General features: G+C 71.5%; 205 protein-coding genes, 2 tRNA genes and 1 pseudogene (2 of these 208 only partly in view). 122 read left to right on the forward strand and 86 right to left on the reverse strand.

Annotation, left to right across the window (positions count from 1 at the left end):
• Positions 1-1,709 carry the 5' portion of a serine/threonine-protein kinase gene (locus ACIA8R_RS16720; protein ID WP_397039039.1) on the reverse strand. 58 nt of this gene lie to the left of the window's left edge, so the window shows 1,709 of its 1,767 coding nt (coding positions 1-1,709); it begins with the start codon at positions 1,707-1,709; its stop codon lies off the left edge, out of view.
• A 286-nt stretch (positions 1,710-1,995) separates the two neighbouring features.
• Between ACIA8R_RS16720 and ACIA8R_RS16725 the strand changes: the two genes are divergently transcribed.
• On the forward strand, positions 1,996-2,889 hold the full coding sequence (locus ACIA8R_RS16725) for a chorismate mutase (protein ID WP_397039040.1): 894 nt from the start codon (positions 1,996-1,998) through the stop codon (positions 2,887-2,889).
• 25 nt (positions 2,890-2,914) lie between these two features.
• Here ACIA8R_RS16725 and ACIA8R_RS16730 read toward each other — a convergent pair whose 3' ends face one another.
• Both ACIA8R_RS16730 and ACIA8R_RS16735 read right to left on the reverse strand, forming a co-directional pair.
• Positions 2,915-4,039 (reverse strand): SGNH/GDSL hydrolase family protein, encoded by a 1,125-nt coding sequence (locus ACIA8R_RS16730; RefSeq protein ID WP_397039042.1) that lies wholly within the window; start codon positions 4,037-4,039, stop codon positions 2,915-2,917.
• A gap of 177 nt (positions 4,040-4,216) precedes the next feature.
• Positions 4,217-5,581, reverse strand: coding sequence for an amino acid permease (locus tag ACIA8R_RS16735; protein ID WP_364091097.1), 1,365 nt, complete (start codon positions 5,579-5,581; stop codon positions 4,217-4,219).
• A gap of 169 nt (positions 5,582-5,750) precedes the next feature.
• On the opposite strand from ACIA8R_RS16735, the gene dnaE reads away from it, so the two are divergent.
• Positions 5,751-9,278: a DNA polymerase III subunit alpha gene (dnaE, locus tag ACIA8R_RS16740; RefSeq protein ID WP_364091095.1), complete on the forward strand. Its 3,528-nt coding sequence runs from the start codon at positions 5,751-5,753 to the stop codon at positions 9,276-9,278.
• Positions 9,279-9,385: 107 nt separating this feature from the next.
• Positions 9,386-10,756, forward strand: a complete 1,371-nt coding sequence (locus tag ACIA8R_RS16745; RefSeq protein WP_364091092.1) for an amidase — start codon at positions 9,386-9,388, stop codon at positions 10,754-10,756.
• A gap of 13 nt (positions 10,757-10,769) precedes the next feature.
• Here the strand turns inward: ACIA8R_RS16745 and ACIA8R_RS16750 are convergent, their stop codons facing one another.
• The gene (locus tag ACIA8R_RS16750; RefSeq protein WP_357705409.1) at positions 10,770-11,156 is read right to left on the reverse strand and encodes a hypothetical protein; all 387 of its coding nucleotides are present in this window, start codon (positions 11,154-11,156) and stop codon (positions 10,770-10,772) included.
• A gap of 189 nt (positions 11,157-11,345) precedes the next feature.
• On the opposite strand from ACIA8R_RS16750, the gene murA reads away from it, so the two are divergent.
• Positions 11,346-12,656 carry a UDP-N-acetylglucosamine 1-carboxyvinyltransferase gene (gene murA, locus ACIA8R_RS16755; RefSeq protein ID WP_357705410.1) on the forward strand — a complete coding sequence of 437 codons (1,311 nt, stop codon included), beginning with the start codon at positions 11,346-11,348 and terminating at the stop codon, positions 12,654-12,656.
• A 25-nt stretch (positions 12,657-12,681) separates the two neighbouring features.
• Positions 12,682-14,934, forward strand: coding sequence for a transglycosylase domain-containing protein (locus ACIA8R_RS16760; RefSeq protein ID WP_397039243.1), 2,253 nt, complete (start codon positions 12,682-12,684; stop codon positions 14,932-14,934).
• Positions 14,935-14,976: 42 nt separating this feature from the next.
• Here ACIA8R_RS16760 and ybaK read toward each other — a convergent pair whose 3' ends face one another.
• Positions 14,977-15,432, reverse strand: coding sequence for a Cys-tRNA(Pro) deacylase (gene ybaK, locus ACIA8R_RS16765; RefSeq protein ID WP_357705423.1), 456 nt, complete (start codon positions 15,430-15,432; stop codon positions 14,977-14,979).
• A 62-nt stretch (positions 15,433-15,494) separates the two neighbouring features.
• Positions 15,495-16,232, reverse strand: a complete 738-nt coding sequence (locus ACIA8R_RS16770; protein WP_397039044.1) for an AraC family transcriptional regulator — start codon at positions 16,230-16,232, stop codon at positions 15,495-15,497.
• A 55-nt stretch (positions 16,233-16,287) separates the two neighbouring features.
• Between ACIA8R_RS16770 and ACIA8R_RS16775 the strand changes: the two genes are divergently transcribed.
• Positions 16,288-16,614 (forward strand): hypothetical protein, encoded by a 327-nt coding sequence (locus ACIA8R_RS16775; RefSeq protein WP_397039046.1) that lies wholly within the window; start codon positions 16,288-16,290, stop codon positions 16,612-16,614.
• Here ACIA8R_RS16775 and ACIA8R_RS16780 read toward each other — a convergent pair.
• The 3 genes from ACIA8R_RS16780 to ACIA8R_RS16790 all read right to left on the reverse strand — a co-directional run bounded on the left by ACIA8R_RS16780 (position 16,611) and on the right by ACIA8R_RS16790 (position 19,406).
• Positions 16,611-18,074 (reverse strand): trypsin-like serine peptidase, encoded by a 1,464-nt coding sequence (locus ACIA8R_RS16780; RefSeq protein ID WP_397039047.1) that lies wholly within the window; start codon positions 18,072-18,074, stop codon positions 16,611-16,613. The genes ACIA8R_RS16775 and ACIA8R_RS16780 overlap by 4 nt on opposite strands.
• An 87-nt stretch (positions 18,075-18,161) precedes the next feature.
• Positions 18,162-19,163: a non-homologous end-joining DNA ligase gene (gene ligD / locus ACIA8R_RS16785; RefSeq protein WP_397039049.1), complete on the reverse strand. Its 1,002-nt coding sequence runs from the start codon at positions 19,161-19,163 to the stop codon at positions 18,162-18,164.
• Between the two features lie 48 nt (positions 19,164-19,211).
• On the reverse strand, positions 19,212-19,406 hold the full coding sequence (locus ACIA8R_RS16790) for a hypothetical protein (RefSeq protein ID WP_357705417.1): 195 nt from the start codon (positions 19,404-19,406) through the stop codon (positions 19,212-19,214).
• Between the two features lie 421 nt (positions 19,407-19,827).
• On the opposite strand from ACIA8R_RS16790, the gene hisD reads away from it, so the two are divergent.
• Genes hisD through hisF form a run of 9 tightly spaced genes read left to right on the forward strand, consistent with a single transcriptional unit; the run spans position 19,828 to position 25,829 of the window.
• Positions 19,828-21,144: a histidinol dehydrogenase gene (gene hisD, locus ACIA8R_RS16795; protein WP_357704337.1), complete on the forward strand. Its 1,317-nt coding sequence runs from the start codon at positions 19,828-19,830 to the stop codon at positions 21,142-21,144.
• On the forward strand, positions 21,141-22,226 hold the full coding sequence (locus ACIA8R_RS16800) for a histidinol-phosphate transaminase (protein WP_357704339.1): 1,086 nt from the start codon (positions 21,141-21,143) through the stop codon (positions 22,224-22,226). The genes hisD and ACIA8R_RS16800 overlap by 4 nt, the downstream gene beginning before the upstream one ends.
• Complete coding sequence (hisB, locus tag ACIA8R_RS16805) at positions 22,223-22,816, forward strand: imidazoleglycerol-phosphate dehydratase HisB (protein WP_357704341.1); 594 nt, start codon at positions 22,223-22,225, stop codon at positions 22,814-22,816. The genes ACIA8R_RS16800 and hisB overlap by 4 nt, the downstream gene beginning before the upstream one ends.
• Positions 22,813-22,968, forward strand: a complete 156-nt coding sequence (locus ACIA8R_RS16810; RefSeq protein ID WP_357704343.1) for a hypothetical protein — start codon at positions 22,813-22,815, stop codon at positions 22,966-22,968. The genes hisB and ACIA8R_RS16810 overlap by 4 nt, the downstream gene beginning before the upstream one ends.
• Complete coding sequence (gene hisH, locus ACIA8R_RS16815; RefSeq protein ID WP_397039051.1) at positions 22,965-23,600, forward strand: imidazole glycerol phosphate synthase subunit HisH; 636 nt, start codon at positions 22,965-22,967, stop codon at positions 23,598-23,600. Before ACIA8R_RS16810 ends, hisH begins: the two co-directional genes overlap by 4 nt.
• Complete coding sequence (locus tag ACIA8R_RS16820) at positions 23,597-23,926, forward strand: hypothetical protein (protein ID WP_357704347.1); 330 nt, start codon at positions 23,597-23,599, stop codon at positions 23,924-23,926. Before hisH ends, ACIA8R_RS16820 begins: the two co-directional genes overlap by 4 nt.
• A complete protein-coding gene (gene priA, locus ACIA8R_RS16825; protein WP_397039053.1) occupies positions 23,927-24,649 on the forward strand; it encodes a bifunctional 1-(5-phosphoribosyl)-5-((5-phosphoribosylamino)methylideneamino)imidazole-4-carboxamide isomerase/phosphoribosylanthranilate isomerase PriA in 723 nt (240 codons plus the stop codon).
• A gap of 32 nt (positions 24,650-24,681) precedes the next feature.
• A complete protein-coding gene (locus ACIA8R_RS16830) occupies positions 24,682-25,071 on the forward strand; it encodes a Rid family hydrolase (protein ID WP_352326354.1) in 390 nt (129 codons plus the stop codon).
• Positions 25,068-25,829: an imidazole glycerol phosphate synthase subunit HisF gene (gene hisF, locus ACIA8R_RS16835; protein ID WP_357704351.1), complete on the forward strand. Its 762-nt coding sequence runs from the start codon at positions 25,068-25,070 to the stop codon at positions 25,827-25,829. The genes ACIA8R_RS16830 and hisF overlap by 4 nt, the downstream gene beginning before the upstream one ends.
• 41 nt (positions 25,830-25,870) lie before the next feature.
• Here the strand turns inward: hisF and ACIA8R_RS16840 are convergent, their stop codons facing one another.
• The 3 genes from ACIA8R_RS16840 to ACIA8R_RS16850 all read right to left on the reverse strand — a co-directional run bounded on the left by ACIA8R_RS16840 (position 25,871) and on the right by ACIA8R_RS16850 (position 28,249).
• Positions 25,871-27,232 (reverse strand): glutamine synthetase family protein, encoded by a 1,362-nt coding sequence (locus tag ACIA8R_RS16840; RefSeq protein WP_397039055.1) that lies wholly within the window; start codon positions 27,230-27,232, stop codon positions 25,871-25,873.
• Positions 27,233-27,294: 62 nt separating this feature from the next.
• Positions 27,295-27,456, reverse strand: coding sequence for a hypothetical protein (locus ACIA8R_RS16845; protein WP_185844438.1), 162 nt, complete (start codon positions 27,454-27,456; stop codon positions 27,295-27,297).
• A 163-nt stretch (positions 27,457-27,619) separates the two neighbouring features.
• The gene (locus ACIA8R_RS16850; RefSeq protein WP_397039056.1) at positions 27,620-28,249 is read right to left on the reverse strand and encodes a TIGR03085 family metal-binding protein; all 630 of its coding nucleotides are present in this window, start codon (positions 28,247-28,249) and stop codon (positions 27,620-27,622) included.
• A gap of 117 nt (positions 28,250-28,366) precedes the next feature.
• Between ACIA8R_RS16850 and ACIA8R_RS16855 the strand changes: the two genes are divergently transcribed.
• Both ACIA8R_RS16855 and ACIA8R_RS16860 read left to right on the forward strand, forming a co-directional pair.
• The gene (locus ACIA8R_RS16855; RefSeq protein WP_364092763.1) at positions 28,367-30,169 is read left to right on the forward strand and encodes an ABC transporter ATP-binding protein; all 1,803 of its coding nucleotides are present in this window, start codon (positions 28,367-28,369) and stop codon (positions 30,167-30,169) included.
• On the forward strand, positions 30,166-31,944 hold the full coding sequence (locus tag ACIA8R_RS16860; protein WP_397039058.1) for an ABC transporter ATP-binding protein: 1,779 nt from the start codon (positions 30,166-30,168) through the stop codon (positions 31,942-31,944). The genes ACIA8R_RS16855 and ACIA8R_RS16860 overlap by 4 nt, the downstream gene beginning before the upstream one ends.
• A gap of 57 nt (positions 31,945-32,001) precedes the next feature.
• On the opposite strand, the gene ACIA8R_RS16865 is transcribed toward ACIA8R_RS16860, so the two are convergent.
• Complete coding sequence (locus ACIA8R_RS16865; protein ID WP_352326361.1) at positions 32,002-32,391, reverse strand: ATP-binding protein; 390 nt, start codon at positions 32,389-32,391, stop codon at positions 32,002-32,004.
• Positions 32,384-33,220, reverse strand: coding sequence for an MEDS domain-containing protein (locus ACIA8R_RS16870; RefSeq protein WP_364092738.1), 837 nt, complete (start codon positions 33,218-33,220; stop codon positions 32,384-32,386). The genes ACIA8R_RS16865 and ACIA8R_RS16870 overlap by 8 nt, the downstream gene beginning before the upstream one ends.
• A 143-nt stretch (positions 33,221-33,363) precedes the next feature.
• Here ACIA8R_RS16870 and ACIA8R_RS16875 point away from each other — a divergent pair, with 143 nt between their 5' ends.
• The 9 genes from ACIA8R_RS16875 to trpA all read left to right on the forward strand — a co-directional run bounded on the left by ACIA8R_RS16875 (position 33,364) and on the right by trpA (position 39,749).
• Entirely contained in the window at positions 33,364-33,738 is a 375-nt protein-coding gene (locus ACIA8R_RS16875; RefSeq protein WP_364092761.1) for an STAS domain-containing protein, read from the forward strand.
• An 8-nt stretch (positions 33,739-33,746) separates the two neighbouring features.
• Entirely contained in the window at positions 33,747-34,082 is a 336-nt protein-coding gene (hisI, locus tag ACIA8R_RS16880; RefSeq protein ID WP_357704361.1) for a phosphoribosyl-AMP cyclohydrolase, read from the forward strand.
• 9 nt (positions 34,083-34,091) lie between these two features.
• Positions 34,092-34,742 (forward strand): TIGR02234 family membrane protein, encoded by a 651-nt coding sequence (locus ACIA8R_RS16885; protein ID WP_397039060.1) that lies wholly within the window; start codon positions 34,092-34,094, stop codon positions 34,740-34,742.
• 109 nt (positions 34,743-34,851) lie between these two features.
• Positions 34,852-35,481 (forward strand): DUF4190 domain-containing protein, encoded by a 630-nt coding sequence (locus ACIA8R_RS16890; protein ID WP_364092732.1) that lies wholly within the window; start codon positions 34,852-34,854, stop codon positions 35,479-35,481.
• 144 nt (positions 35,482-35,625) lie between these two features.
• Positions 35,626-36,213, forward strand: coding sequence for a CD225/dispanin family protein (locus tag ACIA8R_RS16895; protein ID WP_397039061.1), 588 nt, complete (start codon positions 35,626-35,628; stop codon positions 36,211-36,213).
• 20 nt (positions 36,214-36,233) lie between these two features.
• Positions 36,234-36,665 (forward strand): DUF2752 domain-containing protein, encoded by a 432-nt coding sequence (locus tag ACIA8R_RS16900; RefSeq protein WP_397039063.1) that lies wholly within the window; start codon positions 36,234-36,236, stop codon positions 36,663-36,665.
• Positions 36,666-36,784: 119 nt separating this feature from the next.
• Positions 36,785-37,624 (forward strand): indole-3-glycerol phosphate synthase TrpC, encoded by an 840-nt coding sequence (trpC, locus tag ACIA8R_RS16905; RefSeq protein ID WP_125630391.1) that lies wholly within the window; start codon positions 36,785-36,787, stop codon positions 37,622-37,624.
• Between the two features lie 2 nt (positions 37,625-37,626).
• Positions 37,627-38,868, forward strand: a complete 1,242-nt coding sequence (gene trpB / locus ACIA8R_RS16910; RefSeq protein WP_397039064.1) for a tryptophan synthase subunit beta — start codon at positions 37,627-37,629, stop codon at positions 38,866-38,868.
• An 86-nt stretch (positions 38,869-38,954) separates the two neighbouring features.
• Positions 38,955-39,749 (forward strand): tryptophan synthase subunit alpha, encoded by a 795-nt coding sequence (gene trpA, locus ACIA8R_RS16915; RefSeq protein WP_357704371.1) that lies wholly within the window; start codon positions 38,955-38,957, stop codon positions 39,747-39,749.
• 88 nt (positions 39,750-39,837) lie between these two features.
• On the opposite strand, the gene ACIA8R_RS16920 is transcribed toward trpA, so the two are convergent.
• Positions 39,838-41,565, reverse strand: a complete 1,728-nt coding sequence (locus tag ACIA8R_RS16920) for a beta-galactosidase family protein (RefSeq protein ID WP_397039066.1) — start codon at positions 41,563-41,565, stop codon at positions 39,838-39,840.
• Between the two features lie 106 nt (positions 41,566-41,671).
• On the opposite strand from ACIA8R_RS16920, the gene ACIA8R_RS16925 reads away from it, so the two are divergent.
• The 5 genes from ACIA8R_RS16925 to ACIA8R_RS16945 all read left to right on the forward strand — a co-directional run bounded on the left by ACIA8R_RS16925 (position 41,672) and on the right by ACIA8R_RS16945 (position 45,682).
• On the forward strand, positions 41,672-42,511 hold the full coding sequence (locus tag ACIA8R_RS16925; RefSeq protein ID WP_357704375.1) for a helix-turn-helix transcriptional regulator: 840 nt from the start codon (positions 41,672-41,674) through the stop codon (positions 42,509-42,511).
• Positions 42,512-42,655: 144 nt separating this feature from the next.
• Positions 42,656-43,174, forward strand: a complete 519-nt coding sequence (locus ACIA8R_RS16930) for a MauE/DoxX family redox-associated membrane protein (protein WP_357704377.1) — start codon at positions 42,656-42,658, stop codon at positions 43,172-43,174.
• On the forward strand, positions 43,146-43,910 hold the full coding sequence (locus ACIA8R_RS16935) for a thioredoxin domain-containing protein (RefSeq protein WP_364092723.1): 765 nt from the start codon (positions 43,146-43,148) through the stop codon (positions 43,908-43,910). Before ACIA8R_RS16930 ends, ACIA8R_RS16935 begins: the two co-directional genes overlap by 29 nt.
• A gap of 27 nt (positions 43,911-43,937) precedes the next feature.
• On the forward strand, positions 43,938-44,981 hold the full coding sequence (gene lgt, locus ACIA8R_RS16940; RefSeq protein ID WP_364092721.1) for a prolipoprotein diacylglyceryl transferase: 1,044 nt from the start codon (positions 43,938-43,940) through the stop codon (positions 44,979-44,981).
• Complete coding sequence (locus tag ACIA8R_RS16945; RefSeq protein ID WP_364092719.1) at positions 44,978-45,682, forward strand: VIT1/CCC1 transporter family protein; 705 nt, start codon at positions 44,978-44,980, stop codon at positions 45,680-45,682. The genes lgt and ACIA8R_RS16945 overlap by 4 nt, the downstream gene beginning before the upstream one ends.
• Before the next feature lie 107 nt (positions 45,683-45,789).
• Here the strand turns inward: ACIA8R_RS16945 and ACIA8R_RS16950 are convergent, their stop codons facing one another.
• Positions 45,790-46,056, reverse strand: a complete 267-nt coding sequence (locus ACIA8R_RS16950; protein ID WP_397039068.1) for a hypothetical protein — start codon at positions 46,054-46,056, stop codon at positions 45,790-45,792.
• Between the two features lie 450 nt (positions 46,057-46,506).
• On the opposite strand from ACIA8R_RS16950, the gene ACIA8R_RS16955 reads away from it, so the two are divergent.
• Together ACIA8R_RS16955 and ACIA8R_RS16960 are read left to right on the forward strand one after the other, a co-directional pair.
• Complete coding sequence (locus ACIA8R_RS16955; protein ID WP_397039070.1) at positions 46,507-47,496, forward strand: hypothetical protein; 990 nt, start codon at positions 46,507-46,509, stop codon at positions 47,494-47,496.
• Positions 47,493-48,128, forward strand: coding sequence for a hypothetical protein (locus tag ACIA8R_RS16960; protein WP_397039071.1), 636 nt, complete (start codon positions 47,493-47,495; stop codon positions 48,126-48,128). Before ACIA8R_RS16955 ends, ACIA8R_RS16960 begins: the two co-directional genes overlap by 4 nt.
• 27 nt (positions 48,129-48,155) lie before the next feature.
• Here ACIA8R_RS16960 and ACIA8R_RS16965 read toward each other — a convergent pair whose 3' ends face one another.
• A complete protein-coding gene (locus ACIA8R_RS16965) occupies positions 48,156-49,697 on the reverse strand; it encodes a bis-aminopropyl spermidine synthase family protein (protein WP_397039073.1) in 1,542 nt (513 codons plus the stop codon).
• 312 nt (positions 49,698-50,009) lie between these two features.
• On the opposite strand from ACIA8R_RS16965, the gene gltB reads away from it, so the two are divergent.
• The 7 genes from gltB (at position 50,010) to pyk (ending at position 61,735) form a co-directional block, all read left to right on the forward strand.
• Complete coding sequence (gene gltB / locus ACIA8R_RS16970) at positions 50,010-54,515, forward strand: glutamate synthase large subunit (RefSeq protein WP_397039074.1); 4,506 nt, start codon at positions 50,010-50,012, stop codon at positions 54,513-54,515.
• A gap of 13 nt (positions 54,516-54,528) precedes the next feature.
• Positions 54,529-56,007, forward strand: coding sequence for a glutamate synthase subunit beta (locus ACIA8R_RS16975; protein WP_357704395.1), 1,479 nt, complete (start codon positions 54,529-54,531; stop codon positions 56,005-56,007).
• Positions 56,008-56,110: 103 nt separating this feature from the next.
• Entirely contained in the window at positions 56,111-56,692 is a 582-nt protein-coding gene (locus ACIA8R_RS16980; protein WP_397039076.1) for a TetR/AcrR family transcriptional regulator, read from the forward strand.
• A gap of 90 nt (positions 56,693-56,782) precedes the next feature.
• Positions 56,783-58,228, forward strand: a complete 1,446-nt coding sequence (locus tag ACIA8R_RS16985; protein WP_397039078.1) for an MDR family MFS transporter — start codon at positions 56,783-56,785, stop codon at positions 58,226-58,228.
• Positions 58,229-58,363: 135 nt separating this feature from the next.
• Positions 58,364-60,055 carry a S8 family peptidase gene (locus tag ACIA8R_RS16990; RefSeq protein ID WP_397039079.1) on the forward strand — a complete coding sequence of 564 codons (1,692 nt, stop codon included), beginning with the start codon at positions 58,364-58,366 and terminating at the stop codon, positions 60,053-60,055.
• Positions 60,052-60,177: a hypothetical protein gene (locus tag ACIA8R_RS16995; RefSeq protein ID WP_397039081.1), complete on the forward strand. Its 126-nt coding sequence runs from the start codon at positions 60,052-60,054 to the stop codon at positions 60,175-60,177. The genes ACIA8R_RS16990 and ACIA8R_RS16995 overlap by 4 nt, the downstream gene beginning before the upstream one ends.
• A 127-nt stretch (positions 60,178-60,304) precedes the next feature.
• Complete coding sequence (gene pyk, locus ACIA8R_RS17000) at positions 60,305-61,735, forward strand: pyruvate kinase (RefSeq protein WP_357704405.1); 1,431 nt, start codon at positions 60,305-60,307, stop codon at positions 61,733-61,735.
• Positions 61,736-61,860: 125 nt separating this feature from the next.
• On the opposite strand, the gene dapD is transcribed toward pyk, so the two are convergent.
• Positions 61,861-62,823: a 2,3,4,5-tetrahydropyridine-2,6-dicarboxylate N-succinyltransferase gene (gene dapD, locus ACIA8R_RS17005; RefSeq protein ID WP_364092700.1), complete on the reverse strand. Its 963-nt coding sequence runs from the start codon at positions 62,821-62,823 to the stop codon at positions 61,861-61,863.
• A 24-nt stretch (positions 62,824-62,847) separates the two neighbouring features.
• Positions 62,848-63,270 carry a pyridoxamine 5'-phosphate oxidase family protein gene (locus ACIA8R_RS17010; RefSeq protein ID WP_364092698.1) on the reverse strand — a complete coding sequence of 141 codons (423 nt, stop codon included), beginning with the start codon at positions 63,268-63,270 and terminating at the stop codon, positions 62,848-62,850.
• 225 nt (positions 63,271-63,495) lie between these two features.
• Between ACIA8R_RS17010 and ACIA8R_RS17015 the strand changes: the two genes are divergently transcribed.
• Complete coding sequence (locus tag ACIA8R_RS17015) at positions 63,496-64,089, forward strand: TIGR03086 family metal-binding protein (RefSeq protein WP_397039083.1); 594 nt, start codon at positions 63,496-63,498, stop codon at positions 64,087-64,089.
• Positions 64,090-64,234: 145 nt separating this feature from the next.
• On the opposite strand, the gene ACIA8R_RS17020 is transcribed toward ACIA8R_RS17015, so the two are convergent.
• Positions 64,235-64,307 (reverse strand) — tRNA-Leu (locus ACIA8R_RS17020).
• Positions 64,308-64,396: 89 nt separating this feature from the next.
• Here ACIA8R_RS17020 and ACIA8R_RS17025 point away from each other — a divergent pair.
• The 3 genes from ACIA8R_RS17025 to ACIA8R_RS17035 all read left to right on the forward strand — a co-directional run bounded on the left by ACIA8R_RS17025 (position 64,397) and on the right by ACIA8R_RS17035 (position 67,984).
• The gene (locus ACIA8R_RS17025) at positions 64,397-64,981 is read left to right on the forward strand and encodes a response regulator (protein ID WP_352327599.1); all 585 of its coding nucleotides are present in this window, start codon (positions 64,397-64,399) and stop codon (positions 64,979-64,981) included.
• A gap of 151 nt (positions 64,982-65,132) precedes the next feature.
• A complete protein-coding gene (locus ACIA8R_RS17030) occupies positions 65,133-66,425 on the forward strand; it encodes an ABC transporter substrate-binding protein (protein WP_397039085.1) in 1,293 nt (430 codons plus the stop codon).
• A 251-nt stretch (positions 66,426-66,676) separates the two neighbouring features.
• Positions 66,677-67,984, forward strand: coding sequence for an ABC transporter substrate-binding protein (locus tag ACIA8R_RS17035; RefSeq protein ID WP_357704415.1), 1,308 nt, complete (start codon positions 66,677-66,679; stop codon positions 67,982-67,984).
• A gap of 3 nt (positions 67,985-67,987) precedes the next feature.
• On the opposite strand, the gene ACIA8R_RS17040 is transcribed toward ACIA8R_RS17035, so the two are convergent.
• Positions 67,988-68,686, reverse strand: coding sequence for a hypothetical protein (locus ACIA8R_RS17040; protein WP_357704417.1), 699 nt, complete (start codon positions 68,684-68,686; stop codon positions 67,988-67,990).
• A gap of 340 nt (positions 68,687-69,026) precedes the next feature.
• Here ACIA8R_RS17040 and ACIA8R_RS17045 point away from each other — a divergent pair, with 340 nt between their 5' ends.
• On the forward strand, positions 69,027-70,322 hold the full coding sequence (locus ACIA8R_RS17045) for an ABC transporter substrate-binding protein (protein WP_364092689.1): 1,296 nt from the start codon (positions 69,027-69,029) through the stop codon (positions 70,320-70,322).
• 49 nt (positions 70,323-70,371) lie between these two features.
• Here the strand turns inward: ACIA8R_RS17045 and ACIA8R_RS17050 are convergent, their stop codons facing one another.
• The 6 genes from ACIA8R_RS17050 to ACIA8R_RS17075 form a co-directional block, all read right to left on the reverse strand.
• Positions 70,372-70,773, reverse strand: a complete 402-nt coding sequence (locus ACIA8R_RS17050) for a hypothetical protein (RefSeq protein WP_364092687.1) — start codon at positions 70,771-70,773, stop codon at positions 70,372-70,374.
• Positions 70,774-70,832: 59 nt separating this feature from the next.
• Positions 70,833-71,645, reverse strand: coding sequence for an ABC transporter ATP-binding protein (locus tag ACIA8R_RS17055; protein ID WP_364092685.1), 813 nt, complete (start codon positions 71,643-71,645; stop codon positions 70,833-70,835).
• Entirely contained in the window at positions 71,642-72,580 is a 939-nt protein-coding gene (locus ACIA8R_RS17060; RefSeq protein WP_397039087.1) for an ABC transporter ATP-binding protein, read from the reverse strand. The genes ACIA8R_RS17055 and ACIA8R_RS17060 overlap by 4 nt, the downstream gene beginning before the upstream one ends.
• Positions 72,570-73,568 (reverse strand): branched-chain amino acid ABC transporter permease, encoded by a 999-nt coding sequence (locus ACIA8R_RS17065; protein WP_357704426.1) that lies wholly within the window; start codon positions 73,566-73,568, stop codon positions 72,570-72,572. Before ACIA8R_RS17065 ends, ACIA8R_RS17060 begins: the two co-directional genes overlap by 11 nt.
• 16 nt (positions 73,569-73,584) lie before the next feature.
• Complete coding sequence (locus ACIA8R_RS17070) at positions 73,585-74,745, reverse strand: branched-chain amino acid ABC transporter permease (RefSeq protein ID WP_364092682.1); 1,161 nt, start codon at positions 74,743-74,745, stop codon at positions 73,585-73,587.
• Between the two features lie 518 nt (positions 74,746-75,263).
• Entirely contained in the window at positions 75,264-75,614 is a 351-nt protein-coding gene (locus tag ACIA8R_RS17075; RefSeq protein WP_357704627.1) for a hotdog fold thioesterase, read from the reverse strand.
• Between the two features lie 131 nt (positions 75,615-75,745).
• Here ACIA8R_RS17075 and polA point away from each other — a divergent pair, with 131 nt between their 5' ends.
• From polA to ACIA8R_RS17095, 4 genes are all read left to right on the forward strand, one after another.
• Positions 75,746-78,436: a DNA polymerase I gene (gene polA, locus ACIA8R_RS17080; RefSeq protein ID WP_364092680.1), complete on the forward strand. Its 2,691-nt coding sequence runs from the start codon at positions 75,746-75,748 to the stop codon at positions 78,434-78,436.
• Between the two features lie 162 nt (positions 78,437-78,598).
• Complete coding sequence (locus tag ACIA8R_RS17085) at positions 78,599-79,654, forward strand: polysaccharide deacetylase family protein (RefSeq protein WP_397039090.1); 1,056 nt, start codon at positions 78,599-78,601, stop codon at positions 79,652-79,654.
• A gap of 189 nt (positions 79,655-79,843) precedes the next feature.
• Complete coding sequence (rpsA, locus tag ACIA8R_RS17090; RefSeq protein ID WP_352358288.1) at positions 79,844-81,325, forward strand: 30S ribosomal protein S1; 1,482 nt, start codon at positions 79,844-79,846, stop codon at positions 81,323-81,325.
• 108 nt (positions 81,326-81,433) lie between these two features.
• The gene (locus tag ACIA8R_RS17095; protein ID WP_397039091.1) at positions 81,434-82,555 is read left to right on the forward strand and encodes an epoxide hydrolase family protein; all 1,122 of its coding nucleotides are present in this window, start codon (positions 81,434-81,436) and stop codon (positions 82,553-82,555) included.
• Positions 82,556-82,565: 10 nt separating this feature from the next.
• Here ACIA8R_RS17095 and ACIA8R_RS17100 read toward each other — a convergent pair whose 3' ends face one another.
• The 3 genes from ACIA8R_RS17100 to ACIA8R_RS17110 all read right to left on the reverse strand — a co-directional run bounded on the left by ACIA8R_RS17100 (position 82,566) and on the right by ACIA8R_RS17110 (position 85,874).
• Entirely contained in the window at positions 82,566-83,303 is a 738-nt protein-coding gene (locus ACIA8R_RS17100) for a class I SAM-dependent methyltransferase (RefSeq protein ID WP_397039093.1), read from the reverse strand.
• A gap of 313 nt (positions 83,304-83,616) precedes the next feature.
• Positions 83,617-84,993 carry an erythromycin esterase family protein gene (locus ACIA8R_RS17105; protein WP_397039094.1) on the reverse strand — a complete coding sequence of 459 codons (1,377 nt, stop codon included), beginning with the start codon at positions 84,991-84,993 and terminating at the stop codon, positions 83,617-83,619.
• A 107-nt stretch (positions 84,994-85,100) separates the two neighbouring features.
• Complete coding sequence (locus ACIA8R_RS17110) at positions 85,101-85,874, reverse strand: SDR family oxidoreductase (protein WP_397039096.1); 774 nt, start codon at positions 85,872-85,874, stop codon at positions 85,101-85,103.
• Positions 85,875-85,994: 120 nt separating this feature from the next.
• Between ACIA8R_RS17110 and ACIA8R_RS17115 the strand changes: the two genes are divergently transcribed.
• The 9 genes from ACIA8R_RS17115 (at position 85,995) to ACIA8R_RS17155 (ending at position 97,394) form a co-directional block, all read left to right on the forward strand.
• Complete coding sequence (locus tag ACIA8R_RS17115) at positions 85,995-86,891, forward strand: LysR family transcriptional regulator (protein WP_397039097.1); 897 nt, start codon at positions 85,995-85,997, stop codon at positions 86,889-86,891.
• Positions 86,892-87,176: 285 nt separating this feature from the next.
• On the forward strand, positions 87,177-89,057 hold the full coding sequence (locus ACIA8R_RS17120) for a thiamine pyrophosphate-binding protein (protein ID WP_397039099.1): 1,881 nt from the start codon (positions 87,177-87,179) through the stop codon (positions 89,055-89,057).
• Positions 89,058-89,062: 5 nt separating this feature from the next.
• On the forward strand, positions 89,063-90,511 hold the full coding sequence (locus tag ACIA8R_RS17125; protein WP_397039100.1) for an NAD-dependent succinate-semialdehyde dehydrogenase: 1,449 nt from the start codon (positions 89,063-89,065) through the stop codon (positions 90,509-90,511).
• Entirely contained in the window at positions 90,511-92,241 is a 1,731-nt protein-coding gene (locus tag ACIA8R_RS17130; RefSeq protein WP_397039102.1) for a dihydroxy-acid dehydratase, read from the forward strand. The genes ACIA8R_RS17125 and ACIA8R_RS17130 overlap by 1 nt, the downstream gene beginning before the upstream one ends.
• A 92-nt stretch (positions 92,242-92,333) precedes the next feature.
• Positions 92,334-93,173, forward strand: coding sequence for an IclR family transcriptional regulator (locus ACIA8R_RS17135; protein ID WP_364092661.1), 840 nt, complete (start codon positions 92,334-92,336; stop codon positions 93,171-93,173).
• Positions 93,170-94,483 carry an ABC transporter substrate-binding protein gene (locus ACIA8R_RS17140; RefSeq protein WP_397039104.1) on the forward strand — a complete coding sequence of 438 codons (1,314 nt, stop codon included), beginning with the start codon at positions 93,170-93,172 and terminating at the stop codon, positions 94,481-94,483. The genes ACIA8R_RS17135 and ACIA8R_RS17140 overlap by 4 nt, the downstream gene beginning before the upstream one ends.
• Positions 94,484-94,571: 88 nt before the next feature.
• The gene (locus tag ACIA8R_RS17145; RefSeq protein ID WP_364092657.1) at positions 94,572-95,447 is read left to right on the forward strand and encodes a sugar ABC transporter permease; all 876 of its coding nucleotides are present in this window, start codon (positions 94,572-94,574) and stop codon (positions 95,445-95,447) included.
• Positions 95,440-96,321, forward strand: coding sequence for a carbohydrate ABC transporter permease (locus ACIA8R_RS17150; protein ID WP_397039105.1), 882 nt, complete (start codon positions 95,440-95,442; stop codon positions 96,319-96,321). Before ACIA8R_RS17145 ends, ACIA8R_RS17150 begins: the two co-directional genes overlap by 8 nt.
• Positions 96,322-96,341: 20 nt before the next feature.
• Positions 96,342-97,394: a Gfo/Idh/MocA family protein gene (locus ACIA8R_RS17155; protein WP_397039107.1), complete on the forward strand. Its 1,053-nt coding sequence runs from the start codon at positions 96,342-96,344 to the stop codon at positions 97,392-97,394.
• 25 nt (positions 97,395-97,419) lie between these two features.
• Here ACIA8R_RS17155 and ACIA8R_RS17160 read toward each other — a convergent pair whose 3' ends face one another.
• From ACIA8R_RS17160 to ACIA8R_RS17170, 3 genes are read right to left on the reverse strand one after another with little or no spacing between them, the layout of a single operon-like run.
• Complete coding sequence (locus ACIA8R_RS17160) at positions 97,420-98,001, reverse strand: hypothetical protein (RefSeq protein WP_397039108.1); 582 nt, start codon at positions 97,999-98,001, stop codon at positions 97,420-97,422.
• 59 nt (positions 98,002-98,060) lie between these two features.
• Complete coding sequence (locus ACIA8R_RS17165) at positions 98,061-99,266, reverse strand: alpha/beta hydrolase family protein (RefSeq protein WP_397039110.1); 1,206 nt, start codon at positions 99,264-99,266, stop codon at positions 98,061-98,063.
• A gap of 54 nt (positions 99,267-99,320) precedes the next feature.
• Positions 99,321-100,670, reverse strand: a complete 1,350-nt coding sequence (locus ACIA8R_RS17170) for a hypothetical protein (RefSeq protein WP_364092647.1) — start codon at positions 100,668-100,670, stop codon at positions 99,321-99,323.
• 254 nt (positions 100,671-100,924) lie between these two features.
• On the opposite strand from ACIA8R_RS17170, the gene ACIA8R_RS17175 reads away from it, so the two are divergent.
• The 5 genes from ACIA8R_RS17175 to coaE all read left to right on the forward strand — a co-directional run bounded on the left by ACIA8R_RS17175 (position 100,925) and on the right by coaE (position 105,296).
• Complete coding sequence (locus ACIA8R_RS17175; protein ID WP_397039111.1) at positions 100,925-102,121, forward strand: MFS transporter; 1,197 nt, start codon at positions 100,925-100,927, stop codon at positions 102,119-102,121.
• Positions 102,075-102,404, forward strand: a complete 330-nt coding sequence (locus ACIA8R_RS17180; RefSeq protein ID WP_397039113.1) for a heme-binding protein — start codon at positions 102,075-102,077, stop codon at positions 102,402-102,404. The genes ACIA8R_RS17175 and ACIA8R_RS17180 overlap by 47 nt, the downstream gene beginning before the upstream one ends.
• 155 nt (positions 102,405-102,559) lie before the next feature.
• Entirely contained in the window at positions 102,560-104,146 is a 1,587-nt protein-coding gene (locus tag ACIA8R_RS17185) for an alpha/beta hydrolase (protein WP_397039114.1), read from the forward strand.
• A gap of 51 nt (positions 104,147-104,197) precedes the next feature.
• Positions 104,198-104,650 (forward strand): GNAT family N-acetyltransferase, encoded by a 453-nt coding sequence (locus tag ACIA8R_RS17190; RefSeq protein WP_397039245.1) that lies wholly within the window; start codon positions 104,198-104,200, stop codon positions 104,648-104,650.
• 43 nt (positions 104,651-104,693) lie between these two features.
• Positions 104,694-105,296: a dephospho-CoA kinase gene (coaE, locus tag ACIA8R_RS17195; protein WP_357704454.1), complete on the forward strand. Its 603-nt coding sequence runs from the start codon at positions 104,694-104,696 to the stop codon at positions 105,294-105,296.
• 33 nt (positions 105,297-105,329) lie between these two features.
• Here the strand turns inward: coaE and ACIA8R_RS17200 are convergent, their stop codons facing one another.
• Positions 105,330-110,939 (reverse strand): TIR domain-containing protein, encoded by a 5,610-nt coding sequence (locus ACIA8R_RS17200; protein ID WP_397039116.1) that lies wholly within the window; start codon positions 110,937-110,939, stop codon positions 105,330-105,332.
• A gap of 57 nt (positions 110,940-110,996) precedes the next feature.
• Between ACIA8R_RS17200 and ACIA8R_RS17205 the strand changes: the two genes are divergently transcribed.
• Complete coding sequence (locus ACIA8R_RS17205; protein ID WP_364092637.1) at positions 110,997-112,169, forward strand: SLC13 family permease; 1,173 nt, start codon at positions 110,997-110,999, stop codon at positions 112,167-112,169.
• 13 nt (positions 112,170-112,182) lie between these two features.
• Here ACIA8R_RS17205 and ACIA8R_RS17210 read toward each other — a convergent pair whose 3' ends face one another.
• The 3 genes from ACIA8R_RS17210 to ACIA8R_RS17220 are packed head-to-tail and all read right to left on the reverse strand — an operon-like array spanning position 112,183 to position 114,692.
• Positions 112,183-112,986 (reverse strand): inositol monophosphatase family protein, encoded by an 804-nt coding sequence (locus tag ACIA8R_RS17210; RefSeq protein ID WP_357704460.1) that lies wholly within the window; start codon positions 112,984-112,986, stop codon positions 112,183-112,185.
• A 10-nt stretch (positions 112,987-112,996) separates the two neighbouring features.
• Positions 112,997-113,617, reverse strand: a complete 621-nt coding sequence (locus ACIA8R_RS17215) for a hypothetical protein (protein WP_364092633.1) — start codon at positions 113,615-113,617, stop codon at positions 112,997-112,999.
• Between the two features lie 10 nt (positions 113,618-113,627).
• Positions 113,628-114,692: a hypothetical protein gene (locus tag ACIA8R_RS17220; protein WP_397039118.1), complete on the reverse strand. Its 1,065-nt coding sequence runs from the start codon at positions 114,690-114,692 to the stop codon at positions 113,628-113,630.
• A 179-nt stretch (positions 114,693-114,871) separates the two neighbouring features.
• On the opposite strand from ACIA8R_RS17220, the gene ACIA8R_RS17225 reads away from it, so the two are divergent.
• A complete protein-coding gene (locus ACIA8R_RS17225) occupies positions 114,872-115,756 on the forward strand; it encodes a PIG-L family deacetylase (RefSeq protein WP_364092631.1) in 885 nt (294 codons plus the stop codon).
• 32 nt (positions 115,757-115,788) lie between these two features.
• Here ACIA8R_RS17225 and ACIA8R_RS17230 read toward each other — a convergent pair whose 3' ends face one another.
• Genes ACIA8R_RS17230 through ACIA8R_RS17240 form a run of 3 tightly spaced genes read right to left on the reverse strand, consistent with a single transcriptional unit; the run spans position 115,789 to position 119,426 of the window.
• The gene (locus ACIA8R_RS17230) at positions 115,789-116,562 is read right to left on the reverse strand and encodes a sporulation protein (RefSeq protein WP_357704468.1); all 774 of its coding nucleotides are present in this window, start codon (positions 116,560-116,562) and stop codon (positions 115,789-115,791) included.
• Positions 116,563-116,571: 9 nt separating this feature from the next.
• The gene (locus tag ACIA8R_RS17235) at positions 116,572-117,813 is read right to left on the reverse strand and encodes an SPFH domain-containing protein (RefSeq protein ID WP_364092629.1); all 1,242 of its coding nucleotides are present in this window, start codon (positions 117,811-117,813) and stop codon (positions 116,572-116,574) included.
• Complete coding sequence (locus ACIA8R_RS17240; protein WP_364092627.1) at positions 117,810-119,426, reverse strand: SPFH domain-containing protein; 1,617 nt, start codon at positions 119,424-119,426, stop codon at positions 117,810-117,812. Before ACIA8R_RS17240 ends, ACIA8R_RS17235 begins: the two co-directional genes overlap by 4 nt.
• A 141-nt stretch (positions 119,427-119,567) precedes the next feature.
• Here ACIA8R_RS17240 and ACIA8R_RS17245 point away from each other — a divergent pair, with 141 nt between their 5' ends.
• The 6 genes from ACIA8R_RS17245 (at position 119,568) to ACIA8R_RS17270 (ending at position 125,944) form a co-directional block, all read left to right on the forward strand.
• A complete protein-coding gene (locus ACIA8R_RS17245; RefSeq protein ID WP_357704474.1) occupies positions 119,568-119,801 on the forward strand; it encodes a helix-turn-helix transcriptional regulator in 234 nt (77 codons plus the stop codon).
• 35 nt (positions 119,802-119,836) lie between these two features.
• On the forward strand, positions 119,837-121,945 hold the full coding sequence (gene uvrB / locus ACIA8R_RS17250; RefSeq protein WP_397039120.1) for an excinuclease ABC subunit UvrB: 2,109 nt from the start codon (positions 119,837-119,839) through the stop codon (positions 121,943-121,945).
• A 124-nt stretch (positions 121,946-122,069) separates the two neighbouring features.
• Positions 122,070-122,693, forward strand: a complete 624-nt coding sequence (locus tag ACIA8R_RS17255; RefSeq protein ID WP_357704478.1) for a PepSY domain-containing protein — start codon at positions 122,070-122,072, stop codon at positions 122,691-122,693.
• Positions 122,694-122,865: 172 nt separating this feature from the next.
• Positions 122,866-123,873 carry a COX15/CtaA family protein gene (locus tag ACIA8R_RS17260; RefSeq protein ID WP_364092624.1) on the forward strand — a complete coding sequence of 336 codons (1,008 nt, stop codon included), beginning with the start codon at positions 122,866-122,868 and terminating at the stop codon, positions 123,871-123,873.
• Positions 123,874-124,081: 208 nt separating this feature from the next.
• Positions 124,082-125,431, forward strand: coding sequence for an alpha/beta hydrolase (locus ACIA8R_RS17265; protein WP_397039122.1), 1,350 nt, complete (start codon positions 124,082-124,084; stop codon positions 125,429-125,431).
• A 102-nt stretch (positions 125,432-125,533) separates the two neighbouring features.
• Complete coding sequence (locus tag ACIA8R_RS17270; protein ID WP_357704484.1) at positions 125,534-125,944, forward strand: VOC family protein; 411 nt, start codon at positions 125,534-125,536, stop codon at positions 125,942-125,944.
• 28 nt (positions 125,945-125,972) lie between these two features.
• Here the strand turns inward: ACIA8R_RS17270 and ACIA8R_RS17275 are convergent, their stop codons facing one another.
• On the reverse strand, positions 125,973-126,845 hold the full coding sequence (locus tag ACIA8R_RS17275) for a serine protein kinase RIO (RefSeq protein ID WP_397039124.1): 873 nt from the start codon (positions 126,843-126,845) through the stop codon (positions 125,973-125,975).
• 247 nt (positions 126,846-127,092) lie between these two features.
• Between ACIA8R_RS17275 and ACIA8R_RS17280 the strand changes: the two genes are divergently transcribed.
• Entirely contained in the window at positions 127,093-127,650 is a 558-nt protein-coding gene (locus ACIA8R_RS17280; protein ID WP_357704488.1) for a hypothetical protein, read from the forward strand.
• Positions 127,651-127,848: 198 nt separating this feature from the next.
• On the opposite strand, the pseudogene ACIA8R_RS17285 reads toward ACIA8R_RS17280, so the two are convergent.
• Positions 127,849-128,004, reverse strand: a pseudogene (locus ACIA8R_RS17285) (transcriptional regulator); the annotation flags it as partial.
• Between the two features lie 137 nt (positions 128,005-128,141).
• Here ACIA8R_RS17285 and ACIA8R_RS17290 point away from each other — a divergent pair.
• Together ACIA8R_RS17290 and ACIA8R_RS17295 are read left to right on the forward strand one after the other, a co-directional pair.
• A complete protein-coding gene (locus ACIA8R_RS17290) occupies positions 128,142-129,659 on the forward strand; it encodes a hypothetical protein (RefSeq protein ID WP_397039126.1) in 1,518 nt (505 codons plus the stop codon).
• Between the two features lie 141 nt (positions 129,660-129,800).
• Positions 129,801-130,271, forward strand: a complete 471-nt coding sequence (locus tag ACIA8R_RS17295; RefSeq protein ID WP_397039127.1) for a dihydrofolate reductase family protein — start codon at positions 129,801-129,803, stop codon at positions 130,269-130,271.
• Positions 130,272-130,562: 291 nt separating this feature from the next.
• On the opposite strand, the gene ACIA8R_RS17300 is transcribed toward ACIA8R_RS17295, so the two are convergent.
• A complete protein-coding gene (locus ACIA8R_RS17300) occupies positions 130,563-131,168 on the reverse strand; it encodes a hypothetical protein (protein WP_397039129.1) in 606 nt (201 codons plus the stop codon).
• A gap of 161 nt (positions 131,169-131,329) precedes the next feature.
• Between ACIA8R_RS17300 and ACIA8R_RS17305 the strand changes: the two genes are divergently transcribed.
• From ACIA8R_RS17305 to ACIA8R_RS17315, 3 genes are read left to right on the forward strand one after another with little or no spacing between them, the layout of a single operon-like run.
• Positions 131,330-132,136: a glucose 1-dehydrogenase gene (locus tag ACIA8R_RS17305; protein ID WP_397039130.1), complete on the forward strand. Its 807-nt coding sequence runs from the start codon at positions 131,330-131,332 to the stop codon at positions 132,134-132,136.
• Positions 132,126-133,055 carry an alpha/beta hydrolase gene (locus ACIA8R_RS17310; protein WP_397039132.1) on the forward strand — a complete coding sequence of 310 codons (930 nt, stop codon included), beginning with the start codon at positions 132,126-132,128 and terminating at the stop codon, positions 133,053-133,055. The genes ACIA8R_RS17305 and ACIA8R_RS17310 overlap by 11 nt, the downstream gene beginning before the upstream one ends.
• An 11-nt stretch (positions 133,056-133,066) precedes the next feature.
• Positions 133,067-133,861 carry an alpha/beta fold hydrolase gene (locus ACIA8R_RS17315; protein WP_397039133.1) on the forward strand — a complete coding sequence of 265 codons (795 nt, stop codon included), beginning with the start codon at positions 133,067-133,069 and terminating at the stop codon, positions 133,859-133,861.
• Positions 133,862-133,962: 101 nt separating this feature from the next.
• On the opposite strand, the gene ACIA8R_RS17320 is transcribed toward ACIA8R_RS17315, so the two are convergent.
• Genes ACIA8R_RS17320 through ACIA8R_RS17330 form a run of 3 tightly spaced genes read right to left on the reverse strand, consistent with a single transcriptional unit; the run spans position 133,963 to position 136,675 of the window.
• Positions 133,963-135,099, reverse strand: a complete 1,137-nt coding sequence (locus tag ACIA8R_RS17320) for a ScyD/ScyE family protein (RefSeq protein WP_397039135.1) — start codon at positions 135,097-135,099, stop codon at positions 133,963-133,965.
• A gap of 60 nt (positions 135,100-135,159) precedes the next feature.
• A complete protein-coding gene (locus ACIA8R_RS17325; RefSeq protein WP_357704507.1) occupies positions 135,160-135,765 on the reverse strand; it encodes a DUF4126 domain-containing protein in 606 nt (201 codons plus the stop codon).
• 4 nt (positions 135,766-135,769) lie between these two features.
• The gene (locus ACIA8R_RS17330; protein ID WP_397039137.1) at positions 135,770-136,675 is read right to left on the reverse strand and encodes a phosphotransferase; all 906 of its coding nucleotides are present in this window, start codon (positions 136,673-136,675) and stop codon (positions 135,770-135,772) included.
• A gap of 68 nt (positions 136,676-136,743) precedes the next feature.
• Here ACIA8R_RS17330 and ACIA8R_RS17335 point away from each other — a divergent pair, with 68 nt between their 5' ends.
• On the forward strand, positions 136,744-139,128 hold the full coding sequence (locus ACIA8R_RS17335; RefSeq protein ID WP_364092598.1) for an FAD-dependent oxidoreductase: 2,385 nt from the start codon (positions 136,744-136,746) through the stop codon (positions 139,126-139,128).
• Here ACIA8R_RS17335 and ACIA8R_RS17340 read toward each other — a convergent pair.
• The 3 genes from ACIA8R_RS17340 to ACIA8R_RS17350 all read right to left on the reverse strand — a co-directional run bounded on the left by ACIA8R_RS17340 (position 139,091) and on the right by ACIA8R_RS17350 (position 141,796).
• Positions 139,091-139,864 carry a GntR family transcriptional regulator gene (locus ACIA8R_RS17340; protein ID WP_397039138.1) on the reverse strand — a complete coding sequence of 258 codons (774 nt, stop codon included), beginning with the start codon at positions 139,862-139,864 and terminating at the stop codon, positions 139,091-139,093. The two genes, ACIA8R_RS17335 and ACIA8R_RS17340, sit on opposite strands and share 38 nt — an antisense overlap.
• Positions 139,865-139,923: 59 nt before the next feature.
• Positions 139,924-141,045 carry a nitronate monooxygenase family protein gene (locus ACIA8R_RS17345; protein ID WP_364092593.1) on the reverse strand — a complete coding sequence of 374 codons (1,122 nt, stop codon included), beginning with the start codon at positions 141,043-141,045 and terminating at the stop codon, positions 139,924-139,926.
• Positions 141,046-141,112: 67 nt separating this feature from the next.
• The gene (locus tag ACIA8R_RS17350; protein WP_397039140.1) at positions 141,113-141,796 is read right to left on the reverse strand and encodes an acyltransferase; all 684 of its coding nucleotides are present in this window, start codon (positions 141,794-141,796) and stop codon (positions 141,113-141,115) included.
• Positions 141,797-141,906: 110 nt separating this feature from the next.
• Here ACIA8R_RS17350 and ACIA8R_RS17355 point away from each other — a divergent pair, with 110 nt between their 5' ends.
• From ACIA8R_RS17355 to ACIA8R_RS17395, 9 genes are all read left to right on the forward strand, one after another.
• A complete protein-coding gene (locus tag ACIA8R_RS17355) occupies positions 141,907-143,571 on the forward strand; it encodes a CTP synthase (protein ID WP_364092590.1) in 1,665 nt (554 codons plus the stop codon).
• A gap of 76 nt (positions 143,572-143,647) precedes the next feature.
• Positions 143,648-144,256, forward strand: coding sequence for an NUDIX hydrolase (locus tag ACIA8R_RS17360; protein WP_357704521.1), 609 nt, complete (start codon positions 143,648-143,650; stop codon positions 144,254-144,256).
• A 15-nt stretch (positions 144,257-144,271) separates the two neighbouring features.
• Positions 144,272-145,177 (forward strand): site-specific tyrosine recombinase XerD, encoded by a 906-nt coding sequence (locus ACIA8R_RS17365; protein WP_357704523.1) that lies wholly within the window; start codon positions 144,272-144,274, stop codon positions 145,175-145,177.
• Between the two features lie 117 nt (positions 145,178-145,294).
• On the forward strand, positions 145,295-146,236 hold the full coding sequence (locus ACIA8R_RS17370) for a ParA family protein (protein ID WP_125630250.1): 942 nt from the start codon (positions 145,295-145,297) through the stop codon (positions 146,234-146,236).
• Positions 146,233-147,054 (forward strand): segregation/condensation protein A, encoded by an 822-nt coding sequence (locus ACIA8R_RS17375; protein ID WP_364092585.1) that lies wholly within the window; start codon positions 146,233-146,235, stop codon positions 147,052-147,054. Before ACIA8R_RS17370 ends, ACIA8R_RS17375 begins: the two co-directional genes overlap by 4 nt.
• A gap of 250 nt (positions 147,055-147,304) precedes the next feature.
• Complete coding sequence (gene scpB / locus ACIA8R_RS17380) at positions 147,305-147,910, forward strand: SMC-Scp complex subunit ScpB (protein WP_397039246.1); 606 nt, start codon at positions 147,305-147,307, stop codon at positions 147,908-147,910.
• Positions 147,907-149,877, forward strand: a complete 1,971-nt coding sequence (locus tag ACIA8R_RS17385; RefSeq protein ID WP_397039142.1) for a pseudouridine synthase — start codon at positions 147,907-147,909, stop codon at positions 149,875-149,877. The genes scpB and ACIA8R_RS17385 overlap by 4 nt, the downstream gene beginning before the upstream one ends.
• 69 nt (positions 149,878-149,946) lie before the next feature.
• Positions 149,947-150,306, forward strand: a complete 360-nt coding sequence (gene aroH, locus ACIA8R_RS17390) for a chorismate mutase (RefSeq protein WP_357704530.1) — start codon at positions 149,947-149,949, stop codon at positions 150,304-150,306.
• Positions 150,307-150,423: 117 nt separating this feature from the next.
• Complete coding sequence (locus ACIA8R_RS17395) at positions 150,424-151,518, forward strand: prephenate dehydrogenase (RefSeq protein WP_357704532.1); 1,095 nt, start codon at positions 150,424-150,426, stop codon at positions 151,516-151,518.
• Positions 151,519-151,558: 40 nt separating this feature from the next.
• Here the strand turns inward: ACIA8R_RS17395 and ACIA8R_RS17400 are convergent, their stop codons facing one another.
• A complete protein-coding gene (locus ACIA8R_RS17400; protein WP_364092582.1) occupies positions 151,559-152,413 on the reverse strand; it encodes a glycosyltransferase in 855 nt (284 codons plus the stop codon).
• Positions 152,414-152,529: 116 nt separating this feature from the next.
• Here ACIA8R_RS17400 and ACIA8R_RS17405 point away from each other — a divergent pair, with 116 nt between their 5' ends.
• From ACIA8R_RS17405 to aspS, 5 genes are all read left to right on the forward strand, one after another.
• Positions 152,530-153,135, forward strand: a complete 606-nt coding sequence (locus tag ACIA8R_RS17405; RefSeq protein WP_364092580.1) for a TetR/AcrR family transcriptional regulator — start codon at positions 152,530-152,532, stop codon at positions 153,133-153,135.
• Between the two features lie 13 nt (positions 153,136-153,148).
• Positions 153,149-154,510: a carotenoid oxygenase family protein gene (locus ACIA8R_RS17410; RefSeq protein ID WP_364092578.1), complete on the forward strand. Its 1,362-nt coding sequence runs from the start codon at positions 153,149-153,151 to the stop codon at positions 154,508-154,510.
• A 54-nt stretch (positions 154,511-154,564) separates the two neighbouring features.
• On the forward strand, positions 154,565-155,221 hold the full coding sequence (gene cmk / locus ACIA8R_RS17415; RefSeq protein ID WP_397039144.1) for a (d)CMP kinase: 657 nt from the start codon (positions 154,565-154,567) through the stop codon (positions 155,219-155,221).
• A 36-nt stretch (positions 155,222-155,257) separates the two neighbouring features.
• Positions 155,258-156,649, forward strand: coding sequence for a ribosome biogenesis GTPase Der (der, locus tag ACIA8R_RS17420; protein ID WP_364092575.1), 1,392 nt, complete (start codon positions 155,258-155,260; stop codon positions 156,647-156,649).
• A gap of 275 nt (positions 156,650-156,924) precedes the next feature.
• Positions 156,925-158,181, forward strand: coding sequence for an aspartate--tRNA(Asn) ligase (gene aspS, locus ACIA8R_RS17425; RefSeq protein WP_364092573.1), 1,257 nt, complete (start codon positions 156,925-156,927; stop codon positions 158,179-158,181).
• Between the two features lie 24 nt (positions 158,182-158,205).
• Here aspS and ACIA8R_RS17430 read toward each other — a convergent pair whose 3' ends face one another.
• From ACIA8R_RS17430 to ACIA8R_RS17440, 3 genes are read right to left on the reverse strand one after another with little or no spacing between them, the layout of a single operon-like run.
• Positions 158,206-159,762 carry an MFS transporter gene (locus tag ACIA8R_RS17430; protein WP_397039146.1) on the reverse strand — a complete coding sequence of 519 codons (1,557 nt, stop codon included), beginning with the start codon at positions 159,760-159,762 and terminating at the stop codon, positions 158,206-158,208.
• A gap of 5 nt (positions 159,763-159,767) precedes the next feature.
• The gene (locus ACIA8R_RS17435; protein WP_397039148.1) at positions 159,768-160,421 is read right to left on the reverse strand and encodes an LppX_LprAFG lipoprotein; all 654 of its coding nucleotides are present in this window, start codon (positions 160,419-160,421) and stop codon (positions 159,768-159,770) included.
• 59 nt (positions 160,422-160,480) lie between these two features.
• Positions 160,481-160,939: a MarR family transcriptional regulator gene (locus ACIA8R_RS17440; RefSeq protein WP_357704549.1), complete on the reverse strand. Its 459-nt coding sequence runs from the start codon at positions 160,937-160,939 to the stop codon at positions 160,481-160,483.
• A gap of 80 nt (positions 160,940-161,019) precedes the next feature.
• Here ACIA8R_RS17440 and ACIA8R_RS17445 point away from each other — a divergent pair, with 80 nt between their 5' ends.
• The gene (locus ACIA8R_RS17445) at positions 161,020-161,949 is read left to right on the forward strand and encodes a cation diffusion facilitator family transporter (protein WP_397039150.1); all 930 of its coding nucleotides are present in this window, start codon (positions 161,020-161,022) and stop codon (positions 161,947-161,949) included.
• Here the strand turns inward: ACIA8R_RS17445 and ACIA8R_RS17450 are convergent.
• The 3 genes from ACIA8R_RS17450 to ACIA8R_RS17460 form a co-directional block, all read right to left on the reverse strand.
• Complete coding sequence (locus tag ACIA8R_RS17450; protein ID WP_357704553.1) at positions 161,946-162,536, reverse strand: 4'-phosphopantetheinyl transferase superfamily protein; 591 nt, start codon at positions 162,534-162,536, stop codon at positions 161,946-161,948. The genes ACIA8R_RS17445 and ACIA8R_RS17450 overlap by 4 nt on opposite strands.
• Before the next feature lie 17 nt (positions 162,537-162,553).
• Positions 162,554-163,138, reverse strand: coding sequence for a hypothetical protein (locus ACIA8R_RS17455; RefSeq protein WP_397039151.1), 585 nt, complete (start codon positions 163,136-163,138; stop codon positions 162,554-162,556).
• 85 nt (positions 163,139-163,223) lie between these two features.
• Positions 163,224-164,618, reverse strand: coding sequence for an aminopeptidase P family protein (locus tag ACIA8R_RS17460; protein ID WP_364092563.1), 1,395 nt, complete (start codon positions 164,616-164,618; stop codon positions 163,224-163,226).
• Between the two features lie 137 nt (positions 164,619-164,755).
• Between ACIA8R_RS17460 and ACIA8R_RS17465 the strand changes: the two genes are divergently transcribed.
• From ACIA8R_RS17465 to ACIA8R_RS17490, 6 genes are all read left to right on the forward strand, one after another.
• On the forward strand, positions 164,756-165,184 hold the full coding sequence (locus tag ACIA8R_RS17465; RefSeq protein ID WP_357704559.1) for a CBS domain-containing protein: 429 nt from the start codon (positions 164,756-164,758) through the stop codon (positions 165,182-165,184).
• Positions 165,185-165,230: 46 nt separating this feature from the next.
• Positions 165,231-165,887: a hypothetical protein gene (locus ACIA8R_RS17470; protein WP_397039153.1), complete on the forward strand. Its 657-nt coding sequence runs from the start codon at positions 165,231-165,233 to the stop codon at positions 165,885-165,887.
• 206 nt (positions 165,888-166,093) lie between these two features.
• A complete protein-coding gene (locus ACIA8R_RS17475; protein ID WP_364092559.1) occupies positions 166,094-167,014 on the forward strand; it encodes a carbohydrate kinase family protein in 921 nt (306 codons plus the stop codon).
• Positions 167,011-168,297, forward strand: a complete 1,287-nt coding sequence (locus ACIA8R_RS17480) for an alpha-glucosidase/alpha-galactosidase (protein WP_397039154.1) — start codon at positions 167,011-167,013, stop codon at positions 168,295-168,297. Before ACIA8R_RS17475 ends, ACIA8R_RS17480 begins: the two co-directional genes overlap by 4 nt.
• Before the next feature lie 90 nt (positions 168,298-168,387).
• On the forward strand, positions 168,388-169,161 hold the full coding sequence (locus ACIA8R_RS17485; RefSeq protein WP_397039156.1) for a cyclase family protein: 774 nt from the start codon (positions 168,388-168,390) through the stop codon (positions 169,159-169,161).
• Complete coding sequence (locus ACIA8R_RS17490; RefSeq protein WP_397039157.1) at positions 169,158-170,807, forward strand: thiamine pyrophosphate-binding protein; 1,650 nt, start codon at positions 169,158-169,160, stop codon at positions 170,805-170,807. Before ACIA8R_RS17485 ends, ACIA8R_RS17490 begins: the two co-directional genes overlap by 4 nt.
• Positions 170,808-170,878: 71 nt before the next feature.
• On the opposite strand, the gene ACIA8R_RS17495 is transcribed toward ACIA8R_RS17490, so the two are convergent.
• The 3 genes from ACIA8R_RS17495 to dhaK are packed head-to-tail and all read right to left on the reverse strand — an operon-like array spanning position 170,879 to position 172,868.
• On the reverse strand, positions 170,879-171,253 hold the full coding sequence (locus tag ACIA8R_RS17495; protein WP_357704571.1) for a phosphoenolpyruvate--protein phosphotransferase: 375 nt from the start codon (positions 171,251-171,253) through the stop codon (positions 170,879-170,881).
• Complete coding sequence (gene dhaL / locus ACIA8R_RS17500; protein ID WP_357704573.1) at positions 171,241-171,888, reverse strand: dihydroxyacetone kinase subunit DhaL; 648 nt, start codon at positions 171,886-171,888, stop codon at positions 171,241-171,243. Before dhaL ends, ACIA8R_RS17495 begins: the two co-directional genes overlap by 13 nt.
• Positions 171,888-172,868: a dihydroxyacetone kinase subunit DhaK gene (dhaK, locus tag ACIA8R_RS17505; protein WP_397039159.1), complete on the reverse strand. Its 981-nt coding sequence runs from the start codon at positions 172,866-172,868 to the stop codon at positions 171,888-171,890. The genes dhaL and dhaK overlap by 1 nt, the downstream gene beginning before the upstream one ends.
• Before the next feature lie 155 nt (positions 172,869-173,023).
• Here dhaK and ACIA8R_RS17510 point away from each other — a divergent pair, with 155 nt between their 5' ends.
• A complete protein-coding gene (locus ACIA8R_RS17510) occupies positions 173,024-173,770 on the forward strand; it encodes a lysophospholipid acyltransferase family protein (protein ID WP_357704577.1) in 747 nt (248 codons plus the stop codon).
• Between the two features lie 28 nt (positions 173,771-173,798).
• Here ACIA8R_RS17510 and ACIA8R_RS17515 read toward each other — a convergent pair whose 3' ends face one another.
• Both ACIA8R_RS17515 and ACIA8R_RS17520 read right to left on the reverse strand, forming a co-directional pair.
• The gene (locus ACIA8R_RS17515) at positions 173,799-174,605 is read right to left on the reverse strand and encodes a serine/threonine-protein kinase (protein ID WP_352358144.1); all 807 of its coding nucleotides are present in this window, start codon (positions 174,603-174,605) and stop codon (positions 173,799-173,801) included.
• Positions 174,606-174,661: 56 nt separating this feature from the next.
• Complete coding sequence (locus ACIA8R_RS17520; protein WP_397039161.1) at positions 174,662-175,915, reverse strand: MFS transporter; 1,254 nt, start codon at positions 175,913-175,915, stop codon at positions 174,662-174,664.
• 65 nt (positions 175,916-175,980) lie between these two features.
• On the opposite strand from ACIA8R_RS17520, the gene ACIA8R_RS17525 reads away from it, so the two are divergent.
• Positions 175,981-176,586, forward strand: a complete 606-nt coding sequence (locus ACIA8R_RS17525) for a winged helix-turn-helix domain-containing protein (protein ID WP_364092543.1) — start codon at positions 175,981-175,983, stop codon at positions 176,584-176,586.
• A 72-nt stretch (positions 176,587-176,658) separates the two neighbouring features.
• Here ACIA8R_RS17525 and ACIA8R_RS17530 read toward each other — a convergent pair whose 3' ends face one another.
• From ACIA8R_RS17530 to ACIA8R_RS17545, 4 genes are all read right to left on the reverse strand, one after another.
• On the reverse strand, positions 176,659-177,282 hold the full coding sequence (locus ACIA8R_RS17530; protein WP_397039162.1) for a DJ-1/PfpI family protein: 624 nt from the start codon (positions 177,280-177,282) through the stop codon (positions 176,659-176,661).
• A 4-nt stretch (positions 177,283-177,286) separates the two neighbouring features.
• A complete protein-coding gene (locus ACIA8R_RS17535) occupies positions 177,287-178,249 on the reverse strand; it encodes a GlxA family transcriptional regulator (protein ID WP_364092538.1) in 963 nt (320 codons plus the stop codon).
• A 127-nt stretch (positions 178,250-178,376) separates the two neighbouring features.
• Positions 178,377-180,002: an L-glutamate gamma-semialdehyde dehydrogenase gene (gene pruA / locus ACIA8R_RS17540; RefSeq protein ID WP_357704587.1), complete on the reverse strand. Its 1,626-nt coding sequence runs from the start codon at positions 180,000-180,002 to the stop codon at positions 178,377-178,379.
• Positions 180,003-180,920, reverse strand: a complete 918-nt coding sequence (locus ACIA8R_RS17545) for a proline dehydrogenase family protein (RefSeq protein ID WP_397039164.1) — start codon at positions 180,918-180,920, stop codon at positions 180,003-180,005.
• Positions 180,921-180,996: 76 nt separating this feature from the next.
• Here ACIA8R_RS17545 and ACIA8R_RS17550 point away from each other — a divergent pair, with 76 nt between their 5' ends.
• Positions 180,997-182,064, forward strand: coding sequence for a PucR family transcriptional regulator (locus ACIA8R_RS17550; RefSeq protein WP_397039166.1), 1,068 nt, complete (start codon positions 180,997-180,999; stop codon positions 182,062-182,064).
• Here the strand turns inward: ACIA8R_RS17550 and ACIA8R_RS17555 are convergent.
• The 3 genes from ACIA8R_RS17555 to ACIA8R_RS17565 form a co-directional block, all read right to left on the reverse strand.
• Positions 182,049-182,768, reverse strand: a complete 720-nt coding sequence (locus tag ACIA8R_RS17555; protein WP_397039167.1) for a glycoside hydrolase family 16 protein — start codon at positions 182,766-182,768, stop codon at positions 182,049-182,051. The two genes, ACIA8R_RS17550 and ACIA8R_RS17555, sit on opposite strands and share 16 nt — an antisense overlap.
• Before the next feature lie 161 nt (positions 182,769-182,929).
• On the reverse strand, positions 182,930-184,033 hold the full coding sequence (locus ACIA8R_RS17560) for a glycosyltransferase (protein WP_397039169.1): 1,104 nt from the start codon (positions 184,031-184,033) through the stop codon (positions 182,930-182,932).
• Between the two features lie 106 nt (positions 184,034-184,139).
• A complete protein-coding gene (locus ACIA8R_RS17565) occupies positions 184,140-185,972 on the reverse strand; it encodes a SpoIIE family protein phosphatase (RefSeq protein WP_364092525.1) in 1,833 nt (610 codons plus the stop codon).
• Between the two features lie 73 nt (positions 185,973-186,045).
• Here ACIA8R_RS17565 and ACIA8R_RS17570 point away from each other — a divergent pair, with 73 nt between their 5' ends.
• Positions 186,046-186,753 carry an ANTAR domain-containing protein gene (locus tag ACIA8R_RS17570; RefSeq protein ID WP_357704599.1) on the forward strand — a complete coding sequence of 236 codons (708 nt, stop codon included), beginning with the start codon at positions 186,046-186,048 and terminating at the stop codon, positions 186,751-186,753.
• 4 nt (positions 186,754-186,757) lie between these two features.
• Here ACIA8R_RS17570 and ACIA8R_RS17575 read toward each other — a convergent pair whose 3' ends face one another.
• Complete coding sequence (locus tag ACIA8R_RS17575; RefSeq protein ID WP_357704633.1) at positions 186,758-187,114, reverse strand: STAS domain-containing protein; 357 nt, start codon at positions 187,112-187,114, stop codon at positions 186,758-186,760.
• A 176-nt stretch (positions 187,115-187,290) separates the two neighbouring features.
• Between ACIA8R_RS17575 and ACIA8R_RS17580 the strand changes: the two genes are divergently transcribed.
• Both ACIA8R_RS17580 and ACIA8R_RS17585 read left to right on the forward strand, forming a co-directional pair.
• A complete protein-coding gene (locus ACIA8R_RS17580) occupies positions 187,291-188,064 on the forward strand; it encodes a SigB/SigF/SigG family RNA polymerase sigma factor (RefSeq protein WP_364092523.1) in 774 nt (257 codons plus the stop codon).
• A gap of 37 nt (positions 188,065-188,101) precedes the next feature.
• Entirely contained in the window at positions 188,102-188,515 is a 414-nt protein-coding gene (locus ACIA8R_RS17585) for an ATP-binding protein (protein ID WP_357704603.1), read from the forward strand.
• 100 nt (positions 188,516-188,615) lie between these two features.
• Here ACIA8R_RS17585 and ACIA8R_RS17590 read toward each other — a convergent pair whose 3' ends face one another.
• From ACIA8R_RS17590 to ACIA8R_RS17605, 4 genes are all read right to left on the reverse strand, one after another.
• Positions 188,616-188,813 (reverse strand): hypothetical protein, encoded by a 198-nt coding sequence (locus ACIA8R_RS17590; protein WP_364092520.1) that lies wholly within the window; start codon positions 188,811-188,813, stop codon positions 188,616-188,618.
• 5 nt (positions 188,814-188,818) lie between these two features.
• On the reverse strand, positions 188,819-189,925 hold the full coding sequence (locus ACIA8R_RS17595; RefSeq protein ID WP_397039171.1) for a hypothetical protein: 1,107 nt from the start codon (positions 189,923-189,925) through the stop codon (positions 188,819-188,821).
• Between the two features lie 6 nt (positions 189,926-189,931).
• Entirely contained in the window at positions 189,932-190,477 is a 546-nt protein-coding gene (locus ACIA8R_RS17600) for a hypothetical protein (protein WP_357704609.1), read from the reverse strand.
• A gap of 71 nt (positions 190,478-190,548) precedes the next feature.
• Positions 190,549-190,917, reverse strand: a complete 369-nt coding sequence (locus tag ACIA8R_RS17605; protein ID WP_397039173.1) for a hypothetical protein — start codon at positions 190,915-190,917, stop codon at positions 190,549-190,551.
• Positions 190,918-191,067: 150 nt separating this feature from the next.
• On the opposite strand from ACIA8R_RS17605, the gene ACIA8R_RS17610 reads away from it, so the two are divergent.
• Positions 191,068-191,144: transfer RNA gene (locus ACIA8R_RS17610), tRNA-Pro, on the forward strand.
• A 75-nt stretch (positions 191,145-191,219) separates the two neighbouring features.
• Here the strand turns inward: ACIA8R_RS17610 and ACIA8R_RS17615 are convergent.
• From ACIA8R_RS17615 to ACIA8R_RS17625, 3 genes are read right to left on the reverse strand one after another with little or no spacing between them, the layout of a single operon-like run.
• On the reverse strand, positions 191,220-192,365 hold the full coding sequence (locus ACIA8R_RS17615; protein WP_397039174.1) for a tyrosine-type recombinase/integrase: 1,146 nt from the start codon (positions 192,363-192,365) through the stop codon (positions 191,220-191,222).
• Positions 192,362-192,562: a helix-turn-helix domain-containing protein gene (locus tag ACIA8R_RS17620; protein ID WP_364092513.1), complete on the reverse strand. Its 201-nt coding sequence runs from the start codon at positions 192,560-192,562 to the stop codon at positions 192,362-192,364. Before ACIA8R_RS17620 ends, ACIA8R_RS17615 begins: the two co-directional genes overlap by 4 nt.
• The gene (locus ACIA8R_RS17625; protein ID WP_364092511.1) at positions 192,559-193,224 is read right to left on the reverse strand and encodes a replication initiator; all 666 of its coding nucleotides are present in this window, start codon (positions 193,222-193,224) and stop codon (positions 192,559-192,561) included. Before ACIA8R_RS17625 ends, ACIA8R_RS17620 begins: the two co-directional genes overlap by 4 nt.
• Here ACIA8R_RS17625 and ACIA8R_RS17630 point away from each other — a divergent pair.
• On the forward strand, positions 193,129-193,416 hold the full coding sequence (locus tag ACIA8R_RS17630; RefSeq protein WP_364092756.1) for a UTRA domain-containing protein: 288 nt from the start codon (positions 193,129-193,131) through the stop codon (positions 193,414-193,416). The genes ACIA8R_RS17625 and ACIA8R_RS17630 overlap by 96 nt on opposite strands.
• Before the next feature lie 513 nt (positions 193,417-193,929).
• On the opposite strand, the gene ACIA8R_RS17635 is transcribed toward ACIA8R_RS17630, so the two are convergent.
• On the reverse strand, positions 193,930-194,241 hold the full coding sequence (locus ACIA8R_RS17635; protein WP_364092509.1) for a hypothetical protein: 312 nt from the start codon (positions 194,239-194,241) through the stop codon (positions 193,930-193,932).
• 321 nt (positions 194,242-194,562) lie between these two features.
• Here ACIA8R_RS17635 and ACIA8R_RS17640 point away from each other — a divergent pair, with 321 nt between their 5' ends.
• The 8 genes from ACIA8R_RS17640 to ACIA8R_RS17675 all read left to right on the forward strand — a co-directional run bounded on the left by ACIA8R_RS17640 (position 194,563) and on the right by ACIA8R_RS17675 (position 205,916).
• Positions 194,563-195,729, forward strand: a complete 1,167-nt coding sequence (locus ACIA8R_RS17640) for a hypothetical protein (protein ID WP_397039176.1) — start codon at positions 194,563-194,565, stop codon at positions 195,727-195,729.
• 906 nt (positions 195,730-196,635) lie between these two features.
• Entirely contained in the window at positions 196,636-198,573 is a 1,938-nt protein-coding gene (locus ACIA8R_RS17645) for a xanthine dehydrogenase family protein molybdopterin-binding subunit (protein ID WP_397039177.1), read from the forward strand.
• Positions 198,574-198,855: 282 nt separating this feature from the next.
• Positions 198,856-199,338 (forward strand): NADH-quinone oxidoreductase subunit B family protein, encoded by a 483-nt coding sequence (locus ACIA8R_RS17650; protein ID WP_397039178.1) that lies wholly within the window; start codon positions 198,856-198,858, stop codon positions 199,336-199,338.
• A complete protein-coding gene (locus tag ACIA8R_RS17655; protein WP_397039180.1) occupies positions 199,335-201,386 on the forward strand; it encodes a proton-conducting transporter membrane subunit in 2,052 nt (683 codons plus the stop codon). Before ACIA8R_RS17650 ends, ACIA8R_RS17655 begins: the two co-directional genes overlap by 4 nt.
• Complete coding sequence (locus tag ACIA8R_RS17660; RefSeq protein ID WP_364092498.1) at positions 201,383-202,327, forward strand: NADH-quinone oxidoreductase subunit H; 945 nt, start codon at positions 201,383-201,385, stop codon at positions 202,325-202,327. The genes ACIA8R_RS17655 and ACIA8R_RS17660 overlap by 4 nt, the downstream gene beginning before the upstream one ends.
• 15 nt (positions 202,328-202,342) lie before the next feature.
• Positions 202,343-203,002 (forward strand): hypothetical protein, encoded by a 660-nt coding sequence (locus ACIA8R_RS17665; RefSeq protein WP_364092496.1) that lies wholly within the window; start codon positions 202,343-202,345, stop codon positions 203,000-203,002.
• On the forward strand, positions 203,002-204,450 hold the full coding sequence (locus tag ACIA8R_RS17670) for a proton-conducting transporter membrane subunit (protein ID WP_397039181.1): 1,449 nt from the start codon (positions 203,002-203,004) through the stop codon (positions 204,448-204,450). Before ACIA8R_RS17665 ends, ACIA8R_RS17670 begins: the two co-directional genes overlap by 1 nt.
• Entirely contained in the window at positions 204,447-205,916 is a 1,470-nt protein-coding gene (locus tag ACIA8R_RS17675; RefSeq protein ID WP_364092493.1) for an NADH-quinone oxidoreductase subunit C, read from the forward strand. The genes ACIA8R_RS17670 and ACIA8R_RS17675 overlap by 4 nt, the downstream gene beginning before the upstream one ends.
• A 2-nt stretch (positions 205,917-205,918) precedes the next feature.
• Here the strand turns inward: ACIA8R_RS17675 and ACIA8R_RS17680 are convergent, their stop codons facing one another.
• The 3 genes from ACIA8R_RS17680 to ACIA8R_RS17690 form a co-directional block, all read right to left on the reverse strand.
• Positions 205,919-206,182: a pyridoxamine 5'-phosphate oxidase family protein gene (locus ACIA8R_RS17680; RefSeq protein WP_397039248.1), complete on the reverse strand. Its 264-nt coding sequence runs from the start codon at positions 206,180-206,182 to the stop codon at positions 205,919-205,921.
• On the reverse strand, positions 206,176-206,334 hold the full coding sequence (locus ACIA8R_RS17685; RefSeq protein ID WP_364092767.1) for a hypothetical protein: 159 nt from the start codon (positions 206,332-206,334) through the stop codon (positions 206,176-206,178). The genes ACIA8R_RS17680 and ACIA8R_RS17685 overlap by 7 nt, the downstream gene beginning before the upstream one ends.
• Positions 206,335-206,505: 171 nt before the next feature.
• Positions 206,506-207,411, reverse strand: coding sequence for an NmrA family NAD(P)-binding protein (locus ACIA8R_RS17690; RefSeq protein ID WP_397039183.1), 906 nt, complete (start codon positions 207,409-207,411; stop codon positions 206,506-206,508).
• An 841-nt stretch (positions 207,412-208,252) separates the two neighbouring features.
• Here ACIA8R_RS17690 and ACIA8R_RS17695 point away from each other — a divergent pair.
• Both ACIA8R_RS17695 and ACIA8R_RS17700 read left to right on the forward strand, forming a co-directional pair.
• The gene (locus ACIA8R_RS17695) at positions 208,253-208,732 is read left to right on the forward strand and encodes a DUF4365 domain-containing protein (protein WP_397039185.1); all 480 of its coding nucleotides are present in this window, start codon (positions 208,253-208,255) and stop codon (positions 208,730-208,732) included.
• On the forward strand, positions 208,729-209,895 hold the full coding sequence (locus ACIA8R_RS17700; RefSeq protein ID WP_397039186.1) for a hypothetical protein: 1,167 nt from the start codon (positions 208,729-208,731) through the stop codon (positions 209,893-209,895). Before ACIA8R_RS17695 ends, ACIA8R_RS17700 begins: the two co-directional genes overlap by 4 nt.
• A 25-nt stretch (positions 209,896-209,920) precedes the next feature.
• Here the strand turns inward: ACIA8R_RS17700 and ACIA8R_RS17705 are convergent, their stop codons facing one another.
• Together ACIA8R_RS17705 and ACIA8R_RS17710 are read right to left on the reverse strand one after the other, a co-directional pair.
• Complete coding sequence (locus ACIA8R_RS17705; RefSeq protein WP_397039250.1) at positions 209,921-210,379, reverse strand: CoA-binding protein; 459 nt, start codon at positions 210,377-210,379, stop codon at positions 209,921-209,923.
• 71 nt (positions 210,380-210,450) lie between these two features.
• Positions 210,451-211,329 carry a LysR family transcriptional regulator gene (locus ACIA8R_RS17710; protein ID WP_364092485.1) on the reverse strand — a complete coding sequence of 293 codons (879 nt, stop codon included), beginning with the start codon at positions 211,327-211,329 and terminating at the stop codon, positions 210,451-210,453.
• A gap of 141 nt (positions 211,330-211,470) precedes the next feature.
• On the opposite strand from ACIA8R_RS17710, the gene ACIA8R_RS17715 reads away from it, so the two are divergent.
• From ACIA8R_RS17715 to ACIA8R_RS17725, 3 genes are read left to right on the forward strand one after another with little or no spacing between them, the layout of a single operon-like run.
• The gene (locus tag ACIA8R_RS17715) at positions 211,471-212,085 is read left to right on the forward strand and encodes a disulfide bond formation protein DsbA (RefSeq protein WP_364092483.1); all 615 of its coding nucleotides are present in this window, start codon (positions 211,471-211,473) and stop codon (positions 212,083-212,085) included.
• Between the two features lie 47 nt (positions 212,086-212,132).
• Positions 212,133-213,317 (forward strand): MFS transporter, encoded by a 1,185-nt coding sequence (locus ACIA8R_RS17720; protein ID WP_397039188.1) that lies wholly within the window; start codon positions 212,133-212,135, stop codon positions 213,315-213,317.
• A gap of 11 nt (positions 213,318-213,328) precedes the next feature.
• Positions 213,329-215,080 (forward strand): FAD-binding protein, encoded by a 1,752-nt coding sequence (locus ACIA8R_RS17725; RefSeq protein WP_364092479.1) that lies wholly within the window; start codon positions 213,329-213,331, stop codon positions 215,078-215,080.
• Positions 215,081-216,016: 936 nt separating this feature from the next.
• Here ACIA8R_RS17725 and ACIA8R_RS17730 read toward each other — a convergent pair.
• The 3 genes from ACIA8R_RS17730 to ACIA8R_RS17740 all read right to left on the reverse strand — a co-directional run bounded on the left by ACIA8R_RS17730 (position 216,017) and on the right by ACIA8R_RS17740 (position 220,558).
• Positions 216,017-216,820: a lantibiotic dehydratase gene (locus ACIA8R_RS17730; RefSeq protein WP_397039190.1), complete on the reverse strand. Its 804-nt coding sequence runs from the start codon at positions 216,818-216,820 to the stop codon at positions 216,017-216,019.
• Positions 216,821-216,913: 93 nt separating this feature from the next.
• Complete coding sequence (locus tag ACIA8R_RS17735) at positions 216,914-218,554, reverse strand: OmpA family protein (RefSeq protein WP_397039191.1); 1,641 nt, start codon at positions 218,552-218,554, stop codon at positions 216,914-216,916.
• A gap of 435 nt (positions 218,555-218,989) precedes the next feature.
• Positions 218,990-220,558, reverse strand: coding sequence for a ricin-type beta-trefoil lectin domain protein (locus tag ACIA8R_RS17740; protein WP_397039193.1), 1,569 nt, complete (start codon positions 220,556-220,558; stop codon positions 218,990-218,992).
• 138 nt (positions 220,559-220,696) lie between these two features.
• Here ACIA8R_RS17740 and ACIA8R_RS17745 point away from each other — a divergent pair, with 138 nt between their 5' ends.
• Complete coding sequence (locus ACIA8R_RS17745) at positions 220,697-220,975, forward strand: WXG100 family type VII secretion target (RefSeq protein WP_357706071.1); 279 nt, start codon at positions 220,697-220,699, stop codon at positions 220,973-220,975.
• A gap of 54 nt (positions 220,976-221,029) precedes the next feature.
• Here ACIA8R_RS17745 and ACIA8R_RS17750 read toward each other — a convergent pair whose 3' ends face one another.
• Positions 221,030-225,424, reverse strand: coding sequence for an FtsK/SpoIIIE domain-containing protein (locus ACIA8R_RS17750; RefSeq protein ID WP_397039195.1), 4,395 nt, complete (start codon positions 225,422-225,424; stop codon positions 221,030-221,032).
• 130 nt (positions 225,425-225,554) lie between these two features.
• Here ACIA8R_RS17750 and ACIA8R_RS17755 point away from each other — a divergent pair, with 130 nt between their 5' ends.
• Positions 225,555-225,785 carry the 5' portion of a hypothetical protein gene (locus tag ACIA8R_RS17755; RefSeq protein WP_364092469.1) on the forward strand. Its footprint extends 42 nt past the window's final position, so the window shows 231 of its 273 coding nt (coding positions 1-231); the start codon lies at positions 225,555-225,557; its stop codon lies off the right edge, out of view.

Genomic DNA, 225,785 nt, shown 5'->3' on the forward strand with positions numbered 1-225,785 from the left:
CAGTGGCTGTTGAGGGTGTGCCAGTAGATGGCGTACGCCCTGCCGTTGTCGGTGATGAAGCCCCGGTCGCGCACCCGCGTCTTGCCCGTGTTGGTGTTCCAGGTGAAGTCCCAGTCGGCGGCGGCCTTCATGTAGTCGACCTTCTTGATGCCGATCTTCTTGTAGCCGCCGAAGTTGTTCTTGAGCGACGGCTCCTGCTTCTTCCAGTCCTTGTACGGGTCCTTGCCGGGCTTGGCCGCCTCCTCGATCATCAGGTAGGCGTTCGAGGCCGCGCCGGGGCCCTTGAACTTGACCTGCCGGCCACCGCGGTCCCAGACGTCCCAGCCCTTGGGCAGCCCGATGGAGAAGCCGAGCTGCTTGTCCTTGTACATCTTCCAGCCGCTGGGCAGCGGGTCGGACTCCTCCGTCTTGTCCGGCGTGGACGAGGGCGAGGAGGACGGCGTGACGGTGGCGGTGGCCGTGGGCTTCGACTCGGTGCCCGAGGCGGCCGCGGAGGGCGAGGTGTGCACCTTGGCGGACTGCCTGGCCTGCGGCGGCCTGGACGCCTGGTCGTCAGGGGCCGAGCTCAGCCCGAGGTAGCCGCCGATCCCGGCGACCAGCACGACGGCCCCGGCCGCCAGCGCGATCGGCCCGTACCTGCGGCCCTCCTGGCGGGCGGCCATCGTGGGCTCGCCCGTGGGCGCGGCGTCCCTGGTCGAGACCGTGGGCCGCCGGCCGGTCTCGGGGGGCGGCGGCGTGCCGGTGGCCCTGCTCCTGGGCGTGGGCACGGGGGCGGGCAGGTCGGGGTCGGTCGGGGTGTCGTCCTCGTCCTCGTCCTCGACGGGGGCGGGCGCGGGAGGGGGGACGCGCAGCTTCCGGCTGGGGAAGCGCCTGGTCTCCGGCGCGCTCGACGCGGTGGCGGCCTCGCGCAACATCCGCGCGGCCTCCTCGTACGACAGGCGCTGCACCGGCTCCTTGACCAGCAGCCCGCTGATCACCGCGGCCAGCGGGCCCGCGTGCGTCGCGGGGTCGGGCTCGTCGGTCAGGACGGCGTGCATCGTGGCCAGCGCCATGCCGCGCTCGTGCGGCGAGCGGCCCTCGACGGCCGTGTAGAGCGTCGCGCCCAGCGACCACAGGTCGGACTCGCGGCGCGCCGGCAGCCCCTTGAGCCGCTCGGGCGCGATGAACGCGGGCGTGCCCGCCAGGCCCGTCACGGTGAGCTGCGTCTCGGTCTCCAGCGTGGCGATGCCGAAGTCGGTGAGCACGACCCTGCCGTCGTCGGCCAGCAGCACGTTCTCGGGCTTGACGTCGCGGTGGAGCACGCCGGACTCGTGCGCCCGGTGCAGCGCGTCGAGCACGGCGATGCCGATCCCGGCCACCCGCTCGGGCGACAGCGGCCCCTCCTGCTTGATCACCGCCCCCAGGGAGCGCGACTGGACCAGCTGCATGACGATCCAGGGCCGGCCGTCCTCCTCGATCACGTCGTGGACGACGATCACATTGGGGTGCTCGAACCTGGCCGCGGCCCGCGCCTCGCGCATCGTGCGCCGGTTGAGCAACTGCACCTCGTCGCCCAAGGCGGCGGCGTAGCGGACCTCCTTGACCGCGACAGTGCGGTCGAGGAGCTCGTCGTGGGCTCGCCAGACGATGCCCATGCCGCCCTTGCCGATGGGCTCCAGCAGCTCGTACCGGCCGGCGATGCGGCGTCCGTCCTGCTTGCGATCCGACATCAACGGCCTCAAACCCTCCCTCTCGGCCAAGAAATACTCCCATAGCGAGGGATCATCGGCGACTCGCCAGAAGGTCAGTCCGGCATATGAGAAGGAACGTCCAGCAGGTGGAGGCGGGTGTAAGGTTTCAGACATGACTTGTCGCTACACCTTTACCGAGCCGGCTCCGGGAGGGCCGGTCGTCAGCTAGCGACCACCTGGAGTCGGCACAAGGCAGAGACGCCCCGTCTCTGCCTTTTTGGTTTTCCTGCCGGCTTCGCTGGGCCGGCCCGAGTGGGGAGTCGAGATGACATCGACCTTGGAGCGGCACATGGTGACGATAGGCGGGCTGCGCGTGGGTGACGGCCCGGCCGTGGTGATCGGCGGGCGGGTGAGCCTGCGCCCGCATCGGGGGCAGCTCGACGCGCGTGAGGCGCTGCGGGAGGGGGCCACGCTGGTGGAGCCGTACTCGGCGGCGGACCTGCCGGCGATCGCGGCGCTGGCCGACGCCGTCGTGGTGGGGTCCGCGTGGACGCGGGACATCCCGCTGGTGCGGGCCGCCGCCGGGCTCGGGCTGCCGGTGGTGGTCGAGCGGCGGCCGTCGGCGTCGGTGGAGGAATGGGTGGGGCTGGCCGGCTACTGCGCCGCCGAGGGCAACGAGCAGGTGGTCCTGTGCGAGGGAGGCCGGCTGGACCTCGGGGTGCTGCGGGCGGCGCGGGCCGCGTCGGGGCGTCCGGTGCTGGCCGACGTCTCGCACGACCCGGGGCTGGCGGCGGCGGCCGTGGCGGCGGGCGCCGACGGTCTCGTGGTGGCCGGGCCCGGCGGCTCCGGCGCGTCCGTCCAGGACGGCGGTCCGGAGGGCGCGGAGGCGGACGTGAGGGCCGCGGAGGAGGCCGTGACGCTGGTCGGTGCGCTGCTGCGGCCCGAGTCGCCCGCCACGCTGGCCGAGTGCCGGGAGGCGATCGACCGGGTCGACGCGGCGCTGGCCACCCTCCTGGAGCGCCGTGCCTCCCTGGCGGGCGTCGTGCAGCGGCTCAAGCCCGTCGGCGGGTTCGCCGGGCGGGATCTGGCGCGGGAGCGGGCGCTGGTGGCCAGGATGGCGGCGCGGGCGCCGCAGCTGGGTGAGGAGCGGCTGGCGGCCGTCATGAACGCGGTCATCGAGGCGGGCCTCCACCTGGCCGAGGAGCGCGCCCGCCGCTGAGCCCCGGCGGGCCGGCCGCCGGGGCTCAGCCGTCGGTGAGCCGGAAGTTGTGCAGCGGGCGGCCGGGGCCGGTGGTGATCTGCCGGTTGATCAGCTCGGCGAAGCGGCGGTAGCCGTCGCCGGTGGGGTGGTAGCTGCGGGCGTTGACGGTCAGCGGGTCCATGTCCACGGCCAGGCTGTTGAGGTACGGCTGCGGCGTGCCGGCCTCGTGGCCCGTGAACGCCTCGTAGGCGTCGACGTACTCCACGCTGCCGGCGGCGCCGAGGCCGGCCAGGCCCCGGTCGTACTCGGCGGTGACGGCGCCGACGGTGTCGTTGAGCCTGCGGGCGACGGTGTTGAGCCAGCGCTGGTCGGCCACGCTCAGGTTGTCGACCGTGCGGACCGGCGCGGCGGGGAACGGCCTGGGGTAGCCCAGGACGATCACCCGGGCCCCCGGCGCGCGTGCGCGCAGCTCGCCGAGCACCCTGGACAGGCTGGGCCGCAGCTCGGCGATGCGCCGGGCGACCGCGGCGTCCTGGTCGACGCAGGCCGACGACCAGGGCAGCTTGACGATGCAGCCCGTCAGGACGTCGGTGAACCCGGCGTCGTTGCCGCCGATGCTGAGCGTCACCAGGCTGGCCGCCGGGCCGACACGGGTGATCTGCGGCGGCTGGCCGTGCTGGCCGGACAGGAGCTGGCGGGTGGTGGCGCCGCTGCAGGCGTAGAAGGCGCTGCCGCCGCTGAAGGGATGGGCCCCGGCCACCAGCGGCACGTAGGAGCCCCGGGAGCGGTGGCAGCGGTCGGCGCCGTCGTTGACCGGTGTCGCGTCCTGCGCGTAGACGCCTTCACCGGAGGAGTAGGAGTCGCCGAGCGCGACGTAGGTGCCGCTCAGCGCCGCCTGGACGGGCGTCAGCCGGGTCAGCCGCGGCAGCCTGCCGCGCGGCTCCTGGAGCGGCTCCTCCGGGCAGCCGGGGGAGAACACCGCGCAGGCGAGCTTCGGATAGACGCCCAGCGGCACTCCGGCCAGCGCGAGCACGGCCCCCACCGCCGCGGCCACCGCCGCGACCCGCCAGACCTGCCGTCGCCGCCGCTCCGCGCTGCCCCCGACCGGGGCCGAGGGCACGGTGGCGGGCACGGTGGTGGGCGCGCTGGTGGGCACGCTGGTGGGCACGGCGGACACGGGGGAGGGGGCGGGCCCGGCGGTGTCCGGCGGCCCGATGGCGGGGACGCCGGGGACGGCGGGGACGGCGGGGACGGCCGTCGCCGTCTCGTCGAGTGCGGGATCCAGTGTGTCGTCCAGCTTGTCCAGTGTGGCCTCCCCCGAGCGGCGACTCCTGCCCGGATGAGCCTAACCCGCCTCCTGCGCGGCCTCCCGCAGCCGCCGGCGGCGGCTCACGGCCATCCAGCCGAGCGCGATGCCCGCGACCAGGGCCGGGATCAGGAAGAAGGCCACCTGCTGATCGCGGTCGGCGAACGGCATCAGCAGGATCACCAGCACCAGGAAGCCCAGCGTCAGCCAGTTGGTGTACGGCGAGCCCGGCATCGGGAACGACGACCGGTGCCCCGTGGCGCGCAGCCGGATCTGGCAGTAGACCAGCACCCCCCACGTGGTGATCACCCCCAGCGAGGCGACCGCCGTGGCGATGTTGAAGGCGCGCTCGGGCAGGTAGTAGAACAGCGCCACGCCCCCGAGGAACATGGCGGCGGTGAACACGATCCCGCCGATCGGCACGTGGCGGGAGCTGAGCTGGGCGGCGAAGGCGGGGGCCTCCCGTTTGGTGGCCATCGAGCGCAGGATGCGGCCGGTGGCGTACAGGCCCGAGTTGCAGGACGAGAGCGCGGCGGTGATCACCACGAGGTTCATCGCGTCGGCCGCCCACGGCACCCCCAGCCCGGCGAAGAACGTGACGAACGGCGAGGTGCCGGCGCGGTAGGCCGTCCAGGGCAGGACCATGGCCAGCAGCAGCACCGAGCCGACGTAGAAGATCGCGATGCGCCAGATCACGCCGTTGATCGCCCGCGGCATGACCTCGTGCGGCCGGGCGGTCTCGCCGGCGGTGATGCCGACCAGCTCGATCGAGGCGTAGGCGAACACCACCGACTGCAGGCTCATCAGCACCAGGGGGAAGCCGGTGGGGAGGAAGCCGCCGTGCGCGACCAGGTTGCGCGGCCCGGCGGCGCCGACGGCGAACACCACCAGCACCAGCGCGACCACCAGGAAGATCACGATGGCCAGCACCTTCAGCATCGCGAACCAGAACTCCAGCTCGCCGAACAGCCTGACCGACAGCAGGTTGACCACCAGCACGAACCCCAGCGCGAGCAGCGCCGTCAGCCATTGGGGGAAGCCGCCGGCCCAGTAATGGATGTACGTGGCGATGGCGGTCAGCTCGGCGATGCCGGTGAAGGCCCAGTTGACCCAGTACATCCAGCCGCTGGCGAAGGCGGCCCACGGGCCGATGAACTCGCCCGCGTACTCGACGAAGGAGCCCGAGGCCGGGCGGTAGAGCACCAGCTCGCCGAGCGCCCGCATGACGAAGAAGGCGGCCAGCCCGGCGGTGGCGTAGGAGAGCACGAGCGCGGGCCCGGCGGCGGCCAGACGGCCGCCCGCGCCGAGGAAGAGGCCGACGCCGATCGCGCCGCCGATCGCGATCATCTGGATCTGGCGGTTGCCCAGCGCGTGGCTGTACCCCTCGTCGGACTGCGTGCGCACCCGGTGTCTCCTTCATTACTTTGCGTGAGGGAGACGATATCGAGGCCGGTGGCCGCGACGCTTCCGGCGCGCCGGTTCCGCGGGGCGCGCGAGGCGGCTCCGGGATGTCGGTCCGGGCCACTAGAGTCGGAGCGCACCATCGCATCCAGACCCGGGGAGGCGCCGCTCCATGTCGTCCAGCGACTCGTTCGTCCATCTGCATGTGCACACCGAATACTCCATGCTCGACGGGGCCGCCCGGCTCAAGCAGATGTTCAAACAGGTCGGCGACCTGGGCATGCCCGCCATCGCGATCACCGACCACGGCAACATGCACGGCGCGTACGACTTCTACCGGCAGGCCACCGCCGCCGGCATCAAGCCGGTCATCGGCATCGAGGCCTACGTCGCGCCGGAGCTGCGGCACAACAAGAAGCCCGTGCTGTGGGGCGAGCCGCACCAGAAGAAGGACGACGTCTCGGCGGGTGGCTACTACACCCACATGACGATCTGGGCGCGCAACAAGACCGGCCTGCACAACCTGATGAAGCTCAGCTCGCGCGCCTACACCGAGGGCTTCGTGCGCAAGTGGGCCCGCATGGACGCCGACATCCTGGCCGAGCACTCGGACGGCCTGATGGCCACCACGGGCTGCCCGTCGGGCGAGGTGCAGACGAGGCTGCGGCTCGGCCAGTACGACGAGGCGCTCAAGGCCGCCGCGAAATATCAGGAAATCTTCGGCAAGGACAATTTCTTCCTGGAGATCATGGACCACGGCCTCGACATCGAGCGCCGGGTCCGCGACGGCCTGACCCGCATCAGCAAAGAGCTCGCCATCCCGCCGCTGGTCACCAACGACTCCCACTACACCTACGAGTCCGACGCCGCCTCCCACGACGCCCTCCTGTGCATCCAGACCGGCAAGCAGCTGTCCGACCCCGACCGCTTCCGCTTCGACGGCTCCGGCTACTACATCAAGACCGCCGACGAGATGCGCGCGGTCGACTCCTCCGACCTGTGGGCCGAGGGCTGCCGCAACACGCTCCTGGTGGCCGAGAAGGTCGACCCGGCCGGGTTCTTCGAGTTCAAGAACCTCATGCCCACCTACCCCATCCCCGACGGGCTGACGGAGAGCGAGTTCTTCCGCAAGACCGTCTGGGAGGGCATGGACCGGCGCTGGCCCGAGGGCTACGACGCCGAGCACAAGCGGCAGGCCGACTACGAGATCGGCATCATCGAGCAGATGGGCTTCCCGAGCTACTTCCTCGTGGTCGCCGACTTCATCATGTGGGCCAAGGAGAACGGCATCCCGGTCGGCCCGGGCCGTGGCTCGGCGGCCGGCTCGCTGGTGGCGTACGCGATGGGCATCACCGACCTCGACCCGCTCCCGCACGGCCTGATCTTCGAGCGCTTCCTCAACCCCGACCGCGTCTCCATGCCCGACGTCGACATCGACTTCGACGAGCGCAGGCGCGGCGACGTGATCCGCTACGTGACCGAGAAGTGGGGCGCCGACAAGGTCGCCATGATCGCCACGTTCGGCACCATCAAGGCGAAGGCCGCCATCAAGGACGCCGGTCGCGTCCTGGGCTATCCGTACGCATTGGGCGACAAGGTGTCCAAGGCGTTCCCGCCGGCCGTGATGGGCAAGGACATCCCGCTGTCGGGCATCTTCGACAAGGACCACCCGCGCTACAACGAGGCCGGCGAGCTGCGCAGGCTCTACGAGGAAGACGTCGACGTCAAGGCGACGATGGACCTCGGCAAGGGCCTGGAGGGCCTGATCAGGCAGACGGGCGTGCACGCCGCCGGCGTGATCATGTCCCGCGAGGTCATCACCGACCACATCCCGATCATGCGCCGCGACTCCGACGGCGCGATCATCACGCAGTTCGACTACCCGACCTGCGAGACGCTCGGCCTGCTGAAGATGGACTTCCTGGGCCTGCGCAACCTCACGATCATCGACGACTGCCTGAAGATGATCGAGTCCACCACCGGCGAGCAGATCGACCTGCTGAAGCTGCCGCTCGACGACCGCAAGACGTACGAGTTGCTGGGCAGGGGCGACACCTTGGGCGTGTTCCAGCTCGACGGCGGCGGCATGCGCTCGCTGCTGCGGCTGATGAGGCCCGACAACTTCGAGGACATCTCGGCCGTCGGCGCCCTCTACCGTCCCGGCCCGATGGGCGCCAACTCCCACACCAACTACGCCCTGCGCAAGAACGGCCAGCAGGAGATCACCCCGATCCATCCCGAGTTCAAGGAGTCGCTGGCCGAGATCCTCGACACGACCTACGGCCTGATCGTCTACCAGGAGCAGGTCATGGCCATCGCGCAGAAGGTCGCCGGGTTCTCGCTCGGCAAGGCCGACCTGCTGCGCCGCGCGATGGGCAAGAAGAAGAAGGCCGAGCTGGACAAACAGTTCGAGTCCTTCGAGAGCGGCATGAAGGACAACGGCTACTCGGCCGCCGCCGTCAAGACGCTCTGGGACATCCTGCTGCCCTTCTCCGACTACGCCTTCAACAAGGCCCACTCGGCGGCCTACGGCCTGATCTCCTACTGGACGGCCTACCTCAAGGCCAACCACCCGGCCGCGTACATGGCGGCGCTGCTGTCGAGCGTGAAGGACGACAAGGACAAGTCGGCCCTCTACCTCAACGAGTGCCGCCGCATGGGCATCAAGGTGTTCCCGCCGGACGTCAACGACTCCGACTTCGACTTCACCCCGCGCGGCACCGACATCCGCTTCGGCCTGTCGGCGGTGCGCAACGTCGGCGGCAACGTCGTCGACGGCATCATCTCGGCGCGCAAGTCCAAGGGCCGCTTCGCCGACTTCAAGGAGTTCCTGCGCAAGGTGCCCGCGATCGTGTGCAACAAGCGCGTGATCGAGTCGCTGGTCAAGGCCGGGGCCTTCGACTCGCTGGGCCACGTGCGCAAGGGCCTGGTCATGGTGCACGAGCAGGCCGTCGACGCGATCATCGACATCAAGAAGAACGAGGCCATCGGCCAGGACTCCCTGTTCGGCGCGATCGACGGCGGCGAGGACCAGACCTTCGACGTGCAGATCCCGGTGGGGGAGTGGGACAAGAACACGCTGCTGCAGTTCGAGCGGGAGATGCTCGGGCTCTACGTCTCCGACCATCCGCTGTTCGGCGTGGAGCACATCCTGGCCGCGGGGGCCGACTGCTCGATCGCCGCCGTCCAGGACGAGAGCCGGGCCGACGGGCAGGTCGTGACGCTGGGCGGCATCCTGAGCGGGGTGCAGCGCAAGGTCACCAAGAAGGGTGACACGTGGGTGCTCACCCAGCTTGAGGACCTCGAAGGCGCGATCGAGGTGATGATCTTCCCGTCGTCGTACCAGCTGTGCTCGACGATCCTGGCCGAGGACGCGATCGTCTTCGTCAAGGGGCGCATCGACAAGCGCGAGGACGTCGCGAAGATCATCGCCATGGAGGTGACCGCGCCCGACCTGAGCCAGGAGGCGGGCGGGCCGCTGCTGGTGAGCCTGCCGCTGACCCGGTGCACGCCGCCGGTGGTCGGCCGGCTGAAGGAGATCCTCACCACGCATCCGGGCACCTCGGAGGTGCACCTCCAGGTGCACAACGGGCCGAAGACGACCGTCATGCGGGTCGACGACCGCCTCCGGGTGTCGCCGTCCCCGGCGCTGATGGGCGACCTCAAGCAACTCCTCGGCCCGGCCTGCCTGGGCGCCTGACCCGCCGGGCCTCCCGGCCCGGCTTGTGGGCGGATGCCAAGCCGGGCGGGGGAGGTGGGCAAAGGTCGCCGTCGTGTCCCGGCCGGGAGGTGGGGCAGGATCGCAGGGTGAGCGAACTGCACTACCTGACCGCGACCGAGATGGCCCACCTGGTCAAGACCGGGCAGGTGAGCGCCGTGGAGCTGCTCCAGGCCCACCTCGACCGGATCGAGCAGGTCAACCCCCAGGTCAACGCCATCGTGACGCTGGTGGCCGAGCGGGCTCTGGCGGCGGCCCGGGCGGCTGACGCGGCCGAGCCCGAGGGGCCGCTGCACGGCGTGCCGGTCGCGCACAAGGATCTGGTGGACACCGCGGGCATCCGCACGACGTACGGGTCGCCGCTGTTCGCGGGGAACGTCCCGGAGCGGGACGATCTGATCGTGCGCCGCCTGCGCGCGGCCGGGGCGATCACGGTCGGCAAGACCAACACGCCCGAGTTCGGCACCGGCTCGCACACGGTCAACGAGGTCTTCGGCGCCACCAGGAACCCCTACGACCTCGGCAGGTCCGCCGGCGGCAGCAGCGGCGGGGCCGCGGCGGCGCTGGCCACCGGCATGGTCCCGCTGGCCGACGGCTCCGACATGGGCGGTTCGCTGCGCAACCCGGCCTCCTTCTGCAACGTCGTCGGGCTGCGGCCCACGCCGGGCCGCGTCCCCGACCCCTCCGACACGGCCGCCTGGTACACGCTCGCCGTGCCGGGGCCGATGGCGCGCACGGTCGACGACCTCACGCTGATGCTGGAGGCCGTCGCCGGGTTCGACGCGCGTTCGCCGTTCGCGATCAAGGAGAGGTTCGCGCCCGAGCCCGAGCAGGGGGTGCGCGGGTTGCGGGTGGCGTGGAGCCCCGACCTGGGCGGGCTGCCGGTGGACCCGCGCACGGCCGCGGTGACCGCGACGGCGCCGGCCGTGTTCGAGGAGCTGGGGGCACACGTGGAGGAGGTCGCGCTGGACCTGTCCGACGCCGAGGACGCCTTCCGGATCTACCGCGCCTGGTACTACGCCCTGTCCTTCGGCGACCTGACCGGCCTCGGCCCCAACACGAGCTGGAACGTCGAGCAGGGCCGCACGGTCACCGGCGCCGACCTGGCCCGTGCCGAACGGCTGCGCAGCGGCCTCTACCAGCGCATGGCCGCCTTCTTCGACACCTACGACGTGCTGATCGCGCCGGTCAGCCAGGTGCCGCCGTTCCCGGTGGAGCAGCCGCACGTGAGCGAGATCAACGGCGAGCGGCTGCCCGACTACCTGGCCTGGATGCGTTCGGCGTACTGGATCAGCGTGCTGCACGCGCCGGCGGCGTCGGTGCCGGCCGGGTTCACGCCCGAGGGGCTGCCGGTCGGGGTGCAGATCGTCGGGCGGCCGTTCGCCGACGCCAGGGTGCTGCGCGTGGCCCGCGCGTTCGAGCAGGCCACCGGCCACGGCCTGCGCCGCCCGCCGCTGTAGGTCCAGGGCAGGTCTAGGGCTCGATCCCGTACGGCTGCCGCAACGGCGACTCGCGGTACCCGTGCATGCCTTCGAGCAGCCCGAACAGGCCGACCGAGAGCAGCGGCCAGGCCACCAGCACCCCTTGGGCGGTCAGCTTCAGCGCCCCGGGGACGATCCGCACCCCGGGCTCGGCCGCGGCCTCCACCACCACCGCGCCGATCGTGAACGTGGACCCGGCCCACAACGTGAGGAAGCTGCCCGCCACCCCGCCCGCGCACAGCCCGAGCAGCACCGGCAGCATCCACCGCCGCCCGCCGAACCACGCCAGACCGCCGCAGAGCAGCCCAAGAGCGCCCGTGATCACCGCGAACCAGCCGTCGGCCGCGATCAGCGCCTGCGTGGTGAGGTCGGCCAGCACGAGGCCATGATCGGTCACCTGGTACGGAGCCCGCGGCGAGATCGCGGACCAGCTCAGCCCGGCGGCGACTCCGAGAGTGGCGAGTAGGAGGACAGTTACCGCAAAAGCGCGTACTTCCCTCGTCACGCCATTCCCCCTCGCAACTGCATCCGAACCTGCTTGATGGTATCTCCCGGTTAGGCTCGCTTCGTGATTGCAGAAGAGGTCTGGATGATCGAGCCCTCCGGCCCCCTCCGCGGGGACGTCGTCGTACGGGGCTCCAAGAACGGTGTGTCCAAGCACATGGTCGCCGCCATGCTCGGCAACGGCGAGAGCAGTATCCACAATGCCCCGGACGTGGGCGAGGTGGGCATCACCGCCGCGATGCTGGAGGCGCTCGGCATCCACGTCGAGATCGCCGGCTCCGAGATCCGCATCGAGCGCGGCGCGGAGATCAGGCCGCGGGTGCCCGACGCGTTCACCGGGCTCAACCGCATCCCCATCCTGATGCTCGGCCCGTTGCTGCACCTGGCGGGGGAGGCGTTCGTCCCGCTGGTCGGCGGCGACCCGATCGGCCGGCGGCCGGTGAACTTCCACGTGGAGGCGCTGCGTGCGATGGGGGCCGAGGTGGAGGTGGGGGACAACGGCATCTCCGCCAAGGCCAAGCGGCTCAACGGGGCCCGGCTCGAACTGCCGTACCCCAGCGTGGGGGCGACGGAGACGATCCTCATGTCGGCGGTGCTGGCCGAGGGCAAGACCGTGCTGAAGAACGCGGCCATGGAGCCCGAGGTGGTGGAGCTGGCGCTGTTCCTGCAGCGCATGGGGGCCCGGATCGAGCTGTCGCCCGACCGCCGGATCGTCATCGAGGGCGTCGACCACCTGCGCGGCGCCTCGACCTGGCTGACCGGCGACCGCATCGAGGCGTTCTCCTACCTGGCGGCCGGGCTGGTCACCGGGGGAGAGGTCCGCGTGCACGGCTGTCCCCAGGACCGCCTGGTCACCGCGATCACCACGCTGGCCAGGATGGGCGCCCAGTTCGACATCAACGACGAGTACCTGTGCGCCACCGCCCCGCCCGAGGGGCTGCGCTCGGCGGCCGTGCAGACCGACACCCACCCCGGGTTCATGACCGACTGGCAGACGCCGCTCATGGTGCTGTTCACGCAGAGCCAGGGCATGTCGGTGCTGCACGAGACGGTCTTCGAGAACCGCCTGGTCTACGTGCCCGCGCTCCAGCGGATGGGCTGCGAGATCGAGGTGTTCGACCAGTGCCTGGGCGGGCCGGCCTGCCGCTACCACGACACCAACGCCCGGCACTCCGCCGTGGTGCGCGGGGTCTCCAAGCTCAGGGGCGCCGACGTGACGCTGCCCGACATCAGGGCCGGGTTCTCGGCCGTCCTGGCCGCCGCTGTGGCCGACGGGACGTCCACGTTGCGCGGCGTGCACCACATCGAGCGGGGGTACCACCGGCCGTACGAGCAGTTCGTCTCGCTTGGTCTGAACATCCGAAGAGAACGGTAAAGACCGAGGAAGTGGGCGTTTGACGATGATCTGCTGGTTGCAGATCATCTGCGTGACCGTACTCAGATCCATCGGTGGCCTCGCCATGGCGGGGGCGCTCGGCGGGGTGCTGGCGGCGGCACTGGCCGTTCCCGTGGTGAGCGGTGGCGGCCTGGCCGCCAAGAACGTCGCCGACACCTTCGTCGACCTGCCGCCCGCGCCGCGCGAGGAGCCCCTGGCGCAGGTGACCAGGCTGCTGGACAAGGACGGCAGGCAGTTCGCCCAGTTCTACGAGGCCAACAGGACGACCGTGCCGCTCGCGGCCGTGGCGCCCCTGATGCGCAAGGCCATCGTGGCCATCGAGGACGCCCGCTTCTACGAGCACGGCGGCCTCGACGTCCGGGGCACGCTGCGGGCGCTGCTCACCAACACGCAGGCGGGCGGCATCCGGCAGGGCGGCTCGTCGCTGACGCAGCAGCTCGTCAAGAACATCCTGGTCGAGAGCGCCCGTACTGACGCCGAACGGGACAAAGCGCGGGCGCCCAACCTGGCCCGCAAGATCACCGAACTGCGGTACGCGCTGGCCCTGGAACGCAAGTACCGCAAGGACGAGATCCTTGAGCGCTACCTGAACATCGCCTACTTCGGCGCGGGCGCGCACGGCGTCGAGGCGGCGGCCCGGCGCTTCTTCTCCACCAGCGCCTCCAAGCTGACGCTGACCCAGGCGGCCACGCTGGCCGGGGCGGTGCGGATGCCGTACTCGACCGACCCCTCGCTCGGCCGCTCGCACGAGACGCGGCTGAAGGAGCGGCGCGACCTCGTCCTGGACCGCATGGCCGGGCTCAAGCTGATCACGCAGGCCCAGGCGAACGCCGCCAAGAACGCGCCGCTGGACCTGCGGCTGCGGCCCGAGCCGGGCGGCTGCGGGCAGAGCGCGTACCCCTACTACTGCCTGTACGTCCAGTACGAGCTGCTGTCGAACCCGGCGTTCGGCAACACCCCGGCCGAGCGGCGGACCAGGATGGCCAGAGGCGGCCTGGTGATCAGGACCGGCCTGGACCCGGTCGCGCAGCGCGCGGCCGAGCACGCGATCCAGCGGCACGTCTCGCCGGAGGACACCGAGGTCGCCGCCGAGGCCATGGTCGAGCCCGGCACCGGCCGGATCAGGGCGATGGCGGCCAGCAAGCAGTTCGGCCGCAACCGCGGCAACAAGAAGAACGGGCCCAGGACCACCTTCAACCTGGCCGCCGACGTCGCGCACGGCGGCGGCCAGGGCTTCCAGGCGGGATCGACGTTCAAGGTCTTCACCCTGGCCACGGCGTTGCAGCAGGGCTGGCGCTTCGGCGACGGCTTCCAGACGCCGGGGGAGCTGGTGCCCGCGCAGGGCTACCGCAACTGCGCCGGACGCCCGGTCAACGACCCGGAGACGCGCATACTCAACGCCAGCGGCGAGGGCGCGGGCGGCCCGCACAGCATCGAGACCGGCACCTGGAAGTCGGTCAACATCTTCTACATGATGCTGGAGCGCAAGGTCGGGCTCTGCAACGTGGTCAAGACGGCCAAGGCCCTCGGCGCGGTCCGGGCCGACGGCGGGCCGCTGCGCGAGGTGCCGACGTTCACGCTGGGCGTCAACGAGATGGACCCGGTGACGGTCGCGGGGGCCTTCGCCACGTTCGCGGCGCGCGGCGTGCACTGCCGTCCGCTGGCGATCGTGGAGATCACCGACCGCAGCGGCCGGCGGGCGCACGTGCCGCCGTCCTGCGAGCAGGTCATGGAGCGGCCGGTCGCGGACGCCGTCAACTACGTCCTGTCCGGGGTGTTCGACAAGGGCACCATGCAGGGGCAGAGCATCGGCCGCCCGGCCGCCGGCAAGACCGGCACCAACAACGGCTACACCTCGGCCTGGTTCGCCGGGTACACGCCCGACCTGGCGGCGGCGGTGAGCCTGGGGGACATCCGGGGCTCCTACCGCTACCCGCTGCAAGGGGTGCAGATCGGCGACCAGTACTACGGCGCGGTGCAGGGGGCGTCGCTGCCGGGCCCGATCTGGGTCGAGTCGATGCAGCAGGCCCTCGGCAACACCGAGCCGAGGGGCTTCCCCGGGCCGGACATGGGCCGCTTCGGCGGCGGGTTCACGCCGGGCCTGAAGGAGGCCGAGGCGCAGGAGGAGGACAAGAAGAAGAACAGGCGGCAGGGCGAACGCGCGTTCTTCCGGCACCACCGTCGCCTGTTCGAGTGGCTGCTCGGGCAGGGCCCGCCCGAGCCGGCGTTCCGCCGTCCCCGCCACCGCACCCGGTAGCCCGTACGCGCCACCGCACCCGGTGCCCCGCCGGCGGGACGCTCAGCCCGTCTTGCCGATGGGGGCGGTGGCCGCGCGGGTGAGGGTGATCAGGTTGTCGGGGGCGGTCTCGATCTGGAGCCCGCGCCGGCCGGCCGAGAAGTAGATCGTCTCGAAGTCGAGCGCCGAGGAGTCGACCACGGTCGGGAGCTGTTTGCGCTGGCCGAGCGGGCTGATGCCGCCCACCACGTAGCCGGTCACCCGCTCGACCTTGGCCGCGTCGGCCATGGCGGCCCGCTTGCCGCCCAGCGCCGAGGCCAGGGCCTTGAGGTCGAGCTTGCCCGACACGGGCACGACCGCCACCGCGAGGCCGCTCTCGACCTCGGCGACGAGCGTCTTGAAGATGCGCTCGTAGGGCACGCCGAGCGCGTCGGCCGCCTCCTCGCCGTAGGCCTGGGCGTTGGGGTCGTGATCGTAGGGGTGGAGCGTGAAGTCGGCCTTGGCCTTGGTCAGCGCCATGGTGGCCGGGGTGCCGCCGCCCTTGCCTTTGGTTTTGCTCACGTCGAACGATTGTAGCGAATCTACAATGTAAAGGCGCGGCCCGGTGTGTACCCGAGCGCCCGCCGGAAGACGTCGATGAACGCGCTGGCCGAGGCCCAGCCGCAGCGATGGGCGACCACGGTCACCGGCAGGCCGTCGGCGAGCAGCAGCAGGGCGTGGTGCAGGCGGAGCTGGGTGCGCCACTGGGGGAAGCTCATGCCGAGCTCGCGGCGGCACAGCCGGGCGAGGGTGCGCCCGCTGGTGCCGGCCCGGGCGGCGAGGGTGGCCAGGGTGCGCCCGTCGGCGGGGTCGTCGTGCAGGGCCGCGCATGCGGCGGCCAGGCGCGGGTCGCGGGCGGCGGGCACGTGGAAGGGCTGCTCGGGGGCGCGTCTGAGCCGGTCGAGCAGGACGGCCGTCAGGCGTTCGCGTTCGTCGCCCTCGGGGGCGTCGTCGTCGGTGCAGGCGATGATGAGCTCGCGCAGCAGCGGGCCGACGGCGAGCACGGCCGGCCGGGCCGGCCCGGCCGGGTCGCCGGTGAGGCCGATGAGGCGCAGGTCGGTGGTGCCGTGGGCGCGGTGTTCGTGCACGGTGCCGGCGGGGATCCAGATCGCGCGGTTGGCGGGGGCGACCCAGGTGCCGGCGTCGGTGGTGACGGTGACCATGCCGGCGCATGCGTAGGCGATCTGGTGGGTGTCGTGCCGGTGGGCGTCGATGCCCGTGCCGGGGGCCAGGGGGCGGCGGCCGGTGGGCGCCACGGGGGTGTGGCGGATATTCGGCATGGATTGGCATTTTATCGGAAGCAGGCCAGATCGGGCCCGGGAAATCATCGGAGCCGTGAACAGCATCCGGTCGCGGGCGGCGGGCCGTGACGACTGGCCGGGGTTTCGCGCGGCGGGCGCGGTGGCGTTGTTCGTGCTGTTCGCGGGCGGGGCGGCGGGCACGGTGCTGGGTGGCCGGCTGGCGGGCCGGTGGGGGAGGGTGCCGGCGATGCGGGTGGCGTACGCGGCGGCGGTGCCCGCCGTGGCCGGGGTGGTGCTGGCGCCGGGCCCGCTGGTGGGCGCGGGCGCCGAGGCCACCACGCTCAGGACGGCGCTGGCCTGCCTGGTCGCTTTCCCGGTGCTGGCCTGGCTGCTGGCGCGGACGCTGCGGGAGCCCGTCTAAAAGGTGGCGGTGCGCAGGCGCAGGACGGCGGAGTTGTCGCGCTGGGCAGGGTCGAGGCGGGTCGAGGTGACGTGCATGGTGACCGGGAGGGCGGCGTCGGCGTCGCGGTCGACGGCGACCTTGGCGGTGATGCGCACCGGGCGGCCGGGGTGGATGACGTCGATCGTGCAGTCGGCCCGGTGGTCGCCGTGGTGGCAGGAGGCGCCGGCGACGGCGGTCAGGGTGGCGCCGTCCGGGAGCGTGAGGGTGACGGGCACCTGGGCGGCGGCCATGAGCCCGCGCATGGTGACGGTCGCGGTGACGGTGGCGGTGCCGCCCCGGCGGACGGGCGCGGCGGGGCCGGCGGCGTCGAGGGAGAGGGAGTCGTAGACGCCCTGGGGGTCGGCCTCGCCGACGATGGCGCCGTAGCCTTCCGCGTTGAGCGCGGTGGCGACGGAGTTGCCGTCGGGCTCGCCGTCCTCCTTGCCGGACGACAGGACGCCGACCAGGTCGCTGCTGCCGCGCACGACCCATGGCCCGCCGCTGTGGCCTTTGGCCATGTGGCAGTTGTCGGTCTCCATCCGTCCGGCGCGGTCGCCGGGTCCGGCCAGCCGGGCGGCGAGCATGTCGCCGGCGGTGTCCTCGCCGTGGGCCTGCCGGGTGCGGCCCAGGCACCAGAGCTGGTCGCGGCCGTCGTAGGGGCGGCGGCCGAGCACGCCGGGGTAGCCGGAGGTGGCGATGGTGAAGCGGCCGCCCTCGTTGCGCAGCGGGGTGAGGGCGCCGACGGTGTCCTGGAGGGTGCGCTTCCTGCCGCCGACCTCGACGAGCGCGACGTCGTAGACGGAGTTCCAGTCGCCGCCGGTCCGCCCGGTGTAGGCGTCGGGCTTCCAGGCGCGCCGGCCGCCCCACCTGCCGTACGGTTCGCGCTGCTCGGTGGTGGCGGCGCGGCCGTCGTAGGCGGGGACGAAGGCGAAGTTGGTGTGCCAGTGGCCCGTCGCCGAGCCGTCGGGGCTGCTGTAGACGCAGTGGGCGGCGGTGATGACGAGGAGCCTGCTGGCCGAGCGGACGACCGAGGCGCTGCAGGAGTCGTCGCGGCCGGTGGCGTTGACGAAGAACAGCCGTCCGGTGACGCGGCTGTTGTCGCTGGCGGTGTACGGCCGGCGCACGCGGGCGTAGCCGTTGGTGTCGCCGCCGGGGGTGAGGCGTTTGGCGCCGGGCACACTGCGCCGCTCGGCGGCCCCGGCGTCGACGGGGAAGGTGCCGGGGGAGTCGGCGCCGAGGGGGAGGGGGGCGGAGTTGGCGCCGGCCTGTTTGCCGGGCGTCCAGTAGCGGGCGGCGCGTCCGGGACGCATGAGCGGGGAGGATGCCGCCCCGGGACTCTGGGGGTGGGCCTTGAGCGGCGGGGGTTCGGCGGTGGCGGGGGCGGCGGTGAGCGAGAGGCCGGCGAGCGTGGCCAGGGTGGTGACCAGAGTCTTCGACACGATGTCCCCTTGATCAGTCCGAAGCGATTCTGATCACTGTAAGTCACGACTTCATCGCTTACCGTGGTGAAACGGGACGTGTCGCGGTCAGCCCGCCGCCGCGTCCCCCGGGGCGAGGAACTCGGCGGTGCTCGCCTCTCCGGGTTCGCGGTCGGGGCGCAGGCCGCGCCAGGAGGGGTGGCGCAGCCGGCCGTCGCCGGTGACCTCGGCGTACTGGACCTCGCCGACGACGCGGGGCTCGACCCAGTGCGCGTGGCGGGCGTGCTCGCGCGGGACGGGCTCGTCGAAGGGCGGGTCGGGGCGTTCCAGGGGGGTGAGGAGGTCCTGGAGGTCGCGCAGCATCTGCTGGGTGAAGCCGGTGCCGACGTGGCCGACGTAGAGCAGGCGGCCGCGTGGGTCGTGGGCGCCGAGCAGGAGTGAGCCGATCATGCCCGACCGTCGTCCGCCGCCGGGGTGCCAGCCACCGATCACGACCTCGGCGGCGCTGACATTCTTGATCTTGGTCCATTCGCCGCTGCGCCGGCCGGGCCGGTACGGGGAGCCGAGCCGCTTGCACACCACGCCTTCGAGCCCGAGCTGGCGGGAGGAGTCGAAGGCGCGCTCGGCGTGGTCGGCGAACCAGACGGGCACCTCCCAGCGGAAGCCGGGCCGCAGGGTGTTCTCCAGCAGCTCGCGGCGTTCGCTGTAGGGGCGGCCGATCACGCTGTCGTCGTCGAGGTGCAGGATGTCGAAGGCCATGAACGTCACCGGCACCGCACGGGTCAGCTCGGCGACGGTGGCGGGGTTGCGCTGGTGCATGCGGGGCTGGAGGGCGGCGAAGCTGGGCCGTCCGGTCTCGTCGAAGGCGACGATCTCGCCGTCGATCACGGCCGCGTGCCGGCCGGTGGAGCCGGCCATGAGCTGGAGTTCGGGGTAGGCGGGGGTGATGTCCTTGTTGTTGCGCGACATCAGGCGGACCGAGCCGCCTTCGACGTAGGCGAGCGCGCGGACGCCGTCCCACTTCATCTCCACCGCCCACCCGGGGCCCTGGACGGAGGTCAGGGTGCCCAGCTGGGCCATCATCGGCGCGTAGGCCGGCAGCCGCACCATGGACTCTGCCGTACCCCAGGGGGTTGATCGACAGTGGCGGACCGGGGTCTACAAATGGTCAAGCGCGGTGTCTTCCACCAGTTCGCCGAGGTCCACGCCGTGTTCGCCCAGTTCGGAGACGGTCTTGCAGTAGCCGCGCAGGTACGTCCGGCCGTTGACGCGGTGCGAGACGCGCAGCAGTGGACGATCGTCGAGAATGATCGCCTCCACCAGGATGCCGCCGGGGGCTCGCCACTGTCCCATGCCGCCCAGCGTAAGCGAGTGGACATAATGGACATGTAATGCGAAAGGCGTGACGATGAGCCTTCGCCGCGCCGAGCGGGGCAAACAGTCGCAAGATTATTTTTAACTCCCCCAGAGTTTTCTTTGCCGCAGCATGTTAGACACCGGGCGATCCGGGCAGAAGGGGGCCAAGCCATTCCCCTGGCCGTGGTCGCGCCCCCGTGGCGGTCACGGCCTCTCGGCCCCGGCTTGGCCCGGTCCGGGGCTCTGGCGGGGGGGGGGGGGGGGGGGGGGGGGGGGGGGGGGGGGGGCGGGCCCCCGCGCCCCCCCCCCCCCCCCCCCCCCCCCCCCCCCCCCCCCCCCCCCCCCGTAACCCGCCTCACCTGCGTCCCGCATTCTGGACAGAACCGGATGCGGGGCCCGGACTCCGTAGACTGTCAGGGTGATTTCCCGTATTGACATGCGCGGTTCCCTCCCGGAGAACCTGCGCGACGTGCTGCCACGCGCCGAGCTCGACGTCGAGGCCGCCCTGGAGAAGGTGCGGCCCATCTGCGACGACGTGCGCCATCGCGGGGCGGCAGCCGTACGGGAGCTGACCGCCAGGTTCGACGGTGTCGAGATCGCCTCCGCCCGCGTCCCCGCCGACGCGATCCGCCGGGCGCTCGACGAGCTCGACCCCCGGGTCCGGGCCGCGCTGGAGGAGTCGATCAGGCGGGCCAGGCTGGTCCACCGCGACCAGCGCCGCTCCGACACCACCACGCAGGTCGTGCCCGGCGGCACGGTCACCGAGCGCTGGGTGCCGGTCGACCGCGTGGGCCTCTACGTGCCCGGCGGCCGGGCCGTCTACCCCTCCAGCGTGGTCATGAACGTCGTCCCCGCCCAGGAGGCGGGTGTCGCCTCGCTGGCGGTCACCAGCCCCGCCCAGAAGGAGTTCGGCGGGCTGCCCCACCCCACCATCCTGGCCGCGTGCGCGCTGCTCGGCGTCGACGAGGTCTACTCCGTGGGCGGGGCGCAGGCCGTGGCCATGTTCGCCTACGGCACCGAGGAGTGCGCGCCCGCGACCATGGTGACCGGCCCCGGCAACATCTGGGTCGCCGCCGCCAAGCGCCTGCTCAAGGGCCGCATCGGCATCGACTCCGAGGCCGGTCCCACCGAGATCGCCATCCTGGCCGACGAGACCGCCGACCCGGTGCACGTCGCCGCCGACCTGATCAGCCAGGCCGAGCACGACACGATCGCCGCCGCCGTCCTGGTCACCACCAGCCCCGAGCTGGCCGAGGCGGTCGAGAAGGAGCTGCCGGGCCAGGTCTCGGCCACCCGCCACTCCGAGCGCATCACCGAGGCGCTGGGCGGCCGGCAGTCGGGCATCGTGCTGGTCTCCTCGATCGACGACGGCCTCAAGGTCGTCGACGCGTACGCGGCCGAGCACCTGGAGATCCACACCGCCGGCGCGGCCGAGGTCGCGGCCAGGGTGCGCAACGCCGGGGCGATCTTCGTCGGCACCTACGCGCCGGTCTCGCTCGGCGACTACCTCGCCGGGTCCAACCACGTGCTGCCCACGGGTGGCTGCGCCTGCCACTCCAGCGGCCTGTCGGTGCAGTCGTTCCTGCGCGGCATCCACGTCGTCGACTACACCCGCGAGGCGCTGGCCCAGGCGGCGGCCCACGTGTCGGTGCTGGCCGACGCCGAAGACCTGCCGGCGCACGGCGCCGCGATCCGCGCCCGTTTCGACTGGCGAGTCCCCACGGAGTCAGAGTGAATCCCGCCGACGTGACGCTCGACGACCTGCCCATCCGCGACGACCTGAAGGGCCGCTCGCCCTACGGCGCGCCGCAGATCGACGTGCCGGTCCGGCTCAACACCAACGAGAACCCCTATCCGCCCTCGCCCGCGCTGGTCGCCGACCTGGCCGAGGCCGTCGCCGCGAACGCGGGCGAGCTCAACCGCTACCCCGACCGCGACGCCACGCGGCTGCGCGCCGAGCTGGCCGCCTACCTGGGCCACGGGCTGAGCCCCGACCAGGTGTGGGCGGCCAACGGCTCCAACGAGGTGCTCCAGCAGATCCTGCAGGCCTTCGGCGGCCACGGGCGCACCGCGATCGGGTTCGAGCCGTCGTACTCGATGCACCCGATCCTCACCACCGGCACCAGCACCGAGTGGATCGGCGCCCTGCGCGAGGACGACTTCTCGCTCGACCCCGGCAAGGCCGTCGCGGCGATCGAGGAGCACCGGCCCGACATCGTCTTCCTGGCCTCGCCCAACAACCCGACCGGCACCGCGCAGCCGCTGTCGACGATCGAGGCGGTGCTCGCCGCCGCCCCGGGCGTGGTGGTGATCGACGAGGCCTACGCCGAGTTCGCCCGCGAGGGCACCCCGTCGGCGCTGACGCTGCTGCCGCGCCACCCCAGGCTGATCGTCACCCGCACGATGTCCAAGGCGTTCGCCATGGCCGGCACGCGGCTGGGCTACCTGGCCGCGCATCCGGCCGTGGTGCAGGCGCTGCTGCTGGTGCGGCTGCCGTACCACCTGTCCACGCTCACCCAGACGGCCGCGCGCGTCGCCCTGCGCCATCGCGACGAGCTGCTCGGCACGGTCGACGCGCTGCGCGCGGAGCGGGACGCCACGGTCGCGTGGCTGCGCGGCAAGGGGCTGTCGGTGGCCGACTCCGACGCCAACTTCGTGCTGTTCGGGCGGTTCCCCGACCGGCGCGCGGTGTGGGAGGGGCTGCTGGCGCACGGCGTGCTCATCCGCGAGGTGGGCCCGCCAGAATGGCTGCGTGTGTCGATCGGCACCGGCGAGGAGATGGCGGCCTTCCGCGCCGCGATGGAGGAGGTTCTGTGAGTCGCGTAGGGCGCGTGGAGCGGGCAACGAAGGAGACCTCGGTCCTGGTCGAGGTGGGCCTCGACGGCACCGGCCTGGTCGACGTCTCGACCGGGGTGGGCTTCTTCGACCACATGCTGGCCCAGCTCGGCAAGCACGGTCTGTTCGACCTGACCGTCAAGACCGAGGGCGACCTGCACATCGACGCCCACCACACGATCGAGGACACCGCGCTGGCGCTCGGCGCGGCCTTCCGCCAGGCGCTGGGCGACAAGTCCGGCATCCGGCGGTTCGGCAGCGCGTCGTGCCCGCTGGACGAGTCGCTGGCCCAGGTCACGGTCGACCTGTCCGGGCGGCCGTACCTCGTGCACAGCGAGCCCGAGGGCATGGCCCCGATGATCGGCCCCGACTACGACACGACGATGACCCGGCACATCCTGGAGTCGCTGGTGGCCCAGGCGGCCATCTGCCTGCACGTGCACGTGCCGTACGGGCGCAACGCCCATCACATCGTCGAGGCCCAGTTCAAGGCGCTGGCCAGGGCGCTGCGCGAGGCGTCCGAGCTCGACCCGCGCGCCTCGGGCGTGCCGAGCACCAAGGGCGTGCTGTGACCGACAATCTCATCGCCGGCGTGATGGTGTTCCTCGGCCTGTTCCTCGGCGGAGGGGTGTTCTCGCTGGCCAAGCAGGGTCTCAAGGTGGGCGCCGCGGTCTGCGCGGTCGGCGCGGCGATGGCGATCACGGCGGGGGTGTTGTGGTGGTGAGCAAGAACATCGTGGTGCTCGACTACGGCTCGGGCAACCTGCGCTCGGCCGAGCGGGCCCTGGCCAGGGTGGGCGCGGACGTCACCGTGACCGCCGACTTCGACGCGGCCCTCGACGCCGACGGGCTGGTCGTGCCGGGCGTCGGCGCGTTCGCGGCCTGCATGGCCGGGCTCAAGGCCGTCCACGGCGACCGGGTCATCGGCCGCCGCCTGGCCGGTGGGCGTCCGGTGCTGGGCATCTGCGTCGGCATGCAGATCCTGTTCGCCAGGGGCGTCGAGCACGGCGTCGAGACCGAGGGCTGCGGCGAGTGGCCGGGCACGGTCGAGCGGCTGGAGGCGCCCGTGCTGCCGCACATGGGGTGGAACACGGTCAAGGCGCCCGCCGACAGCGTGCTGTTCGCCGGGCTCGACGCCGACACCCGCTTCTACTTCGTGCACTCCTACGGCGTGCGCGAATGGGAGCTCCAGCCGGCCGACCAGGGCTTCGCCGCGCCCGTGGTGACCTGGGCCGAGCACGGCGTTCCGTTCGTGGCCGCCGCCGAGAACGGCCCGCTCATGGCCACCCAGTTCCACCCCGAGAAGTCCGGCGACGCCGGAGCCGCCCTGCTGAGGAACTGGCTAGAGACGGTATGAGCAAGGAGCGGGCGCGCCGGCGGGCCGTGCGGGAGGCCGAGCGGGCGCGCGCGATCCGGCTCAACGAGGAGCGGCAGGCGCGCCGGGCCCGGCGCCGCGCCCTGACCGCCCGCCTGATCCCGCGTCCGGTCAGGTTCGCCCGGCAGGGCGGCCTGATCGCCCGCCGCCACCGCGCCCAGAACGTCGCGGTGGCGCTCGGCTTCCTGATCGTGCAGGCGATCGTGTGGCTGGTGTGGGGCTCGCCGGCGCTGAGCCTCGCCGTGTTCGTCTTCTCCCTGCTGCTCGCACCCGTTGTCGTGACCCTCGCTTTCGACCGGAGGACCTGAATGTCGCTCGTATTGCTGCCCGCCGTGGACGTGGCCGATGGCCAGGCCGTACGCCTCGTCCAGGGGGAGGCCGGGACCGAGACCGGCTTCGGCGAGCCGCTCGCCGCGGCGCTGGCCTGGCAGCAGGCGGGCGCCGAGTGGGTCCATCTGGTCGACCTCGACGCCGCCTTCGGCAGGGGCTCCAACAAGGAGCTGATCAGCGAGGTGATCGGCAAGCTCGACGTCGACGTGGAGCTGTCGGGCGGCATCCGCGACGACGAGTCGCTGGCCGCCGCCCTGGCCACCGGCTGCCGCCGGGTCAACATCGGCACCGCCGCGCTGGAGAACCCCGACTGGTGCCGCAAGATCATCGCCGAGCACGGCGACCGGATCGCCGTCGGCCTCGACGTGCGCGGCACCACGCTGGCCGCCCGCGGCTGGACGAAGGAGGGCGGCGACCTGTGGGAGGTGCTCGACCGCCTGGAGGCCGACGGCTGCCCCCGCTACGTCGTCACGGACGTGACCAAGGACGGCATGCTCCAGGGCCCCAACCTCGACCTCTACCGGCGTATCTGCGCACGCACCGACAAGCCCGTGATCGCCAGTGGCGGAGTGTCCAGTCTTGACGACCTGGTGGCACTGGCTTCTCTCGTCCCGGACGGAGTGGAGGGAGCCATCGTGGGCAGGGCCCTGTACGCTCACGCGTTCACTCTGGAGGACGCGCTGGCCGCGGTACGCGTTTAGCTTCGCCGGGAGGGGGCGGAATGAGCGTCAGCATGGAAAGCACCGGTCCGAGGGTGTTTTCGGGCGGCATCTGGGAGGAGAAGTACGGCTACGCCCGCGCCGTGGTCGTGGGAGAGCGGGTGATCGTGTCCGGGTGCACGGCCACGATCGACGGCGAGGTGCGTCACGTCGGCGACGCCTACCGGCAGAGCCTGACCGCCATCGACATCGCGCTCGACGCCGTCGAGGTCGGCGGCCTGACCCGCGAGGACGTCGTCATGGTCCGCTACTACGTGGTGGAGCAGCGCCACTTCGACCTCGTCGGCCGGGCCATCTACGAGGTCTTCGGGCACGTGCGGCCCGCCTGCACAGGAGTGAGGGTCGCCGGGCTGGTCGACCCTCGAATGCTGGTCGAGATCGAAATCGAGGCACTACGAGCATGACCGTAGCGGTAAGAGTGATCCCCTGTCTCGACGTCGACGCCGGACGGGTCGTCAAGGGCGTCAACTTCGAGAACATGCGCGACGCGGGAGATCCGGTCGAACTGGCCAGGCGCTACGACGAGGAGGGCGCCGACGAGCTGACCTTCCTCGACATCACCGCGTCGTCGGGCGAGCGGGAGACCATGCTCGACGTGGTGCGCCGCACCGCCGAGCAGGTGTTCATCCCGCTCACCGTGGGCGGCGGCGTGCGCGCGGTCGACGACGTCAACCGGCTGCTGCGGGCCGGGGCCGACAAGGTGTCCCTGAACACCGCGGCCATCGCCAGGCCCGAGCTGCTGACCGAGGCGTCGCGGCGGTTCGGCGCGCAGTGCGTGGTGCTGTCGGTCGACGCGCGCCGGGCGCCGGGCATGCCCAGCGGGTTCGAGGTGACCACCCACGGTGGCCGGCGCGGCACGGGCATCGACGCCGTGGAGTGGTCGGCGCGCGGCGAGGAGCTGGGCGTGGGCGAGATCCTGCTCAACTCGATGGACGGCGACGGCACCCTCGACGGCTACGACCTGGAGCTGCTGCGCGCGGTGCGCACGGCGGTGCGGGTGCCGGTGATCGCCAGCGGCGGGGCCGGCCGGCTGGAGGACTTCCCGCCGGCGATCGCGGCCGGGGCCGATGCCGTGCTGGCCGCGAGCGTGTTCCACTTCGGCACGCTGAAGATCGGCGACGTCAAGGAGACGCTGCGGATGGCGGGCCACCCGGTCCGCTGAGACCGCCCGCCGGCCTCGCCCGCGCGAGGCCGGCGACCGGTTCAGAACACCCGCATGTGGTGGTAGAGCTCGTAGGAGACGTCCTGGGCGGCGAACGCGGCCGCCTCCGAACGCTTGACCGCCAGGTACGCCTCGCGCCGCAACGGCCCGAGCGCCTCCATGAGCACCTCGTCGGCCTCCAGCGCGTCGAGCGCCTCCTCCAGCGAGCCGGGCAGGCGCTGGTAGCGGCCGGGCAGGGTGTCGGGATCGACGTCCACGGCCTCGCCCGGGTCGAGCTTGCGCCGGATGCCGTCGAGCCCGGCGTGGATGACCGCGCCGAGCGACAGGTACGGGTTGGCCGAGGAGTCCGACGGCTTCAGCTCCAGGTTCGGCTCGCCGCTCTCGCCCAGCGGTGAGCACACGCGCACGGCCGCCTCCCGGTTGTCGGGGCCGTAGACCGCGTACGCGCTGGACCACATGCGGGGCACGAGCCGGCGGAAGCTGTTGACGCTGCCGCAGGTCAGGGCGGTCAGGGCGGGCAGGTGGGCGATCAGGCCGCCGATGAAGCCCGTCCGCACGTCGCCGTCCTCGGCGAACAGGTTCCGGGTGTCGCGCCACAGCGACAGGTGCAGGTGGGCGCCGTTGCCGGCCTGGTCGGCGAGGGGTTTGGGAGCCAGCGAGGCCCACATCGACATGCGCATCGCGACGCCGCGCACGGTCTCGCGGTAGAGCACGTGGTTGTCGGCGGCGCGCAGCGCGGGGGCGTGGCGCACCGACAGCTCCTGCTGACCGGGGCCGAGCTCGGGATGGTAGTGCTCGACGCGCAGGCCCTGGGTCTCCAGGGCGCGGACGAGCTTGATCGCGTAGTCGTGCGCGGTGTCGAAGCCGGTGTTGGCATAGCAGAGAGTGTCGTCGAGCGGCACCAGCCGGTCGGGGCCGCCACCGGGGTCGGGCAGGCGGCGGCCGAGCGTGAACTCGGGCTCGAAGGCCGCCTCGATCCGGTAGCCGTCGGCGGCCAGCTCCGCCACGGCGTCCTTGAGGAACGTGCGGGCGCAGGCTTCCCATGGTGAGCCGTCGGGACGGCGAAGGTCCGACAGCATCGCGGCGGCGCCCGGCGCATGGGGCAACGGGACGAACGTGGCGGGGTCGGGGACAATGCGAACCTCGCCCACCGGACCCAGATGCTCGACCTCCTGGAGCTGGTCGAGCATGTTCATCGCCATCATGGCCACCGTGTGCCCGATGCCCGAGTTGAGCCGTTCGGCCAGCCGGGACCGGGACGCCGCCTTGCCACGGACCACGCCACCGTGGTCGGCGTACAGGAAACGGATCAGCTCGACGCCCTCAAGCTCGGCCCGTTCGAGGACGCGCCGGGCCTGCGGATCGAGCTGATGGATCTTGGTGCCGCTGGGGCGATCTCTCATCCTGCCTGCGTAACACGATCTGTCAGCGCGTGGAAGCACCCAGCGCGGACAGAACGCGAACGTCAGGTCAGAACGTTCGTAAAGAAGACCGCCAATTGGTTGGCTCCTTGGACAATTCCATCAAACACGCCGTTGACCGCGGCCGCCGCCTGGGCCGGCCGGGTGAACAGGTAGAAGACCACGAACGCCACCAGAACGTACGTAGCCACCTTCTTGACCTGCATGGGGGGCCTCCTGCAGTCCATTCCCAGCCGTATATACCCGGATCTGGGCGATCACGGTCATCTTCTGTGAAGATGTCCAAGATCCTAACCGGGGGGCTTCTTTCCTGTGCCATCGTACGTGCTGAAGGTTTAAGACGAAGGGTTTCTGCGCCGAGGGTTTCGGTCAGAATCCGAGCCGGGCTTCGGTTGCCCGGGTCACCGCCGGGTCGTCGCCGGTCAGCTCCACCCTGGCGTGCGCCTGCCGGCCGAAGCAGAACAGCAGGAGCTCCTGGGCCGTGCCGGTGACCTGCACCTTGGCGCCCTCCCGCGCCCCGCCGAGCGCGACCCCGCCGCCGGTGCGGCGCAGCACCAGCCGCACGGGCGAGCGGCGCAGCATGAGCCGGGCGCCCGCCGCCACCCGCTTCCAGATGAGCCGGTCGAGGTCGGCCGGCAGCTCGCGGGGCTCCCATCCGGGCTGGGCGCGGCGCACGTCCTCGTGGTGGACGAAGAACTCCAGCGTGTTGACCGCCGTGTCGAGGAAGGGCAGCAGCCCGTAGACGCCGCCCGGCCGGCGCACGATGCCCACCAGCTCGGGGTAGGGGTGCTTGGCCTTCAGGCCGTTCTGGACCGAGGCGGTGTAGCCCGCCAGCGCGGAGATCCCGATGCCGCCCATGGCGTCCGGCCGGCGCTCGCGGAGCACGAGGTGGGCGGCCAGGTCGTAGGTGTTCCACCCCTCGCACAGGGTGGGCGCGCCGGGACCGAGCCGGTCGAACAGGTCGCAGAGCGCGGCGCGTTCGCCACGAGCGTGAGTCACCCGGCCAAGCCTACCTGTGGGAATAAGGAGCTGATCTGACGTGATAGGGACATAGATAGAAATTTCGACGTTTGAAGGGAAAAATATCGAGTGGCGAGCAAGGTCACCTCGGCCGTCATGCGTCAAGGGCTGCGTGTCCTTGGGGTGGCCATTCGCACGGAGAGAGCCGTGTTCGCGATGGCCGCGCTGGCCAGCGCGGTCTACGGCGGCATGACCGTCGCCTCCGCCTGGGCACTGGGCTGGGCGACGCAGAACGTGGTGCTGCCCGCCTTCGACCGGGGCGAGACCGCCGCCGGCGCCCTGTGGACCGGGGCCGCGCTCATCGTCGGCACCGCGCTGCTGAAGGCGATCGGCGTGGCCGGACGCCGCATCCTGGCCGGCGTCGTGCAGTACCGCATGCAGGCCAGGTCGCGCAGGGACGTGACCAAGCAGTACCTGCGGCTGCCGCTGTCCTGGCACCACCAGCACCCGACCGGGCAACTGCTGTCCAACGCCAGCGCCGACGCCGAGGCCGCCTGGGCGCCGCTCGCGCCGCTGCCGATGGCCGTCGGCGTGCTGGTCATGCTGTTCACCGCGGCCATCGCCATGGTCTTCACCGACCTCGTGCTCGCCCTGGTGGGCTTCCTGATCTTCCCGGCCATCGCCGTGCTGAACCTGATCTACCAGCGCAGGCTCAGCCCCCTGGCCACCCGCGCCCAACAACTGCGCGCCGAGGTCAGCGAGATCGCCCACGAGAGCTTCGACGGCGCGCTGGTCATCAAGACCCTCGGCCGCGAGGAGCTGGAGACCGACCGCTTCCGCCGCCGCGCCCACGAGCTGCGCGACGCCAACATCGCCGTCGGCCGGGTGCGCGGGCTGTTCGACCCCATGCTGGAGGCGCTGCCCACGATCGGCGTGCTGGCCGTGCTCGCGGTCGGCGCGCTGCGCCTGTCCACGGGCGCGATCGACTCCGGCGACCTGGTGCAGGTCGCCTACCTGTTCACGCTGCTGGCCTTCCCGATCAGGGCGCTGGGCTGGGTGCTGGCCGAGCTGCCGCGCAGCGTCGTCGGCTGGCAGCGGGTGCAGGCCGTGCTCGACGCCGAAGGCTCCATGGACTACGGCGACACGCCGGTGGCCTCGTCCGGGCCCGCCGAGCTCAAGGTCGCCGGCGTGTCCTACGCCTACGGCCAGGCCGAGGTGCTGCACGACGTCACCTTCGACGTGCCGCCCGGCCGTACCGTGGCCCTCGTCGGGCCGACCGGGTCGGGCAAGTCGACGCTGGTGCAGCTTCTCGCCCGGCTCGTCGACCCCGCCTCCGGGCAGGTGCTGCTCGACGGCGTGGACGTGCGCGACCTGCCCTACGGCGCCATCGCCGCCTCCGCCGCGCTGGTGCCCCAGCAGACGTTCCTGTTCGACGACACCGTACGCGGCAACGTCGCGCTCGGCCTGGACACCGGCGACGAAGACGTGTGGGCGGCGCTGCGCCTGGCCCAGGCCGACGGCTTCGTCGGCCGCCTGGGCGACGGCCTGGACACCCGCGTCGGCGAGCGCGGCGCGTCGCTGTCCGGCGGCCAGCGCCAGCGCATCGCCCTGGCCCGCGCGGTCGTCCGCCGCCCGCGCCTGCTCATCCTGGACGACGCCACCTCCAGCGTGGACCCCCAGGTCGAGGCCAGAATCCTGCACGGGCTGCGGGACACCGCGCACGCCTCCACCGTCGTGGTCGTCGCCTACCGCATGGCCACCATCGCCCTGGCCGACGAGGTGGTCTACCTCGACCACGGCCGGGTCGTGGACCGCGGGACCCACGAGGAGCTGCTCGTACGCTGCCTCGGATACCGCAACCTGGTGACCGCCTACGAGCGCGAGGAGGCCGAACGGGCCGCCATCGACCTGGCCCCGGCCCAGGACGCCGAAGAGGAAGAGGAAGAGGTCAGCGCATGAGCGAGGCGCTCCAGGGCAACGTCGAGCGGTCCGCGCTGGCCACCATCTGGCACGGCCTGTCGCTCACCCCCGAGTTCCGCAAGGGGCTGGCCGGCACGCTGGGGCTGGCCGTCGTGGCGACCGTCGGCAAGATCATCGTGCCCATCGCGGTGCAGCAGACGATCGACACCGGCATCAAGTCCGGCACGCCGGACCTGCCGTACATCACCCGGGCCGTCCTGGTGTGCGCCGCGGCGGTGGTGCTGACCGCGCTGGCCGGCTACATCATGAACGTGCGCCTGTACAAGGCCACCGAGTCCTCGCTGGCCAGCCTGCGCGTCCGCGGGTTCCGGCACGTGCACGACCTGTCGGTGCTCACCCAGAACAGCGAGCGGCGCGGCGCGCTGGTCTCGCGGGTCACCAACGACATCGACCAGATCAGCACGTTCATGCAGTGGGGCGGGCTGATGATCATCGTGGCGTTCGGCCAGCTCTTCGTGGCCAGCGTGCTCATGCTGGTCTACTCCTGGCAGCTCACGCTCCTGGTGTGGGCGTGCTTCGTCCCGCTGGTGATCGCGCTGCCGCGCTTCCAGCGGTTGTTGTCGCGGGCGTACACGACCGTGCGCGAGCGCACCGGCGACATGCTCGCCGCGGTCAGCGAGTCCGTCGTCGGCGCCGCCGTCATCAGGGCCTACGCCTCCGAGCGGCGCACCGCCGAACGCATCGACAGGTCCGTGGACGCCAACAGGGCCGCGCAGATCAAGGCCCAGACCATCGTGGGCTTCGTCTTCCCGCTGACCGAGATCGTGGCCGCGCTGGCCATCGCCGGGATCGTGCTGCTCGGGGTCAGGCTCGGGGTGTCCGGCGACATCACCGCGGGCAAGCTGGTGGCCTTCCTCTTCCTGGTCACGCTGTTCGTCTCGCCGCTGCAGACCGCCACCGAGGTGCTGAACGAGGCCCAGAACGCGGTGGCCGGGTACCGCCGCATCCTGGGCGTCCTGGACACCCCGCCGGACGTCGCCGACCCCGGTGAGAAGGGCGTGCTGCTGCCCCGGGGCCCGATCTCGGTGGCCTTCGAGAACGTGCACTTCTCCTACCCGGGCGGGCCGCCCGTGCTGCGCGAGGTCTCGCTGGAGATCCCGCCGCGCTCGCGGATCGCCGTCGTGGGCGAGACCGGGTCGGGCAAGACCACGTTCGCCAAGCTGCTGACCCGGCTCATGGACCCCGTCGGGGGCCGTGTCACCGTGGACGGCCACGACCTGCGCGACGTGCGCTTCTCCTCCCTGCGCGAACGCATCGTCATGGTCCCCCAGGACGGCTTCCTGTTCGACGGCACCCTGGAGGACAACGTCCGGTACGGCAGGCCGCCGGCGACCCGCGAGGAGATCCAGCTCGCGATGACCGAGCTCGGCCTGGCCGACTGGGTCGAGGGCCTGCCCGCGGGCCTGGACACGCCCGTCGGCCAGCGCGGCGAGTCGCTGTCGGCCGGGGAGCGCCAGCTCGTCGCCCTGGCCCGCGCCTACCTCGCCGACCCCGACCTGCTGCTGCTGGACGAGGCCACCTCGGCCGTCGACCCGGCCACCGAGGTGCGCCTGGCCCGCGCGCTGGAGGGCGTCACCAGGGGCCGCACCGCCGTCTCGATCGCCCACCGGCTCTCGACGGCGGAGAACGCCGACGAGGTGCTGGTGTTCGACGCCGGACGCCTGGTGCAGCGCGGCCCGCACGCCGAGCTGGTCAGCCGGCCCGGCGTCTACGCCGGTCTGCACGCCTCCTGGGTCTCGGCGGCGCACTCCTAGCCGGGCGCGACGGTTTCCCGGTCGGGTGCGACGGCTTCCCGTCGAGCGCGGCGGCTCCTAGTCGAGGGCGGCGGCGAACGTCACGCTCGTGCCCGCCGGGCCGGACACGATCGTGATGTGGTCGCACAACATCCGGGTCAGCCACAGCCCCCGCCCGCGGAACTCCAGCCCCGCGGGCGGGCGCGCCTCGCCCATCCAGCCGGGCGGCAGCCCCGGGCCCTGGTCGGTGACCTCGCACCACAGCCGGCCCTCGCCCGACCACAACCGCAGCCGCCCCTGGCCGCCGCCGTGCAGGACGGCGTTGGTGGTGACCTCGTTGACCGCCAGCACGAAGTCCTCCAGCCGCCGCCCGCTCAGCCCTTCGTAGGCGGCCTGCTCGGCCACGGCCCTGCGCAGGAACGTGATGCGCCCGCGCGCGAAGGTCGCGCGGAGCACCTGCCTACCCATCGCCCACCCGGCGGACGACGACGTGCGTGTCGGCCCTGACCAGCCGGAGCACCCGGGCCACCCGCTCGGCGCAGACGACCACGGTCGAGCCGTAGGGCCTGGCCGCGGCCGTGACGGTCAGCAGCCGGGCCGAGCCGGCGTCGATGAAGTCGAGGTGGGAGGCGTCGATCACGACCTGCCCCGGCTCCTTCTCCAGCGGCGACAGCACCGAGCCGAACGCCGGCCTGTTGGTGAGGTCGACGTCGCCCCACACCCGCAGCCCCGGCGGGGAGGAGGTGTTGGCGAAGCGCAGCAGGGCCTGCTCGGGGGCGATGGGGTGGACCGCGGTGGCCCGTTCGATGGCGTCGAGGGGGAACAGCTCGCGGTCGTACTGGCACACCGCGGCCAGCCAGCGCTCGCCGAACAGCTCGTTGGCCGCGGCCTCGAAGGCGGCCTGGGCCTGCGCGTCGCGCGCTCCCCAGGAGGCGTCGATCAGGGCGTAGACGCCGTGCTGGCCGTGCCTGCGCGCCCGGTGGTGGGCGTCGGCCAGGCCGTGCAGCAGGCGGTCGGGGTCGAGGCGGCCGTCGGTGAAGTGCGTCTCGGCGCAGGAGAGGATCTCCACCTGCCCGGCGGCCTCGGCGTCGTCGAACCCGGGGATGAGCGGCGCCAGCCAGCCCCGGGTCTGCTCCGGGGTCTCCGCATGGGTGATGATCATCACCTTGGTCCGGCGGCGCAGCCCGTTGAGTGTGAACTGCCTGGTCGTCGTCATGCGCTGCCGGTCGCCCTCGAACGGCAGGCAGACGTGGTCCCCCAGATCCGGGTCGAGGACCGAGCCCGCGACGTGCACCACGATGTGTCCTCCCTAGCACGCGTCGCCTAGAAATTACCGTGATGCCCGCGATCACGTAGCGCGTTCTCGGCAAAACACACCGTTACCCGATGCGGGCCGGTGTACGTTTTCGGCGGGGCCGCCCAGGAAGGGTCGTGAAAGGCATGGGCGTGGACGTTCTGGAGACGACGCACAGCAGGCACGGGGAGATCGTGGTGGTCGGCCTCACGGGCGAGGTCGACGTCGACAACGTCGACCGGGTCAGGAGGTGCCTCGACGAGGCGGTGGAGGCGTACGGCCCGCGGCTGGTGGTCGACCTGACCGGGTTGACCTTCATCGACACCACGGGGCTCGGGGTGCTGGTACGCCAGCTCGCCGCGTTGCGCGACAGGAACGGCACGATGGCGCTGGTGGCCTCCGACGGCCAGGTGCTGCGACGGCTGCGCAGGACGAACCTGGCGGCCCTGTTCCCGATCCACGGCACCTTGTCCGAGGCGCTGGCCCAGCCGGAGGCGGGAGCACGAGGGCGGGCTGGTTGAATGGCAACATGTCCCTCGACCCCGAGATCGCCGCACGGCTGAAGCGCAACGCGGACGGCCTCGTGCCCGCCGTCGCCCAGCAGCACGACACCGGCGAAGTGCTCATGATGGCCTGGATGAACGACGAGGCGCTGCACCTCACGCTCACCACCGGCCGGGCCACCTACTGGTCGCGCAGCCGCGACGAGCTGTGGGTCAAGGGCGACACCTCCGGGAACGTCCAGCACGTCAAGAGCGTGGCCCTCGACTGCGACGGCGACACGATCCTGCTCAAGGTCGACCAGGTCGGCGCGGCGTGCCACACCGGCGACCACACCTGCTTCGACGCCGGCCTGATCGGTTAGGGCCGCGAGATGGCCTCCGACAACGGGCGGCGCGAGCTGTGGGCGTGGCTGGGGCTCACCGTCCTGGGCAGCTGCCTGGTGCTGCTGGCGGCCGGCCGGGGCTGGGTGCGGGTGCTCGGCGGGCAGGCCGCCGACGCGGTGGCGCCCACCGGCGGCGACCTGAGCCCCGTGCTCACGCCGCTGGGGCTGGCGGGGCTCGCGGGCGTGGTGGCCGTGCTGGCCACCAAGGGCGCCGGGCGCAGGGTCGTCGGCGCGCTGGTCGCGCTCTGCGGCGCGGGCGCGGCGGCGGGCACGTGGTCGGCGCTGGCCTCGGCCACCGTCACCGGCTGGCTGCGCGAGCACAACGCGATGCGCGCGATGGCCGGCCTGCCCTGGGAGCCGGTGCCGGCCTGGCCGGTCGTGGCCGGGCTCGGCGCGTTCCTGCTGCTGGCCGGCGGCGTGCTGGCCGTGGTGCGCGGCGGCAGGTGGACGGGCATGTCGGGCCGCTACGAGAGGGCCGCCGCCACAAGCGGAGACGGAACCGGCGACCGGGCTGACGACCGGGCTGACGACCGGGGCGGCGCGGTCGCGGCCTCCGCCCGCAGGGCCCATGACGACCGCGAGCTGTGGGACGCGCTCGACCGCGGCGACGACCCGACAGAGTCCCCGGATCGCCGTTGAGGTCGGTAGTCACGAAATCTCCACGGTTCTGAACCTGTGTCTGCTTGGCAAACCTTTTCTCAATAAGCTGCCGTTGCAACTCGCCGAGAACACAAGAGGAGCCAGGCTCATGAGCTACGGGGACCAGGGCGGCAGCGGGGGCTACGGCGCGCAGCCACCCGGCGGAGGCTACGGCCAGCAGCCGCCCACCGGCGGCTACGGTCAGCAGCCTCCGAGTGGCGGCGGTTACGGTCAGCAGCCCCCCAGCGGTGGCGGCTATGGCCAGCAGCCCCAGAGCGGCGGCTACAACCAGCAGCCGCCCGGCGGTTACGGCTACAACCAGCAGCCGCCGAGCTACCCCCAGGAGCCCCTCGGCTACGGGCAGCAGCCGCAGCCCCCGAGCGGCGGCTACGCCCAGCCCGGCTACGGCCAGCAGGGTTACGGCCAGCCCGGCTACGGCCAGTACGGCGCCCCCCAGCAGCCCCGCTCCACCAACGGCATGGCGGTGGCCTCGCTCATCCTCGGCATCGTCGGCCTGGTCACCTGCGGCGCGACCAGCATCGTCGGCGTCATCCTCGGTCACATCGCGCTCAACCGCATCAAGCGCACGGGGGAGGAGGGCCAGGGCATGGCGATGGGCGGTTTGGTGACCTCGTACATCATGGTCGTGCTCTTCGTGCTGCTCTTCCTGCTGTGGGGCGGGGCCCTGCTGACCCTGATCGGCCTCGGCTCGGCGGCCTCCGTCAGCGACTACTCGTGAACGGACGGGGCGCAGCGTGACGCCTCGCTTGCGGTGTGATTACGAATTGTCCGCAACGTGGGCGTTAGTCCACGTAGGGGATGCTTTCTCGCTAGGCTGCCGCGCGCAACTCGCTTCACGATGACGACATGAGGAGTCATGAGCATGAGTTACGGAAACCAGGGCGACGGTGGTTACGGCGCCCAGCCGCCCGGCGGCGGTTACGGCCAGCAGCCGCCGAGCGGTGGTGGCGGTTACGGCCAGCAGCCCCCCAGCGGTGGCGGTTACGGCCAGCAGCCCCCCAGCGGCGGCGGCTACGGCCAGCAGCCCCCGAATGGCGGCGGCTACGGTGAGCAGCCCCCCGGTGGTTACGGTCAGCAGCCCCCGAGCGGCGGCGGCTACGGCCAGCCCCCCGGTGGCGGTTACGGCCAGCCGCCCGGTGGTTACCCCGGTGGCGGCTACGGCCCCGGTGGCGGCGGCACCCCGCCGGACAACCAGCTGGTCCCGGCGCTCCTCACCACCCTGTTCTGCTGCCTGCCCCTCGGCATCGTGGCGATCGTGAAGTCGTCGCAGGTCAACTCCAAGTGGCAGGTCGGCGACTACCAGGGCGCCATGCAGGCCGCCGAGGAGGCCAAGACCTGGTGGAAGCGCAGCCTGATCTTCGGCATCATCGCCATCGTGCTGCTCATCATCTTCTACGTGGTGGTGTTCGTCCTGCTCGCCGCCTCCACGAGCAGCTACGGCTCTTACTGACGGACGGGGACACCGAGAGCATGAACATCGCAACAACCGGGCGGCGGGGGACGAGACGGCTGAAGGGCCTGCTCGCGCCGCTCGGTGTTGCGGCCGCGGCGGGGGCCGTGTTCGGCGTGGTCGGCGTGGTCGACCCCAACCAGCCCGGCCACTACCCGACCTGCCCGTTCCTGTGGGTCACCGGCCTCTACTGCCCGGGCTGCGGCACGCTGCGCACCATCCACGCGCTGGCCCACCTCGACCCGGTGGTCGCCCTCGGGCTCAACCCGCTGGCCGTGGCCATGATCCCGTTCCTGCTGTTCTGGTGGGGGCGGTGGGTCGTACGGGCCTGGCAGGGCAGGCCGCGGCGAACCACTCTGGCGCATCCGGCGTGGCTGTGGGCCTTCATCGGGGTCGTGATGGTCTACTGGGTCGTCCGAAACCTTCCCTTCGGGGCGTTCCTCGCGCCCTAGTACGGGCCCTGTGGCGAGGTGACCCCGGTGGGGCCGATACCATCGCAGGACAAGGCCGAGAGCGGACGCGAGGCGAACTCTCTGCCACCCCCACTGTCAACCGGAGGGACCCCAAGCGCGTGAGTGAGCGGACGGAAGGACCGAGTGTCCTCGACGACATCCTCGAAGGGGTGCGCGCCGATCTCGCCGCACGTCAGCAGGCCGTGTCGATCGACGAGCTCAAGCGGCGAGCCGAGCGGGCCCAGGGGCCCCGAGACGCGATGGCCGCACTCGGGGGTGACAGGATCTCGGTGATCGCCGAGGTCAAGCGGTCGAGCCCGTCCAAGGGCGCGCTCGCCGCCATCGCCGACCCCGCCGCGCTGGCGGCCGACTACGAGGCCGGCGGGGCCCACGTGATCAGCGTGCTGACCGAGCGGCGCAAGTTCGGGGGCAGCCTGGAGGACCTGGCGGCCGTCCGCGCCCGCGTCGACATCCCCATCCTGCGTAAAGACTTCATCCTCACCTCCTACCAGCTCTGGGAGGCCCGGGCCCACGGCGCCGACCTGGCGCTGCTGATGGTCGTCTGCCTGGAGCAGGAGGCGCTGGTGTCGCTGATCGAGCGGGCCGAGTCCATCGGGCTCACCCCGCTGGTCGAGGTGCACACCGAGGAGGAGCTGGAGCGGGCGGTCGCCGCCGGGGCACGGGTCATCGGGGTCAATGCGCGTAATTTGAAGACTCTTGAGGTCGACCGTGACGTCTTCGCCAAGCTGGCGCCGAAGATCCCGGATAATGTGATCAAGATCGCCGAGTCGGGCGTGCGCGGCCCGCACGACCTGCTCGCCTACGCCAGGGGTGGCGCCGACGCCGTCCTGGTGGGGGAGAGCCTGGTCACCGGCAAGGATCCGCGCAAGGCGGTGGAGGCGCTGGTGACCGCCGGCGCTCACCCGTCGACGCGCCCCGACCACTCAGCAGAGGGATAGCAGTGGCTAACGAAGGCTCCATCCTCAGCGCCGCCGACCTCGATGGCGGCGCCGCGTACGGCAACGACCCCGACCTGCACGGCAAGTTCGGCATCTTCGGCGGCCGCTACGTGCCCGAGGCGCTCATCCCGGCGCTCGACGAGGTGGCCGCCGTCTATGAGAAGGCCAAGACCGACGCGCAGTTCCTGCGCGAGTTCGACCACCTGCTGCGCACCTACGCGGGCCGGCCGACCACGCTGACCGACGTGGCTCGCTTCAGCGAGGAGGCCGGCGGCGCGCGCGTCGTGCTCAAGCGGGAGGACCTGACCCACACGGGCGCCCACAAGATCAACAACGTGCTCGGCCAGGCGCTGCTGACCAAGCGCCTGGGCAAGAAGCGGGTGATCGCCGAGACCGGCGCGGGCCAGCACGGCGTGGCCACCGCCACCGCGGCCGCCCTGCTCGGCCTGGAGTGCGTCATCTACATGGGCGCCGTCGACTGCGAGCGCCAGGCGCTCAACGTGGCGCGGATGAAGCTGCTCGGCGCCACCGTGGTGCCGGTCCACAACGGTTCCAAGACGCTGAAGGACGCCATCAACGAGGCGTTCCGCGACTGGGTGACCAACGTCGACACCACCCACTACCTGTTCGGCACCGTCGCCGGCCCCCACCCGTTCCCCGAGATCGTGCGCGACTTCGCGCGCATCATCGGCGTCGAGGCCCGCCGCCAGATGCTGGAGCTGACCGGCAAGCTGCCCGACGCGGTGTGCGCGGCGGTCGGCGGCGGCAGCAACGCCATCGGCATCTTCCACGCCTTCATCGGCGACGAGGGCGTGGCCCTGCACGGCTACGAGGCCGCCGGTCACGGCCTGGAGAGCGGCGAGCACGCGCTCACCCTCACCGCCGGTTCGGTGGGCGTGCTGCACGGCTCGCGCACGTACGTGCTGCAGGACGACGAGGGCCAGACGATCGAGTCCCACTCGATCTCGGCCGGGCTCGACTACCCGGGCGTCGGCCCCGAGCACGCCTGGCTGAAGGACTCCGGCCGCGCCACCTACCACGGCGTCACCGACGACGAGGCCATGGCGGCGTTCGCGCTGCTGGCCAGGACCGAGGGCATCATCCCGGCCATCGAGTCCTCCCACGCGCTGGCGGGCGCGCTGAAGCTGGGCCGCGAGCTCGGTCCCGAGTCGACGATCCTGGTCAACCTGTCCGGGCGCGGCGACAAGGACATGGGCACCGCGATGAAGTACTTCAACCTCTGACGCCCTCGCCCGCGCGGCGCGGAACACCCTGAGACGGCCTGCGGCAGGGCATCATGGGTGGGACTCGACCTTCGAAACGGACAGACATGACGACTCTTCAGACGGTTTTCGCCAAGGCGAAGGCGGACAACCGGGCCGCGCTCGTCGGCTACCTGCCTGCCGGCTTCCCGTCCAAGGACGGTGCGATCGCCGCCGCCGCGGCCCTGGTCGAGGCGGGCTGCGACGTCATCGAGATCGGCCTGCCCTACTCCGACCCGCTGATGGACGGCCCGACGATCCAGGACGCGGTGCACCGCTCGCTGGTCAACGGCACCCGCATCGCCGACGTGATGCGCACGGTCGAAGGGGTCGCCGCCACCGGGGCCGCCACGCTCGTCATGACGTACTGGAACCCGATCGACCGCTACGGCGCCGACCGGTTCGCCCGCGACCTGGCCAACGCGGGCGGCGTGGGCACGATCACGCCCGACCTGACGCCGGAGGAGTCCGAGCCGTGGCGCCGGGCCTCGGCCGAGGCGGGCATCGACACGGTCTTCCTGGTGGCGCCCAGCTCCACGGAGGAGCGCATCAAGGCCGTGGTCGACTGCTGCACCGGCTTCGTCTACGCCGCCTCGCTGATGGGCGTCACGGGCGCCAGGGAGAGCGTCAACTCCGCGGCCGAGGGCCTGGTCAAGCGCACCCGCGAGCACACCGACCTGCCCGTGTGCGTGGGCCTGGGCGTCGGCACGGGCGCGCAGGCGGCCGAGGTGGCCCGCTACGCCGACGGCGTGATCGTGGGGTCGGCGTTCATCCGCCGCATCCTCGACGCGCCCGACGAGGCCGCGGGCCGTGAGTCGATCATGGCGCTGGCCGGCGACATGGCGCGCGGCGTGCGCCGCTGACCCTCATCGTGGCGAAGGCGCGTCCCCTGGGCGGGGGCGCGCCTTTTCGTCGTGCTCATCTCGGAGGTGCCGAGCGGGGTGGCGGAGGTCAGCCCAGGTCGGGGGTGGTGCGGAGGTCCAGTGCCCGGCCCACCTGGTCGAGTTCGAGGACGACGATCTCGTTCGTCCCGGCGCGCAGCAGCGGGGCCGGGACGTAGAGGGTGCGCTGCGGGCCGCGGTCCCAGTAGCGGCCCAGGCAGAAGCCGTTCACCCAGACGTACCCCTTGCCCCAGCCGGGCAGCGCCAGGAACGTGTCGGCGGGTTCGTCCACCTCCAGGAGGAAGCGGAAGAACGAGCGCGGCCCGGCGTCCGCGCCGTCGGCGAACGGCACCGCCGAGACGTCCTCCAGCGGGATCGGCCGCGCGCTCCACCCGTTCAGGTACTGCTGGTGGTGCAGCACCCCGCCGGTCAGGCCCTTGTTCTCGCCGGTCAGCGGCCCGTAGTTCGTCCGTCCCATCGACTCCACCAGCAGCTCCACCGTGGCGGGGCCGGACACCGACACCTCGGGCTCCTCGGCGTCGCGCTCGAACACCCCGGCGAGCCGGCCGTCCACGAGCACGTGCGCCCGGTCACGCAGCCCGGGCAGCCTCAGCCGGTACGCGCCCCGCGGCCCCGGCACCTGCCCCCGGTACAGCACCAGGCCGTGCTCCAGCCCCAGCTCCTCGAACGACGGCGGCACCGGCGCGTGCGTCTCGGGCCCCGCCACCGCCTCCAGCGCCTCCAGCAGCGGCACCGACTGGACGGGCCGCAGCGTCGCCGGCGGCAGCACGTCCGGGACCGGCGGCACCGCGGGCGGCTCGCCCGTGTACCGCGACAGCACCTCGCGGAAGCGCCAGAACTTCTCGGTCGGCGCCCCGCGCTCGTCGATCGGCGCGTCGTAGTCGTAGGAGGTCACGGTCGGCCGCCAGTCGCCCATCGCCCGCTCGCCGGCCTGGTTGGCGCCCGCCCGGGCGCCGAAGTTGGTGCCGCCGTGCGCCATGTACAGGTTCACCGACGCGCCGAGTTCGAGGATGCGCTCCAGGACGGCGGCCGCGTCGCCGGCGTCCCTGGTCATGTGCTTGTGGCCCCAGTGGTCGAACCAGCCGCACCAGAACTCCATGCAGAACGGCGGGTCGTCAGGCCGGTGCCCGCGCAGGACGGCGAACGCCCGGTCGGGGTCGGAGCCGAAGTTCACCGTGGCCAGCACGCCCGGCAGGGTGCCGCCGGTCAGGTACCAGTCGGCGGGGCCGTCGGAGGTGAACAGGGGCACCTCGACGCCCCGGGACGTCAGGCCGTCCGCCAGGTGGCGCAGGTAGGCCTGGTCGCTGCCGTAGGAGCCGTACTCGTTCTCCACCTGAACCATGATCACGTTGCCGCCGCGCGTCACCTGCCGCTCGGCGACCTGCGGGAGCAGCCGGTCGAAGTAGCGGTCCACGTGGCCCAGGTACTCGGGGTCGGAGGTCCTGACCCGGCCGGTGAGCCAGGTGGGCAGGCCGCCGTTGTCCCATTCGGCGCAGATGTACGGCCCCGGCCGCACGATCGCCAGCAGCCCCTCCTCGGCCGCCGCGTCCAGGAACGCGCCCAGCTCCTCCATCCGGCGGAACTCGCCCCTGCGCGGCTCGTGCAGGTTCCACGGCACGTACGTCTCGACCGTGTTCAGGCCCATCGCCCGCAGCATCGCCAGCCGGTGCCGCCACTGCCCGGGATGCACCCGGAAATAGTGCATGGCCCCCGACAACACCCTGAAGTCCGCGCCGTCGAGCCGGAACACTCCGTTCTCGACCGAGAAAACACCCATAACTCTTCCTCCGGTAGGATTTCGCGCCCCGCATCCTGGCCGAGACCGCAGGTCAGCGGCCATGGACAAACCCAGTCAACCTGTTGGACTCACCCGCGGAGACCGCATGACGCCGCCCTACGACAAGTGGATGCGCTACCTCACACCCGGCCCCGCCCACCGGGGGCTCGGCCTGGTGTGCCTCGGCGTCGGGCGCCAGGAGGGGCGGCTGCCCACGGTCGGGCCGCGTACCCTGCAGCACCACGTCGCCGTCCTGGTCACCGCGGGCCGCGGCTGGTTCTCCCAGGCCGACGGGCCCGTCGTGGACGTCGTGGCGCCGGCCGTCATCTGGCTCCTGCCCGGCGTGTCCCACCACTACGCGCCCGACGAGGCCGGCTGGGACGAGTGGTTCGTCGACTTCGCCGGCCCCTCCGCCGCCGTCTACCAGGACCTGGGCTTCGTGGACGCGGACAACCCGGTCACCCCCCTCACCACGGCCGAACCGGCCGCCCACGCCATCGGCCGCATCGCCCAGGCGTGCCGCAGGGGCGGACCGTACCTGGAGGTGGAGACCTCGGCCATCGTGCACGAGGTCCTGGTCGCCCTCAGGCGCGCCCGCGCCGACGAGGACCCGTACGGCGATCCGGTGCTGGCGGGGCTGGCCAGGGACGCCTGCCTGCCGGTGCCGGTGGCCGAGCACGCCAGGCGCCTCGGTATGCCGCTGACCGAGCTGCGCCGCGCCGTACGACGGCTGGCCGGGTGCAGCCCCAAGGACTACGTGCTGTCCATCAGGCTCAACCGGGCCAAGGACCTGCTGGCCACCACCGACCTGCCCGTGGCCGCCGTGGCCCGGCGCGTCGGCTATGCCGACCCGGCGTATTTCACCAGGTTGTTCACCCGCCGCGCCGGTCTGCCGCCCAGCGAATTCCGGACGCAGCAGTATCGTGGACTTCCTACCATGAAGTGAACGGGACTCTGTCTTAGCCGACCCTTATCCCGAGCGTGATCGGATGATGTCCCGGTACTGTGCGCATTCCCGGCGCAGAGAAAGAGGAGATCATCCGTGGTCGCGTCACAACCGTCACGCAACGGCAGAACGGCGATACCCTGGGTGACGACCGTCGCCCGGCTGATCCTGGGGGGCGTGCTGATCGCGGCGGGCGCGCTGAAGATCGGCAACCCGTCCGACTCGGTGGTCGCGGTCAAGGCGTACCAGTTGCTGCCCGAGTCGATCGCCGAGATGGTGGGCTACATCCTGCCGATCCTGGAGATCGTCGTCGGCGTGCTGCTGGTCGTCGGTCTGCTGACCAGGGTGGCCGCGGTGATCGCCGCGCTGCTCATGTTCGCCTTCGTGTTCGGCATCGCCTGGGCCTGGGCGCACGGCCTGCGGATCGACTGCGGCTGCTTCGGCGGCGGCGGCCAGCTGGAGTCAGGACAGGAGCCGGCCTATCTGCTCGACATCCTGCGCGACTTCGGCCTGGTGCTGCTCGGCGCGTGGACGGTCCGCTTCCCGCCGGGACGGTTCGCCCTCGACGGGGCGCTCGGACTGGCGGGTGCCGAGGAAACAGGTGACGAGGAACCAGGTGACGAGGAGATCGAGGATGAGCAAAGCCCAGCGCACCAAGTCTGACCGGAACATGTCGGCGCGCGACAAGATCAGAGAGCAGCAGGCCGCCGCACGCGCCCAGGAGCGGCGCAAGAAAGTGGTGACCTACACGACCGCCGCAGTGGTCGCGGTGGCCGCCGTCGGCCTCGGCGCCTGGTACACCATCAGCTCCTCCAAGTCGGAGGAGGCCGGGGCCGGGCTCGCGCCGATCACCGTGCAGCCCGACGGCAGCGCCGTGATGGCCCAGGCGGGCGTGACCCAGCCGGTGGTCGACATCTACGAGGACTTCCAGTGCCCGGTCTGCAAGGAGCTGGAGCGCGTCAGCGGCCAGACCTTCAAGAACCTGGCCGCCGAGGGCAAGGCCAAGGTCGTCTTCCATCCCATCACGATCTTCTCCAGGGAGCCGACGAAGGGCAACTCCGTGCGCGCGGCGGCGTCCGCCCGCTGCGTGGCCGACGGCAAGCAGTGGATGGCCTTCCACGACCTGATCTACAAGAACCAGCCGGCCGAGACCGTCGAGGGCTTCAAGACCGACCAGCTCGTCACGTGGGGCAAGGAGGCCGGTGTCACCTCGCCCGATTTCGAGAGTTGCGTCACGTCCCAGAAGCACGCGCCCGCCGTGCTGACCGACAGTGCGAAGATCATGGAGAAGCAGGCGATCGAGGGCACGCCCACCGTGAAGCTCAACGGCACCAGCATCGGCGAGGCGGCGTTCTCGCCGCAGCAACTTCGCGATGCGGTCACGAAGGCCGCCAAGTAGCCGCAGGCTGCGCTACCCTCACCTGACATGCCCCTAGCCTCGATTCCCAGCCCTTCCCAGGGGGTCTGGTATCTCGGAATCATCCCGATCCGGGCCTATGCACTGTGCATCGTGCTCGGCGTCGTCGTCGCCGTATGGCTGAGCGAGCGGCGTTGGGTCGCTCGCGGCGGCCAGAAGGGGACGATCATCGACATCGCCGTCCCCGCGGTGATCTTCGGCCTGATCGGCGGTCGGCTCTACCACGTCATCACCGACTGGCAGACCTACTTCGGCAGCCGTGCGATCAAGGAGCCGTACCAGGCCCTGTTCATCTGGGAGGGCGGTCTCGGCATCTGGGGCGCGATCGCGCTCGGCGGGGTCGGCGTGTGGTGGGCCGTGCGCAAGCGCGGCATCTCCATGAGCGCCGTCGCCGACACGGTCGCGCCGGGCATCGCCTTCGCGCAGGCCATCGGCCGCTGGGGCAACTGGTTCAACCAGGAGCTCTACGGCAGCCCGACCACGCTGCCGTGGGGCCTGGAGATCGACGTCGACCACGGCGGCGAGCCGGGCGTCCTGTACCACCCGACCTTCCTGTACGAGTCGCTGTGGGACGTCGCGCTCGGCTTCCTGCTCATCCTGGCGGGCAAGCGGTTCGCGCTGCGGCACGGGCGGCTGTTCGCCCTCTACGTCGCGGGCTACACGCTCGGCCGCTTCTGGATCGAGGGGCTGCGCATCGACCCGGTCGGCGGGGTCGACCACGCGGTGACCTTCCTCAGCCTGCGGCTCAACCAGTGGACGTCCATCGTGCTGTTCGTCGGCGCGCTGGTCTACCTCTGGCTGACCAGGAACAAGGACACCGAGGAGAGGGTCGTGCCGCTCGACCTGACGGTGGATCCGGCGCACGAGAGCGGCCAGGCCGACCCGGGCTCGTCCGACGCGCCGGCCGCGGTCGTGGCCGAGCGCCCGGAGGAGGACGACAGCCCGGCCACCTCGGCCGGGGACGAGCCCTCCGGCGCCGACCCCGACACCCACGGCGAGGCCGACGCCGACGCGGACGCCGAGTCCGCGACGAAGGAGACGAACCCGCGATGACCGGCGGCGCGGAGATCCACCATCGCCATCGCGACGTCAGCGGGGGCTGGTTGCGGCCCTCGGTGTTCGGCGCGATGGACGGCCTGGTGTCGAACTTCGCGCTCATCGCCGGTGTCGCGGGCGGCACCACCAGCACCAAGGTCGTCGCCCTCAGCGGCGTGGCCGGGCTGGCGGCCGGAGCCCTGTCCATGGCGGGCGGCGAGTACGTCTCCGTGGCCAGCCAGCGCGAGCTGGCCCAGGCCGAGATCGCCGTGGAGAAGCGGGAGCTCGCGGGCAACCCGGAGGCCGAGCTGGCCGAGCTGGCTCAGTCCTTCGTGGACAAGGGGGTGGAGCCCGAGCTGGCCACCGCGGTGGCCACGCAGATCTCCCGCAACCCCGAGCGGGCCCTTGAGGTCCACACCCAGAACGAGCTGGGTGTCGTTCCCGGCGCGCTGCCCTCGCCGAAGGTGGCGGCGGTGTCGTCGTTCGTGTCGTTCAGTGTGGGGGCGGTGCTGCCGCTCCTGCCGTACTTGTTCGGAGTCGAGGGGCTTACCGTGTCGGCCGTGGTGTCGTGCGCGGCGTTGTTCGGGGCGGGCGCGCTGGTGTCCGCCGTGACGGCGCGCAGCTGGTGGTACTCGGGGTTGCGTCAGCTCGTGGTGGGCGCGGTCGCGGCGGGGATCACGTTCGGGCTGGGCAAGTTGATCGGGGCGTCGGGACTGTGAGATCGGGAAGACGCTCCGGGTCCGGTTCCGGCTCCGGTGGCCCTGGCGATCCCGGCGGCGCTTCCGGCACCGGCGGTTCTGCGGGCACTTCTGGCATTTATGGCGGTTCAGGTGGTGCCGGCGGCGGTGGTGTCGGAGGCGGTGGCGCCGGCCGTGGCGGCGGTGCCGCCGCTGGCGCTTCCGGTGGTGGCGCTTCTGGCGTCGGTCGTTCCGGTGGCATGGGAGGAGGGCGTGGCGGGCGTGGATCGGGGTCCGGGAGGGCCCGCCGCCGTTCCGCCGCCCGCGCCGCCGAGGCCGCGCCTCCTGAGCAGCAGGTGAGCGGTGGCGAGGGGGGCCAGGACCTCTGGGCGGCCCGCCGCGCCGCCCGCCCCCAACAGTCCCCGGACGCGGGCTGGGCATCCCGCCCGTCCGCCCCCCAAGGGCCCGACGCCGCATGGCCCCCGCACACCGCCCCCCAAGGACTCGACGGCCCGTGGCCCCCGCACACTGCCCCGCAGGGCCCCGATGGCCCGCGATCCCCGCACACCGCCCCTCAGGGCTCGGACGCGCAGTGGGCAGCTCAGGTGTCGGACGCGCAGTGGGCCGCCGGTTCTCAGGGGTCGGATGCTCAATGGGCGGCTCAGGCCGATTCGCAGGGTTCTGATGCTCAGTGGGCGGCTCGTCCCGCCGACGAGGCCGCCGCGCCGCGTGGGCGACGTTCGCGCGGGAGACGTTCCCAGGACGGCGCGGGGGCGTCCAGGGGCGGACGTTCCCAGGAGGGCGGGGAAGGGGCTCGCGGGCGGAGGCGTGCGTCCGACAGCGATGACGCCGTCTGGGCCGCGAGCATGGACGACCTGGCGGAGGCCGCCCGGTCGGGCCGTCGCGCCGCGGCCACGGACACCGGCGAGCAGCCCCGGCAGGGACGGCGCGGCGCCGCCGCGGACGGTGACGAGCAGGCCGACGGTTTCGGGGCCTTCGGGGCGACGGGAGCGTCGCGGCCGTCCGGGGAGCAGGCGGAGCCGGCGACCGGCTCCGGGACGCGCAAGCGGCGCCGGACGCCGCGTTCCGACTGGCAGTTCCCGGTGCTCACCGAGTGGGGCCTGCGCCCCGATCAGCAGCGGCTGATCGTCATCATCGCCACGGTCATCGGCGTCGTCGCGGGCGCGACGGGGCTGGTGGCGGTCGTCAGCTCGCTCGGCGACTACACCCCCGAGCGCCAGGCCAACGCCGCCGTCCTGGGCCCGGACGCCGCCTTCCCCGTGTCCTACCAGGGCTGGAGCTCGCCCAAGCTGTTCGCCTCCCTGGCCGACAGGAGCAAGGACAGCCGCGACCTCACCGAGAAGGAGGTGTTCGCGCAGAGCGAGCTCGCGGTCTCCAAGAAGCTCAAGCTCAAGCTCGCCGCCAAGCGCATCGACGCCGACTGCTCGGCCGCCCTGTGGGGCACGACCCTGCTGGAGAAGGTGTCCGACGCCGGCTGCCTCCAGGCGGCCCGCGGCCTGTACACCAGCTCCGACGGCCGTTACGTCGGTCAGTACACGCTGCTCAACCTCAAGGACGGCCAGTCGGCCGGCGAGCTGGTCGAATCCCTGAAGACCCTCTACCGGGGCGGCTGGGCACGCCCTCTGACGTCCTCGAAGGCGTCCTTCCCGGCGGGCGGTTACTCCGAGGGCGGCGGTTACGCGCTCGGGCACTACGTCGGCCTCGTCTGGATCGGCAAGACCGACGGCCTCGACCCCACCGCCAGGGACGACTTCGTCTCCGTCACCCTGGCGCTGCGCGGCGCGGAGAAGTCCGTCTACCGCCGGGTCGTCGCGATCACGGGACCGGCCTCGTGACCTCCGCTCACGCGGACGGGACCGCCGGAGCGCCGCCCAGGAGGTCGCGTCGTGCGGTCGTCGTGGCCGGGGTGGCCTTGGGGGTTCTGGCGGTCGCGGTGGCCGGGTGGTGGTGGCTGCGTCCGGGGGAGCCGCGGCCGGCCGCCTTCCGGGGCGAGCCCACCTCGGACTTCTACGCGGCCGTCGACTCCCGCCAGGCCGACGCCGCGCCGCTGACCGTGCAGGAGGTCTTCACCGCCCAGACCGAGACGCTCGGCTCCCTGCGGCGGCTCTCCACGCAGGAGCGCGCCGACTGCGACGAGGTCCTGTGGGGCGCCTCGGCGGCCGGGTGCACGCAGGTGCTGGGGGCCGCGTACGAGGGCGGCGGGCTGGCCGGGCAGTTCGCCATCTTCAACCTGCCCGACGGGCGCGCGGCCGACGCGCTGGTGGCCGCCCTCGGCAAGGACGGCTTCGTCCGCCAGGACGCCGCGTTCGACGCCGCCCGCAGCCGTGCCCAGGCGCGTGCCATGGGCCACTACGTGACGGTGAGCTGGGCGGGCGGCACGGCCTCCGCCGACGACCTGGTCACCGCACTCGTCGCCCTCGACGGCCTCGGCCGCGTGGTCCAGGACCGCATCCTCGCCGCCACCTGACCGCCCGCTGTCGTCCCGTCGAAGGGGTCAGGGGGTGGTCGTGGTGAGGGCGGTGACGGTGGTGGAGACGGCGGCCGGGAGGCCGGTCAGGCGGTGGAGGGGCGCTTCCAGGGGGGTCAGGTCGTCGGACCAGGGAGCGGTCTGGCGGATGAGGGCGCGGGCCTCGTTCTTGGTGAGGGCCGTGCCCTGGTCGCGGGCCGCCGCGATGAGCGCCTCCCGCCAGGTGTTGGCCAGCTTGGCGTGGCCGTTGTCGAGGATCCGGCGCAGCACCGCGTCGGCCGCTCCGGCGGGCTGCGGACGGCGTACGGCGTCGAGCGCCCCGCCCGTGCGGCGCGACTCGTAGACGGCGGACAGCGCGTCGGGCAGCGGCGGCAGGTCGGCCCCCCACACGCGTACGTGCGTGGCGCGGGTGGCGAGCAGCACGCGGGGCAGCGCGGCCTCCAACCCGGGCGGCAGCGCGACGGCAACCCGCTCGGCGGCCGCCGCGTAGGGCTTGGCCAGCCAGGTCGACAGCCGCACCCGCGGCTGGGCCGCCTCCTTGGGCCACTCGCCCACCAGCAGGTCGGCCTCGAACCCGGCCAGATCGGGCGCCGCGTGCGCCGTGGGGGCCGACTCGACCGACTGGGGGCCCTGCGTGTAGATGGCCGTGGCCTGACGGCCCAGCCGGGCGTTCACCGCCGGGCGGGTCTTGCTCGTGGGCCGCAGCAGGTAGAGATCGGCCGCCGACCCGATCGCCTCCGCCCCGAAATATCTATTGAAATCAGGGTAAATCGCCTCGTAGGTGAGGTTGAGCTCCGACAACGCCTGCTGGACCTTGAAGGCCAGCATCGGCGTACGCTCGCTGGCGCCGTACGCCACCAGCACCCGTCCGTCGTCCTTCAGCCCCTCCAGGGCGCGCGCCGCGAACAGCCCGATGCCCTCCGGCGTGTACGGCGGGTCGGTGAACGCCAGATCGTGCTCCCGGGCCGAGGCCGGCAGCCCCAGCCGCAGGTCGGCCCAGCGGGTGCGGACCCCGAGCCCCTGCTCGTCGATGTAGGCCAGGATGCGCTCGTCGACGTCGACCACCGTGACGTCGGTCTCGGGATGGACCAGCTTGACGGCCAGCGAGGTCAGGTCGTGGTCGCCGACGCACAGCAGCCGCGCCCCCGGCAGCCAGAACCGCGCCCCGAGCAGCAGCGCGCGCCGCAGCGCCGTCTCCGGCGTGGCCGAGACGTGGTCGAGCACGTGGCGGGCCCGCGGCGCGCCCGCGACCAGCGCGGTCAGGCGTTCGAGCACGTCGGGGTAGTGGGGGAGCAGGTGGGCCACCGGGTCCTCGGGAGGCGGCGCCATGGCCAGCAGGTCCTGGTAGGCGGGCGTGTCGCCCGGCGCCACCCGGAACCGGTCGCCCGAGCGCTCCAGGCGCACCTCGCGCAGCAGGGCCTCGATCGTGCGCCTGGAGGTGGCGGTCTGCCTGACCAGGTCGGCCAGGGACCACCACTGGCCGTCGCACAGGAGTGTGAGGGCGTGCCGCAGCCGCCTGCCGTCGACCCCGGCCTCGGCGAGAAGGCGCTCCACCCCGTCACGATCCATGCGCCAACCCTATCGAGGGGCGGGGCCGGCTCCGGCCGTCCGCCGGGTGGGCCGGGCCCGTTCGGGAGGAGCTTCAGGGGTCTGTGAGGGCCATGGGGCGGCAGGGGCGTGACCTGGGGATTCTCATGGCCTGGTCCGGGGTTTGGGATGGCGGGTTCGGATGCTGGAACCGTGCGCAATGTTCGCAATGCGGACGCGGCGGGCACCATTCCGGCAGCGTGCGGTAATCTCTACCCACGATATGCAGCAGGGCCAACGTCGTCCCCGCCTGTAGAGCAGTTCTTGACAGACGAAGACGACGGGAGGGATTCAATGCCTGCTGCCCACCTCGGATTCCCCGAGCCTCAGGGCCTCTACCACCCCGCCAACGAGCATGATGCCTGCGGTGTCGCCATGGTCGCGGACGTCGCCGGACGCCGGGGGCACACGATCGTGGTCAAGGCGCTGACGGCGTTGTGCAATCTCGACCACAGGGGAGCCAAGGGTAGCGAGCCGGACACCGGCGACGGAGCCGGGATCCTGACGCAGATCCCCGATGGGTTCTACCGCGCGGTCGTGCCGTTCGCGCTGCCCGAGGCCGGCGCGTACGCGACCGGCCTCGTCTTCCTGCCGGCCGACGAGCAGGCCAGGGGCGTCGCCACCGGCCTGATCGAGGAGATCGCGGCCGAGGAGGGCCTCACGGTGCTGGGCTGGCGGGACGTCCCCGTCGACCGCGCCCTGCCGGGCCCGAGCGCCCGCGCCGTCATGCCGCACTTCGCCCAGCTCTTCGTGGCGAGCCCCGGCGGCGAGCAGGGCCTCGACCTCGACCGGCTGGCCTTCTGCCTGCGCAAGCGGTCCGAGCACGAGGCCGACGTCTACTTCCCCTCGCTGTCGGCCCGCACGGTGGTCTACAAGGGGATGCTCACGCCCGACCAGGTCGAGCCGTTCTTCCCCGACCTCGGCGACGAGCGCTACGAGAGCGCGATCGCGCTGGTGCACTCGCGCTTCTCCACCAACACGTTCCCGAGCTGGCCGCTGGCCCACCCCTACCGGTACGTGGCGCACAACGGCGAGATCAACACCGTCAAGGGCAACCGCAACTGGATGCGGGCCCGCGAGGCGATGTTGTCCTCCGCCCACATCCCGGGCGACATCTCCAGGCTCTTCCCGATCTGCGACCCCGACGGCAGCGACACCGCCAGCTTCGACGAGGCCCTGGAGCTGCTGCACATCGGCGGCCGGAGCCTGCCGCACGCGGTGCTGATGATGATCCCCGAGGCGTGGGAGAACCACACCGAGATGGATCCGGCGCGCCGCGCCTTCTACGAGTTCCACTCCTCCCTCATGGAGGCCTGGGACGGCCCGGCCTCGATCACGTTCACCGACGGCACCCTGGCCGGGGCCGTGCTCGACCGCAACGGCCTGCGTCCGGGGCGTTTCTGGGTGACCGCCGACGGGCTGGTCGTGCTGGCCTCCGAGGCCGGCGTGCTCGACTTCCAGCCCGAGGACGTCGTCCGCAAGGGCCGCCTGCAGCCGGGCCGCATGTTCCTCATCGACACCGCCCGCGGCAAGATCATCGAGGACGACGAGATCAAGGCCGAGCTGGCCGCCGAGCTCCCGTACGAGGAGTGGCTGCACGCCGGGCTGGTCAGGTTCGAGGAGCTGCCGGCGCGCCAGCGGGAGATCCCCACGCACGAGGCGCTGGTCAAGAGGCAGCAGACCTTCGGCTACACCGAGGAAGAGCTGCGGATCATCCTGTCGCCGATGGCCAGGTCCGGTGCCGAGCCGATCGGCTCGATGGGCACCGACACGCCGGTCGCGGTGCTGAGCGAGAAGCCGCGGCTGCTGTTCGACTACTTCACGCAGCTGTTCGCGCAGGTCACCAACCCGCCGCTGGACGCCATCCGGGAAGAGCTGGTCACCTCGCTGGCCAGTGTGCTCGGCCCCGAGGGCAACCTGCTCGACCCGGGCCCGACCTCCTGCCGCCAGCTCGTGCTGCCGTACCCGGTGATCGACAACGACGAGCTCGCCAAGATCATCCACATCAACGACGAGCACGACCTGCCGGGCTTCCACCCGCACGTCATCAGCGGCCTGTACGAGGTCGCGGGCGGCGGCCAGGCGCTGCTCGGCCGCCTGGCCGAGATCAGGGCCGAGGCGTCGGCGGCCATCGCGGACGGCGCGCGCATCATCGTGCTGTCCGACCGCGGCTCCTCCGACGCGCTCGCGCCGATCCCGTCGCTGCTGCTCACCGGCGCGGTGCACCACCACCTGATCCAGGAGAAGACCCGGACCAAGATCGGGCTGGTCATCGAGACCGGCGAGGCCCGCGAGTGCCACCACATGGCGCTGCTCATCGGCTACGGCGCCGGCGCGGTCAACCCGTACCTGGCGATCGAGACCGTCGAGGACCTGGTCGACACCGGGGCGCTCCAGATCGGCAAGCACAAGGCCGTCCGCAACCTGATCAAGGCGTACGGCAAGGGCGTCATCAAGGTCATGTCCAAGATGGGCGTGTCCACGGTGGCCTCCTACACCGGCGCGCAGATCTTCGAGGCGCTCGGCCTGAGCCAGGAGGTCATCGACGCCTGCTTCACCGGCACGACGTCCCGCCTGGGCGGCGTCGGCTTCGACGTGCTGGCCGAGGAGACCGCCCAGCGCCACCGCCACGCCTACCCCCGGGCGGAGAACGCCCACCGCAGGCTCCAGGTCGGCGGCGAGTACCAGTGGCGGCGCGAGGGCGAGCCGCACCTGTTCAACCCCGAGACCGTCTTCAAGCTGCAGCACGCCACCCGCACCCGCCGCTACGAGATCTTCAAGGAGTACACGAGCCTCGTGGACTCCCAGGCCGAGCGGCTGATGACCCTGCGCGGCCTGTTCAGGCTGCGCAAGGGGCAGCCGATCCCGCTCGACGAGGTCGAGCCCGTCGAGAGCATCGTCAAGCGCTTCTCCACGGGCGCGATGTCGTACGGCTCGATCTCGATGGAGGCGCACGAGACGCTCGCCATCGCGATGAACCGGCTCGGCGGCAAGTCCAACACCGGCGAGGGCGGCGAGGACCCCGAGCGCCTGTACGACACCACCCGCAGGTCGGCGATCAAGCAGGTGGCCTCCGGCCGGTTCGGCGTCACCAGCGAATACCTGGTCAACGCGGCCGACCTGCAGATCAAGATGGCTCAGGGGGCCAAGCCCGGCGAGGGCGGCCAGCTCCCCGGCCACAAGGTCTACCCGTGGATCGCCAAGACCCGCCACTCCACGCCCGGCGTCGGCCTCATCTCGCCGCCGCCGCACCACGACATCTACTCGATCGAGGACCTGGCCCAGCTCATCCACGACCTGAAGAACTCCAACCCGGAGGCCAGGGTCCACGTGAAGCTCGTCGCCGAGGTCGGCGTCGGCACGGTCGCGGCGGGCGTGTCCAAGGCCCACGCCGACGTGGTGCTCATCTCCGGCCACGACGGCGGCACCGGTGCCTCGCCGCTGACCTCGCTCAAGCACGCGGGCGCGCCCTGGGAGCTCGGCCTGGCCGAGACCCAGCAGACGCTGCTGCTGAACAACCTGCGCGACCGCATCGTCGTGCAGGTGGACGGCCAGCTCAAGACCGGCCGCGACGTCGTCATCGCCGCCCTGCTGGGCGCCGAGGAGTACGGCTTCGCCACCGCCCCGCTGGTCGTCTCCGGCTGCGTGATGATGCGGGTCTGCCACCTCGACACCTGCCCGGTGGGCGTGGCGACGCAGAACCCCGAGCTGCGCAAGCGCTTCAGCGGCAAGCCCGAGTTCGTGGTCAACTTCTTCGAGTTCATCGCCGAGGAGATCCGCGAGTACCTGGCCGAGCTGGGCTTCCGCACGCTCGACGAGGCGATCGGACACGTCGAGATGCTCGACACGACGGCCGCCGAGAACCACTGGAAGGCCGGCGGCCTCGACCTGTCCCCGATCCTGCACCAGCCCGACCTGCCCGAGGGCACGCCCAAGCGGCGCACCGTCGAGCAGGACCACGGCCTGGAGCACGCCCTCGACAACACCCTGATCCAGCTCGCCGAGGGCGCGCTCAAGGAGGGCACGCAGGTCACGCTGGAGCTGCCCATCCGCAACGTCAACCGCACGGTCGGCACCATGCTCGGCTACCAGGTGACCAAGCGGTACGGCGGCAAGGGCCTGCCCGACAACACCATCGACATCGGCTTCACCGGCTCGGCGGGCAACTCCTTCGGCGCGTTCCTGCCCCGCGGGATCACGCTGCGCCTGACCGGCGACGCCAACGACTACCTCGGCAAGGGCCTGTCGGGCGGGCGGATCACCGTCCGGCCGCACGAGGAGGCCCCGCTCGACGGCCACATCATCGCCGGCAACGTCGCCCTGTACGGCGCCACGTCCGGCGAGGTGTTCGTCCGCGGGGTGGTCGGCGAGCGCTTCTGCGTGCGCAACTCCGGCGCGACGGCGGTCGTCGAGGGCGTGGGCGACCACGGGTGCGAGTACATGACCGGCGGCCGGGTGGTCGTGCTCGGCCAGACCGGGCGCAACTTCGCGGCCGGCATGTCCGGCGGCGTCGCCTACCTGCTCGACCCGCGGCCCGAGCGGGTCAACCGCGAGATGGTCGCCGTCGAGACGCTGACCGAGCAGGACGGCGAGTTCCTGAAGGAGACGGTCGAGAAGCACTTCGCCGAGACCGCGTCCCCGGTGGCCAAGCAGTTGCTGGCCGACTGGGACGCCGCGCTCGCCCGGTTCGGCAAGATCATGCCGACCGACTACAAGAGGGTGCTGGAGGCCGCCGAGGCCGCCCGCGCCGAAGGCAGGGACATCGACGAGGCCGTCATGGCGGCTGCGGTTCAGGGCTAGGGAGGCGTACTCGATGGCTGACCCCAAGGGTTTTCTCACGCACGAGCGGGAGCTGCCGGCGCGCCGCCCGGTCGACGTCCGCATCAGCGACTGGCGGGAGGTCTACCAGGACTTCCCGCAGGAGAAGCTGACCAGGCAGGCGGCCCGCTGCATGGACTGCGGCATCCCGTTCTGCCACAACGGCTGCCCGCTCGGGAACCTCATCCCCGAGTGGAACGACCTCGTCCACCGCACCGACTGGCGCGAGGCGATCGAGCGGCTGCACGCCACGAACAACTTCCCGGAGTTCACCGGCAGGCTCTGCCCGGCTCCGTGCGAGGCCGCGTGCGTGCTCGGCATCAACTCCGACCCGGTGGCGATCAAGCGGGTCGAGGTCGAGATCATCGACCGCGCGTTCGCCGAGGGCTGGGTGACCCCGCAGCCGCCTCGGGTCCGCACCGGCAAGAAGGTGGCCGTGGTCGGCTCGGGCCCGGCGGGCCTGGCCGCCGCCCAGCAGCTCACCAGGGCCGGGCACGACGTGGTGGTGTTCGAGCGCGCCGACCGCGCCGGCGGCCTGCTGCGCTACGGCATCCCCGAGTTCAAGATGGAGAAGCGCCACATCGAGCGGCGCCTGGAGCAGATGCGGGCCGAGGGCACCCGGTTCCGCACCGGCGTGAACGTCGGCGTCGACGTCACCGCCGCCGAGCTGCGCGAGGAGTTCGACGCGGTGGTGCTGTCGGGCGGCGCCACCCAGTGGCGTGACCTGCCGGTCGCCGGGCGCGATCTCAAGGGCGTCCACCAGGCGATGGAGTACCTGCCGCCGGCCAACAAGGTCCAGGAGGGCGACTACGCGGTCTCGCCGATCTCGGCCGAGGGCAAGCACGTCGTGGTGATCGGCGGCGGCGACACCGGCGCCGACTGCATCGGCACCGCGATCAGGCAGGGCGCCGCGTCGGTGACCCAGCTGGAGATCATGCCGCGGCCGCCGGCCTCCCGGCCGGGCGGCCAGCCGTGGCCGACGTTCCCCATCCTGTTCAAGATGGAGAGCGCGCACGAGGAGCTGGCCGACGGCGGCGGCGACCGTGTCTACGCGGTCTCCACCACCGAGTTCGTCGGCGACGAGGACGGCAACGTCAGGGCGTTGCGCCTGGTCGAGGTCGAGGGGCCGCAGAACGGCTTCAAGCCGGTCCCCGGCACCGAGCGGGAGATCCCGGCCGACCTGATCACGCTGTCCATGGGCTTCCTCGGGCCGGAGAAGGGCGCCCTGCTGGAGGACCTGGCCGAGGTCGCGGGCGAGGGCTTCTACGACGCCCGCGGCAACGTCGCCCGGGACAAGACGTACATGTCGAAGGTGGACGGCGTGTTCGTGGCCGGTGACATGGGCCGCGGGCAGTCGCTCATCGTGTGGGCCATCGCCGAGGGCCGTTCGGCCGCCTCGGGCGTCGACCGGTACCTGAGCGGGGAGACGGCGCTGCCGTACCCGATCCTGCCGACGGCGCGTCCGCTGGTCTGACCTGCGGTGAAGGGCCCCGGAGCCGGACGGCTCCGGGGCCCTTCGTTATTTGCACAGTCTGCAAGACTTGCAGAGTGTGCAAAGCTTGCGTAGAGTGCAACGCATGGAGAGTCCGGAGCAGCGCCGTGAGCGCCGCCGGGCCGAGAAGCGGCAGGCCATCCGGCTGGCCGCGGTGCGGCTGGCGCTCGACGAGGGCCTCGACGCCGTGACCGTCGAGGCCGTCAGCGCGGTGGCCGACATCTCGCCCCGCACGTTCTTCAACTACTTCGCCTCCAAGGAGGAGGCGCTCGTCATGGAACCGGTCTGGCGGCCGGACGACATCGTCGGCCTGCTCGGCGAACGTCCGCCCGACGAGCCCGCCTTCCAGTCGCTCAAGGCGGTGGCCCGGGAGCTCGCCGTGCGCATGCGCCCGGTCTGGGACACGATGCAGCCGTTCATGGAGCTCAACAACCGCTATCCCGAGCTGGCCGCCAGGGCGCGCGCCGTCGACCAGACCCAGATCATGGAGACGGTCCTCGGCGCGGTCAGGGCCCGGCCCGGAGTCACGAGCGGCATCCACGCCCGGATGCTGCTCATCACCACGATCGGCGCCGTGATCTCCGCCATCCAGGAGTCGGCGGCGACGGACGAGCCGGTCGAAGAACTGCTCGACGAGGCGTTCGCGCTGATCGAACGCGGACTCTGACCCATCTAGAAGAGAAGCGGCGATCGGGGTGGCACCCCCGACCGCCGCGGATTCCTCCTGCCCTCGCGAAAGAAGCAAGGAGACAACTGAATGGTATCGACAATCGCCCAGGAGGCCGGACCGCGGCGCGGCCTCCTGCTCAGCATGGGCTCGCTCCTGCTGTGCCTGTTCCTGGCCGCCGTCGACCAGACCGTGGTGGCCACGGCCACCCCTACCATCGTGCGCGAGCTGGACGGCCTTGAGAGTGTGTCCTGGCTGGTCACGGCGTTCTCCCTGACCTCCGGCATCGTCTCGCCCCTCTACGGCAAGCTCAGCGACATGTACGGCCGCCGCCGCCTGTACCTGTCGGCCATCGCCCTGTTCCTCCTCGGCTCGGCTCTGTGCGGGCTCGCCCAGACGATGGCCCAGCTCATCGCCTTCCGCGCCTTCCAGGGCATCGGCGCCGGCGGCCTCATGGTCCTGACCCTGGCGATCTCGGCCGACATCGCCACCCCGCGCGAGCGCGCCAAGTTCCAGGGCCTGTTCGGCGCGGTGACCGGCGTGGCCGCCGTGCTCGGCCCGGTCATCGGCGGCTACCTCACCGAGCACATCTCCTGGCGCTGGATCTTCTACATCAACCTGCCGCTCGGGGCCGTCGCGCTGGCGGTCGCGTTCGCCGTGCTGCGGCTGCCGCGCCGCACCTCGCCGCACCGGATCGACTGGCCCGGGGCCGCGCTGATCTCCGGGGTGCTGACCTGCCTGACGCTGCTGGCCTCGTGGGGCGGGACGACGTACGCGTGGTCCTCGCCGGTCGTCCTCGGGCTGGGCGCGGGGGCGGTCGTGCTGACGGGGCTGTTCGTGCTGGTGGAGCGTACGGCCAAGGAGCCGGTGCTGCCGCTCGGGCTGTTCCGCGACCGTACGTTCACGATCGCCACGGTCACGATCGTGCTGGTGGCGACCGGGATGGTGGGGGCGGCCACCTTCCTGCCCCTCTACCTGCAACTGGCCGCCGGGGCCAGCGCGTCGAACTCGGGGCTGCTGCTGCTTCCGCTGATGGCGGGCCTGATCGCGTCCTCGGCCGTGGCGGGGCGGGTGGTGACCCGGATGGGGACGTACAAGTGGGTCGTGGTGACCGGGGCGGTGCTGGCGACGGTGGCCGCGTTCCTGTTCTCCACCATGGAGCTGGGGACGGGGGCGGTCACGTCCGGGCTGTACATGGTGGTGTTCGGGATCGGGCTCGGCATGGTGCTGCAGAACCTGATGCTGGCCGTCCAGGTCGCCGCGCCCGCCGCCGACCGGGGCGCGGCCACCTCGGTGGTGTCCTTCGCCAGGAACGTGGGCGGCGCCGTGGGGGTGGCCGTGCTCGGGGGCGTCTTCAGCGGCGGGCTGGGGCGGGCGGCCCTCGACTCGGGGTCCGTGGGGGCGATGCCGGAGTCGGTACGGCCGGCGTTCGCCGAGGCGATCACCGGGGTCTTCGCCTGGGTGTCGCCGATCATGCTGGTCGGCGCCGTCCTGCTGGCCTTCCTGCCGAACGTGCGCCTGCACCGCGACACCTGACGGCACAGCGGGCCCTGGGGAAGAACGCCCACGGCCCGCATAACCCCCATCGACCGAAATTTCGTACTGAAGTTGCATCAGCCGTGGAGTGTCGGGAAGATGCAGATTCTGCGACAGTCGGTGGACGGGGGAGCAATGCGGCGAGTCGCCTCTGGCCTGACGGCGTTGGCCGTCGCCGCCGCGCTGACCGCGTGCTCGGCCGCCGCCGGCGAGCGCGCCACCTCCGACCGGCCCGCGCAGGACGGCCCCACCGGCTCCGCGCAGGCCACCACCGGCTCCCGCACCGGCCAGAACCAGAACCTCGTCTTCTACGCCGACGGCAAGCAGAGCCAGGCCCTGGAGGCTGTCAAGCGCGCCGGCGGCACGGTCGTCGAGGAGGACGGCAAGCTCGGCTACGTCCTCACCGAGGGCGGCGGCGACGGCTTCGCCGAGAGCGTCGGCGCGGACCCGGCGATCGTCGGCGTCTCTCCCGACCGCCGCGTCATCGGCTCCACCTCCTCCCGAGCCGGACGCCCGACGGGCGGGGGCTTCCCCGACGCCGGATCCATGGCGGGCGCCGCCCGGGAGCCGCTGGCCCACCTCCAGTGGGACATGAAGATGATCGGCGCCGACCGGGCCAACACCAAGGTCCCCGGCAGCAGGAAGGTGCTGGTCGGCGTCATCGACACCGGCATCGACGGCAGGCACCCCGACATCGCCCCCAACTTCAACCGCGAGCTGAGCCGCAACTTCGTCACCGACAAGCCCAAGGACGAGCGCGGCGAGACCCTGGACGGCCCCTGCGAGGTCCCCTCCTGCAAGGACCCCGTGGACGAGGACGACGACGGCCACGGCACCCACGTCGCCAGCACCATCGCCTCCCCGATCAACGGCATCGGCATCGCCGGCGTCGCCCCGGGCGTGCAGCTCGTCAGCATCAGGGCCGGCCAGGACTCCGGCTTCTTCTTCCTCAAGCCCAGCCTCGACGCCCTCACCTACGCCGCCGACATCGGCGTGGACGTCGTCAACATGAGCTACTACGTCGACCCCTGGCTGTTCAACTGCGCCGCCAACAAGGCCGACACCAGGAAGCAGCAGCTCGAACAGAAGGCCGTCGTCGTCGGCATGCAGCGCGCCCTCGACTACGCCCGCGGCAAGGGCGTCACGCTCGTCTCCGCCCTCGGCAACGGCTCGACCGACCTCGGACGCCCCACGGCCGACAAGCAGAGCCCCGGCTACCCGCGCGGCGAGGAGAAGACCCGCAAGATAGACAACTCATGCATCAACGTGCCCGCCGAGTCCAAGGGTGTGATCTCGGTCTCAGCCGTCGGCCCGTCCGGACGCAAGGCCATCTACAGCGACTACGGCCTGGAGCAGACCGACGTGGCCGCCCCCGGCGGCGACGCGCTGGACGGCAAGGGCGCCGAGGCCGTCCGGTCGATCCTGGCCGCCGCCCCCGAGCACGTGCTCAAGGCCGCCGGCCGGATCGACGCCTCCGGCAAGCCCAAGGGCGCCGACGTCGTGCGCGACTGCCACAAGGGAACCTGCTCCTACTACCAGTACCTCGACGGCACCTCCATGGCCGCCCCGCACGCCACCGGCGTCGCGGCGATCCTGATCAGCCGCTTCGGCAAGCCGGGCCCCGGCGGCCTGTCCATGGACCCCGCCACCGTCGAGGACCTGCTCTACCGGACCGCCACCCACATGGCCTGCCCCACACCTCGCGCCTACGTCTACAAGATGTACGGCGAGAGCGAGACCCACGAGTGCGAGGGCGACACGGCCAAGAACGGCTTCTACGGGCACGGCGTCGTGAACGCCTGGAAGGCGGCCACCATAGAGCCATGATGTACCGCCTGCTCGCGTACGCGGTGATGGTGACGGACTTCGCCTTCCTCGCCCATGTGGCCGTGGGCGGGTTCGTGGCCTGCCGCCGAGCGGCTTCGTGGACCACTACATCCAAGGCGTGATCTACCCTGAACAGTACGCGAACTTGGTACGGCTGGGACTCACCGTTCTCGTGTTGTTCTCCTACGTCGGGTACGTTCTCCGTCGTCAGTGACTGCCAAGTGGTCTGTACCAATTAAGGTAGGACTCGTGACTCGTCGCGCGAAAATCGTCTGCACCCTAGGCCCAGCCACTTCGTCCAAAGAACGCCTCCACGAGCTGATCTCCGCGGGCATGGACGTGGCACGGTTCAACCTCAGTCATGGCGACCATGACATGCACAGAGAGGTCTACGACCGGGTCCGGGAGGTGGCGGCCGACCTCGGCCGCGGCGTAGGCGTGCTCGCCGACCTGCAGGGCCCCAAGATCCGCGTCGGCACCTTCGAGGAAGGGCCGGTGCGCCTCGGCTTCGGCGACGTCTTCACCATCACCACCGAAGACGTCCCCGGAGACCGCGAGCAGGTCTCGACCACCTACAAGGGCCTGCCCGGCGACGTGCGTCCCGGTGACACGATCCTGGTCGACGACGGCCGTCTGGTCCTGGAGGCCACCCGCGTCGACGGTGACCGCGTCACCACCCGCGTCGTCATCGGCGGCATGATCTCCAACAACAAGGGCCTCAACCTGCCGGGCATCAACGTCAGCGCCCCCGCCCTCACCGACAAGGACGAGGCCGACCTGCGCTGGGCGCTGCGCACCGGCTTCGACATGATCGCGCTGTCCTTCGTCCGCCGTCCCTCCGACGCCGACGTCGTGCGCAACATCATGGAGCAGGAGGCCGTCCGCCTGCCGCTGCTGGCCAAGATCGAGAAGCCGCAGGCCGTCGAGCGCCTGCCCGAGATCGTCGAGGCCTTCGACGGCATCATGGTCGCCCGCGGCGACCTCGGCGTCGAGCTGCCCCTGGAGCAGGTGCCGATCGTGCAGCGGCGCATCATCGGGCTGTGCCGCGAGAAGGCCCGCCCGGTCATCGTCGCCACCCAGATGCTCGACTCCATGATGAGCGCCCCGCGCCCCACCCGCGCCGAGGCCAGCGACGTCGCCTACGCCGTCATGGACGGCGCCGACGCCGTCATGCTGTCGGGCGAGACGTCGGTCGGCAGCTACCCGATCGAGTCCGTCTCCACGATGGACCGCATCGCCTGCGCCGCCGAGGTGTCGTCCCTGCACGCCACCCACACCCTGGAGCGCATGCCGGAGACCACCGGCGGCGCCATCGCCAGGGCCGCGGCCGAGGTCGGGGCGATCGTCGGCGCCAAGGCGCTGATCGCGTTCACCATGTCGGGGGAGACGGCCCGCCGCCTGGCCCGCTACCGCTCGCCGATCCCGCTGCTGGCCTTCACCTCGGCCCCGCACGTGCGCGGGCAGCTCTCGCTGACGTGGGGGGTGGAGACGTTCCACGTGCCGTTCGTGCACCACACCGACGACATGGTGCGGCAGGTGGAGGCGTCGCTGCTGTCGCTCGGGCGGCTGGAGAAGGGCGACAAGGTGGTCATCGTGGCCGGCTCGCCTCCCGGCACGCCGGGCAGCACCAACGCGCTGCGGGTGCACACCATCGGCTCCGCGGTCTCCCACGCCAACTGACCCGCGTTCCGGCCGGGGGTCCTCCAGGAGACGCCCGCAGACCCCGCACCGGCGCGCCGCCGTGACGCGGCGCCCTGTGGGCCCCCGCCGTGGAACCGGAGGGGGCCCGCGAGCACAGCAGTGATTCAGTGGGCGTGCAGGGCGGCGTTGAGGGTGATGCCGGAGCCCGTGCGGGGGAGTGCCTCCACCGCGCCCGACTGCGAGTTGCGGCGCAGCAGGATCCCGTTCGAGCCGGACAGCTCCGCCGCCTTGACCACCTTCCCGTCGGGCAGCGTGACCCGCGTGCCCGCCGTGACGTAGAGGCCCGCCTCCACCACGCAGTCGTCGCCCAGCGAGATGCCGATGCCGGCGTTCGCGCCCAGCAGGCAGCGCTCGCCGATCGAGATGACCTGCTTGCCGCCGCCCGACAGCGTCCCCATGATCGAGGCGCCGCCGCCGACGTCGGAGCCGTCGCCGACCACCACGCCGGCCGAGATACGCCCCTCGACCATCGACGTGCCGACCGTGCCGGCGTTGAAGTTCACGAAGCCCTCGTGCATGACCACCGTGCCCGAGGCCAGGTGGGCGCCCAGCCGCACCCGGTCGGCGTCGGCGATCCGCACGCCCTCCGGCAGCACGTAGTCGACCATGCGCGGGAACTTGTCCACGCCGTACACCGTCACCACGCCCCTGCTCCGCAGGCGCAGCCGCGTGCGCTCGAAGCCGGGCACCGGGCACGGCCCGAAGTTCGTCCACACGACGTTCGCCAGCAGGCCGAACTGGCCGTCCAGGTTCACGCCGTGCGGCCGGACCAGACGGTGGGAGAGCAGGTGCAGCCGCAGGTAGACGTCGTGGGCGTCGACCGGCGGCTCGGAGAGCTTGGCGAGGCCCGTGCGCACCGCCACCACCTCGACGCCCCGCGCCACGTCGCGGCCGGTCAGCGCGGCCAGCTCGCCGGCCTCCTCGGCGGAGAGCCGCTCGGTGCCCGTCACGGGCGGCTCGCCCAGCTCGGGAGCCGGGAACCAGGTGTCGAGAACGGTGCCGTCGTCGGCGATGGTCGCGAGGCCGACGCCGTGGGCGCCGGTGGAGGTGGGATCGATAGCAGTCACAGGCCAAAAATACCGGGCGCCCGGTCAGCCCAAGGAGCCCAGGTCCGCCGACAGCCACCGCTCGGGACGCATCCTGAAGGTCACCAGGACGTGCAGGTCCGAGCCGTGCACGTAGCCCGACACCGCCTCCTGCGGCAGGTAGCGGGCCGCGATGCGGGTCAGCTCCTCGACCGTCGTGGGGTCGGACCGCACCACCGGGCCGTCGACCGACACGTACCGGTAGGTCGGGCTGATCCGCTGGACCAGCATCGTGAACCGGCCCGCCTTCGCCACCAGCCGCGCCTTGTGCGACTCGCTGTCGGTCAGGAACCTCAGCTCCCCGCCCGGGACGTAGTCGTACCAGACGGGCACGGCCAGCGGCGCCCGTCCCGCGCCCGTCTCCACCGCCAGGCTCGCGATGTGCGGCTCGGCCAGGAACGCCTCCCGCTCGGTCACGCTCAACGGCATCCCCCGCCACCCCCGTCTCGTGGGTCGTAACTCGTCACACAGGACTATTCCCGGCGAACCGCCTGCGAAATCCCGCCCACCACGGCCGTGACGACCTGCGCCCCCAGGAGATGCCGCCGAAAACCACTCGCACCGCCACGGAGGGGCCGACATCATCGTCAGGTTGGCCACCCTCGGGCCGGACGGGCCGACCGGTGGGTTCTTCGACGACGACGGGACAGTGCCTTGGCAGACATCATCGAGCTCAACCGGCGGTCGGTGCGGGCCACCGTCGACCTGGTGAACACGATCAAGCCCGCCGACCTCGACCGGCGGACGCCCTGCGCCGGATGGGCCGTCCGCGACCTGCTGGAACACCAGATCGTGCAGAACCACGGGTTCGCCGTGGCGGCCTCGGGCGCGCGTTCGGAGCCGGCGAGCTGGCGGCCGCGTGCCCTGGGCGAGGACCCGGTGGCCGAGTACGCCGCCTCGGCGCGGGCCGTCGTCGACGCCTTCGCCGCCGACGGCGTGCTCGACCGGGCCTTCTTCCTGCCCGAGATCCGTGACGGCGGCCCGTTCCCGGCGGCCATGGCGATCGGCTTCCACTTCATCGACTGCGTCGTGCACGACTGGGACCTCGCCAAGGCGCTGGCCGTGCCGCCCAACGTCGACGACGACCTCGCCGAGGCCGCCCTCCCGCTGGCCGCGCAGGTGCCCGACACGCCGGTCTCGCGCGGTCCGGGGAAGGCGTTCCTGCCCGGCGTCGAGCCCGGCGACACCGCCACGGCCCTCGACCGCGTGATCGCCCTCCTCGGCCGCTCACCCTCCTGGACGCCCTGACCCGGTCAGGAGTTCGGGCCCACGCGTCGATCCGGCAGTCGGGGACACGCGTGTACAGGAAGCCCGGTGCGGTCGTCATGACGGCGGTCGGGGGCGGAAAAGCGAAAACCGCCCGGCCTACGAGGGGGCCGGGCGGTCAGGCCGGTGCCCCGGGTGGGATTCGAACCCACACTGTATGGATTTTGAGGCCATCGACTCTGCCGTTGGTCTACCGGGGCGGTTTCGTCCGGTTGGTGATCTCGCAGCGTAATGCCCGAGGCCGCACCGGCGTGGATCTAATCTACCGGACGTCTGTACTCTTCTGCTCGTGAGTACGCAGCGGCGAGTAGTGATCGCGGAAGACGAGGCCCTGATCCGCCTCGACCTCAAGGAGATGCTCCAGGAGGACGGTTACGTCGTCGTGGGCGAGGCCGGTGACGGGGAGCAGGCGATCCAGCTCGCCGCCGACCTGCGGCCCGACCTCGTCATCCTCGACGTGAAGATGCCCGTGCTCGACGGCATCTCGGCGGCCGAGCGCATCGTGGCCGACCGGATCGCGCCGTGCCTCATCCTCACCGCCTTCTCCCAGCGTGACCTGGTGGAGCGCGCGCGTGACGCGGGGGCGATGGCCTACCTGGTGAAGCCGTTCACCAAGGCCGATCTGGTGCCGGCGATCGAGATGGCGGTCAGCAGGCACGAGGAGATGGTGGCGCTGAGCGCGGAGGTGTCCAGCCTTTCGGAGCGGCTGGAGACCCGCAAGCTGGTCGAGCGGGCCAAGGGCCAGCTGATGGCCCAGCACGGCTGGACCGAGCCGCAGGCGTTCCGGTGGATCCAGAAGGCGTCGATGGACCGGCGGCTGAGCATGCGGGAGGTTGCTCAGATCGTTATAGACGACGCGGCCGAGCGGGCGTGAAAAGGGCCTATATCAGGTGATTTAGCCCCGCGGGTTGTGACCCGGTCACGACTGGGCATCCAACCGGCTTCGGCTTCTTTCGGCGCAGGCGTCCCGGCGCATGCTGATGGGCGGACGGAAGGTCCGCTCATCTCGAACGGAGACGCTTTCGATGATCCGCATTTCCCGCGCGCTGGCCGTCGCCACAGCGGCGAGCCTGGCACTGGCGGCATGTTCGACCGGCGGCACGACCGCCGGGACGGGCGCCACCGGAGCCGCGTCCGTGAAGCCCTCCTCGGCCGCCGCGGCCAAGGGGGACGGCACGCTGACGATCGGCACCGTGCTGCCCCAGACGGGCAATCTCGCATATCTGGGACCACCCGAATTCGCCGGGGTCGATCTGGCGCTCAAGGAGATCAACGACGCCGGGGGCGTGCTCGGCAAGCCGGTGGTGAAGATCGACACCGACTCGGGCGACACCACGACCAACATCGCCTCGCAGTCGGTGGACAAGCTGCTCGGCCAGAAGGCCGACGCGATCATCGGCGCGGCGTCCTCGTCGGTGTCGGAGTCGATCGTGGACAAGATCACGCGGGCGGGCGTGGTGCAGTTCTCGCCGGCCAACACCTCCGACAAGTTCACCACGATCAACGACCAGGGCCTGTACTTCCGTACGGCGCCGCCGGACAAGCTGCAGGGCCGGGTCCTGGGTGACCTGGTGGCCGCCGACGGCAACGACACCGTCGGCATCCTGGCCATGCAGGACTCCTACGGCTCGGGCCTGGCCGACCAGGTGACCAAGACCGCCGAGGAGGCCGGCGCGACCGTGGTCGAGCGCGTCGACTACGACCCGAAGGCGGCCGAGTTCTCCGCGGACGTGGCCAAGGTCAAGGCCAAGAACCCGAAGGCGATCGTGCTGATCGGCTTCGAGGAGACGGCGAAGGTCGTGCAGGAGCTGGTCAAGCAGGGTCTGACGGCCGACAAGGTCAAGTGGTACATGGTGGACGGCAACATGTCGAACTCCAACTACCTCAAGATGCCCAAGGGCACGCTCAAGGGCGTCAAGGGCACGATCCCGGGTGCGGCGGCGCCGGAGGCGTTCCAGAAGCGGCTGCTCACGGTGAACCCGAAGCTGACGAACTACACCTACGCCGCGGAGTCGTACGACGCGACGACGCTGCTCGCCCTGGCGGCCGAGGCGGCCAAGGACGACTCGGGCACCGCGCTGGCCCCCAAGCTGATCGAGGTCAGCAAGGGCGGCGAGAAGTGCCAGGACTTCAAGTCCTGCGCCGACCTGCTCAAGGCGGGCAAGGACATCGACTACGACGGCGTGAGCGGCCCGGTGGACTTCAACGACGCCGGTGACCCGTCGATCGCGACGATCGGGGTCTACCAGTACGACAAGGACAACAAGTACGACGCGGCCAAGGCGCTCGAATATCGCAAGGGCAACATCGCCGGCTAGACGGTGACGGCAGCAAGCCGGACATCCCGCCATAGAACCGCCCCAGTCCTGAAATTTCGGGCTGGGGTGGTTCATTTGGAGTCAAGACCGTAACGCTGATGAAACATGCAATTACAGACCGTGATTGCGACATTACAAATTAGCATAAAAGTACCCGAAATCCCCACATCTCCCCGTCAAAGGGGCATGCTGAGCTCGTTAAACGCAGCGAGGGAGATCGTTCCCCGCTGGGAATAAGGGGAGTCTCTTTTATGATCCGCATTGCTCCAGCAGGGCGCTTCCTGGCCGTCGCGGCAGCGGCGAGCCTGGCCCTGACGGCCTGTGGCGGCGGTGGCGACACGGCCGCGCAGCAGACCACGTCCGCGGTGCCGTCCTCGTCGGCCCCGGCCACCCAGACGGACGCGGCCAAGGGTGACGGCACGCTGACGATCGGCACCGTGCTGCCGCAGACCGGCTCGCTGGCCTTCCTCGGCCCGCCCGAGTTCGCCGGCGTCGACCAGGCCGTCAAGGAGATCAACGACGCGGGCGGCGTGCTCGGCAAGCCGGTCACCAAGATCCACACGGACTCGGGTGACACCACCACCAACGTGGCCTCGCAGTCGGCGGACAAGCTGATCGCGCAGAAGGCCGACGCCATCATCGGCGCCGCCTCCTCGTCGGTGTCCGAGTCGATCATCGACAAGGTCACCGGTGCCGGCGTGGTGCAGTTCTCGCCCGCCAACACCTCTGACAAGTTCACCACCATCAGCGACCAGGGCCTGTACTTCCGTACCGCGCCGCCGGACAAGCTGCAGGGCCGCGTGCTCGGCGACCTGATCGCCGCCGACGGCAACGACACCATCGGCATCCTGGCCATGCAGGACTCCTACGGCTCGGGCCTGGCCGACCAGGTGACCAAGACCGCCGAGGCGGCCGGCGCCAGCGTCGTCGAGCGCGTCGACTACGACCCGAAGGCGGCCGAGTTCTCCGCGGACGTCGCCAAGATCAAGGCCAAGAACCCGAAGGCGATCGTGCTGATCGGCTTCGAGGAGGGCGCCAAGGTCATCCAGGAGCTGGTCAAGCAGGGCCTGACGGTCGACAAGACCAAGTGGTACATGGTGGACGGCAACATGTCGAACACCAACTACCTCAAGATGCCCAAGGGCACCCTCAAGGGCGTCAAGGGCACCATCCCCGGCGCCGAGGCCCCGGAGGACTTCCGCAAGAAGCTCCTGGAGATCGACCCCAAGCTGGAGGACTACACCTACGCGGCCGAGTCCTACGACGCCGCGATCCTCATCGCCCTGGCGGCCGAGGCCGCCAAGGACGACAGCGGCAAGTCCATCGCCGCCAAGCTGCCCGAGGTCAGCAAGGGCGGCGAGAAGTGCAAGACCTTCAAGGACTGCGCCGACCTGCTGAAGGCCGGCAAGGACATCGACTACGACGGCATCAGCGGCCCGATCGAGTTCAACGACGCCGGTGACCCCGCCGTGGCCACCATCGGCGTCTACCAGTACGGCGACGACAACAAGTACGCCCCCAAGGCCCTGGAGTACCGCACGGGCAACATCGAGGGCTGACCCTCACCCGCCGCCCAGGCCGCACACTCGCAACGAGTACTGGATCAGCCGATCCTGCAGCGGCTTGGGCGGCACCACGATCACCACCCGCTCGGGCCCCCCGTCCACGGTGGCCCGCACCGGGAACAGGAACGCCTTCTTGGCCTCGGCGAAGGCGTGCGGGTCGCAGCGGCCGGGGGTGAGCGTGACCGGCACCTCCAGCCGCTCCTGCCCGGCCTCCAGCTCGGCCACGGGCCGCCGGTCGGCGTCCGGCGTGATGATGTAGTGCGTGGTGCCGTCGAGCTCGGTCAGCGTCACCTTGCCCGCGCCGCGCCGCGTGACCACCAGGTTGCCCCGCATCGCCTTGCCCACCTGCTTCCAGTCGGGCCCGAACTCGATGCCGGCGGCCTCCTTGATGAGGAACTCCGAGCATTCGTCCCGCAACAGGCGGGTCAGCAGCGGGCTGGGGTGCGGCACCTTGAAGACCACCCGGCGCGGCTGCTCGGAGCCGGCGCGGATGTTCGCCACGACGGTCGCGGGCTCCAGGCGCGGCAGACCCGTGGGCAGGCAGTTGGCCGGGCCGTAGGTGATGCGCAGGTCGGTGCGCTCGGTCCGTTTGATCGTGGCGTCCGTCTTTTCCGGCGGCAACGTTTTGAACGACGGCGTCACGAGCTGGACGTCCGCGAAATACACGGGGATGCCGGTGGTATTACGGACGGCCACCTCCAGCGCGTGAACGGGCTCGTCGGAACGCCATTGCTCCAGCGTGACCGATACGCCGGCGGGAGGATCCGAGGAAGGCGGCGCGGGCGGCGGGGACGAGGTGCACCCGGCAACAAGGACCGCCGTGACTAGGACAGGCGTAAAACGCTTCACCCGACGCACATTAAGCCTGCTAGCGCAGGTCCGTAAGTTGAGGACTGATTACGACTCCGCATCCAAGTGCCGACAGTTCACCCCGCCATCTGGTTCGAGTACACAGCGATTTTGTACGTTTCCGTCATTCGATCGGGAGCGCTCGGCGGTGCTGACGATCCCGGCCTGGAAATGAAGGAGACACTTCATGATCCGCATTGCTCCCGTGGGGCGGGCGCTGGCTGTCGTGGCCGCCACCAGCCTGGCCCTGACGGCCTGCGGCGGTGGCGGCAGCAACACCGCCACGCAGACCTCGCAGCCGGCAGCGCCATCGTCGTCGGCTCCCGCGGCCAAGGGCGACGGCACCCTCACGATCGGTACGCTGCTGCCCCAGACCGGTTCGCTCGCCTTCCTCGGCCCGCCTGAGTTCGCCGGCGTCGACCTGGCCATCAAGGAGATCAACGAGGCCGGGGGCGTGCTGGGCAAGCCCGTCACCAAGTACGACACCGACTCGGGCGACACCACCACGAACATCGCCTCGCAGTCGGTGGACAAGCTCCTGGCCCAGAAGGCCGACGCCATCATCGGCGCCGCGTCCTCGTCGGTGTCGGAGTCGGTGATCGACAAGATCACGGGCGCTGGTGTCATCCACTTCTCGCCGGCCAACACCTCCGACAAGTTCACCACGATCGAGGACAAGGGCCTGTACTTCCGCACCTCGCCGCCGGACAAGCTGCAGGGCCGCGTGCTCGGCGACCTGGTGGTGTCCGACGGCAACGACACCGTCGGCATCCTGGCGATGCAGGACTCCTACGGCACCGGCCTGGCCGACCAGGTGCAGAAGACGGTCACCGACGGCGGCGGCGAGGTCGTCGAGCGCGTCGACTACGACCCCAAGGCCGCCGACTTCTCGGCCGACGTGGCCAAGATCAAGGCCAAGAACCCCAAGGGCATCGTCATGATCGGGTTCGAGGAGACCGCCAAGGTCATCCAGGAGCTGGTCAAGCAGGGTCTGCCGGCCGACAAGCACAAGTGGTACATGGTCGACGGCAACACATCCAACACGAACTACGTCAAGATGCCCAAGGGCACTCTTGAGGGCGTCAAGGGCACGATCCCGGGTGCGGCCGCGCCGGAGGAGTTCCAGAAGAAGCTCCTCGGCATCAACCCCAAGTTGGAGGACTACAGCTACGCCCCCGAGTCCTACGACGCGATGAACCTGCTCGCGCTGGCCGCCGAGGCCGCCAAGAGCGACGCGGGCGTCGACATCGCCGCCAAGCTGGCCGAGGTCAGCAAGGGTGGCGAGAAGTGCAAGGACTTCAAGAGCTGCGTCGACCTGCTCAAGGCCGGCAAGGACATCGACTACGACGGCGTGAGCGGCCCGGTCGAGTTCAACGACGCCGGTGACCCCGCGGTCGCCACCATCGGCATCTACCAGTACGGCAAGGACAACAAGTACGCCACCAAGGCGCTGGAGTACCGCACCGGCAACATCGCCGGCTGACGTCCGAGGTTCGGCGAAGGGCCCGGTCCGCGAGGATCGGGCCCCTTCGTCATGCGCAGCCGGCCACGATCTGGTCGGCGGCGGCCCGGTACTGCCGCAGCAGCGCCACCTGCCGCTCGTGCGGCACGTCGTTCCTGGACAGGCCCTCGGTGGCCGACTTGACGCTCTGCACGGCGGCGTGCAGCGAGGCCGGCAGCCGGTCGCCGAACTGGAGCGTGATGCCGCGCAGCTCGGCCAGCCGGCCGATGACGGCGTCCTCGAAGTACTGCTGGTCCTCCTGGCCCTTCGGCTTGAGCATCAGGCCGGCGTACCCGATGGCCGAGACCACGCGCGCGCACGGGCTGTCGGTCGGGTCGCCGCCGGTGCTGTACCTCTGCGCCGAGGAGGCGTCCTCCTGGCAGCCGACGAGCAGGACGGGCAGGACGAGCGCCACGGTCAATAATCGTTTCACAGCGCTCATTAAAAAACGGCGGAGGGGCTCCGGGGGAGCCCCTCCGCCGTTCGATTCGGTTACGCCTTGGCCAGCGTGCCGAGGTACAGCTCGATGACCTTGGGGTCGTTGGCGAGCTGCCTGCCGGTGCCGGTGTAGGCGTTGCGGCCCTGGTCGAGCACGTAGCCACGGTGGCAGATCTGGAGGCAGCGGCGGGCGTTCTGCTCCACCATGATCACGGTCACGCCCGCCTTGTTGATCTGCTGGGCCTGGATGAAGACCAGGTCCTGGAGCTTGGGCGACAGGCCCGCCGACGGCTCGTCGAGCAGCAGCACCGACGGCTCGGTCATGAGCGCCCTGGCCATGGCCACCATCTGCCGCTCACCGCCGGACAGGGAGCCCGCCCGCTGCTTGCGCCGCTCCTTGAGCGCCGGGAACAGCTCGGCGACGAACTCGAAGCGCTCCTTGAACTTGCCGGGCACCTGGAAGGCGCCCATCTCCAGGTTCTCCTCGATGGTGAGGCTGGGGAAGACGTTGTTGGTCTGCGGCACGTAACCGACGCCGCGGGAGACCAGCGAGTGCGCCTTCATGTTCGTGATGTTCTCACCCTTGAGCAGCACCGTGCCGCTGCGGATGTTGACCAGCCCGAACATCGCCTTCAGCAGCGTCGACTTGCCGGCGCCGTTGGGGCCGATGATGCCGATCAGCTCGCCCTCTTTGACGTAGAGGTCGGAGCCGTTGAGGATGTTGACGCCCGGCAGGTAGCCGGCGATCAGCTCGTCGCACCGCAGCACGGCGTCGGCGGCGCCCTCCAGGTGCGCGGCGCGGCCGGTGACGGCCGCCTGCGACTCGGGTGCGGACTCGGGGGCGGTCGTCTCGGGGACGTCGCTCACTTCTGCGTCTCCTCTTCGATCTCGGCCTCCAGCGCCGCCTCGGCCTCCTGGAGCTGCGTCTCCAGTTCGGTGTCCGACAGCGGGGCGTCGTGGTGGGCGCCGAGGTAGGCGTCGATCACGCGCTCGTCCGACATGATCGTGTCGGGCGGCCCCTCGGCGATCACGGCGCCCTGCGCCATGACGATCACCCAGTCGCTGATGTCGCGGACCATGTCCATGTCGTGCTCGACGAACAGCACCGTCATGCCCTGCTCGCGCAGGTCCTTGACGTGGCCGAGCAGCGACTGGGTCAGGGCGGGGTTCACGCCCGCCATGGGCTCGTCCAGCATGACCAGCTCGGGCTGGACCATGAGGGCGCGGGCCATCTCCAGCAGCTTGCGCTGGCCGCCGGACAACGATCCGGCGAAGTCGTCCCGCTTGGCGCCGAGCTTGAAGCGTTCGAGCAGCTCCTCGGCGCGGACGGTGATCTCGTCCTCCTGACCGCGCCACATGCCGGGGATGAGCGCCCGCCAGAAGGTCTCGCCCTTCTGCTGCTGGGCGCCCAGGCGCATGTTCTCCATGACGGTCAGGCGGGACAGCGCCTTGGTCAGCTGGAAGGTGCGCACCATGCCGGCGCGGGCGACCTTGTGGGCCGGCACCCCGTTCATGCTGCGGCCGTTGAACGTCCACGAGCCGGAGTCGGCCGTGTCGAAGCCGGTGAGCTGGTTGAAGAAGGTCGTCTTGCCGGCGCCGTTGGGGCCGATCAGCGCGGTGATGGAACCCCGCTGGATCTCGATGTGGCCGACCTCGACCGCGGTCAGGCCGCCGAAGCGGCGCACGACGTTGTCGACGGTGAGGATCGGGTCCGGCTTGGGCACGCCCGGCTCGCGGGCCAGGTCCTTGAAGACGGCCAGCGCCGCGGCCTTGCGCTCGGTGGCCGTGGTTTCAGCGTGCATTGATCGCTATCTCCCTCTTGTCGCCGAAGATGCCCTGTGGCCGGAAGATGAGCAACAGGACGAGGCCCAGGCCGACCAGGATCCAGCGGACGGCGCCCACCTGGTTCGTGTCCATGAAGGTGATGATCCCGGCGCCGACGGCCTCGGAGAGCACGCCGTAGATCAGGACGAGCAGCACCCAGAAGATGGACGCGCCCACGACGGGCCCGAGCACGCGGGCGGCGCCGCCGAGGATGACCATCGTGTACGCGTAGAACGTGGTCTCGGTGCCGAAGATGTCGGGCTGGACGGAGGCGTAGGCCAGGCCGTAGATGAAGCCGCCCAGGCAGCCCACGACGCCGCCCAGGATGAGCGACTGCATCTTGTAGGAGAAGACGTTCTTGCCGAGGCTGCGCACGGCGTCCTCGTCCTCGCGGATGGCCTTGAGCACGCGGCCCCAGGGGCTCTTCATCAGCAGGTAGACCAGGCCGCAGCACAGGGCGATGAGCACCCAGCCGACGGTCAGCACCCACAGCACCCTGTTGTTGAAGAACAGGGGGACGGAGCCCAGGTTGAAGCCGTACTGGCCCTCGGGGTACGGGTTGAGCGCGTAGAAGCCGTCGGAGAAGCCGCGCTGGCCGTCCGAGCCGCCGAAGACGCTCTTGAACGCCACCGACCGGAACACCAGCCGGACGATCTCGGCCGCCGCGATGGTGACGATGGCCAGGTAGTCGGCGCGGAGCTGGAGGGTCGGGATGCCGAGCAGGATCGCCAGGAGCACGGCGGCGAGCAGGCCGACGATGATGCCGACCCAGAACGGCAGCCCCATGACGGTGACGGTGACGGCCAGGCCGTAGCCGGCCACGCCCATGAACGCCGCCTGGCCGAAGTTGAGCAGGCCGGTGTAGCCGAATTGGATGTTGATGCCGATCGCGGCGAGCGCGTACAGCACGGTCTCGACGCCGACCGCGGACTTCAGCGTCGTGCTGATGATCGTGATCCAGTCCATTCTGATCCTCCCCCGATCAGCCGATTCGCTCGCGGCGGCCCAGGATGCCCTGGGGCCGGACGAGGAGCACGATGATGAGCACGACCAGCGCGCCGACGCTCTTGAGCTCCGGCGGCACCCACAGGGTGGAGACCTGGATGAACAGGCCGACCACCAGCGATCCGACCAGCGCGCCGAAGGCGGTGCCGAGCCCGCCGAGCGTGACGCCGGCGAAGATGAGCAGCAGGATGTCCTGGCCCATCGTGTACTTCAGGTTCTGCGAGAGCCCGAGCATGATGCCGGCCAGCGCCGCGATGGCGCCGCCCAGGGTCCAGACGGTCCGGATGACCCGGTCGACGTTGATGCCCGACGAGGCCGCGAGAGCGGGGTTGTCGGACACGGCCCTGGCCGCCTTGCCGGTGCGGGTGCGCAGCAGCGCGAAGCCGACCAGCAGCAGCACGGCCAGCTCGATGCCCATCGCCACGAAGTTCTTGGGGGCCGCGGAGATCGGCCCGACCTGGATGCCGGGCTGGGCCGTGTACTGGGCGTAGGCCTCGTTCTGGCCGCCGAAGAAGATCAGCATGACGTAGCGCATGACCAGCGCGACGCCGATGGAGATGATCATCATGGCGATGATGCCGGTGCCGCGCCTGCGGAGCTGGCCCCAGAAGAGGCGGTCCTGGGCGTAGCCGAACGCGCCGCCCAGCGCCACGGCGAGCACCGCGGCGGGGATGAGATGGAGGCCGGCGCCCACGTTGAACATGTACGCCAGCACCGCGCCGAGTGTGACCAGCTCTCCGTGGGCGAAGTTGGTCAGGCCGGTCGTGCCGTAGATCAGCGACAGGCCGAGCGCGGCCAGGGCGATGATCAGGCCGAGGTTGAGCCCCTCGAAGGCGAGCTGCGCCGCGGTGTCCCAGAACGTGCTCTCGCCGCTCTCCGCGTCTCCCTGTGGCTGGCCTGCCACGCCCTTGGCCTGCAACGCGAACAGCACGGTCGAGCAGTTGCCCTCGAAGACGGTCGGCGTGCGGACATTGCTGCCCCCGCGCACCTCGGCGTTCTTCGGCAGGCTGCCGGGGTCAAGGGTGACCTTGAACTTGCCCTTGTCGGTAGGAACTTCCCACGTGCCCTGTGCGTTTGTTGTGACCTCCTTGACGGGTTGTCCGCCCTCGGTGGTCACGGCGATTTTGACGCCGTTCACTGGCTGGCCTTGGAGTTTGAGCGTCCCCTTCAAACCCTGGCATCCAGCCGGCCCCGCCTGCGCGGGACTGGCCAGCAGGAAGATGAGTCCACCCAGGAAGGCCGTGAACGCGATCACGGCTCTGCGCAATGGTGCTCCCTCAAATAGGTCAAGGCGGGGTTGTACCCCTCCATCTCGACACGCGCGCATCGCAGGCACAACTGGGATGCAATGGCGGGAGCTTATTCCGGAGACGCCCGTTTCAGTATGGTTCGTCACCAATTAGTGACATGCGTGTGGCACACATGTGAGGAAACAACGCGGCAGGTCAGGGGCTAAATGAGGGAAGACGCCTGGCTGCGGCGGAAACGAAACGATAACGATGGGGAGAAAACGTGGACGAGCCCGCGGAGCGGCCTTTGGGGCCATGTAGGGCTTCCCCGGCCGTACACGTTATCTACCGGGCCTCCCCGCGGGCTCTGTTCGGACAACCGTAGCGATCGATGGGGCCGCTGCGCAAAGGTTCCGTCAAAGTGACGTCAGGGGCGCTGGTCGCGCAGCATGCACGTCAATCTGGAGGTGCACACGCGGCGTCCCTCGTCGTCGGTGATCTCGATCTCGTACGTCGCCAAAGTGCGTCCGCCGTGCAACCTGGTCGCGACCCCGGTCACGTGGCCGGAGGTCGCCGAGCGGTGATGGGTGGCGTTGATCTCGATGCCGACGGCGATCCGGCCGGGGCCCGCGTGGATCGCCGCGGCCACCGAGCCCAGCGTCTCGGCCAGCACCACCGACGCGCCGCCGTGCAACAGGCCGTAGGGCTGGGTGTTGCCCTCGACCGGCATCCTGCCGACGACGCGCTCGGCGCCGGCCTCGACGAACTCGATGCCCATCCGTTCGGCCAGCGTGCCCTCGTGCACCGCGCCGTAGGCGGAGAAGTCCAAAGGATCGGTATGCGTCAAGGGGATCTCTCCACTCTTCCGAGCTCGGGTTTTCTGTCGTTGACGCAGACTAGGCTGCGTACGTGCCGAAGAGTGAAGTGACCCCCAGCCGCCCGTGTCTGTTGCTGCTCGACGGGCATTCCCTGGCCTACCGCGCCTTCTACGCGCTCAAAGACGCCAACCTCATGACCACCGACGGTCAGCACACCGAGGCGGTCTACGGGTTCACCTCGATGCTGACGAACATCCTGCGCGACGAGCAGCCGACCCACGTGGCGGTGGCCTTCGACAGGTCGGAGCCGACGTTCCGCCACGAGGAATACTCCGACTACAAGGCCAACAGGAGCGAGACCCCCGAAGACTTCCGCGGCCAGATGCAGCTCATCTACGAGCTGCTCGACACGCTGCGCGTCCCGCACCTGTCCAAGGCGGGCTTCGAGGCCGACGACCTCATCGCCACCCTGGCCACCCGCGCGGCCGAGCAGGGGATGAACGTCCTGATCGTCACCGGCGACCGCGACGCCCTGCAGCTCGTCAACGAGAACGTCACCGTCCTCATGACGCGCCGGGGCATCAGCGACATGACCAGGTTCACCCCCGAGGCGGTCGAGGAGAAGTACGGCCTGACCCCGGCCCAGTACCCCGACTTCGCCGCCCTGCGCGGCGACCCCAGCGACAACCTGCTGTCCATCCCCAGCGTCGGCGAGAAGACCGCGGCCAAGTGGGTGCGCGAGTTCGGCTCGCTGACCGCCCTGGTCGACCGCGTCGACGAGGTCAAGGGCAAGGTCGGCGACAAGCTGCGCGAGCACGTCGCCCAGGTGCTGATGAACCGCCGCCTCACCGAGCTGCTGCGCGACGTGCCGCTCGACGTCGACCTCGGCGACCTCACGCAGGGCGTGTGGGAGCGCGAGGAGATCAACAAGCTGTTCGACACCCTGCAGATCCGCGGCGAGCTGCGCGAGCGCGTCTTCAAGGTGCTCGGCACCGGCGAGGCGGAGCCCGAGCAGGGCTTCGAGGTCGAGACCGTCATCCTCGGGCCCGACCGGGTCGCCGGCTGGCTGGCGGCGCTGCCGCAGGGCCGCGCCGGGCTGGCCTTCAAGGGCTCCTACGGCAGCGGCTCGGGCCGCATCGACGGCATCGCCGTCGCCTCGCCCGACGGCACCGCCGCCCACATCGACCCCGTCAAGCTCACCGAGGCCGACGAGGCGGCGCTGCGGGCCTGGCTGGGCGACGCGAGCAGGCCCAAGGCCGTCCACGACGCCAAGGGCCCGATCCTGGCCCTGTGGGCCCAGGGCCTGGAGCTGCGCGGCCTGAGCTGCGACACCGCGCTGGCCGCCTACCTCGCCATGCCGGGCCAGCGCACGTTCGCGCTGGAAGACCTGGCCAGGCGCTACCTCCACCGCGACCTGCGGGCCGAGGAGGAGTCCGGCGGCCAGGCCGCGCTGTTCGGCGACGACGAGGACGCCCCGGCCAAAGACCTCGCGCTGCGCGCCCACGCCGTGCGCGAGCTGGCCGACTCTCTTGAGAGCTTCCTGGCCGGCCGCGGCGGCACCCAGCTCCTGGCCGACGTCGAGCTGCCGCTGCTGTCGGTGCTGGCCGAGATGGAGCGGGCCGGCATCGCCGTCGACAGCCAGTACTTCGCCGGTCTGGAGGCCGAGTTCGGCGCCGCGGTCAAGCACGCCGTGGAGGAGGCCCACCGCGCCGTCGGCGAGCAGTTCAACCTCGGCTCGCCCAAGCAGCTGCAGGAGATCCTCTTCACCCGGCTCAACCTGCCCAAGACGAAGAAGATCAAGACCGGCTACAGCACCGACGCCGACCAGCTCGCCTGGCTCGCCACCCAGACCGAGCACGAGCTGCCGACGATCATGCTGCGCCACCGCGACCAGCAGAAGCTGCGCACCACGGTCGAGGGCCTGATCAAGGAGATCGGCGACGACGGCCGCATCCACACCACGTTCAACCAGATCATCGCCGCGACCGGCCGCCTGTCGTCGGAGAAGCCCAACCTGCAGAACATCCCGATCCGCACCGCGGAGGGCCGCCGCATCCGGCAGGGCTTCGTGGTCGGCGAGGGCTTCGAGCAGCTGCTGACGGCCGACTACAGCCAGATCGAGCTGCGCATCATGGCCCACCTGTCCGGCGACGAGTCGCTGATCGAGGCCTTCGAGTCCGGCCACGACTTCCACCAGGCCACCGCGGCCCGGGTGTTCGACCTGCCGCCCGAGCAGATCGACGGCGAGCTGCGGGCGCGCATCAAGGCGATGAACTACGGCCTGGCCTACGGCCTGTCCGACTTCGGCCTGTCCGGGCAGCTCAACATCCCGGTCTCCGAGGCGCGGGCGCTGAAGGAGGAGTACTTCACCGAGTTCGGCGGCGTACGCGACTTCCTGCAGGCCATCGTGGCCCAGGCGCGCACCGACGGCTACACCGAGACGATCATGGGCCGCCGCCGCTACCTGCCCGACCTGACCAGCGACAACCGCCAGCGCAGGGAGATGGCCGAGCGCATGGCGCTCAACGCCCCCATCCAGGGCTCGGCGGCCGACATCATCAAGGTCGCCATGCTCCACGTCCACCAGGCCATCGCCGAGGAGGGGCTGGCCTCCCGGATGTTGCTGCAGGTGCACGACGAGCTGGTGTTCGAGGTCGCGCCGGGCGAGCTGGAGACGTTGCGGCAGCTCGTGTGCGACCAGATGAACGCCGCCTACCACCTGCGCGTTCCGCTGGAGGTCTCGGTGGGCGTCGGGCGTACGTGGGAGGACGCCGGCCACTGACGATGTTTATCCCGACACGGCGGGGCAGTCCGACATATCGCGAACGGCGTAGCCCCGCCGTCTCCGGGGCTTCTCGTCTACGCTGAAGATAGTTTTGGCCGAGTTGCCGGGAGATTTGTGCGGGTACCAACGTCGTTCACGCGGATCATCGCAATCGCGAACGTGGCGGTGGTGGCCGTGGCCATCGCCGGGCTGAGTCTCTTACCTGACGGTGAGACCCCTACTACCCAGGCGTCGGCCAGGGTCGGCGTGATCGCCCCCGTCACTCCTCCGCAGGGACAACCCCAGAACGTCTCCGAGCCTCCGGGCGTGGTCGCCACCCCCGAGTTCGCCCGGCAGGTGCGCGCCAACGAGGCGGGCCTAGTGCCGATCATCATGTATCACCGGATCCTGCGCAAGCGCGTGGCCTCCATCGACCGCACCCCCGGCCAGCTCCGGCAGGAGCTGGAGAAACTGGCCAAGCAGGGCTACGTGCCCATCACGGCCAGAGAGTTCGCCACCGGCGACATCCGGGTGCCGGCCGGGCGGTTCCCCGTGGTGCTGACGTTCGACGACGGGCACCCGAGCCACTTCGCGCTGGACGCCTCCGGCAACCCCGAGCCCGACACCGCCGTCGGCGTGATCCTCGACGTGGCCGCCCGTTACCCCTCGTTCCGGCCGACCGCGACGTTCTGGATCACCCGTGAGCCCTTCGGACTGCGCGATCAGGAGCAGCAGGCGGCCGCCGTGCGGTGGCTGGTCGAGCACGGCTTCGAGGTCGCCAACCACACCTGGTCCCATCCGGACCTGCGGCGGCTGTCGAAGAAGAAGGTACGCGAGCAGATCGTCCGGGTGGAGCGCCTGCTCAAGAAGCTGGGGGCGCCGCCCGACAGGACCCTGGCCCTGCCATACGGGTCGATGCCGCGGCCCAAGAAGCTCGCCCGTACCGGTTCCTGGGACGGAACCCGATATGATTTCGCGGGCGTGTTCCTCGCCGGGGCCCAGCCGTCCCTTTCGCCCTACGCGAAAAATTTTGATCGTGGGGCGATCCAGCGGATCCAGAGCAACGGCAAGCGCGGGGAGTGCCGCAAGTGGTGCTCGCAGTACTGGCTGGAGTGGCTGAACAAGCACCCTGGCGAGCGCTACGTCTCGGACGGCGATCCCGAGCGGATCTCCATCCCGCGGAAACAAAGAGGTAATATCAACCCCAAGCGGGAGTCCCAGATCATTGCGTACTGATGCGCCCCCGGATTGACCTCGTGGCCAACGTCTCATATGCTGATCGCTGCGCTGTGGGCTCGCGCGCGCCTCAGACGGAGCGGGCTCGCGCTCGGTCACGTCGATGTCGTCATTCCTCGGCTTGATGCGGAAGAGGGCCTGCCGCGCACGCCACATCGACTTCTGTCCGCGTTCGGAGCAATTCCACACATGACGTCCAGCACTGAGGCCACCTCGAGCACCCCGCAGGTAGCGGTCAACGACATCGGGTCCGAGGAAGCCTTCCTCGCCGCGATCGACGAGACCATCAAGTACTTCAACGACGGCGACATCGTCGAGGGCACCGTCGTCAAGGTCGATCGAGACGAGGTTCTTCTCGACATCGGCTACAAGACCGAGGGTGTCATCCCCTCGCGCGAGCTTTCGATCAAGCACGATGTCGACCCTGCTGACGTCGTGGAGGTCGGGGAGCACGTCGAGGCCCTGGTTCTCCAGAAGGAGGACAAAGAGGGCCGCCTGATCCTGTCCAAGAAGCGCGCGCAGTACGAGCGCGCCTGGGGCACGATCGAGAAGATCAAGGACGAGGACGGCATCGTCACCGGTACCGTCATCGAGGTCGTCAAGGGTGGTCTCATCCTCGACATCGGCCTGCGCGGCTTCCTCCCCGCCTCCCTGGTCGAGATGCGACGGGTCCGCGACCTGCAGCCGTACGTCGGCCGCGAGCTCGAGGCGAAGATCATCGAACTCGACAAGAACCGCAACAACGTGGTTCTCTCCCGCCGCGCCTGGCTGGAGCAGACGCAGTCCGAGGTGCGCCAGACGTTCCTCAACACCCTGCAGAAGGGCCAGGTCCGCAAGGGCGTCGTCTCTTCGATCGTCAACTTCGGCGCTTTCGTCGATCTCGGCGGGGTCGACGGTCTGGTCCACGTGTCCGAGCTGTCCTGGAAGCACATCGACCACCCGTCTGAGGTCGTCGAGGTGGGCCAGGAGGTCACGGTCGAGGTCCTCGACGTCGACATGGAGCGCGAGCGCGTCTCCCTGTCGCTCAAGGCCACGCAGGAAGACCCGTGGCAGCAGTTCGCCCGTACCCACCAGATCGGCCAGGTCGTGCCGGGCCGCGTCACCAAGCTGGTGCCGTTCGGTGCGTTCGTCCGGGTCGAGGAGGGCATCGAGGGCCTGGTCCACATCTCCGAGCTGGCCGAGCGCCACGTGGAGATCCCGGAGCAGGTCGTCCAGGTCGGCGACGAGATCTTCGTGAAGATCATCGACATCGACCTCGACCGTCGCCGCATCAGCCTCTCGCTGAAGCAGGCCAACGAGGGTGTGGGCACCGAGGTCGAGTTCGACCCGACCCTCTACGGCATGGCGGCCACGTACGACGACCAGGGCAACTACATCTACCCCGAGGGCTTCGACCCGGAGACCGGGGAGTGGCTCGAGGGCTTCGACAAGCAGCGTGAGGAGTGGGAGCGGCAGTACGCCGAGGCCCAGACTCGCTTCGAGGCTCACCGCAAGCAGATCGAGGAGGCCCGCAAGGCCGAGGCGGAGGCCGGCGAGGCCGCTCCCTCGTCCTACAGCGGCGAGACCGCTCCTCCGTCGGGCAGCTCGTCGTCGGCTCCGGCCAGCGGCGCGCTCGCCTCTGACGAGGCGCTCGCTGCCCTCCGCGAGAAGCTCGCGGGCGGCCAGAGCTAAGGCTCAGCCTTGAAAGGCCCCGCACGGGTTTCCCGTGCGGGGCTTTTTCATGCTCCCGTACGGGGATCGCGGAACGATCCTTGCCGCATGGGTTCCTAGTGTTCCCCCATGAAGCCCTTTCGCATCGACATTCCGCAGGCCGACCTCGACGACCTCAAGGAGCGGCTGCGGCGCACCCGCTGGGCCGGGCCGCTGCCGGGCGGGTGGGACCGGGGCGTGCCGGTCGGCTACCTGCGTGAGCTGGCCGCGTACTGGGCCGACGAGTTCGACTGGCGGGCCGTCGAGGCCCGGCTCAACGCCTTCGACCAGTACACGACGGTGATCGACGGGCAGACGATCCACTTCCTGCACGTCCGCTCGCCCGAACCGCACGCGCTGCCCGTCGTCCTGACGCACAGCTGGCCGAGCTCCGTGCTGGAGTTCGCCGAGGTCGTCGGGCCGCTCACCGACCCGCGGGCGTACGGGCTCGACCCGGCCACCGCCTTCCACGTCGTGGCGCCCTCGCTGCCCGGGTTCGCCTTCTCGCCGTTCCCCGACCCGCCGGACGAGCGGCCGTGGAGCATCGTCCGCGTGGCCCGGACGTGGGCCGAGCTCATGGCCCGCCTCGGCTACGACCGGTACGGCGCCCACGGCAACGACGCGGGAGCGCTGGTGACCCCTCAGCTGGCCGCCCTGGACAGCGAGCACGTGGTGGGCTCGCTCATCACCGCCGGCCTCGGCATCCCCACCGGCGAACCCGGCGAGCTCGACGGGGCGGACGAGGAGGAACTGGCCTCGCTCGCCGAGCTGACCGCGTGGACCTCGGGCGGCAGCGGATATGGGCCCTACCTGGCCAAACGGCCCCAGACGCTCTCCTACGGGTTCGTGGACTCGCCCGTGGCGCAGCTCGCGTACCTGGTGGAGCGGTTCAAGGAGTTCGACGGCTGGTCGCCGCTGAAGGAGCCGGTCGCGCGGGACCTCGTCCTGGCCAACGCCAGTCTGTACTGGCTGACCGGCACCGGCGGGTCTTCGTCGTGGCCGTACTACGAAGGGGCCGCCGGGCTGCCGATCGATCAGCGGGCGGTGCCGACGGGGGTCTCGCACGGAGGTCCGGCGATCATGCGGCGCATCGCGTCCCGCCGGAACGACCTGCGGTGGTGGGGCGACGCGGTGAGCCCCAGCCACATGGTGGGCCTGGCCGCCCCGGAAACCCTGGTCACAGCCATTCGCACCTTCTTCGGCCTGCTCTGACCCGCGCCCGTCAGGCGGCTTCCAGGACGAAGAACAGGAAGCTCAGGAACCGCGTGCCGGTGATCTCGCGGAACTCCTCGGGGAACAGCTCGCGGGCCTCCGGCGCGGCCGGCGGTTCGCTGATGACGCTGATCCGGAAGCCGGCCTCGGTGAACGCCTCGCTCATCGCGTGCAGCGGCCGGTCCCAGAACCTCATCCGGGCGGTCTGCCCTCCCATGGTCCATTCTTCGACCCGGTCGCGAGTTCCGAAGTAGACGGGCCTTTCCCCGGCCATGTGCTTGACGAGGGTGATGACGAAGGGATGGTCGACCGAGACGAGGAGCCGGCCGCCGGGCTTCAGCACGCGTCGCAGCTCGGCCAGCGCCGGCCCCCAGTCCTCCAGGTAGTGCAGCACCAGGGACGCGATGACGTCGTCGAACTCGCCGTCGGGCAGGGGCAGTGGGCTGCCGAGGTCGGCGACCCGCAGGTCCGCGTCGGCGCCCAGCCGTCGCCGGGCCAGCTCCAGCATCCCGGCGCTCGCGTCGACGCCGGTCACGACGGCCCCTCGATCGCGCAGCTCGGCGAACAGGGGACCCGAGCCGCAGCCGGCGTCGAGGACGCGCCGGCCGGTCACGTCCCCGGCGAGCTCCAGCATCGCGGGCCGCTCGTAGTACGCGTTCACGAGGCCGGTCTCGTTCTCGGCCGTGTACCCCTCGGCGATCCTGTCGTAGTCGTTGAATCCGGACGGAGTGGAAGGCATGCGGGCCATTTTGGCCCATGACGAGATGATCAGGTGAGAGGAGGGAGCACGACAGGCCGTGCGGTACCGGAGGCCGCCTGTGCCGAAACAACGCGGCTCACCGCGAATCGCCGGACGACGTCGACACGTCGACCTTCGGCTCGCTGGATCACCGGTCAGGTGCTGCGGGTCGCCGGCGGGCACGCCCTTTGAGGGCTCGGCCGTGCGTGCCCACCACCACGAAGGGTGGTGGGCACAGGGGTCAGGGACGGGCGGTTCCCACGCGAGCCAGGTCAGCGCGGTCGTGGCTCGCCCTGCTCCCGTCCGGCCGTGCCGTGAGATCTCACGGCAGGAGCCGGGCGGCCTTGACCTGGTGCAGGTGGATGACCACGTCGAAGGAGCGTCCCAGAGCGGCCTGGACGGCCTGGCCGGGCGACCAGAACCCGCCGCCGATCAGGCGGGTGTTCCGGGCCTGCGACAGCCACGCCTTGGCGGCGGCCGGCGCGGTGCGGGTGTCGAGCATGAAGTCGCGGTGGCGCACCTGGTCCAGCGTATGCTCGTTGTAGTCGGCGGGCGCGGCGGAGACCGAGCCCTTGCACGTCATCGGCCGCTCGGCGGGCTTGACGCCGTCCGGGCAGCCGTCCTCGGAGCCGGCGAAGTTGTAGCCGCCCTGGTCGAAGCTGGTGCCGACGGTGACGAACCGGTCGCCGAGCCGCTTGCGCAGCAGGCCGCCCATCGGGGTCGGCACGAACGCGGTGTCGATCGGGGTGTAGCTCAGATGCGCGTTCAGCCCGGACACCTGGATCTTGGCCCCGGTGGTGGCGTTCCACCAGGCCACGTTGTCGGCCAGCACGCTGTCGCGGTACTCCTGGGCCTGGCGGCGGCCGTCCTCGGTGGCCTGGTCGAAGGCGAAGTCGGTGAAGGTCTGCGACAGCGCGCGGGCGTGCTGCACCGCCCACTTGCCCGCGCCCTGGCGCTCCAGCAGCCTGAGCGCCTGCGTGGCGCGCCGCGCGTGGTCCTGCCTGGTCTTCAGGGGTACGGCCATCGCCTGCGCCATGTACTCCCCGGCGTTCTTCGTGGTGGGCCGCAGCCCGTCGTACAGCCGGGTGAGCTCGGGCAGCAGGGCGGGGTGGCGCTGCTTGACGTAGGCCAGCACCTTGTCGAACAGGATGTCGCCGGGGTAGAGCAGGTCGGCGCCCATGAACTGGACCTTCTCTGCGTGGCCGGCGTTGTGGGCCCGCATCCACCGGACCAGGTCGAGGAACTCGCGGTTGTCGAACAGGTCATAGGGGCCCTTGACCTCGTCGTGGAAGATCGCCTGCGGGTCGCCCTTGCCGTACAGGACGTAGTCGTTCAGGCGCAGGCCGGTGCTCCAGCTCAGCTCGCGGGCGAACGTGGTGAACCCCTTCTCGGCCACCAGGTAGCGGAACAGCCGCTGGTTGAGGGTGTAGAACTCGGCGGTGCTGTGCGTGGCCTCGCCCACGCCGACCACCTGCGCCCGGCCCACCATGGCGCCGAAGGCGTCGAGGTCGTGCCCGCGAGCCTCGGCAGAGGTGGAGGCCAGCGGCTTGGCCACGCTGTCGAGCGCGGCCACCACGCCGGTGTCGGCGGACGCGGGGACGGCGGGCGCGGCGACGGCGACGGTGCCGGCCATGGTGCCGGCCATGGTGCCGGCCATGGTCAGGCCGGCCGAGGCCAGGCCGAGGGCAAGAAGCTTCATCGTGTTTCCTGAAAGGTGAGAGGGTTGCTTGCGGTACGTCCAAAACTGCCGGGACGCGCTGACACCCGGTTGAGCATCGGCTGACGGCGGCCCGGGGCGCTGTCAGCTCAGATCCGGGGACCGAGGAAACAGCCGCCGGAGGCGTCGACGACCTGGCCGGTCACCCACCGTCCGGCCTCCGAGGCCAGGAAGGCGACCACGTCGGCGATGTCGTCGGGCCGGCCGACGCGGGGGATGGCGTTGCCGGTGCCGACCATCTGCTGGACCTCGGGGTTGCCGAGCATCCATGGGTTCATGTCGGTGACCGTCGGCCCGGGCGCGACGGCGTTGACGGTGATGCCGCGCGGGCCCACCTGCTGGGCCAGGGAACGGCTGAGCACCTCGATGCCGACCTTGCTCATCGCGTACGGCGCCTCGGGCATGGCGATCCTGGTCGCCGCGGTGGTCACGTTCACGATCCGGCCGCCGTCGTTGAGCAGCGGAAGGGCCCGCTGGACGATGAACAGCGGCGCCTTGGTGTTGATCGCGATCAGCCGGTCGAAGGCCTCGGGGGTGACGGTGTCGATCGGCCCGCCGGTGTTGATGGCGGCGTTGTTGACCAGGATGTCCAGCCGCACCTGGCCGGTCCTCGCGGTGAGCCCCGCCTCCAGTCCGGCGAACAGGGTGTCGACGTCCCCGGGCACGCCCAGTTCGGCCCGTACCGGGAAGGCGCGGCCGCCGTCCTTCTCGATCAGCTGCACGGTCTCCAGGGCCGCGTCCTCGTTGCTGCCGTAGTGCACGGCCACCAGCGCGCCCGCGGCCGCCAGCCGCCGTGCCACGGCCCGGCCGATCCCTCGCGAGGCCCCGGTCACCAGTGCCGTCTTGCCTGTGAGCTGCGTCATCTTGTCACTCCAGAATCGTCCGACTTGTTCGGTGACCCAGGATCCAGGCGCTGAACAGCCCGAAACAATGACAAAATGCGCAAGGCAGAATTGACCCCGAGAGCAACGTGAGGGGGAGTCGTGGAGCTGCGCGACATCGAGATCTTCCTGACGCTGGCCCAAGAGCTCCACTTCGCCCGCACCGCCGAGCGGTTGCACGTCACCCCCGCCCGGATCACCAAGGCGGTACAGAAGCAGGAGCGCCAGATCGGCGCCCTGCTCTTCGAACGAAGCTCTCGGTCGGTACGGCTGACGCCGATCGGCCGGCAACTCCGCGACGACCTCTGGCCGATGTACAGCGGCCTCCAGGAGGGCGTGCGCCGGGCCAGGCTGGCCGCCGAGGGGATCACCGGCGTGCTCAGGGTCGGCATGATCCCGCACAACTCCTACGACCTGCGGCGCTACTGGGACGATTTCCGCGACCACCATCCCCAGTGGAGGCTGCAGATCCGGATCTCCCCGTTCGCCGATCCGTTCGCCGGGTTGCGCCGCGGTGACATCGACGTCCTGGTCGCGTGGCTGCCCGTCGAGGAACCCGACCTGACGACGGGGCCGGTCCTGTTCACCGACCCGCGCCTGCTGGCCGTGGCCGCCGATCACGAACTCACCCGGCACGCGACCGCCCTGACGGAGATGCTCGCCGACTTCCAGCACGTGGACGCCCCGTCCAGGCCGGACTACTGGGCGGAGGGTTTTCTCCCGCCCCGGACCTCCGTGAGCCGCCGCATCGAGCGCGGCCCGCTGGCGAGCAACACCGAGGAGATGCTCTCGCTGATCTCCACCGGAGAGACCGTCGGCCTCGTCGCCCACCACATGAAGCGCTACTACCTCCGGCCCGACATCGCCTACCTGCCCCTCCGGGACGACGATCCGCTGAAGTTCGCGCTGGTGTGGTCGACCGAGGCGGAGAACGACATGATCCGCGCCCTGGCCCGGACCGTCCGCGACCTCGGCCCCCTCGACCTGCGCAACCTCTGAAGGACCGGCGACTCGGCCGCCTGAGCGTCTCGGGCCGCCGGTCGCCGACGGGTCGGCTCCGCCACTCCGACGGCGCCTGGTGAGTTCGTCGATGTCAGTCTCACCGCGCTCCCGCCCGCATGCCCTCAATGCCTGATTTGTTGTCAAATAAGCAACAAACCAGGTCATTTTACCTCCGTGTACCCGTATTTCCTGTACGAGGTATTGCCGATACCTCAACAGCGTTGTACGTTCTCGGCTACATCCACGAGTCGAAGGAGAACGGTGGAGGGGGAGTCGAGCAGGATGACTGCTGAACGCGTCGCGCGGGCGGCGGCGATCGCGCGCGCCGGTGGTTTCGAGGAGGCCCTCGACCGCGGCGAGCTGCCGCGCAGGGCCGACCTGACCATGGCGGAGGCGGTCGTCCTCGGGCTGGTCAGGCAGGGGGTGACCCGGTTCGTCGTCGTGCTCGGCCACGGCTCGACCGAACTGGGCGAGGTGTTGCGCGCCTACCAGGACGCGGGCGTTCTCCAGACCTACGCCGTCCGGCACGAGACCGAGGCGTCCCACGCGGCAACGGCGTTGCGGTGGGTCACGGGGGAGAAGGCGGCGGTGGTCACCTCGATCGGGCCGGGAGCGCTCCAGGCGATGGCCGGCTCGCTCGTGGCGGCGAGCGACGGCGTCGGGGTCTGGCATCTCTACGGTGACGAGACCACCGAGGACGAAGGCCCCAACATGCAGCAGATCCCGCGCGCCGAACAGGGGCTGTTCCTGCGGCTGGCGGCCACGATGGGCCCGGCCTACTCGCTGCACACACCGCGCGCCCTGCCCACGGCGCTGCGCCGCGGCCTCAACCAGGTCGACCATCCGTACCGGCCGGGGCCCTTCTACCTGCTGCTGCCGCTGAACACGCAGCCAGAGGTGATCAAGGACTTCAACCTCGACGAGCTCCCGGTCGGCGCGCCGCCGCGGCTCGGCCCGGCAGACCCGGCCACGTCGTACGCGGAGATCGCCCGGCGGCTGGTGGCGGCCGAACGCGTGGTGATCAAGGTGGGCGGCGGCGCCACCGACTGCCGGTCGGAGCTGGAGGAGCTGGCCGACCTCGTCGACGGCGTCTTCGTGATGTCGCCGGTCAGCCTCGGCACCATCCCCTCCGGCCACCCGCGCCAGATGATGGTCGGCGGCGCCAAGGGCTCGCTGAGCGGCAACCACGCCATGGAACACGCCGACCTGCTGGTCGCCGTCGGCACCCGCTCGGTCTGCCAGGCGGACTCCTCGCGCACCGGCTACCCCAACGTCCGGCACGTCGTCAACATCAACGCCGACCTGGACGCGGCCACCCACTACGCCCGCACCAGCGCCCTGGTCGGCGACGCCCGGCTGAGCCTGGCCGCCCTGATCGAGGCCGTGCGGGCCGTACGGGCCGAGGACGAGAGCCCCCGGCACGACAGCGCGTGGCTCGCCGAGTGCCGGACGGCCCGGGCGGCCTGGGAAGAGCTCAAGGCGGCCCGCCTGGCCCGTCCCCGGCTGCACGACCCGGTCTGGGACCGCGAGGTGCTCACCCAGCCCGCCGCCGTGCACACGGTCGCGCAGTGGGCGGCCGACACGCGGGCGGTCACGTTCTTCGACGCCGGCGACGTCCAGGCCTACGGCTTCCAGATGTCGGCCCAGGACGAGCCCGAGGAGTCCTTCACCGAGGCCGGCGCCAGCTACATGGGCTTCGCCACGAGCGCGGTGCTGGCCACCGCCCTGTCCGGAGACGACTGGTACGGGGTGGCGGTGACCGGCGACGGCTCGTTCACGATGAACCCCCAGGTGCTCATCGACGGCGTGGCGCACGGCGCGACCGGCTGCGTCGTGGTGCTGGACAACCGCCGGATGGCCGCCATCTCCAGCCTCCAGATCGCCCAGTACGGCAAGGACCACGCCACCTGGGACCACGTCGCCGTCGACTACGTGGCCTGGGCGTCGTCGGTGAGCGGGGTGAACGCCCTGTTCGGCGGCACCACGCCCGAGGAGCTGCGGGCGGCGCTCGACAAGGCCCGCGCCCATCCCGGCCTGTCGCTCGTCCACGTCCCCGTCTACTTCGGGCCAGACCCGGACGGGGGCCTTCCCTCCTACGGCCGCTGGAACGTCGGCAACTGGGTGGCGCGCACCCAGGAGCTGCGTCACGAGATCGGACTGTGAACCCCATGAACCATCACCCGCTCCCGCCCGCCGCGATGTACGTGGCCGGCGCCTGGCACCGGGCGGACGAGACCTTCCCCGTGCACAACCCCGCCGACGGCGAGCTGCTGGCCGAGCTGCCGATCGCCCGCCCGCACGACCTCGACCTGGCCCTGGACGCGGCCGCCGAGGGCTTCGCGACCTGGCGGCGGACGCAGCCCTGGGAACGCTCGCGGATCCTGCGCCGCATCGCCGACGGCATCCGCGCGCAGGCCGGACGTTTCGCCATGGTCATGACGCTCGACCAGGGCAAGCCGCTGGCCCAGGCCGAGGGGGAGGTGCTGGCCGCCGCCGACCAGTTCGACTGGTACGCCGACGAGGCCCGCCGGGTCTACGGCAGGACGGTCGAGGCCCGCGACCCCGACACCCGCATCTTCGTCCGCCGCGAGCCGGTGGGACCGGTCGCGGCGTTCGCCGCCTGGAACTTCCCCGCGCTGCTGCCGGTCCGGAAGATCGCGCCGGCGCTGGCCGCCGGCTGCTCGGTGATCGTCATGGCCCCGGCGGAGGCGCCGCTGTCCGTGCTGCTCATCGCGGAGATCGCCGACGAGGCCGGCCTGCCCGCCGGGGCGCTGAACGTCGTCACCGGCGACGGCCCGGCCATCTCCCGCCACCTGATCGCCTCCGACGTGATCCGCAAGGTGAGCCTGACCGGCTCGGTCCCGGTCGGCGCCGAGCTGCTGCGGCAGGCCGCCGGCGGGATCAAGTCGGTCTCGATGGAACTGGGCGGGCACGCCCCGGTCCTGGTCTTCCCCGACGCCGACCCCGAGCGGGCGGCCCGGATGTGCGCCCGCGCCAAGTTCCGCAACAGCGGCCAGGTGTGCATCTCGCCCAGCCGGTTCCTGGTCCACGAGGACATCGCCGCCGCCTTCGCCGAGGCGTTCGCCGACGAGACCCGCGCGCTGCGGCTCGGCGACGGGCGCGACCCGGCCACCGACGTGGGCCCGCTGACCACGACCAGACGGCTGACCGCCGTCCACGAGCTGGTCGAGGACGCGGTGACCCGTGGGGCCACCGTGCTGGCCGGCGGCGGCCCCGCCGACCTGCCGGGCGGGCACTTCTACCGGCCGACCGTGCTGTCCGGCGTGTCCGACGACATGCGGGTGATGGTCGAGGAGCCGTTCGGCCCGATCGCGCCCATCAGCACCTTCGCCACCTTCGAGGAGGCGGTCTCCCGGGCGAACGCCACGCCGTTCGGCCTGGCGGGGTTCGTCTTCACCGAGGACCTGGCCACCGCCTTCCGGGCAAGCGAGGAGCTGGAGACCGGGATGGTCGGGGTCAACGAGCTCACGATCGCCACCGCGGAGGCCCCGTTCGGCGGGGTCAAGCAGTCCGGCTTCGGCCGGGAGGGCGGCACCGAGGGGCTGGCGGACTACACCGTCGCCAAGTACGTCAACCTGCGGCTCCGGGGGGCCTGATGACCGTCAACGAACCACGTGACGCCGACCACGACCCGGCCTCCCACGGCAACGAACCGCGTGGTGTCGACCGTGGCCTGACCTCCTACGGCGACGAGGGCTTCAGCCGCTTCCTGCGCCGGGCCTTCCTGGCCTCCTCCGGGTACGACGAGCAGGACCTCGACCGGCCGGTCGTCGGCATCGCCGACACCAGCGGCGGGTTCACCACCTGCCACCGGGAGATGCCGCAGCTCGTGCAGGCGGTCGCCCGAGGGGTGCTGGAGGCGGGCGGCCTGCCGGTGCCCTTCCCGGCCATGTCGCTGCCCGAGATCCTCATGTCGCCCACGTCGATGCTCTTCAGGAACCTGGCCGCGCTGGAGACCGAGGAGCTGGTCAAGGGCCAGCCGATGGACGCCGTGGTGCTGGCCGGCGGGTGCGACAAGACCGTGCCCGCCCAGCTCATGGCCGCGGTCTCGGCGGACGTCCCGGCCGTGCAGCTCGTGGCCGGGGCCATGCTCACCGGCACCTGGCGCGGCACCCGGCTCGGCGCGTGCACCGACTGCCGCTCGATGTGGGCCAGGCACCGGGCCGGGGAGCTGGACGAGGGCGACATCGCCGACGTGCGCGGCGCCCTGGCCACGACCGGCGGCACCTGCATGGTCATGGGGACCGCCTCCACCATGGCCTGCCTGGCCGAGGCCCTGGGCATGAGCCCGGCGGGCACGGCCACGGCTCCCGCGCCCACCGGCGACCGGCTCCGCGCCGGCGTGCGTTCCGGGCGGATCGCGGTCGAGGCCGCCCGCGCCGGGCGCAGGCCGTCCTCGATCGTCACCGCCGGGGCCCTGGCCAACGCGGTCACCGTGCTGATGGCGCTGGGCGGCTCGACCAACGCCGTGATCCACCTGCTGGCGGTGGCCAGGCGCGCGGGCGTGCCGTTCGGGCTCGACGACGTGTCGGCCATCGCCGGACGGGTGCCGCTGCTGGTCGACTGCAAGCCGTCGGGCGTCGGCTACATGGAGGACCTCCACCGGGCCGGCGGCGTGCCGGTGCTGATGAAGGCGCTGGAACCGCTCCTCGACCTGGACGTCCCGGTCGTGGAGGGCGGCACCCTGCGTGACCGGCTGGCCGGGGTCGCCCCGCCCGCCGACTGGCAGACCACCATCCGCACCCTGGAGGACCCGCTCGGGCCCACCGGCGCGCTGGCGGTGCTGCGCGGCAACCTCGCCCCCGACGGCGCGGTGATCAAGGTGTCGGCGGCCACGTCCGCGCTGCTGCGGCACGAGGGTCCCGCCGTCGTCTTCGAGTCGCCCGAGGACGTGGCCCGCCGGATCGACGACCCGGACCTGCCCGTCACGCCCGACTCGGTGCTGGTGCTGCGCAACGCGGGGCCGGTGGGCGGCGGCATGCCCGAGGCCGGGTCGCTGCCGATCCCGGCGAAGCTGGCCAGGGACGGCGTGCGCGACATGGTCCGGGTGTCCGACACGCGGATGAGCGGCACCGCGTACGGGACGGTCGTCCTGCACGTGTCGCCGGAGGCCGCGGTCGGCGGCCCGCTCGCGCTGGTGCGCGACGGCGACCGCATCCGCCTCGACGCCGCGGCGGGGGAGCTGGCGCTGCTGGTCGACCCGGACGAGCTGGCCCGCCGCCGGGAGGGCTGGGCCCCGCCGGCGCCGCCCGAGCGCGGCTGGCGGCGCCTGCACCACGACCACGTGCTCCAGGCCCACGAGGGCGCCGACTTCGATGTCTGTTAGAGCATCCGGCCAGGTCACGAGAGGAGGACGATGTGACCGCACAGGGCACAACGGAGTTGACGTCCGGACAACTGGGCAGGTTGACTACGGCCATGGCTGATCCGACCACCGACTCGCTGCCCGCCTCCCGCGCGGCGGGTGCCCTGCTCACCGGGCTGGACGTCCTCGAAGGGCTGGCCCGCCGCCCCGAAGGGCTCGGCGTGACCGCGCTGGCCCGCGAGGTGAACGCGGACAAGGGCAACGTCCACCGGCTGCTGCGGGTGCTGGAGGACCGCGGCTACGTCGAGCAGGACCCGGCGACCAAGATCTTCCGGGTCTCGACGGGGATGATCTCCCTGGCCGGCCAGGTGCTGCGCGGGGTCGACCTCGTCTCCACCGCCGGACCGGTCATGCGCGAGCTGTCCGCCGCCACCGGCGAGGCCGTGCACCTGGCCCGCCGCACGCGCGGCGGCGGCGTGTACGTCGCCCAGGAACGGCAGCGCGGCGGCCGGATCACGGTCGAGACCGAGATCGGCGCCCAGCCGATCATCTACGCCTCCTCCACCGGCAAGGCCCTCTACTGCACCGCCACCCCAGAAGAGCTGGCCGAGCTGCTGCCCGACCCGTTCACCGCCTACACGATGCGCACGCACACGGGCATCGACAGCCTCTCCGCCGACCTGGCGCAGGTCTGCCGCCGCGGCTACGCGATCGACGACGAGGAGCTCAACCTCGACGTCAGATGCGTGGCGGCCCCGATCTTCAACCTGCACGGCGTCCCGCTGGCCTCCATCGGGATTTCCGGGCCTGCCTCGCGGGTCACCCTCGCGAGAATCGGCGACCTCGGCCGCATGGTCACGGTCGCCGCGTTCCGAATCACCCAGCAAGTGGGTGGGCGTGTCCCCGCGAAGTTCGACGCCCACCCACCATCACCCACGGAGATCCACGGATGACGAACAACAGCGTTGCCGTTCAGCGGCGCGCGGTCAAGCTGGCGGCGGCGGCCTCGGCCGCGGTGCTCCTCTCCGCCGCCTGCGGGACGGACGCCGGGTCGGGGGGCTCCGGCTCCCCGGCCGCGAACGAGGTCAGCATGGTCCACTACTTCAGCGACGAGGGCGGCAGCAAGGCGATGGCCCAGGTGCTGTCGATCTGCGAGAAGCAGTCCGGTCAGAAGATCAAGAACAGCCCGGCGGAGCAGGAGGCGTTCAAGGACGCCATCCTGGTGCAGCTCGCCGGCAGCAACCCGCCCGACCTGCTGTCGTACTGGGCGGGCGCCAAGACCCAGTACCTCGTCGACCAGAAGCGCCTGGCGCCGCTCGACGACATGTGGGCCAAGTCCGGCCTCGACCAGGCCATCCCCGAGAACCTGACCAAGGCCGCGGCCACCTACGGCGGCCAGAAGTACCTGCTGCCCCTCGACTACCACTACGTCGGCATGTTCTACAACCCCAAGGTCATGGCCAAGGCCGGCATCACCGAGATGCCCAAGACCTGGGACGACCTGATGGCCGCCGCCGACAAGCTCAAGGCCGCCGGGATCACCCCGTTCGCGCTGGGCTCGAAGAACCGCTGGCCCGCCCAGTTCTGGTTCGACTACCTGCTCCTGCGCACGGCCGGCCCCGACTACCGGGCCCAGCTCATGGCCGGCAAGGCCAAGTACACCGACCCGCAGGTCACCCAGACGTTCGACCGGTGGAAGCAGCTCTTCGACAAGGGCTACTTCAACGACAACCCCAACGGCTACGACTGGCCCGACGCCAGCGACATGGTCTCCTCCGGCAAGGCCGCGATGACCCTCATGGGCACCTGGATCAGCGGCTACTGGGACGGCAACCAGGTCAAGGCGGGCGAGGGGTACGACTTCTTCCCCTTCCCCGAGATCACCCCCGGCGTGCCGCAGGCCGCGCTCGGCCCCGTGGACGGCTTCGCCATCTCGGCCGGCGCCGGCAACAAGGCCGGGGCCGAGAAGGTGCTCGCCTGCCTGGCCGCGCCCGAGGCCCAGCAGGCCGTCGCGCTCACGCAGGGCGCGCTGGCGCCCAACCCCAAGGCCGACCTGAGCAAGCAGAACGCGATCCTGCACAAGGCCGCCAAGGTGGTCGGCGACGCCCCCGCCTTCGCCTTCAACTACGACCTGGCGACCACCCCGGAGATGTCCGACGCCGGCCTCAACGCGCTCGCGCAGTTCGTCAACAACCCCGCCGACGCCGCCTCCGCGCTGAAGGAGGCGCAGAGCACCGCCGAAGGCGTGTTCGCCGGCTCCTGACCGGCGGTGGCCCCGGGCCGTCGCCGAGCGCCCGGGGCCACCTGCCCGAGACATCTCACAACAATCGACAGAAAGGAGGTACGCGCGGATGACGATCCGGCGGACCTGGTGGGCCTGGGGATTCCTCGCCGCACCGCTCCTCGCGTACGGCATCGCCGTCGTGTGGCCGGCGCTGTACTCCTTCGCGCACGGCTTCACCGACTGGCAGGCGGTCGGTGGCGGCGACTTCGTCGGGCTGGCCCAGTTCCGCAGGATGGCCGCCGACCCGAGCTTCGCGAGAGCGCTGGTCAACACGTTGATCTGGACGGTGGTGGGCGTGCTGGTGCCCACCGTCGTCGGCCTGGCGCTGGCGCTGGCGCTCAACCGCGTCACGCGCTTCGCCAAGCTGATCAAGTCGTTCTTCTTCCTGCCGCTCGCGCTGTCCCTCGTGGTGGTCGGCCAGGTCTGGTTCTGGATCTACCGGCCCGAGGACGGCCTGCTCAACCTCCTGCTCGACGCCGTCGGGCTCGGGTCGCTGGCGCACGCCTGGCTGTCGGACCCGGACACGGCCCTGTGGGCGGTGATGGTCGCCTGGGGCTGGCAGCAGGTGACCCTGGCCATGGTCATCTTCCTGGCCGGCCTCACCTCGGTCTCGCGTGACCTGACCGAGGCGGCGCACATGGACGGCGCCGGCCCCTGGCAGCGGCTGCGCGCGGTCGTGCTGCCCGCCCTGCGGCCCTCGTCCGTGGTGGTCATCTCGCTGAGCCTGATCAACGCGCTCAAGAGCTTCGACATCGTCTACGTCATGACCGGCGGTGGACCGTTCCGACAGACCGAGACGCTGGCCGTGCTCGCCTACCGCGTGTCGTTCAAGACCTACGACTTCGGCTACGGCAGCGCCGTGTCGATCGTGCTGTTCGTGGTCTCGATCGTGATCATCGGAATGTTCTTCGCCTGGAATGCCTGGAGGGACCGGCATGCCTGAGACCGTCCTGGCCACCCGGCCCGCGCTCCCGGCCACGACGGCCGCCAGGGAGAAGGGCGCGTCGAGAGTTCCGCTGGCGGCGGCGCTGCTGGGGTTCGCGGTGGTGTTCCTCGTCCCCTGCCTGGGCGTGCTGTACACCTCGCTGAAGTCCGACGCCGACATCGCCGCCAACGGGCTCTGGGCCCCGAGCGGCAGCCTCAGCCTGGACAACTACCTCCAGGCGTTCTCCGTCGGCGGCACCGGGCGCTACCTGCTCAACTCGGTCCTGGTGACGGTCCCCGCGACGGCGGTCTCGGTCGCGCTCGGCACCCTCGCCGGGTACGCGATCGCCGCGCTGCGGCCCCGCTTCGGCGAGCTCATCGGGTTCTTCCTGCTGGCCGGGCTGTTCGTGCCGCCGCAGATCCTGCTGATCCCGCTGTTCCAGGGGTTCAACGCGACCGGCCTGTACGACACGCTCTGGCCGATGATCGTCGTCCACTCCGGCTACGGCATCTCCCTGTGCACGCTCGTCATGCGCAACTTCTTCCGCAGCCTCCCGATGGAACTGCGGGCGGCCGGCCTGGTCGACGGCGCGAGCGAGCCGCGCATCCTGGCCTCCATCGTGCTGCCGATGACCCGGCCCGCGCTGGCGGCCCTGGCCACGCTCCAGTTCACCTTCATCTGGAACGACTTCCTCTACCCGCTGGTCTTCACCCGCTCCGACACCATGCGGACCGTGATGGTCGGCATCCTCCAGCAGCAGGGCCAGTTCTCCATCGCCTACGGCGTGCAGGCGGCCATGGCCGTGCTCGCCAGCCTTCCCACAGTCGCCATCTTCATCGCCTTCCAGAAGCACTTCATCGCCGGCCTCACGGCCGGGGCGGTCAAGGGCTAGAAAGAGATTCAGGAGTCCCAGTGATCCGCGTTGGCATCATCGGCTGCGGCCGCATCTCCGACCTGCACGCCCAGGCGTACCTGGAGCACCCCGAGGCGGTGATCACGGCCGTCTGCGATCCCGTCCCCGGCAACCGCGACACCCGCGGGGCGGCCTGGGGCGTGGCCGAACGGGACCGGCACGCCGACTACCGCGAGCTGCTCGCCCGGGACGACGTGGACATGGTGGAGATCCTCGTCCCCCACCACCTGCACGCCCAGGTGACGCTCGACGCGATGGACGCGGGCAAGCACGTCTCGCTGCAGAAGCCGATGGCGACGAGCCTGGCCGACGCCGACGCCATGATCGCCCGTGCGGCGGAGCGCCACGTCGTGTTCAAGGTGTTCGAGAACTTCGTCTTCTACCCGCCCGTCCAGCGGGCCAAGGCGCTCGTCGAGGCCGGCGAGATCGGCGAGGTGCGGAGCATCCGGCTCAAGTCCAACCCCGGCTGGAGCCCCACCGCCTGGGAGGTGCCCGCGGCCGCCAGCGCCTGGCGGGCCGACCCCGAGCAGTCCGGCGGCGGCCCGCTGGTCTTCGACGACGGGCACCACAAGTTCGCCATCGCCTGGCACTTCCTGGGCCTGGCCGACCGCGTCCACGCCTTCGTCGGCAGCAGCTACGACGGCTTGATCGACGCGCCGTCCATGGTGAGCTGGACGCACCCCGACGGCGCGGTCGGCGCGCTGGAGGTCGTCTACTCGCCGGAGCTGAAGCTCGACACCGTGCACTACGCCCAGGACGACCGGGTGGAGATCACCGGCACCCGCGGCGTCATCTGGATCACCCGCGGCCACGGCCGCATGCTCGACGTCGCCCCGGTCGTGCTGCACCGCGACGGCGTCACCACCGGCTACGACGACATGCCGACCGGCTGGGAGACGAGCTTCGTCCGGTCAGGGCAGCACTTCGTGGACGCCCTGCTCAACGGCACCCCGCCGGCGCTCACCGGCGAGCAGGGCCGGGAGGTCCTGGCCTTCGCGCTGGCGGCGCAGGAGTCGGCCCGCACCGGCCGGGCGGCCGTCCCGTCGGTCTGACGTCCTCGGGTGTCCCCGGCGCGGACTACGGCGCCGGGGACGCCCGCCGTCGCGCGCGCAGCGCCACGGCCAGCGCCAGCAGGAACGCGGCGCCCGCGAACGGCACCCACGACAGCCCTGGCGCGGGCCCGAACGTCCCGCCCAGCCCGGTGCGGTCGAGCACCGAGGCCACGGCGACCCCCGGCAGCGCCTGTCCCACCCCGGAGACGAACACCAGGACGGCGAGCCAGGCGACCCGCGCCGCGTTGCCCCGGCGGTACGGCTCCCCCTCGAACACGGACGTCAGCAGGCGGCCGAGCAGGAAGGCGGCGACGAGCGCGCACAGACCGCCCAGCAGGACGTCCGAGCGTGAGACGACCTGCTCGGCCGCCGTCGATCCCCACACCTGAAGCGGCAGCTCGCCGTCGGCCAGGGAGACGCCCCCGGGGAGCCGCACCCCGCTCAGCCCCAGCCGATCGGTGGCCTGCGGCAGTTGGAGGACGCGTACGGTGATGGCCCCGCCCGCCTGCGTGGCGCCGTTGACGGCGTAGGCGACGCCCCACACCCCCGCCACGGCCCCGGCGAACCTGACCAGATAGAGAACCAGGCGCACGAACAGTCGATCCATGGACGCTCCAAGGAGACGGGCCGATGGCTGTCATTATGCGCGCCGCGGATCGCCCTGTCTCACGCGCAGGTCTCCTCCTCCGGGGCGCAGAACCTGACCTCGGGGACGTCGGCCGACGGCTTGTCCAGCAGGGGCTGGGGCCTGTCGCGCAGGTGCTGGTCGAAGAAGGCCGTGACGTAGGCGCGGGTGACCGCCAGTGCGCGGGTGCCGGGGACGTCGGCGCCGTCCTCAAGGCCGAGCTGGTCCATCAGGACGCCCAGGTCAGTGAAGGACGTGTGCGCGGCTCCCGTGAGCAGCAGCCAGCGCTTCCAGCCGTTCAGCCGCGTCCAGACGCGCTCCCACGAGGCGGCCGAGTCGCCCTTGCCCGGCGTGTACGTGGCCGGCTTGCCCAGGAACAGGAACGGCCGTGACGACCCGGCCTCCGGGAGCGTCGTCTCCACGCTGCCGTCGAGGTCGATGCCGGCGCGCAGTCGGCTGTCGGCCAGTAGGGACGCGACGGTCGCCGCGCCGCCCGCCGAGTGACCGGCCATGGCGATCCTGGACGGGTCGACGAGGCCGGCCCCCTTCCACTTCGCGTGTGCGCCGGTGAGCTGGTCGAGCACGAACGACACGTCGGCCGCCCGGCTCTTCTCCAGCTTCGCCCACCAGGCCGGGCCCTTGTCGTCGATCTCGCACGTGACGCAGGTGGTGACCCGGCCGTCGGGGAAGGAGGTGGCGACGTTCTCGTAGGTGTGGTCGACGGCGGCCACCACGTAGCCGCGGCTCGCCAGCTCTTCGGCCAGGGCCGTGAGCTCGGTCCGGGGCTTGCTGTGCCCGGGGGACAGGACGACGAGGGGCAGGCTGCGGGGCCGTCCGGCGGGGCGGGCGTCGGTGAAGGCGTTGGTCCGGGTCCTGCTCAGGATGTCGGGCGGGAGGTCGGTGATCCCGCCGTCCTTGAGCAGCAGCTCGGACGCCTTCGCCGTCATGTACGGGGCCCGGTGACGGCCCGGCGACCTGGCCGGGTACCACAGCGAGACCATGAGCTCGCGCGCCTTGACCGAGGGGACCCAGGGGTCGGGACGCGAGGTGTCCTTCAGGTACAGGGACGTGGTGCCGACCGGCCGCGACCCGGTGGGGGCCGGCAGGTACGGCGCAGGCGTCCCGGACGCCGCGGCGGGAGAGGCGTGGACGAGCCCGGCGGCCAGGACGGCGGCCAGCCCGGCGGCGACCGCCGTCCTGTCACGACGCGGACGGACTGATGTCAGGTGCTTGATCGTGTGAACCACGCCAGCAATATACCTCGGGAGTATATACGCGGTGTATAAACCGATCGCGGGCGCTCAGAGGCAGCCGGCGCGCGGCCGGACCGCGACGACGATGTCCACGCCTGAGCCCGCGGGCACGGTGCCGCCCGGCTGCGGGCTCTGGCCGACGACCTCGCCCAGGTGGTTGCACAGACGGTCGTCCGGCGTCGTGCTCCCGGTGCCGAGCAGGAGGCCGACGGCGAGCAGCGGCCGGCTCGCCAGGATTCCAAGCGTCCCGGTCAGGTCGGGCACCACGACCGATCCCGGCGCCGCGACGGCCAGGACCGCGATGCCGGCGCTCGCGGTCACCACACCGCTCAGGCCGCCGACCACCGCCGGAGCGAGAACAGGATTGCCCGCGCTCGCGACGCCGTTGCCGGCCTGGCCGTAGGTGTTGTCGCCCCAGTAGCGCAGCGCGCCGGCGGAGTCGACGGCCAGGCTCTCACCCTGGCCCGCGCTGACGTGGGTGACGCCGGACAGGCCGAGGCGGACCGGGGTGGCGTGGTCGTTCACCGTGCCGTCGCCGAGCTGGCCGGCCCAGTTCCTGCCCCAGGCCCAGACGGTGCCGTCGCCGCCGAGCGCCAGCGTGTGCCCGATGCCCGCGGAGATCTCGGTGATGCCGGACACGTGCCGGTCCACGCGGACGGGTGTGGAGCGGTCCGTGGTGGTGCCGTCCCCCAGCTCGCCGGAGAAGTTGTTTCCCCAGGACCAGACCGAGCCGTCGTTGCGCAGCGCCATCCCGAACTCGCCCGTGGCCGACACCTGCGTGATCCCGTACGGGACCTTCACCCGGACCGGGGTCGCGCGCCGGGTGGTCGTGCCGTCGCCCAGCTGCCCGAAGCGGTTGAGCCCCCAGGCGAACGCCTCGCCGTTCGACCTCAGGGCGAGACTGAAGCCCGACCCCGCGGCCGCCTGGACGACGCCGGTGATCGGCACCCTGACCGGGGTCGGGGTGCGGGTGGTGGTGCCGTCGCCCAGTTCGCCGAAGTCGTTGGAGCCCCACGCCCAGAGCGAGCCGTCCCGTCCCACGGCCAGGGTGTGGCCGATGCCGCTGCTGACCTGCTTGATAGGCGGCAGGCCGGGCACCGGCTCGGGGATCTGCCGGGTTCCGTCGCCCCACGTCCACAGCGAGCCGTCGGCGTGCAGGCCGTAGCTCTCCAGGTAGACGCCGCTCACCTGGACCACGTCGTGGCCGCCCGCGGAGACCATCGGGATCGGCCGGGTGACGGGGGTGTCGTTCGTGCCGTTGCCGACCTGGCCGAAGAAGTTGTACCCCCACGCGTGCACGATGGGCGCCCCGGCGGCCTCCGCCGGGGACGCGTGGACGCCGGTCGCCACCAGCGCGGCCCCGACCAGAACCGATCGAAATCCTCTCGACAGCTTCAACCTCGCTCCTCTCCGGTTGCCCGTCTCTACCGGCAGGGCGTTCCATCCCGTTCCACGGCCCTGCCTTTGCGCGTCCAGGGGGGTTCCGGCGGCGCCAACCTGGAGATCGTCCAGCCCGAGGGCGGGCTTCGCCGCCCGGCGACCCTGGCCTTGCCGAGCGGCGCGGGCAAATGCCCGCGTTTGCACTTATAGCGCGTGTGCAACTATTGTCGGAGCTTGCAAAGTGCACCAGCAATCACATGAAGGGTCGCGCGATGCCTCTCGCACTCCTCGCCCTGGCCATCGGGGCCTTCGGGATCGGCACCACCGAGTTCGTGATCATGGGCCTGCTGCCCGAGATCGCCGGCGACTACGGCGTGTCCATCCCCACCGCGGGCCTGCTGGTCACCGGCTACGCGATCGGCGTGGTCATCGGCGCCCCGCTGATGACGGCGCTCGGCACCAGGATCAGCCGCAAGACGATGCTGCTCGTGCTGATGGGCCTGTTCGTGGCCGGCAACCTGCTGTCCGCGCTGGCGCCGGGCTTCGGCACGATGCTCGCCGGCCGCATCGTGGCCTCACTGGCCCACGGCGCGTTCTTCGGCATCGGCTCGGTGGCCGCCGCCGACATGGTCGCCCCGCACAAGAAGGCCGGCGCCATCGCCACCATGTTCACCGGCCTGACCGTCGCGAACGTCGTGGGCGTGCCGCTGGGCACCTTCATCGGGCAGGCGGTGGGCTGGCGCACCACGTTCGCGATCGTCGCCGTGCTGGGACTGGTCGGCCTGCTCGGCATCGCCGTGCTCGTGCCCGCCATGCCCCGGGCCGAGGGCACCCGCCTGCGCGGTGAGCTGAGGGCGTTCCGCAACCCGCAGGTGCTGCTCGCGATGGCGATGACCGTGCTCGGCTTCGGCGGCGTCTTCGCCGCGATCACCTACGTCGCGCCGATGATGACCCAGGTGGCCGGCTACTCCGCCGACGCGGTCACGTGGCTGCTCGTGCTGTTCGGCGTCGGCATGTTCCTCGGGAACCTGCTCGGCGGCCGGTTCGCCGACCGCGCCCTGATGCCCCTGCTCTACACCACCCTCGGCGGGCTCGCCGTCGTGCTGGCGCTGTTCACCCTGACCGCGCACAACAAGGTCGCCGCCGCCGCGAGCATCCTGCTGGTGGGGGCGCTGGGCTTCGCCACCGTGCCGCCGCTGCAGAAGCGCGTGCTCGACCAGGCCCATGGCGCGCCGACGCTGGCCTCCGCCGTCAACATCGGCGCGTTCAACCTCGGCAACGCGCTCGCCGCCTGGCTGGGCGGCCTGGTCATCGCCGCGGGCCTGGGCTACACGGCCCCGAACTGGGTGGGCGCCCTCCTGGCCGCCGCCGCCCTGGTCCTGGCCGTCTTCTCGGCCGCACTGGAGCGCCGCGCGCCCGCGCGTGAGGCGGCCGGCGCGGTCCCGGTTCCCGCCCTCGTGCACGACTGACCACCTGTCCGCCTCACCACAGGAGAAGCCTCATGAACGCCACCGCCGTCACACCGCTGAGACCACCGCCGACGCCGAGACCCTGATCACGGCCGCCCGCTCCGCCGCCGGGACGGCCGGCGTCCCGGTCAGCGTCAGCGTCCTGGACGCGGGCGGGCACCTGCTCGCCTTCCGCCGCGACGACCGCGCCGTGCTGATCTCCGGCGAGACCAGCACCCGCAAGGCCTACACCGCCCTCCAGCTGAACGCCCCGACCGCCGCACTGGAGCAACTCAGCCGGTGACCCTGTAGGGGGGTATCGCGGCCCGCCGAGCGGTCGCAAGATTTTACCCAACGACCTTTTGCGACTTCTCTACCTGCGCAGACGCCCACTGGGAAACTGGCAGGCGGCTGGAGGCACGAACGTTCGGGGGCGATGCGGTGCGAATGGTTCAGCGCGTGATCCCGGTGGTGGCGGCGGTCACCGTCCTGGTCCCGGCGGCAGGCGGCGGAGTCGGGCAGGCGATGCGCGTCGCGGAGCCGGAACGGGACACGGCCGAGCTGTCGGTGCCCGCACGGGAGGCGGCGGCGCTCACCTGGTCCGAATGCGGGAACGGGCTGCGGTGCGCCACGTTGTCCGTGCCCGCCGACTGGGCCAGGCCACGCGAGACCCGCACGACCGTCGAACTCGCCATGATGCCCGCCCAGGACCCGCTGCGACGGCTCGGGGCGCTGGTGGTCAACACCGGTTCCGCCTCCGTCGTACGTGAGGTCAGGGCCCGGCCGGACACCGTGGGCGAACTGGCCAGGTGGTTCGACGTGGTGCTGGTCGAGGCGCGCGGAGCCGGCGAACGGGGGACCACGGGGGTGTGCCCCCGCTCGCAACCCGACCCGGCCCGGCTGCGGGTGGCCGAGGGGCGCACGGCCTGGCGCGCGTTCGCCCGGGACAACGCCGCCTACGACCGTTCCTGCCGCGCCGCGCTTGGGCCCGCCTACGCCGGGCTCACGTCCTGGCAGGTCGCCCACGACCTCGACGCCGTGCGTGCCGCGCTGGGCGAGTCCCGGCTGAGCTACCTCGGCAACGGCTACGGAAGCGTGTACGGGCAGGCGTACCTGGAGCTGTTCCCCGGCCGGGCCGGGCGGATGTACCTGGAGGGGCTGCCCGACCACACCGAGACCGGGCTTGAACGGCGGTTGCTCGCCCAGGCCCGTGCCCAGGAACGGCAGCTCGGCCACTTCCGCGACTGGTGCCGGACCCGTCCCGGCTGCCCGCTCGGCCACGCGGACGCCGTCCGGGTGTTCGACGCCCTGGTCAGGCGCGCGCCTCTGCGGCCGGGCGGCGGCGAACGCAGGGTGAGCCGGAACGAGGTCGCCGCCGCCGTATGGGCGGGCCTCACCCCGGCGCGCTGGCCGGCACTCGCCCACGCCCTCTCCGCAGCGAGAACGGGCGACGCCACGGGCCTGGCCGCCCTGATCCCCGCCGAGCAACCGGAACGAACACCGGCCGCCGGCACGGCGGTTCCCGGCCCGCCGCAGGCGGCAACGCAGCGACAGGCTCCCGGGACAGCGGCTGGGGAGGCCGTGCCGGGGGACGTGGAAGGGGTCAGGTGGTGCCGTGACTTCGGGTTGGCCGTGCCGGGCTATCGCCGGTTCCTGCAGGTGGAGGCGCGGTTGCGGAGGGCGGCGCCGCGGGTGGGGTGGCTGAGCGGGAGGGCGGAGGCCGCCAGGTGCCTGGGCGCGGCGCGGTCGCCCGGCTGGCCGCCGCACCCGGTGGCGGCCGGGCTCAAGGTGCCGCCGGTGCTGGTCGGCGTGGGACGGCTGGACAACGGCACGCCGTCCTCCGGGGCCGCGCGGGCAGCCGCGCAGATCCCCGGGGCGCGGCTGCTGTGGCACGGGGACGGGCAGGGCGCGTACCTGGCACAGGGGGTGAGCAGGCTGCGGGCGGCCTGCCTGCGCACGAAGGTGCACGACTACCTGGTCAACGGCGTCCTGCCGAAGCCGGGCACGTTCTGCCCGGGCGAGCTGACGGCGGGGGACGCCCCGTAGCCGAGATTTCCCAGGCCGGGTGGAGAATCAGGCCGATAGGGTGCTGACGTGATGGTCGAACGGGCGGTGGCGGCGGACGCGGGAGAGATCCTCACCCTCCAGCGGGCCGCGTACGTGAGCGAGGCCCAGCTCTACGGCGACCCCTACATCCCGCCGCTGGTGGAGTCGCTGGAACAGGTGCGCAAGGCCGTCGAGACGGCCGTCGTGCTCAAGGCCGTGGACGCGGGCCGGATCGTCGGCGCCGTGCGCGGCCAGGTGGCCGGCACCACCTGCCTGATCGGCCGGCTCGTCGTCGCGCCCGACCGGCAGGGGCAGGGGCTCGGCACGGCCCTGCTGGAGGCGCTGCACGAGCAGGTGCCGGAGGCGGAGGCGTTCGACCTGTTCACGGGCCACCTGTCGGACGGGAACCTGCGCCTGTACCGGCGGCTCGGCTACCGGGAGACCCACCGCGAGCGCATGGACGACCACCTGACCCTGATCCACCTGCGCCGCCGGCCGGCCTGAACACCGGGCTCGACGGGTGCGGCGGGATGGATAGTCTTTTCCGGTGCTGAAGATTGGGCTCACCGGCGGCATCGGCTCGGGCAAGAGCGAGGTGTCCAGGCGGCTGGCGGCCAGAGGCGCCGTCGTGGTCGACGCTGACAAGATCGCGCGTGAGGTGGTCGAGCCCGGCACGGTGGGCCTGGCCCGGGTGGTGGCGGCGTTCGGGGAGGGCGTGCTGCACCCCGACGGCTCGCTGAACAGGGAACGGCTGGGCTCGGTGGTCTTCGCCGACCCCGACCGGCTGGCCGCGCTCAACGCGATCGTGCATCCGCTGGTGGGCGAGCGGGTGGCCGAGCTCCAGGGGCAGGCGGCCGACGACGCGATCCTGGTCTACGACGTGCCGCTGCTGGTGGAGAACAAGCTCGCGCCCATGTACGACCTGGTGATCGTGGTCGACGCGGCCGACGAGGTGCGGATCAGGCGCCTGGCCGAGCATCGCGGCATGGCGGAGGCCGACGCCAAGGCCCGCATCGCCGCCCAGGTCGACCGGGAGCAACGCCTGGCCGCCGCCGACCTGGTGATCCCCAACGAAGGCTCGCTCGACGACCTGGAGGCCCGGGTCGACGAGGTCTGGCACGAGCTCGTACGCCGCGCCGCCCGCGGATAGCGGCAAGGGCGGGCGGGGTTGCCCCGCCGGCCCTCAGAAGGGCGAGTCGAGCGGCACCTGACGCACCCCCGGCAGGTACGGGTCCAGCTCGCCCAGCTCGAACCGCGACATCCCGATGACGTGCCAGAACTGCCCGCCCGGCTCGCCGTGCACCTTGTAGCGCCCGTCCGGCGTCAGGGCGGCCCACCCCTCGGGCAGCCCCAGCAGCGTCGCCCGCCGCTCGCCGCCCTCCCACAGGATCACCACGCCGTCGTCGCCCGCGCTGGCCAGCAGGTCGGACGTGGGGCTGTAGGCCACCGACCACACCCGGCGCGCGTGCCCGGTGAGGGAGTGCAGCAGCCGCCCCGTCGCGGTCTCCCACACCCGCACGGTCAGGTCGTCGCCGCCGGTCGCCAGGTGACGGCCCGTGGCGTCGAAGGCCAGGCTCCACAGCCGGCCGTCGTGCCGGGTCAGCGTGTGGGCCAGGCGCGGCTGCCAGGGCTGGCCGGGCCGCAGCTCCCACACCATCGCGCGGCCGTCGTTGCCGGCGCTGGCCAGGTAGCGGCCGTCGGGGGAGAAGGCCACGGAGTAGACCCGGTCGGTGTGGCCCTCCAGCGTCGCCACCCGGCCGCCGGAGGCGACGTGCCACAGGCGGACGAGCTTGTCGTCGCAGCCGGTGGCCACGTAGTCGCCGAAGGGGCTGAAGGCGATCGAGCGCACCCGTCCCCGGTGGTCGACCAGGTCGACGGCCATGCGCCCGGTCGGCCGGTACCAGATCTTGACGCTGTCGTCGTCGTTGGCCGTGGCCAGCATGTTCCCGTCGGGGCTGAACGCCTCGGCCCACACGTGGTCGGTCTCGGCGTGCAGCTCGCGTTCGTAGTCGCCGGTCGTGGCGTTCCAGAAGTGCACGCCGCCGTCGTTGCTGGAGGTGGCCAGCACCGGGCCGGCGGGGGAGAACAGGGCGGAGATCAGCCGGTCGGCGGTGCCGGTGAACTCTCGCAGCCGTCGCCCGGTGTGCGGCTCCCACACGCGGACGACGCCGTCGTTGCCGCTGGTGGCCAGCATCGAGCCGTCGGCGCTGAACCGCACCGACGAGATCCGCCGGCCGTGGCCGCGCAGCACCCGCTGGCACTGCCCGGAGACCGGGTCCCACAGGCGGACGGTGCCGTCGTTGCTGCTGGTGGCGAGCTGCTGGCCGTCGGGACGGAACGCGAACGGCCACACCGAGCTGCGGTGGCCGGTCAGCTCCACGCGCTTGCCGCCGCCCACGGGCTGCAGCCGGACCGTGCCGCCGGAGTCGCCGCTGGCCACCGTGCGGCCGTCGGGGCTGAAGGTCACCTGGTAGACGGCCGCCGTGTGCGTGGTGTGCACGCCGAGCGGCTCGCCGGTCGCCTCCCACAGCCGTACGCTGCCGGCCGTGTCGCCGCTGGCCAGCATCGAGCCGTCGGGCGAGAACGTCAGGCAGTAGACGCTGCCGGCGTGGCCGGTCAGCTCGTGCGGGGGGGACCAGGTGGCGGTGTCCCACAGCCGGATCGTGCCCGCCTCGTCGCCGGTGGCCAGCAGGGTGCCGTCGGGGCTGTGCACGGCCCGGTAGACGCTGCCGCGGTGGCCGTCGAGGGTCACCGTCGTCTCCCCGCCGGCCAGGTCCCAGACCCGGACGACGCCCGCGGAGTCGCCGGTCACGAGCTGCGAGCGGCCGAAGGAGGCGGTGTAGACCGGCGCGCGGTGCCCGGGCAGTTCGTGGACCAGCCGCCCGGACGCGGTCTCCCACACCCGGACAACGCCGTCGCCGCCGCCGGCCGCCACCAGCTCGCCCGAGGGGCTGAGGCGTACCGGCCACACGCCGTCGGGGTGGCCGGTCAGGGTGTGCAGGCGCCGGCCGGTGAGGGTGTCCCAGAGCAGGACCGTGCCGTCGCTCGCGCCGGTGGCCAGCAGGTCGCCGGCGAAGGTGACGGCGTAGACCCGGCCGCGGTGGCCCTGGAGGGTGCGCACCGGGGAGCCGCCGGCGCACAGCAGCACGCCGCCGTCCTCGTTGCCGATCGCGACGGTCGAGCCGTCGGGGCTGTAGGCGATGGGCTCGGGCAGGCGGGAGGTCTGGAAGTGGTAGCCGTACGGGACGCCGATGCCGGCCGGCGCGAACTCCACCTCGACCGGCTGGCCCGGCACCACCGCCGCGCCCGGCAGGTGCGGCAGCGTGCCGGTCACGTTGATCAGGGAGGCCCGGTGCCAGCGGGCACCCTCGACCGTGACGTCGCTCAGGTCGACCTGCGCCAGCCGCGCGCCCGACAGGTCGGCCCCGGTCAGGTCGGCGCCGGTCAGGCGGGCGCCGTCGAGCCGGGCGCCGGCCAGGCTGGCGTCACGCAGGACGGCCCTGGACAGGTTCGTGCCGGCGAGGGTGGCCTCCGACAGGTCGGCGCCGGTCAGGTCGACCTCCTGGAGGTCGCGCGCCGACAGATCCTCGCCCTTGAGGTTCGCGCCGCGCAGGTCGGCCTTGGCCGGGGTGCGCAGCCGGGCCGCGATCTTGACCGCGTTCGCCCTGGCCACGTCGTCGGCGGGCGGGTCGGCCACCCAGGCGCGCAACGCCCGTACGTCGGCCAGGTCGCACAGGAACTCGACCGTCAGCGCCGACAGCGGCCTGCGGGCCAGCGGGAGAGGGTTGTCCAGGTTCGCGGCGATATGGCGGGCGATGAGCCACTCCATCACCGAGGCATGGATGAACCCGAACATGCCCTCCTCGGTACGGACGAGCAGACTGCCCGAGCCCATCGCGTGCGCGGCGTGCGCGGGCGAGAGCTGGCCCGAGGCCAGGTCGCTCAGGGTCTCGCCGATCTCGGTCAGCTCGTCCACGCCGAGCAGCGTCTCGCCGCTGTCCCACAGGCGCAGCGCCAGCGCGGTCACCACCCGCCACAGCTCGTCGATCGTCAGCGCGCCGGGCGAGCCGGGGACGCGGGCCCGCCGCTCCTCGAAGGCCAGCCAGGTGCTGAGGATCTCCTCGTACAGCAGGGCGGGGCTGAGGGTGTGCTGGGCGCCGGCGACCGTGCGCAGGCGGTCGGCGTCGAGGTCGGCGATGAAGCTGAGCATGCGCGGGTTCTGGGCCAGCGCGAGAAGGTCCTTGATCTCGGCCATGAGCGACATGCGCGCGCCGGCCTCGTCGCCGTCGTCGAACCGGTTGGCCAGGTAGGAGCGGATCTGGTCCCGGGTGAAGTCCTCCACGCTGAGCACCCGCCGCTGCGGCAGCACGCCCACCATCTCGCCGAGCGAGGTCAGCACCTGGCTGTGCGACTTGAAGTGCTGCGTACGGCTGGCCACCACGATCTTGGCCTTGTCCTCGGCCGCGGCGAGCAGGGTGGCCAGGTGGTCGGCCGCCCGGTCGTAGGTCAGCCGGGTGACCAGCTCGTCGAACCCGTCGAACAGCAGCACGATGCGCCCCTGCCGGAGCAGGTAGCGGAACGCCTTGAGGTCGATGAACTCCTCGCCGTGCCCGGCCAGGTGCGCCGCCACCAGGGCGTCGACCGAATGGGCCTTGTCGAGGGCGCGCAGCTCGATGAAGATCGGCGTCAGGTGCGGCAGCTCGACCGGGATGCGCCTGGCCAGCTCGCGCAGCGCGAACGTCTTGCCGTGGCCGAAGTCACCGAGCATCAACAGGAACCGGCCGTGGTCGGTGGCCAGCAGCCGCATCAGCTCGTCGGTGAGCCCCTGCCTGATCTGGCTGTTGGGGCGGTCGAGCTCGCGGTAGCGCTGGGGGACGTAGAGGCCGGGCGGGTAGCGGCGGTCGCCGGTGAGCCTGCCGGTCTGCTCGGCGACGTACCCCGACAGGTCGAGCAGGCCCTGGAACTCCACGAAGCTGCGCACCCGCACGCCCTTGCGCATGAGGTCGTCGCGGAGCGCGCGGGGGGCCGGCGGGCCCTGGTAGACCAGCTCGGCGGCCAGGTCGGCGGCATGGGCGCGGCGGGCGAACCCGACGGCGGCGGCCTCGGTCAGCTCGCCGACGTGCGCGCCGATCATGAGCTGCCGGACGAACCCGTCGTCGGGGTGGGTGACCACCAGGTGGTCGGGGAACCGGCGGATCTTGGCCCGCTCGTGCCGGGCCTCGCAGACCTCGGTGATGCGGTCGAGCAGCAGCTCGACGGGGCTCGGCTCGCGTTCCTCGGGCTTGGCGGCGGGCGGCGGCGCGTCGGGGGTCTCGCCCGTGAACGTGGCCCGCACCGCCCGCCAGCCGTGCCGGGCGCGGACGGGCTTGCCGGCGTCGGGCGTCCAGGTGCGCATGCCGTCGGGGGTGATCTCGACCACCTGGTGATGGCCGGAGCGCGGGGCCACGACCGCCGCGAAGCCCGGCCGGGGCTCGATGGTCGCGCCGGTCGCGCCGGTCGCGCCGGTCGCGCCGGACCCGTGGAAGAGCAGGTTGAGCCGGTGGGTGAGCAGCCGGTCGAAGGTGGGCGCGTCGCGCAGCGCGGCCGGCGGATGGCCGATCGCGCCCAGCCGCAGCCAGGCGCTCTCCTCATAGGGACGCAGCCGCTCGGCGAACCACGCGGCCTGCGCCTCGCCCAGCAGCGCGTACGCGTCGCGCTCCAGATGGCTCATCGCCATCGTCGAGTTGAGCCCCGCCACGACCACCCGCAGGTCGGGCACCTCGAACAGCGTCCAGGGCTGGCCCCCGTCGAACACCCGGTCGTCCAGGCCCTGGTACACCTCGCGGAACAGCCCGGCGAAATGCCGCCACTTGGGCCAGTAGGGGGGCTGCGGGCTCACGTCGTCGGCCTCGCAGGTCATGAAGTACGCGCTGGCCGCGGCCTTGGTGACGTCGCGCGGGCCGGGCAGCAGCACCAGCCGGTGGGGCTCCAGCCCGATCAGCAGCCGCAGGTCGGTGACGAACTGCGTGGCCTGCGCGAACTGCCCCAGACTGCCGGACTCGGTCAGGTCGCCGCTCACCACCATGAGGTCGGGACGCGGCATGCCCCGGTCGTACATGGCGGTCAGGTCGGCCCAGATGCGGGCCTGCATGTCCTCCGGCGTGAACGGCTCGCCCGGATCGGGCAGCGCCCGGCCGAACCTCGGCCCGCCGATGTGCAGGACGTTGACCGACTCGCGCCCCCGCTCGCCGCCGCCCGCGGGCGGGAACTTGGGGGCCGTCGCCGGGGTGCGGCGGGCCCTGGTCAGATCGGTCGTCGGGGGCAGCGTCGGGGCCGGGGGCGGCACCAGGCGGCCGGAGGGGAAGGCGGGGGCGGCCTCCGGCTTGGCCCGTCCGGCCATCGCCTCGCCGACCCGGCCCAGCAGCAGCGCCCTGGCCTGCCCCGAGTCGGTGACGCCGAGCAGGTCGACCCAGGTGATCGTGGACAGCAGGCCCTCCAGGTGCACGTCCTCCAGCCGGATCGTGACGAGCTTGTTGGAGGGGTTGTCCGGGTCGGCGCGCATGGCCGCCTGCCACTCCATGCGCCCGTAGCGCGAGGTCAGGTAGTTGCGCGAGAGCACGGCCACGACGAGCTGCGCCTCGCTGACCCCGCGGTCCATGAAGTCGATGAAGTTGGTGCCGGGCACGAAGTCCCAGGCTTGGATCATGGTCCGGTAGCCGGCCGCCTCCAGCTCCCAGGCGATCCAGGTCGCCCAGGCGGTGTCGGCCGGGGAGTAGCTGACGAAGATCTCGGTCGGCCTGCCGTCACGTGCCATCTGCTCAGTATCCACCGAGGAATCGGCGTTTTGGAGTCAGTGTGCGATCATCGTCAAGTGTGGCGGCGTCTGAGCGTGCTCGATCTGATCAGGATCGGGCTGCTTGCTCTCGGTCTGGTCTTCGTGGCGACCGGTCTACTGCCGTGGCGCGACGCCGTGGAGAGCCTCGCTGACATCGGGCCGCTGCTGATCTTCCTGGTCGCCATCATCGTGCTGGCCGAGCTGACCAAGGAGGCGCAGGTCTTCGACGCCATCGCCGCTCGGATGGCGGTGCTCGGCCGCGGCAACTACACCGCACTTTTCTTTCTTTGTACGGCCTTCGCGTCATTTGTCACGATATTTCTGAACCTCGACACCACCGCCGTCCTGCTCACCCCCGTCATGCTGGCCCTGGCGCCCCGGGCCCGCATCGCCGCCCTGCCGCTGGCGATGACCACCATCTGGCTGGCCAACACCGCGAGCCTGCTGCTGCCGGTCTCCAACCTCACCAACCTGCTCAGCATGGAGAAACTCGGCCTCGACGCCCAGGGCTTCGCCGCCCGCATGTGGGCCCCGCAGCTCGCCTCGATCGCGGTGACGATGGCCTTCCTGTGGGTGTTCTTCTGGCGCCGGGGCGAGCGCCGCGACCTTCGCTACACGCCGCCGGTGCTGGAGCCGGTGGCCGACCGCGTGCTGTTCGGCGCGGCCTCGGCGGGCTGCCTGCTGTTCATCGCCCTGCTGCTGCTCAAGGCGCACGTCGCCGTCGCCGCCACCGCCGCGGCCGTGCTGGTGGTGCTGGCCTTCCTGCTCCGCGCCCGGGGCAGGCTGACCTGGAGCCTGATCCCCTGGCAGCTCGTCGTCTTCGTGACCGGGCTGTTCCTGGTGGTGCCCACGCTCAGCGCCCATGGGCTCGACGCCCTGATGACGTGGATGATCGGCACGGAGGGCGACCCCTACCGGGCGGCGGCGGTGGGCGCGGGCCTGTCCAACGCGATCAACAACCTGCCCGCCTACAAGGCCGTCGAGGCGGTCATCCCGGCCGCCGACCAGGACCACCTCCTGGCCTTGCTGGTGGGCACGAACGTGGGCCCGGTGATCACCCCGTGGGCCTCGCTGGCCACGCTCCTGTGGTTCGAGTCGTGCCGCCGCCACGACGTCGCGGTGCCGCTGCGCCGCTTCCTGCTCACCGGCGCGGGCCTGGCCGTCACCGGGCTGCTGGCCACGGTCTGGGCCCTGGTCACGTTCGGCTGAGCGCCGCGGGCCGTCAGCCGGGCAGCAGCGACATCAGCCCGGGAAGGGCGCGCGGGTGGGCGGCCACGAAGCTGCGGTCCTCGGCCGAGCCGTCGATGCTCTCCTCGAACGGCCCGCCGTCGAGCGCCCTGATCTCGATCCCGGCCTCCTGGGCCAGCAGCGCCCCCGCCGGCAGGTCGACCGCCTCGGCGCGGTAGCCGACGATGCCGTCGATGTCGCCGCGGGCCAGCATCGCCCACGACAGCAGCGGCGCCCACAGTTGCAGCACCCGCCGCGCGCCGACCTCCAGCGCCGCCTTCAACGCCAGCACGGTGGCGTCGCCCCTGTTCACGCCGTACCCCTGGGTCCAGGCCAGCAGCGGGCCGTGCGGGCTGGCCGTGTACGGCGGCGCCAGCCGCGCCCCCGTGGACGCCACCGCCCCCCGCCCCCGGATCGCCGACCACGTCTGGGCCGTCACCGGATCGTGCACCACGCCCAGCACCGGCCGCCCGCCCTGGCACAGCGCCACCCCCACGACGTACGTGGGCAGCCCGATGGCCACGTTGTTGGTGCCGTCGAGCGGGTCGACCAGCCACGTCCACTCGCCGCCGGCCGCGCCGATCAGCCCCGACTCCTCGGCCACGATCGCGTGCGTGGGGTAGGCCGTCAGGATGCGCTCGACCAGCAGTTTCTCCGAGGCCAGGTCGAGATCGGTGACCACGTCCCCGGCGTCGCCCTTGGCCCGGATGCCGACGGCCCCGCGGGTGCCCGCCGCGAGCAGCGCCCCGGCGGCCTGGGCGGCCTCCACGGCCACAGTGCGAGCGTGATCCAGGTCCATCGGGCACCCCTCAGGTCAGGTGGGCGGTGATCAGCCGGACGGCGAGCGCCGTCTCCTCGGCGTCCAGCGGCTCGCGGGGCACGTGGTGGCCGCCCGCCCCGAGCGGGCCGAGCGACAGGTCGCGGCTGCCGGGCCGGCCGCGCCCGAGCGCGATCGTGGCCGCCTCGCCGCCCTCCGGCACCACGCTGCTGTGGAAACGGTCGGCCGACAGCGTGTAGGTGTCGCCGGGCCCGAACATCTCCACCAGCCCGGTCGCGTGCCGCACGGTGCGGCCGGTGGGCGAGATGCGGTCGCCGTCGGCGCCGCTGACCACCTCGAACACCCGGTGCGTGGCGTCGGTGCCCGCGTCGGTGACCACCGCGTGCACGTTGCGCACCTGGCCGTAGAGGACGTGGCTGACCAGGTCCCAGCTGTGGCAGTGGATCTGCGAGGTGGTGCTCTCGGCGTGCTTGAGCGAGTCGGACCACAGGTGGAGGCATACCCCCTCGCCGCCCTCACGCTCCAGCGGCAGGCAGACGAACCCGAGCGGATGGCGTACGGCCCTGGGGCGCGCGGACCCCCTCAGCACCCCGAGCGCCCACGACCTGGCCTGTCCGTCGCAGACCCGCTGGAAGACCGACCGATAGCTCATGGAGTGGCACTCACGTTCCGTCTCGTCGGAGGGCCGCGGGATGCGCCTCGCCGTACGGGTCGACCGCGCGCAGGGCCTTGCGTGCGATGTCCACGACGTCGCGGCCGTCGTAGGCCTTGGGAAGAGGCACCCCGATGCGACCGAACAGGTCCTGGACCTCCTCGATCGTGGGCTCGTCGCTGAGCGGGGCCTTCTTGTACATGTCCATCGGCACCCGCCGCGCCTGTTCGAAGCTGAGCCGCAGCTCGGTGTCGCAGTTCTCGTAGTAGAACGTGCCGGCCAGCGCGGTCATGGCCCGGTTGGGGTCCTCGACCGTCATGATCAGCCGGGTGGCCGACAGGTCCCACCGGAACGTGGTCATCGACGCCGACAGGCCGACCTCGATGTCGAGCAGGCCGTAGCGCTGGCGGTACCAGAAGGCGGCCAGGATCGTCGCGTACGACTCCTTCCTGACCCGGTCGGTCGTCCACGTCTCGCCGGTCGCGTCGGGGGAGTCGGACAGGGAACGCCGGTAGTGGGCGTACGTCTCGCACACCTCCACGTTGGACGGGTCGATCACCTCGACCCGCACCACGAGGTGCCGCTTGTCCCGGCGGGCGGCCGCCACGCACTCGGGCAGGGTGACCGCGCGCAGGTAGGTGCCGGTGCCGCCCTTGAAGCTCCACCGGGTGGTGTCCTTGCGCGCCTCGGCGTGCATCTGGGCGATCTCCTGCTTGCTGCCCAGCACCCGGACGAGCTGCAGCGCGTCGAGGGCCTTGCGGGTGCCGTGGACGAGCGTCTCGATCTCCTCCAGCCGCGACAGCCGGACGGGGAGCTGGGCCAGCGCGCCGGAGGTGATGGTCTCCTCTACCGGGGCCTGGCGGACGCGGTCGCGCAGCAGGGCGGTGGCCACCAGCGCCATGATGACCAGCGTCGCGGCGTTGACGAGCTGGGTCTGCACGTCGGTCGGCACGATCTTGTCCGGCATGATGCCGAGCACGCCGATCACGACCGCCAGTAAGAGCGCGATAGCGCCGTCGGCGTTCTGGGCAGCCCATGGGGCAGCTCGCTTCAACGCCGCCGTGAACCGTGCCATCGTCCGCCCCACCGTTCGACGATCAGTCAATCCCTAGGTCATCGTAACGACCGTCGGCATGCGACTTCCAGCGCACGGGAAGGAGGTATCTCCTACCCGGGAATGACATGACATCTCCCCCTGGCAGCTCAGGACCGGGGCCTGACCAGGTTCGATACTGGAAGCGCACGGGGGTGGGGATGAAGGGGATCAGGATGTTCGCGGCGGCCGCGCTGGCGCTGGTGCTGGTGGCCGTGCTGGCCTGCCCGGCGCCGCCCGCCGCGGCCTGGACGGAGGCCGGCCGGCCGTCGCGGTGGGAGCGGTTCATGCAGGTCGTGGCCCATCCGGACGACGACCTGCTGTTCATGAGCCCCGACCTGTACGGCGCCGTCCAGTGGCATCTGCCGACGCTGACCGTCTACCTGACCGCCGGCGAGGGCCAGGCCGGCTGGGACGACGACCGCGACCCCGTCGCCTACGCCCGCGACCGCGCGGAGGGCCTGCGGGCCGCGTACGCCTTCCTGGCCGGGCAGCGTGACGTCTGGCGCGTGCGCACGATCATGGCGGCCGGCTTCCCCGTACGTCTGGAGGAGCTGGCCGACAGGCCGGCGGTCAGGCTCGCCTTCGTCGGACTGCCCGACGGCGGCGACCCGCGCGCCGACGGCGGCCGCGACGCGCTGACCAGGCTGTGGGAGGACCGCTCCTGCGTGCGCCGGTTCGCCTCGGGCCCCGAGCCGCGCTGCGTGGTCAGGAGCGACGTGGTCGGCGTGCTGCGCGCGCTCTACGCCCGGTTCCGCCCGACGGTGCTGCGCACCCTCGACCCGGAGCCGCCCAGGAACCGGAAGTTGTGCGACCACCCCGACCACGTGGCCTCGGCCCGCTTCGCCCTGGCCGCGGCGAGCGGCCTGGGGCTGCGGACGGTCTCCTACCGCGGCTATCCGATGACCGGCTGGGCCCCCAACGTCGTGGGGGCGCTGCGCGAGCTCAAGCGCCAGGTCTTCGGCCTCTACCTCGGCCACGACTACCGCGTCGGGCACACCTGGCGCTACCGGGCCTGGACCGAACGCATGTACCGGGTCCCCTGAGCCGGGACGCCGCCCGGCCCGGGGGACGCCCGCTAGAACCAGCCGCGGCGGCGGGCCATCTGCTCCAGGCCGTGCTGCAACGCCTGGTCGGCCGCGCCGGGGTGGTCGTCGTAGCGCACGGTGAAGCGGTTGTAGGTGTCGTGGCTGGAGGTCAGGAAGCCGCCGCGCTTGTCGGCCTCCAGGATGACGTCCATCTGCCGCGGCCCGGCGATGAACGTCAGCTCCAGCTCGCTGAAGTGCCGCCGCCACTGCCCGCCCGCGTGGTACTCGATCTCCTGGAAGAACGGCATGGTCGAGCCGTACAGCGTGCCGCGCTCCAGGTCGGCCTTCTTGAAGTGGAAGCCCAGCCGGTCGAGGGCGGCGATGACGTGCTCCTGGGCCGGCAGCGGGCTGACGAACAGCGGGTCGAGGTCGCCCTTGTCGATCGCGCCCGCGAGCGCCAGCTCCGTCTGCACGCCGAGCCGCATGCCGTGCAGCGGGTGGCCGCCGATCGCGCTGATCGGCGTCTCCCACGGCACCATGATCTGGAACGGCTGCTGGTGCTGGGCGCCCGAGGCGAGCTGGAACGTCCCGGCCACCTGCTGGCGCAGGAAGCTGTAGGTCGTCTTGTACTCGTTGTCGCCGCTCTCGACCTCCACCACGGCGGTCAGGTCGAGGTAGATGCCCTCGACCTTGTAGTCGGCGCCGCCGCCGCGGAAGTGCACGACGCCGCGCAGCGGCTCGCCGGGGCGCACGGTCGTGTCCGTCAGCATCGTGTCGACCTCGACGCCCGCGCCGAAGGCGGCCATCAACTTGCGGAACACCATGGGTCTCTCCTATGCGGTGGGGGTCTGGCCGTTGACGGCGGCGGGGCCCGTGCCCGAGATGCGGGGGAGCAGCTGGGCCAGGATGAGGGTGGACAGCGCCGAGTCGCCCTGGCCCTGCTGGGTCCGTACGACCAGGGGCTGGGGGGCGTTCTCGGCGAGCTTGGCGCCCACGTCCAGGCGCCGGCGGGCCAGCTCGTACTGCAGCACGGCCCGGTTGTCGCGGTAGGACTCGGCCAGCCTGCGCAGGGCCTTGGCCTCGTTCTCGGCGGCGGTCAGGTCGGCCCTGCCGCGCGCCTCGATCTCCCACGTCACGCGCTGGGCCTCGGTCTCCTGCTCCTCCAGCATGCGCGCCACGTTCTTGCGCGCGGTGTTGTGGGCGGCCTTGACCTCGACCACGCGGGCGTCGCGGGTCTTCTTGGAACGCTCGATCTCCATGAGCAGCGTGTCGATGCGGCGCTTGCGGGTCAGCTCCCACTCGCGCTCGTAGGCCGACAGCTCCTTGGCGACCTTCTCCCGGGTGGCCAGGTGCTGCTGGTACTGGTCGGGGAGCTGGACGTCGGGGATGTTGGCGCCGGTGACGCGCACGCCGTACCGGCCGAGCTGGCGGTTGAGCGCCTCCTGCATGTCGCCGACGTCGGAGCCGCGCAGGTCGTAGGCGCGCTCGGTGTTGACGCGGCGGCTGCGCTGCCGGATCGCGTCCTGGACGGCGCTGGAGAGCACGAGGTCGAAGTTGCCCGCGCCGATCGTCCGGACGAACGCCACCGGGTCCACGATGCGGAACTTCAGGAAGAACTCGATCGACTTCAGCGGCACGTTCTCGGCCGTCGGGCAGGCCACGATCGGCGCCGAGTACGGGATCTCGGTGGAGGTGTCCACGACCGCGTCCACGCGGTCCCACGGCAGCCACAGGTAGTGGCGGCCCGGCGGGAGCGTGCCGGTGATCGCGCCCCAACGGCTGCGGATGCCGGTGGTGCCCTCCTCGATCTCGATGATCGCCTTGCGCCAGATCGTGACCAGCGCCACGACCAGGAAGAACAGCGCGGCCAGCGCGGCCGGCACGGTGAGTTCGGTGAGCGCGGCCATGCCGGCGAAGTACAGCGCCAGCAGCACCAGCGCCATCCAGGCGAAGCCGCGCCGGTCCTTGGGGATCACGACCGGCACGAGCTGGCCCTGCTCGCCGCCGCGCAGGAGCTGACGGATGTCGGACCAGGAGGCCAGCGACTCCTTGATCTTGGAGAACTCGCGGGTCATCGGACCTCACCCTCGCTCAGGCGGCCGGGCAGCAGGCGCTCGACCGTGCTTTCCAGGTCGTGGTCGGGCTCAGGCGTCGCCTGCGGCTCGCTCACGTCGGCGGCGGCCTTCTTCAGCAGCGCCGCGATCTCGTCCTCGCGGTCGCTGACGCGGGCGGCGATCTCGCCGAGCCGGCCGCGGATGGCGGCCATGTCCTCGGCGGAGAACAGCGCCGCGCCCTTGCCGCCCACGAGCTGCTGGGCCAGGGCCAGGAAGTCGATGTCGGTCTGCTCGCCCACCTGCACCACCTGCGGCAGCCTGGTGGCCACCGACTCCAGCTTGTTCAGCAGGTCCTGCTGGAAGCGGTAGTCGAGGATCTCGGGGGCCTCGGCGGCCGACAGCGCCCGGATGTCCAGGGCCTGGGCCTCCAGGAGCGCGGCGTTGGCGTTGGCCGTGGACTCGGCCTCGACCAGGCGCTGCCTGGCCTGCGCGGTGGCCTGGTGGCTGGCGCGTTCGAGCGCGGTGTCCATGCGGGCCTGGTAGCCGGCGATCTCGGCCTGGATGGCGCTCAGCGTCTCCTGCAGGCCGGCCAGCTCCTTGACCAGGTCGCCCTCGTTCTGCTCCTTGCGCAGCTGGAGCTCGTACTCGTAGGTGTAGGCCTCCTTGGCCACGCGGACCATCTCGGGGGCCGCCAGGTCCATGCGGTACTCCTGGCTGGACGGCTCGGCGTGGGTGATGTTCACGTCGGTGAGCCGTACGGCCGGCAGGAACTGCTGGTTGAGGTTCTCCAGCATGCCGAGGGTGCTCTCGCCCACCAGGTCGTAGATGTCCTCGGCCCGCTGGGCGTAGATCAGGGACCGGGTGACCTCGCTGATGGCGTTCTGCAGCTTGGACTGGAAGCCGCTGACCGAGCCGAGCACGAAGATGAACTCGGCCGGGTTCTCGATCCTGAACTGCAGGAACAGGTCCACGCTGGCCTTGACGCCCTGCTGCGTCGGCGCCTCCCTAATGGGGGCGTTGAAGGGGTACTCGCGGGTGGTGTTGACGATGTAGCTGACCCGCTTCCACGGGTTGAACAGCGTCACCCGGCCCGGGTCGGCGATGTGCACCAGCTTGCCGAACTTGGTGATCAGCGCCTTGCAGCCCTCGGGCACCATCACCACGCTCCTGCGCCACCACAGGAACGCGGCGGCCAGGACCAGCACGACCCAGTAGTGGGGGCCGAAGAAGATGTCGGACCCCGGCACGATGCCGCCGAGCGCGCCGATCAGACCGAGGACCACCAGAACGGTCAGCGGGATGACCACCTTGGCCGTGCTGCCCTTGGGGATCACCACCGGCGAGATGACGTGCATGCCGTTCTCGGCGAAGCTGCGGTTGACGATCTCGCCGGCCTCGTTCAGCGAGGCGGACCTGGCCTCGATCAGCGTGCCGACGGAGACGCCGCCGTCGCGGGCGGCGGCGAAGTCGTGCGGGTTGAGCGCGAAGCCGGGGGCCTGGCCGGTGAGCTGGCCGGCCTGCTCGGTGACCTGTCCGATCGCCTGGCTCATCGCCTGCCGCACGTCACCTCCTTGAGCGACCGCGTGGGCTATGCCCTGACCTGCCTGGATCAGTGCCTCTCGGGGTCGTGACATCGAACCTTCCTTTTCCGCTACAGGCGAATACGACCGTATCGGGTATGGCTTGCTGTTCGCTTGCAATGTGTCGTCATATGCCTGTTACGCCCCATAGTGGATGTGCTATGGATGAAGCAGACCTACTACGCGGGGTGATCAATGAGCGGGACGGTCCACAACCGCATCGCGCTGCTGCGCGCCGAGCGCGGGGTGACCCGCAGGCAGCTCGCCGACGCCGTGGAGGTCCATTACCAGACCGTCGGGTACCTGGAGCGCGGCGAGTACAGCCCGAGCCTTTACCTGGCGTTGCGCATATCCGCGTACTTCGGGGTGCCGGTCGAGGTGGTCTTCTCCACCACTCCGTTCCCCCGGATCGGGGAGCCCGCGGCCTGACGGTTTCTGTCGGTGGCGCCGCCTACAGTGGCAGCATGCGTCCGGTCACAGATTTGCAGCGGAAGGTGGCGCCCTTCGAGGTCGTCACCGAGATGACTCCATCCGGCGACCAGCCGACGGCCATCGCCGAGCTGGAGCGCCGCGTCAAGGCCGGGGAGAAGGACAACGTCCTGCTCGGCGCCACCGGCACCGGCAAGACGGCCACGATCGCCTGGCTGATCGAGCGGTTGCAGCGGCCCGCGCTGGTCATGCAGCCCAACAAGACGCTCGCCGCCCAGTTCGCCAACGAGCTGCGCGAGATGCTGCCCAACAACGCGGTCGAATATTTCGTCTCTTACTACGACTACTACCAGCCCGAGGCGTACGTGCCGCAGAGCGACACGTACATCGAGAAGGACTCCTCGATCAACGACGAGGTCGAGCGGCTGCGCCACTCGGCCACCAACTCGCTGCTCACCCGCCGCGACACCATCGTGGTCGCCTCCGTCTCGTGCATCTACGGCCTGGGCACCCCGCAGGAGTACGTCGACCGCATGGCCAGGCTCCGCGTCGGCATGGAGGTCGACCGCGACCAGCTCCTGCGCCGCCTGGTCGACATGCAGTACACGCGCAACGACCTGGCCTTCACCCGGGGCACGTTCCGGGTGCGCGGCGACACGATCGAGATCATCCCGAAGTACGAAGAGCTGGCCGTGCGCATCGAGATGTTCGGCGACGAGATCGAGAAGCTCGCCACCATGCACCCGCTGACCGGCGAGGTCATCACCGAGGACGAAGAGCTCTACATCTTCCCCGCCTCCCACTACATCGCCGGCGAGGAGCGCATGGCGGCGGCCGTGGCCGGCATCGAGTCCGAGCTGGCCGCGCGGCTGTCGGAGCTGGAGCGGCAGGGCAAGCTGCTGGAGGCCCAGCGGCTGCGCATGCGCACCACCTACGACATCGAGATGATGCGCCAGATCGGCACCTGCTCCGGCATCGAGAACTATTCCCGCCACCTCGACGGCCGCGCCGCCGGCACCGCGCCCAACACGCTGCTCGACTACTTCCCCGAAGACTTCCTGCTGGTCCTCGACGAGTCCCACCAGACCGTGCCGCAGATCGGCGCGATGTACGAGGGCGACGCCTCGCGCAAGCGCACGCTGGTCGACCACGGGTTCCGGCTGCCGTCCGCGCTGGACAACCGGCCGCTGAAGTGGGAGGAGTTCCTGGAGCGCATCGGGCAGACGGTCTACCTGTCGGCCACGCCGGGCTCGTACGAGCTGGGGCGGGTCAAGGGCGACGTCGTCGAGCAGGTCATCCGGCCCACCGGCCTGGTCGACCCCGAGATCGTCGTCAAGCCCACCAAGGGGCAGATCGACGACCTGGTCCACGAGATCCGCGAGCGCGCCGACCGCGACGAGCGCGTCCTGGTCACGACGCTGACCAAGAAGATGTCCGAAGACCTGACCGACTATCTCCTTGAGCTTGGCATCCGGGTCCGCTACCTCCACAGCGAGGTCGACACGCTGCGCCGCATCGAGCTGCTGCGCGAGCTGCGCATCGGCGAGTTCGACGTGCTGGTCGGCATCAACCTGCTGCGCGAGGGCCTCGACCTGCCCGAGGTGTCGCTGGTGGCCATCCTCGACGCCGACAAGGAGGGCTTCCTGCGCTCGGAGACCTCCCTGATCCAGACGATCGGCCGCGCCGCCCGTAACGTGTCCGGCCAGGTCCACATGTACGCCGACAAGATCACGCCGTCGATGGAGCGGGCCATCGACGAGACCAATCGGCGGCGGGCCAAGCAGATGGCCTACAACGAGGCCAACGGCATCGACCCGCAGCCGCTGCGCAAGAAGATCGCCGACATCCTCGACTCCCTCCAGCGCGAGGACGCCGACACCGACAAGCTGCTGGGCGGCGGCCGTCAGCAGTCGCGCGGCAAGGCCCCGGTGCCGGGCTTCGCCGCCCGCCAGGCCGGTCAGCACGCCAAGGCCATCGCGGGCGAGATGCCGCGGGCGCAGATGGAGTCGCTGATCGAGTCGCTCACCGAGCAGATGCACCAGTCGGCCGCCGACCTCCAGTTCGAGGTGGCCGCGCGGCTGCGCGACGAGATCAAGGAGCTCAAGCGCGAGCTCCGGGACATGCGCGAAGCGGGCATCCAGTAGGAGCGGCGGGGGCGACGGCTCGCCCTTGCCCGCCTGGCTTTGTCGGTCCGCGTCGGCCGGGAGTGTTGGCCCAGGGTTCTGACCTGCGGGAATGAAGGCGGAATCCTGGGGCAGCGATCCTGGTATGAACAAGTCGATCATCGGGGCTCTGGTCGGGGCGGCGGTGCTCGCCGCCGGCTGCGGCGCCGTACGGGAAGTCGGCCAGTTCGTCGAACCGACACCGGGTTCCACCATGGGAAGCCCGTCTCCGTCGATGGAGAGCCCGCCCGCCACGGGGACCATGTCCCCCTCGCCGGGTAGCACGTCCACGATGAAGCCGGGGGCCGGAGAGCTGAAGGAGGCCGCCAAGGTCGCCATGGCCGCGGTGCCCGGGTCCAAGGTCGTCTCCGTCGAGAGCGAGGAGAATGGCAAGATCTGGCAGGTCGAGGTCGTCGGCTCCGACGGCACCGAACACCAGGTCGACGTGGAGGCAGGCAAGGTCGTCAAGGGGCCCACGGCCAAGCAGGAGGACGAGCAGGAGAAGGCCAAGATGCGGGCCCGCATCGACGCGGCCAAGCTCGACTACGCCCAGGCCGCCGACAAGATCGCCGCCGCCGTACCGGAGGGACGCGTCACCGAGCTGAAGCTCGAAACCGAGAACGGCAAGACCGTCTGGAAGTCCGACGTGATGACCCCGGACGGGACCAAGCACGAGGTGATGGTCGACGCCGCCACCGGTGAACTCACCAAGAAGAACGAAACCAGCTGACCCACGGGGGATCAGGCCACCTCTGCCCGAACGGCGGAGGTGGCCGCCCGCGGCCCGGCACCATCCTCCGCGGTCCGGCATTGCCGTCCGTCGTCCGGTCGTCGCCGTTCGCCCGGCCTCACCGTTCGCGTGCCGGGGTGGCGGGGTGCTCTACGGGTTGTAGAGTAAATCCTTGATCGCGTTTTCGGCCGCCCTGCGCGGCGGTTCGTCGAGCAGCAGAGAGACCTCTTCCCCCATGATCACTCCCTTCCAATGGCTCGCCGCCCGGGTCGGCTTCGAGCGCGTGGCCCTGCGACGGGCCGCGGGCGCGGCGCTGGCGACCAGCCTGATGATCATCGTGACCGGCGGAGTCGTCCGGCTGACCGGGTCCGGGCTGGGCTGTGACGGGTGGCCCCGCTGCTCGGAGGCCGGTTTCGCGGCCACGCCCGAGCTCGGCGTCCACGGCGCGATCGAGTTCGGCAACCGGGTGCTGTCCGGGGTCGTGTGCGTGGCCGTCGGCTGGCTGATCGTCGTCGCCCGGCTGCAGCGCCGTCCCGTGCCCGAGTTGACCCGGTGGGGGTGGGCGCAGTTCTGGATCGTCATGCTGAACGCGGTCGTCGGCGGGCTCACCGTGTGGGCGCGGCTGAGCCCGTACCTCGTCACCGCGCACTTCCTGGCCGCCGTGCTGTTCCTGACCACCACCACGGTCGTCTGGCACAAGGCGCGACGGCTCGACCGGCCCGCGCGGCCCCTGTCCGCGCCGGTGGGCCGCCTTCCGGTGGCGCTGGTCACGTCCGTGGCGGTGCTGATCGTGGCGGGCACGATCGTCACCGGCACCGGGCCGCACGCGGGTGACTCCTCCGACGTGCCGCGCATGCCGTTCAACTGGACGGCGCTCACCTGGCTGCACGGTGCGGCCGCCGCGCTCAGCCTCGGGCTCGCCGTCGCCCTGTGGCTCAGGACGCGCCGCGAGCCGGGTTCGGCCGCTCACCGGCGAACCACGCTGTTCCTCGCCGTGCTGCTCGCCCAGGGGCTCGTCGGCCTGACGCAGATCGTGACGGACCTGCCCGAGGTCGTCGTCCTCGTCCATCTGCTCGGCTCGGCGCTCGTGTGGGTGGGCGCGGTGCGCGTCCTCCTCGACACCCGGCCCGCGGCGGCGGGCGAGCGGGAACCGGCCCCGCTCGCCGAGGCGCGAGCCTAGTCCGCTGATTCTTCTGTCAGGACTTCCAAGAGCCGTACCCGATGAACCATCGTCCGTTCGGCCGAGGCGGCAGGCCGAAAGGCCGATGACGGAGGCCGGTGAGCGGGAGACGATCCAGATCATGAAATGGACCCCCCTCATCACAGGCTTGGCGCTGATCGCGATGGCGGTCCCGGCAACACCCGCCGCCGCGACCCAAGCAGCAGGCGTGAGCAGTACAGACGCGATCGACTGGCGAGCCTGCGGGACGGAGCCGGGAGCCGAGTGCGGCACCCTTGCCGTGCCGGTGGACTGGGCGCAGCCGGACGGACCGCAGATCTCGCTGAACATGACGCGACGCAAGGCCACCGGACAACGGATCGGAGCGCTGTTCTACAACCCGGGTGGACCGGGGACGGGTGCGGCCGATCTGGTGCGGGACTGGGCGCCGTACTACTTCTCCGACGAGCTGCGCGAGCGGTTCGACATCGTCGGGATCGATCCGCGCGGGGTCGGCGGCAGCGAGCAGATCTCCTGCGGGAAGGCGGTGCACGATCCGGCCGTCACGCAGTTCCCTGAGACGCGGCGGGAGTACGACCGGCTCGTCGCGCACAACCGGGCCGTGGGCGACAGTTGCGGGCCGTTGATCCGGCACATGGACACCGGGAGCGTGGCACGGGACTTCGACGCGGTGCGGGCCGCGCTGGGCGAGGAGCAGATCAGCTACCTGGGACGGTCCTACGGGAGCATGCTGGGGACCGAGTACGCGCGGCGGTTCCCCGGCCGGGTACGGGCGATGGCTCTGGACGGGATCGTCGATCACGGGATGAGCTCGCGCCAGATGGTGCGCGATGCCGCGGCGGCGGTGGAGGACGGGTTCGGCCGGTTCGCCGGTTGGTGCGAGCGGACGCAGGAATGCGAGCTGCACGGCCGGTCCGTACCGCGGGTGTGGGACGCGCTGGTCACCAAGGCGGAGAAGACGCCGATCCCGGTGACCGGCGGGCGGCCGCTGACGGCGGACGAACTGCGCTACGTCGCATACGCGATGCTCACGATGGCCCCCGACTTCAACGGCGGTCTGGCCCGGGGCATCGTTCAGGCGGAGCAGGGGGATGCGGTGATCTTCGGGCAGATGCGGGCCGAGGCGCTGGACAACCCTGCGACGACCTCGGCCTACCGGGCGGTCCTCTGCCAGGACATCGACCCTGAGATCAACGCATTCGCGCAGCTCAGGACGCGGGCTCGGGACGTCGCGCGGAGGGCCCCGCACATGCGCGGGACGTCGGAGTTCTGGGACATGACGACCGGATGCGTGGGGTGGCCCGTCCCGCCGTCCGATCCGCAGCGGCCGGTGCACATCACCCAGGCGCCGCCCGTTCTGCTGGTCGGGAACACGCATGATCCCGCAACGCCGCTCGCCTGGGCCAAGAGCCTGGCCAGGGGCATCAAGGGATCACAGGTGCTGACCTACGACGGCGACGGGCACACCTCATACCTGCGCAACGCCTGCGCGACCGGGAGCATCGACCGCTACCTGGTCTCCGGGACGCTTCCCGTGCCCGGCACGGTCTGCCGCTGAACCCTGCGAGGCCGTGCGGGTTACCGGCTCACCCCAGCTCCCTCAGGGCGGCCGCGTCCAGGCAACGTCCCCGCGTATCTGACCTTGTGACAGGATCGTGGGATGCTGCGACTCACCGACTTCATCATCGACTGCCCTGACGCGATGAAACTGGCGGCCTTCTACTCCGAGGTGACGGGTCGCCCGATCAAGGAAGGCAGCCACGCGAACTGGGCCGGTATCAAGTTCGGCGAAGTCGAGCTGGCCTTCAACCCGGTGGAGGACTACCGCGCCCCGCAGTGGCCCGACAGCGAGCACCCCAAGCAGTTCCACCTCGACTTCGAGGTCGACGACGTCGAGGCGGAACAGAGCCGCGTGCTGGCCCTCGGCGCGTCCTTGCACCACGACTCCATCGGCCCCGACGGCTACGGCTGGCGCGTCTACACCGACCCGGTCGGCCACCCCTTCTGCCTCTGCCGCAACAAGGGTGTCGTCTGGACCGACCAGGGCCTCATCTGGCCCGAGCGCGCCTAGCCGCTTCGCGGACGACGGCTCCGGCCGGTCACGTCCGGCCGGACGCCTTGCGGAGGAGGGCGGCGAGCGCGTCGGGGTCCGCGGCGGCCACGCCCTTCGACGCGAACCACGTGGCCACGTTGCGGGCGTCCCGTTCCAGGTACGACGGGCCCGCGGGGTGGGCGATCACGTCCACGATCTGCGGCAGGTCGATGATCACCAGCCGCCCTTCGTGCACCAGCAGGTTGTACGGCGACAGGTCCCCGTGCGCCAGCCCCTCCCCGGCCATCGTCACCATGGCGTCCACGAGCTGCCGCCACAGGTCGTCGAGGCCGTCGGTGACCTGGGCCAGGCGCGGGGCGGCGTACCCGTCGGGGCTGCCGACGAACTCCTGGAGGATCTCCGTCCCCAGGATCTGCACCGGGTACGGCACCGGCACCCCCAGCTCCCAGAGCCGGCAGAGCGCCCCGAACTCGGCCACCGCCCACTGCGCGGCGATCACCTGCTTGCCGAAGGCGGTGCGGTTGGCCATGGCCCGGTTCATCCGGCTCTCGCGGGCCCTGCGTCCCTCCAGGTAGCCGGAGTCGCGGTGGAACAGGCGGTGCTCGGAGGAGCGGTAGCGCTTGGCCGCCAGCAGGCAGACCCGGTCGGTGCCGGGCACGCCGCGCGAGATCAGGTGGACGTCGGCCTCCTTGCCCGTCTTGAGCAGGCCGTGCTCGGTGTCGACGGCGGCCAGCTCGGTGATCAGCCAGCCGGGGTACGGCTTCGGCCCCTTCTCGGTGGGTGTGCTCTGGTCCCAGGTGGACCAGCGGTCGCCCTCGGGCGGGCCGTCATCGGTCTCGGGGGTGGTTTCGAGCCATTCGATGTCGTCGGCGTCGAGCGCGAACTTGCCACGGCGGCGGTGTTGCGAGTGCTTGGGCACGGTGAGATCTCCAGTATCGAGGCCCACCGGCTCGCCGAACGGATCAGGTCAGCGGACGCCCGGTGGGAAGGTCTGAGGTCGCGGAAAACGGCACGCGGGCAACGGTCGTCACGGTCTCAGCCTCCCTTCGCGTCGCTCTGATCAACGCCGTCGAGTATGCCGTGTCCGGCACGGCCCTCGCAAACGAATAACCGGCGGCCCGATAATTGCGATGCGTCCTGACCTGCCTGGCTTGTACGGTGCGGGCATGCGGCAGTGCGAGATGTGTGGATACCAGGAGCCCGCCGGCGCGCCGGACTGCGAACGCTGCGCCGGCCTGGTGGACGAACTGGTCGAGGAGGGCTGGCGTGCCTTCCTGCGCGAGCAGTTCGGCACCGTCGAGCCCCGGGACGAGCGGGAGATCGCCCGCATGGTGGTCGACGAGCCCGACAAACACCCGTGGCGGGTCGTGGACGCCGCCTACGACCGTCTGACGTGCACCGAATGCGGTAACCGGCTGAGCCGCGGTCCGGCCGGATGCTCCGCCTGCGACCTCGCGAACGGCTTCCGCTACTCGGCCGTCGAGATCGACCGGCCCGGCGTGTCGCCCGGCAACGAGCACGCGCTACGGGTCAACGTGGCCGTGACGCGCCGCCCGTACGGGATCGCGGCGTCGGAGGTGCTGGTGCGCCGGCTCTCGCTGCCACTGCTGATCGAGGGCCGCCTGCCCACGACGGCCCAGGCCCAGGCCACCAAGGCGCTGGTACGCAAGGGCGCCACGGAAGAGGAACTGGCCGCCGCGATCTACGCGGGCTGGGGTAGCTGAGCGTGCCGCGTGGCCGGGCCCGGCGGGCCCGTCACTGCTGGTCGGCGGCGGGCCGGTCGGCGGAGTCGCGGGCGAGGGCGACGATCCGCTCCAGGGCCGCCGCGTGCCGCTGGAAGGCCGACCGTCCCCGCGGGGCGAGCTGCACGTACGTCGCCGCGCCCGCTTGTCCTGGCCCCTGCGGACGACCACGTGTCCGGCGGCGGCCAGCGCGGAGACCTGCTCGGACAGCGCCGAGTTGCTGGTGCCGACAGAGTTCCTGAGGAAGTCGAAGTCGACCCATTCGGCCGGAGCCGGCAGCGCCACGACCGACAGCCGCGCCGGGACGTGCAGGAACTCGTCGAAGAGCGGATCCATCAGGCGGCGCCGCCTTTCCTCTTGGGAAAGCCGTCGGTGGCCGAACCGCCTGGCGCCGGAGGTGAGACATGTCTCTTTGATCTCCGGTGCCGGCGGAACTAGGGTCGCTGCATGGTCAAGGCCAGAGGTGGCAAACCGTGATCGGCCGCGCAAAGCTCGCCCTGGGGCGGCCGCTCGGGCGTGAGGGCCAGGGGATGGTCCACGAGGAGCTCAGCGGCAGGATCAACGGCCGGCCGGGCGTCGCGTACAAGGAGATCGACTACGACGTCCGACCGGGCCTCGACGTCGCCGTCCTCACCGCGATGACCCAGCTGAACGGCCGGCTCTCCCCGTCCGACGCCGCCTGGCTGGAGGAGCGCGCGGCCTGGCCGGCCGAACTGGTGGAGGAGAACGGCGCCGTCGTCGGCTTCCTGATGCGGACCGTGCCTCAGCGGTTCTTCCGCGAGACGCCCGGTCCGTCCGGCGCCGTACGCCGGCTCGCGACCGTCGACCGCCTGTTCGGCCGGGAGGACGTCACCGACCGCGACCGCCTGCTGATCCTGGCCGATCTCGCCGACACGCTCGCCCGCCTGCACACGATGGGCGTCGTCGTCGGCGACCTGTCCCCTGAGAACGTGCTGTTCACGACGGAACCCCGGCCGGGATGTTTCCTCATCGGCTGCGACGCGATGGGGCTGGGCGCGGCGCGGGCGCTGCCGCCGTTGGAGACGCCGCCCGACCGGCGGATTCCCGCCGGGGAGCAGCCAGGGACGCCGCAGGGTGACGCCTACCAGTTCGCGCTGCTGGCCATCCGCGTCTTCGCCCGTGACCCGTCCACCACCGACGTGTCCGCGTTGGCCGCCGTCCGTCCCGGTCTGGCGGAGTTCGCCATGGCCGCGCTCGACCAGCCCCCGTTCAGCCGTCCCATGCCCGCGCAGTGGGCCACGCGATTACGGGAGGCCGCGCAGTCCGTCTCGCCGCCTGTCCGGCAGGCCGAGGCGGCTTCGGGTTCCGGCCGGTCGAAAATGGTCGGTATCGGAGCTGCGGTGGGGGCGGTCGTGCTGGTGCTGCTCGCGGTGGTCGGGAAGAACATGATCAAGAACAGCGTGCGCGAGACCCTGACCGGTTCTTCGCGGGCCACGAGCGAGTCCGCCGAGACGTCCTCGTCGTTCCCCGCGCCCACCGACGTCCCCACCCAGGCACCATCCACTGCGGCCCCCACTGCGGCCCCCACTGCGGCCCCCACAGTGGCCCCCACTGTGGCCCCGAGCGCAGAGCCGAGCGAGCCGGTGGCCGACTTCAAGGTCGGCGACTGCCTGTCCGGCCTGCCGAACGCGCCGGTGACCGACAGTTGCAAGCAGGGCGCGCCCTACCGGGTGGCCGCCATCACCACTCCCTCCGGGTTCTGCGACGGCACGACCAACCACCGCTACCTCATCCACAACGACGTGCTGTACTGCCTGGCGTACCAGTTCGGGCGGAACTACTGCTACAAGTGGTCAAAGAACGATGAATTCGTGGACTTCGCTCGCAAATGCCGAGCGCCGAAGACGTTCACCGTGCGGCGCGTCCTGCGGGGGAACGCCGACAAGGACGCCACCGCTTGCGATGGAGTGGCCAGACATTCCTGGACGTGGCCCGTCCCCGCGCTGACCATCTGCGTCGACAAGTACTGACCTCTCGACGCACGCGCCCGGCCGGCACCGATGAGTTCGGGACGGTTCTGATGTCTGACGTGTCGGCTGCACGTACGCCCGGCACACCTACGTCCCGCGGCCTTCGATCCCCGCACGACCCGAGACCACGAAGACGCGCTCATGCGGAAGCTGATTGCGGCAGTGTTCAACTACTCCCTCGACGGCCTGCTCGCCGACGAGGGCACCGACTTCTGGAAGTTCTGCTTCGGCCTGCCGGAGAACAGCCGGCCCGACTCCCCGGCCCACCTCTACTTCCTGCGCAGCGCCCACGCGCACGTCATGGGCCGCACCGCCTACGAGGGCATCGCCAAGGGCATGACGACCGCCACCGACCACCCCTTCGCCGACATCCTGACCGCCGGGCGCAAGGTCGTCTTCTCCCGGACCCTGAAGACGGCCGACTGGGCCAACACCACCATCGCCGACGGCGACACGGCAGCAGAGATCGTCAAGCTCAGGCTGGGCGGCGACGGCCACATCCTGGTCTGGGGCGGTGTCGGCCTCTGGCGGTCGCTCATGCGGCCCGACCTGGTCTCCGGCTTCGCCTCCGACAGCGGGATCATGGAGTTGCAGTGCCGCCGGCACCGCTGACCCCTGCCGCGGCCCGTCCGCGCCGCCGAGGGGTCTCAGGACCGCCTGGGCCCCTCATGACCACCCTGACGGAGACGTAGGCCCCGGCGTCACGGGCGAGGTGGAAGGCATGCGCCACCGGCTGGTCGTTCGCACTCCACCCGCCGGTAGTGCTCGATGCCCGCCTCGGCGTACCTGATCGGCTAGGCGCGGCGATCCCGCCCCCGGGACTCCGCGGAGACCACCTTGCGGGTGCGCGGGCACCTTCCGGACGAGCGCTCGGCGCGCTCATGGTGCCACGTCAGGCGGGACTCAGGAGTGGTCCTTGCGTTGTTCCATGGAGCGGCGGTAGAGCTCGTCGATCTGGTCCAGGGGGTCCGGGGGGCGGCGGCGGGCCTCGATCTCCAGCTCGGTACGGGAGTACAGCTCGTCGATGCCGGACGACGCGTGGTGCATCTGGTCGCCCAGGAGGTCGGCGCGGATGCGGGCGCACATGGCGGTCAGCTTGGCCTGGTGCTCGCGCAGCCGGTCGAGGGCGGCGTGGTCGATGTACGGCGAGACGCGGCGCTGCTGGGCGTACATGGCGAGCTGGCCGTCGTGCACGTCGGCCTGGGCGGACAGGTCGGCCAGGAGCCGGGGCAGGTCGCCGAGGCCCCAGCCGCGCTGCTGGGTCTGTTCGACGGCCTGGCGGGTGAGGGCCATCTCGCGGCGCAGGTCGAGCCGGAGGCGTTCGACCTCGGCGGCGTCGCCGGTGCCCATGGCGTTGACGTGCGTGGTCAGCCGGGTGGTGGCCTGCCGGGCCTTCTTGGCGGCCTTCTTGCCCAGCTTGACCAGCAGGTAGATGCCCACGCCGGTCAGCAGCAGGAGAAACGCCAGGATGGCCAGCACGATGACAAGGAACTCGCTGATCTCCGCCACCTCCCGTGGAGTCGTTACCTAGAAGGATAGTTCGACGCCCGAGGGGTTCAACGCGTGGCGGGGATTCCGGGTTCCGGCGGCTCGGCCGAGCAAGCTCTTGATCAGGGACGTGGGCGCGTGTTTCAGTGCACATGGTCGATCGTCTCGGGTGAGGGGTGCGCGTGCTCGACGGCAAGGTAGTGATCATCACGGGCGGCGCCCGGGGCATGGGGGCGGCCACGGCGCGCCGGTGCGCGGCGGGTGGGGCGCGGGTCGTGCTCACCGACGTGCTCACCGAGGAGGGGGCGGCCACCGCCGAGGACGTCGGGGCCATGTTCGTCCCGCACGACGTGCGGAATCCGGAGCAGTGGGCCGCGGTCGTGGACGCGACCGTCGAGGCGCACGGGCGGCTCGACGGGCTGGTGAACAACGCCGGGATCCCGACCGTGGGGTCGATCGAGCAGCAGTCCCTGGCCGAGTTCGAGCACGTGCTCCAGGTGAACCTGGTCGGCGTGTTCCTCGGGCTCAAGGCCGTGGCCGGGGCCATGCGGGCCTGCGGCGGCGGGGCCGTGGTGAACCTCTCGTCGGTCGCGGGGCTGACCGCGCTGCCCGGCACGGGCGGGTACGGCGCGTCGAAGTGGGGCGTACGCGGCCTGACCAAGATCGCGGCGCTGGAGTTCGGGCGCGACCGCATCCGGGTGAACTCGGTGCATCCCGGGATGATCGTCACCCCGATGACGACCTCGCTGGGCGCGATCTCGGGGGAGGGCACGTTCCCGCTGGCCGCCGCCGGGCGCTGGGGGGAGCCCGAGGAGGTCGCCGAGGCCATCGCGTTCCTGCTGTCGGACGCGGCCTCGTACGTCACGGGCGCGGAGCTGGCGATCGACGGCGGCTGGACGGCGGGGGAGACGTCGCTGCTCGGCGCCCTCCCGGGCGAGAGGCCCACTGCGGACGACAAAGCGGAGAAGGAGGCCGGGGATGGCCGTTGACGAGGCGACCCGCGCGGTCATCGACCTGATGAGCGAGTTCTTCCCCAAGGGGGAGGGCCCCTGGGACCCGGTGGCGGCGCGCCGCGTGCTGGCCTCGGTCCCGAGCCCCGACCCGCTGCCCGTGGGCCGGGTCGAGGACCGCGACGCGGCGGGCGTCCCGGTGCGGGTCTACTGGCCGCCGGAGGGCACGGAGGGCACGGAGGGCACAGAGGGCGGGCGGCCTCTTGTCGTGTACTTCCACGGTGGCGGGTTCACGCTGGGATCGCTGGACAGCCATGACGGCGTCTGCCGCCAGATCTGCACCGGGTCGGGGGCGGTCGTGGTCGCCGCCGACTACCGGCTCGCGCCCGAGCACCCCTATCCGGCCGCCGTCGAGGACGCCTTCGCCGTCACCCGGTGGGCCCACGAGCAGGCGGCCGGGCTCGGCGCCGACCCGGGTGCGCTGGTGGTGGCGGGCGACAGCGCGGGCGGCAACCTCGCCACCGTCACCTGCCTGCGGGCGCGCGAGGAGGGCGGGCCGCCGATCGTGCTGCAGGTGCTGGTCTATCCCGCGACGGACGCCACCCGCCACTGGCGCTCGTACGACCAGAACGGCGAGGGATATTTCCTGACCACGGCGCACATGCGGTGGTTCTGGGACTGCTACCAGCCCGACCGGGAGCGGCGCGGGGAGCCGTACAGCTCGCCCCTGGGCGCGGACGTGAGCGGGCTGCCCCCGGCGCTGGTGATCACAGCCGGGCACGACCCGCTGCGCGACGAGGGCGAGGCGTACGCCCGCCACCTGCGCCACTGCGGGGTCGAGACGGAGACCGTCCGGTACGAGGGCCTGTTCCACGGCTTCTTCGGCACGGGCTCGGTCCTGCCCGCCGCCGCCGACGCCACGGACCGGGTGTGCGCCGCCATCCGCGCCCTCAAATAAGGGGATATTTCGTGCCGTACGCTGAAATTTCGCCAGCCCTCCGCCTCTTCTACACCAACGACGGCTCCGGCGACCCGCCGCTGCTGCTCGTGCACGGCTGGGGCGCCGACTCCCACCAGTGGTCCTGGCACATCGACGCCCTCGCCGCCCGTCACCGCGTCATCGCCGTGGACCTGCGCGGCCACGGCTACTCCACGGTGCCCGGGACCGGCAACACCCCGCGGGCGATGGCCGAGGACCTGAACGTGCTGCTCGACCGCCTGGACGTCCCCGAGGTGATCCCGGTCGGCCACTCGATGGGCGCCCAGGTCGTCTCGATCCTCGCGGTCGAGCACCCCGGGCGCGTACGGGCGCTGGTCACCCTCGACCCCGGCTACGGCATGGGCCAGGACCTCGCCGCGGCCTTCCCGGGCATGATCGCGGGCCTGCGCGGCGAGCGTCCGCACGCCGTCGCCGAGGAGATCGACCGCTGGTGCACCACCTCCGCGACCCCGGCCGTCATCCGGCGCTGGCACAAGCGCCGCCTGTACGGCATGCCCCCGCACGTGCTGGCCGAGGCGTTCGAGGCCATGTTCACCGCTCCGGGGGCCATCGGCGTGCGGCCGGTCAGTGACGACTACCTGGCCCGCAGGGACTGTCCGGTGTTGTCGATCTGGGCGGACCCCGAACGCGCGGCCTGGGAGGCCGGGCTGCTCAAGCACCCGGGGTCGAAGGTCGTCTGCTGGGAGGGCTCGGGCCACCGGCTGCACGAGGAGCGCCCGGCGGAGTTCGTCCGCCTGCTGGAGGGCTGGCTCAGGGCGCGGTGAAAGGCCCCTGGGCATGGTGAAGGGCCCGGCAGCGCGGACGCTGCTGCCGGGCCCTTCGTGTGAGCGCGCACACGGGGTTGGGGGCCATGGCGCTCACACGTCTATGAGGGCAGCTCCACCCGGACGATCTCGCCCTTGCCGGGGGTGAAGCCCTTGTTGGACACGTAGACCGACCCGTCGCCGGCGACGGCCATGCCCAGCGGCACGGTCAGCGTGCCCGGCTTGAGCAGCTCGGTGCGGCTGCCGTCGGCCTCGATGCGGTAGAGCGACGTACGGGGCTGCTGGTCGGAGGGCACCGGGCCGACCGAGCCGAGCACGAGCAGACGGCCCGCGCCGTCGAAGGCGACGTCGACCGCGGTGGTGAAGCCCTTGACGGCGGTCTCGGCCTTCTTCCCGGCCAGCCTGAACACCCTGGCCACGCCCTCGGGCTGCGGGAACCCGGCGTGCTCGGCGACGTAGTAGGAGCCGTCGGGGGCGGCCGCGATGCCCATCGGCACCGACTGCATCGGCACCTTGCTGCCCTTGGGCAGCTTCAGCATGGCCGGGGCCGCGACCTTGCGGGCGTGGAACACCGCCCGCAGCGTCACCTTGCCGGACGGGCTCACCTGGAGCACGTCGTTGCCGCCCACGTCCGTGACCAGCGCGCCGCCCTGCGGGGTCGGCACGACCGCGAACGGGTACGAGTCGATCGCGCTGCCCTTGTCCTTCTTGTCAGGGTTGTGCTTGACCTCGAACGCCAGCAGGTCGCCCATGACGGACGACTTCCCGTCCTTGATCTTCAGCAGCGTGCCCAGGGGCCTGCCCTTGGGGCCCAGACCGGCTCGCAGCTTGCCGTCGCCGCCCAGACCGACGGGCACCAGCATGGAGCCGTCCTCGGCGAAGGCGACGTCGTGCGGGCCGGTGCCGAGCCCGTCGGAGCCGGCCGAGGGCAGGTCCTTGACCACGGTGGTCAGCGTGCCGCCGGCCAACCTGGAGATCTTGCCGGTCAGTCCGAGGCAGACCTTGCTCGCCTTGCCGCCCGGCTCGGCGGGCACGGTCGCGCACTGGATCTTCCCGCCGGAGCCCGACTCGGCGACGTACAGGGCGCCGTCGGGGCCGAAGGCCAGGCCGCGCGGGCCGTCGAGCTTGGAGGCGACGACCGTGACGCTCGCCGACGCCGACGCCGACGCCGGGACGGGCGCGAGCGACGCGGCCAGCCCGAGAGCAGCGACTCCCCCCGTGATGATGACTCGCTTCATGAGGGAACACCGTAGGAGCGTGGGACGGGGGAGCGGATCAGCCCGCAGGGTGAGGCGTACTCAGCCTGGCGGTGGATTTCTCCTGATCCTGCGCCGGGCACGCAGCCGGCGTACCCGCCTGAAGGTCCACCACGCGAGCAGGGCGAGCAGCAGCAGCACGACGACCACCAGCAGGGGCAGGAACACCGCGATCAGGCTCATGCCGAGCGAGCCGGCGTCCTCGGCGGTGCTGACCACGGGCGCGCCCACCCCCGCCGTGCCCGCGTTGATCACCGGACGGGCCGTCGCCTTCAGCGTGTGGACGGCCAGCGCCATCACGATGCCCAGCAGCCAGCCGGCCCACGGGTTCTCCGCCATCCAGGTCGAGTGGTCGAGCTCGGCGGCGGCGTTGGTGGCGGAGAAGACCACGCCGCCCGCGGCCGGGCGCACCACGGTCTGGACGGCGTCGTTGACGGTGTCGACGGCCGGCACCTTGTCCAGGACCATCTCGGCGACCAGCAGCACGGCGATGATCGCCAGCACGCCCCAGTTCGACAGCCAGGCGTAGCCGTCGGGCAGCTTCACCCGGTCGGTGAGGTTGGCCAGCACGCCCACGACCAGGAGGGGGATGTAGGCGTTCAGGCCGGCGGCGGTGGACAGCCCGAGACCGGTCAGCGCGGCGAACATCCCCCTAGTCTGCCCCCGCCGCGGCCTCCATCACGCGCGCCAGCCCCGGCCGGGTGAACTCGGCCGCCGCGCGCTCGTACTTCTCCATGCCCCAGGACCAGAAGTCGAAGTCGATCGTGTCGTTGGCGCCGTCCTGGATCGAGGCCCACAGGGTCCAGCCGTACTTGGACATGAGGCTGAACAGCCGAGCGCGGGCGATCTTGTGACGGAGGCGGCGGCCGTAGTAGGCGGTGACGAGTTCGTCCAGGTGGCCGGGCGGCAGGTCGGCCTCGCTCCAGAGGTTGCCGAGCTCGAAGCAGGGGTCGTTGTTGCCGGCGTACTCGTAGTCGATGAGGTGGAGGCGGTCGCCGCACTCGACGATGTTGCCCGGGAGAAGATCGTTGTGGCAGGGGACGGTGGGCTCGGCACGTACCGCCAGACATTTCCTGATTTCTTCGGCGGCGGGCATGAAATCGAGATATTTCGCAGGAAGTCGGAAACGTCGCTCCTGGACGATCCGCAGATACCCCCGCTGCACCTCGAACATGTCGAAGTCCCGGACGAAGCGCGGCCCCGCGTGCAGCCGCCGGCACACCTCCGCCACCCGCGTCAGGTTCTCCGGCTCCCACAGGTCGGCCTCGGTGAACGTCCGGCCCGGCAGGAACCCGATCACGATCACGCCCGCGTCCGGCAGGTAGTCGTGCACGGGCGCCCCCACCCCGGCCCGCGCGGCGGCGAGCGAGTCGGCGTGCTCGGCGTCCTTGTCGATGCCCAGCAGGGAGCCGTCGCTGGCGGCCACGCGCACCACGTAGGCCCCGGCGGGGGTGGTGACCTTGTAGTTGCGGTTGGTCATCCCGCCGGGCAGCTCCTCGACGGAGCGCGGCAGGCCGGACAGCAGCGGGATGCGGTCGAGCACCTGGGCCAGAGCCATGGTCGATGCTAGCTCCGCCGCCGTAAACGGTCTAGACCTTTTATGGTACGGAGGTTAGCCTCGCGACCATGAGCGACTCGGCCCGCATCGTGATCATCGGCGGCGGGGTGGGCGGCGCGTCCGTCGCCTACCACCTCACCCGACGCGGCGAACGCGACGTCGTCCTGCTGGAGCGGGACGAGCTCACCAGCGGCTCCACCTTCCACTCGGCGGGCCTGGTCGGCCAGCTCCGCTCCGACCCCACCCTGACCCGGATGAACCAGTACTCCGTCGAGCTCTACCGCACCCTCGACGCCGGATGGACCGAGTGCGGCGGCGTCAAGCTGGCCTCCACGCCGGAGCGGATGGCCGAGATCCGCCGCCAGATCGGCTGGGCCAGGACGTTCGGGCTGCCGCTGGAGGAGATCTCGGTCGCCGAGGCGGTGGAGCTGTTCCCGCTGATGGACCCGTCCGGAGTGGTGGGGGCGGCGTACCTGCCGACCGACGGCCAGGTGGACCCCTCGATGTTGTGCTACGCCCTGGCCGCCCGCGCCCGCGAGGGCGGCGCCCGCCTGCGCACCCGTACGCGGGTGCTCGGCATCGACGTCGAGCGCGGGCGCGTCACCGGCGTGCGCACCGACCAGGGGGACATCGCCTGCGAGATCGTGGTCAACTGCGGCGGCATGTTCGCCGCCGAGATCGGCCGCATGGCCGGGGTGCGCGTCCCGATCGTGCCGATGTCCCACCAGTACGTCGTCACCGACGCCTGCCACGACCACGCCGTCCTGCCCACGCTGCGCGACCCCGACCTGCTCGTCTACTACCGGCAGGAGGTGCGCGGCCTGGTCATGGGCGGCTACGAGCGCACCTGCGCCCCCTGGACCGCCTCCGAGACCTCCTACGACGCCGTCCCGGCCGACTTCAACGGCAGGCTGCTGCCCGAGGACTGGCCGCGCCTGGAGGAGATCTCCGCCAACTCCCGGATCCGGGTGCCCGCGATGGCCGACGTCGGCATCCGCAAGCTGATCAACGGGCCCGAGGCGTTCACCCCGGACAACGAGTTCTGCCTGGGGGAGACCGAGGTGGGCGGGCTCTTCGTGGCGGCCGGGTTCTGCGCCCACGGCATCGCGGGCGCGGGCGGCATCGGCAAGGTCATGGCCGAGTGGATCGTCGAGGGCGACCCCGGCATGGACGTCCACCACATGGACGTACGCCGCTTCGGCGGCCGGTACCGGTCGCCGTCCTACACGGTCAAGCGCTCGGTCGAGAACTACGAGACGTACTACGACATCCGCTACCCGGGCCACGAGCGGGCGGCCGGCCGCCCGCTGCGGGTCTCGCCCGCCTACTCCTGGCACGCCGCCCACGGGGCCGTCTTCGGCGAGAAGGCGGGCTGGGAGCGGGTCAACCACTACTCCACCGGCCCGGCGGGCGAGGACGAACGCCCCCGCGGCTGGGCCGGACGCCTGTGGTCGCCCGCCGTCGGGGCCGAGCACCGCGCCACCCGCACCACGGCCGGGCTGTTCGACGAGAGCTCCTTCGCCAAGATCGAAGTCACCGGGCCGGACGCCGCGGGCCTGCTGGAATGGGTGTGCGACAACCGCGTCGCCCGCCAGGTGGGCGCCGTCACCTACACCCAGGCGCTGAACCGGCGCGGCGGCATCGAGTGCGACTTCACCGTCACCCGGCGCGGCGAGCAGGAGTTCCTGATCGTCACCGGCACCGCGTCCGGCTCCCACGACCTCGGCTGGCTGCGCAGGCAGGCCCGGCTCACCGGCTCGACGGCCAGGATCGCCGACGTCACCGGCCAGTACGCCTGCTTCGCCCTGTGGGGCCCCGAGGCCCGCGACATCCTGTCCGGGCTGACCCCGGACCCGCTGGACTTCCCGTTCATGTCGGCCCGCGAGCTCACCGTGGGGGACGTGCCCGCGCTGGCGCTGCGGGTGACGTTCGTCGGCGAGCCGGGCTGGGAGCTGTACTGCTCCAGCGAGTACGGGCTCGCGCTGTGGGAGACGCTGTGGCGGGCGGGCGAGCCGTCCGGGCTGGCCGCGGGCGGCTACCGGGCCATCGACAGCCTGCGGCTGGAGAAGGGGTACCGGGTGTGGGGGGCCGACATCGGGCCCGAGACGACGCCGTACGAGGCCGGGCTCGGGTTCTGCGTCAAGCCGGACAAGGACTTCCTCGGCCGGGACGCCCTCGACCCCGACCCGGCCCGCCGGCTCCGCTGCCTGACCCTGTCCGACCCGCGGGCGGTCGCCCTGGGCAACGAGCCCGTACGGGTGGACGGGCGGGTCGTGGCCCGGGTCACCTCCGGCGGCTACGGGTACACGGTCGAGCAGTCGATCGCGTACGCGTACCTGCCGGCCGGGCCGGGGGCCGCGGTCGAGGCGGAGGTGGAGATCGAGGTCGAGGGGGAGTGGGTGCCGGGCGTCGTGGTCAGGGAGCCGCTGCTCGGCCCGGCGGGGTCGCGGTGACGCCGCTGCGCACCGACAGGCGTACCCGGTCGGGGCGGAACAGGTCGCGGGCGTGCTCGACCGGGGTGCCGTCGGCGGCGTAGGCCGTGCGCTCGATCCGCATGAGCGGCGCGCCCGCCGCGATGCCCAGCTCGGCCGCCTCCGCCGGCCCGGCGATCACCGGGTCGAGGTGCTCGACGGCGGTACGCGGCTCCAGGTCGTAGCGGGTGGCCAGCAGGGCGTAGAGGGAGCCGCCGAGGTCCTCGGCGAGGAATCCGGGCAGGGCGGGGAAGAAGGAACGTTCGAGCGCCACCGGCGAACGGCCCGCCGAGCGCACCCGGGCCACCTCGTGCACCGGCTCGCCCGGCTCGACGCCGAGCGCGGCGGCCACGGCGGCGGAGGCGGGCACGGTGGCGGCCGTCAGGATCCTCGCCTCGGCCCGCAGATGGGCGCGGCGCATCTGCTCGGTGAACCCGGCCAGGCCGGTCAGGTCGCACTCGATGCGCGGCTCGGCCACGAACGCCCCGCCCGACCTGCCGGGGAGCCTGATCAGCACGCCGTCGTGTTCGAGGGTGGCCAGGGCCTGGCGCAGGGTCATCCGGCTCACGCCGAGGCGGGCGGCCAGCTCCCGTTCGCCGGGCAGCCGGTCGCCCGGCGCCATCTCGCCGGAGGAGATGGCCTCCAGCAGCCACTGCTCGATCTGCGTGTGCGCGGGAACCCCGGTGCCACGCTCCAGCTCAGGCGGTGTCCCGACCACACGCGCATGCTACCCGGCCACGCGCGGCCAACCGCTCCGGGCGGGTCGTCGAGCGGCCTCTACGGGGTGCCGGTGAGGCGGGCCACGGCCTCGGTGAACTCGCTGATCATGTCGTACACCACGTCACGGGCCGGCCGGACCCGGTCGAGCTGGCCCACCACCTGCCCCACGTAGTAGGTGACGAGCTCCAGGGCGCCGGGGTCGCCGCGGTCGGCCGCCGCGCCGATGCGGGCCATCGCTCCCTCGGCCAGCAGCAGTTGCAGGGGCATGCCCAGCGGCCCGGGACTCTCCGGCCCGTCGTCCCACTCCTCGGTCCAGGCCGACCTGAGCTGCCGCGCCGGCTTGCCCGTACGCGAGCGCGACCGCACGGTGTCCAGCGAAGAGGCGGCCAGCAGCTTGCGCCGGAGCGCGGGCGAGGTCTCGGACTCCTCGGTCGTCAGCCACACCGAGCCGCACCACACGCCCTCGGCCCCGAGCGCCATGGCCGCGGCCATCTGGCGTCCGGAGGCGATGCCGCCCGCGGCCAGCACGGGCACCGGCGCGACCGCGTCCACGACCTGCGGGACGAGCACCATCGTGGAGATCTCGCCGGTGTGCCCGCCCGCCTCGGAGCCCTGGGCCACGACGATGTCCGCCCCGGCCGCCACCTGCCTGCGCGCGTGCTCCACGGTCCCGACCAGCGCGGCCACCGGCACGCCCGCCTTCCTGGCGCTCGCGAGCATCTCCGGCGGCGGTGGGCCGAGCGCGCTGGCGATGAGCCCGATCGGGTGCTTGAGCGCCACGTCGATCAGCGCGGTCGCCCCGGAGGCCGTCACCCGCCTGCCGAACTCGTCGGCGACGGCGCTCAGCGGCTGCGGCGGCGCGTTCACGCCGTACTTCGACAGCAGGTGGGTGACGAAGTCGCGGTGGCGGTCGGGCACGAAGTCCAGCAGATGGGCCCGCAGGTCGAGCGCCGAGGCGTCGATCCGGCCCGGGACGAGCACGTCCACCCCGTACGGCCGCCCGCCCACCCGCTCGTCGATCCACGTCAGCTCGGCGTCGAGCCGCTCCGGCGCGTACGCGACGGCCCCCAGCACCCCGAACCCGCCCGCGTTCGTGACCGCGGCCACCACGTCGCGGCAGTGGCTGAAGGCGAACAACGGGAACTCGACGCCCAGGCGCTCACAGATGGCGGTCCGCATGCACCGACGCTAACCTCCAGAAGCTTGTTCGGTCCATCCCCCGACCGGCAGGACGTCGCCCGGCGCGTCAGGACGGCCCGGCCTGCCCGTCCAGCGCCAGGGCGATCGCCGCGGCGGCCTCCGCCGCGCCGGGGTCGTGCCAGCCCAGCTCGGGCGTGTAGCCGCGGACGCGCCTGGCGGGCACCCCGGCGACCACGCTGTGGTCGGGGAACTCGCCGCGCACCACCGCGCCCCCCGCCACCACGCACTGCCGCCCCAGGACCGTGCCCGGCAGGATGATCGCCCCCGTGCCGAGCCACGAGCCCGCGCCGATGGAGACCGGGCTGTTGCGCGGCCACTGCCGGCCGATCGGCGTCTCGGGGTCGTCGTAGACGTGGTTCTGGTCGGTGATGTAGACGTACGGGCCGGTGAAGACGTGGTCGCCGATGTCGATCGACTGGTGGGCCACGATGTGCGAGCCCCTGCCGATCGAGCACGAGCCGCCGATCCGCAGGATCGAGCCGGGGCCGAGCTCCAGGCCGGGCCACATGCCGCAGGAGATCGACACCCGCTCGCCGATCAGCGTGTGCTCGCCGATCTCGATCCACCGCTCGCCGAAGATCGCCCCCGGCGGGAAGGCGATGCTGACACCCTCGCCGATACGGCGGAAACGGTAACCTGCCGTGGAGTCCGGGGAGATCGCCCCGGCGTGCCGGATCGCCGCGTAGGCACGGTGAATCAGCGCACCCAAGGCCCGCCGTACAAGTGACATAGGGACCAAAGTTACCGCTAGGTCATGCCGTTCGGGCATGTGAGGGGCGTTGTTTGATATCCTGAGAGCCCGTGGACACTTCGGCCACACCACGAGCCACGGGAGCCCCTTTGCGCAGCGCATCGCAAACCAAGCATCTGTTCGTCACCGGCGGTGTCGCCTCCAGTCTTGGCAAGGGGCTCACCGCCTCCAGCCTCGGCCGCCTGCTCAAGGGGCGCGGCCTCCGGGTCACCATGCAGAAGCTCGACCCCTACCTCAACGTCGACCCCGGCACGATGAACCCGTTCCAGCACGGCGAGGTGTTCGTCACCGACGACGGCGCCGAGACCGACCTCGACGTCGGCCACTACGAGCGCTTCCTCGACACCGACCTGCACGGCTCGGCCAACGTCACCACCGGGCAGATCTACTCCAACGTCATCGCCAAGGAGCGGCGGGGCGAATACCTGGGCGACACCGTCCAGGTCATCCCGCACATCACCAACGAGATCAAGGACCGCATCCGCGGCATGGCCGGTCCCGACGTCGACATCGTGATCACCGAGGTCGGCGGCACGGTCGGCGACATCGAGTCGCTGCCGTTCCTGGAGGCCGTCCGCCAGATCAGGCACGAGGTCGGCCGCGACAACGTCTTCTTCCTGCACGTGTCGCTGCTGCCCTACATCGGCCCGTCCGGCGAGCTGAAGACCAAGCCGACCCAGCACAGCGTGGCCGCGCTGCGCAGCATCGGCATCCAGCCCGACGCGATCGTGCTGCGCTCCGACCGGCCCGTCCAGACGGCGATCAAGCGCAAGATCAGCCTCATGTGCGACGTCGACGAGGACGCCGTCGTCTCCGCCGTCGACGCCGCCTCCATCTACGACATCCCCAAGGTGCTGCACGCCGAGGGCCTCGACGCCTATGTCGTGCGCCGCCTCGGACTGCCCTTCCGGGACGTCGACTGGAAGGAATGGGAGCAGCTCCTGCGCCGGGTGCACCGCCCGGCCAAGGAGGTCACGATCGCGCTGGTCGGCAAGTACATCGACCTGCCCGACGCGTACCTGTCGGTCACCGAGGCGCTGCGCGCCGGCGGGTTCGCCAACGACGCGCGGGTCAACATCCGCTGGGTCAAGAGCGACGACTGCGAGACCCCCGAGGGCGCCGAGCGCGAGCTCGACGGCGTCGACGGCGTGCTGATCCCCGGCGGGTTCGGCGTGCGCGGCATCGAGGGCAAGATCGGCGCCATCCGGCACGCCCGCGAGGGCAAGATCCCGCTGCTCGGCATCTGCCTCGGCATGCAGGGCATGGTCATCGAGGCCGCCCGCAACATGGCCGGCATCGAGGACGCCAACTCCGCCGAGTTCGACCCCGACACCAAGCACGCGGTCATCTCCACCATGGCCGACCAGGAGGACGTCGTCGCCGGCGAGCGCGACATGGGCGGCACCATGCGGCTCGGCAGCTACACCGCCAAGCTCGGCGAGGGCACCCTGGCCAGGCAGCTCTACGGCGGCAAGGCCAAGGCCGACGAGCGCCACCGCCACAGGTACGAGGTCAACAACGCCTACCGCGAGCGCCTGGAGAACGTCGGCCTGGTCTTCTCCGGCCTGTCGCCCGACGGCCGCCTGGTGGAGTACACCGAGCTGCCCGCCGACGTGCACCCGTTCTTCATCGGCACGCAGGCGCACCCTGAGTTCCGCTCGCGTCCCACCCGCGCCAACCCGATGTTCAAGGGCCTGATCGGCGCAGCCCTGGCCTACGCCGACAGCCGCGTGAGCACGAAGGTCGGCAAGTGAACGTCACCGGAGCGGCGAGCCTCGGTCCGGAGGCGGTAGCTTGCGTGACCACGGAGGACCGGAAGCGAGTGCGAGCATGATCAGAGACACGCCCGAGGCGTGGGACGTCGTCGCGTCCAAGGAGCACTTCCAGGGCTACGTGATCAAGGTCGTCACCGACACGGTCAAGATGCCCCAGGACGAGGTCGCCGACCGCGACTACGTCGTCCACCCGGGCTCGGTCGCCGTGCTCGCGCTCGACGACCGCGACCGCGTCCTGATGATCAGGCAGTACCGCCACCCCACCCGGCAGCTCATGTGGGAGCTGCCGGCCGGCCTCCGCGACGTGGCGGGCGAACCGCTCGCCACCACAGCGGCCCGCGAGCTCGCCGAGGAGTCCGGCTACCGCGCCGACACCTGGCACACCCTGGTCGACCTGCGTTCCTCTCCCGGCATGACCGACGAGCGGATCAGGGTCTTCCTGGCCCGCGGCCTGAGCAGGATCCCCGACGAGGAGAACACCTTCGTCCACCGGCACGAGGAGATCGGCATGCCGGTCGAATGGGTGCCGCTGGCCGACGCGGTCGAGAAGGCGCTCATGGGAATGATCCACAATTCCCCGGCCGTGGCCGGTATCCTCGCCGCATATGCGGCTTCGGTTGAGGGATTCGCCCTGTTGCGCCCCGCCGACGCCCCGGAGGCGTGACGGAAGGACCATGTCGTGGAGGCGGTGCTCTCCAGCTACCTCGCCCATCTGGCGGTGGAGCGGGGCCTGGCTGCCAACACGCTCGCGTCCTACCGCCGTGACCTGCGGCGATACTTCGAACATCTTCAGGCGCGGGGGCGGCTGAAGCTCGACGAGGTGGGGGAGGCCGACGTTCAGGCCTTCCTCGCCGCGCTGCGCGAGGGCGACCGGGAGCATCCCGCCCTCGTGGCCAGCTCGGCCGCCCGGGCCGTGTCGGCCGTGCGCGGGCTCCACCGGTTCGCCCTGCGCGAAGGCGTCACGGCCCACGACCCCGCCCACGAGGTACGCCCGCCGCGCCAGCTCCGCAGGCTGCCCAAGGCGATCGCCGTCGACGAGGTCGAACGCCTCATCGCCGCCTCCGGCCCCGACGGCGCCCCGCTCACCCTGCGCAATCGCGCCCTGCTGGAGGTCCTGTACGGCACCGGCGCCCGCATATCCGAGGCCGTCGGCCTGGCCGTCGACGACCTCGAACCCGACCAGGTGCGACTGCGCGGCAAGGGCGGCCGCACGCGCGTCGTCCCGCTCGGCCGCTACGCGCGCTCGGCCCTCGACGCCTACCTCGTCCGCGCCAGGCCCGGCCTGCTCGCCCACGGACGCGGCACCCCTGCGGTCTTCCTCAACGCCCGCGGCGGCCGCTTGACCAGGCAGGGGGCCTGGGAAGTGCTCCAGGCCGCCGCCGAACGCGCCGGTCTGGCCGGCGTCAGCCCGCACGTCCTGCGCCACTCCTTCGCCACCCACCTGCTCGACGGAGGCGCGGACGTCAGGGTGGTCCAGGAGCTGCTCGGTCACGCCTCGGTCACGACCACGCAGGTCTACACCTTGGTCACGGTCGACAAACTCCGCGAGGTCTACGCCGCGGCGCACCCGCGCGCCCGGCAGTGATCTATAGTCTTTTGCGCGTGCGCGGCGCCCCGGCGTGCCGCCTTGCCGCGTTTAGTGGTGACGCCATAGTGTCCGTCCGGACGGTCCGGTTCGGGATCGTCAGGGAGGTTCGAGCTGGTGACTGTGACGACCAAGGGTTCGACCCAGGGGACCCCCGACAACCCCTGGGGTGACACCAAGACCAACGCGCCTTCCAACGGCGTCAACCTGGGCCCCACCCAGCGCCCGCGACCGGTGTTCCCTGAACCGGTCCCGCCGCAGGTGCACGGGCCGGCGCGAGTGGTCGCGATGGTCAACCAGAAGGGCGGCGTCGGCAAGACGACCACCACCATCAACCTGGGCGCGGCGCTGGTCGAGTGCGGGCTGAAGGTGCTGCTGGTCGACTTCGACCCGCAGGGCGCGCTCTCGGTCGGCCTGGGCATCAACCCGCTCCAGCTCGACCTGACCGTCTACAACCTGCTGATGGACCGCGGGGTCACCGCCGAGGACGTCCTGCTGGAGACCGGCGTCGAGGGCCTCGACCTGCTGCCCAGCAACATCGACCTGTCGGCCGCCGAAGTGCAGCTCGTCACCGAGGTCGCCCGCGAGCAGGTGCTCGGCCGGGTGATCAAGCCGCTGCTGCCGCACTACGACGTCTGCCTCATCGACTGCCAGCCGTCGCTCGGCCTGCTCACCATCAACGCGCTGACCTGCGCCCACGGCGTCATGGTGCCGCTGGAGTGCGAGTTCTTCGCCCTGCGCGGCGTCGCGCTGCTCATGGACACCATCTCCAAGGTCCAGGAGCGCCTCAACGAAGACCTCGAGATCGAGGGCCTGCTCGCCACCATGTACGACGCCCGTACGCTGCACGGCCGCGAGGTGCTGGCCCGCGTGGTGGAGGCGTTCGGCGACAAGGTGTTCCACACGGTGATCAACCGTACGGTCCGCTTCCCCGACGCCACCGTCGCGGGCGAGCCGATCACCACCTTCGACCCGTCGTCCCTCGGCGCCAACGCCTACCGCGAACTGGCCCGCGAGGTGCTCTCGCGCTGGCCGGCGCCTGCGACAATGGCCAGGTGACCGCAGAGCAGACCGAGGCCCCCCAAGGCTTCCAGGTTCACCTGGACGTCTTCGAGGGCCCCTTCGACCTGCTCCTCGGCCTGATCGCCAAGCACAAGCTCGACATCACCGAGGTCTCGCTCTCCAAGGTCACCGACGAGTTCATCGCCTACATCCGGTCCAGGGGCCCGGAGTGGGACCTCGACCAGACCAGCCACTTCCTGCTGGTCGCGGCCACGCTGCTCGACCTCAAGGCGGCCCGGCTGCTGCCCTCCGGCGAGGTGGAGGACGAAGAGGACCTCGCGCTCCTGGAGGCCAGAGACCTGCTGTTCGCCCGGCTGCTGCAGTACAAGGCGTACAAGGAGGTCGTGAAGGTCTTCGCGGGGCGGATGGCCGAGGAGGGGCTGCGCTTCCCCCGTACGGTGTCGCTGGAGCCGCAGTTCGCCGACCTCCTGCCCGAGCTCATCCTCGGGATCGGGCCCGAGCAGCTCGCCCGCATCGCGGCCAAGGCGTTCACCCCGAAACTTCCGCCCACGGTCAGCGTCGGCCACATCTACCAGCCTCTGGCCAGCGTCAAGGAGCAGGCGGCCATCCTGGTCATGCACCTGCGCCGGATGCGCCGGGCCACCTTCCGCGCGCTGACGGCCGACTGCGAGGGCACCTTCGAGGTCATCGCCCGCTTCCTGGCCGTGCTGGAGCTGTTCAGGGAGTCGGCGGTGACGTTCGAGCAGGTCGAGGCGCTGGGAGAGCTCCACGTGACCTGGACGGGCGCCGACGACGGCGACGTCGCGGTGGGCGACGACTACGAGGAATCCGCGGAGAAACCATCGAATGACTGACAACCCCAACCCCCTTCCAGGCCCCCGCAAGGCCCCCGATTCCGGGTCGCCGCTGCCCGCCTGGATGACCCTCCCGGGCTCCCTCGTCCAGCCCGCCTCCCCGGAGGAGTCGCCCGCCCTGCCCTCCGGCCCCGACCTCCCGGTCGCGCCGCCGAAGCCCTCGCCGTCGCCCGAGTCGTCCTTCCCGGAGTCGCCTTCCGCCGGCCCCGAGCGGCCCTCGGACACCGCCGCGCCTTCCGAGGCCGCGCCGGTGAGCGTCGCCGACCGGGAGGAGGGCCGGCAGGACGCCCCGGAGGAGGAGGCTCAGGCGGCGGGGCCCGCTCTTGAGGCGGCCCTGGAGGCCATCCTGATGGTCGTCGACGAGCCCGTCGCCGAGATCACGCTGGCCCAGGTGCTGGAGCGCCCCACCCACGAGGTCGCGGCGGCACTCAGAGGGCTGGCGAAGGAATATACCGACGCCGGGCGGGGTTTTGATCTGCGGGAAGTTGCGGGTGGCTGGCGTTTCTACACGCGGGCCGACTGCGCGGCGCTGGTCGAGCGGTTCGTCCGCGACGGCCAGCAGACGCGGCTGACCCAGGCCGCGCTGGAGACCCTCGCGGTCGTGGCCTACCGGCAACCGGTGAGCCGCGCCCGCGTCGCCGCCGTACGCGGCGTCAACAGCGACGGCGTCATGCGGACGCTCGTCGCCAGGGGGCTGGTCGAAGAGGCCGGCACCGACCCGGAGAGCCAGGCAGTGCTCTACCGGACAAGCTCATACTTCCTGGAACGTCTGGGACTGCGGGACCTCAGCGAGCTTCCCGAGCTCGCTCCCTTCCTCCCCGACGACGTGGAGAACCTCGAGGAGACAACAAAGTGATCAACAGGCGCAGCACCCCGTCCGGTGATGGACGCGGTCGTGGACGTACCGGCGGCTCCGGCCGCGGCGGGCGTCCCGCCTTCCGCTCCGACGACAACCGCCGCGACACCTTCGGCGGCGGCTTCGGCGGGGACGACCCCCGCCGCGACTCCCTCCGCGCGGACCGCGGCGGAGCCCGCGCCCGCTACGGCGACCGCGACGACCGCGCCCGCCAGGACTCCGGCCCCCGCGGCGGCGACCGCTCCGGCCGTCCCGCCTCCGGTGGCGACCGCTCCGGCCGTCCCGCCTCCGGTGGCGACCGCTCCGGGCGTTCCGGCGGCGAGCGTTCCGGCCGGCCCGGCTTCGGCGGTGACCGTTCCGGTCGCCCCGCCTCCGGTGGCGACCGCTTCGGCCGTTCCGGCGGCGACCGCGACGGCTACCCGCGCGGCGACCGCGCGGACCGTCCGGCGCGTGACGACCGCGACGACCGCTACCAGCGCGCCGACCGGCCGGCCGGCGGCGACCGCTTCCGTGACGACCGCGGTGACCGCGGTGACCGCGGCCCGCGTGGCGACCGTTTCGAGCGTCCCCGTCATGAGGGTGGCGACCGTCCTCGTCGTGAGGGCGGTTTCGAGCGTCCGCGTCGTGAGGGTGGCGACCGGCCGCGTGGCGAGGGCTTCGGCGGGGCTGCCCGGTCCGGCGACCGGGGCAGGTTCGGCGACGACCGGCGCGGCGGCTACGGCGGCGACCGGCGCGGTGAGCGCAGTGGTTACTCCGGTGGCGAGCGCGGCGGGTACTCCGGCGACCGTGGCGGATACTCCGGCGAGCGCGGTGGCCCCTCGGGTGACCGGGGCGGCTTCTCCGGCGGTCGTGGCGGGTCTTCCGCCGGTCGCGGTGGTCACGCGGGCGAGCGGCGCGGTTACGCCGACTCCCGTGGCGGCGCACGTCCCGCACGTGGCGGCGACGGCGAGCGTCAGGAGCGCGGCGGCTTCCGTGCCGACCGCGGCGGGCGCAGGGACGAGGCCCCCCGCTCGGCCGGCGCGGGCAACACCCGTGCCCGGTTCGGCAGGCGCGAGGACAACCCGCGCGGGCAGCAGCCGCGTACCCCGAGGCGCGACGACGTGCAGACGCTCGGCGGCGGACGGCCTGCGGCCGGCTCCCAGAGCCCCCAGGCCAGGCGCGTCAAGGCCGCCCGCCAGCCGCTGCGCGACCGTGCCTTCTACGACGACGACTACACCGACGAGCGCGACACCACCGAGGTCCCCAACGGCGTGCGCCTGCAGAAGGTGCTCGCCCAGGCGGGTGTGGCCAGCAGGCGCGCGTGCGAGGAGATGATCGGCGACGGCCGCGTCACGGTCAACGGCCAGGTCGTCCGCCGGTTCGGCGCCAAGGTCGACCCCGCGACCCAGGTCATCCACGTCGACGGCAAGCGCATCCCGACCGCCCCCGACCTGGTCTACTACGCCCTCAACAAGCCGATCGGCGTCGTGTCCACCATGGACGACCCGCAGGGCCGCCCGTGCCTGGCCGACTACGTCGAGGAGCTGGCGCCGAGGCTGTTCCACGTCGGCCGGCTCGACACCGAGACCGAGGGCCTGCTGCTGCTCACCAACGACGGCGAGCTGGCCAACCGGCTGACGCACCCCAGCTACGGGGTGCAGAAGAAGTACTGGGCCAAGGTGCCGGGGCCGATCCCGCGCGACCTCGGCCGCAGGCTCCGGCAGGGCATCGAGCTGGAGGACGGCATCGCCAAGGCCGACAGCTTCGCCATCGTGCAGGAGCACGGCCAGCAGGCGCTGGTCGAGGTGGTGCTGCACGAGGGCCGCAAGCACGTCGTCAGGCGCATGCTGGAGGAGGCCGGTCACCGGGTGATCGACCTGGCCAGGATCGAGTTCGGCCCGGTGAAGCTGGGCCGCACCAAGGCCGGCACGGTCCGCGCGCTGACCTTGAAGGAGGTCGGCGAACTTTACGCGGCCGTGAAGCTGTAATCTGGCCGGAACGCAGGAGCCCGTGCGTATCTCGCACGGGCTCTCCCGCTATGGAGGGGGAGAAGGCGCATGGTGCGGGCGATCCGCGGGGCGATCCAGCTGGACGCCGACGACCGTGACTCGATCATCCAGGGGACGACCGAGCTGGTCCAGGCGCTCATGGAGCGCAACAGCCTCACCACGGACGACGTGATCAGCGTGCTGTTCACCGCCACCCCCGACCTGACCGCCGAGTTCCCCGCCCTGGCGGCGCGCAAGCTGGGTTTCCACGACGTCCCGCTGATCTGCTGCACCGAGATCGACGTGCCGGGCGCGCTGCCCCGCGTGGTGCGCCTGATGGCCCATGTGGAGACCGACCGTCCGCGGGCAGAGATGCAGCATGTGTATCTGCGGGGCGCGGTCGCGCTGCGGCAGGACATCGCCCAGTAGGCGCGCCTGCCGCGAGCCGGATCGCCGTGCGGCGTCCGCCTGGCGGAGTCGTACGGCACCTGCCTGGCGGACACGACAGGCAACACTCTCACCAGCCCGATAAATCAGGACATCGATATGGCCTCGGAACTCCGTACCGTGCTCGTCGTCGGCACCGGTCTCATCGGCACCTCGGCGGCCCTGGCGCTGCGCAAGCACGACGTGCGCGTGCTGCTCGCCGACCGTGACGCGGCCGCCGTGCGGCTGGCCAGGGAGCTGGGCGCGGGCGAGGAGTGGGAGCCGGACCGGGCGCCCGCCGGGCAGGTGGACCTGGCGGTCATCGCGGTGCCCCCGGCCCACGTCGCCGACGAGCTGCTGAAGCTGCAGAAGCGCGGCGTGGCCCGGTTCTACACCGACGTCGCCAGCGTCAAGGCCGAGCCCATCAGTCAGGCCGCGCGGCTGGGCTGCGACCTGACGTCCTACGTCGCCTCCCACCCGCTGGCCGGGCGGGAGAAGTCCGGCCCGGGGGCGGCCAGGGCCGACCTGTTCCTCGGCCGGCCGTGGGCGTTGTGCCCGACCGGCGAGGCCGCGGCGGAGGCCAGGGCGGCGGTGCTGAGGCTGATCGAGCTGTGCGGGGCCAACCCCGTCGAGGTGGGCGCCGAGGAGCACGACCGCGCGGTCGCCGTCGTCTCGCACGCCCCCCACGTCGCCGCCTCGGCCGTGGCGGCCCGCCTGGCGGACGCCACCGAGGTCGCGCTCGGCCTGGCCGGGCAGGGGGTGCGCGACGTGACCAGGATCGCGGGCGGCGACCCCGGGCTCTGGCTCGGCATCCTGTCGGGCAACGCGACGCCGGTCGCCGAGGTGCTGGAGGCCGTCTCCCGCGACCTGGCCGAGGCCGCGACCGCGCTGCGCTCGCTGGCCGAGGGTGACGGCACCGCGAGCGGTGAACTGACCCATCTTCTGAAGCGCGGCGTCGCCGGGCACGGGCGCATCCCGGGCAAGCACGGCGGTCCCGCCCCGGCCTATGTGGTCGTCCAGGTGGTCATCGGTGACCGTCCCGGGCAGCTCGCGCGGCTGTTCCAGGTGTGCGACGAGGTCGGGGTCAACGTCGAGGACGTGCGGCTGGAGCACGCGCCGGGGCTGCCCCTGGGCATCGCCGAGCTGTGGGTCCAGCCGGACGCGGCCACGCCGCTCGCCGGAGCCCTGCGCGAACGCGGCTGGCAGGTCCCCTGATCAAGGGACGCTGGGCACGACGGGCCGGCGCCGAGCCCCCTCAGTCGGCGGCCCGTTCCAGCCTGCGCCGGGCGCGTTCCACGGCGACCGGCAGGCCGCGCCGGGCGGCCAGGGCCCTGGGCAGCCGCCGTACGGCGGTGCGCAGCCCCCGGCGGCCCGCGGGACCGCCCAGCAGCGCCTGAAGGGACCGTCGGGCCACCACCGGCCACGGACGGCGCAGCACGGCGGTCAGCACGGCGTTGCGCGCCGCCAGCGCCTGCCTGCCGCGCGGGTCGCGGGAGGGTGACGGGTGGTGGTGGGCGACGACGTCCTCCACATAGGCCAGCCCCCAGCCGCGCGCGGCCAGGTCCACGGCCAGCCGTTCCTCCTCGCCGAAGAAGAAGATCACGTCGTCGAAGCCGCCGGCGTCCAGGAACGCCTCCTTGCGCACGACGGCCCCGCAGGCCAGGAAGCCGAGCACGCTGGGTCCGGGCAGGTCGTCCTCGACGCCGAGCGGGGAGTCGCGCATCGCCTCCGAGACGGGGTCCAGCCGCTCCTGCGGCCCGACCAGCACGCGCGCGCCCAGCACCGCCAGGCGGGGATGGGCGTCCAGCACGTCGGCCGCCCGCTCCAGCGCGCCCGGCGCCCACCAGGAGTCGTCGTCGGCGAAGGCGACGTACGGGGTCTCGGCCAGTCGCACGCCGACGTTGCGCGCCGGTGCGCCGAGGTTGGCCCCCGCCTCGACCACGCGGACGTCGGGGAAGTGCTTGGCGACGAAACCGGCGGTCCCGTCGGTGGAGCCGTTGTCGACGAGGATCACCGGACTCGGGTGGCGGGGCAGCGTGCGGGCCAGCGAGCGGACCCGGTCCCTGGAGGCCACCACGACCGTGACCCGCGCTCGCTTCGTCTCCGTCACGCCGGACCTCTTACCTGGGCGGGCCCGCCTACTCCTCGCGGGAGGCATTGACGGTGGGCCGGGGGAGGCGTACAAAGGACGGTAACAGCGTTACCGACAAGAAACGGTGTTACTCAATGGCGGTCACCGCGTACCGGCAAGCCCAGCAGGAAGGCCAGAGCGTGGTCAGGTCGGCCATCCTCGACGCCGCGAAGAGCCTGCTCGTCGCCGAGGGCCCGGCGGCGCTCACCGTACGGCGCATCTCGGGCCAGGTCGGCTGCTCCACGAAGGTGATCTACACCCTCTTCGGCGGCAAGGACGGCCTCAGCGAGGCGTTGTGGCTGGAGGGCTTCGCCCGGCTGGAGGCGCGGCTGCTGGCCGTCCCCGCCCAGGAGGACCCGCTCCCGGCGCTGCACGCGGGCCTGGCGGCCTACCGCGAGTACGCGCTGGACGAGCCCGACTACTACCGGGTCATGTTCCAGAACGCGATGCACGGCTTCCAGCCCGGCCCCGACGCGGTCACCGCCGGGCGGCGGACGTTCGACATCCTGGTCGAGGCCGTGGCCGCCTGCCTGGAGGCCGGACGGCTGCGCGGGGCCGCCGCCGGCGAGATAGCCGACGTGCTGTGGATGGCGATCCACGGCGCCGTGAGCCTGGAGATCTCCGGCTTCTTCGACAGCGCCGAGGCCGGACAGCGCTTCCTGCTGCTCTGCACCTCCGTGCTCACGCCGTTCCAGACCTGAGAGGAAGCGCACGATGACCACCACCCCCTTCCGCAACGGCTTCGCACCCGCGACGGAGGAGATCACGGCCTTCGACCTGGAGGTCACCGGCCGCATCCCCGCCGAGCTCGACGGTCGCTACCTGCGCAACGGGCCCAACCCGCTCAGCCTCGACGACCCGTCCGCCACCCACCTGTTCATGGGCGAGGGCATGGTGCACGGCGTGCGGCTGCGCGGCGGGCGGGCCGAGTGGTACCGCAACCGGTGGGTGCGCAACGCCGAGGTCGCCCGGCGGCTGGGCGGGACGCCGGCGCCGGGCCCGGTGCACGCGGGCATGGACTTCGCGGCCAACACGCACGTCATCGGCATCGCCGGGCGCACGTTCGCGACCGTGGAGGCGGGCGGGCTGCCGTACGAGCTGAGCTACGAGCTCGACACGGTCGGCGCGTGCGACTTCGTCGGCGGCCTGCCCGGCGGGTACGCCGCCCACACCCACCTCGACCCGGTCACCGGCGAGCTGCACGCCATGGCCTACTTCGCCGGCTGGGACCACCACCAGCACATCGTGATCGACCCCAAGGGTGTGGTGGCCCAGGTCAGGGACGTCCCGGTCGCCGACCGCCCGATGCTGCACGACTTCGCGCTGACCCGCCGATTCGTCGTGATCTACGACCTGCCGGTCACGCTCAGCATGGCCCACGCCGAGCGCGGCGCGCCGCTCCCGTACGCGTGGGACGACGACCGCCCGGCCCGCCTCGGCCTGCTCTCGCGCGAGACCGGCGACGTGCGCTGGGTGGACATCGACCCGTGCTGGGTCTTCCACACGCTCAACGCCTACGACGACGGCGACGAGGTCGTGGTGGACGTCGTCCGCTACCCCAAGCGGTTCGTGGACGCCCGGCTCGACCTGGGCGGCGCGCCCACGCTCGACCGGTGGCGCGTCGACCCCGCCGCCGGCCGGGTCACCACCACCCGCCTGGACGACCGTCCGCAGGAGTTCCCGCGCATCGACGAGCGCCGCACCGGCAGCCCGTACCGCTACGGCTACACCTCGGCCGCCGCCGACCTGCACGACGTGATCTACCCGGCCGGCGCCGAGCTGGAGGACCTGCCCGACGAGGCGTTCGACAACACGCTCATCAAGCACGACCTGGAGCGCGGCACGCAGGAGTCGCGGCGGTTCGGGCGGGGCGCGTACGTGGGGGAGCCGGTGTTCGTGCCCTCCGGCGCCGCCGAGGACGACGGCTACCTGCTCACCTACGTCAACGACCCGGCCAGGGGAGCGGCCGACCTGGTGATCCTGTCGGCCCAGGACTTCACCGGCGAGCCGGTGGCCACCGTCCACCTGCCTGCCAGGGTCCCGCTCGGCTTCCACGGGAGCTGGATCGCGGACTGACCGGAGGCGGTAGCCTCTTCAGGTTGGGGAAACACACGTGAAGAGGGAGAGGCCGTGTCCGGTCTGGTCGTCGCCATGGACGGTCCTTCGGGGTCGGGCAAGTCGAGCGTGTCGCGCGGGGTCGCCCGTGCGCTGGGCCTGCGTTACCTCGACACCGGGGCCATGTACCGGGCGATGACGTGGTGGATGCTCCGGCAGGGCGTCGACCTGGGCGATCCCGAGGCGATCGCGGCCCGTTGCGGCGAGCCGTCCATCGTCTCCGGCACCGACCCCGAGGGCCCCACGATCCACGTCGACGGCGTCGACGTGGGCGCGCCCATCCGGGAGTCCGACGTGACCGGCGCGGTCTCGGCCGTCGCCGCCGTCCCCGAGGTGCGCAGGCTGCTGGTCGCGCTCCAGCGGGAGATCGCCGGCGCCGGTGACATCGTGGTCGAGGGCCGCGACATCGGCAAGGTCGTCTGCCCCGACGCGCCCGTCAAGGTCTACCTGACGGCCAGCGCCGAGGCCCGTGCCCGCCGCAGGAGCGCGGAGCTGACCGGCTCCACGGTGGAGGCGCAGCAGGCCGCCATGGAACGCCGTGACACCCTGGACTCGACACGTAAGACGGACCCACTCTCGATGGCGGATGGCGCCGTCGAGCTCGACACCACCGCGCTCAACCTCGAAGAGGTCATCGCGGAGGTGCTGAGGCTGGTCAAGGAGCGCACCTGACCTCCAGGTGCGGTACTCACCTAAGGATGAACAATCATGTCAACGGGGGATTGGGTCGAGGCTGACCTCGACGAGCTGGAAGTCACCGAGCACGGCGACACCACGCCTCTGCCGGTCGTCGCCATCGTGGGCCGCCCCAACGTGGGCAAGTCCACGCTGGTCAACCGCATCATCGGCCGCCGCGAGGCGGTCGTCGAAGACGTGCCGGGCGTCACCCGCGACCGCGTCACCTACGACGCCAACTGGCGCGGCCGCCGCTTCACCGTCGTCGACACCGGCGGCTGGGACCCTGACGCCACCGGGATGAACCTGCGCATCGCCGAGCAGGCCCAGGTCGCGGTCGAGCTGGCCGACGTGATCGTGTTCGTGGTCGACGCCACCGTGGGCGCGACCGACGCCGACGAGATCGTGGGCGCGGTGCTGCGCCAGTCGGGCAAGCCGGTGATCCTGGCCGCCAACAAGGTCGACAACCAGCAGCTAGAGCTGGAGGCCGCCGGGCTGTGGGCCCTCGGGCTCGGCGAGCCCTACCCGGTCTCCGCGCTGCACGGCCGCTCCAGCGGCGACCTGCTCGACGTGGTGCTCGACGCGCTGCCCGAGACGCCGCAGCTGACCTTCGGCGGCGAGCGCGGCCCGGCCCGCGTGGCACTGCTCGGCAAGCCCAACGTGGGCAAGTCCTCGCTGCTCAACAAGCTGGCGGGGGAGGAGCGGGTGCTGGTCGACCCGATGGCGGGCACCACCCGCGACCCGGTCGACGAGCTGATCGAGCTGGGCGGGCGCACCTGGCGTTTCGTCGACACCGCCGGCATCCGGCGGCGCGACCGCGAGCTGCAGGGGGCCGACTTCTACGCGGCCATGCGCACCCGCGCCGCCCTCGACCGCTCGGAGGTGGCGATCGTGCTGATCGACGCCAGCGAGCCGCTCACCGAGCAGGACCTGCGGATCATCGGCCTGGTGATCGAGTCCGGGCGGGCCATGGTGGTGGCGTTCAACAAGTGGGACCTCGTCGACGAGGACCGCCGCTACTACCTGGAGAAGGAGATCGACCGGCAGCTCGTGCGCACCCCGTGGGCGCTGCGGGTGAACATCTCCGCCAAGACCGGCCGCCACATGGACCGGCTGGTGCCCGCGCTGGAGAAGGCGCTCGACTCCTGGTCCACCCGGGTGCCGACGGCGCGGCTCAACGCGTTCCTGACCGAGCTGGTGCACGCGACGCCGCCGCCCGTCCGGGGTGGCAAGCAGCCGAAGATCCTGTTCGCCACGCAGGCGTCCGTCGAGCCGCCGAAGTTCGTGCTGTTCACCTCCGGCTGGCTGGAGGACACCTACCGGCGCTTCATCGAGCGACGCATCCGCGAGGAGTTCGGGTTCGCCGGGTCGCCGATCGACGTCACGATGAAGATCCGGGAGAAGCGTCCCAAGAAGGACAAGTAACGGCGTTGCCGTATGATCTACGGCAACGCGTGGACGGAGACGAGTAGCCAGCGGGCCGCACGGGCCCAGAGAGCCGCCGGGAGCTGTGAAGGCGGTCCCGTGTTCCGCTGGCGAAGACACTCCTGAGTGCGGGGAGGAAATGCCCCGCCGGCCTGACCCCCGTCATCGGGTCGTGGAGGCCGCCCCTTCGCGGGCGGCGAAAGTGCGGTGGCACCGGGAGCTCCCTTCTCCCCCGCACTCCCAAGGGGTCATGCATTTCCTGCAGAGGAGCTGTAATGATCTCTCGTGTCCTGTCGGCGTCGCTCGCTGAGCACGCCGGCCGACGAGTGACGATCGCCGGCTGGGTCCATCGCCGCCGGCATCTGAAATCCGTCTCCTTCCTGGTCGTACGCGACCGTGCCGGGCTGGCGCAGGTCGTCAGCGCGTCCGGGGAACTGCCGCCGGAGGAGAGCGTCGTCCGGGTCACCGGCACCGTGACCCCGGCCGGGCAGGCGCCGGGCGGGGTCGAGCTGACCGAGCCGGAGATCGAGGTCCTGGCCGAGCCCGCCCAGGCGCCGCCGTTCGACCTCTACCGGCCGGTCGTGGGCGCGACGCTGCCGACGGTCCTCGACCACGCGCCCGTCGCGCTGCGGCATCCGCTGCTGCGGGCGCCGCTGGAGATCTCGGCGGCGAGTGTGGCCGGGTTCCGCGAGGCGCTGGACGGGCTCGGGTTCACCGAGATCCACACGCCCAAGATCGTGGCCTCGGCCACCGAGTCCGGCGCGAACGTCTTCGGCATCGACTACTTCGGCCGCCGCGCCTACCTCGCGCAGTCGCCGCAGTTCTACAAGCAGACGATGGTCGGGGTGTTCGAGCGGGTCTACGAGGTCGGGCCGGTCTTCCGTGCCGAGCCGCACGACACCGTCCGCCACCTGGCCCAGTACACCAGCCTCGACGCCGAGCTGGGCTTCGTGGCCGACCACCGGGACGTGATGGCGGTGTTGCGGGAGGTCGTCGCGGGCATGGTCGAGTCGGTGCGCCGCCGGGCCGCGTCCGCCGTCGAGGTGGCCGGGGCCGTGCTGCCGGTCGTCCCGGCCGAGATCCCGTCCGTGCACTTCACCGAGGCCCAGCGGCTGACCGGCGAGGACGAGCCCGACCTGTCACCGGCCCAGGAACGGTGGTTGTCGGAGTGGGCGCTGCGCGAGCACGGGTCGGAGTTCCTGTTCGTCACCGGTTACCCGATGTCCAAGCGGCCCTTCTACACCCATCCCGACCCGGCCAGACCGGGCTACTCCAATGGCTTCGACCTGCTGTTCAGGGGCCTGGAGCTGGTGACCGGCGGCCAGCGGCTGCACCGGTACGAGGACTACGTCCAGGCCCTGGACGGGGACGTGGAGCCGTACGAGGGCTACCTCCAGGCGTTCCGGTACGGGATGCCGCCGCACGGCGGGTTCGCGCTCGGCCTGGAACGCTGGACGGCCCGGCTGACCGGCGCCGCCAACATCCGCCAGACCACCGCCTTCCCCCGCGACCTGCACCGCCTGTCACCCTGACCGGCGGCGCCACCTGATCCGCGGTCAATGTTCGGTGTCGGGGGCGGCGTCCGCGAGGGCGGGCGCCGCCTCCGGCAGGGCGCGGCGCGGCATGAGCAGCGCCACGGCCGCCCCCAGCAGGCAGACGAACGCCGTGAGCAGGAACATCTCGGTGTACTCGACGTGCAGGGCGGCGTCGATCTCGGCCAGGTAGTCGGCCAGCCGCCGCCGGTAGGTCTGCGCGTCGACGCCGAACGGCAGCGGCGTGTCCAGGTGGGCGGTCAGCGACTGGAACCGGTGGAACCCCCACGCCGACACGCCCGCCACACCGACGAGCATGCCCATCATCCTGGCCACCACGACCGCCGCCGAGGCGACGCCGTGCTGGACGGCCGGGCTCACCCGCAGGACCGCCGACGAGACCGGCGCGATCACCAGGCCGAGGCCGAGCCCCGCCACGACCAGGTCGGCGTCCACGGCGAGGCCCGCCCCGGCCAGGTCGAGCGGCCAGCGGCTCATCAGCCAGTATCCGGCCGCCGCGACCAGCAGGCCCGGCACGGCCACCGCGCGTTCGCCCACGCGCCGGGCCAGCACGCCGCCGAGCAGCGCGCCCACGGTCAGCGCGCCGAGGAACCTGGCCAGGACCAGCGCCGCGCCGAGGGCGTCCTGATCCAGCAGCGTCTGTGCGGCGAACTGCACGAACACCATCGTCACCAGCAGCGCCGCGCCCGTCAGGAAGCTCACGGCCAGCGTCGCCAGCAGCGGCGACTTGCGGGCGGCCGACAGGTCGAGCAGCCGGACCGGGGAGCGGATCTCCCACCAGACGAAGACGCCGCCCGCCACCGCGCCGCCCGCGATCACCGGCGGCCCCCACGGCGGCAGCACGGTCGTGGCCGGATCGGGGTTGTACAGGCCGACGACCAGGAGGGCCAGCGCCAGGGCCAGCAGCGCGCCGCCGACGACGTCGACGCGGGCCGTGCCGGAGGGAGGCCGGGCCGGGACCGTACGCTGCACGGCGACGGCGGCCAGGGCGGCGAGGGGCACGTTGACCCAGAAGATGGCATGCCAGCCGCCCAGCTCCACGCCCGCCACGGCGACCGGCGGGACCAGCGCCAGCACGCCGCCGTACAGGGGGCCGAGGGCGCTGCCCAGCTCCTGCGCCGCGCCCACCGCGCCGAGCGCGAGCGGCCGGTCGCGCTCCTCCCACAGGTCGCCGATCAGCGCCATCGTGATCGGCAGCAGCGCCCCGCCCGCCACGCCCTGCACCGTACGGCCCGACACCACCATCGCCTCACCGGCCGCCAGCGCGGTCAGCACCGAGCCGAGCGCGAACGCCGCCAGGCAGGCGTGGATCAGCGGACGCCGGCCGTAACGGTCGGAGAGCTGGCCGAGCAGCGGCATCGCGGCGACGTACCCGAGCAGGAACCCGGTGACGACCGGCGTGACGCGTTCCAGGTGGTTCTGTGGCACGCCCACGTCATGGGCGATGTCCATCAGGACCGTCACGACCACGTAGGCGTCGAGCGCGGCCAGCAGCACCACGGCGCCGCCCGCGCCGAGCGCGACCCGGCGGGCGCGGTCGAGGGAGGTCGCCCGGCTCACCGTGCTCACCCGGAGGGGGGCGGCGTGATCGTGACCGGCGCGTCGTAGTCGCTGAACGTCACCGTGACCGTGCCGTTCTGCAGCGGCAGGCTCGCCTTGGTCAGCCTGCTGGTGGCCCGGTCGATCCAGACCTTGCCGTTGACGCCCTGCGTGACGCCCGGGACGATCTGCCCCACGACCTGCCCGGAGAACGTCGTCGCCACCCGGTACGAGCCGTCCTCCAGCGCCTCCACCTTGGGGTCGGTCGCCGAGGCGAGCAGTTGCGCGATGCCCTTGGCCGGGCTGAGGATCACCGACGGGTCGTAGAACTGGGCGAGCTGCTGCCTGGTCATCGTCTGGAAGCCGCCGGTCGGGCCCTTGAAGTGCACGGTGTCGCCGATCACCGCGAAGGTGATCTCCTGCAGCGTGCCCAGCACCTCCAGCGTGATCGTGCCGTCGGCGTCGCCGCCCGAGGTGAGCCTGCCGTCGGCCTTCTTGAGCGGCACCTGGGGCTTGCCCTCCGTGGCGATCGAGAAGCCGGCCGACTTGACGGCCTTCATGGCCTCCGAGGACTTCTTCATCAGGTCGGGCCCGGCGGGGAGCTCGTCACCCCCGCCGCCACCCGCGGAGCAGGCCGGCATGAGCGCGAGCAAGACGACGATCAGCAGCTTTCGGAGCATGAGCGGATCGTAGCGACCGCCCGGGACGCCGGTGAGCCGTCGGCGATATCGGTTGGGTGTCAGCGCAGCTTCTTCAGATGGTCGACGATCGGCCCGAACGCCTGCTCCAGCCCTTCGAGCTGGTCGTCGGTGAGCCGGTCGACGAAATGCTCGCGCACGCTCGCGACGTGGTCGGGCGCCACCCGCTGGATCGTCTCCCAGCCCTCGTCGGTCAGGACGGCGAACGTGCCGCGCCGGTCGTCGCGGCAGTCCTCCCGGGTGACCAGCCCTTTGGCCTCCATGCGGGAGATCTGGTGCGACAACCTGCTGCGCGACTGGATCGTGGCGTCGGCCAGGTCGCTCATCCGCATCCGCCGCTCGGGGCTCTCGGACAGGTTGACCAGGATCTCGTAGTCGTTCAGCGAGAGCTGATGCTCCTGGAGCTCGCGGTCGAGGCGGTGCATGAGCAGCTTGTGCAGCGCGAGATGCGTACGCCAGGCACGCTGTTCGGAGGGGGAAAGCCAGCGGGGCGCGCTCATGATCCCCAATCTAGCGCACGCCCGTGGCGATGCGGCTACCTGCGGGGGGCCGCCGCGCGAGGCCGCCGTAGAGTGACCGGATGGGGCAGAAGTCGGGGGAGAGCCTGGTGACCGTGCTGGTCGCGGGCGCCGCGAACCTGACCATCGCCCTGGCCAAGCTCGTCGCCGGACTGATCGGCGGCTCGGCCGCGATGTTGTCGGAGGCGGCCCACTCGGCCGCCGACACCGTGACCGAGCTGCTGCTGCTGGTCTCCGTCCGCCGCGCGGGCAAACCGCCCGACCGGCGCCATCCCTTCGGCTACGGCAAGGCCGGGTTCTTCTGGGCGATGATGGCGGCCGTCGCGACGCTGGTCGGCGGCGCGGGGTTCTCCGTCACCCACGGGATTCACCAGATCAGCACCGGCGAGAAGCTGGGCAACCTCACGCCGTCCTACGTCGTGCTGGCCGTCTCGTTCGTGATCGAGGGCATCTCGTTCACGAAGGCGTACTCGCAGTTGCGGGCCGAGGCCGGCAGGTACAAGGTCCATCCGGCGCGGTTGGTGCGGATCACGTCCGACACCGCGCTGAAGGCCGTGCTGTTCGAGGACGCCGCCGCGCTGGTGGGCCTGGTGATCGCGGCACTCGGCCTGGTCGGCTCGCAGTGGTCGGGCTCGGCCCTGTGGGACGGCGCCGCCTCGGTCGCCATCGGCCTGCTCCTGCTGGTCGTGGCGCTCATCCTGATCCAGTCGAACCTGTCGCTGCTCATCGGCCAGGCCGCCCCCAGGCAGATCGAGGTCGGCATCCGCGCGGTGCTGCTGGCCCAGCCCGAGGTGGAGGACGTGGTCGAGCTGCTGACGATGATGATCGGGCCGGGCTCCATCATGGTCGCCGCCAAGATCGACTTCCGGGACGACGCCAGCGCGGCGGGCGTGGAGATCGCCTGCGACGAGGTCGACCGGCGGCTGCGCGACCGCTTCCCGGGCGTCGACCTGGTCTTCCTCGACCCCACCCCCACCCGCCGCCAGCCCTAGAGCAGCGGGACGGGCACCCGTCCGGCGGGCGCGTCGGTGATCACGGCGACCCTGATGTCCGGATCGGCGCGCCATTCGAGCAGGTGGCGGCCCGGCGGGTCGCTCTCGGTGGTGCGCAGCTCGTCCAGGGTGAGCTCGCCGCGCTTGATCAGGGCTTCCTTGCGGGTCCAGTGGCGGATCAGGTCGTCGTTGCCGGTCACCAGGGCGCGTTCGGCGGGCGTGAGCGCGTGGTCGGCCAGGCCCTCGTTCAGCGGGCCCGGCGGCACGTGCTCGGCGTCCACGCCGACCCGGCCGGGGCCGGCCGCCGCGGCCACGTAGCCGCGGGTGTGGCTGAAGCTCACTCCCAGCTCGGGAGCCTCGCGCAGGGACGGCCTGCCGTGGCCGGGGCCGTGCACGTCGCAGTGTTGCAGCAGGGTCAGCCCATCCGGCGGCAGGTCGAGCACGGCCGCGGCGCACAGGCGTACGAGCAGGTGGGCCGCGACGAAACAGGCGCGGTCGGCCGGGAAGACGAAGCGGTCGGCGCGCTCGCGCTCCGCCTCGGTCAGCCACGTCTCGGGGGCCCGCACCTCCTCGGGGCGGCCGCCCATCGCCAGGGGGACGATCGTCAGTCCTTCTTCCTCGCCGCAGGCCCGTACCGGTCCTGCGTGGCCGCGCCGAGCACGGTCACGTCCTGGACCTTCCAGGCGCCCTTCTGCTTCACAAGCGTGATCTTAAGGTGCGAATCCCGCGCCGTGCGAATCGCCCGCGCGGTGTTCACCTGCTGGTCCACGACGACGATGGCGTGCGCGGTGTGCTCGTCCACGTCGGCCAGGTACACCTGGCGCACCCTGGCCTGGGAGACGGCCCTGAGCTCGACGATCACCTGGGACATCGCGCCGCCGAACGCCGCGTCGTAGGTGGCCTGGAAGTCGCCCGTGGCCTGGGCGGACAGGGTCGAGCGGGTGCTGGCGAGGTCTTTGTAGTCGTAGCTGAGCAGGGCCCGGCCGAAGGCGCTCGCCGCGCCGGAGACGTCCAGGCGCTGGGCGCGCTCGCCCTCCAGGCGGGCCAGCGCGTCGCGGGCCCGGCCGGCGTCGATCAACGGCGGCGCCGCCGTGGCCGCGACCGCCGCCAGCGTCGCCGCCAGCGCCCCGAGCAGGCGCGCCCGCGTGACGCAGGCGGACGGGCCCACCCGCATGCGTGTACGCGCCATGGCCACCTGCTTCGCCGGGGTTTTCAGCAAGGGTACGAGACCCGGGTCACCCCTTGTCAGGCATCCACGAGAAGTGCCCGGTTCGTCACGAACGGACGACGTTCATCCAGGACTCGATCTCGTCCGGGTGGCGGGGGAGCGCCTTCGACATCAGGGTGGCGCCCTCGGCGGTGATCACGAGGTCGTCCTCGATGCGGATGCCCATGCCGCGCAGCTCGGCGGGCAGCGTCAGGTCGTCGGGCTGGAAGTACAGGCCGGGCTCGACCGTCAGGACGTTCCCCTCCTCCAGCACGCCGTCGAGGTAGACCTCGGTGCGAGACCTGGCGCAGTCGTGCACGTCGAGGCCGAGCATGTGGCCGCTGCTGCACAGCGTGTAGCGCCGGTACAGGCCGGACTCCATGAGCGCGTCGGGGGAGTCCTTCAGCAGGCCCCAGCCGTGCAGGCCCTCGCAGATGGCGCGCATGGCGGCCAGGTGGAAGTCGCGGAAGCTCGCGCCGGGCTTGAGCGCCGCGATGCCGGCGTCCTGCGCGGCCAGGACCAGCTCGTACGCCTGCCGCTGCGCCGGCGTGAACCGGCCCGACAGCGGGAACGTCCGGGTCACGTCGGCGGTGTACAGGGTGTCGGTCTCGACGCCGGCGTCCAGCAGGAGCAGGTCGCCCTCGGTCAGCGCGCCGTCGTTGCGGATCCAGTGCAGCACGCAGGCGTGGGCGCCGGAGGCCACGATGCTGTCGTAGCCGACCGCGTTGCCCTCCAGGCGCGAGCGCAGCCCGAACACGCCCTCCAGGTAACGCTCGCCGCGCGGGTGGCCGATGGCCGCGGGAAGGGCGCGGACGACGTCCTCGAAGCCGCGCACGGTGGCGTCCACGGCCGACTGGAGCTCGCCGACCTCCCACTCGTCCTTGACCAGCCGCATCTCCGACAGGAACACCTCCAGCTCGGTGTCACGCCCGCCGGCCGGCGCCAGGGCGTCCACGGAGGCGTCGACGCCGCGCAGCACGCGGGCCGGGCCCTCCAGCCGCAGGTCGCGGATGTGCGCGCACTCGATCTGGTACAGCTCGGACGCCTCGGCCAGGTCGGGCCTGCGGCCCACCCAGAACTCGCCGTAGCGGCGGTCGCGGTAGAACTCCTCGCCCTCCTCGCGCGGCGAGCGCGGGCGCACGTACAGGACGGCCTGCCCGGACGGCTCGACCACGAGCACGTCGCCGGGCTCGCCCGCGCCCGTCAGGTAGGAGTACGCGCTGTGCGGCCGGAACCGGTAGTCGCTGTCGTTGCTGCGCACCTTGAGCGTGCCCGCCGGGACGACCAGGCGCTCACCGGGGAAACGCGCGGCCAGCGCCGCCCTGCGCCGGGCCGCCCAGGGGGCGATCGGCAGCGCGGCCACGCCGGTACGCCGCGTGTCGGCCCAGCCGGTACGCATGAACGCGGCCAGCTCCGGGGTGATGGGGAGGTCGTGGCTTCCGGTGTTGAGCTGCTCGGTCATGGTGCCTTCCACGTCGTCGGAGATGCGGCAAGTCAGCCTACGTGACCGCTTGACGGGGTCCCCACTCGGTTGTTTGCCTGGAGGACCGGGCATAAGCCGGGCCCCGGCCGGGGAGATTGGGAGCAGAGGTGGTGCACATGCTCATCGGGACGATCCTGCGCAACAAGGGAAGCGCTGTGACTACGGTGGCACCGGAGGAGACGGTGCGGGAACTGCTCGGCAAGCTCGCCGACCACAACATCGGCGCGGTCGTCGTCTCCACCGACGGCACGACGATCCAGGGGATCGTCTCCGAGCGCGACGTGGTGCGGCGGCTGCACGACCGGGGCCCGGAGATCCTCGACGCGCCGGTCTCCTCGATCATGACGACCGAGGTCCGCACGGCCGGGCCCGGCGACAACGTCGACGAACTGCGCCGCAGGATGACCACCCACCGGTTCCGGCACATGCCCGTGGTCGAGAACGGCCGCCTGGTGGGCATCGTCAGCATCGGTGACGTGGTCAAGAGCGCGATCGAGGAGCTGGAGACGGAGAAGGAGTCGCTCGTCGACTACCTCCACCGTTGACAGGGGCGTTGACAGAGGTGTCGATGGAGATGGCACCCTTGGGTCCGTGACGTACGGCCCCCCCGAGCTTCCCCGGGCGACGAGCAGTCCGCCGATCATCCTGCTCGTCTCCGGGCTGGCCGCGGTGGTGGCCTTCATCCTGGGCGTCTTCGTCGGGTACGGCGCGGACGATTCGTCGGCCTCGCCCGCCCCCAGGGTCACGGTGACGGTCGAGGGCACGGGCCCGCCTTCGGGCGAGCCCTCGGCCTCCGGCCCGGCCACCCAGCCCGACACCCCGCAGACGGACCCCCTCCAGACCGGCCCTGCGCAAACCGGCCCTGCGCAAACCGGCCCAACCCAGACCGGCCCAACCCAGACCGGCCCGCCCCGAACCGGCCCCACTCAGACGGGACCCGCTCAGACGGGACCCGCTCAGACGGGACCCGCTCAGACCGGGCCTGCGCAGACCGGTCCCGCTCAGACCGAGCTGACCGCCGGGATGCGGACGCTCGTCGTGGGTGTGGACATCCAGCCCGGCACCTACCGCACCACCGGTCCCGTCGCGGGCTCCACGAACTGCTTCTGGGCCCGGCTGAACAGCACGTCCCCCGACGTCGGCTCGGTGATCAACGCGGGCGCCCCGACGGGCCCGGCGAGCGTCACCATCGAGCCCGGCGACAAGGCGTTCCAGACCGCCGGATGCGCGGAGTGGACCAAGGCGTGACGCCTTCCTGCCGCGAACTCTGGACATAGGTGCAAGAACGCGCAATTCTATGGGCAGCGGAAGGGAGGCACGCTCAGCGTGCTGGCGTGATCGTCCTACGGTCCATGGGCCACGCCACTCCGGCGTCCCTGGCGAGGGCGCGGCACGGAGAGTGCGGAACAGCGCGCATCGCCACGAATCCGAACCATCGTTCGCGAGGAGTGACCATGCGTCTTCCTGTGCCGTTCGACCTGCTGGTCGTCGGCGACGCCAACCCCGACGTGGTGCTCGCGGGCGCGCCGCGCGAGCTGGAGTACGGCCAGCGTGAACGGCTCGTCGCGGGCGGCGACCTGGTACTCGGCGGGTCCGGCGCGATCACCGCGTGCGGGGCCGCCAGGCTCGGCCTGCGCACCGCCTTCGTCGGCCGCGTGGGCGACGACGCCGCGGGGCGGTTCGTGCTCGGCGCGCTGGCCGAACGCGGGGTGGACGTCTCCCACTGCGTGACCGACCCCCGGCCCACCGCCATGACCGTCGTGCTCGCCGACGGGACGGACCGGGCCATCCTCACCTCGCCTGGCTGCCTGCCGTACCTGACCGCCGGGGACGTGCCGCGCGGCCTGGCCCGGCACGTGCACGTGTCGTCGTACTTCCTGCAACCGGGTCTGGCGGCGGGGCTGCCCGCGCTGCTGGGAGAGTTGCGCGCGGCGGGCGTCACGACCTCGCTGGACACCAACGACGACCCGGACGGCCACTGGGACGGCCTCGCGGACGTGCTCGCCTGGATCGACGTGTTCCTGCCCAACGCCGGCGAGGCCAGGGCGATCGCCGCCTCCCTGTCCGGCGTCCACGACGGGCCGCTGGAGGACGCCGCGGCGCGGCTGGGCGCCCTCGGGCCGGCCGTCGTCGTCAAGGACGGCGCGAACGGCGCACTGGCCTGGGAGTCGGGCCTGGTGACGCGGGCCCCGGCCGTCCCCGTCGAGCCCGTGGACACCGTCGGCGCGGGCGACAGCTTCAACGCGGGCTTCCTCGCCGCCAGGCTGCGCGGGATGAGCCCGCGCGAATGCCTGGACGTGGCCGTGGCCTGCGGATCCCTGTCCACCCGCGCGGCCGGCGGCACCGCCGCCCAACCCACCTGGAAGGAACTGTGAAGATCACCTTCCTCGGCGCGGGAAGCGTCGAGTTCACCCAGGGCCTGCTGGCCGACCTGGTCGGGTTCACCGATCTCGGCCCCTTCGAGGTGGCCCTGCACGACATCCACCCCGAGCGCCTGGAGACCGCCGAGGCCGCCGCCCGCGCCATCGTCGGCGACCGGACGGACATCGCCGTCTCCGCCCACCCGGACCTGCGGCGCTCGCTGGAGGACGCCGACTTCGCGATCAACATGATCCAGGTCGGCATGATCGACGCCACCCGCGTCGACTTCGAGCTGCCCGCCCGATACGGCCTGCGCCAGACGATCGCCGACACCATCGGCGTGGGCGGGATCTTCCGCGCGCTGCGCACGTTCCCCGCGCTCGACCGCATCGGCCGGGCCATGGCCGAGGTCTGCCCGGACGCCTGGCTGCTCAACTACACCAACCCGATGGCCATGAACGTCTGGTACCTGGCGGCGGCCACCCCGGTGCGCAACGTCGTCGGCCTGTGCCATTCGATCTACTGGACCGTCCACGACCTGGCCGAGCTGGTGGGGGTGCCGTACGAGGAGGTCACGTATCTGGCGGCCGGGGTGAACCACCAGTCGTGGCTGCTGCGCTTCGAGTCCGGCGGCCGGAGCCTGTACCCGCGCCTGGACGAGGTCATCGCGGCCGACCCCGGCCTGCTGCGCCGGGTCCGCGTGGACATGTACCGCAGGCTCGGCCACTACCCGACCGAGACCAGCGAGCACTCGGCCGAGTACGTGCCCTGGTACCTGCACGACGACGCCGAGATCGAGCGGCTGCGCATCCCCGTGGGCGCCTACCTCGGCATCAGCGAGGAGAACGTCCGCGCCTACGAGGCCACCCGCGACGCGCTCAGGGCGGGCCGGCCGATCACCGCCGAGGGGACCATGGAGTACGCCCCGCAGATCATCCACAGCGTCACGACGGGCGCCGGCCGCACCGTCTACGGCAACGTGCCCAACCACGGCCTGATCGGGAACCTGCCCGCCGGATGCGTGGTCGAGGTGCCCGTCGTGGCCGACGCGCTCGGCGTGCGGCCGGTCGCGGTCGGCGACTTGCCCGCCCAGTGCGCCGCGCTCAACCGGGCCTACGTCAACGTCAACGAGCTGACCGTGCGCGCCGCGGCCGAGGGCCGTCCCGAGCACGTGCGGCACGCCATGATGGCCGACCCGAACACGGCCGCCACCCTGACCCTCGACCAGATCGACGAGCTGTGCCGGGCTCTGCTCAAGGCGCACGGCGACCTGCTGCCCGAGTCGCTGCGGCCGTGAGGCGCGCGCCGGCGGGCTGCGGAACCGACCATGTTTGCACAGGTGAGCCCGACTGGAGGAGGATGCGCTCAGCCCAACGAGGAGGATGACATGTCGGTGTTGCAGAGCTTCCTGGACCACGTGCGCAGCGGGGCGATCGAGGTGATCGACCTTACCGCGCCCCTCAGCTCCGAGACGCCGATCCTCCAGCTCCCCGAGCCGTTCGGCAACACCAGCCCGTTCCGGCTGGAGGAGATCAGCCGTTACGACGACCGCGGCCCGGCCTGGTACTGGAACGACATCCACACCGGCGAGCACACCGGCACCCACTTCGACGCCCCGGTCCACTGGGTCACCGCCCGCGACGGCCAGGACGTCTCCCAGGTCCCCGTACGCAGCCTGATCGCGCCCGCGGTCGTGCTCGACTTCGCCGCCGAGGCGTCCAAGGACCCCGACTTCCTCCTCCAGATCGACCACGTCAAGGAGTGGGAACGCGACAACGGCCCGCTGCCCGACGGCGGCTGGCTGCTCTACCGCACCGGCTGGGACGCCCGCTCCGCCGACCAGGCCGCCTACCTCAACGTCGACGAGACCGGCCCGCACACGCCGGGCATCTCGGCCGAGTGCGCGTCCTGGCTGGCGGCCGAGACGCCGATTCTCGGGCTCGGCGTGGAGACCGTCGGCACCGACGCCGGCGCCGCCCACTCCTTCGACCCGGCCTTCCCCTGCCACTCGTTCCTGCTCGGCGCGGGCAAGTACGGCCTGACCCAGCTGCGCAACCTCGACCGCCTGCCGGTGACCGGGGCCGCCGTGGTCGCGCCGCCGCTGCCCATCACGGGCGGCTCCGGCAGCCCCGTCCGGGTGCTGGCCCTGGTGGAACGTTGACCGTCCCGGAGACGGCGGCCGCGGCGGTCGGCCGGACGCTGGCCGCGAGCGGCGTCCGTACGGCGTTCGGGGTGGTCGGCAGCGGCAACTTCCACGTCACGAACGCGCTGGTCGAGCACGGCGTGCGCTTCGTCGCCGCGCGGCACGAGGGCGGCGCGGCGACCATGGCCGACGCCTACGCCCGGATGAGCGGCGAGGTCGCCGTCGTCACGGTGCACCAGGGGCCGGGGCTGACCAACGCCATGACGGGGATCGCCGAGGCGGCCAAGAGCCGTACCCCGATGATCGTCCTGGCCGGCGAGGCGACGGACGCGCGCTCCAACTTCCACGTCGACCAGGACGCTCTGGCGACGGCGGTGGGCGCGGTCCCCATGCGGGTCACGGAGGCGGCGACCGCGCGGGAACGGGCGCTCGAAGCCTTCCGCGCGGCCTCCCAGGAGCGCCGCACGGTCCTGCTGAACCTGCCGCTCGACGTGCAGTCCGCCCCGGCGTCCGGCGTGACGGCGTCGGCGGCGGGCGCCGCGGGACCGTCAGGCCACGAGGGCCAGGTCGGGGCGGAGGAGCAGGTCGCGGAGCTGGGGCGGTTGCTGGCCGGGGCGCGACGGCCGGTGTTCGTCGCGGGTCGCGGCGCCCGGCACGCCCGCCGCGAGCTGGAGGCGCTGGCCGACCGCGCCGGCGCCCTGCTGGCCACCTCCGCCGTCGCCAAGGGCCTGTTCCGCGGCAACCCCTGGGACCTCGACGTGAGCGGCGGCTTCGCCACCCCCCTGGCCGCCGAGCTGATCCGTGGCGCGGACCTGGTCGTCGGCTGGGGCTGCGCGCTGAACATGTGGACCACCCGGCACGGCTCGCTGATCGGGCCGGAGGCGAGGGTGGCCCAGGTCGACCTCGACCCGGCGGCCGTCGGCGTCCACGTCCCGGTCCACCTCGGGGTGGTCGGCGACGTCCGCGCCGTGGCGGCCGCCCTGACCGTGCCAGGTGGTGCCGCGCCGGGCTACCGGTCGGCCGAGCTGGCCCGGCGCATCCGGGACGAAGGCCGCTGGCGGACGGTCCCGTACCAGGACGAGAGCGGCGCGGGACGCATCGACCCCAGAACGCTCACCATCGCCCTGGACGACCTGCTCCCGGCCGAACGCGTCGTGTCCGTCGACTCCGGCAACTTCATGGGATACCCCTCGATGTTCCTGGACGTGCCGGACGAGGGCGGGTTCTGCTTCACACAGGCGTTCCAGTCGATCGGGCTCGGCCTGGCGACCGCGATCGGCGCCGCCCTGGCCCGTCCCGACCGGCTCCCCGTGGCCGCCCTGGGCGACGGCGGCGCGCTGATGGGCATCGCCGAGCTGGAGACGGTCGTCCGGCTGGGGCTGCCCATGGTGGTGGTGGTCTACGACGACGAGGCGTACGGGGCCGAGGTGCACCACTTCGGGCCGCACGGGCATCGGCTGGACACGGTCCGGTTCCCGCCCGCCGACCTGGCGGCGATCGCCCGCGGGCACGGGTTCGCGGCGGTGACCGTCACGGACGCCGCCGGGCTGGCGGGCGTGGCCGAATGGCTCAAGGGGCCCAGGGACCGCCCGCTGCTGGTGCACGCCAAGATCACCGGCGAACGCGGCTCCTGGTGGCTGGAGGAGGCATTCAAGGGCCACTGACGGGCCGGGTCTCACGCCAGTGCGCACCGGGCGACCGGACATCGCCAGGGCCGGGGGAGGTGCGGGGCTGGTCAGAGTTTGCGGTAGGTGCGAGCCTCCTCGGCGGCGGCCAGCACCTCCGCCAGCGACCCGCCCCCGCACGCCGCCACGCACGCCGCCACCGCCCCCTCCACGAACGGCACGTCCGCGATCACCACCCGTCCCTCCTGCTCCAGCAGCCGGGCGGTCAGCACCGAGCTGCCGAGGTCGGGGATGATCAGCACGCCGTCGCCCTGGTCCACGGTCAGCACCGCCCGCTCGACGAGGTCGAGGCTGGTGCCCAGGCCGCCGTCCGCGGTGCCGCCGGCCGCCGCCACCGGCACGGGCTCCGCGGCGATCCCCAGAGCCAGCGCCGCGGTCTCGGACGCCAGCCCGGCGCTGTGCGAGACCAGCACTAGTCCGACCATCGGCCCTCCGCCTGCTCCCGGTCCGCCACCGCGGCCAGCGCCCCCATGATCAGGGCCGCCGAGGCCGCCCCCGGATCCTCGTGCCCGACGCTGCGTTCGCCCAGGTAGCTGGCCCGGCCCTTGCGGGCCTGGAGCGGGATCGTCTCCCGCGCGCCCTCGGCCGCCGCGTCCGCGGCCCGCCGGAACGCCTCCAGCGTCCCGATGCCGTCCCGTACGGCCAGGGCCAGCGACCGCGAGGCCGGGACCAGCGCGTCCACCATGGTCTTGTCGCCCAGGGCCGCCTTGCCCAGCCGTTCCAGCGCGACGACCCCCTCCTCGAACGCCGCCTCGAAGCGGGGCAACGTCACGGGCGACGCCAGCGTCCGGCCCATCTGGCGGAACATCGAGCCGTACAGCGGGCCCGAGGCGCCGCCGACGCGGCGGATGAGGGCCGTGCCCGCCTCGGTCAGCACCTGTCCGGGCGAGTCCGGCGGCCGGTCGGCCAGGGCCTTGGCGACCTCGGTGAAGCCCCGGTCGAGGTTCGTGCCGTGGTCGGCGTCGCCGATGGCCGCGTCGAGCTCCGTCAGCCGCTCCCGGTCGCGGCGGACCAGCCTGGCCGCCTCGTCGAGCCAGGCCGCGAAGAAGCGGGTGTCCATCAACGGCCCCAGCGCAGCGCGGGCGTCTCGACGGGTGCGTCCCAGAGCCGGGTGAGGGTGTCGTCGAGCCGGCACACGCTGACCGAGAAGCCCTGCATGTCCAGGCTCGTCACGTAGTTGCCGACGAGCGAGCGGGCCACCCGGGCGTCCTTGCCCTTCACGAACGCCGCCACCTCGGCGAACAGCACGTACAACTCCATGAGCGGGGTGCCGCCCATGCCGTTGACCATGACCAGCAGGTCGCCGCGGAGCGGCAGGTCGCTGTGCAGGGCCTCCATCGCGACGGCGGCCAGCTCGCGGGCCGAGGCCATCGGCACCCGCGTGCGGCCCGGCTCGCCGTGGATGCCGATGCCCAGCTCCACGTCCGTCTCGGGCAGGTCGAACGTCGGTTTGCCCGCCGCGGGCGTCGTGCAGGAGGTCAGCGCGATGCCGAAGGACCGGCTGCGCTCGTCCACCTCACCGGCCACCCGGGCCACCTCGGTCAGCGTCGCGCCCTCCTCGGCCAGCGCGCCCGCGATCTTCTCCACGAACAGCGTCGCGCCCGTGCCCCGCCGCCCGGCCGTGTACGTCGAGTCCTGGACGGCCACGTCGTCGTCCACCAGCACGGAGGCCACGTCGTTGTCCTCGGCCAGTTCGGCGGCCATCTCGAAGTTGAGCACGTCGCCGGTGTAGTTCTTGACGATGTGCAGCACGCCGGCGCCGCCGTCGACGGCCCTGGTGGCCTCGATGATCTGGTCGGGCACGGGCGAGGTGAAGATCTCGCCGGGGCAGGCGGCGTCCAGCATGCCGTGGCCGACGAACCCGGCGTGCAGGGGCTCGTGGCCCGAGCCGCCGCCGGACACCAGCCCCACCTTGCCGGGCCGCGGTCCGGCGGCCCGGTAGACCACGCGGTCGCGGACCCGCAGCGCGGGATGGGCCGCGGCCATGCCGTTCAGCGCGTCCTCGACCACGGAGTCGGCGGTATTGATGAGCTTCTTCATGGTCAAAACATCTGCCCGTTCTCGCGGGAGGGCAAGCGCCGCCGCGTGAACAGGGACGATGTCCTACGATCTCGTGACCCGAGCCGATGTACTCCTGGCGCGGACGGTTCCGCCGAGTGGCCTGCCGACCGGCGTGAGTAGGCTACCTTCTGCTCATGGCTGAGATTGTGTACCCGCCGGTGATCGCCGCCGCGCGGACCCTCTTTCGCGTGCTCGACTACCGCTTCCACATGGAGGGCACCGAGCACGTGCCGCGGACCGGGGGCGCGGTGCTGGTGAGCAATCACATCAGCTATCTCGACTTCATCTTCGCGGGGTTCGCCGCGCTGCCGTCCAAGCGGCTGGTGCGGTTCATGGCCAAGCAGGACGTCTTCGAGCACCGGATCTCCGGGCCGCTGATGCGCGGCATGCACCACATCCCGGTCGACCGCGGCGCCGGCGCCGGCTCGTACGCCACCGCGCTGCGCAAGCTCAAGGCCGGCGAGGTGGTGGGCGTCTTCGCCGAGGCCACGATCAGCCGCTCCTTCACCGTCAAGGAGATCAAGAACGGCGCCATCCGCATGGCCCAGGCCACCAACGTGCCGGTCATCCCGGTCGCCCTGTGGGGCAGCCAGCGCATGTGGACCAAGGGCAGGCCCAAGCAGCTCACCCAGCGGCACGTGCCGATCACCATCCTGGTGGGCGAGCCGTTCCACCCCAAGCGCGGGGAGGACGTCAACCAGCACACCGTCGACCTGCACACGCGCCTGTCTGAGCTGGTCGACCGCGCGCAGCGCACCTACCCGGAGGTGCCGCCGGGCGTGTGGTGGCAGCCCGCGCACCTGGGCGGCACCGCGCCCACCCCCGAGGAGGCGGCCGCCATGGACGCCGCCGAGGCCGAGGCCCGCGCCCAGCGCGACTGAAGGCGGCCCGCCGGGGCTCGGCGAGCGCTCAGATGGCGGCCTGGTAGGCGCTGGCACGCATGCCCGCCAGCAGGCCCGCCGTCTGCTCCGGCGTGTAGCGGCGCACCGGGTCGTGGTGGAGCAGCCCCTCGATCAGAGGGCGCATCACCCCGGCCCGCCGCGGCGGCGGGTAGGGGCCGCTGCGGGCCATGCCCAGCACGGTGGCCGCGTCCTGCCCGGGGTAGGGCGGCTGGCCCTCGACGGCGCTGTAGAGCGTCGCGCCGAAGGACCACATGTCGGCCTCCTTGCTGGCCGGCCCGCCGTGCAGCCGCTCCGGGGCCATGAACGCGGGCGTGCCGCGCAGCCGCCGCGAGGTCGTCATGCGGATGTCGCCCTCGGCGGTGGCGATGCCGAAGTCGGTCAGCACCACCCGGTCGCCGGTCAGCATGACGTTCGCGGGCTTGACGTCACGATGGAGCACCCCGGCCTTGTGCGCGGTGCGCAGCGCGGCGAGCAGGTGCTGGCCGATCGCGACCACCGACTGGGCCGGCAGCGTCCCCACCTGGGAGAGCAGCTGGTGGAGTGAGAGCCCGTGCAGGTACTCCATCACGATCCAGAGCTTTCCGCCCACTTCCATCAGGTCGTGGACCGTGACGATGTTGGGGTGCGTCAGGCCGGCCGCCATCCGGGCCTCACGCAGCACCCGGCGGCGAACCATCTCGGCCTCACCGGCCAGAGTCAGCTCCTTCAACGCCACCTCTCGGTGGAGGAGCCGATCGAACGCTCGCCAGACGACTCCCATACCCCCACGACCGGCCTCCTCGTTCAGGAGGTACCGTCCGCCGATCTCCCGCATACCATCCCCTCAAGCTCGGGGATAATCATGTCATCTCCGCACACGGCATTGGGTGCCTAACGTGATCTGGATATGTCGGGAAGTGTAGGTTCGCTGGTCAGCGCCGCAGAAATTCGCCCGGGCATGGCGCGCCACACGAGCCACACCGCCACCAGGCACACCCCCGCGGCCCCGGCCAGGACGGCGGCCAGCCCGAACAGGTCACCCGCCACACCCCCGAGCGCCGCGCCCACCGGCATGCCGCCCATGCCGATCAGCCGATAGGCGGAGTTCACCCGTCCCAGCAGCTCGCCGGGGATCAGTCGCTGGCGTACCGAGACGACCAGCACGTTGGCCGCCGCCCCCGTCACCCCCCACACCACGGCCACCGGGTACAGCGCCCACGGCGACGGCACGAGCATGGGGACGAGCAGCAGCAGGCTGCTGATCGACCACGCCCCCACCAGCGTGCGGGACTCGCCGACCAGCCGCGTGAGCGGCCCGGTCAGCGGCGAGCCGAGCACCGCGCCGGCCGCGAAGGCCGTCATCATGAGGCCGTAGCCGCTCGGGTCCAGGCCGATGCGCGACCCGTCGCCGACGGCCCACAGGACGAAGACGGCGAAGTAGCCGGCGTTGGCCAGGTTCAGCAGGCCCGCGGAGATCGCCAGCCTTCTCAGGACGCGGTGGGCCAAGAGGTAACGCAGTGCCTCGCCGATGTCGGCGCGCAGCGGGCGGCGCGGCCCCGATGTGGCCGGGGCGGCCCGGAAGGAGCCCGCCATGCCGGTCAGGAGCAGGGCGGCGGCGGCGTACAGGAGGGCGGGGGCGCCGAAGAGCGCGGCGGGCAGCAGGCCGGCGAGCAGCCCGGCCACCGGCGCGCCGACGAAGTCGTTGCCGACGGTCTGGACGCCGACGATCCGGGCGTTGGCCCGGGTGAGGTCGTCCTTGGAGACGGCCATGGGCAGGACGGACTGCGCCGAGGTGTCGGCGAAGACCTCGCTCACACCGGCCGCGAACACCACCGCGAGCAGCGTCCACAGGTTGAGCAGGCCCGCCACGGCCAGCAGCGCCGCCACCGCCAGCACCGCCGTACGCGCGGTGTTGGCGGCCATCATGACGCGGCGGCGGTCGACGCGGTCGGCGACCGCCCCCGCGTGCAGCGCGAACAGCAGCCACGGCGCGGTCGCGGCGGCCCCGGCCAGCGACACCAGGGTGGGGGACCGGGTCATGGACACCGCCAGCAGCGGCGCGCCGACCCGCATGACACCGTCGGCCAGGTTCGACAGCGCGGTGGACGACCACAGGAACCAGAAGGCCCGCCCGAGACGGTTCACGACTCACTCCGATAGTGTGTAAGGAAAAGTGTGCATAGATTCCTTTGCAAAGATAGGCTTGCACAGTGACAGAAGGCAAGAGCTTCTCCGCCCGGACTCTCGACGCGAATGCGCTGAAGTCGTTCGCGCACCCGCTGCGGCTGCGCATCTACGAGCTGCTCGACGAGCACGGTCCGTCCACCGCCACCGGCCTGGCCGGCCTGCTCGGGCAGAACACCGGGGCCACCAGCTACCACCTGCGGGAGCTGGCCCGCCACGGCATGATCGAGATCGCGCCCGAGCTCGGCCGGGGCAAGGAGAAGTACTGGCGCATCACGCCCGGCGGCTTCAGTTTCGGACCGGCGAAGGGCAACCCCGAGGAGGTCGACGCCGCACTGGGGTTCCTGCTGGACGACATGGTCCGGCAGCGCGGCACGGAGCTGACCCGCTGGCGGGAGGGGGCGATGCGGGCTCCCGAGGAATGGATGCAGGCCGGCGTGTTCGCCCGCCGCTCCCTGCGGCTCACCCCGGAGGAGACGGCCGACCTGCGCGACCAGGTGCTGGAGGTGCTGGACCACTTCCGCGGGCTGTCGGACGGCAGGGACGCCCCCGCCGGCGGCGGCCACGTCGTCGTGCACTTCGACGTCCTGCCGCTCGGCGCCATCGGCGACCCCCCGGACGGCGGCGCCTGACCCCGTGCGGGGCCCGGGAACGGCGGCGCCCCCGTCCCGAGGGGTCGGAACGGGGGCGCGGCGGCCGGGTGGTCAGGAGATCAGGCTCAGGGCCCGCTCGGCCGTGCCCTCGGGGGCCTTGGCGGGCGAGCCCGCGTCGAACGGCGGCTGCGGGTCGTACTCGATCGCGAGCTGCACCGCCTGCGCCGTCTCGACGCCGTCGGCCTGGGCCAGCAGGGTCAGGGCCATGTCGATCCCGGCCGACACCCCGGCGGCCGTCACGATCTTGCCCTGGGTGACGACCCGCTCGCTCACCGGCTCGGCGCCGAACTCCTTCAGGCCGTCCAGCGCCGCCCAGTGGGTGGTCGCGCGCAGGTCCTTGAGCAACCCCGCCGCGGCCAGCACGTACGAGCCGCTGCACACCGACGCCGTCCACCGCGTGTGCTCGTGGGCCTCGCGCAGCCAGCCCAGCAGCGCCGCGTCGGACATCGCCTCAAGGGTGCCCGGCCCGCCCGGCACGATCACCACGTCGGGACGGGGCAGGTCGGCGTACGACGCGGTGGCGGCGATCGACAGGGTGCCCTGGTCGTCGGTCACCGGCCCCACCTCCCCGGCCACGAACGTCACCGTCACGCCGGGCGTGAACGCCAGCACCGTGTAGGGACCGACCGCGTCGAGCGCGGTGAACCGGTGGTAAAGCGGAATTGCCACATGCATGGTGTCATTTCTCCTTCGACTGGAATCTGCGGCGATGCTCGCCCGGCGACACCCGCCAGTGGCGGCGGAAGACGCGGTAGAGGGTCTCCGGCGTGCCGAGCCCCGACTCCCTGGCGACGGTCTCGAGGGGGTGCCCGGTGACCTCCAGGAGGCGTCTGGCGGCGTCGGCGCGGCTGCGTTCGACGTACCTGCCGGGTGGCAGGCCGGTCTGCTCGGTGAAGACGCGGGAGAAGTGCCGTTCGCTCATCCCGACGCGCCGGGCGAGCGCGGGCACGCTCAGGTCGGCGGCCGGGTTGGCGTCGATGTAGCCCTGCAGCTCCCGCAGCGGCAGGCTGCGCGGCGTCATGGCCCGCATCGGCGCGCTGAACTGGCTCTGCCCACCCGGCCTGTGCAGGTAGACGACGAGCCCGCGGGCGACGTCACGGGCCAGCTCGTGGCCGTGGTCCCTGGCCACCAGCGCCAGCGCGAGGTCCACGCCGGACAGCACGCCCGCGGACGTCCACACGTTGCCGTCCTCGATGTAGAGGGGATCGGGGTCCACCTCGACGTCGGCGTAGCGGTGGCGCAGGTCGTCGGCGGACAGCCAGTGGGTGGTGGCCCTGCGCCGTTCGAGCAGCCCGGCCTCGGCCAGCACGAAGGCCCCGTTGCAGACCGAGGCGACCCGTCCGGCCCGCGCCGCCAGGTCGCCGACGGCCGCCACCAGCGCGCGGTCCTCCAGCTGCCGGGGCACGGTCAGCCCGCCGGCGACCAGGAGCGTGTCGAGCGCCCCCGTCACCTCGCCGATCGCCCCCGCCATGACCGTCACCCCGTTCGACGCGCACACCGCCCCCGCCTCCGCGGCGACCACCTCGACCCGGTAACCACGCCCCCGGGCGATCAGGTCGGCGGTCGCGAACACGTCGGCCGGCCCGGCCATGTCCAGCAACTGGAAGCCCGGGAAGACGACGATCACGATCCGCCGCTGCATGCCTTCATGCTGGTCGCAGCCCTGCGATGGCGTCAATGACACAAACCTTGCACATTACGCCACACCCGTGGAATTGGAGACGGCCGGCACCCCTGTTGGGGTGCCGGCCGTGACTCTGGGTGGGTGGTCAGCCCATGTGCGGGTAGCGGTGGTCGGTCGGCGGGACGAACGTCTCCTTGATCGTGCGGGCGTTCACCCAGCGGATCAGGTTGAAGATCGAGCCGGCCTTGTCGTTGGTGCCCGAGGCCCGCGCGCCGCCGAACGGCTGCTGGCCCACGACCGCGCCCGTCGGCTTGTCGTTGACGTAGAAGTTGCCCGCCGCGAAGCGCAGCCGCTCCGAGGCCGCCGCGATGGCGTACCGGTCCTGGGCGATGATCGAGCCGGTCAGCGCGTACGGGGCGATGCCCTCCATCTGGTCGAGCACCGTGTCGAAGTCGCGGTCCTCGTAGACGTGCACGCCGAGGATCGGCCCGAAGTACTCCCTGACGAAGATCTCGTCCGTCGGGTCGGCGCACTCCAGGATGGTCGGCTTGACGAAGTAGCCGACGCTGGAGTCGTACGAGCCGGTGAGCACGTCGATGTTCGAGGCCGCCCGCGCCCGGTCGATGGCGTCCTTGTGCTTGGCGAAGGCCCGGTCGTCGATGACCGCGCCCATGAACGTCGACAGGTCGGCGGCCACGTCGCCCACGGTCAGCGACTCGGCCGTGGCCACGAAGTCGTCACGCATGCGGTTCCACACCGAACGCGGCACGTACGCCCGCGAGGCCGCCGAGCACTTCTGGCCCTGGTACTCGAAGGCGCCCCTGACGAGCGCGGTCGAGAGCACGGCGGGGTCGGCCGACGGGTGGGCCAGCACGAAGTCCTTGCCGCCGGTCTCGCCCACCAGGCGCGGGTAGCCGTGGTAGGAGGCGATGTTGGCGCCGATCGTGCCCCACAGGTGCTGGAAGGTGGGGGTGGAGCCGGTGAAGTGCACGCCGGCCAGGGCCGGGTGCGTCATGGCCACGTCGGAGACGGCCTGCCCGTTGCCGGTGACCATGTTGATCACGCCGGGCGGCAGCCCGGCCGCCTCCAGCAGCCGCATCGTGTGGTGCGCGGCGAGCTGCTGCGTCGGCGACGGCTTCCAGACGACGACATTCCCCATCAAAGCGGCAGAAGTCGGCAAATTTCCGGCGATGGCGGTGAAGTTGAACGGCGTGATCGCCAGCACGAACCCCTCAAGGGGCCGGTACTCCATCCGGTTCCACACGCCGGGCGACGAGATCGGCTGGTCGGAGTAGAGCTGACGGGCGTAGGCCACGTTGAAGCGCAGGAAGTCGATCAGCTCACAGGCCGCGTCGATCTCCGCCTGCTGCGCCGACTTCGACTGACCCAGCACGGTGGCCGCGTTCAGCGTCTGGCGCCACGGGCCGGCCAGCAGGTCGGCGGCCTTGAGGAAGACCGCGGCCCGCTCGTCGAAGGACAGCGCCCGCCAGGCGGGCGCCGCCCGCAGGGCGCCGTCGATGGCGTCCTGCACGTCCTGAGCCGTAGCGTCGTTGGTACGGCCCAGGACGGAGGCATGGTTGTGCGGCTGCACCACGTCGATGGGCGCGCCGCCGCCGAGCCGCTGCTCGCCGTCGATGGTCATGGTCAGGTCGGTGGCGGAGCCGGACAGCTCCTTGATGCGGTCCTCCAGTGCCGAACGCTCGGCGCTGCCCGGCGCGTAGCCGAGCACGGGCTCGTTCACGGGGACGGGGACGTTGCTGATGGCATCCATTTACTTACCCCCAAGGGCACGAAGGAAGAAGGCGACGTTGGCGGGGCGCTCGGCCAGCCGGCGCATGAAGTACCCGTACCAGTCGTCGCCGTAGGGGACGTACACGCGGACCGTGTGGCCGGCCCCGGCGAGGGCCTCCTGCCGGTCGGTCCTGATCCCGTAGAGCATCTGGAACTCGTGGTCGCCGAGCGTCCGTCCGAAGCGGTCGGCGAGCAGCTCGGTGATGGAGATCAGCCGGTCGTCGTGCGTGGCCACCATGGGGTAACCCTTCCCCGCCATGAGGATGCGCAGGCATCGCACGTACGCCTTGTCCACGTCCTGCTTGTCCTGGTGCGCGACCGAGGCGGGCTCGCGGTAGGCGCCCTTGACCAGCCGTACGCGGGAGCCTTCGTGGGCCAGGTCGCGGCAGTCGTCCTCGCTGCGGAACAGGTACGCCTGGATGGCCACGCCGGTCGCGGGGTAGTCCTCGCGCAGCTTGCGCAGGATGCCCAGCGTCGAGTCGACGGTGGTGTGGTCCTCCATGTCGAGGGTCACGGTGGAGCCGTTGGCCGCCGCGGCGGCGCAGATCTGGCGGGCGTGCTCCAGGGCCATGCCGTCGTCGAGCCGCTGGCCGACGGCCGACAGCTTCACCGACACCTCGCCCCGGCGGCCGAGCTGCAGCGGCTTCAGCGCCTCCAGCAGCGTCACGTACGCCTGCGCCACGGTCTCGGCGGCCCGCGCGTCGCGCGTCTCCTCGCCGAGGTGGTCGACGGTCACGGCCAGGTTGGCGTCGCGCAGCCGTTCGATGGCGTTCCGGGCCTCCTGGACGCTCTCGCCGGCGACGAACCGGTCCACCACTTTGCGGGTGAGCGGGAAGCCTGACACGGAACGGCGTACGACGCCGCTCCCGGAGGCGGCAAGGAGCAGTTGACCCAACATGCCTCAAGTCTAGAAACCCCAGGTCAGAGGGGGCCATGAACGCGCGTAACGATCGATGTGGCAGGCTGTCATACAAATGCACAACACGTCCGACCTTCAGGAAATAGTCGACGAGATCGCCGCCACGCTGGGGGCGTCCGCGACGTTGGAGGACCGCTCGTTCCGGCTGCTCGCCTACGGCGCCCAGCACGGCGACATCGACACGGTCCGCCAGGAGTCGATCCTGCGCCGCCGCGCCACCGGCGAGGTGCGCGACTACTTCGAACGCTACGGCATCGCCAGGGCCGGCGGCCCGGTCCGCATCCCCGCGGACGCCGAGCTCAAAGTGCTGGCGCGGGTCTGCTGGCCGCTGCGGCACGGCGAGGTCACCTACGGCTACCTGTGGCTGCTGGACTCCGGCAGCCTCGCCGACGAGGCGCTGGGCCGTGTCGCGCCGCTGGTCGCCAGGGCCGCCGCCGCGCTCGCCCAGGAGGCCAGGAGCCGCCAGGACCTCGGTCGTGGCCTGCTCGCCCTGCTCTCGGCCGACCCCGAGGAGCGCGCCGCGGCCTCCATCGAGGTTCCCGGCCCGGTCGCCGCCGTCGCCGTGCGCGAGTCCAGCGAGCGGGTGGCCGCCCTCTGGACGCTCCCACGCGGCGTGCTGGCCCGCACCGGCTCGCCCGTCGCCCTGCTCGCCCCCGCCCACCTGGCCGGGGAGGTCGCCCAGACCCTGCAGAGCGCGTACGGCACCGCCGCCGGCATCGGCGCCCCCAGGAACGACCCGGCCGAGGCGTGGCAGAGCTGGCGCGAGGCCCGTCAGGCGCTGCGCATCGCCGAGCACTTCCCCCGGCACGCCCCCATCGCCCGCTGGCAGGACCTGGGCGTGCACCGCCTGCTGGCCCGCCTCGGCCGCTCCGACCTGCGCGAGCTGGCCGCCGAGACCGCCGCGCTGGACGCCGAGCTGGCCCAGACGCTGGAGGTCTACCTCGACCTCGGCGGCCACGCCCAGAAGACGGCCGCCGAGCTGGGCATCCACCGCCAGACCCTCTACTACCGCCTCGGCAAGGCCGAACGCCTCCTGCACCGGGACCTGTCCGAGGGCGACGACCGGCTGACCGTGCACCTCGGCCTGAAGGCGGCCAGGCTGCTGCCTCAGGACGGCCGGTAGACCTTCACCCAGTCCACGTACATGGAGACCGTCGCCGGGGTGGCGGAGTCGCGGCACCGGGGCTCGCACACCACGTCGTTCTGCAGCGCCAGGCCCATCCGGTCGCTGTCGGGCACGTAGGGGCCGCGGTAGTCCCACACCTTCCTGCCGTCCAGCCAGAACGTCAGCCGGCCGGGGAGCCAGTCCACCGCGGCGGTGTGCCAGCGGGTGAAGTCGGCCCGGAGCTGCCGCTGCGCGCGCCCGCGGCCGCCGTGCACGAAGATGCCGCCGCCCTGCCGGCGCGGGTCCACGATCTCGGCGAAGTCGACCTCGGCGTAGCCGTCGCCCTCGCCCTGGGAGGTGGGCCAGAGCAGCGCGACCGGCGTGTAGCCGTTGCCCGCCTCGGCCCTGAACCGCACCTCCCACCTGCCGTACCGCTGGGCCAGCCGGGTGGCCACGCCGCCGGACAGGTCCCTGCCGCCGTACCGGCCGCCCTTGAGGCGCAACATCCCGTCCGCGACCGTGGCGGCCTTGCCCGTACGGGGGTTACGCTCCGCGTCCGGCGAGTGGTAGACCATCCACCTGCCCGTGTCGACCGAGGAGCCGTCGAAGTTCTCGACGAGGACGGGCGCGCCCCACCTCGACGTCTCCGCCTGTGCGCTCTGGGGGAGGGCGAGGGCCGTGATGAGCGCCGCCGCCGCCAGGATCGAACCGCGTGTAGACATGCGGACCATCGAAGCAAAGGTGTCACTCCGGTAACAAGGGCCCCTTCCGGACAGGCATGGCGCCCCGCCCGGGTCGACTCGTCCTGTGCAGCGGCTCCCGGTTCCGCCCGGGAACGGCGAGAGGCGGGCGGCTGTCGCCGCCCGCCTCTCGTACGTTTCCGTCAGGCGCAGGCCGCCTCGTAGACGCGGACCAGTTCCTGGCTCACGCGCTCCCAGGAGTAGCGCGAGCGGGCGCGGTCGGCGCCGGCGTACCCGAGCGCGGTGCGCAGCGTCGGGTCGCACAGCAGCTCGCGGGCCAGCCGCGCGGTGCGCGCCGGGCGGTCCGGCGGGACCAGCAGGCCGGTCACGCCGTCGATCACGGAGTCGAGGTGGGCGCCCACGGCCGAGGCGATCACCGGCACGCCGCAGGCCATGGCCTCCAGCGCGACGACGCCCGTCGCGGCCTCGCGCGGCACCGACACCACGGCGTCCGCGCTGCGCATCAGCTTGGGCACCGAGGCCCGCTTGACCTGCCCGAGCAGCGTCACCCGGTCGGCGACGCCGAGCTGCTCGGCCAGCGCCCGCAGCCGGCGCGCGTCCCTGTCCTGGTCCAGGTCCTCGGGCTCGGGGCCGCCCGCGATGACCAGCTCCACGTCCGTCAGCCCCTGCAGCGCCCGCACCGCCGTGTACGCCCCGCGCTCGGGCGACAGCGGCCCCACGTGCACCAGCCGCTTGCGGGCGCCCTTGGTGGCGATCGCCCCGCGTCGCTGGAAACGCTCGGTGTCCACACCATGCGGCACGATCGCGATGTTCCCGCGCGGCACGCCCAGCCTGATCAACGCCGACTCCTCGTCGCCCGAGCCGGCGATGACCGCCTTGGCCCGGCGTCCGAGCGCCCGCTCCAGCTTCTGGTGCGTGGCGTCCACAGTGTGGAAGGTCTGCATGACCGGCACGTCCAAGCCCTTGGCGCCCGCCACGGCGGCGAGGCCCCCGGTCCAGGAGTGGGCGTGGATGACGTCCGGCCGCTCCTGGTTCCACCGCTTCATCAGGTGCTCGCCCACGTCGTTCAGGTACGGGACGAGGTCGTCCGGCATGAGGTCCTTGGCCGGGCCCACGTCGATCTGCTCCAGAGTGACTCCCGGGGCCACCCGCGTCTTGGGCTTGCCCTCGGCGTCGTCACGGCGGGAGTAGATGGTGACGTGGTGCTCGCGCCCCAGCTCGCGTGCTACGGAGAGAATACGGTGGTGCTGGTTTCCCTTGGCGGACGCGACGATCGCAATATTCATGGCACACCTCAGCGTGGAAAAGCCTTCAAGGTGTGCCTGCGTCTTAGGCACGTTGTTCTACGGAAAGACAATACCCATGTTTAGCCGGATCGCAAACCCTCGCAGATCAGACACCCTTGAGGGCGAGGACGACGATCTCGTCCCACACCTGGCCGCCGGAGAAGGCGTGCCGGTCGGCCTCCACGGCCTTGACCACGGTGGCCGGTGACTGCCCCGCGCAACGCCCCAGCACGTCGGCCAGCCGCTCCTCGCCGTACGGTTCGCCGGAGTCGTTCCTGGAGGAGATCAGGCCCTCGGAGTAGAGCACCAGCGTCTCCCCGACGGAGACCGTCAGCTCCTGCACGCCCGTCTCGGCCTCGGGGGAGATGCCCAGCGGCACGCCGCCGCCCGCCGCGAAGCGCACATTGCCGTCGGGCTGCAGCAGCGCCGCCGGATGATGGCCCGCCGAGGACAACTGGATCTTCCGGCCCTTGACGAACCCCGCCACGGCCATCACGAACATGCCCGTGCCCTGCGCCACCAGGGCCTGGTTGACCTTGCGGATCACCAGGTCGGGGTGGGACTCCCAGGTGCTGAGCACCCGCAGCCCGCCGCGCACCATGGCGCTGACCGAGGCCGCCTCCTCGCCCTTGCCCGCCGCGCCGCCCAGGGCGAACCCCCAGCCGCCCGCGACCGGGAACACGTCGTAGAACTCCGCGCCCACCGAGGCGCCCGGGTGGTAGACCGCCGACGCCTCGTAGCCGGGCACGTCGGGCAGGTTGCGCGGGGCCACGCTGGCCGACAGGGCGTCGGCGGCGCGCGAACGGCTCTGGAAGCTCGACTGGGCGCGTACGGCCAGGCCGAGCTGCATCCCGACGTCCTGCAGGACGCCGAGGTCGGCCAGCGAGAACGGCTGCCTGTCGTGCGTGCGCACCAGCGTCAGCACCCCGTCGGACTGCCCGATCGGCACCGACAACATCGAGCCGGCCCCCATCGCGGTCAGCAGCGGCCCGTCGGCGGTGAAGCCGAGCAGCGACTCGTCGTCGACCATCTCGTGCACCACGCCCGAGCCGCGCTCCAGCACCTGCATCACCACCTGGCTGCCGGCCGGGTCGGCCGACTCCACCAGCCGCACCAGGTCGCCCAGCGGGTGGTTCTTCGGCGCCACCACCACCGAACGCCTCGGTAGCCCGTCGCGCACCAGGTCGGCGATCACCCAGTCGGCCCACTCGGCCGCCAGCAGCCGCGTCGTCCGCGGCAGCGCCACCGGGCGCAGCAGCGCCTCCTCGTCCAGCAGCAGCGCGCCGATCCTGGCCAGCAGGTCCTGCCGCCTGGACGCGGCCAGCAGCAGCGCACCGTCGGACTGCTCCGGCCGTCGCCCGCCGGGCTCGGGCAGCTGCACCTCGGTGGGCAGCGCCACGGCCGCCACCATCTGCTGCGGCTCGCCCGGCATCGTCACCCGCGTGAGGGCGAGCTGCACGGTGTGCGTCCGGCCCTGGTGCGCCAGCCGGGTCTCGAACGCCGACGGCTGCCCGGTCTGCAGCACCGAGTTCAGGTGCGAGCGGAACGCCGCCCGCCTGGAGACGTCGACCAGCAGCGGGAACGACCGCCCGACCAGGTAGCCGTCAGGGCTGCCGAGCACCCGCGAGGTCTCTGGGTTGATCCGCCGGACCACCCCGCCGCCGTCGAGCACGATCACCGGCACCGGGAAGGCCCGGAACACCTGGCGCAGCAGCTTCAGCTCGCGCTGTGTGCCGTCCTTCTTGCTCGCGGCCCGCTTGGGCGCCTTGCGCAGCGCCTCGCGCGCCTCGGCCAGCAACTCGGCGGCGGTGTCCAGTTCGGCCAGGGCGGCGTCGAGCGTGGGCGCGAGGTCGGTAGGGTAGGCGGTCCTCGCCTCACGCAAGGACGACACGCGTCCCGCCAGCGCGTCCAGAGCGTGTTCGAGGTCCGGCATGGTCATCCTTTGACGCTACGCCACCGGGGATAACGGTAGCCATAAGGGGTAGGGGCTTCTTGCTATGGAATCGACGGCGATGATCACTCCCGGGCTCGCCCGAGACCTGGCGGCGCTGGGGCGGCTGGGCGAGGACACCTCCACGGAGAGCGTCCTGCGCGGCCTGACCACGGCGCTGGCGGCCGGTGTGCCCGGGTGCTCGGGCGGCTCGGCCGAACACTGGCGCGACCAGAGGGTGCTGGTCTCCGGCTCGCACAGCGAGCTGATCATGCTGGTCGAGGGCGAGCGCGAGCTCGGCGAGGGGCCCTCTCTCGAGGCCCGCCAGAGCGGCGCCCGCGCGAGCCTGGGCGACGTGCTGACCGACAGCCGCTGGCCCCGCTACAACGCACTGGCGACCCGCTGGGGGGTGCGGTCGGTACTGATCGTGCCCATCGAGGTGGCGCCGGCGCAGCTCATCGTCGGACTCTACTCGGTCCGCAGGGGAGCCTTCTCCCCGCAGGCCGCCCACTCGCTGGCCGACATGCTGACCGAGCAGGTCGGGGTGGCCATGGCCAACATGTGGGAGTTCGAGGAGGTGCGCACCGACGCCGCCCAGCTCCAGGAGGCCCTGGCCGGACGGTCGGTCATCGACCAGGCCAAGGGCATCATCATGCAGACCAGCGGGTGCACGGCCGAGGCCGCGTTCGAGGAGCTGCGCAGGATCTCGCAGCACCATCAGGTCAAGGTGGCCGATCTGGCCAGGCTCCTGGTGGAGGAGCATCAGCGCAAGTCGACGCGTCGCGCATAGGGCCTCAGCCGATGGCGGCCAGCGCGTCGTCGAGCGTGTCGTACAGCGGCAGGCGCTGGGCCAGCCCGGTGATCCACATCACTTTCGACTTCGAGTACTCCACTCCCACCAGGGCGAACTTCGAACCCGACGTCAGGCTGGTCTGCCAGTGATGGACTATCAGCCCGAGCGCGCGCGAATCCATGAACGTCACCCCGGCCAGGTCGAGTATCAGGTCGGTGCCGGTGAGCGACAGGTAGTCGGCGAACTGCTCACGCGTCGTGGCGTCGAGCACGCCGTCGACCTTGACGACTGTGATCTCGTCGACGGTCGACGACGTCAGGCTCAGGGCGGCCACGGGCCCCTCGCCGTTTTCGGGCATTGTCACGAAGCAACCCTACTGTCACCACGCGACCGAGGAATACTTCTCGCGGCAGGGGGGACACTGGATCCGAAGTCCAGCAGAGGGCTTCCGTCTCGAGAGTAGAGCGAGGCGTGCCTCTGCCTGGGCTTTTTCTGCTGGCGGAGGCCGCCCTGCGACCCATATGAGGAGCAGCGATGGCTGTGCAGGAATACGTCCTCGAGGAGATGTCAGCAGAAGACCTTCTGGCCGAGATGGTCAGGGAAGGCACACCCGACAGCCACAGGGAACGGCTGCGCGAGCGCATCGTGGAGATGCACCGGCCGCTGGCCATGGAGATCGCCAGGCGTTACCGCTACCGGGGCGAACCTCTGGAGGACCTCCTCCAGGCCGCGTACGTCGGCCTGATGAAGGCCGTCAACGGCTTCGACCCGAGCCTCGGCCACGCCTTCAGGGGCTACGCCGTCGTCACGATGACCGGTGAGGTCAAGCGGCACTTCCGCGACCGCACCTGGGCCATCCGGGTCCCGCGCCTCTACCAGGAGCGCCGGTCCGAGCTCAACCGGCTCGTCGCCGACCTCAGCCAGGACCTCGGCAGGTCCCCGACCGTGGCCGAGCTGGCCGCGAAGATGAACATCTCGGAGGAAGACGTCCTGCTCACCCTCGACGCCTCGGCCGCGTACAGCACGCTGTCGCTCGACGCGCCGCTCGGCACCGACGACGACGCGGCCTCGCTCGGCGACGTCATCCCCGAGGACGACGACACGCTGAGCACCATGGTCGACCGTGAGGCCGTCAAGCCGCTCATCGACGCGCTGCCCAGCCGCGAGAAGCACATCCTGCTGCTGCGCTTCTTCGGCAACATGACGCAGGCCGAGATCGCCGCGGAGTTCGGCATCTCGCAGATGCACGTCTCACGGATTCTCCGTAAGGTACTCGACCAGCTCCGCAGTGAGCTGCTGGTCGGTTAGCCGCTGGTCGGCTGGTGAGAGAAAGGCGAGTCGCCGGGTGAACGAGGACGTCGAGCCTCAGTCGGGCTACACGAGCCCGCCACCCGGCGTGCCCGTGAAGGAGCTGCGCTTCCGGCTGCCGGATCTGCCGACGGTCCGGCAGTTCGCCGAGGACGAGGCCCGCGCCGTCGGGATGCCCGAGGAGGCGGTCGGCGACTTCGTCATCGCGGTCAACGAGGTGGCGACCAACGCGGTCACGCACGGGGCCGGCCGGGCCGCGATGCGGACGTGGGTGATCAGCGGGGACCTGGTGGTCGAGGTGCACGACGAGGGGTCCTGGAAGCCCGGGCCGCTGCCGGGGGCCGTCGGGGGGATGGGGTTGTGGGTGGCCCGGCTGCTCTCCTCCGATTTCACGTTGCGGGTGGGGAGCGGGGGGAGCACCGTGATCATGAGGTTTCCCGGTAAGGGGTGACCTCGGTTTTTGTCTGGATATTTGCCTGTATCCGATGCTTTGGGGGTTTGGGCGGGAGGCTTGGTCGGCCTCCCGCCCGGACCTTTGTTCTTGTCCTGGCTCAGCGGCGGGTGCGTCCGCGCCAGTTGCCGGACCCGCTGCGGACGCTCGCCGTGCCGATACCTGCCTGGTGCAGGGCCAGCAAGGTCAGCCCCAGCAGGACGAACGTCATGCCGGAGATCCCGCCGGGGATCCTCACGCCCACCAGGTCGAGCAGGAAGCCCAACCCGAAGATGATCGCTGCGACGACCGCGAGCATGCCGGTCACCTCCTCGTTTCAGCGGACAGATTGTGCGTGGACAGCGCGAGCAGCCGCTCCAGGACGTTGCGGTAGTCCCGGAACGCCTGCCGCAGGTCCTCGGTGTCGGGGGAGTCGACGTCCTTCCATCGGTCGCGCAGAGCGCCGGTACGGCTGGTGAGGGAGTTCGTCAGCGACTCCACCACCTCGCCGACCAGGCCGTCGGCGCGCTGGATCGCCTCGGCGGGGTCGTCCACGAAGGACGCCTGGACGTCGCGCCAGCGGGCCTGCACCTCGGCGGGATCCTGGTCGAACAGGGCGACCTCCAGGGGGGCCGCGTGCGAGGGGACGTCCTCCGCGGGAGCCCCCTCGACGGGAGCCTTTTCCGCCGGTCGCTCGTCCTCGGTGCGCTCGCCGTCGACGAGTTCGCCGTCGGTGAGTTCGTGGTCAGAGGGGTCGCTGTCGAAGGGGTCGCTGTCGGAGCGGTCGCGGACGGAGGAGGCGCGGTCGCTCAGCCGGTCGTGCGCCAGGTCGTCGTCGGCCCGGTCGCCGTGGACCAGGACGTCCTCCTGAGCCTGTTCGCCGTGGGGCAGTTCGTCCTGCGGGTGGTCGCTGTGGACCAGCACGTCGTCGGAACGTTCGCCGTGGTGTGTCCCGGTTCCGGACAGGGCGTCCCGGGAGGTCTCGTGTCCAGGCGTCTCGCCGGCGTGGACGTCAGCGTGGACGTGGGCGGGGACGTCAGCGGGGATGTCGGTGTGGGCCGGGTCGGGGGCCGGGGTGGGGGAGCGGTGGTCGGTGCCGCGTCCGAGAGGGGTGTCGCGCTCCGGATCGCCCGGCAGGTCGCCGGCCGTGTCGGAGTTCGCATAGGGGTCCTTGTAGAGCGGCTCGTCATCGTCGTCCCGGTCGAGGTCCCGGTCGAGGTCCCGGTCGTGGTCCCGGTCGTGGTCACGGCCGGGGGCCGTGGGGGTGTACCCGTGGGTCACCGGGGTGTGACCGGCCTCGTTCCGGTAGCCACTGTCGTACCGATCGCCGGTCTGGTCGGCCGGATCCTTGTGCTCGTCCTCCCCGTGAGCCCCGTCCGACCGCTGGGACGGGACCTTGAGCTCGTCCTCACTTCTTCTGCTGCTGCTCATCTACACTCACCGCCCTCGCGTGGTCTCGTGCAGCAGTTCCTCGAACAACGCGCGGTAGTGCACCATGGCCTGCCGGAGCTCCTCGGTCGAGGCTTCCTTCCTGACCGCCCGCCCGCTGATCTCGTGGGCCGTCCTGTAGTGGTCGAGAGTGGCCGCGTGCCCGACGGACAGGTCGGACAGCCGCTGCTCGAAGTCGTCCGTGGGGTAGCCCCGTTCCGCCATCACCGAGGTGACGAGCTGGTCGGCCTCGGTGACCGCGAACCCGGGGGCGTCGACGAAACGCTCCTGGACCTCGGTCCACCGGTTGGCGTAGGTGTCGCGCGTCTCCTCAGGCAGCGGACGGATGTCGAGCTCGGAATGGCGCTGCTCGCGGGCGATGAGCTCCCGCTCGGCGTCACGCCGGTTGTCGCTCTCGGCCACCGTACGCTCGTACTCAGGGCCGAAACGTTCGCGGAGACGGCTGCGGCGTTGCTGCTGTAGCACGACAAAGCCCACTGCGGCGAGCGCCACCACCGCGACCACGACGACGGCCACCCAGATCAAGGTGGTCATTGATGTTCGCCTCCGGTCTCTGTAATGAGACCTGCGACTGCCCACGATCAAGGCCGTCGAAACTCGCGTACTCAGTGAGCTGCGAGCCCTTTCCTGGCGGCCTCCAGCACCGTCGCGACGTGTGAGCCCGCCGGCGGCGCCGGGACCTCACTGAACCCTTCGGCCGCGTCGTACCGCACGTCGAGCCCCGCGTCCACGAGCCGCTGAGCCCACCGCAGAGCCGTGTTCAACCGCTCGGCCGCCGGCGGCTTCCCCTGCGCCGCCGCCGACAGGTTCCGCAGGTTCGTCGCCGGCCCGGACTGCGCGTGCACGCGCGCCAGCTTCCACGGGACGGCGGAACTGTGGTCGAGCATCGGCTTGGCCAGCCCCGCGGCCCGCTTGGCCTGCAGCACCCCGGACTCGGACACCCCGAAATGAGCGGCCAGTTCCTGCACACTCATCCCGCCGGCCACCAGCCGCGCCAGCTCCGCCCGATCAACGCTCGGCCTCCGCCCCACCACGCCCTCCGCTCCCGCTTTCCGTGTACGCGCCTACCTCCGATGTGCGCTAAGGTTATGACGTCCCGCCCCGCAGGGGGCGGCCGACACAACCGGGACGTAGCGCAGCTTGGTAGCGCACTTGACTGGGGGTCAAGGGGTCGCAGGTTCAAATCCTGTCGTCCCGACCAGGTTTTAGCTGGTCGGCAAGGGTGTCACTCAAAAGGGTGGCACCCTTTCGCATTGGTGAGTGACTAACTGAGTGACTACCGGGCGAAGATCTCATCCATCGCCGCAGCTTCTTGCAGGAGTACGGGGCGGATCTGCTTGCGGTAGACCGCTTCGGTGACCGCCGTCCCGCTGTGGCCGACGAGCCGGGCGATCTCCTCCAGGGGGACGCCCGAGTCGGAAAGCAGTGAGACGAAGCTGTGCCGCATCTCCCGGGGCGTCCAGTAGTAGGCGGGCATCCCGGCGTCCTTGACGATCTTCCGGAACGCTCTGCGTACGTTGTGGGCGTCGAGGGGCGTCCCGACGAGCGAGGCGAAGACGAGCCCGTGATCCTGCCACTTCTCGCCCGCCGCTTTCCTGTCTTTCCGCTGCTGTTCGCGGTGCGCTTTCAGCGCTTCCACACAGCGCTTGGGCAGTGCCAGGGAGCGACGTGAGCGCTTGGTCTTGGTGTCGCCTCCTTCACGTACTGAGCGCCACACGGCGATCCACGGCGGGATGTCCTTGTCCGGATCGCCGACGAGATCGACCTCCTTCCAGGTGAGCGCCCGCAGTTCCTCCGTGCGGGCACCGATCAGCAGCGAGAGGACGACGTAGGCGTACAGGCGGGTGCCATCAGCCGCGTCGAGCAGAGCGGTGGCCTGGTCGAGGGTGAGGGACTTGGACGGGCGGCCTTCCCTGCCCTCGGGGATCTCGCAGAGGCCCACGACGTTGCGCTTGACCTTGTCGCGGGCCTGGGCGAACTTCACGGCGCGGTTCAGGCAGGAGTGAAGCAGTCGCACCGTACGAGCGGCCAGGACCTTGGCCTTGCCGACGAGCCATCGGTCCACTTCTTCGGCGCTCAACTCGCGCAGCTTCCGGACACCCAGGTCGGGGAGGATGTGCTTGTGGCACAGGGTTTGGTAGTTGGTGACCGTGGCCTGGTTGCGGCCATGCAGGCCGTAGGCGAGCCAGCCAGTCACGGCGTCCGCCACGGTGTAGTTCGCCGGGCCGTTGGCAAGCCCGTCCTCGTGGTCGCGGATGATCTCTTTGAGTTTGGTCTTGGCTTCGGTCTTGGTCTTGCCGCTGGCCTTCTTGACGATGCGCTTGCCCGCTGGGGTGTAGCCGACCGTCACTGAGGCGATCCAGCGTTGCCGGTTCTCGTCCCAGTGCAGGCCGCCGTCTCCTCGGCTGCGTCGTTCGGTCATGGAGCCTCCTGTTCGAGTAGGGAGATGTAGTCCTCGATGGCTGAGGCGGGGATGAGCCTGGTCCGTCCCTGGGTGACGGAGCGGAGCCGGCCGGAGCGGATGAGTTCGTAGATCACGCTGCGGCTGAGGCTGAGTAGGTGCATGGCGTCGGTGACGCGGTAGAGCCGCCGATCGTGGGCGGGACGGGTTGGGGTCATTCATCCGCCCGCTCTGCCGTGATCTTGCGGGCGGCCTCGACTCGCTGGCGGATGTGCTCGGCCATGATCGCTTCGCCTTGGGTGTAGCCGCTTCCGGCGAAGCGCCAGTGCGCCATGACGAGCGTGGTCGCCTGGTCGAGGGTGGGTAGGTCGTGACGCTCGCGGGCTTCGGCGGCGCGGTGCAGGGCGCGAGCGCTGCGCAGGTCGCCCAAGGTGATGGAGTAGAGACGGCTTTTGCTGGAGAAGTGGCCGCGGAAGCCCAGCATGTGTGCCCACGGCCGGAGCCGTAGTCCGGCGTACTCGGGGCGTGCGCCAAGGTCCCAGCAGGTACGGATCATGCGCCGGGCGTGTTCGGTCACCGGGAGCGCGTCCAGGTGCAGGCCGGGCTTGAGTCCGGACCCACGGCACAGGCCGCAGGAAGCCCTCAAGCTCAGCCGCCCGCGTCCTTTGCACGCCGGACAGGAGATGCGGTGATCAACGGTGCCCGAGGATTCCGCGCCCTTGGTGGCGTATTTGGCGATGTAGCCGGCCACCGCCTGCTCACTGAGTCCTTCACGGTCGCCGACCTGGTGCGCGGAGTGAGCGAAGACGTGGCACCCGAGCACTTCTACAGCCACTTGGAAGCCACCAGGGGCCCATTGCACTGGACCACCAGCGCCCATGCCGCCATGCCTTACGGCTCCGCCATTGAGGATCTGGAGATGGAAGCCGTCGGCACGCCCCTCCTGGTCATCCGTCGCCTCATGCTCGATCGCGAGGGCCGCCCCCTGGAGTTCACCCAGATCGAGGCTCCTGGAGACCGCTTCGAGGCGGCAGGCAGGGGAGACGAAGGTCGGATCGCGCTGCGCCTGTAGTGGGCTCAGAGTTTCTTTACTGGTTCAAGGCGGCGCGCAAGCGCGCCGCGCGGCGGTCCGGTGCCCTCCCCGCCGGGCTGCGGCCTGGGGGCCGGTCCCGGCGGGGAGCACCGGCCGCCGCAGGCTGAGCGGCTGAGACCAGGCAAGGGGGCGTCCGATCAATGCACCGGCTCGCACGTGGCGGTGTTCCGGGGCGTCCACCAGTACAGCCCTACGATCGCCATGCTGTGGCTGGTCTCCACACGGGGTTGGGGGCGATCGAAGGTTCGGGACTTCGTACCTCAGCCCCGACCCACCGAGCGGCGCGGTTGCTCAAGCCGGGTTTCGGCCTCCAGGCGCGCTGCAAGCTCGATGAGCGTGGCCGCACATCGTACGTTGGACAGCCCCCGCTTCAACTCGTTCGGCGAGAGACTGTGACGACGTACCGCGTAGAACCCGCCGCCCGCCGCCTCAGAGATCACCCAGCACTTGCCGTACCTCGCGGCCAGTGCGGGAAGCGTACTCACCGCAGGCTCACGATCGAGTGGACGGGGAAGGATCAAAGATCAGCCCCGGGTACGGATGGTTGTGGTGCAGCTTGGCGTAGCGGAAGGCCACCCTTCGAGCGGCCCGCGCGGGTTCGTCGGCCGGGTGGCGGGCGTACATGACGCGTCTACGTCGCTCGTCCCAGCCCACGCGCCACCAGAACCACACGCCGTCGCACCAGATCACCAGGCCGACCCACACCGACACCAACGCCAGCCCGTAGCCGTCGTGGACATCGGCCTCGATGCCATGCTGCTTCAGCGCCTTGCGGAGTTCTTCGGCCACATCGAGCGGCGTCACCGACGCGATGTCCGATGCCCTGTCCTGACGGCTCGCTGCGACGCTGTTCGCGGGGATCGGAGCGCCTCTAGAGTTGTCCATGGGTCGCACCTCCACTGTGCGATCAAGGAACCCGTACGGCGTGTCAGCGCCTGCGGGTTCCGCCTTTTCATGGTCCTCTCATGACATCTCCAGGTAGCCCCGCACCGACAGTGTGAGTAAGGGAGACTGGGGGAGACAGGCGGACCCCAGTCCCCCGAGGTGCACACAATGGATAACGTTCCGGCCTGGGCCCTACGGTTGCGCGCCGAAAGGCGTGGCAAGTTGTGGACACAGCGAGACATGGCCAAGCACCTTGCCGACGCGGCAGACCCACACACGCGGGCTCGTCTTCCCGAGCGGGAATCCCTGATCCGCATGATCAAGGCTTGGGAGGCCGGCAGGCACCAGCCCAAGGACCCGTATCGATTGCTCTACTGCCGAGTGTTCGGCATGGGAGAAGCCGAGTTGTTCGCCGATGACGTGCAGGACAACGCCTGTTTCGAGGGAGAGGTCGAGGCGTTGGAGCTGGGCCGCCGGGTTGCCGCCAGCGATGTGGGTAATGAGACGCTTGACCGGCTGGAACTGGCCGTCGATGACCTTGCGATGGCCTACCAGGGGACACCACCGGCCGAGTTGCTGAAACGAGCACGCCAGCACCTGTCTTACGTCTCGCATCTGATCAACGCGAAGAAGACACTTATTGAGCACCGCCGCCTGCTAACAGCCGGTGGCTGGCTGTCCTTGCTGGCTTCCACCTGCTATATCGACCTTCGCCAGTACGATGCCGCTGCAACATGGCTTCAGACATCCGCCCAGTTGGCAAAGCATGCTGAGCAGCCCGAGATCGCGGCATGGTGCCTGGAGACCGAGGCGTGGCAGGCGGTCACCACCGGCGACTACCGCCGAGCCTTGACCCTGACTCAGGGGGCGCAGGTCATCGCGCCACATGGAAGTTCCGCCTACATCCAGGCGACCGCACAGGAAGGCCGGGTATGGGCACGGCTCGGATCTGGCCCGGAAACGCGTGATGCGCTGAACCGTGTCGCCCGGTTGGTCGCGCCGTTGTCGATGCCCGAGCATCCCGAGCATCACTACCGGTACGACCCCTCCAAGAGCGACGCCTACGTCGCGACCACACTGTCATGGCTGGGAGATCCGGCCGCCGAGCGGTACGCCCGGCAGGTGCTCGCGCGTATGGAGTCAGCCGCAGATGGGCCGTTTCGCCCGCGCAGGGCGGCATCCGCGCGCCTTGACCTGGCGCTGGCACTGCTGGCGGCCGATCAGCCCGAGGAGGCGGGTCGGCTTACCCTCATGACGATGACCAGCGGCGTGCTGGTGCCGTCCAGCTATTGGAGGGCACACGAGGTGATCAGCGCCATCGAAGCACTCCGCATGCCGGAAGCCACAGAACTGCGTGAGGCTTATCGAGAACTGAGCGGTCGCGCGGACGGGCGGCCTTATGAGTGACCAACTGAGTGACAACGCCCTCGGATGAGGTCGGACAACAGTGGATCACCGTGGACCCTATGCGCAGGTGGGAGCGGGTACAGCCCGTGGTCCCGCCCCTGCCTGGCATGCCTGGGGGGCAAGGGGTCGCAGGTTCAAATCCTGTCGTCCCGACTTGCGAGAAACCGCAGGTCAGAGGCCGTTTCTGAGAAATCGGAAACGGCCTCTTCGCGTACTTCTGGGGACCAATTTGGGACCAAACTAGGGCAGATCGACCGCGCATAGCTCTTCTTGTCCGTGGGTCAAGGTGGGCAGATTTGCCTACCGAAGGTTGGGTGCGTGCCTCGGGCCGGGCATGGATCAAGTATTTCGTAGGGCCCACCTGCGGTTTCGCCTGGGCGTCCCATCGTTTGGTTCGTACCGAGGTGGTTATGGGCGGGGCTAGGCAGTGATGCCTGCGGCCTTCGCCGAAGTTGCCACCGTTGCCGAGACGTGGGTGTGTGTGTTGACGCCGCCTCCCTCGTCGTTCGAGCAGGTGCGGAGATTGCTGTCGATCTTGGCCCGCCGGCGAACCCCGGCCGCTCCGGGACGGCCGTTGCGGTTCGGTTGAGGGTCAGGGGCGCCGATACGCATGCACCTGGTGGAACACCTGCAGCGGTGTGCTGATCTCCACCGCCTTGGGCGGGATCTTCGACGCCTTGAGCGCCCTGGCGTACGTCTCCGGCGGGTAGTCGCCGCAACCCAGCTTGTGCCGGTTGCCGTCGGCGGCGGCGCGGGCGTCCCAGACGCTGACCCGCAGATAGAGCTCACGCTCCAGCCATCCGTCGAAGTCGTCGAGGTGGTCGGCGACGTGCTACAGGTAGCGGGCGCGCACGGTCCGGGCGCCTGGGCCGGCTGCCCCGGCCTCGCCCGCAGGATTTCCTGCCGTTGCAGGACGACATGATCCGGTACGCCGGCCAGCCCGTCGCGGCCGTGGTGGCGCGGACCCTGGAGCAGGCCCGGCACGCGGCCGGGCTGGTGGCGGTGAGCTACCGGGCCGACACCCCGCGGACGGTGCTCGCCGACGGTCTCGACCCCGCGTACCTGCCGCCCCAGGGACCTGACGGGGGCGACAACGTGTACGTGCGCGGGGACGTCGAGGCCGCGCTCACGTCCGCGCCCGTCACGGTCGAGGCGACGTACACCACCCCGATGCAGCACCACAACCCGATGGAGCTGCCGGCGACCGTCGCCGCCTGGGACGGCGACCGGCTCACCGTTCAGGAGTCCACCCAGAACATCGCCGGCACCCAGGAAGGGCTGATGACGGTGTTCCGACTGCCCCGCGAGAAGGTATGCGTCATCTCCCCGTACGTGGGCGGCGGGTTCGGCGCCAAGGGCACGTCCGCGGTGCCGCGCATCGCCCTGGCCGCGGCGCTCGCCCGGCACGTCGGACACCCGGTCAGGCTGGTGCTGACCAGGGCCGAGTCCTACACCAGCAACGGCCACCGCGCCGCGTCCCACCAGGTGGTGCGCGTCGGCGCCACCTGCGACGGCCGGCTGACCGCGATCGACCACACCCTCACCCAGCAGGTGGCCGGCACCGAGGGCCGGTTCGTCACCAGCGCCCGAATCACCCGGATCCTGTACGCCTGCCCGAACGTGCGCACCACCCAGCGGGCCGTCGCCCTGGACCTGGCCAACGCCGCCTACATCCGGGCGCCGGACACCGTCACCAGCCACGCCCTGGAGTCGGCCCTGGACGAGCTGAGCTACGCGCTCGGCCTGGACCCGGTCACGCTCAGGATCCGCAACTGGTCGGCGACCAACCAGCAGAGCGGCGTCCGGCACGGCAGCAACCACCTGCGCACCTGCTACGAGCGGGGCGCCGAGCGCTTCGGCTGGTGGCGCCGCGCCCCGCGTCCCGGCTCCATGCGTGACAGCGACTGGCTGCTCGGCTGGGGCATGGCCACCGTGGCCCACACCGCGGGCGGCCGGGAGATGGCGGGAGCCGAAGTGATCATCGGCGTGGACGGCGCGGCATGGATCCGCTCCGGCACCCACGACATCGGCACCGGCACCTCCACGGTGATGCGGCAGCTCGGCGCCGACGTGCTGGGCCTGCCGATGGCCGAGGTCCGCTTCGACCTCGGCGACTCCGCTTACCCCCAGGCGCCGGCCTCGTCGGCGTCGGCGACCGTGCCCTGTACCGGCGCGGGCGTCGTCCGCGCCGCGACCGCTGCCCGCGACCAGGTGATCGCCCTGGCCGTGGCGGACGAGAGCAGCCCGCTGCACGGCCTGCCGCCTGCCCGCGTCCGCGCCGCCGACGGACATCTGTTCGATCTCGACCGCCCCGCGCGCCGCACCAGCTTCCGGGACGTGCTGCGCCGCCACGGCCGGCCTCTCTGCGTGACCAGCCCGGCGGGCGGGCGGATGGTCCAGGCGGTCTCGACCGGCGCGGTGTTCACCGAGGTCGCCGTCCACCGGCTGCTGGGCCAGGTCCGGGTGCGCCGCGTCGTCGGCGTCTACGACCCCGGCCGGGTACTCAACGAGCGCACCGCGCGCAGCCAGGCCGTCGGCGGCGTGATCTGGGGCATCGGCGTCGCCCTGTCCGAGCACACCCTGACCGATCCCCACCTGGGCCGCATCCTCACCCCGAACCTGTCCGGCTGCCTGGTGCCCGTGGCCGCCGACGTGCCCGACCTGGACCTCACGTTCATCGACCGGCCCGACCCGGCCAGCCCGGCGCTCGGCGCCCGCGGCTTCGGCGAGGCTCCTACGACCGGCCTGAGCGCCGCGATCGGCAACGCCGTCCACCACGCCATCGGCCACCGCGTCCGCGACCTGCCGATCACCCAGGACAAGGTTCTCGCCGCCCTTGCCTGACTCCTCGGCGCGGGGTGCGTCACCAGGCCGAATGCCGCGGACCGGGCACGAACGGCCATGCCGGACTCCACCGGCCGCCCTTTGGCCAAAGTCAGCCCCACCCGCCGCGCTTGAGGAATAGCCTGGCGCCGGGATCCGCCGGTCGGGCCGTAGGGGGCGATCGCGCAGGCGCGTGATCCATGCGTGGCCCGGCAGGTGTTCTCCCGACAGGGCGGCTGCCTGCCGCGGCACGGCAGCCCCGGCCCGGGTGATCGTGGCCGGCGAGCGTTGCAGGGGGCAACGATGGGGTTGTGGGGGAAGATCGCGAAGACGGGCCGGGTGGCCGAGCCCGCACCCGCCCGCCAGGAGGGTGACCCGCCCGCGAAGGCGGCGGAACTCGCCGGATCGGTGCAGATCAGACATGTGGACGCGGGGTCGTGCAACGGCTGCGAGGTAGAGATCGCCTCGGCGTTCGGCCCGGTGTACGACGCCGAACGGTACGGCGCGCGGCTGGTGGCCTCGCCGCGGCACGCCGATGCGCTGCTGGTGACCGGGCCGGTGACCCGCAACATGGAGGTGGCGCTGCGCCGCACCCATGACGCGGTCCCCGAGCCCCGCCTGGTGATCGCGCTGGGCGACTGCGCGCGCGACTGCGGGGTGTTCGCCGGAGCCTACGGGGTGGCCGGGGCGGTGGCCGACGTGCTGCCGGTGGACGTGGAGGTGCCGGGGTGCCCGCCGGAGCCCGCGGCGATCGTGGCGGCGTTGCGCGGGCTGACGGGCCGATGAACCCGGTCGGCACACTGTACGTGGCGGCGCTGTCCGGCTGCGCGCTGGCCGCGGTGACCGCCCTGCTGACCCCGCCCCGGGCGCGGCGGCACCTGGCGGGCTGGTGCACGGCGGCCGCGGGCGCCGCCGCCGCGGCAGCGGGCACGACGGCGATCACAACCGCGATCACAGAGGCAGGCACGACGGCGGTGGGCGGCGCCGGTCGGAGCTGGTCGGCCTGGCTGCCGGACCTGCTGCCGCTGGCCGGGGTACGGCTGGCGGTCGATCCCCTGAGCGGGGTGTTCATCGCGGTCACCGGGTTCGTGGCGGTGTGCGCGGCGATCTACGGGATCGCCTACTGCGCCCACGGCCTGGACGGACGCGTGTTCCAGTCGGTGCTGCCGCTGTTCGTGGCGGCCATGCTGCTGGTGCCCGCCGCGGCAAGTGTGAGCACGTTCCTGCTGGCCTGGGAGCTGACGGCGGTGTCGTCGCTGCCGCTGGTGCTGGCCGAGCACCGGCGGGGGGAGGCCGTGGGCCGGGCCGGGCTCTGGTACGCGGTCATGACCCATTTCGGCCTGGTGACGATCCTCGTCGGCCTGGTCGCGTTCGCCGCCGGGGCCGGCGGGGAGAGCTTCGAGCAGTTGCGCGAGGCCACGCTGTCGCCGGCCGCCAGGACGGTCGTGTTCCTGGCGACGCTGGCCGGGTTCGCCTCCAAGGCGGGCATCGTGCCGCTGCACGTGTGGCTGCCGCGGGCGCACCCGGAGGCGCCGAGTCACGTCTCGGCCCTGATGAGCGCGGCCATGGTGAACATGGGCGCGTACGGCGTCGTCCGGGTCGGGCTGGATCTGCTGCACGGCGGCCCCGCCTGGTGGTGGCTGCTGGTGCTGGGAGCGGGCGCGGCGTCGGCGCTGTTCGGGATCCTTCAGGCAGCGGTCGCCTCCGACCTGAAGCGGCTGCTGGGCTACTCCACGACGGAGAACCTGGGCCTGGTGCTGGTCGGGGTGGGCGCGGCGGGCTTCTTCGCGGCCTGCGACGCTCCCGTGCCGGCGGCGCTGGCGCTGGCCGCGGCCCTGCTCCACGTGGTCAACCACGCCGCGTTCAAGACGGTGTTGTTCCTGTCGGCGGGCTCGGTGCTGCACGCGACCGGCACCCGCGATCTGGACGCGCTCGGCGGGCTGCGCGCGCGGCTGCCGTACACCACCGTCGTGTTCGCGCTCGGCGCGTTGTGCGCTTCGGCGCTGCCGCCCGGCAACGCCTTCGTCAGCGAGTGGCTGCTGCTGCAGAGCCTCATCCACGCGCAGCCCGCCGCCGGGGTGGCGGGCGCGGTGACGATGCCGCTGGCCGTGGGGGCGATCGCGCTGTCGGCGGGTCTCGCCATCGCCACCTTCGTCAAGGCGTTCGGCGTGGGCTTCCTGGGCCGGCCGCGCAGCGCGGAGGCCGAACGTGCCGGAGAGAGCCCGCCGGCCATGCTGACCGCGACGACGCTCGCGGCGGCGTGCTGCGTGGCCCTGGCGCTGGCTCCCACGCTGGTCCTGCCCGCGCTCGTCCGGGCGGTCGGAGTGGCGTTCCCGGGACGGGACGTGGCCGGCGGGCAGGTGACGCTGCGGCTGACCGGGGTCGCGGGGATGATCTCGCCACTGCTGATCGCCGTCGCCCTGGTGGCCGCCGTCGTGGCCGTCCTCTGCCTGGTACGGGTGGGCGCGACGCGGCGGGCACGGCGCGCCGCCCGGCTCTGGGACTGCGGCGCCGGGCCCATGTCGGCGCGGATGGAGTACACCGCCACGTCGTTCGCCGAGCCGCTGCAGCGGGTCTTCGGCGACGTCCTGGAGCCGGAGAGCGGCGTGGACGTCACCCCGATGAAGGAGTCGGCCTACCTGGTGGAACGCGTGAGCTTCCACGCGCGGATCCCTGACCGGATCGAACACCGGCTGTACGAGCCGTTGATCTCCGCCGTGACGGCCGCCGGGCGTGGCGCCCGTGGCCTGGCCACCGGCAGCGTCCACCGCTATCTCGGCTACGGGTTCTGGGCGCTGACCGCGGCGCTGATCGTTCTGGTGGTGCTGCGATGACGGGCGTGATCGGAGCGGCGCTCCAGGTGATCCTGGTCGCGGTCGGCTCGCCGCTGCTGGTGGGGGTGATGCGGCAGGTCCACGCCCGGCTGGAGGGACGCGCCGGCGCCGGGATCGCCCAGCCGTGGCGGGACCTGCGCAAGCTGATGCGCAAGGAGGCCATCGCGCCACGCGGCACCGGCTGGGTGTTCCGCGCGGCGCCGCCGCTGCTGGCCGGCACGGCGCTGGTCGTGGCCGCGGTGGTGCCGCTGGTGACCACGGACTCGCCGCTGGACGGCGTCGCGGACCTGTTCGCGGTGCCCGCGCTGCTGGCGCTGGGGTCGGTGGCGCTGGCCCTGGGCGCCCTGGACACCGGGACGGCGTTCGGCGGGATGGGCGCCAGCCGGGAGATGACCGTGCTGGCGCTGGTGGAGCCGACGATCCTGGTCTCGACCTTCGCCCTGTCGATCGGCGTCCGCTCCACGAGCCTGGGGGCGATCGTGACGGCGGCGGCCGGGCATCCGCTGTCGGTGCTCTCCCCGGTGAGCGTGCTCGCCTCGGTCGCGCTGGCGATCGTCACGCTCGCCGAGACCGGCCGGATCCCCGTGGACAATCCCTCCACGCACCTGGAGCTGACGATGATCCACGAGGCGACGGTGCTGGAGTACGCCGGGCCCGACCTGGCGCTGATCGAGTGGGCGTCGGCGATGCGGCTGTCGGTGCTGCTGGGACTGCTGGCCGGCCTGTTCGTCCCCCTGGGGATCGCGGGCGCGGGGGCCGGGGTGCTCGCGCTGCCGCTGGCGATGGTCGCGCTCGTTGTCAAGGTGGGGCTGCTGGGAGTGCTGCTCGCCGCCGGCGAGGTGTTCATGGCCAAGCTCCGGCTGTTCCGCGTTCCGGAACTGCTGGCCGGTTCGTTCCTGCTGGCGCTGCTGGCCGTCACCGCTTCCTTCTTCCTGACCTGAGACATGGACGTGAACATGACCGATGCGACGTACGTCCAGCTCCTGGACCTGGCCTGCGGGGCGTTCCTGCTCACGGGCGTGCTGGTGCTGTGGCGGCACGAGCTGTCGCCGATCGTGCGCCTGTTCGCCCTGCAAGGCGTGGCGCTGACCGTGCTGATCGTCGTCCTCGGCGTCCGGCAGGGGAGCCTCGAACTGGTCCTGATCGGTCTCGGGGTGGGTGCGTTGCGCGCCGCGCTGCTGCCGTACCTGATGCGCCGCGCACTGGTGGCGAGCGGCGCGGGCCGCGAGACACAGCCGCTGGTCAACGTGGCGACCTCACTGCTGGTGGCGGCGGTGCTGGCGATGCTGGCCTACGCGGCCTCCCAGCCGCTGGTACGGCTGTCGCCCACCCCCGCCGCGCACGCGGTGCCGATCGCGCTGACCGTGCTGCTGATCGGGTTCTTCGTGCTGGTGACCCGGCGGCGGGCGCTGTCACAGCTGGTGGGCTTCCTGCTGATGGACAACGCCATCACCGCCGCCGCCTTCCTGACCACCAGCGGCGTCCCGCTCGTCGTCGAGCTCGGGATCTCGCTGGACGTCCTGCTGGCCGTGCTGGTGCTGCAGGTGCTGACCACCCGGATGCAGGCCGCCTTCGGCGGCACCGATCTGGACGAGCTACGGGAGTTGCACGACTGATGGACAGCCTGCTGGTGATCGCCCCGGTCGCGGTGCCCGCGGCCGCCGCGCTCGCGTACGCCCTGATCGGCTGGAACCGGGTAACCGCCTGGCTGGGCGCGTCGGCCGCGGCCGGGCTGCTGGCCGTCGCCGTCGCGCTGGCCGCGGCGGGGAGGCGGGAGGCGCTGGCGGGGCTGCTGCACAGCGACGCGCTGAGCGCCTTCATGCTGATCGTCATCGGCACGGTCGCGCTGCTGGCCATGCTGGCCGGCCCCGCCTACCTGGCGGCCGAGCTCGCCTCCGGGCAGACCGGCCCGCGCGAGATGCGCCGCTACGGCGTGCTGACCCAGTCGTTCGTCGCCGCGATGGCGCTGGCCGTCCTGGCCTCCAGCCTGGGCCTGCTCTGGGTGGCCATCGAGGCGACCACCATCCTGACCGCCTTCCTGGTCGGGCACCGGCGCACCCGTCAGGCCACCGAGGCCGCGTGGAAGTACATGGTCATCTGCTCGGTCGGCATCGCGCTGGCGCTGCTGGGCCTGGTCCTGACCCACGACGCCGGCGACCACGCCGGAGTGGCCTCCCTGGACTGGACGGCGCTGTCCGAACACGCGGGCCGGCTCGACCCCGGCGTGATGCGCATCGCGGTCATGCTGCTGGTGCTCGGCTTCGGCACCAAGGCCGGGCTGGCGCCCATGAACGCCTGGCTGCCCGACGCCTACAGCCAGGCCCCGGCCCCGGTGTGCGCGCTGATGTCCGGGGGGCTGCTGTCGGTGGCCTTCTACGCCGTCCTGCGCGTCAAGGTCATCGCCGACGTGGCGCTCGGCACCGGCTTCACCCGTACGCTGCTGGTCATCGTGGCGCTGGCCTCCCTGGCCGGGGCCGCGCTGCTGCTCATCGGCCAGCGCGACTACAAGCGGCTGCTGGCCTACTCCAGCATCGAGCACATGGGGCTGATCGCCCTCGGCGCCGCGATCGGCAACACCCTCGCCCTGGTCGCCGTCCTGCTGCACATCCTCGGGCACGGCCTGGGCAAGTCGGTGGTGTTCCTGTCCGCGGGACAGCTCCACCAGGCGCTCGGCAGCACCCGGATCCGTGCCGTACGCGGCCTCATCTCCAGGGCGCCGATGCCGGCCGGGGCGTTCTCCCTGGGGCTGCTGGCCCTGCTCGGCCTCCCGCCGTTCAGCCTGTTCGCCAGCGAGCTGGGCATTGCGCGGGCGGGCTTCGCCGCCGGCCTGGGCTGGCCCGTCGCGGCGGCCCTGGCGCTGATGCTCGTCATCGTCGCGGCCGTCGGACGCCAGGTCCGGCCGATGCTCGTGGGCGGCGGACCCGGCGAAGCCGTCGCGCTGCCGCCCACCCTGGCCGTCCCGCTGGTGGCGGGCCTGGCCGCCTGCGCCGTCCTGGGCATCACGCTCGGGCCGCTGCGCCCCCTGCTGCAAGCCGCCGCCACGATCGCCGGAGCAACACCATGAGCACACGAACCATCGCCGAGGTCGGCACCGCCGAACTGCCCGGCCATGCCGCCCGCCTGCTGGCCGGAGGTCACCGGCTGGCGCTGGTCTCCGCGCGCCAGGAGGCGGACGGGTTCGGGGTGGCGTACCTGTTCGTCGCCGGCGACCCCGATCGCCGTACCGAGCTGCGGCTGCGGCTCCCCTCCGAGCAGCCGGCCGTGCCGAGCCTGGCCCACCTGTCCTTCCCCGCGGGCCGGTTCGAACGCGAGATCCGCGACCTCTACGGCATCACCCCGCTCGACCACCCGCTTCCCCGCCGCCTGGTGCGTCACCACCACTGGCCGCGCGGCTGGTACCCGATGCGCGACGACGCCGGGCCGCCGCCCGCCTTCGGCGACTCCGAGGGGCCGTACCCGTTCGTCACCGTCGAGGGCCAGGGCGTGTACGAGATCCCCGTCGGCCCCGTCCACGCCGGTCTCATCGAACCGGGGCACTTCCGCTTCTCCGTGGTCGGCGAGACGATCATCAAGCTCAAGGCCAGACTCTGGTTCGTCCACAAGGGCATCGAAAAGCTCTTCGAGGGCCGCCACCCCGCCGACGGGCTGCAACTGGCCGAACGTGTCAGCGGCGACACCTCCGTCGGCCACGCGCTCGCCTACTGCCTGGCCGTGGAAGAGGCCACCGGAGCTCCGGCCGACGCGCGGGCGCAGCAGGCCCGAGCCGTGCTGCTGGAGCTGGAACGCCTCTACAACCACGTCACCGACCTGGGCGCGCTCTGCAACGACGTGGCCTTCCCCATCCTGCACGCCCACGCCGGTCGCATCCGCGAACAACTCCTGCGCCTCAACGCCGAGGTCACCGGGCACCGGCTGCTGCGCGGCGCCGTCCGCCTCGGCGGCGCCCGCCTGCGGGGCTTCCCCGACCCCGACGTGCTGCACGCCATCGGCGCCGACGTGGCCGAACTCACCGAGCTCGCCCTCGGCAACAGCGTCGTCGCCGACCGCTTCACCGGCACCGCCATCCTGTCGGCCGAGGCCGCCCGCGACCTCGGCACGCTGGGCTACGTGGCCCGCGCCAGCGGCCTGGACCTCGACGCCCGCCGTCGGCACCCCTTCACCGACCTCGGCGACTTCACCCCCGCCCACCGGACCGGCGGGGACGTGATGGCCCGCTTCCAGATCCGGGCCGAGGAGATCGCCACGTCCATCGCCCTGATCACGCATCTGGTCGAGACGCCCGCGGCCCCGGATGCGTCACCGTCCCTCGAAGGGTGCTCCTCGGGCGTGGGGCTCGTCGAAGGCTGGCGTGGCACGATCGCCCACCGCGTCGAGCTCGCGCCCGATCAGACGATCAGCCGCCTGAAGATCGTGGACCCGTCCTTCTTCAACTGGCCCGCGCTCCCGGTGGCGCTCGACAGCGCGATCGTCCCCGACTTCCCTCTGGTCAACAAGAGCTTCAACCTGTCGTACGCCGGCAACGACCTCTGACGTCAGTCGGCGCCCGCCGCGAACCCGGTGACCAGCTCCGGCCGCAGCCGTGCCACCACTTCGATCCGCTCGCCGGGCCACGCCTGGAGCCTGGCCAGGGCCTGCTCCAGCTCCTGCGGGTCCGCCACCAGCCCGGCCCGCCCGGTCAGCACGACGCTCCACCCCGTCCGGGCGGCGGCGTCCAGCTCGTCGGCCTCGTACACGACGACGGAGACCCGCTGCAGCAGCGCGGCGATCTCCGCCTCGTACGGCAGCCCGATCAGCAGGCCGTCACCGGGTCGGTGTGCAGCGTGTCCACGAGCGTGACCAGGTCGCGGACCAGGTCGGAGCCTAGGAAGTTGAGTGGGCCGGCATCGAGGGTGGCGGAAAGTACGCCATCCTCCAGCCGGGTCCGGATCGTGGCGAAGGAGAAGGCCATGACGTCTCCTGTGAGCAATGGGATCCGAGGCGGCCGTCCCGGCAAGTTGTGCCGGGACGAGTCCACGGTGTCTCGCGCCCGTGGCGACCCCTGGTCCTGACCTGGCCGGCCACTGGGCGACGAGGCGAGCGAGGTCAGGACGTCGCGCGAGGTGACGACCTTGCGGGCGGTTCAGCCCAGGTAGAAGTCCCGGCGAGCAGCCACGAACGCCTCGATCGTCCCGGCCGGCGCGCCGGTCACCCGTTCGACGTCGTCGGAGGCGCGGTCGTAACGGTTCTCACGGTGCAGCCGCGCCATGGTGGCGATGTGCTCCTCGGTGTGCGGCGGCAGGCCCGCCTTGGCAAGCACCTCGGCCCGCCATCGGTCCAGGGGGACGTCCAGGTAGGACACGGTACGCCCCAAGGCCCGCGAGAACTCCTCCGCCATCTCCGTCATGTCGACCGTGCGCGGCCCGGTCAGCTCGTAGACATGCCCCACGTGCGGAACGGGGTCGCGCAGCACGGTGGCGACCACCCGGGCGACGTCGTCCACGGCGATCGGCGACGTGCGCCCGGTGCCGAAAGGCAGCTCGATCGTGCCGTTCTCCCGGATCGACCGTGCCGCCAGTGTGGTGAACAGCGGATTGTCCAGGAACGACGTCGGCCGGAGGTGTACCACCGGCAGGCCGGACCAGTCGAACATCTGCTCCGCCAGCCAGTGCAGTCGCTGCTGATGCGACTCGGCAGTGCTGGTGGCGGTCATCTGGGACACCGTCATCTGCGACATGTCGACCAGGCCCACCAGTTCCCCTTGCGCCTTCGCGACCGTGGCCACCACGGTCGCCGCCAGCAGGTGGTCCGGCGACACGGGCATCGCGAAGTACATGCGCCCGGCTCCTTCCAGCGCGGCGGCGACGGTCTCCGGCCGGGTCAGATCGCCCACGACCACCTCCGCGCCCCGCGCACGCAGGTCCGCGGCGCGATCACCGTCCCGGTGAACCATGACGCGCACCGGCACGTCCTGCGCGCGCAATTGATCCAGGACCGTGCGGCCGACGTCGCCGGCCCCGGCGATGAGAACAAGGTTGCTGACGGCCATCGGTCGATCTCTTCCTGGTGGTTGACCATGTGTGCGAAGGTGCGATCGCACGGGCATGTCGGTGTGAATCGCGCAGCGTGATCCCACGGCAGGTGTACCCCGCTTGAGCCGGATGAGCCAGGAGGGAGAGAGGTGGCGCGCTCTCGCAGCGGCCGACATCTGCCCGGCCGACGGTCGGTCGCCTGACTTGCCCCCACGTCGAACATCTTTTCAAGATCACCTCTGGCGGGCTCGCCCCGGCCGCACCACCCCGAGCTCCGTCAAGAGCCGTGATCAGCATCTGTCCAGTCTCGGCTGCTACGTTCGCCCGGGTGTGGAGACTTCCGCCCGCATCGTCGCCGAACACGACCCATGGCACGCGGCCGCCGTCCCGTCGACCACCCGCACGTTTCTCAACTGGCGCGTGGCGGCTCCTGGGCCAAGATCCCGGCAGCGTTGCCGGGCGCGGGCGGATGCCGCTGGGAAGATCGGCTGCGCGCTAGGAAGGGATGTCGCGACCGGCTGTGCCCATCGGCACGCCGCGAGGGCTTGCTGGGACGGTCTCCTGTGTGGTGTCCAGGCGGCACGGAGGCCGCTCGGCGTCCTCGTCTGAAGCCATTGTGCCATCGAACTGCTGTCCGCTTGCTCCCTGTCAATGTCCGGAAGGGACAAGAAGGGCGCCCGTGTGCCATTACGTTTTATGGGGCTTCACTCAATCTGCTCGTAGAGGTTTGCCCGGAAGCGGCCCTGAAGCGTATTTAGGACATCCAGATGGGATGCTTAACGATCGCTGATATGTGAGTAAGATCACGATCTCGTTGCATAGAATGACATTCTGGTTAGTCGACGGTAGCGTTCCGATGTGGGCAACTTGGACATTTCCGCTTGCAAGGAATGGTTCAGCGTCGCTTATGTGGAAGCGCTGGCGTACGCCGCGGGGTACGCTGTGACCATTGTCCATGTAGACCATTTCGGGGTTGATCTGGAGCTTCGCGATCGGGCTTTACGGGTGGATGTGCAGATGAAATGCACTAATGAGCCGGAGACGAAGTCTGACCATATCGCCTACTCCCTCGACACGCGTACTTACAACCTGCTCAGCGATCCAGGGAGGAATGTCCCGGCTTATCTGTTCGTCGTGGAGGTGCCGTCGAGCAAGGCGGACTGGGTGAGCTGCGGCACCGATGGAGTGCATCTGCGGCGCTGCGGCTACTACACCAGCATGTCCACGCTGAAACCAACCCACAACAAGGCGGCCAAGTCCGTCAAGGTGGCGAGGGCGAACCGGTTGACGGTCGCGTCGCTGGACCAGCTCATGCGCAAGGCAAGGGGCGGGCTGTGACCAACATCGACGCGCTTGCTTCCGAAGTCACTCCGGCAGGTCTACGGGCCTACCTGAAAGCCAACTCCTGGCATTTCGAGGGCAAGCCGCTCCCGCGTATGGAGTTATGGGCCAGAGATTCATGGGAAGTTCTGATCCCGCTGAACCGCCAGGCCTCGGACTATCCACGGAGAATCAGGAACTTCATCGAAGACATCGCAGGCGAACGTGGCTCCAGGACCGAGGAGATCGCGACCGAACTCCGCTACATCGAAGATGACGTCATCGACCTGGAGTTCGATGACGATCGCTCCCGAATCCCGCTCTCCGAGGCGGCGAAGCTCATGGAAGGCGCCAGATCGTTCGCCGTCGCCAACGCCTGCTCGGCCATGCACCGCCGTTCCTACCACGGCCGCTCGCAACCACGCCGCGCCCGTGAATACGCCGATTTCGTCGGTATGGGACACACGCGGGAAGGCAGCTTCATCATCCCCATCGTCAGCCCGATCGGTGTCATGAAGCCCGTGATCATCGAGGGCGACCAGGAACCGTTGATCGACGTCCAATCGGAGATCAACTACTTCCCGAGGCGCGTCACCGGCATCATGGCCGACGTCCTGCGTGAGATACACGAGCTGGCCGTCGTCAGAGAACGGATACCGCCGAAGGAAGATCTGAACCGTGCAGTCGTCGCCGGATTGTCGGCCGACGCGTGCGCCGCCCTGGCGGCGATGGTCTCCGCACCGAATGGCAGTGACCTGGACATCACCTTCCAATGGGCCCTGACGGCGGCCCCGCCGCGGGCGGGCGGTGACACCGTCGAGTTCCCGACGGAAGCAGCAGGAGCCATCAGAGAGATCGGCCACCTTCTTCGTGACCATGTCAGAGTGGAGGACACCGTCATCTACGGGTTCGTCAGCTCCCTCGATCGGGATCCGGACGACGAAGAAGGCGTCGTCAAGGTGAAGGCCCTGGTCGGCAACCGGGTACGGCCCGTCAAGATAGTCTTGAGAGGGGACGCCTACCACACCGCGGTGGAAGCGCACGACCTCAAGCTCCGTGTCATCGTCACCGGGCCCATGATGAAGACCGGCGCAGGGACGCTTTCCATGCCTCGAGTGCATCTCTTCAGAGTCGACGACTACCTTCCCTTGGAGACGAGCGCGCAGAGCCGATCGGCGTAGGAGAAGAGCCGCCGTTCCACCCCGTTCAGATGACGCGGCTGATCGTTCCCACCCCCTCGGATTCGGGGTTGCGCCATCCCGTCGTCAATGTGACATTCCTGAAGGTTCGGCCTGGTTGTCGCCGGGGCTCGCGCGGTGCGGCGGTGTTGATGATGCCCAGGCAGTTCGGGCCGATGAGCCGCATCGCGGAAGAGCGGCAGATGCGCAGCAGCTCCGACTCCGCGCCGGGATGCCCGGCCTTGGCGAACCCCGACGTCAGCACCACCAGCCCGGCGACGCCCGCCTTCGCGCAGTCGCGCGCCACCTCCAGCACCCGCGCGGCGGGCACCGCCACGACCGCGAGGTCCACGCCTTCCGGAACTTCGTCGTGGCAAGGGAGTCCGGCCACTTCGGCGGCGTTAAGGTTGACCGGAAAACCGCCGTCGATGAGGTTGCGCCGCACCTTGGGTCCGACGGCGCGTTCGTTCCGGCTCGCGCCGATCATCGCCACGGGGCGACGCCTTCGGCCACCCGCGCGAGGAGATCGCCGACATCCTCGGCCGCAGCCCTCGATGGTCAGCGGTCCGGCAGGTCCAGCAGGTCGAGGAACGCGCTCGCCGCCGGGGTGCGTCCGACGCCGCTCCAGATGAGGTACTCGACGCGCATGGGTGCGTCAGTGATCTCGATGGTGGCCAGACCGGTCAGATGGGGGACGTAGGCCGAGGGCAGCAGCGCGATCGCCAGCCCCTTCCGCACGAGCCGAGCCATCATGAAGTCCGCGGTGGTGACCTCGAACGCGACCTCACGGCTCAGACCCGCGGCGGCGAACGCCTCGTCCGACTGCGCCCGCGCGGCCGAGTGCGGAGGCAGGTCGATGAAGGTCTCGGTAGAGAGCCGGGCGAGGTCGACGGTCGGTTCGCCCACCAGCGGGTGGTCGGGGGCGACGACGGCGACCAGCCGGTCCCGGGCGAGTTCGCGGGCGTTGACGCCCACCGGTCGCGCGCTGGTGGGCAACCCGAGGAAGGCGACCTCGATCCTGCCCTGTCTGACCTGCTCGGTGAGTTCTTCGCTGCCGCCGACCCGGATGTTCAGCTGGACCTGGGGATATCTGTCGCGGAACCGGCTCAGTGCGTCCGGGATGTCGACGGCGGCCACGGTGGGGATGAGGCCGAGGGCGAGTCTGCCGCGCACCTCGCCGGTCACCGCGGCGACGTCGGCGGCCGCCCGCTCCGCGGCGTTGAGGCTCTCGCGGGCCGCGGCCACGAACGCCTTCCCGGCCGGGGTGATGCGCACGTGGCGGCTGGTGCGCTCGAACAGCCGCGCGCCCAGTTCCCGTTCGAGACTGGCGATCTGGCGGCTCAGCGCCGACTGGACGACCAGGCACTGCTCCGCCGCCCGGGTGAAGCTGTTCGTCTCGGCGACGGCGAGGACGTAACGCATCTGCTGGAGTTCCATGCATCAATGATGGTTCGGCATCACTGAAGTGACAACAATGCGTTGGACTCATTGTCGGCGCGCCGCAAGACTCGAGTCGTGGCAAGGCCACCATCGGGACTTCGGAGGTGAACGGATCGTCATGGCCATGCGCCAGAGAAAGTGACCGCGATCGACGTTTGGGTCGATCCGCGCTGTCCGTGGGCGTGGATCACGTCGCGGTGGCTGCTGGAGGTCGAGCGGGTCCGGCCTGTGCGGACACGGTTCCACATCATGAGCCTCTCGGTGCTCAACGAGAACCGGGAGGTGCCGGAGAAGTACCGGCAGGCGCAGATCGAGGGCTGGGGGCCGGTGCGGGTGTGCGTCGCCGCGGCGCAACAGTACGGGGAAGCGGTACTGCGTCCGCTGTACGAGGCGATGGGAGCGCGGATTCATCTCGAGGGCGCCGGCCTGGGCCGGGACATGATGCTCGCCGCGCTGCGTGCCGTCGCCCTGCCGGACACGCTCGTCGACGCGGCGGAGGACACCCGCTATGACACGGCGTTGCGGGCCGGCCACCACGCGGGGATGGCTCCGGTCGGCGGCGAGGTGGGCACCCCCGTCATTCACGTTCCCGGTCCCGCCGGCGACCGGATCGCCTTCTTCGGTCCCGTCATCACCCCGGCGCCGCGCGGCGAGGCCGCGGGCGCGCTCTGGGACGGGGTCGTCACCGTCGCCGCGACGGACGGGTTCTTCGAGCTGAAGCGCGGCCGCGACCGCGAACCCAGCTTCTCCTGACCTCGCACTCTTCTCCGCTCCTGCGGGGAACGTCCGTAAGGACACGTATGACCACTGTCAGTACTGAATCGCGCTCACAGTTCCGGGCGTGGCTGGGCGTCGCGGCCATCACCGCGAGCCTGTTCGTCTTCGTCACCACCGAGCTGATGCCCGTCGGGCTGCTCACCCCGGTCAGCGCGGGACTGTCCGTCTCCGTCAGCCTCGCGGGCATGATGGTGACGCTGTACGGCATCTCCGCGGGCGTGGGGGTGCCGTTCCTGGTCGCGTGGAGCCGTACGGTGAACCGCCGTGCTCTCCTCGCCATGCTGCTGGTGATCACGGCACTCGGCAACCTCGTCACGGCCGTGTCGCCGAACTTCCCGATCGTCCTGGCCGCCCGCCTCGTCACCGGGTTCGCACACGGCGTGTTCTGGGCGATCGGCGTCGCCATGGCGATGCGGCTCGTCCCCGGTGAGAAGGCCAGCAAGGCCGCCGCGGTCGTGCTCTCCGGCATGTCGATCGCCACCGTCGTGGGCATGCCGCTGGGCACGCTCATCGAGAGCCTCACCGACTGGCGCACCACGTTCCTCATCTGGAGCGGCCTGAGCCTGGCGGTGCTCCTCGCCGTCGTGCTCACGCTTCCGTCGCTGCCGTCCCAGAGCGCCATCCCGGTGCGCGCGGTGTTCGCGCTGCCGATCCGGAACGGGCGGCTGCGGGGCGTGATGATCACCGTCGCGCTGTACGTGCTCGGGCACTTCGGGGCGTACACGTTCATCCGCCCCTTCATGGAGCAGCGTGCCGGGGCGTCGGCGGCGTGGGTGACCGGGCTGCTGATCGTCTTCGGGGTCGGCGGCGCGGTCGGCAACTTCGTCGCCGGGCACACGGTCAACAAGAACATGCGCGCGACGTTCGTCGTCGCCTGCACCGGGCTCGTCACCTCGCTGCTGCTACTCCTGGTGATCGGCGACAGCCCGGCGGGTCTGGCGGTCGCCGTGGTGATATGGGGGTTGTCCTTCGGCGCCGCCAACCTCTGCCAGGTCAACATGATGCTCGCCGCGGCCCCGGACACCTTCGAGGCCGCCATGTCCCTCAACACCATGGGCTACAACATCTCGATCGCGCTCGGCGCGCTCCTGGGCGGACTGTTCGCGGAGGGCTTCGGGACCACGGGCGCGGTCTGGTTCGGCGTCGCGCTGACGGCGACCGCACTACTGACCGCCTTCAGCTCGCACCGCGACGCCGAACACGCCTGAGAGGGGCACACGTGAACACCAGCACGCACAACAGGGCGATCCGCGTGACGGCACTGGACCACATCGTCCTGAACGTCGAGGACGTCGACCGCTCGCTGCGGTTCTACAGCGACATCCTGGGCCTCGAGGCCGAGCGGGTCGACAAGTGGCGCCGCGGCCAGGTCTCCTTCCCCTCGGTCCGTATCGACGCGGCCACGATCATCGACCTCGTCGAACGCCCGCGCGGGGAGTCCAACGTGGACCACATCTGTCTGGTCGTGGCGCCGCTCGACTGGCCGGCGGTCATCGACGCCGGAGTGCTCGACGTGGTCCAGGGCCCGGTTGTCCGCTCGGGCGCCCGCGGCGACGGCCAGTCGATCTACGTCCGCGACCCCGACGGCAACACCGTCGAACTCCGCTGGTACCCACAGGACCTCGACCAGCCCCCGCTCGACGGCGAGTTTGTGCGTGACCCCGCGACCCGCGAGCGGGCCGCGGCCGACTTCGGCCACGTCGTGCACACCGTCCCCGAGGCGGTGCTCCGCCCCGGCTCGGTCGCGGACGTCGCCGCCGTCGTGCGGTGGGCGGCCGGCGCCGGCAGGCAGGTCGCTGCCCAGGGCGCGGGGCACTCGGTGTACGGCCGGTCCCTGGTCGAGCGCGGCGTTGTCATCGAGATGTCCGGACACAACACGATCCACCAGGTCGGCGCGGACCGGATCGTCGTCGACGCGGGTGCGACCTGGGGCGACGTCCTCACGGCCGCGCTCCGCGACGGCCGCACTCCACCGGTCCTCCCCGAGTACCTCGACCTGACGATCGGCGGCACCGTCACCGTCGGCGGCGTCGGCGGCACCAGCTGGCGGCACGGCGTCATGAGCGACTCCGTGCTCGCGCTCGAGGTCGTCACCGGCGACGGACACGTCCGCACCTGCTCACCCGGTGAGCGCCCGGACCTGTTCGACGCCGTGCGCGCCGGACTCGGCCAGGTGGGCGTCATCACGCGGGCGACCCTGCGACTGACGGCGGCGCCCGAGACCGTCCGCAGGTACCAGCTCTTCTACTCCGACCTCGACGCGATGCTCACCGACCAGCGCCTGCTCCTCGACGAGGGCAGATGGGACTACCTCCAGGGCCGCGCCGTCCCCGGCCGTGAAGGCGGCTGGACCTACCTCGTCGACGGGGCGGCGCTGTTCTCCGGCGAGGCGCCCGACGACGACGCCATGCTCGCGGGACTCGCCGACGACCGCGCGAAGGCGACCATCGGCACACACGACTACCGCACCTACACCGACCGGTTCACGCCCCTGGAGAACGCCCTGCGTGACGCCGGGCGCTGGGATTCCCCGCACCCATGGCTGTTCACCTTCATAGGGGCGTCCCGCGCGGGTGCGGTCCTGGCGGAGACGCTCGCCGGGCTCACCGTCGGCGACCTCGGCGACCACGGCGTCGTCTCGGTCCTGCCGCTGCGGACGAGCGCCGTACGCAGCCCGCTGTTCCGGCTCCCCGCGGAGCCGGTGGCGTTCGCGATGAACCTCATGCGATATCCGACACCGGGCCCTGCCGACATGGTCGCCGCCATGGTGGCCGATAACCGCGCCATGTATGAGAGGGTCGTCGCGGCGGGCGGCACGCTCAACCCGGCCAGCGCCCTGCCCATGTCCGCCCGCGACTGGCAGGCCCACTTCGGTCCGGTGTGGGACCGGCTCGCCGCCGCCAAGCGGGCGTATGACCCCGGCCGCGTCCTCACCCCCGGCTACGAGGTTTTCCCGAGGCAGGACGGGTGAGGAGTTCTGTCTAGGAAGCGGCACACCGGGTACTGGCAGAGACCGTTGATTGAGTGATCTGTATTTGCCCGTGCGGAAAGATCCGTGGTCACTTTGTGTGGTCGCCGCCGGCGTAACCTCCAAGGGCTTCCGGCAGCCGCGGCTTGAGGGGTGTAGCAGAGCATCCCGGCAACAACCGGGGCCGGGGCTTGGAGTACGAGTTGGCGCAGGGCGGCTTCCCGGGCGACGTCGCCCTCTCCCCGCACGTGACCCGCGTTTTCCACATCCACCTTGTGCCCTGTGCAGGGCAGCTACCGCGTAGGACATCGGACGTGGCCCATGGCGACGGCTGCCTGGTTCGGGTCGGTCATGGGAAGGCGCTCCTCCAGGTGGGCCGGTTGTGGCCTGCCTGCGGGGACGGCCGCGCGGCGCGTCGGGATTTTGGAGCACGCACCGAGCACGGCGGCCGTTGCCCAACGTAGCGCCGGCGTAGTTTGGGGCATGGGATTCGTCCTGTGAACCCACGAGGCAGTGATCGATTAGAGGACACTGTGCTCGGTCTGTGCTCGCGCGGCCCGTCAGGGTTGGGCGCACCAGGGGCACCCAGAGCGCTCGCAGGCGGTACGAATCATCATCAATTGGCACGGCACGGCATTTAAGAATTTTGCTACTAATCCGACGGTCGCAGGTTCGATTCCTGCGGGGCGCGCCCTGATCATGATCTCGCCTGTAATGCCCTGGCGTCGAATACGGTCCAGAATGCCCGGGCGGCCTGGCCGAAGACTCATGGCAACCACGGTGGAGGGCGCAACGGCGTCAATGCCCAGAAACAGCTGCGGAGAGGCGGGGATGACGGCGGTGTTCAGGCATGTGCTCAGCGTGGGGGAGATGCTCACGGGCCCGGAGGCGGATCGGCGTGTTGTGGTGTGTTGTCCTGGATGGCGTGGGTGCGCGGCGTTACAGCTCGGCTGCCCGCTGCGCGACGGTGGCACGGGCCCCGCATCTGTGCAGGCTGTCGAGTGCCCGGACGTAGGGTTCGGTGAAGGCGGGCTGGTGGGCGGAGGTCGCCGAACAAGGTCTCGTCCTCCAGGAAGGGCCAGGGGTCGGTGAGCTGGCGGGCCGCCCGGTCCGGCAGCTCGGTCCGGCGCCGGTGCACCAACCAAGAAAGCGATGGGAGGTGGGGGCCATTGGTCTGGAATTCGGATGTGCCATACGGCTCGCATTCCCTCGCCGTCTGAGCAGCCGGCTCAGATGGCTGAGCTCGACTGCCTGAGGGCCTGCCTCGGTCAGGTAGAGGCGGCCGTCCCGGAAGCCGACCGCCAGGTCGCCCGGGAACAGCACCCCTTTGCCGAGAGGCCGGAACTCCCCGACTCTGACCAGGCGCGGCAGCGCCTGCGGGGCGCGGGTGAGCAGGTCGGCCGGGACACGGCACGGGTGGAACGACGACTGGGCCAGTTCCGCGCCGGGCTCGACCGTGGGCAGGACGGCATGCGCCATGCCGAAGCGCGGGAACAGGCGCCAAGAACGGCCGTGCTGCGTACCGATCGCGTTGACGCATATGGCTGGGTCCAGGTCAGCTGCATGCACGCCGGCCCCTTCGAACGGCGTGCGACGGGACGCCGTCGATGCAGCGTGCAGTATCACTCCTGGAATCGCGGCAGCCAGGTGCCTCGCCGTGGCCGAGCGGATGGACCGGATGCCGGTCGCCGTACACGATCGAGGTTGGCGCGTTGATCGGTGACAGCGGGGCGAGCAGGGCATGGGCGTCCATCCACGACCGGCGCGCCGCCCTGACCGGGAGTGCGACGGCTGTGCGGAGTCCCGCTTGCGGTCGTGCCCCGGCCTCCCGGCCGGTCAGCGTTCGATGGGGACTGCCGGGTAGACGCCTCCGTTGGCCACTTCCAGCGTGATGCTCGTGCGATCGTCCGGCGGGGCGGGATAGTAGACATAGGCTCTGCTGGTCTCGCCCGCATCCAGGGCGGGCACGTAGTTCTCGACGAACTCCGTGTACATCTTGAGCGGGTGGTAACGCGCTTTGGTGACCGGATCGACAAGGATGAAGGCGCCGAAATCGGAGCCGGCGGAGAACTCGTGATCCCACCCCGAGAAAGGAACGGGGAACGGAACGAACGTGCCATCGTTCGTCTTGGTGATGTCGAAGGAGGCCACCACGTAGGCGCCGTCACGATAGAGCGGCAGCACGTCCACCTTGAGCTTGTCTGGCTGGCTGTGGAATGACCAGGTGAAACCGGCCACCCGCGCTCCTGGATCGGCGCGGAAGGGGGCCGCCGCTCCCGTGGAGCCGCGTACTTGGCCGGGGGAGGGGCTCGTGACGGTGGCCACGTCCGGGCTCTGTCGCTTGATGGAGTAGGAGATCTCTACGCGGCGGTTCCTGGCCCGTCCTGCCGGATTGTCGCTGCCGTCCTGCTTTTGGTTCTTGGCGATCGGCTCGCTCTCGCCCTTTCCGTCCGGTCGGTACTGGTAGTCGCTGCCGAGCCTGGCGGCCAGATACTTCTGCACCGCTTCGGCTCGTTCGACCGACAGGGTCTGGTTGTAGTCGTCGGCGCCCTTGTCGTCGGTGTGGCCGGTGATGGTGATGGGCGGTTTGGCGGGGTCGGCCCGTCGCCTGGTCTCTTCGACCACGTCGTCGAGGACGGCCGCCGCCTTCGTGCTCAGCCGCGCTTTGTCGAAGGCGAACAGGACGTCGGTGCGCAGGCCGATCGTCTCGGTGTCGCCCGCCTGGGTAGTGGTCTTCACCGGTGTCTCCACCAGTTCGTTCACGTCGGAGACGGCTGACCAGATCTCCCCGTCCGGCACGACGATGGGCCACTGGAACGTGTCGCCGGTCTTCGGCAGCTCAGGGGAACTGCGCTCGCGGGCGGTCGGCTCAGCGCCGCCGTCGGTGACCGGGATGCCGGTCATCGGGCCCATCGGCATGTCAGGCACGATCGACATCGTCCTGGCGGCGGCGGGAAGCGGCGGGAAGTAGACCTCCACCGGATAGCGCACGCCTGGCACGAAGTCGTCGGGATAGTCGAAAGCGGACTTGCGGTGCCTGGTGCCGAAGGCGTCGCCGTTGTGGTCGTTCTCGCGCAGGGTGAAGTAGACCTTCCTGTCGATCGGGTCGAACAACCTGAACCTGGCGAAGGAGGTCGGCATGGTGCCGTAGCCGAAGTCGCCGGCGGTGTTGGTGGTCGCCGTGGTCATGATGTCCATGCGTAGCACGGTCAGCTTGGCGTGCCGCTCGATGGCCCGAATTTTGATCTTGAAGGGGTTGGCGATGTAGAAACCGACCATGCCCTCGCTCACGTAGCCCGCCTCCGCGGTAGCCGGGGTGGAGGGCGGCGCCGAGGGGCTGGTGCTGGAGGCCGCGGCTGTCGGGGTGTCGCGCACCGGCTGATCCTTCGGCCCGCATGCGCAGGTCAGGGTCGCTGTGAGCACAAGAACGGTCGCTCGCAAAAGGTGCATACCGACACAATCTTTTAAGTCTGACAAGTCAGCCCTCCAGGCTATGGATCACCTGAGTGGCACGCCTGCAGATCGGCCAAACCATCCCGTCGATTCGCGAGCGGACGGCACTGCCAGGCGTCCGGCCTCGGGCATGTCGACCCGCACAGCCGGATGCCGGCCCCCTGGGGTGCCTACGACGCCGCCGAGCACGACGAACGCGTGCGCAGCCCAATAGTTTCACCCTCCGCTTATATAAGTCAATGCCGATAAAGCGGAGGATGGGCGGGGAAGATCTCGGGAAGTGGTTCGAGCAGGCGATCGAGTGCCGTAGTTCTGCTGGGTGTGCCTCAACGCAGACTCATCGCCCTCGCCCGGCAGGCCGAGCCCCGCCGCGCAAGAGCGTCACGGACGGCGGCCAGTGGATCTCAGGCCGTCGAGCACGTGGAGCGAGAACGGATCAACCCCCGTGACGAACTGCTCCTATTGGATGAGCCACTGCTGGTCACGGTAGCTGCTGTTGCAGGCCCACAGGGTCACCCTCTTGCCGGGTGTCGCCTCGCTGTGCGAGATGACCAGGCACAAACCTGTCGCGGCGTTGACCAGCCGGCCGCCCTGATGGCTCCAGTACTGGACGGAGCCGCCGTTGCATGGGTTCTGGACGGCGGGCTTGCCCGGCTTGCCCTCGCCCTTGCCCAGGCACATCCCGGACGCCTTGTTGACGAGCTGGCCGCCCTTGCGGATCCACTGCTGCTCGGGGCCGTTCGTGCAGGTCCACTGGATCACCGCCTTGCCCGCGACGGCTTCGCCGTGGGGGACGGCCAGGCACAGTCCGGTCGCCTGATTCCTGACGGTCGAGGCGCGCTGGGCAAGCGTCGGAGTGGGAGCGGGGGTGGGCCGTACGGTCGGCTCCTGGGGCTTTGGCGATTCCGTGGGACGCGTAGGGGTGGGAGTGACGGTCTTGGTCACCGTGGGCGTCGGCGTGGGCCTGCGCTTCTTCCTGGTCGGGGTCGGGACCGGCTGCGGATAGACCGGGACCTGCACCGTCACCGTGGGGTTCGGAGTGGGCCGCTTGCGCTTCTTCCTCGCCGGAGCGGGCGTGGGCGTGGGGGTCGGTGTGGGGGTCGGCGTGGCGGCCGGGCGCGCGTTGTTCGCGAGCAGCGCGGTCTTGGGTGGCTCGTCCCGGCCGCCCAGCAGCAGCCATCCGGCGACCACGCCGATCACCGTCACCACCGCGATCCCGGAGATGACGGGCACCCGCAGGTCGCGCTTCTTCCTGGGCGCGGGCGGCCGCACCTGCGGTTGCTTCCGGGCGGCCGGAGCGGGAGCGGACGGGGTGCCGCTGATCAGCAGCTGCTGCGCGTACTGCGCGGGCGGGCGGGCGGCCGGGTCCTTGGCCAGGCAGGCGGCAACGACGTCGCGTAACGCGCCGGACATCGTCCCCAGGTCCGGCTGGCCGCGCAGGATCCGGTCGAAGACGGCGGCGGGCTCGCCGTCGCCGAACGGCGGGCGTCCCGTCGCGACGTGGACGATGGTGCAGGCCCAGGCGAACATGTCGCCTGCCGGGGTGAACTCGTCCGCGGCGACCTGCTCAGGGGCCGTGTAGGCCGGGGCGCCGCCGCGCGAGAGGCCGAACCCGGTCACGGTGGCACCTTCCGGGCCCTGGATCACGTTGCCGGGGTGCAGGTCACCGTGGACGATCCCGGCGCCGTGCAGCGCGCCGAGCGCGGTGAGCGTCCTGACCGCGGCCTGGTCGAGCTCATGGCCGCCACGCGGTCCTTCGACCGACACCAGCTCGGCGAGGGACGGCCCGGGCACGAACTCGCCGGCCACGTACGCCCATTCGCCCACGCTGCCCACCTCGACCACGCGGGCGGTGCAGAAGGGCGGCAACTGGGCCAGCAGGTCGTACCCGCCGGGTGGCAGGAACGCGTGGATCGCCACGGCGAGGCCATCCGCCCGCCGCCCGCAGAAGACGCGCTCGCCCAGCCGTCCTTCGAGCCGGTACCCGCCGATCGCGACGGGGTCGTTGCCACGTAGTGCCTGGATCATCGCCAAACCTCCGGAGGCCCAAAGCTAGCAACAATTGAGGCGGACGTGGCTTATGTTGACAATCTCCGTCAAACCCGATCCGGGTGCCTCTATTGTTGTGCGCTGCGATCACCACGAATGGTTCGGAAGGGACAACAAATGCCCCCCAGGCTTGGCGCGACCCCCGAGGCACTTGAGACGATGGGCAAGACGTTCGCTCAGCAGGGCGAGGCGGCGCAGTCGATGAAGGCGGCGCTCGACGCCCAGGTCCAGCAGATCCCCGACGTCTGGTCCGGCGGCAACGCGGAGAAATTCAAGGCGGCGTGGGAGACGTACAAGAAGACGTTCGACAATCTCCAGCGCGACCTGCAGGAAGCCCAGCAGGGCATCCAGAAGCAGAAGGCGGCGCTCATCGCCACCATGGGCGGGGGCGGCTGACCGGCGCGTCCCGCCGGACGAAGGAGCGGCGGCCGTCCCGCCGCTCCTCGCTCCTCAGGGAACGGCCACCTGCACACGTTCCCACGTGCCGCCCCTGAACAGCAGAGCCCGGCCGGGCGGCCCGATCCCGGTGGCGACGCTGCGCGGGAGCTGGACGCCGAACAGGTCGCCCTGGCCTGGCTGGTTGGGCCGCAACAGGAGTCCCGACCGGGTCCGCTTCATGGCCACGACGGGGCCCGAGTACATGCTGTCCAGGTCGTCGACGTTCCCGGCGCCGATCACGAGGTTCCCGCTGTCCCGCGACTCGCCGACGTGATCGGTGATCCAGTCCGCGAGCGGGCTGGAGTTCCCCAGCAGCTCCAGGTCGTCGATCAGCAGCGCGCAGCGGCCCGGGGCGGCGACGGCCTCGCGTACCCGCTCGGCGTCGGCGTCGCCGCCGAAGCAGGCCCGGACGCCCGGACGGTCGCCGAACTCGCGCAGAGGGCTGAGCCGCGGGGTGACGAGCACCGCCTGCCAGCCCCTGTTCAGCAGGCACGTCAACATCGTGCACAGGGCCGTGCTCCGGCCCGACTTCGGCGTCCCGGCGACCACCAGCGCCGGGCCGTCCTCGCCGGTACGGAAGAACCGCGCGCCCAGCGTGTCGCCGCCCACCCCGACCACGACCGCGTCCGGCGGCGGCTCCTGACCGGCCAGCGCGAGCGTCTCGGCCAGCGTGATGCCGGACGGCAGCGCGTCCACGCGGAACGGCCGCCGCCCCGGCGGCAGGCTCCCGTGCCGGCCCTTCGCGGTACGCGCCACCTGGTGCAGGGCCGCGACCTGCGCCGTGCCGGCCGGATCGCGGTCGAGGAGCGCGACCTGCACCTCCCGCAGCTCGGACGTCGCGCGGAAGGCGCGGCCGGCGGGCATGTGCTCGGGAACGTCCCTGGTCTTCATCCCGACGTAGGTGTAGTCGGTGGGGTCGGTGAGCCTGAGCACCAGCCGGTCGTCGAAGAGCGTGGCGATCCGCCCGACCAGTGTGCTGCGGTCACCCGTCAGTACCACCTTCACCCCGGCGCCCGGTCCCTCCTGGAAGATCTGCATCCACTGGTCGATCAGCACGCCGTGGTCGACGGACTCGAAGGCCGCGTGGAAGCCCTCCCAGCGGTCGAAGAGCACGAGGACGTAGGGCAGCCGCTCCTCCGGCCGCACCGCGGCCCGCTGCTCGGTGACGTCGGCGAAGCCCTGCGCGGACAGCGCCTGCTGGCGCTCGACGATCGTCTCCAGGAGGCGTTTGGTCAGCCGTCCCAGCCGGTCGGGTGAGTCGCGGCCGACGACCGCGCCGCAGTGCGGCATCCCGGCCAGGGGCAGCAGGGCGTTGTTGCCGCAGTCCACGCCGTACAGGTGCACGTCGGCCGGGCCGCACAGGAGGCCCGCCGACGCGGCGATCGCGCGCAGCACGGTCGAGCGCCCGGTACGCCCGCCGCCCACCACGAGAAGGTGCCCGGCCGTGGCGAGGTCGTAGTACTCGGTCCGCCGCGACTGCTGGGACGGCAGGTCGGCCAGGGCGAACGGCAGCCGCAGCGCCCGCCCGCCGGAGGGCGGCAGCTCGGACATGGTGACGAGCTCGGGCAGCGGAGGCAGCCACGGGCTGCGCGTACGTTCGAGCCCGAGCTGCGTGGCCGCCGCGCCCACCGCCTCCACCAGTACGGACAGGTCGGTCAGCATGGTGGCGTCGTCCTCGTCGCCGCCCGCAGGGGCCGCGGGCGGAGTGATGCCGAGGTCCTGCCAGGCGACCGGTTGGACGCGCACCTCCCGCGCCGCCGCCCGGCCCTGGCCCGGACGCCTCCCGCCGATCCGGGCCGACTGTACCGCGTGCAGTGAGGAGGCTCCTGACCTGATGAAACACCGTCCCGGAGTGGTCTTCGAGATCGCGGCGGCGTTGCGGGAGTCGATGACGTCCATGGACTCCTCGTTGCTCGTCACGCGCAGCGCGATCCGCAGGTTGGTGTTGGCCGCGATGTCGGGCGTGACCACGCCGCCGGGGCGCTGCGTGGCCAGGATCAGATGGACGCCGAGCGACCGGCCACGGCGGGCGATGTCCACCAGGCCGAGGATGAAGTCCGGCAGCTCGGTCACCATCGCCGCGAACTCGTCGATGACCAGGAGGAGCCGGGGCATCGGCTCCAGCGGCCGGCCCGCATCGCGGTAGTCGTTGTAGTCCTCGATGTCCTTGGCGTCCCCCCTGAGCAGCAGGTGCTCGCGCCGCCTGAGCTCGGCGGCCAGGGACTCCAGCGCCCGCTCGGTGAGGTGGCCGTCCAGGTCGGAGACCATGCCGACGGTGTGCGGCAGCTTGGCACAGTCCTTGAACGCGCTGCCGCCCTTGTAGTCGATGAGCACGAAGTTCATCTCGTCGGGCCGGTTGTGCACCGCGAGCGAGGCGATCAGCGACTGCAGCAGCTCCGACTTGCCGGCGCCCGTCGTTCCGGCGATCAGCCCGTGGGGGCCGTCGAGGCGCAGGTCCACGCTGTGGATTCCCTCCGCGCCCACGCCGATCGGCACCCGCGTCGTCCGGCCCCTTTCCCACAGGGTGTGGATCTGCTCGGGGCGGGGGCTGGGCAGGCCGAGCAGGTCCAGCAGCCGGGCCGAGGACGGGATGACCGAGTCGGCGTCCTCGCGGCCGATGTCCCGCAGGGGCGCGATCGCCCGGGCCAGCCGGTCGCACCACTCCACGCTGACCTGGTCGCCGACGGCCTCGGGCGGCACGTCGTGCTGGGCGCCGCCGCGCAGCCGTACCAGGCCGGGGCGCTCCTGTTCGCAGACGGCCACGACCGTGCACTCCTCGGGCAGCAGCCGCTGGTCGTCGTCCACGCAGAGGGCGTAGATCCCCACCGTCGGCCCGAGCTGCAGGATCTGCGGGACTCCGGGCAGCCCGCGCAGCGCGCGGGCGCCGTCCAGCACCACCAGCACGTTGTACGGCCGCGCGCTGGCGTACCCGCCGGACGGTCCCTGCCCGAAGGAGAAGAGCGCACCGGCGTCGGGCGACCGGTGGAGTTCCCTGCGCGCGTTGATCTTACCGATCAGCTCGCCGATGCGCCGTGCGGCCGAGTCGGGGTCGTTGCCGACCAGGGCCACGCACTCCTCGCCCTCCCGGGGCACGCAGTGCGGCAGCCACCGGACCCAGTCCCAGTTCGCCACTCCCTGCGGGTCGGCGCTGAGCACGACGACCGCCAGGTCGCGCGGGCTGTGCAGGGCCGCCGCCTGCGCGACCAGCCAGCGGGCGAGCGATCGGGAGGCGGCCGGCCACCCGGTGAGGCCGATGACCCCGGCCTGGGGGAGCGGCAGCACCACGGGCACCGCGTGTGACACCGGAACCGGCGGCTGCTCCTTCATCGCGGACATGACGCCCTGCTCCGGGACAAGCTCGATCTTGGACGGCAGGTCGGCCAGCCCGACCCGCAGATGCAGGGTGTCCGGATCGTGCAGGCGGCGCTCCCAGAGGCGCTGCCGTGGGCCGACGGCGTTCAGGAACACCTCGGCGGGGTCGGGGAACTCGGCCCGGCGATCCCGCTGGTCGGCCCTGCGCAGCTCCTCAAGTCGCTGCTCGAAGGCCGTCATACGGGCCTGGTAGTCCTTCATGGCCTGGCGGTACTGTCTGCGCCCGTACCGCCGGTCGCTCCACCACTGCGCGACCATGGTGATCGGCGTCAGAAGCGCCATGAGCAGGAACCAGGGGGTGGACAGGGCGACGGCCATGACGACGCCGCCCGCCCCGAAGATCACGCTCGCCAGCAGTTGGAGGCGGTGGTAGTCCTGGCGTGCCGGATGGCCGGGCACCTCGACGGTGTGCACGACGGCCGGCTTGTTGAGGCGCGGCGGGCGGTTGTAGGCCAGGTTGCCCTCCGGCATGACGCTCACGTGCGCGTCCGGGGGAGTGGGCGCGGCCAGCGTGAGGAGGGTCATGCCGGCCTTGAGCACCCCGCCGACCGGCCACGGGACCGGCTCGTAGAGCCGCTCGCCGTCCAGCGTGACGCCATCGGCCATGGGCGCCACCATGACGCCGCCCGCCTCCACCCGTAAGTCGGCGACGCAGTCGGGTGCGGCGGGGTCGTCGACCGTGATCGTGCACCACCGGCCCGATCCGACGGTGGCCGTCCCGTAGCCCAGGCGGTGCACGCCACCCGCGGACGGGCCGCCGCTGACCCGCACCTCGGCCACGCCGGCGGGCTGGTCGCCCTTCCTGGTGGCGGTGGCCGCCGTGGCGCTGAAGGCCACGACGTCGCCGTCCCGCAGCGCCGCGGCCACGGGCGCGTCCGGGTGCAGCGGCACGCCGTCCGCCCAGAGGCCCTGCGCCGGAACCTGGAGGTGCTTCTGGAAGGCGTGGACGAGGTGGCCCACGGTGGCGCTCTCGTCGCCGCTGATCACGACGTCGCGCAGCCCCCGGCCGGTCAGCGCGCTGAGGGAGAGGCGCATCAGGAACACCGCCCATTGTTCGCTTTCGCCACGCAGGCAGCATAGCGACCGCCTTTCTCCAGATTTGTCATGATCATTCAGCTATCATGACGCTCCAGGGTGAAATGATCATTCGGAAAGGCTGCTGCGCATGGGTTTTCTAGGCGGAAAACCGGACAACATGGACGCGGGCGCCCAAGGGATGGCCAGCGTTCACTCGAGCCTCACGGGGTTGATGACCGAGGTGACAAGTGCTTTGCGCGGAGTCGCGGCGGCTTCGGAGAACAGCGTCCCTCCGGCCGCCAGTGACGCCACCGCCGGTTTCCGGCGCACGGCCGGGCACCTGACGGCGGACGTGAATTACCTCGGCCAGGCGCTGCGG

The organism is Nonomuraea sp. NPDC051191 (genome assembly GCF_044455665.1).
Lineage (GTDB): Bacteria > Actinomycetota > Actinomycetes > Streptosporangiales > Streptosporangiaceae > Nonomuraea.

What these genes read in the sequence shown, in the direction of transcription:
- ACIA8R_RS16725 (WP_397039040.1), top strand. Translation starts at nt 1,996, where the DNA reads ATGACATCGACCTTGGAGCGGCACATGGTGACGATAGGCGGGCTGCGC.
- dnaE (WP_364091095.1), top strand. Translation starts at nt 5,751, where the DNA reads ATGTCGTCCAGCGACTCGTTCGTCCATCTGCATGTGCACACCGAATAC.
- ACIA8R_RS16760 (WP_397039243.1), top strand. Translation starts at nt 12,682, where the DNA reads ATGATCTGCTGGTTGCAGATCATCTGCGTGACCGTACTCAGATCCATC.
- ybaK (WP_357705423.1), bottom strand. Translation starts at nt 15,432, where the DNA reads ATGGCGCTGACCAAGGCCAAGGCCGACTTCACGCTCCACCCCTACGAT.
- ACIA8R_RS16770 (WP_397039044.1), bottom strand. Translation starts at nt 16,232, where the DNA reads ATGCCGAATATCCGCCACACCCCCGTGGCGCCCACCGGCCGCCGCCCC.
- ligD (WP_397039049.1), bottom strand. Translation starts at nt 19,163, where the DNA reads ATGGTGCGGCTGCCGGCCTACGCGCCGATGATGGCCCAGCTGGGCACC.
- ACIA8R_RS16790 (WP_357705417.1), bottom strand. Translation starts at nt 19,406, where the DNA reads ATGGGACAGTGGCGAGCCCCCGGCGGCATCCTGGTGGAGGCGATCATT.
- ACIA8R_RS16820 (WP_357704347.1), top strand. Translation starts at nt 23,597, where the DNA reads ATGAGCAAGGAGCGGGCGCGCCGGCGGGCCGTGCGGGAGGCCGAGCGG.
- priA (WP_397039053.1), top strand. Translation starts at nt 23,927, where the DNA reads ATGTCGCTCGTATTGCTGCCCGCCGTGGACGTGGCCGATGGCCAGGCC.
- ACIA8R_RS16830 (WP_352326354.1), top strand. Translation starts at nt 24,682, where the DNA reads ATGGAAAGCACCGGTCCGAGGGTGTTTTCGGGCGGCATCTGGGAGGAG.
- hisF (WP_357704351.1), top strand. Translation starts at nt 25,068, where the DNA reads ATGACCGTAGCGGTAAGAGTGATCCCCTGTCTCGACGTCGACGCCGGA.
- ACIA8R_RS16840 (WP_397039055.1), bottom strand. Translation starts at nt 27,232, where the DNA reads ATGAGAGATCGCCCCAGCGGCACCAAGATCCATCAGCTCGATCCGCAG.
- ACIA8R_RS16845 (WP_185844438.1), bottom strand. Translation starts at nt 27,456, where the DNA reads ATGCAGGTCAAGAAGGTGGCTACGTACGTTCTGGTGGCGTTCGTGGTC.
- ACIA8R_RS16855 (WP_364092763.1), top strand. Translation starts at nt 28,367, where the DNA reads ATGCGTCAAGGGCTGCGTGTCCTTGGGGTGGCCATTCGCACGGAGAGA.
- ACIA8R_RS16860 (WP_397039058.1), top strand. Translation starts at nt 30,166, where the DNA reads ATGAGCGAGGCGCTCCAGGGCAACGTCGAGCGGTCCGCGCTGGCCACC.
- ACIA8R_RS16865 (WP_352326361.1), bottom strand. Translation starts at nt 32,391, where the DNA reads ATGGGTAGGCAGGTGCTCCGCGCGACCTTCGCGCGCGGGCGCATCACG.
- ACIA8R_RS16875 (WP_364092761.1), top strand. Translation starts at nt 33,364, where the DNA reads ATGGGCGTGGACGTTCTGGAGACGACGCACAGCAGGCACGGGGAGATC.
- hisI (WP_357704361.1), top strand. Translation starts at nt 33,747, where the DNA reads ATGTCCCTCGACCCCGAGATCGCCGCACGGCTGAAGCGCAACGCGGAC.
- ACIA8R_RS16885 (WP_397039060.1), top strand. Translation starts at nt 34,092, where the DNA reads ATGGCCTCCGACAACGGGCGGCGCGAGCTGTGGGCGTGGCTGGGGCTC.
- ACIA8R_RS16890 (WP_364092732.1), top strand. Translation starts at nt 34,852, where the DNA reads ATGAGCTACGGGGACCAGGGCGGCAGCGGGGGCTACGGCGCGCAGCCA.
- ACIA8R_RS16895 (WP_397039061.1), top strand. Translation starts at nt 35,626, where the DNA reads ATGAGTTACGGAAACCAGGGCGACGGTGGTTACGGCGCCCAGCCGCCC.
- ACIA8R_RS16900 (WP_397039063.1), top strand. Translation starts at nt 36,234, where the DNA reads ATGAACATCGCAACAACCGGGCGGCGGGGGACGAGACGGCTGAAGGGC.
- trpA (WP_357704371.1), top strand. Translation starts at nt 38,955, where the DNA reads ATGACGACTCTTCAGACGGTTTTCGCCAAGGCGAAGGCGGACAACCGG.
- ACIA8R_RS16920 (WP_397039066.1), bottom strand. Translation starts at nt 41,565, where the DNA reads ATGGGTGTTTTCTCGGTCGAGAACGGAGTGTTCCGGCTCGACGGCGCG.
- ACIA8R_RS16925 (WP_357704375.1), top strand. Translation starts at nt 41,672, where the DNA reads ATGACGCCGCCCTACGACAAGTGGATGCGCTACCTCACACCCGGCCCC.
- ACIA8R_RS16935 (WP_364092723.1), top strand. Translation starts at nt 43,146, where the DNA reads ATGAGCAAAGCCCAGCGCACCAAGTCTGACCGGAACATGTCGGCGCGC.
- lgt (WP_364092721.1), top strand. Translation starts at nt 43,938, where the DNA reads ATGCCCCTAGCCTCGATTCCCAGCCCTTCCCAGGGGGTCTGGTATCTC.
- ACIA8R_RS16945 (WP_364092719.1), top strand. Translation starts at nt 44,978, where the DNA reads ATGACCGGCGGCGCGGAGATCCACCATCGCCATCGCGACGTCAGCGGG.
- ACIA8R_RS16955 (WP_397039070.1), top strand. Translation starts at nt 46,507, where the DNA reads ATGGACGACCTGGCGGAGGCCGCCCGGTCGGGCCGTCGCGCCGCGGCC.
- ACIA8R_RS16965 (WP_397039073.1), bottom strand. Translation starts at nt 49,697, where the DNA reads ATGGATCGTGACGGGGTGGAGCGCCTTCTCGCCGAGGCCGGGGTCGAC.
- gltB (WP_397039074.1), top strand. Translation starts at nt 50,010, where the DNA reads ATGCCTGCTGCCCACCTCGGATTCCCCGAGCCTCAGGGCCTCTACCAC.
- ACIA8R_RS16975 (WP_357704395.1), top strand. Translation starts at nt 54,529, where the DNA reads ATGGCTGACCCCAAGGGTTTTCTCACGCACGAGCGGGAGCTGCCGGCG.
- ACIA8R_RS16980 (WP_397039076.1), top strand. Translation starts at nt 56,111, where the DNA reads ATGGAGAGTCCGGAGCAGCGCCGTGAGCGCCGCCGGGCCGAGAAGCGG.
- ACIA8R_RS16985 (WP_397039078.1), top strand. Translation starts at nt 56,783, where the DNA reads ATGGTATCGACAATCGCCCAGGAGGCCGGACCGCGGCGCGGCCTCCTG.
- ACIA8R_RS16990 (WP_397039079.1), top strand. Translation starts at nt 58,364, where the DNA reads ATGCGGCGAGTCGCCTCTGGCCTGACGGCGTTGGCCGTCGCCGCCGCG.
- ACIA8R_RS16995 (WP_397039081.1), top strand. Translation starts at nt 60,052, where the DNA reads ATGATGTACCGCCTGCTCGCGTACGCGGTGATGGTGACGGACTTCGCC.
- ACIA8R_RS17010 (WP_364092698.1), bottom strand. Translation starts at nt 63,270, where the DNA reads ATGCCGTTGAGCGTGACCGAGCGGGAGGCGTTCCTGGCCGAGCCGCAC.
- ACIA8R_RS17030 (WP_397039085.1), top strand. Translation starts at nt 65,133, where the DNA reads ATGATCCGCATTTCCCGCGCGCTGGCCGTCGCCACAGCGGCGAGCCTG.
- ACIA8R_RS17035 (WP_357704415.1), top strand. Translation starts at nt 66,677, where the DNA reads ATGATCCGCATTGCTCCAGCAGGGCGCTTCCTGGCCGTCGCGGCAGCG.
- ACIA8R_RS17045 (WP_364092689.1), top strand. Translation starts at nt 69,027, where the DNA reads ATGATCCGCATTGCTCCCGTGGGGCGGGCGCTGGCTGTCGTGGCCGCC.
- ACIA8R_RS17060 (WP_397039087.1), bottom strand. Translation starts at nt 72,580, where the DNA reads ATGCACGCTGAAACCACGGCCACCGAGCGCAAGGCCGCGGCGCTGGCC.
- ACIA8R_RS17065 (WP_357704426.1), bottom strand. Translation starts at nt 73,568, where the DNA reads ATGGACTGGATCACGATCATCAGCACGACGCTGAAGTCCGCGGTCGGC.
- ACIA8R_RS17075 (WP_357704627.1), bottom strand. Translation starts at nt 75,614, where the DNA reads ATGGGCATCGAGTTCGTCGAGGCCGGCGCCGAGCGCGTCGTCGGCAGG.
- rpsA (WP_352358288.1), top strand. Translation starts at nt 79,844, where the DNA reads ATGACGTCCAGCACTGAGGCCACCTCGAGCACCCCGCAGGTAGCGGTC.
- ACIA8R_RS17095 (WP_397039091.1), top strand. Translation starts at nt 81,434, where the DNA reads ATGAAGCCCTTTCGCATCGACATTCCGCAGGCCGACCTCGACGACCTC.
- ACIA8R_RS17100 (WP_397039093.1), bottom strand. Translation starts at nt 83,303, where the DNA reads ATGGCCCGCATGCCTTCCACTCCGTCCGGATTCAACGACTACGACAGG.
- ACIA8R_RS17105 (WP_397039094.1), bottom strand. Translation starts at nt 84,993, where the DNA reads ATGAAGCTTCTTGCCCTCGGCCTGGCCTCGGCCGGCCTGACCATGGCC.
- ACIA8R_RS17110 (WP_397039096.1), bottom strand. Translation starts at nt 85,874, where the DNA reads ATGACGCAGCTCACAGGCAAGACGGCACTGGTGACCGGGGCCTCGCGA.
- ACIA8R_RS17120 (WP_397039099.1), top strand. Translation starts at nt 87,177, where the DNA reads ATGACTGCTGAACGCGTCGCGCGGGCGGCGGCGATCGCGCGCGCCGGT.
- ACIA8R_RS17125 (WP_397039100.1), top strand. Translation starts at nt 89,063, where the DNA reads ATGAACCATCACCCGCTCCCGCCCGCCGCGATGTACGTGGCCGGCGCC.
- ACIA8R_RS17130 (WP_397039102.1), top strand. Translation starts at nt 90,511, where the DNA reads ATGACCGTCAACGAACCACGTGACGCCGACCACGACCCGGCCTCCCAC.
- ACIA8R_RS17135 (WP_364092661.1), top strand. Translation starts at nt 92,334, where the DNA reads ATGGCTGATCCGACCACCGACTCGCTGCCCGCCTCCCGCGCGGCGGGT.
- ACIA8R_RS17140 (WP_397039104.1), top strand. Translation starts at nt 93,170, where the DNA reads ATGACGAACAACAGCGTTGCCGTTCAGCGGCGCGCGGTCAAGCTGGCG.
- ACIA8R_RS17145 (WP_364092657.1), top strand. Translation starts at nt 94,572, where the DNA reads ATGACGATCCGGCGGACCTGGTGGGCCTGGGGATTCCTCGCCGCACCG.
- ACIA8R_RS17150 (WP_397039105.1), top strand. Translation starts at nt 95,440, where the DNA reads ATGCCTGAGACCGTCCTGGCCACCCGGCCCGCGCTCCCGGCCACGACG.
- ACIA8R_RS17160 (WP_397039108.1), bottom strand. Translation starts at nt 98,001, where the DNA reads ATGGATCGACTGTTCGTGCGCCTGGTTCTCTATCTGGTCAGGTTCGCC.
- ACIA8R_RS17175 (WP_397039111.1), top strand. Translation starts at nt 100,925, where the DNA reads ATGCCTCTCGCACTCCTCGCCCTGGCCATCGGGGCCTTCGGGATCGGC.
- ACIA8R_RS17190 (WP_397039245.1), top strand. Translation starts at nt 104,198, where the DNA reads ATGGTCGAACGGGCGGTGGCGGCGGACGCGGGAGAGATCCTCACCCTC.
- ACIA8R_RS17200 (WP_397039116.1), bottom strand. Translation starts at nt 110,939, where the DNA reads ATGGCACGTGACGGCAGGCCGACCGAGATCTTCGTCAGCTACTCCCCG.
- ACIA8R_RS17210 (WP_357704460.1), bottom strand. Translation starts at nt 112,986, where the DNA reads ATGGACCTGGATCACGCTCGCACTGTGGCCGTGGAGGCCGCCCAGGCC.
- ACIA8R_RS17215 (WP_364092633.1), bottom strand. Translation starts at nt 113,617, where the DNA reads ATGAGCTATCGGTCGGTCTTCCAGCGGGTCTGCGACGGACAGGCCAGG.
- ACIA8R_RS17220 (WP_397039118.1), bottom strand. Translation starts at nt 114,692, where the DNA reads ATGGCACGGTTCACGGCGGCGTTGAAGCGAGCTGCCCCATGGGCTGCC.
- ACIA8R_RS17225 (WP_364092631.1), top strand. Translation starts at nt 114,872, where the DNA reads ATGAAGGGGATCAGGATGTTCGCGGCGGCCGCGCTGGCGCTGGTGCTG.
- ACIA8R_RS17230 (WP_357704468.1), bottom strand. Translation starts at nt 116,562, where the DNA reads ATGGTGTTCCGCAAGTTGATGGCCGCCTTCGGCGCGGGCGTCGAGGTC.
- ACIA8R_RS17235 (WP_364092629.1), bottom strand. Translation starts at nt 117,813, where the DNA reads ATGACCCGCGAGTTCTCCAAGATCAAGGAGTCGCTGGCCTCCTGGTCC.
- ACIA8R_RS17240 (WP_364092627.1), bottom strand. Translation starts at nt 119,426, where the DNA reads ATGTCACGACCCCGAGAGGCACTGATCCAGGCAGGTCAGGGCATAGCC.
- ACIA8R_RS17245 (WP_357704474.1), top strand. Translation starts at nt 119,568, where the DNA reads ATGAGCGGGACGGTCCACAACCGCATCGCGCTGCTGCGCGCCGAGCGC.
- uvrB (WP_397039120.1), top strand. Translation starts at nt 119,837, where the DNA reads ATGCGTCCGGTCACAGATTTGCAGCGGAAGGTGGCGCCCTTCGAGGTC.
- ACIA8R_RS17255 (WP_357704478.1), top strand. Translation starts at nt 122,070, where the DNA reads ATGAACAAGTCGATCATCGGGGCTCTGGTCGGGGCGGCGGTGCTCGCC.
- ACIA8R_RS17270 (WP_357704484.1), top strand. Translation starts at nt 125,534, where the DNA reads ATGCTGCGACTCACCGACTTCATCATCGACTGCCCTGACGCGATGAAA.
- ACIA8R_RS17280 (WP_357704488.1), top strand. Translation starts at nt 127,093, where the DNA reads ATGCGGCAGTGCGAGATGTGTGGATACCAGGAGCCCGCCGGCGCGCCG.
- ACIA8R_RS17295 (WP_397039127.1), top strand. Translation starts at nt 129,801, where the DNA reads ATGCGGAAGCTGATTGCGGCAGTGTTCAACTACTCCCTCGACGGCCTG.
- ACIA8R_RS17310 (WP_397039132.1), top strand. Translation starts at nt 132,126, where the DNA reads ATGGCCGTTGACGAGGCGACCCGCGCGGTCATCGACCTGATGAGCGAG.
- ACIA8R_RS17320 (WP_397039135.1), bottom strand. Translation starts at nt 135,099, where the DNA reads ATGAAGCGAGTCATCATCACGGGGGGAGTCGCTGCTCTCGGGCTGGCC.
- ACIA8R_RS17325 (WP_357704507.1), bottom strand. Translation starts at nt 135,765, where the DNA reads ATGTTCGCCGCGCTGACCGGTCTCGGGCTGTCCACCGCCGCCGGCCTG.
- ACIA8R_RS17330 (WP_397039137.1), bottom strand. Translation starts at nt 136,675, where the DNA reads ATGGCTCTGGCCCAGGTGCTCGACCGCATCCCGCTGCTGTCCGGCCTG.
- ACIA8R_RS17335 (WP_364092598.1), top strand. Translation starts at nt 136,744, where the DNA reads ATGAGCGACTCGGCCCGCATCGTGATCATCGGCGGCGGGGTGGGCGGC.
- ACIA8R_RS17345 (WP_364092593.1), bottom strand. Translation starts at nt 141,045, where the DNA reads ATGCGGACCGCCATCTGTGAGCGCCTGGGCGTCGAGTTCCCGTTGTTC.
- ACIA8R_RS17350 (WP_397039140.1), bottom strand. Translation starts at nt 141,796, where the DNA reads ATGTCACTTGTACGGCGGGCCTTGGGTGCGCTGATTCACCGTGCCTAC.
- ACIA8R_RS17360 (WP_357704521.1), top strand. Translation starts at nt 143,648, where the DNA reads ATGATCAGAGACACGCCCGAGGCGTGGGACGTCGTCGCGTCCAAGGAG.
- aroH (WP_357704530.1), top strand. Translation starts at nt 149,947, where the DNA reads ATGGTGCGGGCGATCCGCGGGGCGATCCAGCTGGACGCCGACGACCGT.
- ACIA8R_RS17395 (WP_357704532.1), top strand. Translation starts at nt 150,424, where the DNA reads ATGGCCTCGGAACTCCGTACCGTGCTCGTCGTCGGCACCGGTCTCATC.
- ACIA8R_RS17405 (WP_364092580.1), top strand. Translation starts at nt 152,530, where the DNA reads ATGGCGGTCACCGCGTACCGGCAAGCCCAGCAGGAAGGCCAGAGCGTG.
- ACIA8R_RS17410 (WP_364092578.1), top strand. Translation starts at nt 153,149, where the DNA reads ATGACCACCACCCCCTTCCGCAACGGCTTCGCACCCGCGACGGAGGAG.
- der (WP_364092575.1), top strand. Translation starts at nt 155,258, where the DNA reads ATGTCAACGGGGGATTGGGTCGAGGCTGACCTCGACGAGCTGGAAGTC.
- aspS (WP_364092573.1), top strand. Translation starts at nt 156,925, where the DNA reads ATGATCTCTCGTGTCCTGTCGGCGTCGCTCGCTGAGCACGCCGGCCGA.
- ACIA8R_RS17435 (WP_397039148.1), bottom strand. Translation starts at nt 160,421, where the DNA reads ATGCTCCGAAAGCTGCTGATCGTCGTCTTGCTCGCGCTCATGCCGGCC.
- ACIA8R_RS17440 (WP_357704549.1), bottom strand. Translation starts at nt 160,939, where the DNA reads ATGAGCGCGCCCCGCTGGCTTTCCCCCTCCGAACAGCGTGCCTGGCGT.
- ACIA8R_RS17445 (WP_397039150.1), top strand. Translation starts at nt 161,020, where the DNA reads ATGGGGCAGAAGTCGGGGGAGAGCCTGGTGACCGTGCTGGTCGCGGGC.
- ACIA8R_RS17450 (WP_357704553.1), bottom strand. Translation starts at nt 162,536, where the DNA reads ATGGGCGGCCGCCCCGAGGAGGTGCGGGCCCCCGAGACGTGGCTGACC.
- ACIA8R_RS17455 (WP_397039151.1), bottom strand. Translation starts at nt 163,138, where the DNA reads ATGGCGCGTACACGCATGCGGGTGGGCCCGTCCGCCTGCGTCACGCGG.
- ACIA8R_RS17460 (WP_364092563.1), bottom strand. Translation starts at nt 164,618, where the DNA reads ATGACCGAGCAGCTCAACACCGGAAGCCACGACCTCCCCATCACCCCG.
- ACIA8R_RS17465 (WP_357704559.1), top strand. Translation starts at nt 164,756, where the DNA reads ATGCTCATCGGGACGATCCTGCGCAACAAGGGAAGCGCTGTGACTACG.
- ACIA8R_RS17475 (WP_364092559.1), top strand. Translation starts at nt 166,094, where the DNA reads ATGCGTCTTCCTGTGCCGTTCGACCTGCTGGTCGTCGGCGACGCCAAC.
- ACIA8R_RS17485 (WP_397039156.1), top strand. Translation starts at nt 168,388, where the DNA reads ATGTCGGTGTTGCAGAGCTTCCTGGACCACGTGCGCAGCGGGGCGATC.
- ACIA8R_RS17495 (WP_357704571.1), bottom strand. Translation starts at nt 171,253, where the DNA reads ATGGTCGGACTAGTGCTGGTCTCGCACAGCGCCGGGCTGGCGTCCGAG.
- dhaL (WP_357704573.1), bottom strand. Translation starts at nt 171,888, where the DNA reads ATGGACACCCGCTTCTTCGCGGCCTGGCTCGACGAGGCGGCCAGGCTG.
- dhaK (WP_397039159.1), bottom strand. Translation starts at nt 172,868, where the DNA reads ATGAAGAAGCTCATCAATACCGCCGACTCCGTGGTCGAGGACGCGCTG.
- ACIA8R_RS17510 (WP_357704577.1), top strand. Translation starts at nt 173,024, where the DNA reads ATGGCTGAGATTGTGTACCCGCCGGTGATCGCCGCCGCGCGGACCCTC.
- ACIA8R_RS17515 (WP_352358144.1), bottom strand. Translation starts at nt 174,605, where the DNA reads ATGCGGGAGATCGGCGGACGGTACCTCCTGAACGAGGAGGCCGGTCGT.
- ACIA8R_RS17530 (WP_397039162.1), bottom strand. Translation starts at nt 177,282, where the DNA reads ATGCATGTGGCAATTCCGCTTTACCACCGGTTCACCGCGCTCGACGCG.
- ACIA8R_RS17535 (WP_364092538.1), bottom strand. Translation starts at nt 178,249, where the DNA reads ATGCAGCGGCGGATCGTGATCGTCGTCTTCCCGGGCTTCCAGTTGCTG.
- pruA (WP_357704587.1), bottom strand. Translation starts at nt 180,002, where the DNA reads ATGGATGCCATCAGCAACGTCCCCGTCCCCGTGAACGAGCCCGTGCTC.
- ACIA8R_RS17545 (WP_397039164.1), bottom strand. Translation starts at nt 180,920, where the DNA reads ATGTTGGGTCAACTGCTCCTTGCCGCCTCCGGGAGCGGCGTCGTACGC.
- ACIA8R_RS17550 (WP_397039166.1), top strand. Translation starts at nt 180,997, where the DNA reads ATGCACAACACGTCCGACCTTCAGGAAATAGTCGACGAGATCGCCGCC.
- ACIA8R_RS17555 (WP_397039167.1), bottom strand. Translation starts at nt 182,768, where the DNA reads ATGTCTACACGCGGTTCGATCCTGGCGGCGGCGGCGCTCATCACGGCC.
- ACIA8R_RS17560 (WP_397039169.1), bottom strand. Translation starts at nt 184,033, where the DNA reads ATGAATATTGCGATCGTCGCGTCCGCCAAGGGAAACCAGCACCACCGT.
- ACIA8R_RS17565 (WP_364092525.1), bottom strand. Translation starts at nt 185,972, where the DNA reads ATGACCATGCCGGACCTCGAACACGCTCTGGACGCGCTGGCGGGACGC.
- ACIA8R_RS17570 (WP_357704599.1), top strand. Translation starts at nt 186,046, where the DNA reads ATGATCACTCCCGGGCTCGCCCGAGACCTGGCGGCGCTGGGGCGGCTG.
- ACIA8R_RS17575 (WP_357704633.1), bottom strand. Translation starts at nt 187,114, where the DNA reads ATGCCCGAAAACGGCGAGGGGCCCGTGGCCGCCCTGAGCCTGACGTCG.
- ACIA8R_RS17580 (WP_364092523.1), top strand. Translation starts at nt 187,291, where the DNA reads ATGGCTGTGCAGGAATACGTCCTCGAGGAGATGTCAGCAGAAGACCTT.
- ACIA8R_RS17590 (WP_364092520.1), bottom strand. Translation starts at nt 188,813, where the DNA reads ATGCTCGCGGTCGTCGCAGCGATCATCTTCGGGTTGGGCTTCCTGCTC.
- ACIA8R_RS17595 (WP_397039171.1), bottom strand. Translation starts at nt 189,925, where the DNA reads ATGAGCAGCAGCAGAAGAAGTGAGGACGAGCTCAAGGTCCCGTCCCAG.
- ACIA8R_RS17600 (WP_357704609.1), bottom strand. Translation starts at nt 190,477, where the DNA reads ATGACCACCTTGATCTGGGTGGCCGTCGTCGTGGTCGCGGTGGTGGCG.
- ACIA8R_RS17605 (WP_397039173.1), bottom strand. Translation starts at nt 190,917, where the DNA reads ATGAGTGTGCAGGAACTGGCCGCTCATTTCGGGGTGTCCGAGTCCGGG.
- ACIA8R_RS17615 (WP_397039174.1), bottom strand. Translation starts at nt 192,365, where the DNA reads ATGACCGAACGACGCAGCCGAGGAGACGGCGGCCTGCACTGGGACGAG.
- ACIA8R_RS17620 (WP_364092513.1), bottom strand. Translation starts at nt 192,562, where the DNA reads ATGACCCCAACCCGTCCCGCCCACGATCGGCGGCTCTACCGCGTCACC.
- ACIA8R_RS17625 (WP_364092511.1), bottom strand. Translation starts at nt 193,224, where the DNA reads ATGGGCGCTGGTGGTCCAGTGCAATGGGCCCCTGGTGGCTTCCAAGTG.
- ACIA8R_RS17640 (WP_397039176.1), top strand. Translation starts at nt 194,563, where the DNA reads ATGGCCAAGCACCTTGCCGACGCGGCAGACCCACACACGCGGGCTCGT.
- ACIA8R_RS17650 (WP_397039178.1), top strand. Translation starts at nt 198,856, where the DNA reads ATGGGGTTGTGGGGGAAGATCGCGAAGACGGGCCGGGTGGCCGAGCCC.
- ACIA8R_RS17655 (WP_397039180.1), top strand. Translation starts at nt 199,335, where the DNA reads ATGAACCCGGTCGGCACACTGTACGTGGCGGCGCTGTCCGGCTGCGCG.
- ACIA8R_RS17660 (WP_364092498.1), top strand. Translation starts at nt 201,383, where the DNA reads ATGACGGGCGTGATCGGAGCGGCGCTCCAGGTGATCCTGGTCGCGGTC.
- ACIA8R_RS17665 (WP_364092496.1), top strand. Translation starts at nt 202,343, where the DNA reads ATGACCGATGCGACGTACGTCCAGCTCCTGGACCTGGCCTGCGGGGCG.
- ACIA8R_RS17670 (WP_397039181.1), top strand. Translation starts at nt 203,002, where the DNA reads ATGGACAGCCTGCTGGTGATCGCCCCGGTCGCGGTGCCCGCGGCCGCC.
- ACIA8R_RS17675 (WP_364092493.1), top strand. Translation starts at nt 204,447, where the DNA reads ATGAGCACACGAACCATCGCCGAGGTCGGCACCGCCGAACTGCCCGGC.
- ACIA8R_RS17685 (WP_364092767.1), bottom strand. Translation starts at nt 206,334, where the DNA reads ATGGCCTTCTCCTTCGCCACGATCCGGACCCGGCTGGAGGATGGCGTA.
- ACIA8R_RS17690 (WP_397039183.1), bottom strand. Translation starts at nt 207,411, where the DNA reads ATGGCCGTCAGCAACCTTGTTCTCATCGCCGGGGCCGGCGACGTCGGC.
- ACIA8R_RS17705 (WP_397039250.1), bottom strand. Translation starts at nt 210,379, where the DNA reads ATGATCGGCGCGAGCCGGAACGAACGCGCCGTCGGACCCAAGGTGCGG.
- ACIA8R_RS17710 (WP_364092485.1), bottom strand. Translation starts at nt 211,329, where the DNA reads ATGGAACTCCAGCAGATGCGTTACGTCCTCGCCGTCGCCGAGACGAAC.
- ACIA8R_RS17720 (WP_397039188.1), top strand. Translation starts at nt 212,133, where the DNA reads ATGACCACTGTCAGTACTGAATCGCGCTCACAGTTCCGGGCGTGGCTG.
- ACIA8R_RS17730 (WP_397039190.1), bottom strand. Translation starts at nt 216,820, where the DNA reads ATGCCCTGCTCGCCCCGCTGTCACCGATCAACGCGCCAACCTCGATCG.
- ACIA8R_RS17740 (WP_397039193.1), bottom strand. Translation starts at nt 220,558, where the DNA reads ATGATCCAGGCACTACGTGGCAACGACCCCGTCGCGATCGGCGGGTAC.
- ACIA8R_RS17745 (WP_357706071.1), top strand. Translation starts at nt 220,697, where the DNA reads ATGCCCCCCAGGCTTGGCGCGACCCCCGAGGCACTTGAGACGATGGGC.
- ACIA8R_RS17750 (WP_397039195.1), bottom strand. Translation starts at nt 225,424, where the DNA reads ATGCGCCTCTCCCTCAGCGCGCTGACCGGCCGGGGGCTGCGCGACGTC.